The 195,512-nt window shown below is 71.7% G+C and carries 192 protein-coding genes and 7 tRNA genes (1 of these 199 running past the window's edge); 103 read left to right on the top strand and 96 right to left on the bottom strand.

Annotated features, from left to right (window positions below; all coding sequences use genetic code 11):
* Positions 1 to 69: 69 nt before the first annotated feature.
* Together IFT77_RS12410 and IFT77_RS12405 are read left to right on the top strand one after the other, a co-directional pair.
* The gene (locus tag IFT77_RS12410) at positions 70 to 1,377 is read left to right on the top strand and encodes a PLP-dependent aminotransferase family protein (protein WP_123547391.1); all 1,308 of its coding nucleotides are present in this window, start codon (positions 70 to 72) and stop codon (positions 1,375 to 1,377) included.
* Between the two features lie 65 nt (positions 1,378 to 1,442).
* Positions 1,443 to 2,402 carry a D-alanine--D-alanine ligase gene (locus tag IFT77_RS12405; protein ID WP_192040487.1) on the top strand — a complete coding sequence of 320 codons (960 nt, stop codon included), beginning with the start codon at positions 1,443 to 1,445 and terminating at the stop codon, positions 2,400 to 2,402.
* A 424-nt stretch (positions 2,403 to 2,826) separates the two neighbouring features.
* Here IFT77_RS12405 and IFT77_RS12400 read toward each other — a convergent pair whose 3' ends face one another.
* The 8 genes from IFT77_RS12400 to rpmH all read right to left on the bottom strand — a co-directional run bounded on the left by IFT77_RS12400 (position 2,827) and on the right by rpmH (position 8,368).
* Entirely contained in the window at positions 2,827 to 3,789 is a 963-nt protein-coding gene (locus tag IFT77_RS12400; protein WP_192040488.1) for a ParB/RepB/Spo0J family partition protein, read from the bottom strand.
* Entirely contained in the window at positions 3,789 to 4,739 is a 951-nt protein-coding gene (locus tag IFT77_RS12395; RefSeq protein WP_192041354.1) for a ParA family protein, read from the bottom strand. The genes IFT77_RS12400 and IFT77_RS12395 overlap by 1 nt, the downstream gene beginning before the upstream one ends.
* A 462-nt stretch (positions 4,740 to 5,201) precedes the next feature.
* On the bottom strand, positions 5,202 to 5,852 hold the full coding sequence (gene rsmG, locus IFT77_RS12390) for a 16S rRNA (guanine(527)-N(7))-methyltransferase RsmG (protein WP_192040489.1): 651 nt from the start codon (positions 5,850 to 5,852) through the stop codon (positions 5,202 to 5,204).
* A 7-nt stretch (positions 5,853 to 5,859) separates the two neighbouring features.
* Positions 5,860 to 6,459: a R3H domain-containing nucleic acid-binding protein gene (locus IFT77_RS12385; RefSeq protein ID WP_244638746.1), complete on the bottom strand. Its 600-nt coding sequence runs from the start codon at positions 6,457 to 6,459 to the stop codon at positions 5,860 to 5,862.
* A 95-nt stretch (positions 6,460 to 6,554) separates the two neighbouring features.
* Positions 6,555 to 7,517, bottom strand: a complete 963-nt coding sequence (yidC, locus tag IFT77_RS12380; RefSeq protein ID WP_133739077.1) for a membrane protein insertase YidC — start codon at positions 7,515 to 7,517, stop codon at positions 6,555 to 6,557.
* A 10-nt stretch (positions 7,518 to 7,527) separates the two neighbouring features.
* Positions 7,528 to 7,890: a membrane protein insertion efficiency factor YidD gene (gene yidD, locus IFT77_RS12375; RefSeq protein WP_123547398.1), complete on the bottom strand. Its 363-nt coding sequence runs from the start codon at positions 7,888 to 7,890 to the stop codon at positions 7,528 to 7,530.
* Complete coding sequence (gene rnpA / locus IFT77_RS12370) at positions 7,887 to 8,222, bottom strand: ribonuclease P protein component (protein ID WP_123547399.1); 336 nt, start codon at positions 8,220 to 8,222, stop codon at positions 7,887 to 7,889. The genes yidD and rnpA overlap by 4 nt, the downstream gene beginning before the upstream one ends.
* A gap of 8 nt (positions 8,223 to 8,230) precedes the next feature.
* Entirely contained in the window at positions 8,231 to 8,368 is a 138-nt protein-coding gene (gene rpmH, locus IFT77_RS12365; protein WP_123356527.1) for a 50S ribosomal protein L34, read from the bottom strand.
* A 307-nt stretch (positions 8,369 to 8,675) separates the two neighbouring features.
* Here rpmH and dnaA point away from each other — a divergent pair, with 307 nt between their 5' ends.
* The 10 genes from dnaA (at position 8,676) to IFT77_RS12315 (ending at position 20,058) form a co-directional block, all read left to right on the top strand.
* Entirely contained in the window at positions 8,676 to 10,091 is a 1,416-nt protein-coding gene (gene dnaA / locus IFT77_RS12360; protein WP_192040490.1) for a chromosomal replication initiator protein DnaA, read from the top strand.
* Positions 10,092 to 10,581: 490 nt separating this feature from the next.
* Positions 10,582 to 11,730, top strand: coding sequence for a DNA polymerase III subunit beta (gene dnaN / locus IFT77_RS12355; protein ID WP_133739079.1), 1,149 nt, complete (start codon positions 10,582 to 10,584; stop codon positions 11,728 to 11,730).
* Positions 11,731 to 11,786: 56 nt separating this feature from the next.
* Positions 11,787 to 12,671 carry a phosphogluconate dehydrogenase (NAD(+)-dependent, decarboxylating) gene (gene gnd / locus IFT77_RS12350; protein ID WP_192040492.1) on the top strand — a complete coding sequence of 295 codons (885 nt, stop codon included), beginning with the start codon at positions 11,787 to 11,789 and terminating at the stop codon, positions 12,669 to 12,671.
* Between the two features lie 15 nt (positions 12,672 to 12,686).
* Positions 12,687 to 13,937, top strand: a complete 1,251-nt coding sequence (gene recF, locus IFT77_RS12345) for a DNA replication/repair protein RecF (protein ID WP_192170127.1) — start codon at positions 12,687 to 12,689, stop codon at positions 13,935 to 13,937.
* Positions 13,934 to 14,515 carry a DUF721 domain-containing protein gene (locus IFT77_RS12340; protein ID WP_371741043.1) on the top strand — a complete coding sequence of 194 codons (582 nt, stop codon included), beginning with the start codon at positions 13,934 to 13,936 and terminating at the stop codon, positions 14,513 to 14,515. The genes recF and IFT77_RS12340 overlap by 4 nt, the downstream gene beginning before the upstream one ends.
* Positions 14,516 to 14,680: 165 nt before the next feature.
* Entirely contained in the window at positions 14,681 to 16,654 is a 1,974-nt protein-coding gene (gene gyrB / locus IFT77_RS12335; protein WP_192170126.1) for a DNA topoisomerase (ATP-hydrolyzing) subunit B, read from the top strand.
* Positions 16,655 to 16,730: 76 nt separating this feature from the next.
* Positions 16,731 to 19,403: a DNA gyrase subunit A gene (gyrA, locus tag IFT77_RS12330; protein WP_192040494.1), complete on the top strand. Its 2,673-nt coding sequence runs from the start codon at positions 16,731 to 16,733 to the stop codon at positions 19,401 to 19,403.
* Entirely contained in the window at positions 19,396 to 19,803 is a 408-nt protein-coding gene (locus IFT77_RS12325; RefSeq protein ID WP_123547406.1) for a DUF3566 domain-containing protein, read from the top strand. The genes gyrA and IFT77_RS12325 overlap by 8 nt, the downstream gene beginning before the upstream one ends.
* Before the next feature lie 71 nt (positions 19,804 to 19,874).
* Positions 19,875 to 19,948 (top strand) — tRNA-Ile (locus tag IFT77_RS12320).
* 37 nt (positions 19,949 to 19,985) lie between these two features.
* Positions 19,986 to 20,058 (top strand) — tRNA-Ala (locus IFT77_RS12315).
* A gap of 326 nt (positions 20,059 to 20,384) precedes the next feature.
* Here the strand turns inward: IFT77_RS12315 and IFT77_RS12310 are convergent.
* Positions 20,385 to 20,930 (bottom strand): hypothetical protein, encoded by a 546-nt coding sequence (locus IFT77_RS12310; protein ID WP_192040495.1) that lies wholly within the window; start codon positions 20,928 to 20,930, stop codon positions 20,385 to 20,387.
* Between the two features lie 138 nt (positions 20,931 to 21,068).
* On the opposite strand from IFT77_RS12310, the gene IFT77_RS12305 reads away from it, so the two are divergent.
* A complete protein-coding gene (locus tag IFT77_RS12305; protein WP_123547408.1) occupies positions 21,069 to 21,608 on the top strand; it encodes a peptidylprolyl isomerase in 540 nt (179 codons plus the stop codon).
* A complete protein-coding gene (locus IFT77_RS16950) occupies positions 21,609 to 22,454 on the top strand; it encodes a rhomboid family intramembrane serine protease (protein WP_192040496.1) in 846 nt (281 codons plus the stop codon).
* 205 nt (positions 22,455 to 22,659) lie between these two features.
* On the opposite strand, the gene IFT77_RS12295 is transcribed toward IFT77_RS16950, so the two are convergent.
* The gene (locus IFT77_RS12295) at positions 22,660 to 22,923 is read right to left on the bottom strand and encodes a cell division protein CrgA (protein ID WP_123547410.1); all 264 of its coding nucleotides are present in this window, start codon (positions 22,921 to 22,923) and stop codon (positions 22,660 to 22,662) included.
* 114 nt (positions 22,924 to 23,037) lie between these two features.
* Between IFT77_RS12295 and IFT77_RS12290 the strand changes: the two genes are divergently transcribed.
* The 3 genes from IFT77_RS12290 to IFT77_RS12280 are packed head-to-tail and all read left to right on the top strand — an operon-like array spanning position 23,038 to position 24,610.
* Positions 23,038 to 23,811: a class E sortase gene (locus tag IFT77_RS12290; RefSeq protein WP_192040497.1), complete on the top strand. Its 774-nt coding sequence runs from the start codon at positions 23,038 to 23,040 to the stop codon at positions 23,809 to 23,811.
* 2 nt (positions 23,812 to 23,813) lie between these two features.
* On the top strand, positions 23,814 to 23,975 hold the full coding sequence (locus tag IFT77_RS12285) for a hypothetical protein (protein WP_192040498.1): 162 nt from the start codon (positions 23,814 to 23,816) through the stop codon (positions 23,973 to 23,975).
* Entirely contained in the window at positions 23,972 to 24,610 is a 639-nt protein-coding gene (locus IFT77_RS12280) for an aminodeoxychorismate/anthranilate synthase component II (RefSeq protein WP_192040499.1), read from the top strand. Before IFT77_RS12285 ends, IFT77_RS12280 begins: the two co-directional genes overlap by 4 nt.
* A 57-nt stretch (positions 24,611 to 24,667) precedes the next feature.
* On the opposite strand, the gene pknB is transcribed toward IFT77_RS12280, so the two are convergent.
* The 7 genes from pknB to IFT77_RS12245 form a co-directional block, all read right to left on the bottom strand.
* Complete coding sequence (gene pknB / locus IFT77_RS12275; protein WP_192040500.1) at positions 24,668 to 26,377, bottom strand: Stk1 family PASTA domain-containing Ser/Thr kinase; 1,710 nt, start codon at positions 26,375 to 26,377, stop codon at positions 24,668 to 24,670.
* A gap of 102 nt (positions 26,378 to 26,479) precedes the next feature.
* A complete protein-coding gene (locus IFT77_RS12270; protein WP_192170125.1) occupies positions 26,480 to 28,264 on the bottom strand; it encodes a serine/threonine-protein kinase in 1,785 nt (594 codons plus the stop codon).
* Complete coding sequence (locus IFT77_RS12265) at positions 28,261 to 29,733, bottom strand: penicillin-binding protein 2 (protein WP_192040502.1); 1,473 nt, start codon at positions 29,731 to 29,733, stop codon at positions 28,261 to 28,263. The genes IFT77_RS12270 and IFT77_RS12265 overlap by 4 nt, the downstream gene beginning before the upstream one ends.
* Positions 29,733 to 31,226, bottom strand: coding sequence for an FtsW/RodA/SpoVE family cell cycle protein (locus IFT77_RS12260; RefSeq protein WP_192170124.1), 1,494 nt, complete (start codon positions 31,224 to 31,226; stop codon positions 29,733 to 29,735). Before IFT77_RS12260 ends, IFT77_RS12265 begins: the two co-directional genes overlap by 1 nt.
* Complete coding sequence (locus IFT77_RS12255) at positions 31,210 to 32,454, bottom strand: PP2C family serine/threonine-protein phosphatase (RefSeq protein ID WP_123547417.1); 1,245 nt, start codon at positions 32,452 to 32,454, stop codon at positions 31,210 to 31,212. The genes IFT77_RS12260 and IFT77_RS12255 overlap by 17 nt, the downstream gene beginning before the upstream one ends.
* 7 nt (positions 32,455 to 32,461) lie before the next feature.
* Positions 32,462 to 32,995: an FHA domain-containing protein gene (locus tag IFT77_RS12250; RefSeq protein WP_370544942.1), complete on the bottom strand. Its 534-nt coding sequence runs from the start codon at positions 32,993 to 32,995 to the stop codon at positions 32,462 to 32,464.
* Positions 32,992 to 33,705: a DUF3662 and FHA domain-containing protein gene (locus tag IFT77_RS12245; RefSeq protein ID WP_123547418.1), complete on the bottom strand. Its 714-nt coding sequence runs from the start codon at positions 33,703 to 33,705 to the stop codon at positions 32,992 to 32,994. Before IFT77_RS12245 ends, IFT77_RS12250 begins: the two co-directional genes overlap by 4 nt.
* Before the next feature lie 109 nt (positions 33,706 to 33,814).
* On the opposite strand from IFT77_RS12245, the gene IFT77_RS12240 reads away from it, so the two are divergent.
* A tRNA-Leu gene (locus tag IFT77_RS12240) sits at positions 33,815 to 33,898 on the top strand.
* Positions 33,899 to 34,091: 193 nt separating this feature from the next.
* On the opposite strand, the gene IFT77_RS12235 is transcribed toward IFT77_RS12240, so the two are convergent.
* The gene (locus tag IFT77_RS12235; RefSeq protein ID WP_192170123.1) at positions 34,092 to 34,775 is read right to left on the bottom strand and encodes an SOS response-associated peptidase; all 684 of its coding nucleotides are present in this window, start codon (positions 34,773 to 34,775) and stop codon (positions 34,092 to 34,094) included.
* 159 nt (positions 34,776 to 34,934) lie between these two features.
* Between IFT77_RS12235 and IFT77_RS12230 the strand changes: the two genes are divergently transcribed.
* Complete coding sequence (locus IFT77_RS12230) at positions 34,935 to 35,471, top strand: universal stress protein (RefSeq protein ID WP_192170122.1); 537 nt, start codon at positions 34,935 to 34,937, stop codon at positions 35,469 to 35,471.
* A 13-nt stretch (positions 35,472 to 35,484) separates the two neighbouring features.
* On the opposite strand, the gene IFT77_RS12225 is transcribed toward IFT77_RS12230, so the two are convergent.
* Together IFT77_RS12225 and IFT77_RS17235 are read right to left on the bottom strand one after the other, a co-directional pair.
* A complete protein-coding gene (locus IFT77_RS12225; RefSeq protein WP_192170121.1) occupies positions 35,485 to 36,399 on the bottom strand; it encodes a cation diffusion facilitator family transporter in 915 nt (304 codons plus the stop codon).
* A 54-nt stretch (positions 36,400 to 36,453) separates the two neighbouring features.
* On the bottom strand, positions 36,454 to 36,576 hold the full coding sequence (locus IFT77_RS17235; protein ID WP_256413418.1) for a hypothetical protein: 123 nt from the start codon (positions 36,574 to 36,576) through the stop codon (positions 36,454 to 36,456).
* Between IFT77_RS17235 and IFT77_RS12220 the strand changes: the two genes are divergently transcribed.
* On the top strand, positions 36,575 to 37,462 hold the full coding sequence (locus IFT77_RS12220) for an NmrA family NAD(P)-binding protein (protein ID WP_192170120.1): 888 nt from the start codon (positions 36,575 to 36,577) through the stop codon (positions 37,460 to 37,462). The genes IFT77_RS17235 and IFT77_RS12220 overlap by 2 nt on opposite strands.
* Before the next feature lie 53 nt (positions 37,463 to 37,515).
* Here IFT77_RS12220 and IFT77_RS12215 read toward each other — a convergent pair whose 3' ends face one another.
* Genes IFT77_RS12215 through nucS form a run of 3 tightly spaced genes read right to left on the bottom strand, consistent with a single transcriptional unit; the run spans position 37,516 to position 40,223 of the window.
* Positions 37,516 to 38,793, bottom strand: a complete 1,278-nt coding sequence (locus IFT77_RS12215; RefSeq protein ID WP_192170119.1) for a CynX/NimT family MFS transporter — start codon at positions 38,791 to 38,793, stop codon at positions 37,516 to 37,518.
* Positions 38,790 to 39,479, bottom strand: a complete 690-nt coding sequence (locus tag IFT77_RS12210) for an HAD hydrolase-like protein (protein WP_192040509.1) — start codon at positions 39,477 to 39,479, stop codon at positions 38,790 to 38,792. The genes IFT77_RS12215 and IFT77_RS12210 overlap by 4 nt, the downstream gene beginning before the upstream one ends.
* 48 nt (positions 39,480 to 39,527) lie before the next feature.
* Positions 39,528 to 40,223 (bottom strand): endonuclease NucS, encoded by a 696-nt coding sequence (gene nucS, locus IFT77_RS12205; protein ID WP_123547425.1) that lies wholly within the window; start codon positions 40,221 to 40,223, stop codon positions 39,528 to 39,530.
* Between the two features lie 80 nt (positions 40,224 to 40,303).
* Here nucS and IFT77_RS12200 point away from each other — a divergent pair, with 80 nt between their 5' ends.
* A complete protein-coding gene (locus tag IFT77_RS12200; RefSeq protein ID WP_192170118.1) occupies positions 40,304 to 41,371 on the top strand; it encodes a LacI family DNA-binding transcriptional regulator in 1,068 nt (355 codons plus the stop codon).
* Between the two features lie 141 nt (positions 41,372 to 41,512).
* Here IFT77_RS12200 and IFT77_RS12195 read toward each other — a convergent pair whose 3' ends face one another.
* Both IFT77_RS12195 and IFT77_RS12190 read right to left on the bottom strand, forming a co-directional pair.
* Entirely contained in the window at positions 41,513 to 42,838 is a 1,326-nt protein-coding gene (locus IFT77_RS12195) for an MATE family efflux transporter (protein ID WP_371741041.1), read from the bottom strand.
* 2 nt (positions 42,839 to 42,840) lie between these two features.
* On the bottom strand, positions 42,841 to 44,106 hold the full coding sequence (locus tag IFT77_RS12190; protein WP_192040511.1) for a uracil-xanthine permease family protein: 1,266 nt from the start codon (positions 44,104 to 44,106) through the stop codon (positions 42,841 to 42,843).
* Between the two features lie 128 nt (positions 44,107 to 44,234).
* On the opposite strand from IFT77_RS12190, the gene IFT77_RS12185 reads away from it, so the two are divergent.
* Positions 44,235 to 46,199: a M13 family metallopeptidase gene (locus IFT77_RS12185; RefSeq protein WP_192040512.1), complete on the top strand. Its 1,965-nt coding sequence runs from the start codon at positions 44,235 to 44,237 to the stop codon at positions 46,197 to 46,199.
* A 122-nt stretch (positions 46,200 to 46,321) separates the two neighbouring features.
* Entirely contained in the window at positions 46,322 to 47,197 is an 876-nt protein-coding gene (locus IFT77_RS12180) for a serine hydrolase (RefSeq protein WP_192170117.1), read from the top strand.
* A gap of 233 nt (positions 47,198 to 47,430) precedes the next feature.
* Here the strand turns inward: IFT77_RS12180 and IFT77_RS12175 are convergent, their stop codons facing one another.
* Together IFT77_RS12175 and IFT77_RS12170 are read right to left on the bottom strand one after the other, a co-directional pair.
* Positions 47,431 to 47,838, bottom strand: a complete 408-nt coding sequence (locus tag IFT77_RS12175) for an NUDIX domain-containing protein (protein ID WP_192170116.1) — start codon at positions 47,836 to 47,838, stop codon at positions 47,431 to 47,433.
* Positions 47,839 to 48,006: 168 nt separating this feature from the next.
* Positions 48,007 to 49,299: a glutamyl-tRNA reductase gene (locus tag IFT77_RS12170; RefSeq protein WP_192170115.1), complete on the bottom strand. Its 1,293-nt coding sequence runs from the start codon at positions 49,297 to 49,299 to the stop codon at positions 48,007 to 48,009.
* Between the two features lie 177 nt (positions 49,300 to 49,476).
* Here IFT77_RS12170 and IFT77_RS12165 point away from each other — a divergent pair, with 177 nt between their 5' ends.
* The 12 genes from IFT77_RS12165 (at position 49,477) to hemL (ending at position 60,658) form a co-directional block, all read left to right on the top strand.
* Complete coding sequence (locus IFT77_RS12165) at positions 49,477 to 50,520, top strand: NADP-dependent oxidoreductase (RefSeq protein WP_192170114.1); 1,044 nt, start codon at positions 49,477 to 49,479, stop codon at positions 50,518 to 50,520.
* A gap of 123 nt (positions 50,521 to 50,643) precedes the next feature.
* The gene (gene hemE, locus IFT77_RS12160; protein ID WP_192170113.1) at positions 50,644 to 51,699 is read left to right on the top strand and encodes a uroporphyrinogen decarboxylase; all 1,056 of its coding nucleotides are present in this window, start codon (positions 50,644 to 50,646) and stop codon (positions 51,697 to 51,699) included.
* Between the two features lie 13 nt (positions 51,700 to 51,712).
* Positions 51,713 to 53,092 (top strand): FAD-dependent oxidoreductase, encoded by a 1,380-nt coding sequence (locus IFT77_RS12155; protein ID WP_192170112.1) that lies wholly within the window; start codon positions 51,713 to 51,715, stop codon positions 53,090 to 53,092.
* Between the two features lie 205 nt (positions 53,093 to 53,297).
* Positions 53,298 to 53,549, top strand: a complete 252-nt coding sequence (locus IFT77_RS12150; RefSeq protein ID WP_123547434.1) for a hypothetical protein — start codon at positions 53,298 to 53,300, stop codon at positions 53,547 to 53,549.
* Entirely contained in the window at positions 53,546 to 53,995 is a 450-nt protein-coding gene (locus IFT77_RS12145) for a phage holin family protein (RefSeq protein WP_371741040.1), read from the top strand. Before IFT77_RS12150 ends, IFT77_RS12145 begins: the two co-directional genes overlap by 4 nt.
* 71 nt (positions 53,996 to 54,066) lie before the next feature.
* Positions 54,067 to 54,339 carry a DUF3618 domain-containing protein gene (locus IFT77_RS17230; RefSeq protein ID WP_192170111.1) on the top strand — a complete coding sequence of 91 codons (273 nt, stop codon included), beginning with the start codon at positions 54,067 to 54,069 and terminating at the stop codon, positions 54,337 to 54,339.
* Positions 54,340 to 54,490: 151 nt separating this feature from the next.
* Positions 54,491 to 55,228 carry a hydrogen peroxide-dependent heme synthase gene (gene hemQ, locus IFT77_RS12135; RefSeq protein ID WP_192040519.1) on the top strand — a complete coding sequence of 246 codons (738 nt, stop codon included), beginning with the start codon at positions 54,491 to 54,493 and terminating at the stop codon, positions 55,226 to 55,228.
* Entirely contained in the window at positions 55,225 to 56,448 is a 1,224-nt protein-coding gene (locus IFT77_RS12130; protein WP_192040520.1) for a ferrochelatase, read from the top strand. The genes hemQ and IFT77_RS12130 overlap by 4 nt, the downstream gene beginning before the upstream one ends.
* 4 nt (positions 56,449 to 56,452) lie before the next feature.
* Entirely contained in the window at positions 56,453 to 57,436 is a 984-nt protein-coding gene (gene hemC, locus IFT77_RS12125; protein WP_192170110.1) for a hydroxymethylbilane synthase, read from the top strand.
* Positions 57,433 to 58,230 carry a uroporphyrinogen-III synthase gene (locus IFT77_RS12120; RefSeq protein WP_192040522.1) on the top strand — a complete coding sequence of 266 codons (798 nt, stop codon included), beginning with the start codon at positions 57,433 to 57,435 and terminating at the stop codon, positions 58,228 to 58,230. Before hemC ends, IFT77_RS12120 begins: the two co-directional genes overlap by 4 nt.
* 92 nt (positions 58,231 to 58,322) lie before the next feature.
* Positions 58,323 to 59,312, top strand: coding sequence for a porphobilinogen synthase (gene hemB, locus IFT77_RS12115; RefSeq protein ID WP_133739101.1), 990 nt, complete (start codon positions 58,323 to 58,325; stop codon positions 59,310 to 59,312).
* Positions 59,312 to 60,658 (top strand): glutamate-1-semialdehyde 2,1-aminomutase, encoded by a 1,347-nt coding sequence (gene hemL, locus IFT77_RS12110; RefSeq protein ID WP_192170109.1) that lies wholly within the window; start codon positions 59,312 to 59,314, stop codon positions 60,656 to 60,658. The genes hemB and hemL overlap by 1 nt, the downstream gene beginning before the upstream one ends.
* A gap of 52 nt (positions 60,659 to 60,710) precedes the next feature.
* Here hemL and IFT77_RS12105 read toward each other — a convergent pair whose 3' ends face one another.
* The 6 genes from IFT77_RS12105 to IFT77_RS12080 form a co-directional block, all read right to left on the bottom strand.
* Positions 60,711 to 61,511, bottom strand: a complete 801-nt coding sequence (locus IFT77_RS12105; protein ID WP_192170108.1) for an ABC transporter ATP-binding protein — start codon at positions 61,509 to 61,511, stop codon at positions 60,711 to 60,713.
* Positions 61,508 to 62,197 (bottom strand): GntR family transcriptional regulator, encoded by a 690-nt coding sequence (locus IFT77_RS12100; protein WP_192170107.1) that lies wholly within the window; start codon positions 62,195 to 62,197, stop codon positions 61,508 to 61,510. Before IFT77_RS12100 ends, IFT77_RS12105 begins: the two co-directional genes overlap by 4 nt.
* A gap of 189 nt (positions 62,198 to 62,386) precedes the next feature.
* Positions 62,387 to 63,358 (bottom strand): MDR family oxidoreductase, encoded by a 972-nt coding sequence (locus tag IFT77_RS12095; protein ID WP_192170106.1) that lies wholly within the window; start codon positions 63,356 to 63,358, stop codon positions 62,387 to 62,389.
* Positions 63,359 to 63,385: 27 nt separating this feature from the next.
* Positions 63,386 to 64,810 carry an SPFH domain-containing protein gene (locus tag IFT77_RS12090; RefSeq protein WP_123547445.1) on the bottom strand — a complete coding sequence of 475 codons (1,425 nt, stop codon included), beginning with the start codon at positions 64,808 to 64,810 and terminating at the stop codon, positions 63,386 to 63,388.
* Between the two features lie 133 nt (positions 64,811 to 64,943).
* A complete protein-coding gene (locus tag IFT77_RS12085) occupies positions 64,944 to 65,435 on the bottom strand; it encodes an NfeD family protein (protein ID WP_192170105.1) in 492 nt (163 codons plus the stop codon).
* Positions 65,436 to 65,535: 100 nt separating this feature from the next.
* Positions 65,536 to 66,561 (bottom strand): 6-phosphofructokinase, encoded by a 1,026-nt coding sequence (locus tag IFT77_RS12080; protein ID WP_123548256.1) that lies wholly within the window; start codon positions 66,559 to 66,561, stop codon positions 65,536 to 65,538.
* 138 nt (positions 66,562 to 66,699) lie between these two features.
* Here IFT77_RS12080 and IFT77_RS12075 point away from each other — a divergent pair, with 138 nt between their 5' ends.
* A complete protein-coding gene (locus tag IFT77_RS12075; RefSeq protein WP_192170104.1) occupies positions 66,700 to 67,317 on the top strand; it encodes a DUF4190 domain-containing protein in 618 nt (205 codons plus the stop codon).
* 44 nt (positions 67,318 to 67,361) lie between these two features.
* Here the strand turns inward: IFT77_RS12075 and IFT77_RS12070 are convergent, their stop codons facing one another.
* Both IFT77_RS12070 and IFT77_RS12065 read right to left on the bottom strand, forming a co-directional pair.
* Positions 67,362 to 67,847, bottom strand: a complete 486-nt coding sequence (locus tag IFT77_RS12070; protein ID WP_192040530.1) for a pyridoxamine 5'-phosphate oxidase family protein — start codon at positions 67,845 to 67,847, stop codon at positions 67,362 to 67,364.
* The gene (locus tag IFT77_RS12065) at positions 67,844 to 68,764 is read right to left on the bottom strand and encodes a rhodanese-related sulfurtransferase (RefSeq protein ID WP_192040531.1); all 921 of its coding nucleotides are present in this window, start codon (positions 68,762 to 68,764) and stop codon (positions 67,844 to 67,846) included. The genes IFT77_RS12070 and IFT77_RS12065 overlap by 4 nt, the downstream gene beginning before the upstream one ends.
* 85 nt (positions 68,765 to 68,849) lie before the next feature.
* Between IFT77_RS12065 and IFT77_RS12060 the strand changes: the two genes are divergently transcribed.
* Both IFT77_RS12060 and IFT77_RS12055 read left to right on the top strand, forming a co-directional pair.
* On the top strand, positions 68,850 to 69,566 hold the full coding sequence (locus IFT77_RS12060; protein WP_192040532.1) for a GntR family transcriptional regulator: 717 nt from the start codon (positions 68,850 to 68,852) through the stop codon (positions 69,564 to 69,566).
* A 5-nt stretch (positions 69,567 to 69,571) separates the two neighbouring features.
* Complete coding sequence (locus IFT77_RS12055) at positions 69,572 to 70,225, top strand: GntR family transcriptional regulator (protein WP_192040533.1); 654 nt, start codon at positions 69,572 to 69,574, stop codon at positions 70,223 to 70,225.
* A gap of 28 nt (positions 70,226 to 70,253) precedes the next feature.
* Here IFT77_RS12055 and IFT77_RS16565 read toward each other — a convergent pair whose 3' ends face one another.
* Both IFT77_RS16565 and IFT77_RS16560 read right to left on the bottom strand, forming a co-directional pair.
* The gene (locus IFT77_RS16565; protein WP_197980776.1) at positions 70,254 to 70,988 is read right to left on the bottom strand and encodes a sugar transferase; all 735 of its coding nucleotides are present in this window, start codon (positions 70,986 to 70,988) and stop codon (positions 70,254 to 70,256) included.
* A complete protein-coding gene (locus IFT77_RS16560; RefSeq protein ID WP_371741039.1) occupies positions 70,985 to 71,764 on the bottom strand; it encodes a GntR family transcriptional regulator in 780 nt (259 codons plus the stop codon). The genes IFT77_RS16565 and IFT77_RS16560 overlap by 4 nt, the downstream gene beginning before the upstream one ends.
* Positions 71,765 to 71,854: 90 nt before the next feature.
* Between IFT77_RS16560 and IFT77_RS12040 the strand changes: the two genes are divergently transcribed.
* Positions 71,855 to 72,808, top strand: a complete 954-nt coding sequence (locus IFT77_RS12040) for a DNA-3-methyladenine glycosylase (protein WP_371741038.1) — start codon at positions 71,855 to 71,857, stop codon at positions 72,806 to 72,808.
* Positions 72,809 to 72,843: 35 nt separating this feature from the next.
* Here the strand turns inward: IFT77_RS12040 and IFT77_RS12035 are convergent, their stop codons facing one another.
* Positions 72,844 to 73,386 carry a MarR family winged helix-turn-helix transcriptional regulator gene (locus IFT77_RS12035; RefSeq protein WP_192170103.1) on the bottom strand — a complete coding sequence of 181 codons (543 nt, stop codon included), beginning with the start codon at positions 73,384 to 73,386 and terminating at the stop codon, positions 72,844 to 72,846.
* Between the two features lie 41 nt (positions 73,387 to 73,427).
* Between IFT77_RS12035 and IFT77_RS12030 the strand changes: the two genes are divergently transcribed.
* Positions 73,428 to 77,057 (top strand): proline dehydrogenase family protein, encoded by a 3,630-nt coding sequence (locus tag IFT77_RS12030; protein ID WP_192170102.1) that lies wholly within the window; start codon positions 73,428 to 73,430, stop codon positions 77,055 to 77,057.
* A gap of 393 nt (positions 77,058 to 77,450) precedes the next feature.
* Here the strand turns inward: IFT77_RS12030 and IFT77_RS12025 are convergent, their stop codons facing one another.
* Entirely contained in the window at positions 77,451 to 77,888 is a 438-nt protein-coding gene (locus IFT77_RS12025) for an Lrp/AsnC family transcriptional regulator (protein ID WP_123547455.1), read from the bottom strand.
* A 188-nt stretch (positions 77,889 to 78,076) separates the two neighbouring features.
* Here IFT77_RS12025 and ddaH point away from each other — a divergent pair, with 188 nt between their 5' ends.
* Both ddaH and rocD read left to right on the top strand, forming a co-directional pair.
* Positions 78,077 to 78,868: a dimethylargininase gene (gene ddaH / locus IFT77_RS12020; RefSeq protein ID WP_192170150.1), complete on the top strand. Its 792-nt coding sequence runs from the start codon at positions 78,077 to 78,079 to the stop codon at positions 78,866 to 78,868.
* The gene (gene rocD / locus IFT77_RS12015; RefSeq protein WP_192170101.1) at positions 78,865 to 80,112 is read left to right on the top strand and encodes an ornithine--oxo-acid transaminase; all 1,248 of its coding nucleotides are present in this window, start codon (positions 78,865 to 78,867) and stop codon (positions 80,110 to 80,112) included. The genes ddaH and rocD overlap by 4 nt, the downstream gene beginning before the upstream one ends.
* 54 nt (positions 80,113 to 80,166) lie before the next feature.
* Here rocD and IFT77_RS12010 read toward each other — a convergent pair whose 3' ends face one another.
* The 4 genes from IFT77_RS12010 to IFT77_RS11995 form a co-directional block, all read right to left on the bottom strand.
* Entirely contained in the window at positions 80,167 to 81,690 is a 1,524-nt protein-coding gene (locus IFT77_RS12010) for a glycosyltransferase family 39 protein (protein WP_192040537.1), read from the bottom strand.
* 276 nt (positions 81,691 to 81,966) lie between these two features.
* A tRNA-Phe gene (locus tag IFT77_RS12005) sits at positions 81,967 to 82,039 on the bottom strand.
* Between the two features lie 63 nt (positions 82,040 to 82,102).
* Positions 82,103 to 82,179 (bottom strand) — tRNA-Asp (locus tag IFT77_RS12000).
* A gap of 102 nt (positions 82,180 to 82,281) precedes the next feature.
* Positions 82,282 to 82,354 (bottom strand) — tRNA-Glu (locus IFT77_RS11995).
* A gap of 263 nt (positions 82,355 to 82,617) precedes the next feature.
* Here IFT77_RS11995 and IFT77_RS11990 point away from each other — a divergent pair.
* Complete coding sequence (locus IFT77_RS11990) at positions 82,618 to 83,910, top strand: peptidoglycan DD-metalloendopeptidase family protein (RefSeq protein WP_192040538.1); 1,293 nt, start codon at positions 82,618 to 82,620, stop codon at positions 83,908 to 83,910.
* 69 nt (positions 83,911 to 83,979) lie between these two features.
* Here IFT77_RS11990 and ppa read toward each other — a convergent pair whose 3' ends face one another.
* On the bottom strand, positions 83,980 to 84,471 hold the full coding sequence (gene ppa / locus IFT77_RS11985; RefSeq protein WP_192040539.1) for an inorganic diphosphatase: 492 nt from the start codon (positions 84,469 to 84,471) through the stop codon (positions 83,980 to 83,982).
* 69 nt (positions 84,472 to 84,540) lie between these two features.
* Here ppa and tilS point away from each other — a divergent pair, with 69 nt between their 5' ends.
* The 17 genes from tilS to IFT77_RS11900 all read left to right on the top strand — a co-directional run bounded on the left by tilS (position 84,541) and on the right by IFT77_RS11900 (position 102,464).
* Positions 84,541 to 85,533 (top strand): tRNA lysidine(34) synthetase TilS, encoded by a 993-nt coding sequence (gene tilS / locus IFT77_RS11980; RefSeq protein ID WP_192170100.1) that lies wholly within the window; start codon positions 84,541 to 84,543, stop codon positions 85,531 to 85,533.
* Positions 85,534 to 85,577: 44 nt separating this feature from the next.
* A complete protein-coding gene (gene hpt, locus IFT77_RS11975; protein WP_123547461.1) occupies positions 85,578 to 86,129 on the top strand; it encodes a hypoxanthine phosphoribosyltransferase in 552 nt (183 codons plus the stop codon).
* A 236-nt stretch (positions 86,130 to 86,365) separates the two neighbouring features.
* Entirely contained in the window at positions 86,366 to 88,357 is a 1,992-nt protein-coding gene (ftsH, locus tag IFT77_RS11970) for an ATP-dependent zinc metalloprotease FtsH (RefSeq protein ID WP_123547462.1), read from the top strand.
* Between the two features lie 90 nt (positions 88,358 to 88,447).
* Entirely contained in the window at positions 88,448 to 90,130 is a 1,683-nt protein-coding gene (gene folP / locus IFT77_RS17505) for a dihydropteroate synthase (RefSeq protein WP_371741037.1), read from the top strand.
* A complete protein-coding gene (gene folB, locus IFT77_RS11960) occupies positions 90,127 to 90,552 on the top strand; it encodes a dihydroneopterin aldolase (protein WP_192170099.1) in 426 nt (141 codons plus the stop codon). The genes folP and folB overlap by 4 nt, the downstream gene beginning before the upstream one ends.
* Positions 90,549 to 91,283, top strand: a complete 735-nt coding sequence (gene folK / locus IFT77_RS11955) for a 2-amino-4-hydroxy-6-hydroxymethyldihydropteridine diphosphokinase (RefSeq protein WP_192170098.1) — start codon at positions 90,549 to 90,551, stop codon at positions 91,281 to 91,283. The genes folB and folK overlap by 4 nt, the downstream gene beginning before the upstream one ends.
* Positions 91,280 to 91,750, top strand: a complete 471-nt coding sequence (locus tag IFT77_RS11950) for a DUF3180 domain-containing protein (protein ID WP_123547464.1) — start codon at positions 91,280 to 91,282, stop codon at positions 91,748 to 91,750. The genes folK and IFT77_RS11950 overlap by 4 nt, the downstream gene beginning before the upstream one ends.
* 69 nt (positions 91,751 to 91,819) lie before the next feature.
* Positions 91,820 to 92,299, top strand: a complete 480-nt coding sequence (locus IFT77_RS11945; protein ID WP_192170097.1) for a PH domain-containing protein — start codon at positions 91,820 to 91,822, stop codon at positions 92,297 to 92,299.
* 113 nt (positions 92,300 to 92,412) lie between these two features.
* On the top strand, positions 92,413 to 94,386 hold the full coding sequence (locus tag IFT77_RS11940) for a PH domain-containing protein (protein ID WP_371741036.1): 1,974 nt from the start codon (positions 92,413 to 92,415) through the stop codon (positions 94,384 to 94,386).
* On the top strand, positions 94,383 to 95,147 hold the full coding sequence (locus IFT77_RS11935; protein WP_192170095.1) for a DUF2520 domain-containing protein: 765 nt from the start codon (positions 94,383 to 94,385) through the stop codon (positions 95,145 to 95,147). Before IFT77_RS11940 ends, IFT77_RS11935 begins: the two co-directional genes overlap by 4 nt.
* A gap of 104 nt (positions 95,148 to 95,251) precedes the next feature.
* Entirely contained in the window at positions 95,252 to 96,790 is a 1,539-nt protein-coding gene (lysS, locus tag IFT77_RS11930; RefSeq protein WP_192040545.1) for a lysine--tRNA ligase, read from the top strand.
* An 87-nt stretch (positions 96,791 to 96,877) separates the two neighbouring features.
* Positions 96,878 to 97,828 (top strand): hypothetical protein, encoded by a 951-nt coding sequence (locus tag IFT77_RS11925; RefSeq protein WP_192170094.1) that lies wholly within the window; start codon positions 96,878 to 96,880, stop codon positions 97,826 to 97,828.
* The gene (locus IFT77_RS11920; RefSeq protein ID WP_133739119.1) at positions 97,825 to 98,178 is read left to right on the top strand and encodes a GntR family transcriptional regulator; all 354 of its coding nucleotides are present in this window, start codon (positions 97,825 to 97,827) and stop codon (positions 98,176 to 98,178) included. Before IFT77_RS11925 ends, IFT77_RS11920 begins: the two co-directional genes overlap by 4 nt.
* A 117-nt stretch (positions 98,179 to 98,295) precedes the next feature.
* Positions 98,296 to 98,496 carry a hypothetical protein gene (locus IFT77_RS11915; protein ID WP_123547471.1) on the top strand — a complete coding sequence of 67 codons (201 nt, stop codon included), beginning with the start codon at positions 98,296 to 98,298 and terminating at the stop codon, positions 98,494 to 98,496.
* Positions 98,497 to 98,890: 394 nt separating this feature from the next.
* Positions 98,891 to 99,916 (top strand): sigma-70 family RNA polymerase sigma factor, encoded by a 1,026-nt coding sequence (locus IFT77_RS11910; RefSeq protein ID WP_192040547.1) that lies wholly within the window; start codon positions 98,891 to 98,893, stop codon positions 99,914 to 99,916.
* An 810-nt stretch (positions 99,917 to 100,726) separates the two neighbouring features.
* Positions 100,727 to 101,218 (top strand): hypothetical protein, encoded by a 492-nt coding sequence (locus IFT77_RS11905; RefSeq protein WP_192040548.1) that lies wholly within the window; start codon positions 100,727 to 100,729, stop codon positions 101,216 to 101,218.
* A gap of 307 nt (positions 101,219 to 101,525) precedes the next feature.
* Entirely contained in the window at positions 101,526 to 102,464 is a 939-nt protein-coding gene (locus tag IFT77_RS11900; RefSeq protein WP_244638745.1) for a serine protein kinase RIO, read from the top strand.
* Between the two features lie 116 nt (positions 102,465 to 102,580).
* Here IFT77_RS11900 and IFT77_RS11895 read toward each other — a convergent pair whose 3' ends face one another.
* Positions 102,581 to 103,585, bottom strand: a complete 1,005-nt coding sequence (locus tag IFT77_RS11895; RefSeq protein WP_192040549.1) for an NAD(+)/NADH kinase — start codon at positions 103,583 to 103,585, stop codon at positions 102,581 to 102,583.
* Positions 103,586 to 103,872: 287 nt separating this feature from the next.
* Between IFT77_RS11895 and IFT77_RS11890 the strand changes: the two genes are divergently transcribed.
* From IFT77_RS11890 to IFT77_RS11875, 4 genes are all read left to right on the top strand, one after another.
* Entirely contained in the window at positions 103,873 to 106,362 is a 2,490-nt protein-coding gene (locus IFT77_RS11890) for an ATP-dependent Clp protease ATP-binding subunit (protein WP_146902288.1), read from the top strand.
* A gap of 167 nt (positions 106,363 to 106,529) precedes the next feature.
* Positions 106,530 to 107,066: an amino-acid N-acetyltransferase gene (locus IFT77_RS11885; RefSeq protein ID WP_192040550.1), complete on the top strand. Its 537-nt coding sequence runs from the start codon at positions 106,530 to 106,532 to the stop codon at positions 107,064 to 107,066.
* A gap of 111 nt (positions 107,067 to 107,177) precedes the next feature.
* On the top strand, positions 107,178 to 107,843 hold the full coding sequence (locus IFT77_RS11880) for a hypothetical protein (RefSeq protein ID WP_192170093.1): 666 nt from the start codon (positions 107,178 to 107,180) through the stop codon (positions 107,841 to 107,843).
* 3 nt (positions 107,844 to 107,846) lie between these two features.
* Positions 107,847 to 108,305 (top strand): dehydrogenase, encoded by a 459-nt coding sequence (locus IFT77_RS11875; protein ID WP_192170092.1) that lies wholly within the window; start codon positions 107,847 to 107,849, stop codon positions 108,303 to 108,305.
* Between the two features lie 151 nt (positions 108,306 to 108,456).
* Here the strand turns inward: IFT77_RS11875 and radA are convergent, their stop codons facing one another.
* Positions 108,457 to 109,821 (bottom strand): DNA repair protein RadA, encoded by a 1,365-nt coding sequence (gene radA, locus IFT77_RS11870; protein ID WP_192170091.1) that lies wholly within the window; start codon positions 109,819 to 109,821, stop codon positions 108,457 to 108,459.
* Positions 109,822 to 110,134: 313 nt separating this feature from the next.
* On the opposite strand from radA, the gene IFT77_RS17500 reads away from it, so the two are divergent.
* Positions 110,135 to 112,672 carry an Ig-like domain repeat protein gene (locus IFT77_RS17500; protein WP_192170090.1) on the top strand — a complete coding sequence of 846 codons (2,538 nt, stop codon included), beginning with the start codon at positions 110,135 to 110,137 and terminating at the stop codon, positions 112,670 to 112,672.
* Positions 112,673 to 112,773: 101 nt separating this feature from the next.
* Here the strand turns inward: IFT77_RS17500 and IFT77_RS11860 are convergent, their stop codons facing one another.
* Entirely contained in the window at positions 112,774 to 113,649 is an 876-nt protein-coding gene (locus IFT77_RS11860) for an SGNH/GDSL hydrolase family protein (RefSeq protein WP_192040555.1), read from the bottom strand.
* A 214-nt stretch (positions 113,650 to 113,863) separates the two neighbouring features.
* Here IFT77_RS11860 and IFT77_RS11855 point away from each other — a divergent pair.
* Positions 113,864 to 113,954 (top strand) — tRNA-Ser (locus tag IFT77_RS11855).
* A 196-nt stretch (positions 113,955 to 114,150) separates the two neighbouring features.
* On the opposite strand, the gene IFT77_RS11850 is transcribed toward IFT77_RS11855, so the two are convergent.
* The 8 genes from IFT77_RS11850 to IFT77_RS11815 all read right to left on the bottom strand — a co-directional run bounded on the left by IFT77_RS11850 (position 114,151) and on the right by IFT77_RS11815 (position 120,979).
* Positions 114,151 to 115,161, bottom strand: coding sequence for a hypothetical protein (locus IFT77_RS11850; RefSeq protein ID WP_192170089.1), 1,011 nt, complete (start codon positions 115,159 to 115,161; stop codon positions 114,151 to 114,153).
* 70 nt (positions 115,162 to 115,231) lie between these two features.
* Positions 115,232 to 115,492 carry a hypothetical protein gene (locus IFT77_RS11845; RefSeq protein ID WP_192170088.1) on the bottom strand — a complete coding sequence of 87 codons (261 nt, stop codon included), beginning with the start codon at positions 115,490 to 115,492 and terminating at the stop codon, positions 115,232 to 115,234.
* A 61-nt stretch (positions 115,493 to 115,553) separates the two neighbouring features.
* The gene (locus IFT77_RS11840; protein WP_192170087.1) at positions 115,554 to 116,489 is read right to left on the bottom strand and encodes a TIR domain-containing protein; all 936 of its coding nucleotides are present in this window, start codon (positions 116,487 to 116,489) and stop codon (positions 115,554 to 115,556) included.
* Between the two features lie 64 nt (positions 116,490 to 116,553).
* The gene (locus IFT77_RS11835; RefSeq protein ID WP_192170086.1) at positions 116,554 to 116,853 is read right to left on the bottom strand and encodes a hypothetical protein; all 300 of its coding nucleotides are present in this window, start codon (positions 116,851 to 116,853) and stop codon (positions 116,554 to 116,556) included.
* A gap of 167 nt (positions 116,854 to 117,020) precedes the next feature.
* Positions 117,021 to 118,121 carry a HigA family addiction module antitoxin gene (locus IFT77_RS17495; protein ID WP_192170085.1) on the bottom strand — a complete coding sequence of 367 codons (1,101 nt, stop codon included), beginning with the start codon at positions 118,119 to 118,121 and terminating at the stop codon, positions 117,021 to 117,023.
* A gap of 12 nt (positions 118,122 to 118,133) precedes the next feature.
* Positions 118,134 to 118,448: a type II toxin-antitoxin system RelE/ParE family toxin gene (locus tag IFT77_RS11825; protein ID WP_192170084.1), complete on the bottom strand. Its 315-nt coding sequence runs from the start codon at positions 118,446 to 118,448 to the stop codon at positions 118,134 to 118,136.
* A 286-nt stretch (positions 118,449 to 118,734) separates the two neighbouring features.
* Complete coding sequence (locus IFT77_RS11820; RefSeq protein ID WP_192170083.1) at positions 118,735 to 120,660, bottom strand: hypothetical protein; 1,926 nt, start codon at positions 120,658 to 120,660, stop codon at positions 118,735 to 118,737.
* A 181-nt stretch (positions 120,661 to 120,841) separates the two neighbouring features.
* Entirely contained in the window at positions 120,842 to 120,979 is a 138-nt protein-coding gene (locus tag IFT77_RS11815) for a hypothetical protein (RefSeq protein WP_206758550.1), read from the bottom strand.
* Between the two features lie 888 nt (positions 120,980 to 121,867).
* Here IFT77_RS11815 and IFT77_RS11810 point away from each other — a divergent pair.
* Positions 121,868 to 122,194, top strand: coding sequence for a hypothetical protein (locus IFT77_RS11810; RefSeq protein WP_192170081.1), 327 nt, complete (start codon positions 121,868 to 121,870; stop codon positions 122,192 to 122,194).
* Positions 122,195 to 122,202: 8 nt separating this feature from the next.
* Here IFT77_RS11810 and IFT77_RS11805 read toward each other — a convergent pair whose 3' ends face one another.
* On the bottom strand, positions 122,203 to 123,207 hold the full coding sequence (locus IFT77_RS11805) for a hypothetical protein (protein ID WP_192170080.1): 1,005 nt from the start codon (positions 123,205 to 123,207) through the stop codon (positions 122,203 to 122,205).
* Positions 123,208 to 123,300: 93 nt separating this feature from the next.
* On the opposite strand from IFT77_RS11805, the gene IFT77_RS17490 reads away from it, so the two are divergent.
* Positions 123,301 to 123,576: a helix-turn-helix domain-containing protein gene (locus tag IFT77_RS17490; RefSeq protein ID WP_371741035.1), complete on the top strand. Its 276-nt coding sequence runs from the start codon at positions 123,301 to 123,303 to the stop codon at positions 123,574 to 123,576.
* Positions 123,577 to 125,097: 1,521 nt separating this feature from the next.
* On the opposite strand, the gene IFT77_RS11795 is transcribed toward IFT77_RS17490, so the two are convergent.
* From IFT77_RS11795 to IFT77_RS11770, 6 genes are all read right to left on the bottom strand, one after another.
* Positions 125,098 to 125,631 carry a hypothetical protein gene (locus tag IFT77_RS11795; protein ID WP_192170078.1) on the bottom strand — a complete coding sequence of 178 codons (534 nt, stop codon included), beginning with the start codon at positions 125,629 to 125,631 and terminating at the stop codon, positions 125,098 to 125,100.
* Between the two features lie 211 nt (positions 125,632 to 125,842).
* A complete protein-coding gene (locus IFT77_RS11790; RefSeq protein WP_192170077.1) occupies positions 125,843 to 126,790 on the bottom strand; it encodes an aldo/keto reductase in 948 nt (315 codons plus the stop codon).
* Between the two features lie 54 nt (positions 126,791 to 126,844).
* Positions 126,845 to 127,831: an aldo/keto reductase gene (locus tag IFT77_RS11785; protein ID WP_192170076.1), complete on the bottom strand. Its 987-nt coding sequence runs from the start codon at positions 127,829 to 127,831 to the stop codon at positions 126,845 to 126,847.
* 87 nt (positions 127,832 to 127,918) lie between these two features.
* Complete coding sequence (locus IFT77_RS11780; RefSeq protein ID WP_192170075.1) at positions 127,919 to 128,659, bottom strand: SDR family oxidoreductase; 741 nt, start codon at positions 128,657 to 128,659, stop codon at positions 127,919 to 127,921.
* 22 nt (positions 128,660 to 128,681) lie between these two features.
* Entirely contained in the window at positions 128,682 to 128,996 is a 315-nt protein-coding gene (locus tag IFT77_RS11775; RefSeq protein WP_192170074.1) for a carboxymuconolactone decarboxylase family protein, read from the bottom strand.
* A gap of 14 nt (positions 128,997 to 129,010) precedes the next feature.
* Entirely contained in the window at positions 129,011 to 129,895 is an 885-nt protein-coding gene (locus IFT77_RS11770; RefSeq protein WP_192170073.1) for a helix-turn-helix transcriptional regulator, read from the bottom strand.
* A 100-nt stretch (positions 129,896 to 129,995) separates the two neighbouring features.
* On the opposite strand from IFT77_RS11770, the gene IFT77_RS11765 reads away from it, so the two are divergent.
* The 3 genes from IFT77_RS11765 to IFT77_RS11755 all read left to right on the top strand — a co-directional run bounded on the left by IFT77_RS11765 (position 129,996) and on the right by IFT77_RS11755 (position 132,429).
* On the top strand, positions 129,996 to 130,844 hold the full coding sequence (locus tag IFT77_RS11765) for an aldo/keto reductase (RefSeq protein WP_192170072.1): 849 nt from the start codon (positions 129,996 to 129,998) through the stop codon (positions 130,842 to 130,844).
* Between the two features lie 281 nt (positions 130,845 to 131,125).
* Positions 131,126 to 131,662, top strand: coding sequence for a flavodoxin (locus IFT77_RS17215; RefSeq protein WP_371741034.1), 537 nt, complete (start codon positions 131,126 to 131,128; stop codon positions 131,660 to 131,662).
* Between the two features lie 11 nt (positions 131,663 to 131,673).
* The gene (locus IFT77_RS11755) at positions 131,674 to 132,429 is read left to right on the top strand and encodes an SDR family oxidoreductase (RefSeq protein ID WP_192170070.1); all 756 of its coding nucleotides are present in this window, start codon (positions 131,674 to 131,676) and stop codon (positions 132,427 to 132,429) included.
* Between the two features lie 109 nt (positions 132,430 to 132,538).
* Here the strand turns inward: IFT77_RS11755 and IFT77_RS11750 are convergent, their stop codons facing one another.
* Entirely contained in the window at positions 132,539 to 132,748 is a 210-nt protein-coding gene (locus IFT77_RS11750; protein WP_192170069.1) for a hypothetical protein, read from the bottom strand.
* 46 nt (positions 132,749 to 132,794) lie between these two features.
* Between IFT77_RS11750 and IFT77_RS11745 the strand changes: the two genes are divergently transcribed.
* Entirely contained in the window at positions 132,795 to 133,298 is a 504-nt protein-coding gene (locus IFT77_RS11745; RefSeq protein WP_192170068.1) for a hypothetical protein, read from the top strand.
* Between the two features lie 15 nt (positions 133,299 to 133,313).
* Here IFT77_RS11745 and IFT77_RS11740 read toward each other — a convergent pair whose 3' ends face one another.
* From IFT77_RS11740 to arsB, 5 genes are read right to left on the bottom strand one after another with little or no spacing between them, the layout of a single operon-like run.
* Complete coding sequence (locus IFT77_RS11740; RefSeq protein ID WP_371741033.1) at positions 133,314 to 133,823, bottom strand: N-acetyltransferase family protein; 510 nt, start codon at positions 133,821 to 133,823, stop codon at positions 133,314 to 133,316.
* On the bottom strand, positions 133,820 to 135,163 hold the full coding sequence (locus IFT77_RS11735; protein ID WP_192170067.1) for an NAD(P)-binding domain-containing protein: 1,344 nt from the start codon (positions 135,161 to 135,163) through the stop codon (positions 133,820 to 133,822). The genes IFT77_RS11740 and IFT77_RS11735 overlap by 4 nt, the downstream gene beginning before the upstream one ends.
* The gene (locus IFT77_RS11730) at positions 135,160 to 135,831 is read right to left on the bottom strand and encodes an arsenate reductase ArsC (protein WP_192170066.1); all 672 of its coding nucleotides are present in this window, start codon (positions 135,829 to 135,831) and stop codon (positions 135,160 to 135,162) included. The genes IFT77_RS11735 and IFT77_RS11730 overlap by 4 nt, the downstream gene beginning before the upstream one ends.
* A 23-nt stretch (positions 135,832 to 135,854) precedes the next feature.
* On the bottom strand, positions 135,855 to 136,265 hold the full coding sequence (locus tag IFT77_RS11725) for an arsenate reductase ArsC (RefSeq protein ID WP_055811500.1): 411 nt from the start codon (positions 136,263 to 136,265) through the stop codon (positions 135,855 to 135,857).
* A gap of 23 nt (positions 136,266 to 136,288) precedes the next feature.
* Positions 136,289 to 137,374 carry an ACR3 family arsenite efflux transporter gene (gene arsB, locus IFT77_RS11720; RefSeq protein ID WP_192170065.1) on the bottom strand — a complete coding sequence of 362 codons (1,086 nt, stop codon included), beginning with the start codon at positions 137,372 to 137,374 and terminating at the stop codon, positions 136,289 to 136,291.
* Between the two features lie 85 nt (positions 137,375 to 137,459).
* On the opposite strand from arsB, the gene IFT77_RS11715 reads away from it, so the two are divergent.
* Together IFT77_RS11715 and IFT77_RS11710 are read left to right on the top strand one after the other, a co-directional pair.
* On the top strand, positions 137,460 to 137,810 hold the full coding sequence (locus IFT77_RS11715) for a metalloregulator ArsR/SmtB family transcription factor (protein ID WP_192170064.1): 351 nt from the start codon (positions 137,460 to 137,462) through the stop codon (positions 137,808 to 137,810).
* A gap of 1,625 nt (positions 137,811 to 139,435) precedes the next feature.
* Positions 139,436 to 139,843, top strand: coding sequence for a hypothetical protein (locus tag IFT77_RS11710; protein ID WP_206758549.1), 408 nt, complete (start codon positions 139,436 to 139,438; stop codon positions 139,841 to 139,843).
* 59 nt (positions 139,844 to 139,902) lie between these two features.
* On the opposite strand, the gene IFT77_RS11705 is transcribed toward IFT77_RS11710, so the two are convergent.
* Positions 139,903 to 140,184, bottom strand: coding sequence for a hypothetical protein (locus tag IFT77_RS11705; RefSeq protein WP_192170062.1), 282 nt, complete (start codon positions 140,182 to 140,184; stop codon positions 139,903 to 139,905).
* Between the two features lie 234 nt (positions 140,185 to 140,418).
* Here IFT77_RS11705 and IFT77_RS11700 point away from each other — a divergent pair, with 234 nt between their 5' ends.
* Positions 140,419 to 141,237, top strand: a complete 819-nt coding sequence (locus IFT77_RS11700; RefSeq protein ID WP_192170061.1) for a hypothetical protein — start codon at positions 140,419 to 140,421, stop codon at positions 141,235 to 141,237.
* A gap of 1,260 nt (positions 141,238 to 142,497) precedes the next feature.
* Here IFT77_RS11700 and IFT77_RS11695 read toward each other — a convergent pair.
* The 4 genes from IFT77_RS11695 to IFT77_RS11680 all read right to left on the bottom strand — a co-directional run bounded on the left by IFT77_RS11695 (position 142,498) and on the right by IFT77_RS11680 (position 145,809).
* The gene (locus IFT77_RS11695; protein ID WP_192170060.1) at positions 142,498 to 142,800 is read right to left on the bottom strand and encodes a putative quinol monooxygenase; all 303 of its coding nucleotides are present in this window, start codon (positions 142,798 to 142,800) and stop codon (positions 142,498 to 142,500) included.
* On the bottom strand, positions 142,797 to 143,594 hold the full coding sequence (locus tag IFT77_RS11690) for an ATP-binding cassette domain-containing protein (RefSeq protein ID WP_192170059.1): 798 nt from the start codon (positions 143,592 to 143,594) through the stop codon (positions 142,797 to 142,799). Before IFT77_RS11690 ends, IFT77_RS11695 begins: the two co-directional genes overlap by 4 nt.
* A complete protein-coding gene (locus IFT77_RS11685; protein WP_192170058.1) occupies positions 143,591 to 144,637 on the bottom strand; it encodes an ABC transporter permease in 1,047 nt (348 codons plus the stop codon). The genes IFT77_RS11690 and IFT77_RS11685 overlap by 4 nt, the downstream gene beginning before the upstream one ends.
* A 71-nt stretch (positions 144,638 to 144,708) precedes the next feature.
* On the bottom strand, positions 144,709 to 145,809 hold the full coding sequence (locus IFT77_RS11680; RefSeq protein ID WP_192170057.1) for a substrate-binding domain-containing protein: 1,101 nt from the start codon (positions 145,807 to 145,809) through the stop codon (positions 144,709 to 144,711).
* Positions 145,810 to 145,930: 121 nt separating this feature from the next.
* On the opposite strand from IFT77_RS11680, the gene IFT77_RS11675 reads away from it, so the two are divergent.
* The 3 genes from IFT77_RS11675 to IFT77_RS11665 all read left to right on the top strand — a co-directional run bounded on the left by IFT77_RS11675 (position 145,931) and on the right by IFT77_RS11665 (position 151,189).
* Positions 145,931 to 146,974 (top strand): LacI family DNA-binding transcriptional regulator, encoded by a 1,044-nt coding sequence (locus IFT77_RS11675; protein ID WP_244638743.1) that lies wholly within the window; start codon positions 145,931 to 145,933, stop codon positions 146,972 to 146,974.
* Entirely contained in the window at positions 146,967 to 147,905 is a 939-nt protein-coding gene (locus tag IFT77_RS11670; protein WP_192170056.1) for a PfkB family carbohydrate kinase, read from the top strand. The genes IFT77_RS11675 and IFT77_RS11670 overlap by 8 nt, the downstream gene beginning before the upstream one ends.
* A gap of 287 nt (positions 147,906 to 148,192) precedes the next feature.
* The gene (locus IFT77_RS11665) at positions 148,193 to 151,189 is read left to right on the top strand and encodes a GH32 C-terminal domain-containing protein (protein WP_244638777.1); all 2,997 of its coding nucleotides are present in this window, start codon (positions 148,193 to 148,195) and stop codon (positions 151,187 to 151,189) included.
* Positions 151,190 to 151,521: 332 nt separating this feature from the next.
* Here IFT77_RS11665 and IFT77_RS11660 read toward each other — a convergent pair whose 3' ends face one another.
* The 4 genes from IFT77_RS11660 to IFT77_RS11645 all read right to left on the bottom strand — a co-directional run bounded on the left by IFT77_RS11660 (position 151,522) and on the right by IFT77_RS11645 (position 154,490).
* Complete coding sequence (locus IFT77_RS11660) at positions 151,522 to 152,397, bottom strand: aldo/keto reductase (RefSeq protein WP_192170055.1); 876 nt, start codon at positions 152,395 to 152,397, stop codon at positions 151,522 to 151,524.
* A gap of 47 nt (positions 152,398 to 152,444) precedes the next feature.
* Positions 152,445 to 152,687 (bottom strand): hypothetical protein, encoded by a 243-nt coding sequence (locus tag IFT77_RS11655; protein ID WP_192170054.1) that lies wholly within the window; start codon positions 152,685 to 152,687, stop codon positions 152,445 to 152,447.
* 198 nt (positions 152,688 to 152,885) lie between these two features.
* A complete protein-coding gene (locus IFT77_RS11650; RefSeq protein WP_192040577.1) occupies positions 152,886 to 153,743 on the bottom strand; it encodes a 3-hydroxyacyl-CoA dehydrogenase in 858 nt (285 codons plus the stop codon).
* Between the two features lie 102 nt (positions 153,744 to 153,845).
* Entirely contained in the window at positions 153,846 to 154,490 is a 645-nt protein-coding gene (locus tag IFT77_RS11645; RefSeq protein WP_192040578.1) for a TetR/AcrR family transcriptional regulator, read from the bottom strand.
* 121 nt (positions 154,491 to 154,611) lie between these two features.
* On the opposite strand from IFT77_RS11645, the gene IFT77_RS11640 reads away from it, so the two are divergent.
* Positions 154,612 to 155,034: a VOC family protein gene (locus IFT77_RS11640; RefSeq protein WP_192040579.1), complete on the top strand. Its 423-nt coding sequence runs from the start codon at positions 154,612 to 154,614 to the stop codon at positions 155,032 to 155,034.
* A 60-nt stretch (positions 155,035 to 155,094) separates the two neighbouring features.
* On the opposite strand, the gene IFT77_RS11635 is transcribed toward IFT77_RS11640, so the two are convergent.
* Complete coding sequence (locus tag IFT77_RS11635) at positions 155,095 to 155,628, bottom strand: hypothetical protein (protein WP_192040580.1); 534 nt, start codon at positions 155,626 to 155,628, stop codon at positions 155,095 to 155,097.
* 48 nt (positions 155,629 to 155,676) lie between these two features.
* Between IFT77_RS11635 and IFT77_RS11630 the strand changes: the two genes are divergently transcribed.
* Positions 155,677 to 156,798, top strand: coding sequence for an epoxide hydrolase family protein (locus tag IFT77_RS11630; RefSeq protein WP_192170053.1), 1,122 nt, complete (start codon positions 155,677 to 155,679; stop codon positions 156,796 to 156,798).
* A 60-nt stretch (positions 156,799 to 156,858) separates the two neighbouring features.
* Here IFT77_RS11630 and IFT77_RS11625 read toward each other — a convergent pair whose 3' ends face one another.
* Complete coding sequence (locus IFT77_RS11625; protein ID WP_192170052.1) at positions 156,859 to 157,344, bottom strand: DUF1772 domain-containing protein; 486 nt, start codon at positions 157,342 to 157,344, stop codon at positions 156,859 to 156,861.
* A gap of 233 nt (positions 157,345 to 157,577) precedes the next feature.
* Here IFT77_RS11625 and IFT77_RS11620 point away from each other — a divergent pair, with 233 nt between their 5' ends.
* The 7 genes from IFT77_RS11620 (at position 157,578) to IFT77_RS11590 (ending at position 165,778) form a co-directional block, all read left to right on the top strand.
* Complete coding sequence (locus IFT77_RS11620) at positions 157,578 to 158,471, top strand: EamA family transporter (RefSeq protein WP_192170051.1); 894 nt, start codon at positions 157,578 to 157,580, stop codon at positions 158,469 to 158,471.
* A 230-nt stretch (positions 158,472 to 158,701) separates the two neighbouring features.
* Entirely contained in the window at positions 158,702 to 159,634 is a 933-nt protein-coding gene (locus IFT77_RS11615) for a phosphate/phosphite/phosphonate ABC transporter substrate-binding protein (RefSeq protein WP_192040584.1), read from the top strand.
* A gap of 151 nt (positions 159,635 to 159,785) precedes the next feature.
* Complete coding sequence (phnC, locus tag IFT77_RS11610; protein WP_192040585.1) at positions 159,786 to 160,697, top strand: phosphonate ABC transporter ATP-binding protein; 912 nt, start codon at positions 159,786 to 159,788, stop codon at positions 160,695 to 160,697.
* On the top strand, positions 160,694 to 162,529 hold the full coding sequence (locus IFT77_RS11605) for an ABC transporter permease subunit (RefSeq protein WP_192170050.1): 1,836 nt from the start codon (positions 160,694 to 160,696) through the stop codon (positions 162,527 to 162,529). The genes phnC and IFT77_RS11605 overlap by 4 nt, the downstream gene beginning before the upstream one ends.
* Entirely contained in the window at positions 162,526 to 163,794 is a 1,269-nt protein-coding gene (locus tag IFT77_RS11600; RefSeq protein ID WP_192040587.1) for a TIGR03364 family FAD-dependent oxidoreductase, read from the top strand. The genes IFT77_RS11605 and IFT77_RS11600 overlap by 4 nt, the downstream gene beginning before the upstream one ends.
* A complete protein-coding gene (locus IFT77_RS11595; protein WP_192040588.1) occupies positions 163,791 to 164,573 on the top strand; it encodes a phosphonatase-like hydrolase in 783 nt (260 codons plus the stop codon). The genes IFT77_RS11600 and IFT77_RS11595 overlap by 4 nt, the downstream gene beginning before the upstream one ends.
* A gap of 38 nt (positions 164,574 to 164,611) precedes the next feature.
* On the top strand, positions 164,612 to 165,778 hold the full coding sequence (locus IFT77_RS11590) for an alcohol dehydrogenase catalytic domain-containing protein (protein WP_192040589.1): 1,167 nt from the start codon (positions 164,612 to 164,614) through the stop codon (positions 165,776 to 165,778).
* Positions 165,779 to 165,840: 62 nt separating this feature from the next.
* On the opposite strand, the gene IFT77_RS11585 is transcribed toward IFT77_RS11590, so the two are convergent.
* The 5 genes from IFT77_RS11585 to IFT77_RS11565 are packed head-to-tail and all read right to left on the bottom strand — an operon-like array spanning position 165,841 to position 171,883.
* Positions 165,841 to 166,590, bottom strand: a complete 750-nt coding sequence (locus IFT77_RS11585) for a GntR family transcriptional regulator (RefSeq protein ID WP_371741032.1) — start codon at positions 166,588 to 166,590, stop codon at positions 165,841 to 165,843.
* 52 nt (positions 166,591 to 166,642) lie between these two features.
* Positions 166,643 to 168,838 carry a CapA family protein gene (locus tag IFT77_RS17485; protein ID WP_192170049.1) on the bottom strand — a complete coding sequence of 732 codons (2,196 nt, stop codon included), beginning with the start codon at positions 168,836 to 168,838 and terminating at the stop codon, positions 166,643 to 166,645.
* Between the two features lie 11 nt (positions 168,839 to 168,849).
* A complete protein-coding gene (locus IFT77_RS11575; RefSeq protein WP_192170048.1) occupies positions 168,850 to 169,866 on the bottom strand; it encodes an ATP-grasp domain-containing protein in 1,017 nt (338 codons plus the stop codon).
* Positions 169,863 to 171,098, bottom strand: a complete 1,236-nt coding sequence (gene alr, locus IFT77_RS11570) for an alanine racemase (protein ID WP_371741031.1) — start codon at positions 171,096 to 171,098, stop codon at positions 169,863 to 169,865. The genes IFT77_RS11575 and alr overlap by 4 nt, the downstream gene beginning before the upstream one ends.
* Entirely contained in the window at positions 171,095 to 171,883 is a 789-nt protein-coding gene (locus tag IFT77_RS11565) for a M15 family metallopeptidase (RefSeq protein ID WP_244638742.1), read from the bottom strand. Before IFT77_RS11565 ends, alr begins: the two co-directional genes overlap by 4 nt.
* A gap of 87 nt (positions 171,884 to 171,970) precedes the next feature.
* Here IFT77_RS11565 and IFT77_RS11560 point away from each other — a divergent pair, with 87 nt between their 5' ends.
* Positions 171,971 to 172,666 (top strand): response regulator transcription factor, encoded by a 696-nt coding sequence (locus IFT77_RS11560; protein ID WP_192040592.1) that lies wholly within the window; start codon positions 171,971 to 171,973, stop codon positions 172,664 to 172,666.
* Positions 172,659 to 173,810 carry an ATP-binding protein gene (locus IFT77_RS11555; protein WP_192040593.1) on the top strand — a complete coding sequence of 384 codons (1,152 nt, stop codon included), beginning with the start codon at positions 172,659 to 172,661 and terminating at the stop codon, positions 173,808 to 173,810. The genes IFT77_RS11560 and IFT77_RS11555 overlap by 8 nt, the downstream gene beginning before the upstream one ends.
* A gap of 129 nt (positions 173,811 to 173,939) precedes the next feature.
* On the opposite strand, the gene IFT77_RS11550 is transcribed toward IFT77_RS11555, so the two are convergent.
* Both IFT77_RS11550 and IFT77_RS11545 read right to left on the bottom strand, forming a co-directional pair.
* Positions 173,940 to 175,142, bottom strand: a complete 1,203-nt coding sequence (locus IFT77_RS11550; protein WP_192170047.1) for a HAMP domain-containing sensor histidine kinase — start codon at positions 175,140 to 175,142, stop codon at positions 173,940 to 173,942.
* On the bottom strand, positions 175,139 to 175,876 hold the full coding sequence (locus IFT77_RS11545) for a response regulator (protein WP_192170046.1): 738 nt from the start codon (positions 175,874 to 175,876) through the stop codon (positions 175,139 to 175,141). Before IFT77_RS11545 ends, IFT77_RS11550 begins: the two co-directional genes overlap by 4 nt.
* 197 nt (positions 175,877 to 176,073) lie before the next feature.
* Here IFT77_RS11545 and IFT77_RS11540 point away from each other — a divergent pair, with 197 nt between their 5' ends.
* From IFT77_RS11540 to IFT77_RS11520, 5 genes are all read left to right on the top strand, one after another.
* Complete coding sequence (locus tag IFT77_RS11540; protein WP_192040596.1) at positions 176,074 to 176,598, top strand: hypothetical protein; 525 nt, start codon at positions 176,074 to 176,076, stop codon at positions 176,596 to 176,598.
* Complete coding sequence (locus IFT77_RS17480) at positions 176,595 to 177,701, top strand: peptidoglycan-binding protein (protein ID WP_192170045.1); 1,107 nt, start codon at positions 176,595 to 176,597, stop codon at positions 177,699 to 177,701. The genes IFT77_RS11540 and IFT77_RS17480 overlap by 4 nt, the downstream gene beginning before the upstream one ends.
* The gene (locus tag IFT77_RS11530; RefSeq protein WP_192170044.1) at positions 177,698 to 178,483 is read left to right on the top strand and encodes an ABC transporter ATP-binding protein; all 786 of its coding nucleotides are present in this window, start codon (positions 177,698 to 177,700) and stop codon (positions 178,481 to 178,483) included. The genes IFT77_RS17480 and IFT77_RS11530 overlap by 4 nt, the downstream gene beginning before the upstream one ends.
* Positions 178,480 to 179,670 (top strand): FtsX-like permease family protein, encoded by a 1,191-nt coding sequence (locus IFT77_RS11525; RefSeq protein WP_192170043.1) that lies wholly within the window; start codon positions 178,480 to 178,482, stop codon positions 179,668 to 179,670. Before IFT77_RS11530 ends, IFT77_RS11525 begins: the two co-directional genes overlap by 4 nt.
* 116 nt (positions 179,671 to 179,786) lie before the next feature.
* The gene (locus IFT77_RS11520; protein ID WP_192040600.1) at positions 179,787 to 179,957 is read left to right on the top strand and encodes an antitoxin; all 171 of its coding nucleotides are present in this window, start codon (positions 179,787 to 179,789) and stop codon (positions 179,955 to 179,957) included.
* A gap of 130 nt (positions 179,958 to 180,087) precedes the next feature.
* On the opposite strand, the gene chrA is transcribed toward IFT77_RS11520, so the two are convergent.
* Entirely contained in the window at positions 180,088 to 181,347 is a 1,260-nt protein-coding gene (gene chrA / locus IFT77_RS11515; RefSeq protein WP_192170042.1) for a chromate efflux transporter, read from the bottom strand.
* 137 nt (positions 181,348 to 181,484) lie between these two features.
* On the opposite strand from chrA, the gene IFT77_RS11510 reads away from it, so the two are divergent.
* A complete protein-coding gene (locus IFT77_RS11510) occupies positions 181,485 to 182,153 on the top strand; it encodes a histidine phosphatase family protein (protein WP_192170041.1) in 669 nt (222 codons plus the stop codon).
* Positions 182,154 to 182,199: 46 nt separating this feature from the next.
* Here the strand turns inward: IFT77_RS11510 and IFT77_RS11505 are convergent, their stop codons facing one another.
* The 3 genes from IFT77_RS11505 to IFT77_RS11495 all read right to left on the bottom strand — a co-directional run bounded on the left by IFT77_RS11505 (position 182,200) and on the right by IFT77_RS11495 (position 184,761).
* The gene (locus IFT77_RS11505; RefSeq protein ID WP_192040603.1) at positions 182,200 to 182,601 is read right to left on the bottom strand and encodes a cupin domain-containing protein; all 402 of its coding nucleotides are present in this window, start codon (positions 182,599 to 182,601) and stop codon (positions 182,200 to 182,202) included.
* A gap of 251 nt (positions 182,602 to 182,852) precedes the next feature.
* A complete protein-coding gene (locus IFT77_RS11500; protein ID WP_192170040.1) occupies positions 182,853 to 183,518 on the bottom strand; it encodes an SDR family NAD(P)-dependent oxidoreductase in 666 nt (221 codons plus the stop codon).
* 250 nt (positions 183,519 to 183,768) lie between these two features.
* Positions 183,769 to 184,761, bottom strand: coding sequence for an NAD-dependent epimerase/dehydratase family protein (locus IFT77_RS11495; protein WP_192170039.1), 993 nt, complete (start codon positions 184,759 to 184,761; stop codon positions 183,769 to 183,771).
* Between the two features lie 413 nt (positions 184,762 to 185,174).
* On the opposite strand from IFT77_RS11495, the gene IFT77_RS11490 reads away from it, so the two are divergent.
* Positions 185,175 to 186,050, top strand: coding sequence for an SDR family NAD(P)-dependent oxidoreductase (locus IFT77_RS11490; protein ID WP_123547542.1), 876 nt, complete (start codon positions 185,175 to 185,177; stop codon positions 186,048 to 186,050).
* A gap of 80 nt (positions 186,051 to 186,130) precedes the next feature.
* Here IFT77_RS11490 and IFT77_RS11485 read toward each other — a convergent pair whose 3' ends face one another.
* Positions 186,131 to 186,781, bottom strand: a complete 651-nt coding sequence (locus IFT77_RS11485) for an NAD(P)-dependent oxidoreductase (protein WP_192170038.1) — start codon at positions 186,779 to 186,781, stop codon at positions 186,131 to 186,133.
* A 191-nt stretch (positions 186,782 to 186,972) separates the two neighbouring features.
* Here IFT77_RS11485 and IFT77_RS11480 point away from each other — a divergent pair, with 191 nt between their 5' ends.
* Positions 186,973 to 187,311: a helix-turn-helix domain-containing protein gene (locus IFT77_RS11480; RefSeq protein WP_244638770.1), complete on the top strand. Its 339-nt coding sequence runs from the start codon at positions 186,973 to 186,975 to the stop codon at positions 187,309 to 187,311.
* A 32-nt stretch (positions 187,312 to 187,343) separates the two neighbouring features.
* Here IFT77_RS11480 and IFT77_RS11475 read toward each other — a convergent pair whose 3' ends face one another.
* Positions 187,344 to 187,661, bottom strand: a complete 318-nt coding sequence (locus tag IFT77_RS11475) for a hypothetical protein (protein WP_192170037.1) — start codon at positions 187,659 to 187,661, stop codon at positions 187,344 to 187,346.
* Between the two features lie 465 nt (positions 187,662 to 188,126).
* On the opposite strand from IFT77_RS11475, the gene IFT77_RS11470 reads away from it, so the two are divergent.
* Complete coding sequence (locus tag IFT77_RS11470) at positions 188,127 to 188,618, top strand: FBP domain-containing protein (RefSeq protein WP_192170036.1); 492 nt, start codon at positions 188,127 to 188,129, stop codon at positions 188,616 to 188,618.
* 23 nt (positions 188,619 to 188,641) lie between these two features.
* On the opposite strand, the gene IFT77_RS11465 is transcribed toward IFT77_RS11470, so the two are convergent.
* Positions 188,642 to 189,244, bottom strand: coding sequence for a TetR family transcriptional regulator (locus tag IFT77_RS11465; protein WP_192170035.1), 603 nt, complete (start codon positions 189,242 to 189,244; stop codon positions 188,642 to 188,644).
* A gap of 115 nt (positions 189,245 to 189,359) precedes the next feature.
* Here IFT77_RS11465 and IFT77_RS11460 point away from each other — a divergent pair, with 115 nt between their 5' ends.
* Entirely contained in the window at positions 189,360 to 190,838 is a 1,479-nt protein-coding gene (locus IFT77_RS11460; protein ID WP_197980773.1) for an MFS transporter, read from the top strand.
* A 171-nt stretch (positions 190,839 to 191,009) separates the two neighbouring features.
* On the opposite strand, the gene IFT77_RS11455 is transcribed toward IFT77_RS11460, so the two are convergent.
* Entirely contained in the window at positions 191,010 to 192,329 is a 1,320-nt protein-coding gene (locus IFT77_RS11455; protein ID WP_192040612.1) for an NAD(P)/FAD-dependent oxidoreductase, read from the bottom strand.
* A 337-nt stretch (positions 192,330 to 192,666) separates the two neighbouring features.
* Here IFT77_RS11455 and IFT77_RS11450 point away from each other — a divergent pair, with 337 nt between their 5' ends.
* From IFT77_RS11450 to IFT77_RS11440, 3 genes are all read left to right on the top strand, one after another.
* Positions 192,667 to 192,954 (top strand): hypothetical protein, encoded by a 288-nt coding sequence (locus IFT77_RS11450; RefSeq protein WP_192040613.1) that lies wholly within the window; start codon positions 192,667 to 192,669, stop codon positions 192,952 to 192,954.
* Positions 192,955 to 193,033: 79 nt separating this feature from the next.
* Positions 193,034 to 193,624 (top strand): dienelactone hydrolase family protein, encoded by a 591-nt coding sequence (locus IFT77_RS11445; RefSeq protein ID WP_192040614.1) that lies wholly within the window; start codon positions 193,034 to 193,036, stop codon positions 193,622 to 193,624.
* A gap of 130 nt (positions 193,625 to 193,754) precedes the next feature.
* Positions 193,755 to 194,012, top strand: a complete 258-nt coding sequence (locus IFT77_RS11440; RefSeq protein WP_192040615.1) for a hypothetical protein — start codon at positions 193,755 to 193,757, stop codon at positions 194,010 to 194,012.
* 195 nt (positions 194,013 to 194,207) lie between these two features.
* Here IFT77_RS11440 and IFT77_RS11435 read toward each other — a convergent pair whose 3' ends face one another.
* Together IFT77_RS11435 and IFT77_RS11430 are read right to left on the bottom strand one after the other, a co-directional pair.
* A complete protein-coding gene (locus IFT77_RS11435; RefSeq protein ID WP_192040616.1) occupies positions 194,208 to 194,465 on the bottom strand; it encodes a hypothetical protein in 258 nt (85 codons plus the stop codon).
* 145 nt (positions 194,466 to 194,610) lie between these two features.
* Positions 194,611 to 195,243: a LysE/ArgO family amino acid transporter gene (locus tag IFT77_RS11430; RefSeq protein WP_371741030.1), complete on the bottom strand. Its 633-nt coding sequence runs from the start codon at positions 195,241 to 195,243 to the stop codon at positions 194,611 to 194,613.
* Positions 195,244 to 195,312: 69 nt separating this feature from the next.
* Here IFT77_RS11430 and IFT77_RS11425 point away from each other — a divergent pair, with 69 nt between their 5' ends.
* Positions 195,313 to 195,512 carry the start of a LysR family transcriptional regulator ArgP gene (locus tag IFT77_RS11425; protein WP_197980772.1) on the top strand. 724 nt of this gene lie beyond the right edge of the window, so 200 of the gene's 924 nt are visible here — the first part of the coding sequence; it begins with the start codon at positions 195,313 to 195,315; its stop codon lies beyond the right edge, outside the window.

Genomic DNA, 195,512 nt, shown 5'->3' with positions numbered 1-195,512 from the left:
CCTCTCGCCGTCTCCGGGCCGCTCCGGGCATATCCTGAACCGCACCACCTCTGACCGACAGGGACGCACATGACCGACAAGGGCACCAACCTCGACCCGTGGTACGACTCGTACGCCGACCGCACGGCCGGCCTGAGCGCCTCCGAGGTCCGAGCCCTCTTCGCCGTCGCCAGCCGACCCGAGGTCGTCTCCCTGGCCGGCGGCATGCCGTTCGTCTCCGCCCTGCCGCGCGAGCTCGTCACCGGGGCGATCGACCGCGTGATGTCGCAGAACGGCGGGGCGATGGCCCTGCAGTACGGCTCCGGGCAGGGCACCCCGGCCATCCGGGAGCACATCATGCAGATCATGGCGATGGAGGGAATCCGGGGCAGCGCCGACGACGTCGTCGTGACCACCGGCTCCCAGCAGGCCCTCGACCTGGTGACCCGGCTGTTCGTCAACCCGGGCGACGTCGTGCTGGCCGAGTCGCCCAGCTACGTGGGCGCCCTGGGCGTCTTCAAGGCCTACCAGGCCGACGTCTCGCACGTCGCGACCGACGCCGAGGGCCTCGTGCCGGAGGCGCTGCGAGAGACGATCGCGCGGGTCAGGTCCGAGGGCCGCACCATCAAGTTCCTCTACACGATCCCCAACTTCCACAACCCGGCCGGCGTGACGCTGACCTGGGCCCGCCGGCTCGAGATCCTCGAGATCTGCCGCGACGCCGGGATCCTCGTCCTCGAGGACAACCCGTACGGCCTCCTGTACTTCGACCAGCCGGCCCCCCAGGCGATGCGCTCGGTCGACGACGAGGGCGTCATCTACCTCGGCTCGTTCTCCAAGACGCTCGCGCCCGGCTTCCGCGTCGGCTGGGCCCTCGCCCCGCACGCCATCCGCGAGAAGCTCATCCTCGCCAACGAGTCCGCGACGCTCTCGCCGAACTCGTTCGGCCAGTTCGTCATCACCGAGTACCTCGACCAGGCCGACTGGCGCGGTCAGATCGAGTCGTTCCGCGGCCTCTACCGCGAGCGTCGGGACGCCATGATCTCGGCGCTGGGGGAGTACCTCCCGTCGCTCAGCTGGACCGTGCCCGACGGGGGCTTCTTCGTCTGGGTCACCCTGCCCGACGAGCTCGACTCGAAGGCGATGCTGCCCCGTGCCGTCAAGGAGCTCGTCGCGTACACGCCCGGCACGGCGTTCTTCGCCGACGGCGGTGGCCGCCAGAACATCCGGCTGTCGTTCTGCTACCCGACGCCCGAGTCGATCCGGACCGGGATCGCCCGGCTCGCGACCGTGGTCAACGGCGAGCTCGACCTCCTCGCGACGTTCTCCGGTGCCCGGCTCGGCTCGCCGCTGACGATGCGCACCGGTGTGTCGACGCCGCCGCCGAACACCAACTGATCAGCACTTAAGACGAAACGCCGCCACGGGACGACCACGTGGCCGACCCACGAGAGAGAGCCCCGATGACTCAGAGCGCCGTCAAGAAGGTCACCGTGCTGGCCGGGGGCATCTCCCACGAGCGGGACGTCTCGCTGAGGTCGGGGAGGCGCGTGGTCGACAGCCTCGTCGCGAACGGCATCGAGGTCGACCTGCGTGATCCCGACGCCTCCCTGCTCGGACACCTCACCACCACGCGACCCGACGTCGTCTGGCCCGCGCTGCACGGTGCCAGCGGCGAGGACGGCGCCCTGCGTGGCCTGCTCGAGGCGCTGGACATCCCGTTCGTCGGCAGCAGCTCGGCGGCGGCGCGGCTCGCGTGGGACAAGCCCACCGCCAAGGAGCTGGCGCACCGCGCCGGGGTCCGGACGCCCCGGGGCATCACCCTCTCGCACGACGCGTTCCGTGAGCTCGGCGCAGCAGGTGTGCTCGCCGCGATCTCGGAGGAACACCCCGTCCCGGTCGTCGTGAAGCCGGCCCGGGGTGGCTCGGCGCAGGGCGTCACCGTCGTCGAATCCGCTGATCAGCTGCCCCGTGCGATGGTGGACGCCTACACGTACTGCGACGACGTGATCGTCGAGCAGAAGATCACCGGCACCGAGGTCGCGGTCGGCGTCATCGACACGGGCGACGGTCCGTCCGCCCTGCCAGCCGTCGAGATCGTCCCCCGCAACGGCGTCTACGGCTTCGAGGCCCGGTACAACGCAGGCGAGACGACGTTCTTCACACCGGCCCGCCTCGATGCCCGGGCGCAGGAGGCGGCGGCCCAGACCGCCGTGACGGTCCACCAGGCTCTCGGCCTCCGCCACCTCTCCCGCGTCGACCTGATCGTCGACGCGGCGGGCACCCCGTGGTTCCTCGAGGTGAACGTCCTGCCCGGCCTGACGGAGACCTCATTGGTCCCCATGGCCCTCGATGCCGCCGGCTTCGAGCTCGGTCTTGTCTACGCGGCTCTCGCCGAGAAGGCTGTCCTCGACCACGCGTGACACCGTTTCACGGGGAACGCCCGTCCTCTCGGTCGAGAGCGCGTGCGTTTCACGTGGAACACGAGTGGCAGAGCAGGCCGCTTCGAGCTCGATCGGCACACGAGAGCCTCCCTTCACGGGAGCACAGACCTGCAGATGAGACACAAGGCCCGTCGCACCAACGCGGCCCGAGATCGTTCCCTACGAAGTTCCCCCCTCCCTCCAGGACCGGGCGAGCGCGTGCCGTGCACGTGCGACCCGACGAGCCGCGAGACACCGGGTATCCCACGCCTGTCCCTTCTTGAATGAGGGGAGCGTTTCACGTGAAACACCGATCGCCCGGTGGGTCGAGACTGCGTATACGGCGAAACGCCCGCCTCAACCGGAGAGAAAGCGGGCGTTTCATGTGAAACCGAGCATGACCGAGTCGGCTAGGTCGGCAGGGCTACTGGGAGAACGGATCCTGCCCCAGAGCAGCGAGGATCCGGTTGAGGTCCTGCATCGAGGCGAAGTCGATGGCGATCGAGCCCTTCCTGGCCCCCATCTTGACCTTCACTTTGGTCTCGAGTCGATCCCCGAGGTTCTCGGCGACCTCGTCGAGATGAGCCTGGTGCCGACCCACGGCAGCCCGGGTCGTGCGGGGCTTGATGCTCGTGCCCGCCGCTGCGGCCTCGGCAGCACGCACCGACAGGTCCTCGTTGACGATCTTGTCCGCGAGCCGCTCCATCAGGAGCGAATCCCCGGTCGACAGGATGGCCCGGGCATGGCCCGCCGACAAGACACCCGACGCCACTCGTCGCTGCACGCTCGCAGGGAGGCGGAGGAGACGCAGGGTGTTCGAGATCTGTGGCCGGCTGCGGCCGATGCGGCTCGACAGCTCCTCCTGCGTGATGCCGAAGTCTGCAAGGAGTTGCTGATAGGCCGAGGCTTCTTCGAGCGGGTTCAGCTCCGCTCGATGCAGGTTCTCGAGCAGGGCGTCGCGGAGCATCGACTCGTCGGCGGTCTCCTTGACGATCGCAGGGATCGTCGCCAGGCCGAGCTGCTTCGTGGCCCGCAGACGTCTCTCACCCATGACGAGCTCGTACTGCGGAGCCGCAGTGGCACCCTTGGCGGAGGCGTCGCGGGGGAGAGGGCGCACCACGATGGGCTGGAGAACACCGACCTCGCGGATGCTGGTGACCAGCTCGGCCAGCTCCTCCTCGCGGAACTCCGCACGGGGCTGCTGCGCGTTGGGCACGACATCGAGCGGGTTGAGGTTGGCGAGTCGAGCGCCCGGCACCGCCACCAGCTCGTCCGCCGTCTGCTGTCCTGTCGGGAAGAAGACGTCGACGGGCCTGTCCTGGCCTTCTTCTGCCACGGGGATGAGGGCGCCGATGCCGCGCCCGAGGCCCGTTCTCTTGGTTGCCACTACTGGGGTGCTCCTCGTCGTGCTAGTTCTGCTGCGGCCTCGAGGTACGAGATCGAGCCGGGTGAGTTCGTGTCGTAGCTGATGACCGTCTGACCATAGCCGGGCGCCTCGCTGATGCGGACGGACCGGGGAATGAGAGTGTCCAGCGCCTCGGCCGGGAAGTGCTCGCGCACATCCGCGACGACCTGTCGCGCCAGGTTCGTGCGCCCGTCGTACATGGTCAACAGGATGCTCGAGACCTGGAGGGTCGGGTTGAGGTGCTTCTCGATCAGCTGGATGTTGCGGAGCAGCTGACTGAGCCCCTCCAGCGCGTAGTACTCGCACTGGATCGGGATGAGCACCTCGCCGGCCGCGACGAACGCGTTGATGGTCAGCAGTCCGAGCGACGGCGGGCAGTCGATGAAGACGTAGTCGAACCGCTCACCCGCCGCCTCCGTGGCCGACAGGTAGGCGTCGAGCTGCGTACGGAGCCTCTGCTCACGGGCCACGAGCGACACGAGCTCGATCTCGGCACCGGCCAGGTGGATCGTCGCCGGCACGCAGTACAGGTCGGGGAACTCCGGACTCTGCTGCACGACGTCCGAGATGTCGCCCTCGTTGACGATCACGTCATAGACACTGGGCGTCTCCGCACGGTGCTCCACCCCGAGTGCGGTCGATGCGTTCCCCTGTGGGTCCAGGTCGATCACGAGCACCCGAGCCCCGCTCCGAGCGAGGGCGGCGGCCAGGTTGACCGTCGTCGTCGTCTTGCCGACCCCGCCCTTCTGGTTCGAGACGGTCAGGATCCGTGTGTTCGCCGGCGCGGGGAGCGGGTCCTTCGAGAGCGCCTCACGCCGGCGCCGGAGATCAGCGAGCTCGCGCGCCAGAGGAGTGCTGTCGTCGTACTCCGTGGATGAACTCACCGGGGGATCTCCGCATCGCTGTGTTTCACGTGAAACGGCCTCGCGCATGGTCACGATCGACGATGATCATCACTGCTGAGCCGAGCCTCCACTCTATCTCGCCGGGTGGTGCTGACAGGCATCGGAGCCCCTCCGAGCGTGTCCGCGTTTCACGTGAAACGAGGCGTGAATGCCGGCGCGGGATGTGCAGGACGAGCGCGAGACATGTTTGTGCACAGGCTCGCCAACATGTGCATAACTGTGTCGCAGGCGCGTCGAGCAGGTCGCCGGCAACTCGTCCCGACCCCCAGGACGAGCCATGCCGGACGAGTTTTCGTGCCCCGGACCCGAGAACACCGAGATCAGCTCGAGATCAGCGAATAGCAATAAATGCCCTGATCAAATGCAATATGCGCCCCGATCGACGAGACGGCCAATCTCAGACCGTGAGCGGCGACGTGTCTGATGGTGGATCACCCGCGGCGCTCAGATCGCTTCCTGTGGAGCCGGCCAGCGCCTCCTCGACTCTCGTCAGTCGAGGGTAGCTCTGAACACCCGGGTCGTCTCCGCGGGGTCGACGACCCCGACGCCGAGCTCGAGCACCTCGACGTCCACCAGGTGCGTCCGGGCGATGACCTTGCGGGCCGCCTCGACCTCCTGGTCGACGCGCGCGCCCTTCATCAGGATCAGCTCGCCGCCGGTCCGCACGAGTCGGGCCGTCAGCGGGATCAGCTTGGTCAGCGCCGACACGGCACGCGCGGTCGCCTGGTCGAGCCAGGCGTCGAGCTCGACGTCCTCCGCGCGGGCCCGGATCACCTCGACGTTGGTCAGGCCGAGACGCTCGGCCTCGGCGGAGAGCCAGTCGGTCCGTCGCTCCATCGGCTCGATGAGCAGGAGCGTCGTGTCCGGGCGCGCGGCTGCCAGCACCAGGCCGGGCAGGCCCGCGCCGGAGCCGATGTCTCCCACACGTGCACCCGATCGGAGCAGCGGCGCGACCAGCCCGGAGTTGACCACATGACGTGTCCACAAGCGGGGGAGCTCGAGGGGTCCGATCAGCCCGAGCTCCTCGCCGTGCTGGGCGAGGTCGGCGGTGAACTGTCGGACGATCTCGAGGCGGTCGCCGAAGATCTCCCGCGCGACGGCGGGCTCTGCCTCGAGGAGGCCCGCCTGGTCGGTGCTCACGATCGGCTCAGCCGCGCTTGATGACGGTGTGCCGGTCGCGGCCCTCGCCCTCGGACTCCGAGACGAACCCGCGGGCGGCGACGATGTCGTGCACCAGCTTGCGCTCGTACGACGACATGGGCGGCAGGGACGCCGCCTCGGCGCCCTCCTCGAGACGCTCGACGGCCCGGTCGACCATGGCCCCGAGCTCGGCCTCGCGGGTCTGCCGCGACCCGCCGATGTCGAGGATGAGACGGGAGAACTCACCGGTCTTCGTCTGCACCGCGATGCGGGTCAGCTCCTGGAGGGCCGTGACCGTGTCGGGCTTCGACAGCGTCCGCAGCGACCCCTCGCCGGAGGCGTCGACCGAGATGTACGACCGGCCGCCGCGGACCTCGATGTCGATGTCGCCGTCGAAGTCGCAGATGTCGAGGAGCTCCTCGATGTAGTCGGCGGCGATCTCGCCCTCGTCGATGACGGACGCGGCGTCGGCCCCGTCGACCGAGTCGGACGCGCCGGAGGTGCGCTGCCGGTCGTCCGTGACCGTCGCCTCCTCGGCCACCGCCGCGGTGCCCTCGGGGAGGTCTGCGCCGGTGGTGTCCATGTCGGCAGTGTCGTTGTCGGTCATGCTCGTCGCCTCTTCCGGGTAGATCGGTCACACGTCGCCGGCATCGCCTGCCGGAATTGCTCCCGCCGCACGAGGCCGGGGGAGCACGGCGCTGCTTACTTCTTGGCGCCGTTCTGCTTCTTGGCGCGGTTCTTGCCGACGGGCTGCGCGCGCTGCGTCGCCTTCGGCACGGCGGGGGCGGACTCGATCTCGGTGACGGTGATGTCGCCGAGCCCGAGGCCCTTGCGCTGGGCCTTCTTCGCGAGACGTTCCTCGCGGGCGAGGGCCGCCTCGCTGCCGGGGGTGGGCATGTTCCGGATGACGATGAACTGCTGCGCCATCGTCCAGATGTTCGAGGTCAGCCAGTAGAACATGACGCCGAGGGGGAACGAAAGGCCCGAGAAGACGAACACGAGGGGGAGGAAGTAGAGCAGCATCCGCTGCTGCTTGAACATGGGGCTCGCCTTGGTCTCGGGCGACATGTTCTTCGAGACGATCTGCAGCTGCGTGATGAACTGCGACGCGGTCATGACGACGACCATGATGCCGGCCATCAGCCGGACCTCCCAGGTCGTGGCGCCGAGGAAGGTCTCCTTGAGCGGTGCGCCGAAGAGCGAGGACTCGCCGAACGAGGTGGAGAGCGCCTGGCTGAGGAGGCCGATGCCGACCTTGTCCTGCTGGGCGTTGTGCAGCACCGTGTAGAGGCTGAAGAAGATCGGCATCTGGATGAGGAGCGGCAGGCAGGAGCTGAGCGGGTTCGTGCCCGTGTCCTTGTAGAGCGCCATGGTCTCGCGCGACATCGCCTCGCGGCTGAACTGGTCGCGCTTGCCCTTGTACTTGTCCTGGATCTTCTTGAGCCGGGGCGCGATCTCCATCATGCGTCGCTGGCTCTTGATCTGGCGGACGAAGATCGGGATGAGGGCAGCTCGGACGACGAGCACGAGGCCGACGATCGACAGGACCCAGGTGCTGCCGGCGGCCGTGTCCATGCCGAGCGCGGTGAGCACGTTGTGGAAGCCCACGAGGATCGCCTCGACGACCCACCTGAGGGGCCAGAGGATGGTTCCGATGAAGTCCATGGTGTTCGGGTCAGCCCTTTCCGTGGCTCTGGACGATGAGACGGGGAACGCCGCTCGGGGCGGGCGCGACCACGTCGGATCGAGGGACCACGAAGCCGAAGGCCGTGGTGGTGTACTTCTGTCGCCGGGGCGGGGTCACGTCGTCGATGCCGCCTGCGGCCCAGGGGTTGCAGCGGCCGATCCGCCACGCGCCCATAGCCGAGCCCCGCACGACGCCGTGCTGCTGGATGGCCTCGAGCGCGTACCGCGAGCAGGACGGGTGGTACCGGCAGACCTCGCCGTAGAGGGGAGAGACGACGGCCCGGTAGGCGCGGAGCAGCACGACGCACACGTTGCGCGGCAGCAACGTCACGAACTGCACCGCTTGCTTCACTGTCCCACGACCTTGTCGACGACCCCCGAGATGTCCCTGAGCAGGGTAGACCACGGAACGTCGAGGCTGCCTGGCAGTGCCCGGACGACCACGTCGGTGCCCGGGGGCACCCCCGGGAGGATGTCGTGGCACACGTGCTTGAGCCGACGACGGACGGTGTTGCGCGCCACGGCGTTGCCGACCGTCTTGGCCACGATGAAGCCGAACCGGACCAGGTCGTCGTCTCGACGACGCACGTAGACGACCGAGTGCGCCGTGCCCGACTTGCGGCCACGGCGCACTGTGTTGCGGTAGTCGTCTGCGCGGACGATCCGGTTGGCCCGGGCCAACACGGAGGCTGCTACGCGGAGAGCTCGGTGCGGCCCTTGCCGCGGCGGTGCGCCAGGATGGCGCGACCGGCACGGGTGCGCATGCGAGCACGGAAACCGTGCTTCTTGGCGCGGCGGCGGTTGTTCGGCTGGAACGTTCTCTTGCTCATGGTGTTCTCTCCAGGGGGATGCGGACCTGGCCTGGTGCCGTGATCCGAGAAGTCTTCGTCAGCCGAGTCGGCTGGGATTCAACTGATTAAAAGTACGCGGCTTCTGTCCTGCGGTCAAACGACAGCCCTCCCCGGAGTTCTCCACAGTGTTGACAACCTCGGTTGCGGAGGGTGCGGCCCGACGAACTAAAGTGGGCACCTCCCGCTCCGCATCCGCGTAGTTCTGGGGAAGTAGCAGTGTTCCTGGCTCTGACGTCGCTCGTCGGCCAGTGGAGAAACCTGTGCATAAGTAGGTAGGAAGAGCCCCGTGGCGAACACCGTCGATCCGGTCCAGGACCTCTGGCGATCCGTGCTCGCGACCCTGACGACCGACGATCGCATCACTCCTCAGCTGCACGGCTTCATCAGCCTGGTCGAGCCCAAGGGCGTGCTGGGCGGCACCCTCTACCTCGAGGTGCCCAACGACCTGACCCGCGGCATGCTCGAGCAGCGCATCCGCACCCCGCTGCTCGAGTCGATCGCCGCGCTCGGCGACACCTCGGTCGCGAGCTTCGCCATCACCGTCAACCCCGACATCACGCCCGACACCCTCACCCAGCAGCCCGAGGAGTCGGAGCCGGCCCACTACATCGAGGCCCCGTTCGTGCCGACGCCTGTCGAGTCGCCGTCGACCGGCAAGCGCAACGACTCGCGGCTGAACCCCAAGTACAGCTTCGACAACTTCGTGATCGGCGCGTCGAACCGGTTCGCCCACGCCGCGGCGGTGGCCGTCGCCGAGGCGCCGGCCAAGGCGTACAACCCCCTCTTCATCTACGGCTCGTCCGGGCTGGGCAAGACGCACCTCCTCCACGCCATCGGCCACTACGCCGAGACGATGTACCCGGGCATCCGGGTCCGCTACGTGAGCAGCGAGGAGTTCACGAACGACTTCATCAACTCGATCGCCAACAACCGCTCGAACCTGTTCCAGCAGCGGTACCGCGAGATCGACATCCTCCTGATCGACGACATCCAGTTCCTGCAGGGCAAGGACTCGACGCAGGAGGCCTTCTTCCACACCTTCAACACCCTGCACGACCACGACAAGCAGCTCGTGATCACGAGCGACCTGCCGCCCAAGCACCTGACGGGCTTCGAGGACAGGATGCGCTCGCGGTTCGAGTGGGGCCTCATCACCGACGTGCAGGCGCCCGACCTCGAGACCCGCATCGCGATCCTCCGCAAGAAGGCGCAGAGCGAGAAGCTGCAGGTCCGCGACGAGGTGCTCGAGTTCATCGCCACGAAGGTGTCGAGCAACATCCGCGAGCTCGAGGGCACGCTCATCCGGGTCACGGCGTTCGCCAGCCTGAACCGCACCGCGGTCGACATGGCCCTCGTGCAGACCGTCCTGAAGGACCTGATCACCCTCGACGAGGACAACATCGTCGCGCCGGTCGACATCATCAACCACACCGCCGACTACTTCAAGCTCTCGGTCGACGACCTCTACGGGTCGTCCCGCTCGCAGGCGATCGCCACGGCTCGACAGATCGCGATGTACCTCTGCCGCGAGCTGACCAGCCTGTCCCTCCCCAAGATCGGCCAGCTCTTCGGCAACCGCGACCACACCACGGTCATGTACGCGAACAAGAAGATCAGCGAGCTCATGAAGGAGCGCCGCTCGATCTACAACCAGGTGACCGAGCTGACGAGCCGGATCAAGCAGGACACCCGCTACAAGTAGGCGAGTCGAGGCGCTGTGCCGGCGCCTCCTCGCTGCGTGCCCCGGACGGGCGTCGACCTCGGGTCGGCGCCCGTTCGTGCGTGCACGAGCCCGCAGGAGGCGGCCTGCAGCACCTGGGGACAGCCATCGATCCCACAGTGTGGATAACTTGTGGAAAGACGTGGACAACTACAGCTCGGGTGTTCACGGATCGCTCGGGCCTGTGGGAACCGACCTCGGCGGACAGAGAGGACGTCGCCCGATCACCCCGTCGAGTCCACACTCCGTGCACAAGTCACAAACGTGTAGTTCCCTCTGGCCTCGGGGTTTTAAACAGGTTATCCACACTGTGCACAACGGTTAAGACTGTTAATCCTGATTACAAGAAATTGTTGGAGAGACAACCTTGTGGACAGCCGGCGGCGGTCCTCGGGCCCGGGACCGCCCGCCTCCTCGCTGTGGCAGTATTGGCGGGCCATCCACGAGCGAGTAGTCGAACAGGGGTCCCCGCGTGAAGTTCCAGGTCAACCGCGACGTCTTCAGCGATGCCGTCTCCTTCGCCGTGAAGCTCCTGCCCCAGCGGACGACGCTGCCGATCCTCAGCGGCGTGCTGATCGAGGCGGATGCCGACGGGCTCACGCTCTCGTCGTTCGACTACGAGGTCTCGGCCCAGACGAGCATCGCGGCAGAGGTCGACGAGCCCGGCACGATCCTCGTCTCGGGGCGCCTCCTCGCCGACATCGCGAACCGCCTGCCCAACGCTCCCGTGACCTTCTCGACCGACGAGAACCGCATCGCGGTGAGCTGCGGCTCTGCCAACTTCTCGCTGCTGAGCATGCCCGTCGAGGAGTACCCGACGCTGCCCACGGTCGGCGAGCGCTCGGGGGTCGTGCCCGGGGACGCCTTCTCGCTGGCCATCTCCCAGGTCGCCGTCGCCGCCTCCCGCGACGACGTGACACCGGTCATCACGGGCGTGCAGCTCGAGGTCACCGAGAACGCCCTGTCGCTCGTCGCCACGGACCGCTACCGGGTCGCCGTCCGGGGGATCGAGTTCGATCCCGGCACCGCCGCGAGCACCGAGACGACGACGGCGCTCGTCCCGGCCCGCACCCTGCAGGAGGTCGGCAAGACCTTCGGCAGCGCCAGCACCGTGTCCGTCTCGATCACCGGCAGCGACGACCGCGAGCTGATCGCGTTCCAGGCCGGCGACAAGACCGTGACGTCGTTGCTGATCAAGGGCAACTTCCCCCCGGTCAAGCGGCTCTTCCCCGAGACCGTCGAGAACTTCGCGGTGATCAACACCGCCGAGCTCGTCGAGTCCATCCGCCGCGTCTCGCTCGTGCTCGAGCGCGAGGCGGCCCTCAGGTTCACGTTCACGATCGACGGCCTCACCCTCGAGGCGGTCGGCAGCGAACAAGCGCAGGCATCAGAGTCGATCGACGCGTTGTTGACGGGAGAGGACACGGTGGTCTCGTTGAAGCCCCAGTTCCTCCTCGACGGCCTCGGAGCCGTCCACTCCGAGTTCGTGCGGATCTCCTTCACCAAGACGGAGAACCCGAACAAGCCCGGTCCTGTGCTGATCACCAGTCAGTCCTCCAAGGACCAGGCGGGGGCTGACAGCTACCGCTACCTGCTGCAGCCCAACCTCCTCCTGCGCTGACAGCGCGACACGACGGAGGCGCCACGATCGACGCCTCCACAGAACGAAGGATCCTCATGCACATCGGCCTCGTCGGTCTCGGCAAAATGGGCAACAACATGCGCGCTCGCCTGCGCAACGCAGGCATCGAGGTGACCGGCTACGACGCCAACCCCGCGGTCTCCGACGTCGCCGACCTGGGCGCCCTGGCCCAGGCGCTCCCGTCGCCTCGCCTCGTCTGGGTGATGGTCCCCCACGGCCAGATCACGGACGCCGTCATCAAGGACCTCGGCGAGGTCCTCGAGCCCGGCGACCTCGTCATCGACGGCGGCAACTCGAAGTGGCTCGACGACGAGGTCCACGCGACCCTCCTCGACGCCAAGGGCATCCGCTACATGGACGCCGGCGTCTCCGGCGGCGTGTGGGGCCTCGAGAACGGGTACGGCCTGATGGTCGGCGGCGACTCCGCCGACGTCGAGCGCGCGATGCCCGTCTTCGACGCGCTGCGCCCTGAGGGCCCCCGCGAGGAGGGCTTCAGCCACGCGGGCGCCGTCGGCGCAGGCCACTACGCCAAGATGGTCCACAACGGCATCGAGTACGCGATCATGCAGGCGTACGGCGAGGGCTACGAGCTCCTCGAGGCCAAGGGCCTCGTCGAGGACGTCCCCGCCGTCTTCAAGGCATGGCAGCGCGGCACGGTCGTCCGTTCCTGGTTGCTCGAGCTCATGGTCCTCGCGCTGGACGCCGACCCGAAGCTCGACGCTCTCTCGGGCTACGTCGAGGACAGCGGCGAGGGCCGCTGGACGCTCGAGGAGGGCATCGCCCACGCCGTGCCGATGCCGGCGCTGAGCGCGTCGATCTTCGCGCGCTTCGTGTCGCGTCAGGGCGAGGGCTCGCCCACCATGAAGGCCGTCGCCGCCCTGCGCAACCAGTTCGGCGGCCACGCGGTCAAGAAGGCCTAGTCGCCTCCGGCCCGCGTGCGAGTACTCCATCTGAGCCTGACCGACTTCCGGAACTACGCTTCCGCCGAAGTCGCGCTCGCGCGCGGGCCCAACCTCTTCATCGGCCGGAACGGCCAGGGCAAGACCAACCTGGTCGAGTCGCTCGGCTACCTCGCGACCCTCGGGTCGCACCGCGTCTCGTCCGACGCCGCGATGATCCGACAGGGCACGGACTCGGCGATCGTGAGGGCGCGCCTCGAGTCAGAGGGTCGCGAGCTCCTCGCCGAGGTGCAGATCAACCGCACCGGCGCCAACCGCGCCCAGGTCAACCGCAGCGCGATCAAGCCCCGCGAGCTGCCGCGCTACTTCACCAGCGTGCTGTTCGCTCCGGAGGACCTCGCGCTCGTGCGCGGGGAGCCGTCGGGCCGTCGCCGGTTCCTCGACGAGCTGCTCGTGACCCGGGCGCCCCGGTTCGCCGGGGTCCAGACGGACTACGACCGGGTGCTCCGCCAGCGGAACACGCTCCTCAAGTCGGCCCGCGCCTCCGGCGTCAAGGCGGGTCAGCTCGGCACCCTCGACATCTGGGACGAGCGCCTCGTGGCGCTGGGCACGGAGATCGTCGTCGCACGCGAGCGGCTCGTCGCCGATCTCGCCCCCGAGGTGGCTCGTTCGTACGCCGCCGTCGCGGGCGAGGACCACGCGGCACGGCTCTCGACCGTCCTGAGCATCCGGGGCGCGACGGTCGACGACGACGCCCCGGCGCCGGAGGCGCCCACCGAGCAGGTGGCGCCGGCCGAGGTCGCCGACGTGTTCCGCGAAGCGCTCGCCCGGGTCCGGCCCAGCGAGCTCGACCGTGGCCTCACGCTCGTCGGGCCGCACCGCGACGACCTCTTCCTCTCGCTCAACGGCCTCCCTGCCCGCGGCTACGCGAGCCACGGCGAGTCCTGGTCGTTCGCCCTCGCCCTGAAGCTCGCGTCGGCGGCCGTCGTCCGCGCCGAGGCGACGACGGGCGACCCCGTCATCGTGCTCGACGACGTGTTCGCCGAGCTCGACGGGTCCCGGCGCGAGCGACTGGCCGACGCCGTGGCCGACTACGAGCAGGTGCTCATCACCGCGGCGGTCGAGGAGGACGTGCCCGACCGGCTGGCCGCGCACACCGTCCGCATCTCCGCGGGCACCATCGTCGAGGAGTCGGACACGGCAGAGGTCACGGCCGCGACCGTGACCACGACCGCGGACACGGCGGCACCCACCGACGCCGCGGGCGCGACCGCGGACCCGTCGTGAACGCCGACGACGACGACCCGACCGCGCGCCCCGCGGAGGAGGCGCCCTCCTCGACGACGGGACCGCCGCCTCCTGCGCCCCCCGAGCCGCTGCCGGACGACGAGGCGCAGCGCGTCTACCTGAGGTTCCGCCGCGTCTTCGGGGACCCGAACGGACGCTCGCGCGACGGCCGGCGGCGGAAGGCCATCAAGCTCGGCTCGCCGAGCCAGCCCTTCGGCACGGGACGTGAGCCCCGCGGCATCGCCGACGTGCTCGCGAGCGTCACGTCCGAGCTGGGCTGGAAGTCGCCCCTGGCGCAGTCCGACCTCATGGCGGCGTGGCCCGACATGGTCGGCGACGAGCTGTCCGCGCACTCGCACCCGGTGTCCATCGACGACGGCACCCTGACCGTGCAGTGCGACTCGACGGCGTGGGCGACGCAGCTGCGCCTGATGCGCGGCACGGTGACCACGACGATCGTCCAGCGCTACCCCGACGCCGGCATCCAGTCGGTGCGTTTCCTGGCACCCAACGCCCCGTCCTGGAAACGCGGCCCCAGATCGGTCCCAGGGCGTGGCCCTCGCGATACCTACGGCTAGGGAGGGTGAATCGTCCACCCGGCTCGGGAAAATCCCTCTGAGGGCGGAATTCGCCCCGTGGGGGACAGGCCTGCGGTAGACTCACAAGGTCGTCCGCGAGCCGTCCTCAGCGAGGTCGCGGCCGGGCGACGACCCTCGTCCCAGACGCCAGGAGCCCCCGCGAACATGACACCGAACCCCGCCGACGCCCAGCCCGACGACTCCTACGGCGCCAGCGCGATCCAGGTGCTCGAGGGTCTCGAGGCGGTGCGCAAGCGTCCGGGCATGTACATCGGCTCGACGGGCCCGCGCGGTCTGCACCACCTGGTCTACGAGATCGTCGACAACTCGGTCGACGAGGCCCTGGCCGGCTGGTGCGACCACATCGAGATCACCATGCGAGAAGACGGCGGCGTCCGCGTCGTCGACAACGGCCGTGGCATCCCCGTCGACGTCCACCCCGTCGAGGGCCGGTCGACCGTCGAGGTCGTCCTCACGGTGCTGCACGCCGGCGGCAAGTTCGGCGGCGGCGGCTACGCGGTCTCCGGCGGCCTGCACGGCGTCGGCAGCTCGGTCGTGAACGCGCTCTCGAGCGAGCTCGACGTCGAGGTCCGTCGACAGGGCAACGTCTACCGCCAGAGCTTCACCGACGGCGTCCCCGTCGCGCCGCTCGCCAAGGGCGAGGAGGACGACACCACCGGCACGACGATCACCTTCTGGCCCAACGCCGAGATCTTCGAGACGGTCGAGTTCGACTACGAGACGCTCCGCACCCGGTTCCAGCAGATGGCGTTCCTCAACAAGGGCCTGCGGATCGAGCTCAGCGACGAGCGCCCGCAGCCCGACGACGCCGAGCCCCGACACGACGTCTTCCACTACGAGAAGGGCCTGGTCGACTACGTCCAGTACCTGAACGCGGCCAAGAAGGTCGAGACGGTGCACGACGACATCCTCGCCTTCGAGCAGGAGGACACCGAGAAGAAGATCTCGCTCGAGGTCGCCATGCAGTGGAACACCTCGTACCAGGAGAGCGTCCACACCTACGCCAACACGATCAACACCCACGAGGGCGGCACCCACGAAGAGGGCTTCCGGGCGGCCCTCACGACGCTCATCAACCGGTACGCGCGCGAGAAGAACCTGCTCAAGGAGAAGGACGACAACCTCACGGGCGACGACGTCCGCGAGGGCCTGACCGCCGTCATCTCGATCAAGCTCGGCGAGCCGCAGTTCGAGGGCCAGACCAAGACCAAGCTCGGCAACACCGAGGCGAAGTCGTTCGTGCAGAAGGTCACCTTCGACCAGATCACCGACTGGTTCGACCGCAACCCCAAGCAGGCCGCCGAGATCGTCCGCAAGGGCATCCTGGCCGGGCAGGCGCGCATGGCCGCCCGCAAGGCGCGCGAGCAGACGCGGCGCAAGGGCGTGCTCGAGTCGAACGGCATGCCCGGCAAGCTCAAGGACTGCCAGAGCAAGGATCCGTCGCGCAGCGAGATCTTCATCGTCGAGGGCGACTCGGCCGGCGGCTCGGCCGTCCAGGGCCGCAACCCCGAGACGCAGGCGATCCTGCCCCTCCGAGGCAAGATCCTCAACGTCGAGAAGGCGCGGCTCGACCGCGCGCTCGGCAACAACGAGGTCCAGGCGATGATCAAGGCGTTCGGCGCCGACATCGGCGAGGACTTCGACCCCGACAAGGCCAGGTACCACAAGATCGTGCTGATGGCCGACGCCGACGTCGACGGCCAGCACATCACGACCCTGCTGCTGACGCTGCTGTTCCGGTACATGCGTCCGCTGATCGACCTCGGCTACGTCTACCTCGCGCAGCCGCCGCTCTACAAGCTCAAGTGGAGCAACGCCGCGCACGAGTACGTGTACAGCGACGCCGAGCGTGACGCCGTCCTCGTCTCGGGCAAGGCCGCCGGCAAGCGCATCCCCAGGGAGAACGCGATCCAGCGCTACAAGGGCCTCGGCGAGATGGACTACAAGGAGCTGTGGGAGACCACCATGGACCCCGACACGCGCACCCTGCTGCAGGTGACCCTGGAGGACGCCGCGGCGGCCGACACGATCTTCGACACGCTCATGGGCGAGAACGTCGAGTCACGACGCAACTTCATCCAGCAGAACGCGAAAGACGTCCGCTTCCTCGACATCTGACGCGTGCGACGGCTGAGCCGGAGCACGCCCGCGCCCCGCGGAGGACACCGGGGCAGACCACGACAGACGGAGAATCATGGCCGACGAGCCGAACGACACCCCCGAGGGCACCGACGCCGAGGGCACCACCGCGTTCCCCGCGGCGATCAAGCGCGACAGCATCGAGCAGGTCGACCTGCAGCTCGAGATGCAGCGCTCGTACCTCGACTACGCGATGAGCGTCATCGTCGGCCGTGCGCTGCCCGAGGTGCGCGACGGCCTCAAGCCCGTCCACCGTCGCGTGATCTACGCGATGTACGACGGCGGCTACCGTCCCGACCGCGCGTTCTCGAAGTGCTCGCGCGTCGTCGGCGACGTGATGGGCCAGTTCCACCCGCACGGCGACACGGCCATCTACGACGCCCTCGTCCGGCTGGTCCAGCCGTGGAGCCTCCGCTACCCGCTCGCGCTCGGCCAGGGCAACTTCGGGTCGCCCGGCAACGACGGCGCTGCAGCCCCCCGGTACACCGAGACGAAGATGGCGCCGCTCGCCCTCGAGATGGTCCGCGACATCGACGAGGACACCGTCGACTTCCAGGACAACTACGACGGCCGCACGCAGGAGCCGGCCATCCTGCCGGCACGCTTCCCGAACCTCCTCGTCAACGGCTCGGTCGGCATCGCCGTCGGCATGGCGACGAACATCCCGCCGCACAACCTCCGCGAGGTCGCCGAGGGCGCGCAGTGGTCGCTCGCCCACCCCGAGGCCTCCCGCGAGGAGCTGCTCGAGGCGCTGATGGAGCGCATCAAGGGGCCGGACTTCCCCACCGGCGCGCAGATCCTCGGCGTCCGCGGCATCCAGGACGCCTACCGCACGGGCCGTGGCTCGATCACCATGCGGGCCGTCGTGAACGTCGAGGAGATCCAGGGCCGCACCTGCCTCGTCGTCACCGAGCTGCCTTACCAGGTCAACCCCGACAACCTCGCGATCAAGATCGCCGAGCTCGTCAAGGACGGCCGCATCGGCGGCATCGCCGACATCCGCGACGAGACCTCGGGCCGTACCGGGCAGCGCCTCGTCATCGTCCTGAAGCGCGACGCCGTCGCGAAGGTCGTCCTCAACAACCTGTACAAGCACACCTCCCTCCAGGAGAACTTCGGCGCCAACATGCTGGCCATCGTCGACGGCGTGCCCCGCACGCTGGCGCTCGACGGCTTCATCTCCGCCTGGGTGGCGCACCAGATCGACGTCATCGTCCGGCGCACCCAGTTCCGCCTGCGCAAGGCCGAGGCGGACGCCCACATCCTCCGCGGCTACCTCAAGGCGCTCGACGCCCTCGACGAGGTCATCGCGCTCATCCGCCGCTCGCCCACGGTCGAGGAGGCGCGCGCCGGCCTCATGGACCTGCTGGACGTCGACGAGGTCCAGGCCTCCGCCATCCTCAACCTCCAGCTGCGCCGCCTGGCCGCCCTCGAGCGCCAGAAGATCCAGGACGACGCCGACAAGCTCGAGCGCGAGATCGCCGACTACAAGGACATCCTCGCCAAGCCCGAGCGCCAGCGCACGATCGTCAGCGACGAGCTGCGCGAGATCACCGACAAGTTCGGCGACGACCGGCGCACGGAGATCATGCTCGGCTTCGACGGCGACATGAGCGTCGAGGACCTGATCCCCGAGGAGGAGATGGTCGTCACCATCACCCGCGGCGGCTACGTGAAGCGCACCCGCAGCGACAACTACCGCAGCCAGCACCGCGGTGGCAAGGGCGTCCGCGGCGCGCAGCTGCGGGCCGACGACGTCGTCGACCACTTCTTCGTCACGACGACGCACCACTGGCTGCTCTTCCTCACCGACAAGGGACGCGTCTACCGGGCCAAGACCTACGAGCTGCAGGAGGCGGGACGCGACGCCAAGGGACAGCACGTCGCGAACCTCCTCGCCATGCAGCCGGACGAGTCGATCTCGCAGGTGCTCGACATCCGCGACTACGAGGTCGCCCAGTACCTCGTGCTCGCGACCCGCGACGGCCTCATCAAGAAGACGGCCCTGACCGAGTACGACACGAACCGCACGGGCGGCATCATCGCCATCAACCTCCGCGACGACGACGAGCTCGTCTCGGCGCTGCTCGTCGACGAGAGCGACGACCTGCTGCTCGTCTCGCGCCACGGCATGTCGCTGCGCTTCACGGCCACCAACGACTCGCTGCGCCCGATGGGCCGCTCCACGTCCGGGGTGAAGGGGATGACCTTCCGCGAGGGCGACACGCTGCTCTCCGCCTCCGTGGCCGACGACACGGGCTACGTCTTCGTCGTCACCGAGGGCGGCTACGCCAAGCGCACCGGCGCGGACCAGTACCGCGTGCAGAACCGCGGCGGGCTCGGCATCAAGGTCGCCAAGCTCGCGGAGGCCCGGGGCGACCTGGCCGGCGCCCTTATCGTCGGCGACGACGACGAGGTGCTCGTCGTGCTCTCGAGCGGCAAGGTGGTACGTTCTGCCGTGGCCGAGGTACCGGCGAAGGGACGTGACACCATGGGTGTCGTCTTCGCGCGGTTCGCCGCCGACGACCGCATCATCGCACTGGCGCGCAACACCGAGCGCAACCTCGTGGCACCGTCCGACGAGGCCGTCATCGACGCCGTCGGCGACAACGACGCCGTGCCCGCAGTCAGCCCCGGAGACGTGATCGACGCCGTCGACCCCGTCACGGAGGCACCCGCGGACACGGCCGACGACAGCAGCACCGGAGAGGAACCGACCAATGAGTAGCGTCGCCGAGAAGCTTCAGCGCAAGACCGCGCGCCCGTCCGGCACCAAGCAGGTGCGCCTGAAGCTCGTCTACATCGACTTCTGGTCCGTCGTGAAGCTGTCGTTCCTGATCGCTGTCGCGCTCGGGATCGTCACCGTCGTGGCGACGTTCCTGATCTGGCTGATCCTCAACCAGACGGGCATCTTCAACGACCTCGACCAGGTGCTGCGCGACATCCTGGGCGACCAGAACTTCACCATCCAGGACAGCTTCAACGTCGGGCAGGTCATGCTGTTCTCGATCGTCGTGGCCGTGCTGAACGTCGTGGTCGGCACCGTGCTCGGCGCCGTCGTGGCCGTGCTCTACAACCTGAGCGTCCGGGTCACCGGCGGCCTGCTGGTCGGCTTCACGAACAACTGATCCGGGTCGGATCGGCCCCTGCGGTCGATTCGTCATCTCCGTCGTGGTGCTGTAGGCTTTACGACGGTCCGGGGGCTATAGCTCAGGCGGTTAGAGCGCTTCGCTGATAACGAAGAGGTCACAGGTTCAAGTCCTGTTAGCCCCACTCCCGAAGGTCCTCCGACGGGTGCACCCGGTACCTCGGGGCCTTAGCTCAGTTGGTAGAGCGCCTGCTTTGCAAGCAGGATGTCAGGAGTTCGATTCTCCTAGGCTCCACGAAAAATAGGCCTTTCCCTGCTCGCCCACGTCGTGGGTTCGCGGGGATTTTTCGTTCGTGCTGGTTCGGCTGCGCCGCCGCTCCTGCGGCGCAGCGTGTCGGCTACGCCGACCCAGACGGTACAGCCGCCTGCGCAGCGGGCGACGTCGCTTCGCTCGTCGGGGGCGCAACTTCGCTTCGCTCGTTGCCGCGAGGGGGCGACGTCGCTTCGCTCGTCGCCGGTCGCAACTTCGCTTCGCTCGTTGCGGCGCCGGGGGGTGTGCGGAGGGCCCGGCTCCGGGGAGGAGGCGGGCCCTGCGGGGTGGTGCGGGTGGGGACTGAGTGACTAGGCCTTCGTGTCGGCGTCGTCGTCGGCGACCCAGAGCTCGTCGTCGGCGCGGAGCGTCTGCACGGCGGCGAAGACGAGGCCGCCGAGCGCCACGACGCCGAGGCCGATCAGCAACACGCCGCCGACGCCGGGGCCCGACTTCTTCTTGGTCGGCGCGTACTTCGACGCCTGCGAGGCGAACTTGCCGCCCTGCTTCTTGGCCTTCTTGACGGCCTTCGCGACCTTGGGGTCGTTGACGAGGTCGAGACCGCCGAAGTAGGAGGAGAGGGCCGGGTAGACGTCGTGCTTCAGACGGTCCTGGGCGACGGTCGCGGCGTGGCTGCCGGCCGAGAGGCCCTGCGAGACGGCCGGACGGACGTTCTGGTCGACGGCGTGCTTGATGCGCGGCGTCACGTTCTTGTTGGCGTAGCGGACTCCGTGGTCACGGGCGTCGCCGATGACCTTGCCTGCGTGGCTCACGACCTCGCGCTGCTCGGACCACACGTCGAACGCGTGCTTCTTGAACTTCTTCAGTTCTTTCTTCTGCTTGCGTGACAGGGCCACAGTGTTCCTCCAACGACTAGTGCGCAACGGCTCGGTTCGCTGCTGGCCTCCCAGTCTGGCACGAGGCTTCCTGGCAGGTAACACCGTGCTCGCTGGGCACCCGCTGATGTGCTGAGGGCCCTGTGGGAGAATGGCCTCATGTCTACGCACACCGCTGTCGCCACCATCAAGACCAACCACGGCACCATCACCGTGAACCTCTTCGGCGACCACGCACCCAAGACCGTCGCCAACTTCACCGGGCTCGCCACCGGCACCATCGAGTGGACCCACCCCTCCACGGGCAAGGTCAGCACCGACCGGCTCTACGACGGCGTCGTCTTCCACCGCATCATCAAGGACTTCATGCTCCAGGGCGGCGACCCGCTCGGCCAGGGCATCGGCGGCCCCGGCTACCAGTTCGACGACGAGATCCACCCCGAGCTGAACTTCGGCGAGCCCTACGTCCTCGCCATGGCGAACGCCGGCAAGCAGGGCGGCCGCGGCACCAACGGCTCGCAGTTCTTCATCACCACCGTCGCCACGCCGTGGCTGCAGGGCAAGCACACCATCTTCGGCGTCGTCGCCGACGACGAGTCCAAGAAGGTCGTCGACGCCATCGAGGCCGTCCCCACCGACGCGCGCGACAAGCCCCTCGAGGACGTCGTGATCGAGAGCGTCACCATCGACGAGGTCTAGGTGACACAGGTCCCCGCCGACGCAGCGAACTACTGCTACCGGCACCCCGACAGGCAGAGCTTCGTGCTCTGCCAGCGGTGCGGTCGCACCATCTGCGGCCAGTGCCAGACCCCGGCCGCGGTGGGCGTGCACTGCCCGGAGTGCGTGCGCGAGGCTCAGGCCTCCGCTCCGCGCGTGCAGCCTCGTGTCCTGGGCAGCATCCGCAGCGCCTCCCGCGGCGGGGCCCCGGTCGTCACGTACGGCCTCATCGGCGTCAGCCTCGTCGTGTACCTCGCGCAGGTGCTCACGGGCGGCGTGGTCAGCTCGGCGTTCTCGTACTACGCGCCGATCGCGCTCGTCGAGCCGTGGCGCATCGTCACGTCGATGTTCACCCACGGCGGCGTCCTGCACATCCTCTTCAACATGTACGCGCTGTACATCTTCGGAGCGCAGCTCGAGCGGACGTTGGGCAGGGCCCGCTACGCGGCGCTCTACTTCATCAGCGGGCTGGGCGGCGCGGCCGCGGTGACGCTCCTGTCGCCGACCACCCCGGTGGTGGGCGCCTCCGGCGCGATCTTCGGCCTCATGGCGGGCTTCTTCGTGATCGCCCGCAGCCTGGGCGGCTCGAACGGCGTCCAGCTGCTCGTGGTGCTGGGCATCAACCTCGCCATCGGCCTCGTCTCCCCGAACATCTCGTGGCAGGCGCACGTCGGCGGCCTCGTCGTGGGCGCCCTGGTGTCGTTCGTCTACACGAAGACACGCCACCGCTCGAAGGTCGGCCTGCAGACGGCGGGTCTCGTCGCCATCGGTGCGGTCTGCCTGCTGATCGTCCTCGGGCGCTCGGCGATGTACCTCGGCTACCTCTGACCCGGCCCGCGGGTGCCTCCGACGTGAGGTGAGGAGAACGAAGGAGGCGGCACCCACCCGGGTGCCGCCTCCTTCGTCGTCGGGCCGCTCACATCTCAGAGAACGAGGTTGTCCACCGACTTATCCACAGGACTGTCCACAGTGGGGATAGTTACAGCCGTGTAAGTGCGAACGCCTGTTCGAGAGGGACGGAGGTCTCGGGTGCCTAGCGCCAACGGGTGGTCATGAGGAACCCGATGAACATGATCCCGAAGCCGATCAGGATGTTCCAGGAGCCGAGCGAGCCGATGGGCAGGGCGCTCTGGCTCACGTAGAAGACGACGATCCAGGCCAGGCCGATCAGCATGAAGCCGAACATGACCGGCTTGAACCACACCGGGTTCGGGGCGTCGGCCGCGGGGCGCGCCTCGGCGGAGCGGTCCGCGCGGGCGCGGGCGGGCTTCGAGGTGGGGTTCTTGTCTGCAGCCATGGCGCACATCCTAGCGTGGCGGCCCTGACGGGCCCCTCGGCCGTGCGGGACCTCGTCCACAGGGTCCGGCGTGCAGCCCCCGACACCCCAGGCGCCGCGGTTAGGATCGACCCCATGACCGTCGACGCGCGCATCGCCCCCGCCGACGGCCGTCGTCCCCGGCGACGGCGCCGCCCCGTGTCGTTCGTCGGCGTGCTCGGCGAGCTCCTCATCACGGCCGGCGTCCTGGTGCTGCTCTTCATCGCGTGGCAGCAGTGGTTCAACGACCTGGTCGTGGCAGGCGAGCACCGGGACCAGGCCTCGCAGCTCTCGCAGCAGCTCGAGCGCCAGGCGCAGGAGGCGCCTCCCGCCACCGCGGACGAGGCCGGCGACCCCCCGGTCACCGCCGCCCCCGCCGAGGCGGAGACCTTCGCGAACCTGTACGTGCCGCGTTTCGGCGCCGACTACGCGGTGCCGATCGCGGGCGGCACGAGCACGGTCCGCACCCTGAACAAGATCGGCATCGGGCACTACGACGACACGCAGATGCCCGGCGAGGTCGGCAACTTCGGGATCGCCGCGCACCGGACGACCTACGGCGCCCCGTTCAACGAGGTCGCCGACCTGCGACCGGGCGACGAGCTCTACGTCCAGACGGCCGACGGCTGGTACACCTACACCTTCCGCAACCTCCAGTACGTGCAGGCGACCCAGGTCTCGGTGCTCCAGCCCGTGCCCGACGCACCTGACGTCTCCGCCGCCTCCGGGGAGCGCCTCATCACCCTCACCAGCTGCAACCCCATGTTCACCGCCCAGGAGCGCATCGTCGCCTACGGCGTCTTCGACTCGTGGCAGCCGCTCTCGGACGGCCCGCCCGCCGCCCTGGCCGCGGCCGGGATCGGGGGCTGACCGTGTACGGCGCCCTCTGGCGCGTGCTCCCGGGCCCCTGGTGGCTGCGGCTCCTGTTGCTGCTCGTGCTCCTCGCCGCCGTCCTGTTCGCCCTGGTCGAGTGGGTCTTCCCGCTCGTGAACGAGCTCGTCCCCGCCCCCGACGTCACCGTGGAGGAACAATGACGCGCATCCTGGTCGTCGACAACTACGACAGCTTCGTCTACACGCTGAACGGCTACCTGCAGCAGCTCGGGGCCGAGACCGACGTCGTGCGCAACGACGCCTTCGGCCGCGACGAGATCGCCGGTCGCATCGCCGAGTACGACGCCGTCCTGCTCTCGCCCGGCCCGGGCACGCCGGCGGCGGCGGGCGTCTCGGTCGACGTCGTGCACGCCGCCCTCGCGGTCGACAAGCCGCTGCTCGGCGTCTGCCTCGGCCACCAGGCCATCGCCGAGGCACTCGGCGCCACCGTCACGCACGCGGAAGAGCTGATGCACGGCAAGACGTCGCGCGTCGAGCACGACGACAGCGCCTTCTACGCCGACGTGCCGCAGCCCTTCACGGCCACCCGGTACCACTCGCTGGCCGTCGTCGACGAGACGGTGCCGGGCGACCTCGAGGTCACGTCCCGCACCTCCGGCGGGGTCATCATGGGCCTGCAGCACCGTTCCGCGCCGCTCTACGGCGTGCAGTTCCACCCGGAGTCGGTGCTCACCCAGGGCGGCTACCAGATGATCGGCAACTGGCTCGGCGTCGCCGGCCTGCCGGAGGCGTCGGTCACCGCGCGCTCGCTGAGCCCGCTGGTCGACCTGAGCTGACGTCGGCCCCCGGCCGCGTCGGCCGTCTGGGCCCGTGGCCGTCAGCAGCCGCGCGGGTCAGCCTGCGCTGCACACGCCGAGCGTGATCTCGGAACCCTGCGGCTGGTCTCCCGGCGGGAGGGACTGGTTGGACACGCTGCCGCCGGAGCAGCCGGGGTCGACGTACGACTTGACCGTCAGGCCGAGCTGGTCGCCGAGGACCGAGACGGCCTGCTCGAACGACTGGCGGGTCACGTCGGGCACGCTCACCTTGCCGTTGCTGACGACGAGGTCGACCGTGCTGCCGACGTCGACCTGGGTGCCGGCCGCCGGCGTCGACTCGAGCACGCCGTTCTCGGGGACGTCGGGCGAGTAGTCGGAGACCTGCTGCCCCTGGACGAGCCCGGCCGCGGTGATCGCGGCCCAGGCTGCGTCGAGCTGCTGGCCGTCGACGCCGGGCATCGCGACCTGGACGGGCCCCGAGGACACCGTGACGGCCACGGCGGAGTTCTTGAGCACGGCCGTGCCGGCCTCCGGGTCGGTGGAGATGACGAGGCCCTCGTCGACGGTGTCGCTCGGGGCGTCGGTGCGCGTCACCGTGAGGTCGAGGTCGCCCAGCTGGGCGGCGACGTCGTCGTAGGTGCTGCCGGCGACGACGGGGATGGTCGAGGTCTGGGCGTTGTCGATCTGGGGCGGCTGGAGGTTCACCACCCAGAACACCACGGCCACGATCACGATGCCGACGAGCACGATGCCCGCCCAGATCCAGGCGACCGGGGGTCGGGTCTGCGTCCGCTGGGGCCGGTCGTTGTCGTCGGAGGAGAGTTCCTTGAGCGCGGCCTCGCTGCCGACCCGGCTGTGCGGGTCGACGCCGAAGAGCGTCGAGCCGGCCTCGGGCGCGGCCCGGCGTCGCTCGGGCGCACGACCCTCGCCGGCGGCGTGGACGTCGGCCCGGAAGTCGGCGGCCGTCTGGAAGCGCTCGAAGCGGTCCTTCGCGAGGGCACGGAGCACCACGGCGTCCAGGGCCGGGGAGACCGCGGGCGCCACCGTGCTCGGGGGCACGGGCGCTTCGCTGACGTGCTGGTAGGCGACCGCCACGGGGGAGTCGCCCCGGAACGGCGCGCGGCCGGTGAGGAGCTCGAAGAGCAGGACGCCGGTCGAGTAGAGGTCGGAGCGGGCGTCGACCGTCTCGCCCCGTGCCTGCTCGGGGCTGAAGTACTGGGCCGTGCCGAGGATGGTCGTCGTCTGCGCGACGGTCGCGGAGGAGTCGGAGATGGCTCGGGCGATGCCGAAGTCCATGACCTTGACCTGGCCGGAGTGCGTGATCATGACGTTGCCGGGCTTGATGTCGCGGTGCACGACGCCCGCCCGGTGCGAGTACTCGAGGGCGGTCAGGATGCCCTCGGTGATGCGGACGGCCTCGGTCGGGTCCATCGGGCCCTCGCGGACGACGTCCTTGAGGAGCCGCCCCTCGACGTACTCCATGACGATGAAGGGGACCTGCACCTCGTGGCCGCTGCGGTCCCGCGTCGACTCCTCGCCGGCGTCGAAGACGCGGACGATGGTGGGGTGCGCCATGCGGGCCGCGGCCTGCGCCTCCTGGCGGAAGCGGGTGCGGAACGCGGGGTCGGTGGCGAGCGACGGCTTCATCAGCTTGATCGCCACACGGCGGCCGAGCCGCGCGTCGGTCCCGACGTGGACGTCGGCCATCCCGCCCCGGCCGATCAGCTCGCCGATCTGGTACCGGTTGGCGAGGAGGTGGATGCCCTCTCTCACGCCTTCAGCCACGCGCCAGTCTCCCCTCTGGGACCCCGCTGCCTGCGCGACCCTTCCGAACCGCACCCAGTGTATCCGGGCCTCGACCCCCGGACGGGGCCNCGGACCCTCGCGCTACCCGTCCTCGCCGTTGCTGGGGCTCGGGCTGGGGCTCATGGCGGGAGCCGTGACGGCGCCCGTCACGCCGGCCGACGGAGCCGAGCTCAGCTGGCCGCAGACGGCCACGTACTGGACGGTCATGTTGCCGGGCGTCGCCGACTTCACGGACACGCTCGTGACGTTCGTGCCGAGCTGTCCGCTGGTCTGGCCGGCGGTGTCCGTGCCGCCCGTGACCGAGTACGTGTACCCGGTCAGCGTGTAGCCCACGGGGCAGTTGCCGTACGCCTGCCACGAGATGGTGACCTGCTCCTGGCCGTCGCCGCTGACCTGGGGCGCGGAGGCGGTCGGCGCCGTGGGCTGCGGGGGCGTCGGCGCGGCACGGTAGATGTACATCGTCACCGAGGCGCCGATGGGCACGTTGCCGCTGCGGTCGAGGCCCGCGACGGTGCCGACCGCGGCCTCGTCGGGCGCCTGCGTGGTCGCGTCGACCGACAGGACGTCGAGGCCCAGGTCGGCGAGTCGGCTGCGGGCGTCGTCCTCGGCGAGGCCGACGTAGGCGCTCTCGTCGACGGCGACCGTCGTCGGGCTCGGCTCCGGCTCCGGCGTCGTGGTCGACGGGGACGGCGCGGGGGCCGACGACGACGGGGTGGTCGGGGCCGGCGCCGGGTCGTCCGAGTTCACCGCGAACGCGACGAGGGCAGCGACACCGACCAGGACGATGACGCCCAGCACGATGAGGGGCCAGAACCACGGGCTGCGCGGCTTCTTCTCGTCGTCCAGCTCGTCGCCCTCGCCGCGCTGGGCCTCGGGGTCGGCGGAGCCGGGCGTCCAGGCGGCGGCGCCCGGCTGCTGACGCGTGCTGCCGGTGGGGTCGTAGAGCTGGGTGGTGGCGTCCTGGGCGCTGAAGGCCTGGGTCGCGGTGTCGCCTGCCCCGGCGGCGGCCATGCCGATCATCGGGACCGCCACGGTGGCAGCGGCCACGTCGCCTCGACGCAGGGCCCGGGCCGCCTGGGCGAGCGCCGAGGCGCTGGCGGGGCGGTCGGCCGGCTTCTTGGCGATGCAGGAGAGCACCAGGCGACGCACGGGCTCGGACACCGTCGAGGGCAGGTCCGGCGGCTGCTCGTTGATCTGCGCCATCGCGATGGCGACCTGCGACTCACCCGTGAACGGACGCCGGCCGGCCAGCGCCTCGTACGCCACGATGCCGAGCGAGTAGATGTCGGTGCTCGGCGACGCGGGGTGCCCGCTCGCCTGCTCGGGCGACAGGTACTGCACCGTTCCCATGACCTGGCCGGTGGCGGTGAGCGGCACCTGGTCGGCGATGCGCGCGATGCCGAAGTCGGTGATCTTGACGCGGCCGTCGGGCGTCACGAGCAGGTTGCCCGGCTTGATGTCCCGGTGCACGAGGCCCGCGGCGTGGGCCGCCTGCAGGGCGGAGGCGGTCTGCGCGACGATGTCGAGCACCTTGTCGGTGGGCAGCACCCGGTCGCGCTCGAGCACGGTCGACATGGCCTCGCCGGGGACGAGCTCCATCACGAGGTAGGCGCTGCCCTCTTCCTCGCCGTAGTCGAAGACGTTCGCGATGCCCTCGTGGTTGACGAGGGCGGCGTGCCGCGCCTCGGCGCGGAAGCGCTCGAGGAACCCGGGGTCGCCGAGGTACTCGTCCTTGAGGATCTTGATCGCGACCGTGCGGCCGATGACCAGGTCCGTGGCTTCCCAGACCTCGCCCATGCCGCCGATGGCGACGCGGGTCGACAACTGGTATCGCCCACCGAAGGTGATTCCGCCGGAAGGTCTCATTTGTTCAGCACCGCCTCTAGTACTTTCTTCGCGATTGGTGACGCGACACTGTTCCCGAACGCGGACTGTCCGAGTCCGCCGCCGTTCTCGACGACCACCGAGATGGCCACTTCTGGGTCCGCCGCCGGCGCGAAGCCGGTGAACCACAACGTGTAGGGGTCGCCCGGGCCGTTCTCGGCCGTTCCCGTCTTGCCCGCGACGTCGACACCAGCGATTCTCGCACCGCTGGCGGCGCCGTCCGCGACGTCCTGCACCATCATGTCGGTCATCGTCTGAGCCGTCGCCGTGCTGACCGGTTTCCCGTACTCGCTGGGCGAGAAGTCCTCCACAGGGCTGAGGTCCGGGTTCAGGACGCTCTCGATGAGCGTCGGGTCCATGAGCGTGCCGCCGTTGGCGATCGCGGACGAGACCATGGCCATCTGGAGCGGCGTGACACGGTCCGAGCCCTGGCCGAACGACTGCAGCATGAGCGTGGCGTCGTCGATCGGCTCTCCGTCGCGCTCGATCGGGAAGCGGCTCGGCGTGACGGCCTGGGGGATGTCGATCGAGTCGTCGCCGAAGCCGAACGCCGCGGCCTGGTCGGCCATGGCGTCGGCGCCGAGCGCCTGCCCGAGCTGGGCCATGGGGATGTTGCACGACAGGCGGAGAGCGGTGGCGATGGTGGCCGTCTCGCCGCCTCCGCAGCTGCCGCCCTCGGCGTTGTTGATGCTGAAGGTGGAGCCGGGCAGCTGCAGGGTCGCCGGGTTCGGGAACTCGCTGTCGGGGGTGTAGTCGCCGCTCTCGAGGGCCGCGGCGACCGTGACCAGCTTGAACGTGGAGCCCGGGGCGTAGAGGTCGCCCTGGATCGCCCTGTTCTGCAGCGGGTCGGACGGGTCGGCGACGAGGGCGTCGTACGAGCTCTTGACCGCCGCGGGGTCGTGCGACGCGAGAGGGTTCGGGTCGTAGCTCTGCTTCGACACCATGGCGAGGATCTTGCCCGTCGCCGGGTCCATCGCGACGACCGAGCCGGAGTTGTCGCCGAGAGCGTCGTAGGCCGCCTGCTGCACCGCGGGGTCGAGCGTGAGGTTCACCGTGGCGCCCTCCGGGTCCTGGCCGGTGAGCAGGGAGTTGATCTGGTCGAAGAACTGCGAGTTGGCGTTGCCCGTCAGCTGCTGGTTCATGGCGTCCTCGACGCCGCGAGAGCCCTGGCCGAGCGTGTAGTAGCCCGTCACGGGGGCGTAGAGCTCCGGCTGCGGGTAGGTCCGCTGGAACTCGTACACGTCGTCGACGGGCACCGACTGCGCCACGGGCTGGCCGCCCACGAGGATCGGGCCGCGCTGGGCCGAGTAGCTCGCGAGCAGGGACCGGTAGTTGCGCCCGTCGGCGCGCAGCGTGTCGGCCTGGATCGTCGTGATGTACGAGCTCGAGATGAAGAGCGCCACGAACATGGCGAGCACCACGAAGCTCACGCGCTTGAGTTCTTTGTTCATCAGCCGATCACCAGCCTCGGTTGGTCGCGGACGGAGTCGGACAGCCGCAAGAGGAGCGCCACGATGATCCAGTTCGCCACGAGGGAGGAGCCGCCCGCGGCCATGAAGGGGGCCGTCAGCCCGGTCAGGGGGATCACCCGCGTGACGCCGCCCATCACGACGAACACCTGCAGGGCGATGACGAAGGCGATGCCGACGCCGAGCATCCGCCCGAAGTCGTCCTGGCCGACGAAGCCGATGCGGAAGCCACGGGAGACGAGCAGCAGGTAGAGCGCCAGGATCGCGAAGATCCCGGCCAGCCCGAGCTCCTCGCCGAGCGAGGCGAAGATGTAGTCGCTCTCGGCGAGGGGCGTCGTCTGCGGACGGCCCTGGCCGAGCCCGGTGCCGACGAGGCCGCCGTTCGCGAAGCCGAACAGGCCCGTCACGAGCTGGAACGAGCCGCCGTCGGCCGTGTACTCGGCAGGGTCGAACGGGTTGAGCCAGGCCCGGAAGCGCCCCTGGACGTACCCGAGGAACGTGCTGGCGACGATGGCGCCCCCGAGGAACATCGTGAGGCCCAGCACGATCCAGCTGCCGCGGCCCGTGCCGATGTAGATCATGACCAGGAACAGCCCGAAGTACAGCAGCGAGGTGCCGAGGTCGCGCTGGAAGATCAGCACGCCCATGGCGACGACCCAGACGATGAGGATCGGCCCGAGGTCGCGGGCGCGCGGGAACCGCATGCCGAGGATCTTGGGCCCCATCAGCGAGAGGTTGTCGCGGGCGGTCACCAGGTACCCCGCGAAGAAGATCGCCAGCGTGATCTTCGCGATCTCGCCCGGCTGGAACGAGAACGGGCCGATGTCGATCCAGACGCGCGCGTTCAGCCCCTCACGACCCAGGCCGGGGACCAGGGGCAGCAGGAGCAGCGCGATGGACACGAACATCGCGATGTAGCGGTACCGCGAGAGCACCCGGTAGTTGCGCACCACGATCAGCGCGACGAGCGCGATCGTCATCGCCATGACCGTCCACGCGATCTGCTTGATGCCGAAGGCGGCCCAGCCCTCGCGCCCGTAGGCGAGGTCGATCCGGTAGATCATCGAGATGCCGATGCCGTTGAGCGTCAGCGCGATCGGCAGGAGGAACGGGTCGGCCTCGCGGGCGACGACCCGGAGCACGAGGTGGAAGATCAGCCCGAGGCCGAGCACGGCGGAGCCGGCCACCAGCACGGAGGCGTCGATCGCCCCGGTCGCGCCCAGCTGCACGAGGACGATGGCCCCGGCGCAGATGCCGGCCGCGACGATCAGCAGCAGCAGCTCGAGGTTCCGCAGCTTCGCGGGCTGGCGCAGCCGCAGCGTGATCGCCTGCGTCAGGTTCTGGGCCTGCCCGGGGTCACGAGGCGAGGCACCGGAGGAGCGGGCGGGTCCGCGGGACGCCCCCGCGCCTCCTGCGGGACGGCCGATCAGCTCGGTGGAGGCCTCGTCGGACCGCTGGTCATCGAGCGACGGCATCGGCCAGCCTCTCGACGATGGCGCGGGCGTCGCCCAGCGAGTCCGCGTTGATCGTGTCCTCGACGGTCTGCTGCGTGTAGTTCGGCAGGTCGTCCACCCGGACGTCGGTGACCTCGTGCACCTCGCTCAGTGTGATCGGGCCGAGCGTCTGCTGGACGCCCTTGTAGATCACGACCGTGCCGTTCCGCTCGCCGACGTAGTAGTGGTCCTGCGTCCACTGGTAGGCGAGGAACAGGCCGGCGACGAGGGCGCCGACGGCGACGACCAGCGCCACCAGCCAGGTGACGCGGCGACGGCGACGCCGACGCCTGTCCTCGGCGATGAGCTCGGCGAGGTACTCGTCGGACTCGGGCTCGAAGTGGCTGTCCTCCGGGGTCGAGGCGACCTTCAGGGGGTGCAGCAGGATCGTCGGCAGGCGCAGCGACTTGCGACCGGCCTCGCCCTCGAACGTCAGCGGGGCCGACGCCGAGCCGACCGTGACCGGAGGCTCGACGGACGAGTCGCCGGTGTCGTCGACGTCGACGACCACGACCGTCACGTTGTCGGGGGCGCCGTGGTCGAGGGTCTCCTTGACGAGGCGGCGCGTCGTCTGGTCGGCGTCGAGGCCGGCGGCGAGGGCCTTCTTGATGCGGTCCTCGGCGAGGTAGCTGCTCAGCCCGTCGGAGCAGATGAGCCAGCGGTCGCCCGGCTGGGTGCCGATGATGGCCGTGTCGATCTCGGGGGCCGCGTCGACGTCGCCGAGGACGCGCATCAGGACGCTCCTGCGGGGGTGGACCGCCGCCTCCTCGGCCGTGATCCGGCCGCTGTCGACGAGCCGCTGGACGAAGGTGTGGTCGGCGGTGATCTGGCTCAGCTCGCCGTCGCGCCACAGGTAGATGCGGGAGTCGCCGATGTGGGCGATCGTCATGCTGTCGCCGACGCGGAGCAGCGCGCTCACGGTCGTGCCCATGCCGGTGAGCTCCTGGTGCTCGAAGACCGTCTCGGCGAGCAGCTGGTTGGCCGCGATCAGCGACGACTGCAGCGCGAACTCCGCGTCGCCCGGCGACGTGTACTGCTTGTCGGTCTCGCGGATGCGGCGGATGGCGATGGCCGAGGCGACGTCGCCGCCGGCGTGGCCGCCCATGCCGTCCGCGACGACGAACAGCTGCTGACCGGCGTAGCCGCTGTCCTGGTTGTTGGACCGGATCTTGCCCACGTTGGACAGGGCGGCACTCTTGGGCGTCGTCATCGGGCGGCTACCGTCGCAGCTCGAAGCTCGTCTGCCCGATCGTCACCGTGGCGCCCGTCGGCACCGGAGTGGGGACGGTGACGCGCTCGTCCGCGAGGAACGTCCCGTTCGTGCTGTCCAGATCTTGCACGACCCAGCGTCCGTTCCAGAGCATCAGCCGGGCGTGGTGCGTCGAGGTGTAGTCGTCGCGGATCACCAGGTTGCTCTCCTGCGACCGACCGATCGTGAGGGGGCCGTCGCCGAGCGGCATCTCGAGGCCCGCCTTGGCGCCCTTCGTGATGACGAGGCGCGTCGCGGCCCCGTCGGACGAGGGGGCGGCAGGAGGGCGCTGCTGCGCGGGCGCCGGCGTGGACACGGGCCGGGGCGCAGGAGGCGCGGCGGCGGCCGACGAGGCTCGTCCCGGCTGCTGGTCGGTCGGCATCTTGCGCGCGCGCTGGCCGAAGAGGTCGGACCGCAGGGCGAAGACGACGGCGAAGACGAAGAGCCACAGCACGGCCAGGAAGGCGAAGCGGAGGGCGAAGAGGGTCAGCTCACTGGTCACCAGGATCCCCCTCGGACGTCGGGCCCGTCGAAGGGGTCGGGCGTCGATGACTGGGGGAGCACCCGGAACACGATACGCGTACGACCGATCTCGATGACCGAGTCGGGCTGCAGGGCCGCCTTCGAGAGCGGTGCGCCGTTCAGCTTCGAGCCGTTCGTGGAGCCCAGGTCGCGAGCCTGCGCGCGCTGGCCGTCCCAGAGGATCTCGACGTGCTTGCGGCTCGTGCCCGTGTCCTGCACGGTGATGTCCGCGTCGCTGCCGCGGCCGATGACGGTGCGCTGGCCGGTGATGGCGTGGCGCGTGCCGTCGACGTCGACGAACGGGCGCCACTTCACGTCGCCCTGCACGTTGCGCGAGTCGACGGCGAGGATGCCGACGCTCAGGGCCTCGTCCTCCCGGAGCTGGACCCGGAGCGGACCGGCGAACTGGTAGCCCTGCGCCGTCGCGTGACGCTGCGTGAGCTGCGTGAGCTCGTCGATCAGGGCGGGACCCACGGAGGCCATCGCCTCGTGGTCGGCCGGGGACAGCCGGACCAGGAGCTCGTTCGGCACGAGGATGCGGTCACGGGAGACCACCGCCGCCTTCGTGTCGAGCTCGCGCCGCAGCGCGCTCGTGATCTCGAGGGGCTGCACGCTCGAACGGAACGTCTTGGCGAAGGCGCCGTTCACGGCGCGCTCCAGCCCGCGTTCGAAGTTGTCGAGCAGTCCCATGGGTCTCCAGGTTCGGGGGTCGCTGGTCGCCCGATCTTAGCCGGACGGCGTGGACGGCCCCCGCAGGTGCTCTGACGGGGCGCTCGGACATGATAATGTTCTCGAGTTCGCGCGAGTGGCGGAATTGGCAGACGCGCTGGCTTCAGGTGCCAGTGCTCGAAAGGGCGTGGGGGTTCAAGTCCCCCCTCGCGCACGCGAACGAAAAGGCCCTCCTCTGGAGGGCCTTTTTCATTCGCGGTGCCTTCTGGCTGCGCCGCCGCCCCTGCGGCGCAGCGTCGAGAGGCCCTCCTGTAGGAGGGCCTTTTTCGTTCGCCGTGCCTTCTGTCGCGCCGCCGCCCCTGCGGTGCGACGCCGCGAAGACGGCTCACCCCTGCGGCGCTGCGGGGTCAGGCGAGCGGGGCGATCAGGCGGGGGCCGGTGTTGCGCACCGAGCCGACGTCGCGCGTGACCTCGTGGTGCACGAGGTCGTGGGCCACCTCGAAGGAGGCGCGGTCGAGCAGCGAGAGCAGCTCTCCCGTGTCGAGGTGGTCGCCCAGCCAGTCGTCGTAGGCGTCGGGCGTGAGACAAGACGGCATCCGGTCGTGGACCTCGCCGGGTGCGACGTGGGCGTCGCGGGTGATGATCGACATCGAGAGCACCCACCGCGTCGGGTCGTCCTCGTCCTTGCCGGGGTCGGGCCACGCGCTCATCACGCCGGCCATCGCGAGGCCAGCGTCCGGCTGGTGCACGAAGTGCGGCTGCTTGCCCGTCTCGGTGACGACCCACTCGTAGTAGCCGAGGGCCGGCACGATGCAGCGTGCCTGCGCGAACGGCCGTCGGAACATCCCGCTCGTCGCGACCGTCTCGACGCGGGCGTTGATCGGCTGGGGCCGCTTCTTCAGGTCGGGGTACCACGAGGGCGTCAGCCCCCAGCGTGCCTGGGCGAGCTCGCGCTCGCCGTGCCGCGTGCGCACCACGGGCACGGTCGTGGTCGGGGCGACGTTGAAGTCGTCCGGCAGGGTCCCGAGGCCGGCGAGCAGGTCGGGCATCAGGTCCGACGTGGCCTTCGCGATGACGTAGCGGCCGCACATGGCGTCAGTCTGCTCCCGTCGGGACGTCGGGGGAAGAGGCCGGACCGTGGCCCTCTGTCGGCGGGGCGCCTGACGGTTCCCCTCGGGGGCACCCGCGTGGTTCACTGTGGCCACGCGCGGCGGCGCCGCCGCCGCTCGGGAGCAGGAGAGGTGGTCGCCGTGGCTCGCTCAGGAGAGATCCCGGACCCGGCGGAGGAGCTGCGCGGCTGGGTGGTCGTGGGCGTCGTCCCCGCCACCGCCGAGGCCGTCGTCGCCCGGGCCGCGGAGTTCGCGCGCCGGTTCGGCACCGGGCTCGCCTGCGTGGCCGTCGAGCCCGACCGGATGGCGTTCGCGGAGAGCATCGACGGGACCGTGCTCTCGTACCCGATCGCGCCGGAGGACTGGGCCGACGAGATCACGTTCGAGCCGGAGCTGCGCGAGCGCCTCCTCACGGTGCTCGTCGACCACGCCGGGCCCGTCGCCTTCGTGGCCCTCACCGGCGACCCGGCGACCGGCCTCGCGTCGTTCGCCGGGTCGATCGACGCACCGATGATCGTGGTGGGCAGCCGGGAGGCGGGGCTCCGGGGGAGCCTGCGCGAGTTCTTCGCCGGCTCCGTGGCGCTGCACCTCAGCCACCGGCAGACGCGACCGGTGGTCGTCGTGCCGCTCGCACCCGTGTCGCGCGCCCAGGCGCTGCCGTGGGAGGACGAGCTGTAGCGGCGCCTCCGGCTCAGGCGTGGGTGGTGCGCTCGTGCTCGGCGTGGTCGGCCGGCTCGAGCTGGAACGTCGCGTGCTCGACCTCAAAGTGCGACGCGAGGCACCTGTCGAGGGCGTCGAGGGTCTCGTCGACGCGCATGTCGCAAAAGACGTCGCGCTCGACGACGACGTGCGCCGAGAAGACGGTCGCGCCGCTGGTGATCTGCCAGGCGTGCACGTCGTGGGCGGAGACCACCCCGGGCGTGTCGGTGATGTGCGTGCGCACGGCCGCGAGGTCGATGTCGCCCGGCGCCGAGCCGAAGAGCACGCGGACGGCCTCGCGCAGCAGCGACCACGCCCGCGGCACGATCATGGCCGCGATGATTAGCGAGCCCACCGAGTCGGCCTGGGCGAAGCCCGTCGTCAGCACGACGACCGAGGCGACGACGACCGCCGCCGACCCGAGCAGGTCGCCGAGCACCTCGAGGTAGGCGCCGCGCATGTTGATCGAGTGGGAGGCGCCGCCGCGCAGCACGAGCAGCGCCACGACGTTGGTCGCCCCGCCCACGAGGCCGACGACGAGCATCGGCAGGCCCAGCACCTCGAGGTGGCTCGGGTCGAGGAGCCGCGACACGGCGGCGACGGCCACCGAGAGCGAGACGGCGACGAGCACGAGGCCGTTGATCAGCGCCGCGAAGACCTCGGCGCGTCGGTAGCCGTAGGTCTGACGGCCGCTCGCGGGGCGGGCGGCGACGATCGTCGCCAACAGTGCGATGACGAGGCCGGCCAGGTCGGAGGCCATGTGGCCGGAGTCGGCGAGCAGCGCGAGCGAGCCGGAGAGGGCCGCACCGACGAGCTGGGCGACGAGGCCCAGGGCGATGACGCCGATCGCGAGGCGCAGGCGACGGCCGTCGGCGGCCATGTGGCCGTGCGCGTGGTCGTGGCCCATGCGTCGCTCCTCACGTCACCCGGTCGGCCCGCCGGGTGCTGGCCGTCGTCGACCCTACCGGCGGCGACCGACGCTCGACAGGTGTGCGAGCCAGTCGATGACGAGGATCGTTCCCGACTGCGCGACCCAGGCCGAGAGGGGGAACACAGGAGGCGCCTCGGTCGTTGGGAGCGTCATGACCGACACCGGCGCCTCCTCCGTCCCCCGCCCCTCCTCGTCCGGTCCGCTCGTCGGCGTGACCGGCTCGACCGGTGCCGTGGGCGGCCGTGTCGCGGCGGCGCTCGCCGCGGCCGGCGTCCGGCAGCGCCTGGTCGTCCGCGACGCCTCGAGGGCGCCCCGCCTGGAGGGAGCCGAGGTGGCGGAGGCGACCTACGGCGACCACGAGGCCTCCGTCGCGGCGCTGCGCGGCGTCGACGTCCTCTTCATGGTGTCGGCGGCCGAGGCGCCCGACCGGCGGGCCCAGCACCTGGACTTCGTCGCGGCGGCCGCCGAGGCCGGCGTGGGCCACGTCGTCTACACGTCGTTCCAGGGCGCGGCCCCCGACGCCGTCTTCACCCTCGCCCGCGACCACTGGGCCACCGAGGAGGCGCTGCGCGCGTCGGGCATGCAGGTCACCCTGCTGCGCGACTCCTTCTACCTCGACGTGCTGCCCGAGTTCGCGGACGAGCAGGGCGTGCTCCGCGGGCCCGCCGGGTCGGGGCGCGTCGCCGCGGTCGCGCGGGCGGACGTCGCGGACGTGGTCTCGGCCGTGCTGCAGGAGCCGTCGGCGCACGCCGGTGCGACCTACGAGCTGACCGGCTCGGAGGCGGTCAGCCTCGAGGAGGCCGCGGCACGCCTGGCCGGCGCGCTCGGCCGGCCGTTCTCCTTCGCCGACGAGACGCTCGACGAGGCGTACGCCTCACGCGAGCGCTGGCAGCCCGAGCCGTGGCAGGCCGACGCGTGGGTCAGCACGTACACGTCGATCGCGTCGGGCGAGGTGTCCCGCGTCACGACCGACGTGCGCGACCTCACCGGCCACGACCCGTTGACGATCGAGACCCTCTTCGGCCCGCGCGGCGCCTGAGCCGCCGCGCTGCCGCGTACTGCTGCCTGCCATGCTGGCGGGTTCCCGCCGGCTCAGCGGACGCGTCGCGCGGACAGCACGCCGCTGACCCCGAGCACGAGCACCGACACGAAGATCCCGACCATCGGCAGCTCCCACCCGCCGGAGGCGTCGTGCAGCCCGCCGATCGCCAGCGGCCCTAGCGAGGCGATGGCGTAGCCGCCGCCCTGCACGAGGGCCGAGAGGCGGCGGGCGTCGTCGCCGGTCGTGGCCATCCGCACGATCACGATGAAGATGATCGTGATGCCGCCGCCCTGGGCCGCGCCGCCGAAGATCGACCAGATCAGCCAGTGCTCGGGCGCGAAGAAGAGGCCGAGCGGCATGGCCGTCCAGAGCACGCCGATCAGCGCGATGACCGCGGACGGGCGCCAGCGCAGGGCGAGCAGCGGGACGCCGAGCGCCCCGACGACCGCCATGATCTGGAACACCGACGAGCTCGCCCCGGCGGCCTCGCGGGTGAGGCCGATCTCGTCGCCGAGCAGCGTGGGCATCCACGCGGTGAGCCCGTAGTAGGCGAAGGCCTGGCCTGCGAAGGCGAGGGTGAGGCCCCAGGTGGTCCAGCGGCGCAGCAGCGGCCGGCGCCGCGCCTCCGCGTCGGCCTCGTGGGCGGCGGCCTCGACGACGTCGATGCCGCCGGTCATGACGTCGGCCGAGGAGGCGCCTCCTGCGTCGACCGCCCCGCTCCCGGCCCGTGCCCCCACGCCGAGCGCGACCCGCGGCCCGACGGCGACGGCCCACACGGCCACCGCCAGCACGGCGAGCAGCCCCCAGCCGACCAGCGCGGCCGGCCAGCCGACGACCGAGGCGATCGGCGCGGTCGCCAGCGACGTGATCATCGACCCGACGTTGAGCGCCGACGTGTAGATGCCCGTGACGAAGCCCGCGCGCTCGGGCGTGTAGTCGCGCCGGATGATGACCGGCAGCACGACGTTGCCAACGGTGATCGCGATGCCGATCACGATCGTGCCGACGTAGAGCCAGGACGAGGTGCCGAGGGCGCGCAGCACGGTGCCGAGCAGGACCCCGGCGAGGCCGATGCTGACGGCGCGCTCGGCGCCGACCTTGACGATCAGGCTCGAGGCGAGCGGGCTCGCGAGGGCGAAGCAGAGCACGGGGATGCTGGTCAGCAGCCCGGCGACCACGGCGGTGAGGCCGAGGTCGGCGCTCATCTGGCCGAGGACGGGCGCCGTCGCGACGATGGGGCCGCGCAGGTTGAGCGCGATGAGGACGATCGCGAGGGTGAGCAGCCAGGCGGCGGGCGAGCGGACCGCGGCCGAGCCGGCCTGCCTCACGCCGCGCCGCGCACGGGTGCCGTGACGAGCTCGATGCCGAGCAGGTCGGCCACCTCGCGCACGTCGGAGGCGACGGCGACGGCGCCGACGTGCTCGGCGGGCTCGCCGTAGCCCCAGGTCACGAGGATGGTCGGCACGTCGTGCTCGGCCGCGCCCTCGACGTCGTGGTGGCGGTCGCCGATCAGCACCGGACGCGAGACGTCGGCGCCGCGCTCGCGCAGGCGGCGGAGGGCCTCGGCGACGACGTCGGCCTTCGTGTTGCGCACCTCGTCGTCGGACGCCCCGGTGATCAGGTCGAGGTACTGCACGAGGTCGTGCGCCTCGAGGATCTTGGTGGCCGGGGTCTCGGGCTTCGAGGTGGCCGTCGACGTGGGCAGCCCCGCGGCGTGCACGCTGGCGAGCAGGTCGCGGACCCCGGGGAAGATCTCGCCCTCGAGGGCGCCGTTCGCGAGGTAGTGCGCGCGGTAGGTGCGCATCGCCTCCGCGAGGCGGTCGCCGGTCAGGCCGAGGCGCACCTCGAAGCTCTGCGGCAGGGGCGGGCCGACCCAGGCCATCAGCTCGGACTGCTCGGGCACGGGCAGGCCGAGCGAGGCGATGGTGTGCGCGAGGCTGGCCGTGATCGCCGGCGCCGAGTCGGCGATCGTGCCGTCGAGGTCGAACAGGACGGCCGTGTAGGAGGGAGTCATCCCCTCCAGCTTACGAGCGCCGCGGAGCTCCGGCCGCGGCCGGAGCCGCTAGAACAGCCGCGAGTGCGAGTCGTCGAGCCCGCGCATCGCGTCGTAGTCGAGCAGCAGGGTGCGGATGCCTCGGTCGTGCGCGAGGGTGCGGGCCTGCGGCTTGATCTCCTGTGCGGCGAAGACGCCGGTGACGGGTGCCAGGTGCGGGTCGCGGTTCATCAGCTCGAGGTAGCGCGTCAGCTGCTCGACCCCGTCGATGTCGCCGCGGCGCTTGAGCTCGACGGCCACGGCGGCGCCGGAGGCGTCCCGGGCGAGGATGTCGACCGGTCCGATCGCAGTCATGTACTCGCGGCGGACGAGCACGTGCCCCTCGCCCAGCAGGTCGATCTGCTCGGCGAGCAGCTTCTGCAGGTCGGCCTCGACGCCGTCCTTCGTGAGCCCGGGGTCGACGCCCATCTCGTGGGACGAGTCGTGCAGCACCTCGTGGATCGACACGACGAGGATGTCGGCGGTCTTCGCCTGCGTGACCTTCCAGAGCTCGACGACCCCCGCCTCCTGCTGGTCGGCGTCGGGCTCGAGCACGGTCAGCGTGCACGGCGGGCTCATCCAGTTCAGCGGCTTGTAGCTGCCGCCGTCGGAGTGGACCAGCAGGCTGCCGTCGCTCTTGACCATGAGCAGGCGGGTGGCGAGGGGGAGGTGGGCGCTGAGCCGGCCGGCGTAGTCGACCGAGCAGCGGGCAATGACGAGACGCACCCGACGATCCTACGGTCCGCGCGGTCCGGCGCCGTCCGGGCCCGGCTCTGCCCCGGGGCCGTCGGCTAGGCTGCGGCACCATGAGCCGGGCAGAGGGCGACGTCGCCGCGAGGCCGACCCTCGCCGCGGTCGCGCGGGCGGCCGGGGTCAGCGCGAGCACCGCCTCCTTGGCCTTCAGCGGTGCCGGCCCCGTCTCGGACGAGACGCGCAGCCGCGTGCTGGCCGTCGCCGCCGACCTCGGCTACGGCGGGCCCGACCCCCGCGCGCGGTCGCTGCGCCGCGGCCGCTCGGGCATCGTCGGCGCCGTCCTCGAGGACACCCTGAGCAACGCCTTCCGGGACCCGATCAACGTGGCGATGCTCGACGGCATCGCCGACGTCACGGGCCCCGCCGACAACAGCCTGCTGCTGCTCACCGAGACCGAGGGCGAGCACACGCGCCTGCTCGACGCCCCGGTCGACGCGCTCGTGCTGTTCGGCTGCAGCACGCGCCTCGACGCCTCCGTGTCGACGGTGCGACGTCGCGGCATCCCGCTGGTGTCGATCGAGGCGCCGCCGATGGAGGGCGTGCTCGACATCGGCGAGGACAACGTGGGCGCGTCCCGGCTGCTGGCGCAGCACCTCCACGACCTCGGCCACCGCCGCGTCGCCGTCGTCGCGCTCGAGCTGGGCCCGGGTCGCGAGACCGGGGGGATCACCGACGCACGGGTCGCGGCGGGCACGACCTGGCCTGCCCTCGAGCGGCTGCGCGGCACGCGCCTGGTCTACCCCGACGCCGGCGGGCTCGTCACACGTGGCAGCTGGACGTCCGAGGGGCACCGGGCCGGCACGCAGCTGCTCGACGTGCCCGCGTCCGAGCGCCCGACGGCGATCATCGCCCAGAGCGACCTGCTGGCCTCGGGCGTCATCGCCGCGGCGGCCGACCTGGGCCTCTCGGTGCCCGGCGACCTCAGCGTCGTGGGCTACGACGGGGTGCGGCTCGACGACCCCCGGGCCGCCGACCTCACCACGGTGGTGCAGCCCGCCGTCGAGAAGGGCCGCGCGGCCGGTCGCGCCGTGCTCGCGCTGCTCGCCGGCGAGGCCGCCACGGGCACGATCTTCACCAGCGTGTTCCGCCCGGGCTCGACGACGGCTCCGCCGCGCGCCTGAGCACGCCCGTCCCCGGCTCGTTCCGAGCACCGGCATCTCGAGTTGCCCCGAACGGCTGCTCGCCAGCCCGCCGGGCGACAGTTCGGGGCAAGTCGACCCCGAGGATGGCGAGTGACGCGCGCCTGACGCCGCGGTCGCCGGTCAGCGCGCGCCGACCACCATCCACCGGTCGGTGCGGGTGCGCAGGCCGAGCGTGACCGCACGGGCACCGATGTAGCCGAGGCCGAACGTGAGCCAGAGCGCGACCGCACCGGCCGTCCCGGGACCGACCCGCGCCTCCACCGGGAGCAGCAGCGCGAGGTAGACCAGCACGCTGACGACGCTCGCGACGGCGAGGTACCGCGCGTCGCCGGCGCCGAGCAGCACCCCGTCGAGCACGAAGACGAAGCCGGCCAGCGGGATCCCGACGGCCATCGCGACCACGACCGAGGGCAGCAGGGCCCGGACGCCCTCGTCGCTGCTGAAGACGGGCGCGAGCACCGGCGCGAGCGCGGCGAGCAGGGCGCCGAGCAGCACGCCACCGCCGCCGCCGAACAGCACGAGCCGCCGAGTGATCGCCCGCACGCGGTCGCGGTCGCCCTGGCCGAGCGCGTGCCCGACCATCGCCTGCCCCGCGATCGCGAGGGCATCGAGGGCGAACGCGAGCGTGCTGAACAGGGTCAGCGCGATCTGGATCGCCGCGAGCCCGGCGACCCCCGAGGAGGCGGCGGCCGCGACGGTCGCGACGAGCGCGGCCCGCAGACCCGCGTTCCGCACGAGCAGCCACGCGCCCGAGCGGGCGGTCCGGCCCACCCCGGCGAGGCCGGGACGCAGGTCGGCCCCGACGTCGCGCGCCGCCCGGACGGCGATGACGACGTAGACGGCGGCCATGCCCCACTGCGCGACGACCGTGCCGGCCGCGGAGCCGGCGATGCCCCAGCCGAAGCCGTAGAGGAAGAGCGCGTTGAGGGCGGCGTTCGCGGCGAACCCGACGCCGGCGACGACGAGCGGCGTGCGGGTGTCCTGCAGGCCGCGGAGCAGGCCCGTCGCCGCGATGACGACCAGCATGCCCGGCAGGCCGATCAGCGAGACGGAGAGGTAGGTCGTCGCGGCGCGGGCCACGTCGGCGTCGACCCCGAAGAGGCCGACGAGCGGCTCGGCGACGAACGCCCCGGCCACGGCGATGGCGACGCCGACGAACAGGGCGAACCACAGGCCGTCGACGCCGGCGCGGATCGCTCCGCGGCGGTCGCCCGCGCCCAGGCGCCGAGCGACGGTCGGGGTCGTCGCGTAGGCGAGGAAGATCAGCAGGCCGAGGGCCGTCTGCAGGATCACGCTCGCGACGCCCAGGCCCGCGAGGGGCACGGAGCCGAGGTGCCCGACGAGGGCCGTGTCGGTGAGGAGGAACAGCGGCTCGGCCACGAGCGCGCCCAGCGCGGGCACGGCCAGGCGGAGGATCTCGCGGTCGAGCGGCGACCGGAGGCGCACGTCTAGTCGGTGCCGCGGAGGCGGCCGACCACGGTCATCAGGTGGTAGACGACGATCGCGGCGACGGTGCCGAGGATGATGCCCCCGAAGCTCGCGCCGCCGAGCGCGAAGGTGAAGTCGGCGATGCCCATGATCAGGGCGACGCCGGCCGTCAGCTGGTTCTTCGGGCGGCTGAAGTCGACCTTGTTCTCGACCCAGATGCGGATGCCGATGACGCCGATCAGGCCGTACAGCGCCGTCGTCACGCCGCCGAGGACCCCCGGCGGGATGGTGAAGATCACGGCGCCGATCTTGGGCGAGAGGCCGAGGAGGATCGCGACGACGCCCGCGACCCAGTAGGCGGCGGTCGAGAACACGCGCGTGGCGCTCATCACGCCGATGTTCTCGCCGTAGGTGGTGGTCGCCGAGCCGCCGCCGAGACCGGCGAGCACGGTGCTCAGGCCGTCGGCGAAGAGGGCACGGCCGGTCAGCGGGTCGAGGTCGCGCTTCGTCAGCTGCCCGACGCCCTTCACGTGGCCGACGTTCTCGGCGATGAGGGCGAGCACGACGGGCAGGAACCCGAGGTAGATCGGCAGCTGGGCCAGGTCGAACGCGGGCGCCGTGAAGGTCGGCAGCCCGATCCAGGCGGCATCGCCGACGGCGCTGAAGTCGACCTCGCCGAGCAGCACGGCGGCGACGTAGCCGACGACGACGCCGACGAAGATCGACAGGCGGCCGAGGAGGCCCTTGAAGAGCACGGCGCTGAGCACGACGGCGGCGAGCGTGATGACGGCGGTGAGCGGCGCCTGCGCGAAGTTGTCGCGCGCCGCGGGCGCCAGGTTGAAGCCGATCAGGGCGACGATGGCACCGCTGACCACCGGGGGGAGCAGGGCGTTGATCCAGCGCGTGCCGGCGAGGTGCACGACGACGCCGACGATCGCCAGCAGGGCGCCGACGACGATGATCCCGCTGAGCGCGAGCGGGATCCCGCCGACCGCCGTCGCGGCGCCGATGGGCGCGAGGAACGCGAACGACGAGCCGAGGTAGCTCGGCAGCTTGTTCTTCGTGATGATGAGGAACAGCAGCGTGCCGATGCCCGAGAAGAGCAGGGTCGTGCTCGGCGGGAAGCCCGTGATGATCGGCACGAGGAACGTCGCGCCGAACATGGCGACGACGTGCTGACCGCCCAGGCCGATGGTGCGCGGCCAGGTGAGCCGCTCCTCCGGGGCGACGATCTCGGTGGAGTCGACCGTCTTGCCGTCGCCGTGCAGTGCCCAGGGGAGTGCCATGGGCAGAACTGTAGCGGCGCGCTGTTTCCTGCTCGTTTCCTGCACCGCGCCTGTGGAGGGGCAGGGCGCTCTGCACAGGCCCTGCCGCGTCGGGCGCGGCGTCGCCGGCCCCGCCTAGGCTGACGGACATGACGACCGACGCGCTGTCCTCCGGCATCACCACCGACGAGCTCGACCCGGGCGTGCGCCCTCAGGACGACCTGTTCCGCCACGTCAACGGGCGGTGGATCGAGCGGACCGAGATCCCCGACGACAAGGCGCGCTACGGCTCCTTCTACCTCCTCGCAGAAGAGGCGGAGGCGGCGGTCCGCGACATCGTGCACGAGTCGCAGTCGGCCGAGCCGGGCACCGAGGCCCGCAAGGTCGGCGACCTGTTCACCAGCTTCACCGACGAGGCCCGGGTGGAGGCGCTCGGCGCCGAGCCGCTGCGCCCGCTCCTCGAGACGGTCGCGTCCGTCGACGACGTGCCCGGGCTGCTCCGCCTCGTCGGCGCCTTCGAGAAGCAGGGCGTCGCGAGCTTCGTCCAGCTCTTCGTCGACAACGACCCGGGCGACCCCACGCGGTACGTCGTGCAGGTCGAGCAGGGCGGCCTGGGGCTGCCCGACGAGTCGTACTACCGCGAGGAGAAGAGCGAGGCGATCCGCACCTCCTACGTGGCCTTCGTCTCGCGCATGCTGGGACTCGCGGGCCTCGACGACGCCGACGAGCGGGCGTCACGCGTGATGCAGCTCGAGACCGCCATCGCGTCGCACCACTGGGACAACGTCGCCACCCGCGACAGCGACGCGACCTACAACCTGCTGCCGTGGTCCGAGGCGGCCGCGCTCGCCGAGGGCGTCGACCTCGACGTGTGGCGCGTCGCGGTGGGCGCGCCCGCCGGCGTGTTCGACGAGGTCGTCGTGCGCGAGCCCTCGTTCGTGACGGGCCTCGCCGGGCTGATGACCGACGAGCACCTCCCGGCCTGGCAGGACTGGCTGCGCTGGCAGGTCGTCCGCTCGTTCGCCGCGTACCTGTCGTCGGCCTTCGTCGAGGCGAACTTCGACTTCTACGGGCGCACCCTGACGGGCACCCCCGTGCAGCGGGCCCGCTGGAAGCGCGGCGTCTCGTTCGTCGAGGGCGCCATGGGCGAGGCCGTCGGCCGCATCTACGTCGAGCGCCACTTCGCGCCCGAGGCGAAGGAGGCGATGGACGTGCTGGTCGAGAACCTCGTCGAGGCCTACCGTCGCAGCATCGCCGACCTGTCGTGGATGACCGACGAGACGCGGGCGCGCGCCCTCGACAAGCTCGAGAAGTTCACGCCCAAGATCGGCTTCCCCGTGAAGTGGCGCGACTACTCGGCCCTCGAGGTCGACCCCGGCGACCTCGTCGGCAACGTCCGCGCCTCGGCCGTCGTCGGCTTCGACCGCGAGCTGGGCAAGATCGGCCAGCCGATCGACCGCGACGAGTGGTTCATGACGCCGCAGACCATCAACGCGTACTACAACCCCGGCTTCAACGAGATCGTGTTCCCCGCGGCCATCCTCCAGTTCCCCTTCTTCGACGCGAGCCGCGACGCCGCGGCCAACTACGGCGCCATCGGTGCCGTGATCGGGCACGAGATCGGCCACGGCTTCGACGACCAGGGCTCGAAGTACGACGGCGACGGCAAGCTCACCGACTGGTGGACGCCGGCGGACCGCGAGGCCTTCGAGCGCCTCACGACCTCGCTCATCTCGCAGTACGACGCCCTCGCCCCGGCACAGGTGCCCGAGCACCACGTCAACGGCGCGCTCACGATCGGCGAGAACATCGGCGACCTCGGCGGGCTGTCCATCGCCTACGACGCGTACTTGATCTCGCTCGACGGCGCCGAGGCGCCGGTGATCGACGGGATGACGGGGGCGCAGCGCTTCTTCCTCAGCTGGGCGCAGGCGTGGCAGATCAAGCTCCGCGACGAGGAGGCGATCCGGCTGCTGTCGATCGACCCGCACTCGCCCAACGAGTTCCGCTGCAACCAGATCGTGCGCAACATCGACGACTTCTACGACGCGTTCGAGCTGACGGAGTCCGACGCGCTCTGGCTCCCCGCCGAGCAGCGCGTCACGATCTGGTAGCCGTGCCGCCCGCGGAGGGCCCGATCGGCCAGGAGGGACTGCCCGGCCATGAGGGGCTGCCCGGTCAGGGTGTGCCGGGTCGGGGTGGCCGGTCCGGTCGACACAGCAGCCGGGCGGACGAGGTGGTCGAGGCAGGGCGGCACGCGCCGCCCTCGCCGCCGGCCGGTCTCGGGCGCGCGCTGACGGCCCTGGGCGACCTCGCGGCCGAGGGCGTGCGGGTCTCGGCGTCGGTCTGGGACCTCGATGACGGCACCGAGCTGCTCGCCGTCGACGACCGCGTCGTGCTGCCCGTCGGCCAGCTCGGAGCGGTGCTGCTGCTGATCGAGGTCAGCGCGCAGATCGAGGCAGGTCAGCTCGGCGCCCTCGACGAGCTCGAGCGCATCGCCGGTCCGGGCAGCCGGGCGGCCCTCGGCGGCGGCGGCATCTGGTCGTACCTGCAGCGACGTCGGCTGGCCGTCACCGACGCGGCAGCCCTCGTCGGGGCCGTGCGCGACCCCGCCGCCGTCAACGCGCTGCTCGCCAGGGTCGGGCTCGAGGCGGTCCGGGCCAGGGCCGCCGACCTGGGCATGCGCAACACCGCACTGCTCGACGAGATCCGGTCCGAGCGCGGTCCCGACGACGCGCCTGCCCCCTCCGTCGGCTCGACCCGGGAACTCGCCCAGCTGACGGCCCTGCTCGCGCAGGGGCAGGTGGTCGGGTCCGCGGTCAGCAGCCGGGTGCTCGGCTGGCTGTCGCTCGGGGTCGACCTGTCGTTCGTCGCGGCGCCCCTCGGCCTCGACCCCGTGTCGCACCGCCGGACCGACCACGACCTGCAGCTCGTCAACGCGGTGGGCAGCGACCGCGGTGTCCGTTCCGAGCTCGGGGTGCTGCGCGGGCCGCTGGGCGGCGTGGCCTACGCCGTGACGGTGACGTTCGACGACCTCACGCTCGAGCGCCGCCTCCGGGTGCTCGCCGCGGCCCGAGCGGTCGGCGTCGACCTGCTCGCGCGCGTCCGCTGACGCGCGGCCCGCCCCGGTCCACTCGCGCCTCGAAGGTGCCTACCGGCAAATGCCGACCAGCAAATGCCGACCGTTCGGCCCTCGCAGGCTCTGCAACACGGGGAATTCCCGTCATTGCAGCACTCGAGGTCGGGTTCTGCAGCTACAGCTACAGCTACAGCTACAGCTACAGCTACAGCTACAGCTACAGCGGCAGCGCCAGGGGCCGGGGCGGGCCCGGGGGCGAGCGCAGCTCAGTCGACCAGGTCGAGCTCGACCACGACGCGCAGGGTCTCGACGCCGGCTGGAGGGCACCGGTGCGCGTCCGCCGACGTGACCCAGTGCAGCGCGCCGATCTCGCCCGAGGGCGACGGCTCGGCTCCGGCGTCCGTCGGCCTCGCCGACCAGAGGCGCATGTGCACCTCGCGCCCCTCGGGCTCGCCGTGGGCCTGGGTCCGGACGGTGCCGAGCTCGCGGAGCGACGAGCGGTCGAGCTCGAGGCCGACCTCCTCGCGGGTCTCGCGGACGAGGGCGTCCTCGCCGGTCTCGCCTGCCTCCTGCTTGCCGCCGGGGAGGTAGAGCACGTCGCGTCCGCGAGCCGTGACCATGAGGAGGCGCCGGTCGCGCACCAGCACGAGGGCACTGACGACGATCGGGTCCATCCCCCCATCCTCGGGCATCACGGAGCGGTGCTCGCGACACGCCCCTCAAGACGCGAGTGTTCTGCGCTGGCGCACCCCGACTTGCTGCTGTCTCGAGGCCCTCACCACCGGATCACGCGCAGACTACGCGTAGGAAGAGCAGGGCAGAGCGGAGGTGCGAGGGGAGGCTCAGCCGACGTCGCGGTGACGGAGCCGCTCGTCGTCGGCAGGGCGCAGCACGGCTGGCTCGACGGCGGCGGCCCGGGTGTCCGTCAGGCCGAACAGCGACTCGAGGCCGTCGCGGAACTCCTCGCCGCGCCCCTCGCGGGCGAGCTCGCGGGCCCGGACCGACGGGGTGTGCAGCAGCACGCCGGCCAGGTGGCGCAGCGCCGACTCCGTGCGCTCGGACGAGTCGCCGCGCGACCGGGCGCGCTCGATCTCGGCGTCGAGCAGGTCGAAGACGTGGCGGCGCAGCGCGACGACGGCCGGGGTGAGCGACTGCTCGGCCGCGACGGCGTGGAACTCGGCGGCGGCGCTCGAGACGAGTGCGCGGGCGTCGTCGGCGGCGGTCAGCTCGGCCATCGGGGCGTGCAGGCTGATGGTCTCGAGGTCGAGAAGCTCGACCCCGGGCACGCGGGCGACGAGGGGGTCGACGTTGCGGGGCAGGCCGAGGTCGATGACGAGGCGGCGCGAGGCGTCGACGACCTCGGGCACGACGACGGGCTCGGGGGTCGAGGTGCAGGTGATGAGCACGTCGCTCCACGAGATGGCCTCGGCCAGGTCGTCGAAGGGGCGCAGGTCGTGCTTGAGCCCGAACCAGGAGGCGCGGCCCGACGCCGAGAACACGGCGAGGTCGGCCCCGCCCCGGTCGCGCAGCGCGGCCACGGTGGTGGCGGCGTACTGGCCGGTGCCGACGATGAGCACGCGCGCCTGCGACCAGTCGGTCACCCGCGACGAGGCGAGCTCGAGGGCGAGGCGGACGAGCGAGCGCCCGGCTCCGCCGACGTTGGTGCGGTTCTTGACCCCGCGCGAGGTCTGGGACGCCTTCTGGAACAGCCGCTCGAGGTCACGCGACGTCGTGCCGCGCATGCGGGCGGCCTCGAGGGCCCGGCGGACCTGGCCCGAGATCTCGTCCTCGCCGATGACGACCGACTCGAGGCCCGAGCTCACGGCGAACAGGTGCTCGACGACCTCGTCGCCGGTGATGACGCGGACGTTGTCGCGCATCTCGTCGGCCTCGATGCCGCTGGCCTCGCTCATGGTGCTGATGGTGGCCTCGACCGCGACGGAGGCGGCGGCCGTCAGCGGCTCTTCCACGTCGACGTAGGCCTCGAACCGGTTGCAGGTCGCGAGCACGACGGCCCCGCCCACGAAGTCGTTCGCGTCGACCAGGGTGCTCGCCGCGGAGGGTGCGCCGATGCTCAACTTCTCGAGGAGGTCGAAGCTGGCGTTCCGGTGGGACGCCGTGAGGCAGATGAGCACCCGTCGATGATAACTCTCATGCGCCGGTCGAACCCGGGGGTTGCCTCGATGTCGAGGCTGTGCACAGGCGATCCGTGCACAGGCTGCACATTCCGCAGCGCGCGTTCAGGAGGCGCCTGTCAGCCTGGCAGACGGCCTCGCATCACCGGGGCCCCGCACGACCAGAGGAGCACCACCATGACCGAAGGCACCACCCGCACCACCGACGCCGGCAGCACCGCCACGAGCACCCAGTGGCAGCTCGTCGCCCGCCCGCACGGCGAGCCGACCACCGACGACGTCCGCGAGGTCGAGGTCGAGCTGCCCGCGCTCGCGGCGGGCGAGGTGCGCGTGGCCAACGAGTTCCTCTCGGTCGACCCGTACATGCGCGGCCGGATGAACGACGTGAAGTCGTACGTGCCGCCCTTCGCCCTCGGCGAGACGATGACGGGCGGCGCGATCGGCCGGGTCGTCGCGTCCGCCTCCGACGACCTGCCCGTCGGCACGGTGGTGCAGCACGACCTGGGCTGGCGCGACGTCGCGCAGGGCGCCTCCTCGTCGTTCCGGGCCGTCGAGCCGGCGCCCGGCGTCGAGCTCTCCGCCTACCTCGGCGTGCTCGGCCTCACCGGCCTCACGGCCTACGTCGGGCTGACCGAGATCGCGGGCATCCGCGAGGGCGACGTCGTCTTCGTCTCGGGCGCCGCGGGCGCGGTCGGCACGATGGTCGGCCAGATCGCCCGTCTCAAGGGCGCCTCCCGCGTGGTCGGCAGCGCCGGCAGTGCGGAGAAGGTCGAGCTGCTCACCTCGAAGTACGGCTTCGACGCCGCGTTCAACTACAAGGACGGCGACGTCGCCGAGCTGCTGGCCGAGGCCGCGCCCGACGGCATCGACCTCTACTTCGACAACGTCGGAGGCGACCACCTGTCGGCCGCGCTGGCCAGCTTCAAGGACGGCGGCCGGGCAGCGCTCTGCGGCTCGATCGCCGGCTACAACGCGACCGGCGCGCCCGTCGGCATCACCGGCACCACGAACATCGTGACCCGCGGCCTGATGCTCAAGGGCTTCACGCTCGGGAACTACCGCCACGTCGCTCCGGCGTTCCAGGCCGAGATGGGCCCGTGGCTCGCGGCCGGCGAGGTCGTGCACGACGAGACCGTCGTCGAGGGCATCCACTCGGCCTTCGACGCGTTCACCGGCCTGATGCGCGGCGAGAACGTCGGCAAGATGGTCGTCGCGGTCTGACCTCGGTCTGACCTCGAGCTGACATCGAGGTGACGCTCCGGGGGAGTGCGTCCGACGCGCACCCCTCGGCCGCGTCACCTCGATCCCGGCGCCGCCCAGCGGGCGGGTGGGACACTGGGGCACGTGACCCTGCCCGACACGCACCCGCTCCTCTCCGGCCGCACCGCCTCCTCGTCCCTCGTCCGTGCCCTGCGCGGCGACCGGCCCGAGGTGCTGCCCGTCTGGTTCATGCGCCAGGCCGGCCGCTCGCTGCCCGAGTACCGCGCGCTGCGCGTCGGCACGGCGATGCTCGACGCCTGCCTCGACCCGGCGCTCTCGAGCGAGATCACCCTGCAGCCCGTCCGTCGGCACGGCGTCGACGCCGGCATCTTCTTCAGCGACATCGTCGTGCCGATCAAGCTCGCGGGGGTCGGCGTCGACATCGTCGCCGGGCGCGGTCCCGTGCTCGACCAGCCGATCCGCACGCCCGACGACGTCGCCGCGCTGCGTCCCCTCGAGCAGGAGGCGCTGGCCCCGATCGCCGAGGGCGTCGCCCGCACCGTGGCCGAGCTGGACAACACCCCCCTGATCGGTTTCGCCGGCGCCCCCTTCACGCTGGCGGCCTACCTCGTCGAGGGCGGCCCGTCGAAGGACCACATCCGCGCCCGCGCCCTCATGCACAGCGACCCCGAGACCTGGCAGGCCCTGCTCGGCTGGGCCGCCGACGTGACCGGGGCGTTCCTCCGAGCCCAGGTGCTCGCCGGGGCCAGCGCCGCCCAGCTCTTCGACTCGTGGGTCGGCAGCCTGTCGCTGTCCGACTACGAGCAGCACGTGGCGCCGTTCTCGGCCCGCGCGCTGTCGCACGTCGCCGACCTCGACGTCCCGACCATCCACTTCGGCGTCGGCAGCGGCGAGGTGCTGAGCGCCATGCACGGCGTCGGGGTCGACGCCGTCGGGGTCGACTGGCGCATCCCGCTCGACGAGGCCTCGCGGCGACTCGGCGGCGACGTGCCCGTCCAGGGCAACATCGACCCCGCGATGCTGCAGGCGCCGTGGCCGGTGCTCGAGGCGCACGTCCGCGAGGTCGTCCGCCGTGGCCGTGCCGCACCTGCGCACGTCCTCAACCTCGGCCACGGCGTCGGACCCGACACCGACCCCGACGTGCTGACCCGCATCGTCGCACTGGCCCACACCCTGTAGGAGGCGCGCGACCGTGACCGAGGCGACCCGCTCCTCCGGGGCGGCCACGCAGCGCGTCCTCGTGGTGGGCGGCGGCGTCGCCGGCCTCGTCGTCGCGCGCGACCTCGCGGCGGCCGGCGTCGCCGTCACGCTCGTCGAGGCCTCGGACCGGCTCGGCGGCGAGGTCGGCCGCCACGTCGTCGGCGGCCTGCCCCTCGACGCCGGCGCCGAGAGCTTCGCGACCCGCGGCGGCACGGTGCAGGCGTACCTCGACGAGCTCGGGCTCGGCGGCGACGTCGTGCTGCCCGACCCGCGCGGGGCCTGGGTGCAGCACGGCGCCGGACAGGCCTTCCCCCTGCCCCGCACGGGCCTGCTCGGCATCCCCGGCGACCTGACGGCCGACGACGTCGTCGCGGTCGTCGGCGCGGCGGGCACGGCCGAGGCGGCGCGGCTCGACGCGGCGCCGGGCGACGTCGGAGCCGACGAGACCTCGGTCGGCGGCCTCGTCCGCGTCCGCATGGGCGTCGCCGTGCTCGACCGGCTCGTCACCCCGATCATCGGCGGAGTCCACTCCGTGCACCCCGACCTGCTCTCCGTCGACCGGGTCGCCCCCGGCCTCCGGGCGGCGCTGCGGCGGGAGGGCTCGCTGGCCGCGGCCGTCCTCAGCGTGCGCGCGCTCGCGCCGGCGGGGTCCGCGGTCGCCGGGCTGCGCGGCGGCATGGCCAGCCTGGCGGAGGCGCTGGTCGCCGAGCTCGACCGACTCGGCGTCGAGGTGCGGCGGGGAGCCCACGTCGCCGTGCTCGACGCCCGCTCGGTGACGCTGACCGGCAGCGACGACGTCGCGCACGACGAGCACGGGGCGACACCCGAGCGCCTCGAGGCCGACGTCGTCGTGCTCGCGGTCGGCGACGGCGCAGGACGCGTGCTCGGCGGACGACCCGCCCACGCTGCAGGACTCATCACGTTGGCCACGCTCGTGCTGCGCGACGACCGCCTCGACGCGGCGCCCCGCGGCACCGGGGTGCTCGTCGCGCCCGGCGCCGACGGCGTGCGCGCCAAGGCGCTCACCCACGCGACGGCGAAGTGGCCGTGGCTCGCGGAGCGGGCCGACGGTCGGCACGTCCTCCGGCTCAGCTACGACTCCCCGGTCGTCACGGCGGCCACGAGCGACGACGACCTGCGCTCCACGGCGCTCGCCGACGCGTCGGTGCTGCTCGGGCTGTCGCTCGACCCCGCCACGGTCGAGGACGCGGCGCGCGTCGAGTGGTCCGCGCCCCTCCCGCAGGAGGCGGCGGGCGCCTCCTCGTCCCTGCCCGACGGCGTCGTCCGCGTCGGCGGCGCCGTGGCCGGTCGGGGGCTCGCCGCCGTGATCGCCCACGCGCGTCGCGTCGCCGCCGAGCTCGTCGCCCGCTGACCTGGTCGCCCGAGCTCGCACTCGCGCTCGCTCTCGAGTCGCCCCGAACGGTCGCGCGGGAGGCCCCAGGACAGCCGTTCGGGGCAACTCGACCGGCGCGGCGGCCGAGCACGGGCGCGTCCGGGCGGCGGCGGGCGGCACCGGGCTACATTGGGACAGCGCATCGGGCACCGGTCCGTGCGCCCCCACACATGAATGGAGCGACATGCGAGGCAAACTGATCTTCGTCGCCGGAGCAGCCGTCGGATTCGTGCTGGGCGCTCGCGCCGGCCACGAGCGCTACGAGCAGATCGCCGCGAACTCGTCGAAGCTGTGGAACAGCCGCGCCGTGCAGCGGCAGGTCGTCAAGGCCGAGGACTTCGCGGGCGCCAAGGCCGCCGACGCGGTCGACGCGGTCGTCAACGGCGTGAAGACGGTGGCCGTCAAGGCCGTCGGAGGCGGGAAGAAGAAGAAGTGACCGACTCCACCCGGAGCGACAAGGTCCGACGCGGCTCGAAGTCGCGCTCGTTCTTCGCCCTGGTCCAGGACGTCCCGAGCCTGGTCACCGACCTCGTCAAGGGCGAGCTCGCCCTGCTCAAGTACGAGATCATCGGCACGCTCAAGGCCTTCGGCATCGGCGCGGGGTTCCTCGTCGGCGCGCTGGTCTTCGTCTTCGCCATGCTCGGGGTGCTGCTCACGGGCATCGTTCTGTTGATCGCGATCTGGCTGCCCGGCTGGCTGTCGGCGCTGATCGTGGCCTTCGTGCTCCTCGTCGTCGCCGCCCTGCTGGCGTTCCTCGGCTACAGGAGCATCAAGAAGGGCCTCCCGGCCGTGCCGGAGAAGACGATCGCGAGCCTCAAGCGCGACCTCAAGGCCGTCAAGGGCGTCGGGACCATCCCGGGGCACGACGTCACCGAGTTCTGAGCCGCCGCCTCCGCGACTCCCTGCGAGCCCCGCTCGACCCCTCCTCCCCGCCCGCACCGATCGGAGACCCCGTGAGCGACAGCACCGCCAAGAACGACAGCATCGACAAGGCCGACAAGAACGACGGCAGCGACATCCAGGCACACATCGACCGCACCCGTGCCGAGCTGGCCGCCACGCTCAACGAGCTCGAGGACAAGCTCAACGTCCCCAAGCAGCTCGGGATCGCGGGCCACCGCGCGAAGTCGTCGTTCTCGCGCGACCCGCTGCCCTGGGTCGCGGGTGCCGGCGTCGCCGCGCTGGCGCTCGCGGGCGTCGTCGTCGCGGCCGTCCGGTCGCGCTGACCGGCGGCCGTCCGGTCGCCCTGACCGACAGCCCGGCCGCGAGCCCGTCCGACGGCCCCCGCCGGACGGCCCCCGGGCGACCGGCCGGAGATCGCTCGACGACGTCGCAACCTGGTTGGGCTCCCAGCCCGCACAGGTGGAGAATGGCTCCATGAGTCACAGCGCCGACTCGCCAGTCCCCGAGCTGCCGACGTCCGATTCCCCTCCTGCCGAGCGCCCCGGCGCCGAGCGCCTCGGGTACACCCTCTGGGCAGTCCTCCGACGCGACCCCCAGAACCCGTACGCCCCCGAGCACGAGGACGTCGCGCAGCTCGACGAGCTCGTCGAGGCCCTCGCCTCCGAGGGCGTGGTCGTCCGCGGCTTCTACGACGTCAGCGCCCTCCGGGCCGACGCCGACGTCATGATCTGGCTGCACGGCGAGGTCCCCGAGGCGATCCAGTCGGCGTACCGCCGCCTCCTGCGCACCGACGTCCTCGGCGGCCTGCTGCCGACCTGGAACGCGATGGGCATGCACCGCGACGCCGAGTTCTCGCGGAGCCACAGCCCCGCGTTCATGCGCGGCAAAGAACCGGAGGCGTGGCTCACGGTCTACCCCTTCGTCCGCAGCTACGAGTGGTACCTGCTGCCCGAGGCCGAGCGCCGTCAGATGCTCGCCGACCACGGCAAGCAGGGCTCCGAGCACCGCGCCGTGCTCACCAACACGGTGGCCAGCTTCTCCCTCGGCGACTACGAGTGGATCCTGGCCCTCGAGGCTCCCGAGCTCGTGCAGCTCGTCGACCTCATGCGCGACCTCCGCTACACCGAGGCCCGCCGACACGTCCGCGAGGAGATCCCGTTCTACACGGGCCGTCGCATCACCACCACCGAGATCATCGAGGTCCTGTCGTGACCGACACCACCGGCATCACCAACGGCCAGCTCGTCCGGGCTGCCACCCCCGCCGCAGCGCAGGGGCCCGAGCACGTCAGCGTGCCCACCGACTACGACGCGATCCTCCTCGCCGGCTTCGGCGGGCCCGAGGGCCAGGACGACGTCATCCCGTTCCTCCGCAACGTCACGCGCGGCCGCGGCATCCCCGAGGAGCGCCTGGAGGAGGTCGCGACGCACTACCGCCACTTCGGCGGCGTCAGCCCCATCAACGAGCACAACCGCGAGCTCAAGGCCGCCCTCGAGGGCGAGCTGTCGCGGCGCGGCATCGACCTGCCCGTGATCTGGGGCAACCGCAACTGGGACCCGTACATGGCCGACGCCGTGCGCGAGGCCGACGAGCGCGGCTTCACCAAGCTCATCGCGGTCGCGACCAGCGCCTACTCGTCCTACAGCTCGTGCCGCCAGTACCGCGAGGACTTCGCGATGGCGCTCGAGGCCACCGGGCTCGAGGGCAAGATCATGATCGACAAGGTGCGTCAGTTCTTCGACCACCCCGGCTTCGTCCAGCCGTTCATCGACGGCGTGCGCGAGGGCCTCGAGAAGGCCCGCGCTGAGAACGCCGACCTCGACCTCGCGACCGAGGTGCAGGTGCTCTTCGCGACGCACTCGATCCCGTCGACCGACGCCGCCCGCAGCGGTCCCGAGGCGCGCGGCTTCGACGACGAGGGCGCGTACGCGGCCCAGCACAAGGCCGTCGCCGAGGTCGTCATGGCCGCGGCCGAGGCCGGTCTCGGGCTGGACCTGCCCGCCGGCGGCGGCACCACCGTGCCGTGGCAGCTCGTCTACCAGTCGCGCAGCGGCCCGCCCTCGATGCCGTGGCTCGAGCCCGACATCAACGACGCCATCGACGACCTCGCCGGCGGCCCGACGCGTGCCGTCGTCATCGTGCCGCTCGGCTTCGTGAGCGACCACATGGAGGTCATGTGGGACCTCGACGAGGAGGCGCTCGAGACCAGCGAGAAGAACGGCTTCTGGGCCACGCGCACCCCCACCCCCGGCATCGACCCGAACTACGTGACCGGCCTCGTCGACCTCGTCCTCGAGCGCGTCGAGGGCACGCCCGTCGACGACCGTCCGCACCTCACCGACATCGGGCCCTGGTACGACGTGTGCCGCCCGGGCTGCTGCGAGAACGTGCGCCTCGGGTTCAAGCCCGCCGTCTCGGGATTGGTGCCGTAGGAGCGTGGCGACACTCCGAGTAGGCACCCGGGCCAGCGCGCTGGCCGTCGCGCAGTCCACCACGGTCGCCGAGCGCCTCGCGGTCGCGACCGGCCACGACGTCGAGCTCGTCCGCGTGCACACCGAGGGCGACCGCACCCAGGCGACGGGCGAGTCGCTCTCGCTCGGCGGCACGGGCGTGTTCGCGAGCGCGCTGCGCGAGGCGCTGCTCGCCGACGAGTGCGACGTGCTGGTGCACTCCCTCAAGGACCTGCCGACCGCCTCCCACCCGGGTCTGCACATCGGGGCGATCCCGGGCCGGGCCGACGCCCGCGACGCGCTCTGCGCCCGTGACGGCCTCACCCTCGAGACGCTGCCGCAGGGCGCGAAGGTCGGCACCGGCTCGCCGCGTCGCGTGGCCCAGCTGCTCGCCCGGCGTCCCGACCTCGAGGTCGTGCCGATCCGCGGCAACGTCGACACCCGCCTCCGTCGCCTCGAGGACGACCTGGACGCCGTCGTGCTCGCCGCCGCCGGCCTCGGCCGTCTCGGCCGCTCGACCTCGGTGACCGACCTGCTCGGCCTCGGCCCGTGGCCCAGCGCCCCCGGCCAGGGAGCGCTCGCGGTCGAGGTGCGCGAGGGCGACCCCAGCGACGACCTGGCCCGTGGGCTCCGAGCCATCGAGCACGTCGAGACCCGTCTCGTCGTCACCGCCGAGCGCGAGGTGCTCGCCGGGCTCGAGGCCGGCTGCTCGGCGCCCATCGGCGCGACCGCCGTCGTCGACGCCGGCCTGCTGCTGCTCAGCGCCACGGTCTACAGCCCCGACGGCTCGCGCCGCATCAGCTCGTCGCACGCGGTGTCGCTCGAGGAGGGGCCCGTCACGGCCCAGCTCGCCGACGTCCACGAGGTGGCCGGCCGCGTCGTGGACGAGCTGCTCGAGCTCGGCGCGGCCGAGCTCGCGCCCATCGGCGGCGGGCCCTCGGGCGGGGACCCCCTGGGGAGCGCGTCGTGACCGCCGCCAAGCCGCTCAAGGGCGTGCGCGTCCTCGTGCCGCGCGGTGGCAAGTGGGGCGACGGCGTCTCGGCGTCCCTCCGCTCGTACGGCGCGGCGCCCGTCATCGCGCCGCTCATCAACTTCGCGCCCGCCGAGACGCCCGAGCTGCTCGCCGCCGCCTTGGCGCGACTGCAGGCGGGCGTCTACGAGTGGCTCGTCGTCACCAGCGCCACGACCGTCGACGTGCTCGTCGGCAACGGGATCCGGCCCATCCCCGCGACGCGCATCGCCGCCGTCGGAGAGACGACCGCCGCAGCCCTGACGCTCGCCGGCTACCACGTCGACTTCGTCCCCGAGGGCGACAACTCCGCCCGCGGCCTCGTCAAGGAGTGGCCGTCGGAGCTCGTCGCCGGGCGCGTGCTCGTGCCCCAGTCCGACATCGCCGAGCCGACCCTGGTCGCCGGCCTGTCCGCCCGGGGCTTCGACGCCGAGTTCGTCTCGGCGTACCGCACCGTCGGCGTGCCCGTCACCGACGACGTGGTGCGCGACGTCGCCTCCGGCGACATCAGCGTGCTGCTCGTCACGTCGGGCAGCGTCGCACGGCAGATCGCCGCCCAGCTGGCGCCCCTGCCTGAGAACACGGTCGTCGCCTGCATCGGCCCGCGCACGGCGTTCGACGCCCGTGCGGCCGGGCTGCCCGTCCACCTCATCGCCGAGACGCGCTCCGCCGCGGCCCTGGTGGAGGCGGTGGTCGAGAACGCCGTCGCGGGCGGCACGGCCGACCTCGACGACGCGTACGGAGGGGGTCGCTGACGCGACCCTCCCGCGGTGCCCGCACCGCGCCTCCTCGGCTCGACCGTGCCGGGGTCCCGACATCGACGACCATCGACGACCCGAGAAGGACCATGTCCCAGTTCCCCCGCGTGCGGCCCCGCCGGCTGCGCGCCACCCCTGCCCTCCGCCGCCTGACCGCCGAGACCCGCCTGCACCCGGCCGACCTCGTGCTGCCGATGTTCGTGCGCGAGGGCATCGACGAGCCCGTCGCCATCAGCTCGATGCCGGGCGTCGTGCACCACAGCCTCTCGAGCCTGCCGCGTGCGGTCGAGGAGGCGGCCGCGGCCGGGGTGGGAGGCGTCATGCTGTTCGGCGTGCCGCTCGAGAAGGACGCGGTCGGGTCGGGCGCCACCGACCCCGAGGGGATCCTCAACGTCGGGACGCGCGTGGCGGTCGACGCCGCGCAGGGCGCCCTAGTCGTGCAGACCGACCTCTGCCTCGACGAGTTCACCGACCACGGCCACTGCGGCGTGCTCGCCGCCGACGGCTCGGTCGACAACGACGCGACCCTCGTCCGCTACGACGAGATGGCCGTGGTGCAGGCCGAGGCCGGCTCGCAGCTGATCGGCATGAGCGGCATGATGGACGGCCAGATCGGCTCGGCCCGCGAGGCCCTCGACGACGCCGGCTTCGGCGGCACGGCCTTGCTCGCCTACGCGGCCAAGTACGCCTCGGCCTTCTACGGCCCCTTCCGCGAGGCGGTGCAGTCGACGCTCGTCGGCGACCGGCGCACCTACCAGCAGGACGCGGCCAACGGTCGCGAGGGCATCCGCGAGGTCGAGCTCGACATCGCCGAGGGCGCGGACATCGTCATGGTCAAGCCGGCGATGAGCTACCTCGACGTGCTGGCCGAGACCGCGGCGATGAGCCCGGTGCCCGTCTGGGCGTACCAGATCAGCGGCGAGTACTCGATGATGCACGCCGCCGCCGCGAACGGCTGGATCGACCTCGACGCCGCGTCGTACGAGAGCGTGCTGTCGATCAAGCGCGCCGGTGCCGACGCGATCCTCACCTACTGGGCCACCGAGCTGGCCACCCGCCTGCGCAAGGGAGACATCTGATGGGCGACCACGCCAACGAGCACTTCTTCACCCGCGCGAAGCAGTCGATCCCGGGCGGCGTGAACTCCCCGGTGCGCGCCTACGGCAGCGTCGGGGGCACGCCCCGGTTCCTCGTGGGGGCCAAGGGCCCGCACGTGACCGACGCCGAGGGCCGCGAGTACGTGGACCTGGTGGCCTCGTGGGGCCCCGCGATCCTGGGGCACGCCCACCCCGAGGTGGTGCGCGCGGTGCAGGCGGCGGCGGCCCGCGGCCTGTCGTTCGGCGCGTCGACGCCCGCCGAGACCGAGCTCGCCGAGCTGGTGCGCGAGCGCGTGGCCGTCGGCGACGCCCGCCCGATCGGCAAGATCCGCATGGTGTCGACCGGCACCGAGGCCACGATGACGGCCATCCGCCTGGCCCGCGGGTACACCGGTCGCGACCTGCTCGTGAAGTTCGCCGGCCACTACCACGGCCACTCCGACTCGCTCCTGGCCGAGGCCGGGTCCGGCGTCGCCACGCTCTCGATGCCCGGCTCGGCCGGCATCACCGCCGAGACGGCGGCCCAGACCTTGGTGCTGCCCTACAACGACCTCGACGCCGTCCGCGCCGTGTTCGACGAGCACGGCCCGCGCATCGCGGCGGTCATCGTGGAGGCGGCGGCCGCCAACATGGGTGTGGTCGCGCCCGACCGTGGCTTCAACCGCAGCCTGTCCGAGATCACGAGCCGCCACGGCGCGCTGCTGATCGTCGACGAGGTGCTCACGGGCTTCCGCGTCGGCCCGGCCGGCTGGTGGGGCCTCGAGGCGTCGAAGGTCGTGCCCGACGGCGCCGGCTGGCAGCCCGACCTCGTCACCTTCGGCAAGGTGATCGGCGGCGGCATGCCCCTCGCCGCGCTCGGCGGCCGCGCCGAGGTGATGGACTACCTGGCCCCGACCGGCCCCGTGTACCAGGCCGGCACGCTCAGCGGGAACCCCGTCGCCGTCACGGCGGGCATCGCGACCCTGCGCCTGGCGACCCCGGAGATCTACGCCCGGCTCGACACGGTGGCCGACACGCTGTCGCGCGAGGTCTCCGCGGCCCTGTCGGCCGAGGGCGTCGAGCACAGCGTCCAGCACGCGGGCTCGTTGTTCTCGTTCGCCTTCACGGCGACCCCGCCGCGGGACTACGACGACGTGCGGGCACAGGAGACCTGGCGGTACCCGGCGTTCTTCCACTCGATGCTCGACTCCGGGGTGGCCCTGCCTCCCTCGGTGTACGAAGCGTGGTTCGTCACCGCCGCGCACGACGACGCGACGGTGTCGCGGATCCTCGACGCCGTGCCGGCTGCGGCGCGGGCGGCCGCGGCGGCCACGGCCCCCGGCGCGTAGCCGCGGGGCGGGCCGAGCGGCGCGGGGCCGAGCGGCGCGGGCCGCGAGCCGGTCAGCCGCGGCGCGCCCGAGCCAGCCAGCGCCCGTCGACGCGATCGATCGTCAGCGGGTGGTCGAAGGCCGCCGAGACGAGCTCCGACGTGAGCACGGACTCGGCCGTGCCCGACGCCGTGACGCGCCCGTCGCGCAGGAGGAGCGCGTGGGTGGTGCTCGCCGGCAGGTCCTCGAGGTGGTGCGTGACCGTGACCGACGCGCTCTCGGGGCGCTCTCGACGGAGCGCGTCGGCGGTGTCGAGCAGGTGCTCGCGGGCGGCGACGTCGAGGCCGGTGGCCGGCTCGTCCAGCAGCAGCAGAGCCGGCTCGACCAGCAGCGCTCGGGCGATGAGCGCCCGGCCGCGCTCGCCCTGGGAGAGGACGCTCCAGCGGCTGTCGCGGCGCGCCCCGAGGCCGACGGAGGCGGTCAGCAGGTCGGCACGCGCCTCCTGGACGGCGGTCGGCGACCACCGCATCGCGGGGTCGCTGCTGCCCGTCGCTCCGGTGAGGACGACCTCGCGGACGGTGTTGTCCCCGAGCATGCGGTGACGGGGGTCGACGTGGCCGACGTGCTGGCGCAGCTCACGGAGGTCGACCCGGCCGAGGCGCCGGCCGAGCACGTCGACGGTGCCGGAGGTCGGATGGCCCTGCGCGCCGCAGAGCGCCAGCAAGGTCGTCTTGCCGGCGCCGTTCGGACCGAGGAGGGCCCAGTGCTCGCCGGCACGCACCCGGAGCGAGACGTCGTGGAGCAGGTCGCGCCCCTGGCGCACGACCCGCACGGAACGCACGTCGAGCACGGGGCGCGACGCGCTCGACGTCATGCCCGGTAGACGCCCGCCTCGCGGACGGCGTCGAACCAGCCCTGCAGGCGGGACGGCTGGAGGCGGACGGCCGCGGCCGCCGCGTCCGCGTCGCCGTCGCGCACCGCGTCGCGCAGCTCGACCGTGAAGGCGCGGGCCTGCGCGTGGTCGAAGACCGCGTTCGCGACCGGGCGGCGCGAGAGCAGCAGGAGGCGGGGCCCGCCGCTGGCCCAGAGGCGGACGAGCGACGAGCTCGCCGCCGCCTCGAGGAGGATCGCGTTCATCCGGACGATGCCCGCGACGTCCTCGTCCTGCTCGGCGGCGAAGGCGTCCGCACGGGCGTCGAGGAGGCGGACGATCTCGTCGCGCTGGGCGCTGGTGAGCTTCGGCACGGCACGTTCGAGCAGCAGCGACCAGACGGCGTAGCCGACGTCCATCGTGTCGACGAACTCGTCGAAGGTGGGGTCGACGATGCGGGTGTACCGGTTCGCCTCGATGTCGACGAGCGCCTGCTCGGCCAGCTTCGCGATCGCCTCGCGGACGGGGGTGCGGGAGACGCCGAGCCAGGCGACGAGCTGGTCGTCGTTGAGGCGCTCCCCGAACTCGAGGGTGCCGTCGATGATCGCCGCGAACATCTTGTCGTAGACGACGTCGCGCAGGAGGCGACGGGGTGCTTGCGGCTGGTCGGTCGTCTTCGGGATCGGCATCCGGGTTGCTCCATGTCGAGGGAAGGGGCGGACGGCGTGGCTCCCTGTGCCTGGCGCTGTGCCGCCGTGGTGGGCGGGGTGCTGCAGAGTGCTGGGGGTGCTGCGGGGACGCATCGGACATTCCGATACATCATGCGAGCCTAGCGGCGGTGCCTGGACGGGGACCACAGCGACGCGGCCCCCGGCAGGTCAGCGGCGGACGTCGACGACGATCCTGCCGCGCACGGACCCCGCGACGATCTGCGGACCGTGGTCGACCACGTCGGCCAGCGCGATCTCGGTCGTGAGCTCGTCGAGCAGCCCCAGGTCGAGGTCGGCGGCGAGGCGCCGCCAGGCCTCGCGGCGGAGCTCGACGGGGGCGTCGACGGAGTTGACGCCCACCAGCGAGACCCCGCGCAGGATGAACGGCAGCACCGTCGTGGGCAGGTCGCTGCCCTGGGCGAGCCCGCAGGCGGTGACCGTGCCGCCCCAGGCCGTCTGCGCGAGCACGGTCGCGAGGGTGTGGCTGCCGACGGAGTCGACCCCGCCGGCCCAGCGGGCCGACTGCACCGGGCGGCCGGGCTGGTCGAGCTCGCCGCGGTCGATCACGTTCGAGGCGCCGAGGCACGTCAGGTAGTCGCGCTGCTCGTCGGCCCGTCCCGAGGAGGCGGTGACCGAGTACCCGAGACCGCTCAGCAACGCGATCGCCACCGACCCGACGCCGCCGGCGGCGCCGGTCACGACGACGTCGCCGTCGGCCGGTCGCACATCGCGCTCGAGACGCAGGACGCTGAGCATCGCGGTGAACCCGGCCGTGCCGACGGCGGCGGCCTGCCGGGGCGAGATCCCCTCCGGCACGGCGACGAGCGACGCTCCGTCGACGACGGCCTGCTCGGCGTAGCCGCCGTGGCGGCCCTCGCCGATGCCGGCGCCGTTGAGCAGCACCTGGTCGCCCGGCGACCAGTCGGGGGAGGACGACTCGGCGACGGTGCCCACGAGGTCGATGCCGGGCACGAGGGGACTCGTCCGCACGATGCCGGGATCGCCCGAGAGGGCCATGCCGTCCTTGTAGTTCAGGCTCGACCAGGCGACGTCGACGACGACGTCTCCCTGCCCGAGGAAGGCCCGGTCGACCTGCTGCAGGGCAGCAGGCCGACCCTTCTCGACGACGACGGCACGCATGCCGTCACGCTACGCGGCCTCGGCGCCCTACGGCTGGTCGACCGGCGGCGTCGTCGTGCGCGGGGACGCGGCGGCGGACGCGCCGGACTGGGCGCCCAGGAACCCGCCCAGGGCGCCGACGAGGTCGAGCCCGGTGGTCGCCTTCACGACGTCCTGCAGCTGGGTCATGTTGTTCGCGACCGACTTCGTGAGCTGGTTCGCGCCGTCGGTCGAGACGACCGTGAGGGCGTCGATGTTGCCCATCGGGGCGGCCATCTCGCGGGCGATCTCGGGCAGGCGCGAGATGACCTGCGACGCGAGCGCCGCCTGGCCGAACTTGCCCTGGGCCTCGGCCAGCGCGTCGACGGCCTCGGCCTCGGCGAGGCCCTTCGCCCTGATCGCGGCAGCCTCGGCGCGACCGGCGGCCTCGACGGCGGCGGCCTCGTTCTCGGCGGCCGCACGGGCGGCGTCGGCCAGCTGGGTGCGGCGGAAGGCCTCGGCCTCGACGGCGGCGTTGGCCGCGTCGCGCTCGGCCTCGGCGTTCTGCACCGAGGCGTAGGCGGCGGCCTCGGCCGGCTGGCGCACGTCGATGTTGAGGCGCTCCTGGTTGACCTTCGCCTGCTCGGCGACGGCGATGCTCTCCTGCTCGGCGACGAGCTTGTCCTGCGTGGCGCGTGCCAGCTCGCCCGCGGCCGACGCCTCGGCGTTGGCCCGGTCGGTCTCGGCCTTGATCTGCGCCTGGCGCACGTCGAGCTGCAGCTGGCGCTCGGCCGTCTGCTGCGTGTTGCCGATGCGGGCCAGGGCCGCGATGCGCTCCGCCTCCGCCTCGGCCACGTCGGCGTTCTGCTTGGCGACCGCCGCCTCCGCGCGTCCGCGGTCGGCGAGGTACGTGCTGCCGGGCGTCTCGATCTCGCGGATGTTCATGGTCTCGATCTGCAGGCCGAGCTCGGCGAGCTCGCCCTTCGTCTCGTTCACGGCGTCCGCGGCGAGGCGCGAGAAGTTCTTGACGAGGTCGTCGACCGGCTGGCCGCCGATGAGCCCGCGGATCGAGCCCTCGAGCGACTGCTGGACGATCACGGGCAGCTGCTGCTGCTGCAGCAGGTAGCGCTGGGCCGCCCGGCGGACGCCGTCCTCGGTGCCGGTCACCTTGAAGTTGACGGTGGCCTTGACGGCGGTGCGGATGTAGTTGGCGTCGATCGCCTGCACCTCGACCGGGGTCTGGTACTGCTCGAGCGAGAGCGTGAAGCCCTCCTGGAAGATCGGCCAGACGAACGTGCGCCCGCCGATGATCACCTTCTGCGGGCTCGAGATGCCGCCGCCCTCGGAGCGCTCGGCCCCGCGGCCGACGACGATCAGCGCCTCGTTCGGCGGGACGCGGCGCACGCGGCTGGCGACGAACGACAGCAGGGCGAGCACGATGACGACGGCGACGACGACCGCGACGACGCTGGTGTTTCCGGTGATGAAGTCCACAGGGCTTCCTTCCAAGGGGCGGGGTGGTGCAGGGCTGGAGCGGTGCTGGGCGGGAACGGTGCTTGTCGGGGTGCGCCGGTGCGGCGAGGTGGGCCGGCGGCTGCGGCGCGGCGAGGGCTACGGGACGACGGGCCTACGGGGCGACCGGGCCCGCCGGGTCGACGGGCTCGACCTGCACGCGGGGCCCGGTCTCGGCCACGACCCGGACGCGGACCCCCCGGGCGATCGGGGCGTCGCTGTAGGCGAGGCGCCGCTCGAGCTCGCGGACGTCGTCGAGGCGGACCTCGCCGCCGCTCGGCGTGGTCGCCTCGGTCGTGGTGCCGGTGAAGCCGACGGGCGACCAGTGGCCGCCGCTCTCGCGCCGGGTGACCCGGCGGACGAAGAGCTGCACGAGCACGAGCACGGCCGCCGCCACGAGCACGGCGACCACGTAGGTCCAGACCGTGTCGAGACCGGCCTGGGTGGTCACGAGCCCGGCCAGCCCGAAGATCGACAGGGCGGCGCCGAGCGCGACGCCCGAGACGAGGCCGTCGCCGACGTCGAGAAGGTCGAGCAGGTCGCCGACGACGATGCTGGCGAGGAGGACGACGAGCCCGACCGCCCCCACGACGATGAACGTGATCATGCGTCGAGACTGACAGGTCCGGAGGCGCCGCGCATCGCCTGCGCGGCGGAGCCCGGACGGACGGATGCCTCGCGACCCCGGGGGAGGAGCGACCCGCGCCCTAGCCGAAGAGGATCGCGGCCTCGTCGTAGCGGTGCTGCGGCACGGTCTTCAGGCTGTCGAGCGCCTCCTCGAACGACACGTGCACGATGTCCGTGCCGCGCAGGGCGACCATGCGCCCCCAGCGGCCCTCGACGACCGAGTCGCTGGCCGCCATGCCGAGGCGGGTCGCGAGCACGCGGTCGTAGGAGGTGGGGGTGCCGCCGCGCTGGATGTGGCCGAGGGTGGTCGCGCGCGTCTCGATGCCCGTGCGCTCCTCGATGATCGGCGCCAGCGCCTCCCCGATGCCGCCGAGGCGGGGGCGGCCGAACGCGTCGAGGCCGCGCTCGGAGTGCGCGTCGCTCTCGTGGTCGGGCACGAAGCCCTCGGCGACGACGACCAGCGGCGCGCGCCCGCGGTCGTAGGCCGACTGCACCCACGCCACGATCTGGTCCATGCTCGTGGCCTGCTCGGGGATGAGGATGGCGTGCGCGCCGGCGGCCATGCCCGAGTGCAGGGCGATCCACCCGACGTGCCGGCCCATCACCTCGGCCACCATGCAGCGGCTGTGCGAGTCGCCGGTGGTGCGCAGGCGGTCCATGGCGTCGGTCGCGATCTGCACGGCGGTGTCGAAGCCGAAGGTGTAGTCGGTGGCGCCGAGGTCGTTGTCGACGGTCTTGGGGACGCCGACGATCTTCAGGCCGGCGTCGGTCAGGCGCTTCGCGGCCGCGAGGGTGCCCTCGCCGCCGATGGCCATGATGGCGTCGATGCCGAAGCGCTCGAGGTTCTCGGTGATGCGCTCGACCCCGCCCGCGCCCTCGAAGGGGTTGGTGCGGCTCGTGCCGAGGATCGTGCCGCCCTGCTTCGCGATGCCCTGGATCTCCTTGCGGGTGAGGGGCATGACGTCGCCGTCGACGACCCCGCGCCAGCCGTCGCGGAACCCGACGAACTCCTGGCCGTGGATCTGCGTCCCCTTCAGCACCGCCCCTCGGATGACCGCGTTGAGTCCGGGGCAGTCGCCGCCGCTGGTGAGGATCCCTATCCGCATCGTGTCGCTCCGTCGCATGTCGGGCCCGGGGTCGGGCCGAGGTGCGTCCCATCATGGCGCACGGGGCTGCGTGCGCGGGTCCCTGCACGCCCGCGCCCGCACAGTCGGCAGCACGAGTCGGCGTACTACCCTCGGTGCATGACCGACCATCCCCCGCCGCGGCCGCCGTCGCCGTGGGCGCGGTTCGCACGGCCGGTGCCGGGCGAGCAGCGCGGGCAGTCCGTCGTGGGGCCGCCTCCGACCCTGCACCAGGAGGCGCGGGCCCGCCACGAGGCCGCCGCCGTGCCCGAGGTGGCCTGGCCCCCGGCCCCGGCGCCGGCCCCGTCGGACGAGGCGAGCCTCTGGGCACCGCAGCCGACGAGCTCGTCGGCCGGCGCCTCCTCGTCCTCGCCCCACGCCGCAGGCGGCCAGGGCTCGTACTTCACGTCGTTCGACGACGACGACCTCTGGGACAGCCGGCCTCCCCGCAGCGACGACCCGGGACGCGGGCTCGCGATCGCCTCGGTCGTCTTCGGCGTCTTCGCCGCGCCCCTCGGCCTCGTGTTCGGGCTGGTCTCGGCGCGGAGGTCCCGACAGGCGGGCCACGCCCCGACCCTGGCGCTGGCGGGCATGGTCCTCTCGGGCGTGGTGATCGTCGCGAGCCTCGTGTGGGGCATCTCGGCCGTCGACTACGTGACGCAGCTCTCGTCGACCTGTGCGCAGCTCGGCCCGGGCGACTACGTCGACGCGGACGGGCGCACGGTCACCTGCGGCTGACCGTGCGCCCGTCGGGGTGCGCCGAGCGCTGCCCGGCACCCTGGCTAGAGCTGGACGGTGCCCGTGTCCGCCACGTTCTTCGGGTGCCCACCCGTCAGCGCCGCCTTGGCGTACTTCAGCAGGGTCACGGCCTTCGGCTCGTTGCTGACCCAGTACTCGGCCGTGTCGACGTCGACCTCGATCAGGGCGACGGTGGGGTCGTCACGTCCCTCGTCGAACCACGCCTCGGCGCCGGCCGTCCAGAACTCGTCGACCAGCGCGGAGTCCTTCGTCACCGAGGCCTCGCCGGCGAGCGAGAGCCAGCCCTTGCCGGTCTCGACGGCGACGTTGACCTGCGGGTGGGCCTTGATGTCGTCGACCTTGGGGGAGGGGTCGCGGGTGAAGAAGTACACCTTGCCGTCGAAGTCGCGGTCGACGATCGCGAGCGGTCGGCTCACGAGGCGGCCGTGGCCGCTGCGGGTGGTCAGGATGCCGATGCGCCCGGCGTCGAGCACCTCGGCGACGCGGGAGATGTCGTTGGTCTCAGTCATGCGGGAGACGCTACGCCGGGGGCCCGGGGAGGCGTCCGGTCGCCGGAGGCGCGGTGCGGGTCGCAGAGGACGACGTCGCGTCCCGCGCACGGCTCGCACACGACCAGCTGCTCGCGGCACTGCAGGTCGGAGCAGTTCTGCATCCGGCTGGTCGCCTCGCCGCAGACGGAGCAGCGGCCGACGACGGCGGCGTGGTCGCTGAACTCGACGGACCCGCGCCGGTCGAAGACGTAGAGCGACCCCTCCCACAGGCCGTCGTCGCCGTAGCGCTCGCCGTAGCGCGCCACGCCGCCGTCGAGCTGGTAGACCCGGCCGAACCCCCGAGAGACCATCAGCGAGCTGAGGACCTCGCAGCGCACGCCGCCCGTGCAGTACGTGACGACGGTCTCGTCCTTGAGGTGGTCCCACCGGCCGCTGTCGAGCTCGGCCACGAACTCGCGGGTCGTCGCGACGTCCGGCACGACGGCGTCGCGGAACCGGCCGATCCGCGACTCGAACTCGTTGCGGCCGTCGAGGAAGACGACGTCCTCGCGCGCGACCAGCTCGTGCAGCTCCTCGGGCGTGAGGCGCGTGCCGCCGCCCACGACGCCCGACCCGTCGACGACCAGCTCGTCGGGTGCGCCGAACGTCACCACCTCGTCGCGGACCTTCACCGAGAGCCGCGGGAAGTCGTCGGCGCCCCCGTCGCTCCACTTGACGTCGAGGTCGCGGAAGGGGACGTACTCCCGGGTCTTGCGGAGCCAGCGCGCCACGTCGGACATCTCGCCGCCGAGGGTGCCGTTCACGCCGTCCGGCGAGAGCAGCACCCGGCCCCGGAGGCCGAGCGACTCGGCCAGGTCGCGCTGCCAGAGCCGCACGGCGTCGGGGTCGGCCAGCGGCACGAACACGTAGAACAGGACGATCTTCGAGACGGACACCGCTGGATCGTAGTCGACGGGATCGCCGACAGGGCATCTGTGCCCTGGTGTTGTACACGCCATGTGCCACACACGAGGAGGCGCCGTGCCCGTTCCGCTCGAACGACGTCGGGTCATCGCCCGGCGTCTGCACAAGGACGAGGTCCACGACAGGCTGCTGGCCGCGATCGTCTCGGGAGACCTGCCGGCGGGCTCGCGACTGCGCGACGCCGACCTCGAGGCCTGGTCGGGAGTGTCGCGCACTCCCATCCGGACCGCGCTCGTCCGGCTCGAGCGGATCGGCCTCGTGGAGGCGGCCCCGCAGCGCTGGACGCGCGTGGCCCGGCTCCGCCCCGCCGTCGTCCCCGATCTCGTCGTGGCGCTCTGTTCGCTCTGGCGTGACCTGCCGCGCGCCGGGCACGGGTTCCTCTCCCCGGAACGGTCGCGGGACGCCCGCCGGTCGCTCGCGCGCTGCGCCGACGCCCTCGCGGCGTTCCGCGAGTCGCCGAGCCCGGGAGTCGCCGAGTCTCGGGCCGTCGTCGACGCCGCGTTCGCCTGCGTGGCGCACCTGGAGGGCGACGGGCTGCCCGAGGTCACGGAGCAGCTCCTCCGTGACCTCGGCGCCCGGCTGCGACACCAGGCCGCCGCGCTCGGGCGGGGCCTCGACGTCGGTCCGCTGGAGGCGTGCCTCGACGAGGTCGACGCGGCGGTGCGGGCGGGCGACCCCCGCCTCCTGCGGTCGGCGTTGGACGGTCTCGCACGGCGGACGGCCGCGTCACGACCCGCCCTCGAGGCCCCGCGGTCGTCCTGGTGGCGACGGTGAGCGGCGTGGACCTCGCCCCGGGGGTCGACGACCGACGGCTGCTCAGCGAGGACGCGTTCCGCGTGCTCCGCGACTCCGTGGTCGACGGCACCCTCGAGCCCGGCGAGCACCTCCACGACGACGAGCTCGTGGCCTGGCTCGGGGTCTCCCGCACGCCGATCCGCAGCGCCCTCGACCGGTTGCGCGGCGTCGGTCTCGTCGAGCTGTCGGCGAACCGCTACACGAGGGTGCGAGACCCCGACGGCTCGTGGCTGAGGGACAGCGCGTCGGCCGTCGCCGCCCTGCACCGGGCGGCCGCCGTGGGGGTGCTGCCGCGGCTCGACGCGCGCTCCCTCGACGACGTCGTCTCGAGCGTGGCGGCCGTCCGGCCCCTGGTGCGACGCGCCTCCGGCCGTCCTGTCACCGGGGCGTTGCTGTGCTGCCTCGGCCTGGCGGTCGGCGGGCTCGCCGCGAGGTCGCCGAGCGAGGTCGTGGCGTCCGCCCTCGACGTGGCCGAGCTGCGGCTCGCCCACGGCCTGCTGTCGCGTCGCTGCGTCGTCGAGCTGTGCGCGTGGGACGACTTCGCGGCGTCGTCGGTCGCGGCCCTGGTCGCGCGGGACGCCGACGCCTGGGGCGACGCCGTGTCGCAGTTCACCCGACGGGTGGTGGCGACGGCCTGAGGGCGCCGCGCCGGTGCGGGCTCCTGCGTCAGTAGGCGCCGACCGGTCGCAGCACCGCGCCGACCGTGCGGAGCAGCAGCACGGGGTCGGTCGCCGCCGTCCAGTGGTGCACGTAGCCGAGGTCGAGGGCGAGGCTCGCGTCCCAGTCGAGGTCGGAGCGACCGCCGACCTGCCAGGGGCCCGTGAGGCCGGGCAGCACGAGGAGCCGCTGGCGTGCCCGGTCGTCGTAGAGGGCGACCTCGCACGGCAGCGCGGGACGCGGGCCGACGAGGCTCATCTCGCCCCGCAGGACGTTCACCAGCTGGGGCAGCTCGTCGATCGAGTAGCGGCGGATGACCCGGCCGACCCTGGTGACCCGGGGGTCGGCATGGAGCTTGAACAGCGGGCCGGCCCCGTCGTGCCGCCCCTCAGGTGGTGCGCACTGCTCGGCACGCATCGAGCGGAACTTCAGCATCGAGAACTCGCGCCCGTGCAGACCCGTGCGCTGCTGACGGAAGAGCGCGGGGCCGCCGCTGTCGAGGCGGACCGCGAGGCCGACGACGAGGAGCAGGGGGAGGAGGACCACGAGGCCGACGAGGGCCGCGACCGCGTCGACGACGCGCTTGCCGCGCCGGGCCGCGCCCCGACGGGCCGGGGCCTCGATCGGTCGTGGCGGGCGGGCGTCGCCGGTGTGCCGTCGGGACGTCGACGACCGCGCGAGGTGGCCGTCTCCCGTGGCGTCGCTCGTCGCCCCGCGGCGCGTCGTGGACAGGGTGGCGGTCACCGGCGCACCGCCGGGATGCGGGGCCGGGTGCCGATCGGGTCGACGTCGGTCTGGTCGGTGACCGACGGGGAGGTGCCGGTCGGGGCGACGGGGGCCGGGGCCGCGCCGGCCGAGTGGCCGGTGACGGACAGCGTCGCGGACGGGCGGGGCACGATCGCCTCGTGCAGCGACGACCGGCGGAAGACGCGGTGGAGCGCGTCGGCGGCGCTCGGCCAGTCGCGGGTGCGGAACGACCTGCCCAGGTCGCCGAGGTGGCCTGCGACGGAGGCGCGCGACCAGTCGACGGCGAGGTGGCGGCACAGGAACGCGGCCCGGATGTCGAGGGGCTCGGCCGCCCGCCTCACGAGCGGGTTCCGGGCCAGCTCGAGGAACGCCCCGCTGGCCTCGACGAGGCCGAGGCAGGTCGGGCCCGCGTCGAGGACGGCCAGCGCCCGGTCGGCGCGCTGGGCGGCGCCCTCGGAGACGGTGCGCGGCAACGACCGGACGGCCTCGCCGTGCAGGACGCCGATCAGCTCGAGCGTGTCGAGCAGGTCGAGGTCGTCCGCGGTGGCGACGCGGGTGAAGCGGTTGGCCTCGATCTGGACGAGGCCCTGTGCGGACAGCCGGGCCAGGGCCTCCTTCACGGGCGTCTTGGAGACGCCGAGCCACGCGGCGAGGTCGTCCTCGAAGAGCCGCTCGCCCGGGGTCAGGGTGCCGTCGACGATGGCGTCGCGGATCGTCTCGAACGTGAGGTCGCGGAGCAGACGTCGAGGATGGCGGGTGGCGTAGGCCGGCACAGGCATGTTCCTCCAATGTGGAGTACGCAAAATATCACACGTAGGTACGAGACCACCAGGGCTGACGGAGGCGCGGGTTACCATCGCCGGGTGGTCCTGGTCCCCGAGGCGTCCGTCGGCGCCGCCCCCCTCCGACCGGTCGAGACGGTCTACCGACCGGCCGACCCCGTGGACGTCCTCGCGACCCTCCGGACGCTGGCGAGGGGAGCGGGCGACCCCGCCTGGCGCGTCGAGGGCGGGCGCGTGTGGCGTGCCGTCCGCACGCCCTCCGGTCCCGGCACGCTGTGCCTCGCGGGCGGACGGTCCGAGGTGCGCGCGACGGCGTGGGGCCCGGGTGCCGAGTGGCTGATCGAGGGCGTCCCCGAGCTGCTCGGCCACGGCGACGACTGGGGCGGCCTCGACGTCTCCGGCAACGCCTTCCTCCGTGAGGCCCGCCGGCGGTCGCCCGGGCTCCGGCTCACCCGTGGCCGACAGGTGGTGCAGGTGCTCGTGCCGGCCGTCCTCGAGCAGAAGGTGACGAGCACCGAGGCGTGGCGCGCCTGGCGCCAGCTCGTCCGGGCGCACGGCGACCCTGCCCCGGGGCCGGCTCCCGAGGGGATGGTCGTGCCGCCGTCAGCCGAGACGTGGCGCCGTGTGCCGAGCTGGGAGTGGCACCGGGCAGGGGTGGGGCCGCAGCGGTCCGCGACCGTCATGCGGGTCTGTGCCGTCGCCTCCTCGCTGGAGCGGGTGGTCGACCTGGGCCGAGGCGGGCCCGAGGCCGAGGCCCGGCTGCGCTCGGTGCCGGGCGTGGGCGTGTGGACGTCGGCCGAGACGACGCAGCGCGCGCTGGGCGACGCCGACTCGCCGAGCGTCGGCGACTACCACCTCCCCGCCCTCGTGGGGTGGGCGCTGATCGGCCGGCCCGTCGACGACGACGGCATGCTCGAGCTGCTCGAGCCGTGGCGCGGGCACCGCGAGCGGGTCGTGCGGCTCATCGGGGCCAGCGGCTTCTCGAAGCCGAGGTTCGGGCCCCGCATGACGATCCAGGACCACCGCCGGCACTGAGCCGCCCGGTGGGCGCGATCCCGCCCGGGTGCGGACTAGGAGGCGCGGGCCACGACTCCGGGGTCGTCCCCCGACGCGGCGTGGTCGGGCGACGCGGTGTGGTCGTGCGAGGTCGCGTGGTCGGGAGACGCGTCGTCGCCGATGGCCTCGAGCACGCGCCGCGAGAACGACTCGAGGGTCGCGGCGTCGTCGTCCAGCGCCCCGACGAAGTAGCGCCGGATCGCGGCGGTGTGCCCCCGGGTCGCCGCGAGCATCGCCCGGCGGCCGTCGGCGGTGAGCTCGACCCAGGTGCCCCGGGCGTCGGACGCACAGTCGGTGCGGCGCACGAGGCCGCGCTTCTCCATGCGCGTGACCTGGTGGCTGACCCTGCTCTTCTCCCAGCCGATCTGCTCGGCGATGTCGCGAACCCGCAGCCGCCGGTCGTCGCTGCGGCCGAGGCCCACGAGGATCTCGTACTCGGGCGCCGAGACGCCGGAGTCGTCGTGCAGCCTCAGCTCGAGGGCCCGGTCGAGACGCCGGCGCATCGAGTAGAAGGCGTCCCAGACGGCCCACTCGTCGTCGGAGAGTCGCTCGGCCATTCGCCCAGTGTAGGGACGGGGGTCCGGCCTATCCTCGACCCATGTCCGATGTGCGCGCCGCCGATCTCACCTCCCAGGTCGTCGACACGGTGCGACGGTGGCTGGTCGTCGCGTCCTCGGTCCCGGGCGACGCCGCGGCAGAGCGCTTCGCGGCGCTGCTCCGCGACCCCGACGGGCTCGCCTTCGCCGTGGCCTTCGCGGACCGCGTGGTGCGTCCTGAGGACCCTGCGGTGGCCGCACGGCAGCTCGACCGCCTGAGCCGGGACATGCCCGCCTCGCTGCCGTGGCAGCTCAAGGCCGCCGTCGCCGCGGGCGGCGGCTTCGGCCCGTTGGCTCCGCGCACCGTCGTGCCCGTCGCGCGGAAGGCCCTGCGACGGCTCGTGCAGCACCTCGTCGTCGAGGCGGCCCCCGACAAGCTCGGCCCGGCCCTCGCGGCCGCGGCCGACGGCGCCCGCCTCGACCTCGCCCTGCTCGGCGAGCCCGTTCTCGGCGAGGCTGCCGCCCGCCGCAGGGTCGAGGCGACCCGTGCGCTGCTCGAGCGGGACGACGTGCACCACGTCTCCGTGCCCGTCGCCTCCGTGGTCGGGACGGGCGCGGCCTGGGGCGCCGACGAGCGCGCCTCCGCCGCGGTCGAGGCGCTCACCCCGCTCTACGAGCTGGCGCTCGCGTCCGACCCGCCGAGGACGATCGACCTCGAGGTCGGCGAGCACCGGCACCTCGACCTCGCCATCGACGTCTTCACCCGGCTCCTCGACCAGCCGCAGCTGGCCGACCTCGAGGCCGGCATCGAGATCCAGGCCGACGTGCCCGACGCCCTGGCGTCCCTGCAGCTGCTGACCGACTGGGCCCGCGGACGCGTGGCCCGCGGCGGGGCGCCCATCCGCGTCCGGCTGACCGTCGGCGGCGTCGCGCTCGAGGCCGTCGACGCCGCGCTGCACGACTGGCCGGTCGCGACCCACACGTCGAGGGCCGAGGCCGACGCCGCGCTCCTCCGGGTGCTCGACCACGCCCTCCGTCCGGTGTCGGCCGAGTTCGCCCACCTGGGGCTCGTCACCGACGACCCGTTCGTCGTGGCCCACGCCTGGACGCTGGCGAAGCGGCGCGAGGTGACGCAGCACCTCACGATCGAGATGCCCCTCGGCACGTCTCGGGGGCTCCTCCGGGCGGTGCGGGCCGAGGTCGGCGACCTGGTCGTGCGGGCCCCGATCGTGCAGCACGGCGACCTCGAGGCCGCGGCCGACCACGTCGTCCGCCGCCTCGCCGAGGTCGCCGCGCCGGGCTCGCCCCTCGCCGCGACGGCCGACCTCGCCCCCGAGGGGACGGTCTTCGACCGTGAGGCCGTGCGCTACCGCGACGCCGCCGCGGCGGCGGAGGCCGCGGACGACGGCGACGTGCCGCTGCCCGCCCGTCGTCAGGACCGCTCCCGCCCCCACCTCGCCGGGGCCGACCTCGACCTCGACGGCTCGTCCTCGTTCCGCAACGAGCCCGACACCGATCCCGGGCTCGAGGGCAACCGCGCGTGGGCACGGCGCGTGCTCGCCGCCTCTCGCCGGTCGGACGCCGGTCTCGACGCGATCGAGGCCGCCCAGGTCGACGGCGACGACGGCGCGGCCCTCGTCGACGAGCTCGTGACCGACGCCGCCCAGGCCGGTGCGGTCTGGGGCCGCGAAGACCCGGCGACGCGCGCCGAGCTGCTCGAGCTCGCGGCCGACGGCGTCGCGCGTCAGCGGGCCGCCCTGCTCGAGGTGCTCGTCAGCGAGACCGGCTCCGTGCTCGACGGCGCCGACCCCGAGGTCAGCGCCGCAGTCGACTCGGCGCGGCACCACGCCGGCCTCGCCCGCGGCGAGGCGGGCCTCCTCGGTGCCCGGCACGCGCCTCCTCGCCTGACGGTCGTCGTCCCCTCGTGGCGTGCGCCCCTCGTGTCCGCGGCGGAGCCCGTCCTCGCCGCGCTCGCCGCGGGCAGCGCGGTCGTGCTCTGCCCGGTGCGGGAGTCGCGCCGCACCGCCGCCGTCCTGGCCGAGGTGCTCTGGGGCGCGGGGGTGCCGCGCTCGCTGCTCGTCCTCGTCGACCTCGAGCTCGACTCCGAGGCCGGCCGCCGGCTCGTGGGCCACCCAGCCGTCGACCGGGTGCGGCTGACGGGCTCGCTCGACCAGGCGCGGCAGCTGCGGTCGTGGCGACCGGACCTCGACCTCGTCGCCGAGGTGGCCGTGGCCGCCGTCGCGGTCGTGACCCCGAGCGCGGACGCCGACCTCGCGGCGGCGGACCTCGTGGCCGGCGCCTTCCGCTTCGCGGGCCAGGCCCCGTCGGCCTCACGCACCGCACTGCTCGTCGGCTCGGCCGCCCACGCCGAGCGGTTCCGCCGCCAGCTCGTCGACGCGGCGGCGAGCCTGCGGACCGGCTGGCCCGACGACGCGACGACGCAGGTCGGCCCCCTGATCGACCCGGCCGAGGGCGCCGTTCTCGAGGCGCTCACGGTCCTGGCGCCCGGCGAGAGCTGGCTCGTCGAGCCCCGGCAGCTCGACGACGACGGCGGCCTGTGGTCGCCCGGCGTCAAGGTCGGCGTGACGCCCGAGGGGGCGGCCCGCACCGCCGCCGCCGCCGCGCCCGTGCTCTGCCTGGTCGAGGTGGACGACCTCGACTCCGCGATCGAGCTGCAGCAGAGCCTGAGCGCCGGTGGCTCGGCCGCCCTGCACAGCCTCGACGTCGACGAGGTCGACACGTGGCTGCGACGCGTCCGGGCGGGCACGCTCGTGGTCGGGCGACCCACGTCGCCGATGGTCGTGCGTCGTCGGCCGGCCGCCTCGTGGGGGCGCTCCGTCGTGGGCCCCGCGGTCGCGCCGGGCGGTCCCGACGGCCTGCTCGCGCAGGGCTCGTGGTGGCGGCTGTCGCGCGAGCCCCACCCGTCGCTGCGCCTCACCGGGGTCCCCGACGTGGTCGTGCCCGTGATCGAGGCGGCCCGGTCGTCCCTGTCGTTCGAGCAGTTCGACCGCGTCCGGTCGGGCGCGGTCAGCGACGAGCGCGCCTGGCAGGCGCACGTCGGCGTGGCGCACGACGACTCCGACCTGCGGGTCGAGCGCAACGTGACGCGCTACCGGCCGCGGCCCGTGCTCCTCCGCCTGTCGTCCGACGCCGACCTGTCCGACCTCGTGCGCCTCCTCGTCGCGGCGGCCCGGGTGCGCGCGCCCGTGACGGTCAGCTCGGCCGTGCCCGTGCCGGCGTCCTTGGTCCAGCTGCTGCACTCGCCGGCGTCGCCGATGCGGGTCGGCGCCGTCGTGGTCGAGAGCGACCGGGCCTTCCTGGCCCGCGCCTCCGCCGGTCTGCTCCAGGCGCGGGAGGCGACGCACGAGCTGGACGACCTCAGCCTGCTCGCCCGGGCGACCGGGTCGCGCGACCCGGCCGCCGAGGTCGAGGGCGACGGCGACGGCGACGTCCCCCCGCCCGACGACGCCGCGGTCGCCGCGTACCGCGACCTGCACGTGCGGCTCATCGGGGGCGACCCCCGGGCCCTGGCCCGTGCGGTCGGCGGCAGCGTCGACGTCGTGGTGCACGGCGGCGACGTCACCGACGAGGGCCGGGTCGAGCTGCTGACGTTCGTGCGCGAGCAGAGCGTGACGGTCACGGCTCACCGGTCGGGGCTCGTCGACCCCGAGCTGCGCGACCTCAGGATCTGAGCGGCCTGGGCCCGGGCCCTCGGGCCAGGCCCCAGGCCTGCCCGGTTGCGGGCCTGAGCCGCCTGCGGGCCCGGACGGCGCCTCCGCGTCCCGTCCCGCTGCCCACCACCCCCGTAATTCGAGAGTGATCCGCCCCGCCGAGCGCGACCCGCCCCGCAGATCGGCCTCGTAGATCGGCCTCGCGGCCACAGATCTCTCTCGCTTTGCCCGCAGCGCCCGCCTGCCTCGGCAAATGCCGACCAGCGAGCCCGCTGAGCACCCCCAGTACCCGGATTTCACACTATTGGGATCGGCGCAGTCGGCATTTGCGGAGGCGGCGGCTGCGGACGGCGGGCGGGGGCGGCGCGGTCGGCATTTGCGGTGGCGGTGGCGGAGGCGGCAGGTGGCGCAGCCTCAGGCGGTGCGGCGGCTGATCAGCTTCGACAGCACGATGGCGCTGCGCGTGTGGTCGACGTTCGGGGCGTTGCGCACCCGCTCGAGCGCCTCCTCGAGGGAGGGGATGTCGCGGCTGCGCATGTGCACGATCGCGTCGGCGCTGCCCGTGACGGTGCCGGCGTCGACGACCTCGGGCACCGTGCTGAGGATGCGCTGCAGCTCGGCGGGCGAGACCGTGCCCCGGCAGAACAGCTCGACGAACGCCTCGGTGCCGAGGCCCTCGACGGCCGGGTCGACCTGGACGGTGAACCCCTTGATGACGCCGTCCGCCACCAGGCGGTCGACGCGGCGCTTGACGGCCGAGGCGCTGAGGCCCACCGACGACCCGATGTCGCCGTAGCCCGCGCGGGCGTTCTGCCTCAGCAGGTCGATGATGCCGTAGTCGAGATTGTCCACATCGGGCACTGTACGCTATTTTCTTGCGCGAGGGGTAGCGCAGGCGCACGATCGTTGCGTGGAGAGCAGCCAACGTGCGCGTTGTCGGTGTGACACTGAACTCCGTGAGCATCGCCGCCGAGACCGTCCAGCCCTCTCCCGAGGCCCCGCAGCCGCCGACCAGACGCGCGTCGCACCGCAGCGTGCTGATGTGCCGGCCGGAGCACTTCACCGTCAGCTACCGGATCAACCCGTGGATGGACCCGCAGGTGCCGACCGACACCTCGCGCGCCGTCGAGCAGTGGCAGACACTCTACGAGACCTACCTCGGGCTCGGCTTCGACGTGCAGCTGATCGACCCGCTGCCCGGCCTGCCCGACATGGTCTACTCGGCCAACGGAGGCTTCGTGCTCGACGGCAAGGCCTACGGGGCGAGCTTCACCTACCCCGAACGCCAGCCCGAGGGGCCGGCCTACATGGAGTGGTTCGCCGCCGCCGGCTTCGAGGTGGTCGTGCCCGAGGAGGTCAACGAGGGCGAGGGCGACTTCCTCCTCGTCGGCGACGTCGTCCTCGCGGGCACCGGGTTCCGCAGCGCGTCCGACTCGCACGCCGAGGCCGCCCGGGTCTTCGGCCGTGAGGTCGTCGGCCTCACCCTGGTCGACCCGAGCTTCTACCACCTCGACACGGCGATCGCCGTGCTCGACCCCGAGCCCGTCGACGGCGTCCACAACATCGCCTACCTCGAGAGCGCCTTCGACGAGCCGTCGCTCGCGGTGCTGCGCGAGCGGTTCCCGGACGCCGTGCTCGTGGGCCAGGAGGACGCCTCGATCCTCGGGCTCAACTCGTACAGCGACGGCTACAACGTCGTGATCGCCGCGGCCGCCACCGGCTTCGAGCGCCAGCTGCGCGAGCGCGGCTACAACCCGATCGGCGTCGACCTGTCCGAGCTGCTGCTCGGCGGGGGCGGCGTGAAGTGCTGCACCCTGGAGCTGCGACGATGACGACCGACACGACCGACACGACCCGCACCTCCTCGTCCACCGCCGCGGCGATCGCCGTCGAGGACGCCTCGCTGGCGCACAACTACCACCCGCTTCCCGTCGTCGTGTCGACGGCCGAGGGCGCCTGGGTGACCGACGTCGAGGGGCGCCGGTACCTCGACTGCCTGGCGGCGTACTCCGCGGTCAACTTCGGACACGGCCACCCGACGCTCGTCGCGGCGGCGCGGGAGCAGCTCGACCGCGTCACCCTGACGAGCCGGGCGTTCCACAACGACCAGCTCGGCCCCTTCGCCGCCGAGCTCGCCGCCCTGCTCGGCAAGCAGATGGTGCTCCCGATGAACACGGGCGCCGAGGCCGTCGAGTCGGGCATCAAGGTCGCCCGTGCCTGGGGCTACCGGGTCAAGGGCGTCCGGCCCGGGGCCGCGAAGGTCGTCGTGGCGGCGGGCAACTTCCACGGGCGCACGACGACCATCATCAGCTTCTCCGACGACGAGGAGGCGCGGGCCGACTTCGGTCCGTACACCCCCGGCTTCGTGACGGTGCCGTACGGCGACTCCGCCGCGCTCGAGGCCGCGATCGACGACGACACCGTGGCCGTGCTGATCGAGCCGATCCAGGGCGAGGCCGGCGTCGTCGTGCCGCCCGCGTCGTACCTGCCCGAGGTGCGCCGGATCACCCGCGAGCGGAACGTGCTGTTAATCGCGGACGAGATCCAGTCGGGGCTCGGGCGCACCGGCGCCACCGTCAGCTGCGACCTGGTCGACGTGGTGCCCGACCTGTACCTGCTGGGCAAGGCACTCGGCGGCGGCATCGTCCCCGTCAGCGCCGTGGTCGGCGACCGTGACGTCCTCGGGGTGCTGCGGCCCGGCGAGCACGGCTCGACCTTCGGCGGCAACCCGCTCGCCGCCGCGGTCGGCCTCGCCGTGGTGCGGATGCTCGCGACCGGCGAGTGGCAGGAGCGCGCGACGCGACTCGGCACCCGCCTCCGTGACGGCCTCGAGGCCCTCGTCGGCTCGGGCGTCGTGACCGTGCGCGGAGCCGGACTGTGGATGGGGATCGACATCGACCCGGCCGTCGGCACCGGCCGCGAGGTCTGCGAGGAGCTGATGCGCCGCGGGGTGCTCGCCAAGGACACGCACGGCTCGACCATCCGCCTCGCTCCGCCGATCGTGATCACCGAGGACGAGGTCGACGAGCTCGTGTCGACGCTCGGCTCGGTGCTGCGCGACCTGCGCCGGGGCTGAGCGCTCCGCGTGGCGTCGCGCCCCGCGGCGTCGCGCCTCAGTCGCGCGGGCGCCTCAGCCGCGGCCGGTCGGCGTGACGAAGAGGTAGACGACGCTGCGGGCCGTGCGGTGCTCCTGGGCGTTCGTGAAGCCGAGCCCCCCGAGCGTGCGGCGGTCGGCGTCGTCGAGCGCGTCGGTCTGCAGCCGGGCGATCCAGAGCCGGTCGACGCCGTCGAGGCGCTCGCGGAGCACGACGGCGTCGTCGGCGTCCTCCAGGTCGAGCGTGACGTCGGTGAAGCGCCCCTCGGGGATGCCGCTGCGGACGAAGGCCAGGTCGTCGAGCTCGTCGAACCGGTCGGGGTACGCGTAGAGGGCCTGGCGCGGCCTCGTCGAGACCGTGCCGGTGGCGTCGAGCAGGAACGCGTCGCCCGGTCGGGCCTGGCTCTCGATGTACGTCGAGAGCTGTGCGAGGTCCGCGCCGCCGCCCTTCGCCGCCGGCAGCCGCTGAGCGACCCAGGTCGGGGCGGAGGCCACGACGAGCAGCGCGATGAGGGCGATGCTGATCCGTCGACGCCGGAACCCGGTGATCGCGACGGCGAGCAGCAGGGCCATGCCGGGTGACGACCACGTCACGATCCGCGCCTGGTACACGGGCGAGAGCACGACGCCGAGGACGAGCATGAGGCCCGTGGGGATCGCGGCCCAGAGCGCCCCGAGCAGCACGACGCTGCCGGGGGTGCGCGACCTGTCCCGCAGGCGGGTGCCGAGCAGGATCAGCAGCACGACGGCGATGGCGGCCCACGTCACGGACGTCGCGAACCACGGCTCGACGAGCACGGTGTACCAGGTGATGTCGGAGCCCGTCGACGGGTCGTCGGCCGTCAGCAGCCTGGTCCGCTCGGAGAGCACGGTGCCGATCACCGGCGCCGAGGCGAGCAGGGCGGAGCCGGTCGAGATGGACCAGCCGAGGAGGCGGTGGCGGGCTCCCCGACGACGGCGCTGAGCCGGCGCGAGGACGAGGAACACCCCGTGCACGACGACGATCAGCCCGAGGGGGACGAAGGTGACGATCGCGCCGGCGAGGGCGGCCCCGTAGCCGATCCACCACCTCCTCTGGTGCCGGCGGGAGGCGACGAGCACCAGCACGGTGAGCCAGACGGCCACGGCCGCGGTGAGCGCGTACGGGCGCGCCTCGGTCGCCTCGAGCGTGAGGCGGGGCAGCACCGCCGAGATGCCGGCCGCGAGCAGGGCGGTGCGGCGGTCGGTGAGCATGCGCGTGAGCACGAGCACGCCGGCCGCGACGACGCCGACCGCGACCGCGCTCGGCAGCCGGGTGACGAACGTGCTCTCGCCGAGCAGGCCCGTCCAGAGGTGCATGAAGACGTAGTAGGCGCCGTGCACGAGGTCGCGCTGGTCGAGGAACGCGAGCAGGGCGGGCAGGGGGAGGCGCGCGGCCTGGAGGGTGGTGGCCTCGTCGCTCCAGTAGGAGGGGACCCAGGCGGCGGCGAACCCGACGACCAGCGCCGCGACGCCGGCCAGCAGCGGGTCGAGCCAGCGGCTGCGCGAGGGGACGACGGCCGGGTCGTGGCCGATGCTCACGCGGCTCCTGCCGACGCCGGGCCGGTCCACGACACCGGGCCGTCAGGCGACACGGGTCCTGCCGGTGCGCGGACCTCTGTCGCGGAGGCCTGCGTGGCGGGGCACGGCATCGATCCGTGGACCTCTCGATCGTCAGTCGGTGCGGTGGAGGAGTGCGTGCTGTCGAGCATCTGTCCCGAGCGTATCGTCCTGGCGTCCGGGACCGCTGGCCGCGACGGCGTCCACGACCGGAGAGCGACGCAAGAAGCCCCCGGCTTCACCGGGGGCTTCGTGATGTGGCTGGACGCGGCGTCGATCCGCGGACCTTTCGATTTTCAGTCGAACGCTCTACCAACTGAGCTACCCAGCCGTGGAGTCCAGCTCGTGAGCTGGTCTCTCGGAGGGACGTGCCCTCCAGACGAGTGACTCGCCTTGGCGACCCTGACCGGACTTGAACCGGCGACCTCCGCCGTGACAGGGCGGCGCGCTAACCAACTGCGCTACAGGGCCAAACTGGTGTTCCTGATGATGCTTCGTGCTGATGATACGTCGTGTCAGAGACACTACCCGGACCTGGTCAGAAGGAGAAACCGGAGCTTCTCGGTCGGACCGTGACCCCAACGGGATTCGAACCCGTGCTGCCGCCGTGAAAGGGCGGTGTCCTAGGCCACTAAACGATGGGGCCGAGTGGTCCACGAGGAACCACAGGCAACCGAGGAGCAAGCATACAGATCGGAGACGTTCCGCGCAAAACGGTCTCGGCAGGTCCCGCAACGGTCGCTGACCGACACGACTCGCCGCCGTGCGCGACCTGCTGGCGGGTCGGCACGGGGCCGTCTACCTTCGACCTATACTCCACGGTTCGTCGGCCGCGAGATCGGCGGACGATCGGACGGCTCGGGCCTCCCGGGCGAGCTCGACCTCGTGCACGACGAAATCGGAACCTCGATGACCTCCAGCCGCACCCTCCGCCACCGCGCCTCCTCGGCCCTCGCCGTCCACCGCGGCCCGCACGGCGCGCGCATCGCCGCCGCCCTCGCGGCCGTCGCCCTGCTCGTCGGCGCGGGCGTCGCGTCGCCGCAGGCCGCCCACGCGGCGGACTACCCGTCCTGGGCCGACGTGCAGGCCGCCCGCGGCGACACGGCCGCGAAGCAGGGGGAGATCGACACGCTCCAGGGCCTGCTGACCCAGCTCGACGCCGATCTCGACGCGAAGAACGAGGACGCCCGGCAGAAGGGCGACGCGCTCCAGGCGGCGCAGACCGCCTACGACGACGCGCAGTTCCGCACCGCCCAGCTGCAGGCCCAGGCCGACGACGCCGCGAAGGTCGCCGCCGCCAGCGAGGAGCGGGCCGGCCAGCTCGCCGCCCAGCTCGGACGGTCCGGCGGCAACGACGGCATCAGCAGCAGCCTCATCGCCGACCCGGGCGACGCGGGCCAGCTGCTCTACAAGCTCGGCGCGATGAGCAAGCTCACCGAGCAGGCCGACGGCATCTACTCGCAGGCCACGCAGGACAGGAACACCGCGCAGTCGCTCAGCGACCAGGCCGCCGTCGCGGCCGCCGCCCTCGAGGAGCTCGCCGACGAGGCCCGGGTCGCCCTGGCCGCCGCGAACGAGGCGGCGCAGGCCGCCGCCGACGCGCTCGCCGAGCAGGAGGACAACAAGACCCGGCTGGAGGCGCAGCTCGCGATCCTGCAGCAGGACCTGCAGACCACCGAGGCCGAGTTCCAGGCCGGCGAGGAGGCGCGCAAGGCGGCCGAGGCCGCTGCGGCAGCCGAGGCGGCCAAGTACGGCAGCCCGACCAACGGCACCCCGGCCGGCGTCATCTCGAGCGCGGGCTGGACCCGCCCCTCCGGCGGCAACGTCGTCAGCGGCTTCGGCATGCGCGTCAACCCGGTCACCCACGCCTACGTGCTGCACGCCGGCACCGACCTGGCCGCCGCCTGCGGGACGCCGATCTTCGCCGCCACCGCGGGCACGGTCAGCTACGCGGGCTGGATGGGCGGCTACGGCAACTTCGTCCAGGTCGACCACGGCGGCGGCGTCAGCACCGGCTACGGCCACCAGGTCAACGGCGGGATCATGGTGTCCGTCGGCCAGCGCGTCGAGGTCGGCCAGCGGATCGGCACCGTCGGCTCGACCGGCAACTCGACCGGCTGCCACCTGCACTTCGAGACGCGGCAGGGCGGCGTCGCGGCCGACCCGGTCCCGTTCATGTCGGCGCGGGGCATCCGCCTCTAGCCCGACGGGCGACGACGAAGGGCCCGACGCTCGTGCGTCGGGCCCTTCGTCGTGTGCGGGAGGCGCGGGTCAGTGGCCCTCGGCCGCCAGCTTGACGATGCCGGCCTCGACGATGGCCTCGGCCTCGGCGGCGTCGCCCCAGCCCTCGGTCTTGACCCACTTGCCGGGCTCGAGGTCCTTGTAGTGCTCGAAGAAGTGCTCGATCTCCTTGCGGAGGTACTCGGGCACGTCGGTGACGTCCTGGATGTGCTCCCAGCGCGGGTCCTTCGCGGGGACCGCGATGACCTTGGCGTCGCTGCCGCCGTCGTCGGTCATGTTGAAGACGCCGACGGGACGGACCTTGACGCCCACCCCCGGGAACAGCGGGTAGTCGAGCAGCACGAGCACGTCGACGGGGTCGCCGTCGAGCCCGAGCGTGTTCTCGAAGAACCCGTAGTCGGTCGGGTAGACGAAGCCGGTGAAGAGCACGCGGTCGAGGTAGACGCGACCCGTCTCGTGGTCGACCTCGTACTTGTTGCGGCTTCCCTTGGGGATCTCGATCACGGCGTCGTACGCGGCCATGGGTGCTCCTGGTTCAGTCTCGGGGGCACGCCGACCAGGCCGGTCGGCGGCTGCCGGTAACGTTACAAGATGCCCGAGAGACCGCGCCTGACCCCAGCCGTCGCCGACGTCCGACGTGCCGTCCGCGCCTCCTTCGCAGGCCTCGCGACCGGCGACCTGGTGCTGGTGGCGCTGAGCGGCGGCGCCGACTCGCTCGCGCTCGCCGCGGCCACCGCCTTCGAGGCCCCTCGCGCCGGGCTCACGGCCGGTGCGGTCGTCGTCGACCACGGCCTGCAGCCGGGCTCGGACGAGGTGGCCGAGGCTGCCGCTGCCCGGGCCTCGGCGCTGGGGCTCGCGCCCGTGGTCGTCCGGCGGGTCGACGTCGGCGCCGAGGGCGGCCCCGAGGCCGCCGCCCGCGAGGCCCGCTACGCCGCGCTCACGACGGTCGCCGCCGAGACGGGCGCCGTCGCCGTGCTGCTCGGGCACACCCTCGACGACCAGGCCGAGACGGTGCTGCTCGGCCTCGCCCGCGGCAGCGGCCCGACGAGCCTGCAGGGCATGGAGGCCGCGTCCGGGCGGTGGCGACGGCCGCTGCTGGCGGTCCGGCGCGAGGCGACCCGCGCCTCCTGCGCCGATCTCGGCCTCGAGCCGTGGGACGACCCGCACAACGACGACCCCGCGTACGCCCGGGTGCGCGTCCGCACGACCGTGCTGCCCGTGCTCGAGCGCGAGCTGGGGCCCGGCGTCGCCGAGGCGCTCGTGCGCACCGCGGCGCAGCTGCGCGAGGACTCGGAGGCGCTCGACCACTTCGCCGAGGAGCAGGCGGAGGAGGTGGCCGACCACGCCGAGGCCGGCATCTCGCTCGACGTCCGGTCGCTGGCCGCGAACCCCGCGGCGCTGCGGCAGCGGCTGATCCGCCTGGCCGTCGAGAGCGAGTTCGCGCTGACGCTGAGCCGCGCGCAGACCCTCGAGGTCGCCCGGCTCGTCACCGACTGGCACGGCCAGGGAGCGGTGTCCCTGCCGGGCGTTACAGTTGTGCGCACCGGGGGCGCGCTGCACTTCGCCGCGACCGCCGCCTCCTGAGGCTCCGCCCCTCCCTCCCCCTCACGACTGGAGAACGCCCGACCATGGAACTCAGCGACATCGAGAGCGACCTGACCAGCGTCCTGTACACCGAGGAGCAGATCCACGCGGCGATCGCCGAGGTCGCCCGTGCGGTCGAGGTCGACTACGCCGGGCGCGAGCCGCTGCTGGTGGGCGTGCTCAAGGGCGCCGTCATGGTCATGGCCGACTTCGCGCGCGAGCTCAAGCTGAACGCGCAGATGGACTGGATGGCCGTCTCGTCGTACGGCTCGGGCACGAAGTCGTCGGGCGTCGTCCGCATCCTCAAGGACCTCGACACCGACCTGCACGGCCGCGACGTGATCATCGTCGAGGACATCATCGACTCGGGCCTCACGCTCTCGTGGCTGCTCGAGAACCTCAAGAGCCGCGGTGCCGCCTCCGTCGAGATCTTCGCGCTGCTGCGCAAGCCCGAGGCCGCCAAGGTGCACGTCGACGTCAAGTACGTCGGCTTCGAGATCCCCAACGAGTTCGTCGTCGGCTACGGCCTCGACTTCGCCGAGAAGTACCGCAACCTGCGCGGGGTCGGGGTGCTGGCGCCTCACGTCTACAGCTGAAGCCGGGTCGCTCGGGGCCCTCGGTCGAAGGCTCCCTCGGCGCTGGGGTCGCGGCGACGCTGGCGCGTCCCCCTCAGCTCCACCGCGCACGTCTACAGCTGAGGCTCGTCCACCACCCCAGTACGGGAGCGGGCAGCCCGCTATGAGCGAACACCCATGGGGCCCCTAGGCGGCCCGTTGTAGCCTTTCGCTCACGTTCTTCCTGCAGAAAGGTGTCGGGCGTCGCCCGTACTGACATGGACTTCAAGAAACTGTTCCGCGGACCGATCATCTACATCGTGATCGCGGTGATCGGCATCGGCATCGGCTGGAGCGTCATCAGCGCCTCCGGCACGACCCAGGTGTCGACGCAGGAGGGGCTCAAGGCCCTGAACGACGACAAGGTCTCGTCGGCCACGATCTTCAGCAACGAGCAGCGGGTCGACCTCGTCCTCAAGGACGGCGACGCGCAGCAGCAGTTCTACTACTCGACGCCCCGCGGCGACGAGGTCGTCACCGCGATCAACGACGCGGACCTGAAGGACTTCGACGACACCGTCACGCAGACCAGCTGGTTCGTGTCGCTGCTCAGCGTCCTCCTGCCGTTCCTCATCATCGGCGTCATCTTCTGGTTCCTCCTGTCGTCCATGCAGGGAGGCGGCAGCAAGGTCATGCAGTTCGGCAAGTCCAAGGCGAAGCTCGCGTCGAAGGAGACGCCGCAGGTGATGTTCACCGACGTCGCCGGCGCGGACGAGGCCATCGAGGAGCTCGAGGAGATCAAGGAGTTCCTCAAGGAGCCCGCGAAGTTCCAGGCCGTGGGCGCCCGCATCCCCAAGGGCGTGCTGCTCTACGGCCCTCCCGGCACCGGCAAGACCCTGCTCGCCCGCGCCGTCGCCGGCGAGGCAGGCGTGCCCTTCTTCTCCATCTCGGGCTCCGACTTCGTCGAGATGTTCGTCGGCGTCGGCGCCAGCCGCGTGCGCGACCTCTTCGAGCAGGCCAAGCAGAACTCGCCGGCCATCATCTTCGTCGACGAGATCGACGCCGTCGGCCGTCACCGCGGCGCCGGCGTCGGCGGCGGCAACGACGAGCGTGAGCAGACCCTCAACCAGCTGCTGGTCGAGATGGACGGCTTCGACGTCAAGACCAACGTCATCCTGATCGCCGCGACGAACCGTCCCGACGTGCTCGACCCCGCCCTGCTGCGTCCGGGCCGCTTCGACCGCCAGATCGGCGTCGACGCCCCCGGCCTCGACGGTCGCCGCCAGATCCTCGAGGTGCACGGCAAGGGCAAGCCCCTCGCCGCCTCCGTCAACCTCGAGGTGCTGGCCCGCAAGACGCCGGGCTTCACCGGTGCCGACCTCGCCAACGTGCTCAACGAGGCGGCCCTGCTGACGGCCCGCTCGAACGCGCAGCTGATCGACAACCGCGCCCTCGACGAGGCGGTCGACCGCGTCATGGCCGGCCCCCAGCGGCGCAGCCGCATCATGAACGACCACGAGAAGCTCATCACGGCGTACCACGAGGGCGGCCACGCGCTCGCGGCGGCGGCGATGCGGCACACCGACCCGGTGACCAAGATCACGATCCTGCCGCGTGGCCGGGCCCTCGGCTACACGATGGTGCTGCCCCTCGAGGACAAGTACTCGGTCACCCGCAACGAGCTGCTCGACCAGCTGGCCTACGCCATGGGCGGCCGCGTCGCGGAGGAGCTCGTGTTCCACGACCCCACCACCGGTGCCTCCAACGACATCGAGAAGGCCACCGGCACCGCCCGCAAGATGGTCACCGAGTTCGGAATGAGCAACAAGGTCGGGTCGGTCAAGCTCGGCCAGGGTTCCGGCGAGCAGTTCATGGGCCGCGACATGGGCCAGCGCGACTACTCCGAGACCATCGCCGAGACGGTCGACGCCGAGGTGCGCGTGCTGCTCGAGCAGGCGCACGACGAGGCCTGGGCGGTCATCAACGACAACCGCGACATCCTCGACCACCTCGCGGCCGAGCTCCTCGAGAAGGAGACGCTCGACCACGACGAGCTCGCGGTGATCTTCAAGGACGTCAAGAAGCTGCCCGAGCGTCCGCAGTGGCTCTCGAGCGACAAGCGTCCCGTGTCGGACCGCCCCGCGATCCCGATGCCGACCAAGGCACCGGTCGACGCCGAGGCCGTCGACGGCGGAGTGGGCTCCGAGCCCGAGGAGGCGCCCTCGCGGAAGCGCCCGCCGCGCACCACCCCCGGCATCGCCACGGCCTAGGCACGCAGGCCGATCCGGGCGGCGCACCGCGTCCGCCCGGGTCGGTAGCCTTGCCTCTCGACCCGTGGCCCTGATCGGAGGAACCTCCCCGTGACCGACTCGCCGTCCGACGGTGACCACCGCTCGTCGTCCGCCGCGTCCGAGCCGCGTGCCTGGAAGCGGCCGCGTGGTCGCGAGCGGTACCCGGACCCGGTCGTCGTCGACGCGCCTCCTCCGGCCAGCGCCCCGGCCGCCGGTGCCGAGCGTCGTCTCGCCCTGTCGCTGGACGAGCGCGCCGCCGTCCGGCCGCCCGCCCAGCTGCCGCCCGTGACCCACACCCCGGCGACGCAGTCGTCGGCCGCGCAGGCACCGGCGCAGGCGCCCGCCCGGCAGCACCCGCCCGTGCCGACCCCGCCCGCGGGTGCCCGTCCGGGCGTGCCGCCGGCCGTCGCGCCGCGGGCCTCCACTGCTCCCGCCGCGTCCGGAGCGCCTGCCCCGACGGCCGCCTCCGGCCACGTCGCCGGGCGACGCCTCGTGGTCGGCGGTCGCTACGACGGCCCGCTCCCCGGCGGCGACGCGACGCGCACGCGGTCCGGGTCGCACGCCGCGCCCGGCCTCGTCGACGCGCCTGCCCGTGAGCTCGACGAGCCCGGCTGGCCACCTCGCGAGCGCACCCGCGTCGCCTCGCACGCCGCGCCTCCTGAGGACCGGGCCGAGCTGCTCCGGCTCGAGGCCGACGACGTGGCCGCCGCTGCGGTCGCCGACTCCGCCCGCGCTGCCGACACCGGTGCGCACTCGCGGCCGGCTCCTGCCGCCTCCGGCCCCCGGGCACGCCGCCGGGCACGCGGCCGCGCCGACGAGGTCGACCCGCGCGACGTCGCGACGCGGGCGATCCCGGTCCAGCGCCCCGCCGCCTCCGTGCGCGCGACCGGCGCGACGCGGGACGACCGCGGCTCCGTGACGGTCTCGCGCACGCTCGTGATGGGGATCCTCAACGTCACACCCGACTCGTTCAGCGACGGCGGCCGCTACGTCGGCCTCGACGACGCCCTGCGCCACGCTCGCGAGCTCGTCTCCGCCGGGGCCGACATCGTCGACGTCGGGGGAGAGTCCACCCGGCCGGGCGCCCGCCGCGTCGACCCGGTCGAGGAGCAGCGTCGGGTGCTGCCGGTCATCCGGGAGCTCGCCTCCGAGGGCGTCCGGCTGAGCATCGACACCATGAACGCGGCCACCGCGTTCGCCGCCGTCGACGCGGGCGCCGACGTCATCAACGACGTCTCCGGCGGCCTCGCGGACCGCTACATGGCGCAGGTCGCTGCCGACACCGGCCGGCCGTTCGTCGCGATGCACTGGCGAGGGCACCTCGCCGACGCGACCGCGGGCATGCGGGGCGACGACGTGGCCGGCCAGGTGCGCGACGAGCTGCGCCGCCGCGTCGACGACCTCGTCGACGCCGGCGTCGACCGTGACCAGATCGTGCTCGACCCCGGCCTCGGCTTCTCGAAGGACGCCGACCAGAACTGGGAGGTGCTCGCCAGCCTCCACGAGCTCGGCCGGCTCGGTCACCCGATGGTGGTCGGCGCGTCGCGCAAGCGGTTCCTCGGCGACCTGCTGCCGGACGGCGCCGAGCCCCGCGACCGCGACGCGGCCACGGCGGTCGTCAGCGTGCTCGCCGCACAGGCAGGCGTCTGGGCGGTGCGGGTGCACGACGCCGCGTCGACGCGCGCGGCCCTCGACGTCTGGCAGGCGTGGCAGCGCGGGTCGGGCCCGGCCCGCCCGGCGAGGCACGCGTGAGCGCGGCGGGCGACGGCCGCGGGCCCGACGAGGCGCCGTCGGTCCGCACGGCACCCGTCGGGCTCGACGTGCTGCGGCTGCTCGGCGTCCGCGCCACGGGCCACCACGGCGTCTTCGACCACGAGCGCCGCGACGGGCAGGAGTTCGTGATCGACGCCGTCGTGCACCTCGACACGACCCCGGCCGCCGACGACGACGACCTCGCGCAGACGGTGCACTACGGAGTCCTCGCCGAGCAGCTGGTGGCCGCGGTCGAGCGCGACCCCGTCGACCTGATCGAGACCCTGGCCGAGCGCCTCGCCGCCCTCGTGCTCAGCCACCCCGCCGCCGCGCGGGTCGAGCTGACCGTGCACAAGCCGGGCGCCCCGATCACCGTGCCCTTCGGCGACGTGTCGATCACCGTCGTGCGGGAGCGCCCGTGAGCGGCGCGAGCGTCTCGAGCGTCTCGAGCGGCTCGAGCGGCTCGAGCGGCTCGAGCGGCGCGGCCGGCGCCGGGGCCGCGCCCGTCGTGCGCCGCGGCGTGGTCGCGCTGGGCTCGAACCTGGGCGACCGCGACGAGCTGCTGCGCGACGCCGTCGCCGCGCTGGCGGCGACCCCGGGCGTGACCGTGACCGCCGCCTCCTCTCCGGTGTCGTCGGTCGCCGTGACGCTCGCCGGTCCGGACGAGACCAAGCCCACCTACCTCAACGCCGTCGCGCTCGTCGAGACGACGCTCGAGCCCCTGGCGCTGCTCGACGCGCTGCAGGCGATCGAGCACGACCACGGCCGGGTGCGCGACGAGCGCTGGGGCGACCGGACCCTCGACCTCGACGTCGTCGTGCTCGGCGACCTCGAGCTCGACACCGAGCGCCTCACGCTGCCGCACCCCCGTGCGGCCGAGCGCGCCTTCGTGCTCGAGCCGTGGCTCCAGGTCGACGAGGAGGCGCGGCTCGGCACCCGGGGACGCGTCGCCGACCTGCTCGCCGCGCTGCCCGACCGCACCCGGCCCGTGCCCGGGGCGACCGGCCTGCTCCTGCCGGCCCGCGCCTCCTCGGCCCCGGCCCCCGGGTCCGACGACGCCTCCGACGACGCCTCCGACGACGCGTCCGGCCCGGACGACGCCCGCGCCCCTGCCCCCGCCCGCGACCCCGACTCGGCGGGAGGAGCCTCGTGAGGCACACCCGTCCCGCGACGCTCGTCGGCCTCGCCCTCGTGGCCCTCGTCGGCGGCTTCGTCGTCGACGCCGCACTCGTGTCGTCCGGCCAGCCCTCGATCGTGCCGTCGATCGTGCTCGGCCTCGTGCTGCTCGTGATCGGCGGCATCGTCGTGACGATGGCCCTGCCGGTGCGCCGCGTCGCCAAGGGCACGCAGAAGGAGCGGATCGACCCGTACTACGCGACCCGCGTGCTGCTGCTCGCGAAGGCCAGCAGCCTGGCCGGCGCTCTCTTCGCGGGAGCGAGCGGGGGGGTGCTCGCCTTCATGACGACGCGTGGCGTGGACGTGGCGATAGGCTCCGTGGTGCCCACGATCGTCGCCGTCGTGGGGGGCCTCGGCCTCCTCGCGGCCGGGATCGTCGCCGAGCACATGTGCACGGTGCCGCCCGGGGACGACGAGGGCGGACCAGGAGCCCAGGCGGCCTGACCGCAGGCCGGCAGCCCCGCCGACAGCACTGCTGCAGGGCGACCCGCAGCCGACCCGGAGGTACGCGCCATGGACCGACTCGACGTGGCAGAGCCCGCCTGGACCGGCATCTCGCCCAAGTACGTCTGGCCCGAGCTCGTGGGCTGGCTGGTCACCGGGCTGATCGCCGCCGCGGCCACGACTCCGCTCTGGTTCATCGGTGCCTGGTGGTGCTACGCGATCACCGCGGCCGTCGTGGTCGTGATGGTCGTGGTCATGGCCTTCGTGCCCCGACGCGTGCGCTCGATCCGGTACCAGCTGCGGGAGGACGACCTGCTCGTCCGCCGCGGCATCCTGTACCTGCGCTTCGTCGCCGTGCCCTACGGCCGCATGCAGCTCATCGACATCAACCGCGGCCCCGTCGTGCGGGCCCTCGGTCTCAGCGACCTGAAGTTCGTCACGGCGGCGGCGTCGTCGGGCGTGACGATCCCGGGGATCCCGGAGGCGGAGGCCGACTCGCTGCGCGACCGCCTCGTCGAGCTCGCCGAGTCCCGCCGGGCGGGGCTGTGAGCGGGCCGCTGCCGGGGGAGGGGGCGCCGCCTCCTGCGGACGGGCCTGCGACGCCGGCGACGCCTGCCGCGCCCGCGCCTGGCGGGTCCGCCGCGCCTGCCGCGCCCGCCGCGGTGGCCGAGCTCACCGACGGGGAATGGCACCGCCTGCACCCGGCGACCCCGCTGCTCAAGGGCGGCATCGCCCTGATCGTCGTGCTGGGCATCATCGTCAACAACGCCCGCGAGTGGGTCGTCGGCTTCTTCGTGCCGGGCGGGCGGCGCCCGGACGGCGACGGCGAGGGCGACCCGTTCGGGTACGTCGTCGAGCACGGGTACCTCGGGTTCGTGCTGCTCGGGGTGCTCGTCGTGGTCGCCGTGCTCGTGCTCGTCTTCTGGTTGTCGTGGCGGATGAACACGTTCCGCGTCACGGAGGAGATCGTCGAGGTCCGCAGCGGCGTCGTCTTCCGCACGGACCGGCGGGCGCGGCTCGACCGGGTGCAGGGCATCAACATCCAGCGGCCGGTGCTCGCGCGCGTCTTCGGCGCCGCGAAGCTCGAGGTGAGCCAGGCGGGCGACGACGCGAACGTCTCGCTCGCCTACCTCCGCTCGGCGGCGGCGGACGACCTGCGGCGCGAGATCCTGCGGCGCGCCTCGGGCGTGCAGCGGTCGGCCGTCGACGGCGTGCAGGCTGCGCCTCCTGCCGGTGGGGCGGTGCCCGGGCAGGTCGCGCCCGGCCAGCCTGCGCTCGGCCAGGCCGTGCCCGGCGACGCGGTGCCCGGCCACGTCGCGCCTGCCGACTCCCGTCAGCGCTTCGTCGGGCTCGTCGAGCAGCGCGCCCAGGACTTCCTCTCCGACGGCCTCGACCCGCAGGGGGCGCCTCCCGAGTCGGTCGTGAAGGTGGACGTCGGTCGCCTGGTCGGCTCCGTCCTGCTCAGCGGGTACACGCTGTTCCTCGTCGCGGCCGCGATCGCCGTGGTCGTCAGCGTGCGGCTGACAGGCGAGTTCTTCCTGCTCTTCGCCCTGCTGCCCGCCGTGCTCGGCTCGAGCGGGTACTACGTCAACCGGGTCACGAAGTCGCTGCGCTACAGCATCTCGTCGTCCCGCGACGGCATCCGCATCGGCTACGGGCTGTTCTCGACGACGAACGAGACGCTCCCGCCCGGACGCATCCACTCGGTGAGGGTGAGCCAGCCCCTGCTGTGGCGGCCGTTCGGCTGGTGGCAGATCAGCATCAACCGGGCCTCGCGCTCGTCGACCGACGGCTCGGGGCAGCAGGGCAACTCGACGCTGCTGCCGGTCGGCGACGAGACGGACGTGCGGCGCGTGCTCGAGCTCGTGCTGCCCGAGCTCGTCGGCGTGGCCGCCGCCGGGGTGCAGGCCGAGGAGCGTGCCGAGGAGCGGGCCGAGGAGGCGTCGGCCCCGTCGGCCGAGTCCGTCGCCGGCCCCGAGACGGCGGGCACTGGGCCTGCGCTCGTGGAGCCCGAGCGTGCCGTCGTGCACGAGCGCGCCTCGCACACCCTCTCGCTCGTCGAGGACGGCCTGACCTCACGCGGCAGCGAGGGCGGCTTCACCACGTCGCCCCGTCGGGCCGCCGTGCTGCGCTGGTTCTCCTGGCGCCGCAACGGCTTCCGCACGGCTCCGGGTGCCCTGCTGCTGCGCAAGGGAGCGATCTGGCGCGAGCTCGTCGTCGTGCCGCTGCCCCGGATGCAGAGCGTCGGCCTGTCGCAGGGCCCGCTGCTGCGTCGCCTCCGGCTCGCGGCCGTGCACCTGCACACCGTCCAGGGGCCGATCATCGCGACGATCGGCGCGCTCGACCAGGACGACGCGCTGGCGTTCTTCGAGGGTGCCGCGCGGGACGCGGTGACCTCGGCCCGGGCCGACCGCACCCACCGCTGGGGCGCCTCCTCGGCTCCCGTCGCTGCGGACCCGACCGCCACCTCCTCGGCTCCCGTCGCCCCTGCCGCCCCTGCTGCCCCTGCTCTCAAATTCGAGAGTGATCCGTCCTCGGGCAGTGCAGGTGCCCCGCCGACCAGCGCTGGCGAGCAGGATCTGTCTCCGTCCGCCGATGGACCCCGTGACGCACCGCGAGAGGAGCCGCGCCCGTGAGCCCGCAGCAGAGCGGCCGCCTCGGCGTCGGCGTGATCGGCGCCGGCCACGTCGGGCCGGTGCTCGGCGCCGCCCTGGCCGCCGCGGGCCACGCGATCGTCGGCATCTCGGCCGTGTCCGAGCGCAGCCTCGACCGGGCGGAGGCGATCCTCCCGGGCGTCCCCGTGCTGACGGTCCCCGAGATCGTCGAGCGCAGCGAGCTCGTGCTCATCGCGGTGCCCGACGACCAGCTCGCCGACCTCGTGCAGGGCCTCGCCGCGACCGGCGTCTGGCAGCCGGGCCAGCTCGTCGTCCACACGTCGGCGGCGCACGGCCTCGAGGTGCTGCGGCCGGCTCTCGCGGCGGGGGCGATCCCGCTGGCGATCCACCCGGCGCTCACCTTCACGGGGTCGACGATCGACCTCGTCCGGCTCCGCGAGGCGTGGTGCGCCGTGACCGCTCCCGGGCCCGTCCAGCCGATCGGGCAGGCGCTCGTCGTCGAGATGGGCGCCGAGCCCGTGCTCGTCAGCGAGGCCGACCGGCCGCGCTACGCCGAGGCCGTGGCGACCGCCACCGAGTTCTCCGCCGCGATCGTCACGCAGTCGGTCTCGATGCTCGCCGAGCTCGGCGTCCCCGAGCCCGGCCGGCTCATCGCGCCCCTGGTCCGTTCGGCCATGGACCGCGCCCTGGGCGTCGCCGGCGGCTCGAGCGGCCCCGGTACCATCGACATGGCGGCGTTCGACGACCCGCCGTCCCCGTTCGGCGGGGGCCTCGGCGCCTGACGGCTGTGCGCCTCCTCGTCCGCTCGTCGCCGTCGCAGCCCACGCCGCGCCTCCTCGCCTCCCCCTTCTCTCCGTCCCCCACCACCCCGCTGGAGCCCCTGCACATGACCGACGTCCCCGAGACCACCACCCCCTCCGACGACGCGGCCGCCGTGGCCGCCGCCGCGGCCGAGGCGGCTCGCGAGGCCTCCGAGCAGAAGCAGGTGCGGCTCGAGAAGCGTGCCCGGCTGCTCGAGACCGGGCGCGACGCGTACCCGGTCGGCGTCCCGCTGACCGACACGATCCCCGCCGTGCGGGCGCGTCACGCCGAGCTCGAGGCGGGCGCCGAGACCGGCGAGGTGGTCGGCCTGGCCGGACGCGTCGTGCACGCGCGCAACACCGGCAAGCTCTGCTTCGCGGCGCTGCAGGCCGGCGACGGCTCGCGCATCCAGGCGATGGTGTCGCTCGCCGAGGTGGGCGACGAGTCGCTCGCCGAGTGGAAGGACCTCGTCGATCTCGGCGACCACGTCTTCGTCGAGGGGCAGGTCATCTCGTCGCGGCGCGGCGAGCTGTCGATCATGGTGAGCGAGTGGGCGATCGCCTCGAAGGCGATCCTGCCGCTGCCGAACCTGCACGGCGAGCTCAGCGAAGAGACGCGGGTGCGTCAGCGCTACCTCGACCTGATCGTCCGCGACCAGGCCCGCGCCACGGTGCGCGCCCGCGCCGCCGCGGTCTCGTCGCTGCGCCGCACCTTCGACCAGCACGAGTACCTCGAGGTCGAGACCCCGATGCTCCAGACGATGCACGGCGGCGCGGCGGCGCGTCCCTTCACGACGCACAGCAACGCGTTCGACACCGAGCTGTTCCTCCGCATCGCGCCCGAGCTGTTCCTCAAGCGCGCCGTCGTCGGCGGCATCGACCGCGTCTTCGAGATCAACCGCAACTTCCGCAACGAGGGCGCCGACTCGACGCACTCGCCCGAGTTCGCGATGGTCGAGGCGTACCAGGCCTACGGCGACTACGAGCAGATGGCCCGGCTCACGCAGCAGCTCGTGCAGGAGGCGGCGCTCGCGGTCGCGGGTACCCACCTCGTCACGCTCGCCGACGGAACCGAGTACGACCTCGGCGGCGAGTGGGCCCGCGTGCCCATGTACGAGTCGCTCAGCGAGGCCGCCGGCGTCGAGGTGACGCCGCTGACGACCGTGTCCGAGCTGCAGCGCCTCGCCGCGACCGTCGACCTGGTCGTGCCGCACGAGACGCACGGCAAGCTCGTCGAGGAGCTGTGGGAGCACTTCGTCAAGCCCTCGCTCGACCGCCCCACCTTCGTCGTCGACTTCCCGGTCGACACGAGCCCCCTCGTCCGCCAGCACCGCTCGAAGGCCGGCGTCGTCGAGAAGTGGGACCTCTACGTGCGCGGCTTCGAGCTCGCCACGGCGTACTCCGAGCTCGTCGACCCGGTCGTGCAGCGCGAGCGCTTCGTCGAGCAGGCCGCGCTCTCGGCCCGCGGCGACGCCGAGGCCATGCGCCTCGACGAGGACTTCCTCCGTGCCCTCGAGCACGGCATGCCGCCGAGCGGCGGCATGGGCATGGGCATCGACCGCCTCCTCATGGCGATCACCGGGCTCGGCATCCGCGAGACGATCCTGTTCCCGCTGGTCAAGTAGCGGCAGGGCGCGACGCGGCGCTCCTTGACCACCCGAGTCTGTGTCAGTACATTGGTACGAACCTGATACAAAAACCCGGGAGGGCCCATGTTCTGGATCTACCTGCTGCTCGTCGCGTCGCTGGTCGTCATCGCCGTCGACACGGCGTCTCCCCGTCGGCACGGGGGACAGCTCGCGAAGCTGGCCGCCCGCATGAACCTGCCGGTGACCCCTGAGGTCGAGCCGCTCGTCCGCGCCCGCCTCCGCCGTCGTGCCTGGGGAGTCGGGCTCGGCGGCGGCGTGGTGGTCGCGGCGGCGCTCACGGTCGGGCTGCTGCTGCCCGAGCTGCGGCAGTCGCCCCTCGCCGCGGCGACCGTGCTCGTCGCGGGCTTCGCGGGCACGGGCGTCGGCGCGGCCGTGGCCGCCGTCGGCTCGGTGCCCCGTCCGGCCGCCGATGCGGTCCGCGTCGCCCGGACGGCACCTCCTCGTGTGGCGGACTATGTCGGCCCGCCCGAGCTCGTCGGCGCGCGCCTCGTCGTGGGCCTGGCGCTCGTGGCCTTCGTCGTCGGCGGCGTGGCCGCCGTCTCCGGCCTCGGCGGCGCGCTCCCTCCGACCGCTCTCGCCGAGTGGGTCACGGGCGTCCCCGGGGTGACCGCCCTCGTCGCGGTCGTCGGGCTCGTCACGACCGAGGTGGTCATGAGGCGCCTCGTCGACCGCGGGCAGCCGGCCGTGTCCGAGCTGGACCTCGCCTGGGACGACGCGCTCCGGTCGATGGCGCTGCGCGACCTCGTGACGGCTCCCGTCGTCCTCGGCTTCGTCGGGCTCACCGGCACCTCGACCGTCCTCGGCGACGCGGCCGCGGGCGGGGGCCCCGGGTCGGTCGGCAACCTCGTCGTGGGGGTCCTCGGGCTCGGCGTCGCCGCTCTGCTGGCGCTCGCGCTCGGCGTCGTGATCTGGGCCCTGGCGACGAAGCCGCACCTCCACTGGTGGCGGCGCCTGTGGGAGCCGCGCCGCCCCTCCGTCGCCGCCCCTGCCGGCAGTGCGGGGAACCTGCCGTGATCGTCATCGACCAGCGCTCGTCGGTGCCTCCCTTCGAGCAGCTCCGGCAGCAGCTGCTTGCCGCGATCGGCTCGGGCGAGGTGGCCGCCGGAGCCCGGTTGCCGACCGTGCGGCGGTTCGCGGAGGACCTCGGCATCGCGCCCGGCACCGTCGCCCGCACGTACCGCGAGCTGGAGCAGGCGGACGTGCTCGAGACCCGCGGTCGGCACGGCACGTTCGTGACCGCGGGCGGTGCCGAGGCCGAGGCGCGGTCCGCGGCGGCCGACTTCGTCGGCCGGCTCCGCCGCCTCGGGGTGGACGCGGCGACGGCGCGCGGGCTCGTCGACGCCGCGTTCGACGCGTCGGCCTGAGGGGCGGGCGGTCCCGCAGGAGGCGCGGGGCGCCTCCTCGGTGCGCCTAGAGCCTCAGGTGGTTCGGCCTCGACGCATCCTCAGGCGCGGGCCCCGGACCTGGCTTATCCTCGACGCATGCCAGAGACCTTCTTGGGAGCCGCGATCTTCGCCGTGACGCCGACGATCGTCGTGGGCCTGATCTTCTGGTTCGTCGTGCGCTCGCTGCTGCGGGCCGACCGGACCGAGCGGTCCGCCTACGCGAAGATCGAGGCGGAGGAGCGCGAGCGGGCCGAGGCCCTCGAGCGCGGCGAGGCCGGCGCGACCCGCGCCTCCTGAGCTTCTCGAGTCTCGCTCCGGGCGTTCCGCCTGCGGCTCACCTGCACGCCCGTCGACCCTCTCGGCGGGCGTTCGCTGTACCCCGGGAATGCCGCTGCCAGGGCGTCGGAGGCGTCCGTGTACCCCGTCTGCTGCCCCCGGCTCAGGCGAACGGCGCGCACTGTACCCCGCAGGCCCGATTCGCGTAATACACCCGGAGGCCCCGCACGTCAAAGCCTGGTCTCCCCCGTCCCCCGAATGGCTCGAAACCCTGTACGCACGCACAGAACTGCCTTGCGAAGGGCCTCAGCGACTTCTCCCGGGACCCTGCCCCGCGCCAGACTTGTGACAACGCCGAAGAGCTTCACGAACTATTCGACATGACAGCAGTCAGACCTCGAGCAGGGAGAGAACGATGACGATCACATCCGTCACCACGCGCAACACCACCACAGACACCACTGACGAGCCCGAGGTCGAGGTCCTGTCCCAGGTCCGCGGTGCATCCACCGACCAGGTCGGCGACTACCTGCGTCACATCGGCCGCATGCCGCTGCTCGACGCCGCAGAAGAGACCGAGATCGCGCGTCGCATCGAGGTCGGCCTGTTCGCCGGCGAGAAGCTCAAGGAGCTCCAGGCCGCCGACGCCGTCAAGAAGAACCGCACCAAGGCGCACGCCGAGATGATGCGCGACCTCCGCTGGCTGCAGCACGACGGTGAGCGTGCCAAGGACCGCATGATCACGGCGAACCTCCGCCTGGTCGTCAGCATCGCGAAGCGCTACACGCAGCGCGGCCTCCCCTTCATGGACGTCATCCAGGAGGGCAACCTCGGCCTCGTCCGTGCAGTCGAGAAGTTCGACTACACGCAGGGCTACAAGTTCTCGACGTACGCCACTTGGTGGATCCGCCAGGCGATCGCCCGCGGCCTCGCCGACAAGGCGCGTGCCATCCGCATCCCCGTCCACACGGTCGAGCGCATCAACCGCATCTCGCGTGCCGAGCGCGACCTCACCGTCGACCTGGGCCGTGCGCCCACCGTCGAGGAGGTGGCCGAGGAGGTCGCCATGGAGGTCGCCGACCTGGTCGAGCTCAAGTCGCGCTCGCACGAGCCCGTCTCGATCCACACTGTCGTCGGCGACGCCGAGGACAGCGAGCTCGGCGATTTCATCGAGGACGAGGAGACCCCCTCGCCCACGGCCGCGACCGAGAACTCGCTGCTGAACCGCGACATGCATGCCCTCGTGGCGACGCTCCCCGAGGACGAGGCCCGCGTCATCCGCATGCGCTTCGGCCTGGACGACGACCAGCCCATGACCCTCGACGAGATCTCGAAGCGCGTGCACAGCTCGCGCCAGGCCGTCTCGCGCGTCGAGAGCCGTGCCCGTCTCCGCATGTTCGCGAAGGCCGTCAGCCAGGACCTGCAGCTGTACCTGCAGTAGGCCGGCGCGACCTGCAGTGCCTGAGGGCCGCCTCCCCGTCCACCCGGGGAGGCGGCCCTCAGTCGTTGCGGCGTCTCGGTCGTCCCCTCCCCCGAGTGATGGCCCTCGTCATTCCCGCCCCTGAGCGGTCCCAATTCGGCCCTCATCTCCTCGTGAACAACGAAATCTGACCCCAGGACGGCCCGGCATGCCGGCTCACCGGGCGTCTCCGCTCGACTGGTCCCAATTGGGGCCCCTCAGCCGCAGCAAGCACGAGAACGGACCACTCGACGTCGAGCGGAGAACCCTCCACACCCCACGAGGCGTGCGCCGTCCCCACAGGACGTCCACGTTCCTGGGCCACCCGCCCTACATCGCCCCGATGCTCGTCGCATGCCCCGCATCGATCTGCCTCCGTCACTGTCCGCCCGGCCCTTCTCCGTGTCGGAGGCACTCGATGCGGGGCTCGGTCGGGAGCGACTCCGGGGCCGGGACCTGTTCCGTCCACACCACGGGGTCCGGGCGCCCCTCCGAGCGGCTTCGGTGGGTCACGTCCAGGACGTGGCTCGGCTGTTCCTGCCTGGGATGCGACCAGGATGGTGCTTCTCCCACGTCACGGCACTCGCCATCTGGGGCCTGCCGCTCCCTTCGTTCCCTGTCCTCGGCGACGCGTCTGGACCGACCCTGTTGCACGTCTCCGTCTCAGCAGGGCGCGGTCCTCGGCGGGAAGGCATCGTCGGACATCGCGGACTCGGCGTCGACACGGCTCGGACCCTCGGGGACCTTCCCGTCGTCGACCCCTTGACGGCGTTCGTGCAGGCAGCTTCGCAGTTGCCCCTGGACGCTCTCGTGGCGGTCGGCGACGCCCTCTGCGGTTCGTGGTCGCCGTGGCCGGAGGCGCGGGAGCGAGCACCGACCGACATCGAGGAGCACCTCGCCGCCTGCGGTCGGGCACGTGGAGTCGGATCGGCCCGACGAGCACTCACGCACGTGCGCATCGGCGTCGAGTCCCCGAAGGAGACGGAGCTCCGCCTCCTTCTCGTCCGAGCAGGACTCCCCGAGCCCGAGATCAACACCAAGACCTACGACGGGGCCGGTCGCTACCTCGGCAAGCCCGACCTCCGCTACCCGGACGAGCGGGCCTCGATCGAGTACGAGGGCGACGAGCACCGACGTGACCCGGAACGATGGCGCCGCGACATCCGCCGACGGGAGCGCTTCGCCGACGCGGGTTGGCGGACCATCCGAGTCACGGATGCCGATCTGCGGGGGGCGTCTGCGCGCGAGCTCGTCGGCCGGGTCCGGCGTGTCCTCTCTGGCTGACGACTCCGTCGAGTGGTCTCGTTCTGTCCTTCACCGCTGCCGGAACGACTGTTCGTGACCACTGGGCCCGTGGCGGGAGGGGGAGAGGGGATTGGGCCCAGGAAAGGGGTGGTGGGGGAAGCGCGGCGGCGGTACCGTGGGCGCGGACGAGCAGGCGCACACCAGCGCATGCCGCAGGAGCTTCAGGAGAGGGGTCATGAGCATGGCCGTCGTCATCGCACCCGCGAACCCCCCTCACACCCGGGTCGCCGTCTAGACGCTGCGCCTCGCGCACGCCGATGAGCGGCCCCCTCCTCAGGAGAACCGCTTGTCCTCTCACCCTGACGACTCCGTCGTCACACCGTCCACGACCCTGCCGGCGCCACCGACGGCCTCAGCGTCGCCGACCCCGCACTCGTCCCCGATCCCCGATGACTTCGTCGTCCCCGCCTTCAGCACCGCCGAGCCCGTCGACGGCCAGCGGTGGTCGACCTGGCCGGCGGCCACGCCGACCGAGCGCGGCCCCCGTCCGTGGCCGAGCTGGCTCGTCACCTCGGCCGCCGCCGTCGACACCGAGCTCGGCGTCGTCAAGTCGGGCAAGGAGGCGGACCTCTTCCTCATCGACCGCACCGTGCCCGACGACGTCGAGCTCGGCCCCCTCGACGGCGGCCGCAGAGTGCTGCTCGCCGCCAAGCGCTACCGCGGCCCGGAGCAGAGCGACTTCCACCGCTCCTCCCAGTACCGAGAAGGCCGTCGCACCCGCAACACCCGCGACGGCCGCGCCATGGCGCGCGGCTCCACCCACGGTCGCCGGGTGCAGGCGGGCCTCTGGGCCGCCGCGGAGTTCGACGCCCTGGGGCGGATGCACGCACTCGGCCTGCCGGTGCCGTACCCGGTGCAGATCTCGGGCACAGAGGTGCTGATGGAGTTCATCGGCGACGGCACGGCCGCCGCGCCCCGCCTGGCGCAGACGCGTGCCGACGGCGCCGACCTGCGGCCGTTGTTCGAGCAGGTCGCCGAGATCGTCCTGGTCCTGGCCCGTGCCGGCTTCGCCCACGGCGACCTCAGCGCCTACAACCTGCTGGTGCACGAGGGGCGCGTCGTCGTCATCGACGTGCCGCAGCTCGTCGACGTGGCGAGCAACCCGCGGGGCGCCGAGCTGCTCGAGCGCGACTGCCGCAACGTCTGCGACTGGTTCGCCCGTCGCGGCTTCGACCGATCGCACGACCACCTCTTCGCGGAGGCCCTGGGGGAGGTCTTCGGCTAGGCAGCTGCGGTGAACCGTCACGAAGTGCTGCGGCAGCCCTGCCGGGCGGCACTTCGCGACGGTTCACCGGAACCAGAACTGCAGGAGGCGCGGGCCGGGCCGGCAGGAGGGTCAGCTCAGCTGGTCGGGGTGGGCGAGAGCACCTCGGTCGCCTCGGCGCCGGCCGCCCCGCGGCGGTGCGCCGTGCGCGCCTTGAACTTGGCGCGGACGTCGCTCGGCACGAGCTCGAGCAGCTGGTCCTCGCGCAGGGGCAGGTCGAGCAGGCTGAGCTTCAGGCGCCCCTTGGTGGCGTGCCGCCCGGCGTCGAGGCGGATCACCTGGCCGGCCTCGGGCCGCAGCGACATCGACACGACGCAGCCGTCGCTCACGTCGGCGACGACGCGGCCGTCGACCTCGAGGGCCGCCGAGTGCGTGCCGCTGCCGATCTGGAACCGCAGCTGCTCGAGCGGGCCGAGCACCACCGAGCGGTCGATGCCCGACATCGGCGCGACGGGCGTGATCAGCGTCGCCGCGACGGCGGGCGACAGGATCGGCCCGCCCGCGGCGTAGTTGTAGGCGGTCGAGCCGGCGCTCGTCGCGACGACGACGGCGTCCGCCTTGTAGTAGCCGTAGGGGGTGCCGTCGAGCACGAGGTCGGCCGTGACCACGCCCTCGCCGGGGCGACGGGCCATCGACACGTCGTTGAACGCGAGGAACCGGTTCTCGGTGCCCGACGCGGTGTGCACGACCTCGACGGCGTGGTGCGGCTCGAGCGAGAAGTCCTCGGCGGCGAGCCGCTCGAGGGCGGCGGGCAGCTCGTGCGGCTCGACCTCGACGAGGAACCCCACGTTGCCGTAGTTCACGCCGAGCACGGGCACGGGCCGGTCGGCGACCAGCCGCATGGCGCCGAGCATCGTGCCGTCGCCGCCGAGGGCCACGACGACGTCGACCGTGTCGCGGAACTCCTGCTCGTCGATCAGCTCGACGCCGCCCTGCATGCGCGACTCGTCGGCGGCCTGCGCGACGAGGCGGACGTGGCCGCCGGCGACCTCGCCGCGCTGCTTCCACCCGCAGAGGATGTCGACGGAGTCGCGGACCGACTTGGTGGGGTGCGGCACGAGGCCGACGACGAGGTTGCCCATGAGGCGAGGCTAGACCGCGCCCCTGTCGCCCGGCTGACGCCGCCGACCCGGCCCGCGCCTCCCGCGCCCGAGCCCGCCGACCCGGCCCGCGCCTCCCGCGCCCGAGCCCGCCGACCCGGCCCCCGCCTCCTCGTCTGTCCCCCTGGTTCACAGGGTGTCACGCCCCCAGCGAACAGGGATGACCTGCGGGGGAGGCGCTGGTTACGCTCTCCGTAGACCGGCACCGAATGCAGGTGTCGACCGCGTACTGGTGGCGACGACCACCCCGCCACCGAGGGAGTCAAGAGATGTTCGAGAGATTCACCGACCGTGCCCGTCGCGTCGTCGTCCTCGCCCAAGAAGAGGCGAAGATGCTGAACCACAACTACATCGGCACCGAGCACATCCTGCTCGGGCTGATCCACGAGGGCGAGGGCGTCGCCGCCAAGGCCCTCGAGTCGCTGGGCATCTCGCTCGACGCCGTGCGCGAGCAGGTCCAGGACATCATCGGCCAGGGCCAGCAGCAGCCCACGGGCCACATCCCCTTCACGCCCCGTGCGAAGAAGGTCCTCGAGCTGAGCCTCCGCGAGGCGCTGCAGCTCGGCCACAACTACATCGGCACCGAGCACATCCTGCTCGGCCTGATCCGCGAGGGCGAGGGCGTCGCCGCCCAGGTCCTCGTGAAGCTCGGCGCCGACCTCAACCGCGTCCGCCAGCAGGTCATCCAGCTCCTCTCGGGTTACCAGGGCAAGGAGGCGGTGGCCGTCGGAGGCGAGCAGCAGCAGAGCGCGCAGGGCGGCAGCCAGGTCCTCGACCAGTTCGGCCGCAACCTGACGCAGGCCGCGCGCGACAACAAGCTCGACCCGGTCATCGGTCGCGAGAAGGAGATGGAGCGGGTCATGCAGATCCTCTCCCGCCGCTCGAAGAACAACCCCGTGCTGATCGGCGAGCCCGGCGTCGGCAAGACCGCCGTCGTCGAGGGCCTCGCGCAGGCCATCGTCAAGGGCGAGGTGCCCGAGACGCTCAAGGACAAGCAGCTCTACTCGCTCGACCTCGGCTCGCTGATCGCCGGCAGCCGCTACCGCGGTGACTTCGAGGAGCGCCTGAAGAAGGTCACCAAGGAGATCCGCACCCGCGGCGACATCATCGTCTTCATCGACGAGATCCACACCCTCGTCGGTGCGGGTGCCGCCGAGGGCGCGATCGACGCCGCGTCGATCCTCAAGCCCTTGCTGGCGCGAGGCGAGCTGCAGACGATCGGCGCCACGACGCTCGACGAGTACCGCAAGCACTTCGAGAAGGACGCCGCCCTCGAGCGACGCTTCCAGTCGGTGCAGGTCAACGAGCCGTCGCTGCCCCACACGATCAACATCCTCAAGGGCCTCCGCGACAAGTACGAGGCGTTCCACAAGGTCTCGATCACCGACGGCGCCATCGTGTCGGCGGCGAACCTGGCCGACCGCTACGTCAGCGACCGGTTCCTGCCCGACAAGGCGATCGACCTGATCGACGAGGCCGGCGCCCGCCTCCGCCTCTCGATCCTGTCCGCACCGCCCGAGCTGCGCGAGTTCGACGAGCGCATCGCCGGCGTCCGCGCCCAGAAGGAGGGCGCGATCGAGGACCAGGACTTCGAGAAGGCCGCCTCGCTGCGCGACGAGGAGAAGAAGCTGCTCGGCGAGCGTCTCCGTCTCGAGAAGCAGTGGCGCTCGGGCGAGGCCGGAGCCGGCGGAACCGTCGACGAGGGCATCATCGCCGAGGTGCTGGCCCAGGCGACGGGCATCCCCGTCTTCAAGCTCACCGAGGAGGAGACCTCGCGTCTCGTCTTCATGGAGCAGGCCCTGCACCAGCGCGTCATCGGTCAGGAGGAGGCCATCGCGGCCCTGTCCAAGACCATCCGCCGCACGCGCGCCGGCCTCAAGGACCCGAACCGCCCCTCCGGGTCGTTCATCTTCGCCGGCCCCACGGGCGTCGGCAAGACCGAGCTGGCCAAGGCGCTCGCCGAGTTCCTCTTCGACGACGAGGGCGCGCTGATCAGCCTCGACATGTCGGAGTTCGGCGAGAAGCACACCGTCTCGCGGCTCTTCGGTGCCCCTCCCGGGTTCGTCGGCTTCGAGGAGGGCGGCCAGCTCACCGAGAAGGTGCGCCGCAAGCCGTTCTCCGTGGTCCTCTTCGACGAGATCGAGAAGGCCCACCCGGACATCTTCAACTCGCTGCTGCAGGTGCTCGAAGAAGGACGCCTCACCGACGGCCAGGGCCGCGTGGTCGACTTCAAGAACACGGTCATCATCATGACGACCAACCTGGGCTCGAAGGGCATCGCCGGCGGTCCCGTCGGCTTCCAGATCGAGGGCGACACCGCGACCGGCTACGACCGCATGCGCGCCAAGGTCAACGAGGAGCTGAAGAAGCACTTCAAGCCCGAGTTCCTCAACCGCGTGGACGACACCATCGTGTTCCCGCAGCTGTCGAACCCCGAGCTGCTCCAGATCGTCGACCTGTTCATCAAGCGCCTGAGCGACCGTCTGCTCGACCGCGACATGACGGCCATGCTGACGGTGCCCGCCAAGGAGCAGCTCATCAAGATCGGGTTCGACCCGGCCCTGGGTGCTCGTCCGCTGCGTCGTGCGATCCAGCACGAGGTGGAGGACCGCCTGTCCGAGCGCATCCTCACGGGCGACCTGACGGCCGGCGACCACGTGCTGGTCGACTGGGTCGACGGCGAGTTCGTCTTCACGACGACCCGCCAGCCGGGCCGCGACGAGGTGCTCGTGGGCGACGTGCCCGAGATCGAGAGCTAGGCGCGAGCCAGCTCGTCGGGAGCGTCAGCTCCCCGTGATCCGCTGAGAGGGCGGTCCGGCTCCGGCCGGGCCGCCCTCTCGCGTGCGCCGGGCGGTCGACGAGGAGGCGCGGGCCGGCTCCCCGGGACGGCCCGTCGCGGGAGCCCCCGGCTGGGTAGGCTCGGGGGATGACCTCCGCGGACCAGCACGGCATCACCGTCCGCGACGCCGTCGTCAGCGACGTGCCGCACATCCAGCGCCTCTGCGAGCCCTTCGTGCAGAAGCGGATCCTGCTCGGCAAGGACCTCGTCACCCTCTACGGCGACGTGCAGGAGTTCCAGATCGCCGTCGGCCCCGACGGGGTGCCCGTCGGCTGCGGGGCGCTGCACGTCATGTGGGACGACCTCGCCGAGATCCGGACGCTCGCCCTCGACCCGGCCTGGATCCGCCGGGGAGTCGGCCACCGCCTCCTCGACTCATTGGAGGGCGCCGCCCGGCGCCTCGAGATCGGCCGTCTGTTCTGCCTCACCTTCGAGGTCGACTTCTTCGAGAAGCACGACTACCTCAACGTGGGCGACGACGGGCTCGTGCCGCCCGAGGTCTACGCCGAGCTCGTCCGCTCGACCGACGAGGGCGTCGCCGAGTTCCTCGACCTGGCCCGGGTCAAGCCGAACACCCTCGGCAACTCGCGCATGCTCAAGGCGCTGCCGCCGCTCGCGGACTGACCGCGTCCCGCCCGGCCGCACGCCCGCCTCCTGCGTGCTCGGCAGAAGTTCCCAGGCCCACACGCCGCCAGCGTCCGCCGCAGGGCGGTGGCCAGCACTTAACCTGTGCGCATGTCGACGTTCACGAATCCGACCGGCCCGCAGCCGCCCTCGGTGTACTGGCGTCGCCGAGCCCTCGTGCTGCTCGGCCTGGTCGTCGCGATCGTCGTCGTCGTGCTGATCGTCGTGCGGCCCGTCGCCTCGGGCGACGAGCCCGGTGCCGCGGCCACCAGCACCCCCGCCGCCGACCCGGCGCCCTCGGCGGCCGCGACCGCACCGGCCGCCGACGCGACCCCCGATCCGTCGTCGACGGAGGCCACGGCCGAGGACGGGGCCCGCTGCGCCGCGACCGCCATCGAGCTCGTCCCCGTCGTCGACAAGCAGGTGTTCGCCCCCACCGAGCTGCCGCAGATCTCGATGTCGGTGACCAACACCGGCTCGTCGGACTGCGTGATCAACCTCGGCTCGGGCCAGCAGAAGCTCGTCGTGACCAGCGGCGAGGAGCAGTGGTGGTCGTCCGCCGACTGCCAGGTCGACCCCACCGACCAGGACGTGACCCTCACCGCCGGCCAGACCCTCTCGACCCCGGCCATCGCCTGGGACAGGACGCGGTCGACGACCGACACCTGCGACGCGGACTCCCGGCAGGCCGTGCCCGCAGGAGGCGCGACGTACCGCCTGACCGTCAGCGTCGGCGACATCACGTCGGCCGACACCGCCCCCATGATCCTGAACTGAGCGATGACCGAAGCTGCTTCCCCCCGTTCCGAGGCGCTCGAGCTGGCCCTGGCCAGCCAGGACGTCGCCGCCGTCGCGTTCGCCCTGCGGCACGACGTGGTCGTCGTGCCGAAGCTCGTGGTCCCGCGCGCTGATGCCGAGGCCGACGGTGCTGACGCGGCCGACTCCGCAGCGGACGCGGACGCGGACTCGGCCGAGCCCGTCTCCGTCGCCGCCGAGCAGGTGCGCGTCTTCGGCCGTGAGAACACCGACAAGCGGATCCTGCTGCTCTTCTCCTCGGCGGAGGCGTACGCCGCGATGGTCCCGGACGACCCCGACCTGGAGGTGATGCTCTACGACTCCGACGCGCTGCGCGCGTTCATGGAGGTGCACCTCGACGTGCTCGAACAGGTCTTCTTCGACATCGCCGGGCCGCACACCATGGCCGCCGCCCCCGAGGACCTGCTCAAGGCCCTGAAGTAGCAGGCGCCGGCGCAGGCGCGCTGGAGATACACCCGTAAAGGGACAAAACACCCGCGGGCCCGAGGGTATTTTGTCCCTTTACGGGTGTTTTGCGAGCAGCTCGTGAGCCGGGCCGGGCCGGGCCGCGGGAGGCGGCGAAGCGGCGCGGCGCCTAGAAGGCGCCGTCGAGCTCGCGCTCACGAGGCGTGCTGGCCGCGCTGAAGGCGCGGCGCAGCGCCTCGCGCAGGTTGCCCGACTCGGCGTCGACGAGCTGGCTGAAGCCCAGCCGGCCCGCCTCGCTCGCTCGTTGCCTCGGCGACGACACCGGCCGGATCTCGCCCGCCAGGCTGATCTCGCCCACCGCTGCCATGGTGTGCGGGTAGCTGACGTCGCGGCTGGCGCTCGCGAGGGCCAGCGCGATCGCCAGGTCGGCCCCCGGCTCGGTGATCTTGATGCCGCCGACGGTCGACACGTAGACGTCGGTGTCGCCGAGGCGGATGCCCGCCCGCCGTTCGAGCACGGCGAGCAACATCGCCACTCGCGAGGAGTCGACGCCGTTGACGACCCGTCGGGGCTGGGGAGTGCTGCTGGCGACGATCAGCGCTTGGACCTCGACGGGCAGCGCACGCCGCCCCTCCATCGCGATCGTGATGCAGGTGCCGCTGACCGGGGTGCCGCTGCGCGACATGAAGAGCCCGCTGGGGTCGGCGACCTCGGCGATGCCGTCGCCCGTCATCTCGAAGCAGCCGACCTCGTCGGTGGGCCCGAAGCGGTTCTTGTGCGCCCGGATGAACCGGAGCGAGGTCTGCCGGTCGCCCTCGAACTGGCACACGACGTCGACCAGGTGCTCGAGGAGGCGCGGGCCGGCGATCGTGCCGTCCTTCGTCACGTGCCCCACCAGCAGCACCGGCAGGTTCCTGTCTTTGCTGACGCGGATGAGCGTCGACGCGACCTCACGGACCTGCGACGTGCCACCGGCGATCCCGTCGATCGACGACGACGAGACCGTCTGCACCGAGTCGACGATGACGAGCTGCGGGTCGACCTGCTCGATCTGCCCGAGGATCACGGCGAGGTCGACCTCGGCCGCCAGGAACAGGTCGTCGTGCATCGCCCCGGTGCGCTGCGCCCGCATCCGCACCTGCTGCGCGCTCTCCTCTGCGGTCACGTAGAGCACGCGGGCGCCGGTCGCGGCAGCCCGCGAGGCGACCTCGAGCAGCAGCGTCGACTTGCCGACCCCGGGCTCGCCGCTGAGCAGGATGGCCGCGCCCGGCACGATGCCGCCGCCGAGGACGCGGTCGAACTCGGCGATGCCGCTCGGCCACGAGGCGACGGCCCCGGCCTCGACCTGCGTGATGGGACGCGCCACCCGGTCGCCGCCGACCGGCACGGGGGCGGTGCCCCGGGTGCTCACGAGCGCCGACGTGACGTCGACCACGGTGCCCCAGCGCTGGCACTCGCCGCAGCGACCGGCCCACTTGAGGCTGGTCCAGCCGCACTCGGTGCAGCGGAAGGGCGGGGTGGTGGGGCGAGGCATGCTGCGAGCCTAGGTGGGACGTCCGACAGCGGGGGCGCCTCCTCGGCCCCGTTGTGGGGGCGCGCACCGTGTCCGGAGAGCGAACTGGACCCGTTGTGGGGGGCTCGGGGGGTGAAGTCCCTGTGTTTGCATCGAACTTGCGGTGAACGCACGGTCCCGACGACCGTGCGACGTGCGCGCGGTCCCGACGACCGCGCGACGTGCGCGGGGTCCCGACGACCCCGCGTCGACGAGCGCGCGGTCCCGACGACCCCGCGCTCACGAGCGTGCGGTCCCGACGACCGCGCAGCTCCCCGCACGACTGGAGTCCGCTGTGCCCACCCCTCGTTTCATCCGTGCGTCCGCCGTGCTCGTCGCGGCCGTCATCGTCACCGGCGGCCTCGTCGACGGGCAGTCGGTGTACGCGGCCGTCGACCCGACCGGCGCCCCCACGGCGACGTCCGCGCCGACCGCCGTCCCCACGGAGACGCCTGCACCGACCGCCGCCCCCACGACGACGTCCGCGCCGACCGCGTCCGACGGGCCGGCGGCGACGTCGGCGGCAGCGGTCCCGGACGTGCCCGCGGTCCCCGACGAGTCCGGTGCGCGGGCCGCCGGCACCCCCGCCGCGCCCGACCTCACCGACGACATGATCGCCGTCCCCTCCACCCCCGTCACGGCGCCGCACCTGCACGCCGAGGCGGCGGAGGTCGAGGCTCGCGAGGCCGAGGTCATCGAGCAGACGGCGGTCGAGGGAGGCGGCGCGCAGCAGCCGACGCAGTCGGCCCAGGCCGCTCCCGTCGCCGTCGTCCACCGTGTCTCGGTGAGCATCGCGACCGTCACGACGACCACCGCCGACGACGCCGCGACCCCGCCCGACGACGCGTCCGTCACGACCGCGATCCAGCAGCTGCACGACTTCTGGTGGGAGGAGTCGGGCGGCACCGTCGACGTGCGTCTCGGCGGGATCGAGCGCACGTCGCTGTCGAGGAGCACGTGCGACCCGTCGGCCGTGCTCGACTCGGTGCACACGACCGCGTTCGGCGGCGCCTTCGCCTCGTACCGCTGGGCCGGTACGGACAACCACCTCCTCGTCCTGACCCGCGAGACCTGCGGCTCGGCCGCGTTCGGCACCGTCGGCGGCGGCGGCGGCGAGATCTTCAGCTCGGTCGGCACCGACACCGCGCTCGGCGTCCCCGTGCTGATGCACGAGTTCGGCCACAACCTCGGCTTCGGCCACGCCGGCGCCGGGATGTGCCGCAGCTCCACCACGGTCGACGCGCCCCTCTCGGACTTCGCGCACGCGGCGGACACCGACACCTCGGTGGCGTGCCCGGTCGAGGAGTACGCGGACTTCCTCGACATCATGGGCTACTCGGTCTCGGGTGCGCGACCGCACCTCTCGACGCCGCAGCGCCTCCGCGCCGGCTTCCAGGTCGACGCCACGACGCTCCGCGAGCCGGGCACCCGGCAGCAGGTGACGGTCGGCGCGCTCGACGGCGCGGCGACCACCGCCGGTGGCCGGGCCGTGCAGGTCGTCGACCCGCTGAGCGGCGACACCTACTGGGTCGAGTACCGCACCGCGAGCGGCCGTGACGCGACGAGCGCCGAGTTCCGGGGCGCGTCGCCGCGGTGCTCCTCCCTCGACACGACGCTGGTGCGCTGCGCCCTCAACGGCGACCGTGCCGTCGGCGAGGTGCGCGTGCTGCGCGCGATGCCGCTGTTCGGCTCGTCGGTCTCGACGGCCGTCGTGGCCGCCGGACCCGTGAAGGCGGGCGACCTGACGCGCCGGGACACGCACCTCGACGCCGGTGAGAGCTTCACCAGCACCGGCGGGGGCTTCACCGTGACGGTCCGCTCGACCTCGACCTCGCCCTCGGGCGGGGCCGTGCTCGACGTGAGCCTCGCCGGCGGCACGCCGACGGGGACCGCGCCCGTGGGCGACACCGCGGGCCGACCCGCGCCGAAGCAGGAGACGGCTGCGACGACGACGGCCCTCCGCGCCGACCGCGCGCGCCAGACGTGGGGCTCGTCGACGACGGCGACCCTCACCGCGACGGTCGCGGTCGCAGGAGGCGCGAAGCCGTCCGGTTCGGTGGCGGTGCTCGACGGGACGACGACGCTCGCCACGGTGCCGATCGCCCAGGACGGCACGGCGGCCTTCCGCCTCCCTGCCTCGCTGCAGCCGGGCGTCCATTCGCTGCGGGCCACGTTCGCGCCAGCGGGCGCCGACCAGGCAGCCTCGACCTCGTCGACCGTCGTCGTCACGGTGGACAAGGCCTCGACCAGCACGACGCTCCGCCTCGACTCGGCCACCCAGGTGCACGCCTCGTCCGGCCGGGTGACGGCCACCGCCTCCGTCGACCCGATCGCCGGCAGCGCCGCGACGGGCACGGTCGTGTTCCGCCTCGACGGCGTCGCCGCCGCCGAGGTGGCCCTGACCGGAGGATCGGCGTCGTGGGTCGCCCCCGCGAGCACCAGGGCCGGCTCGCACCGGCTCGTCGCCGACTTCACGCCGTCGGCCGCGGCGGCCCTGCCGTCCACGAGCGCGACGCAGTCGTTCTCGGTGACGAAGGCCCCCTCGACGGCCGCCGTCTCGCTGCCGACGGCCCCCGTCTCGAAGGTGCTGACGTCGCGGGCGACCGTCACGGTCACGGTGCCGGGGGTGGCTGCCCCGACGGGCACGGTCGCCCTCAAGTCGGGCTCGACCACGATCGGCACGGCGACGCTGACCGCGGCCTCCGCGGGCAAGGTCACCCTCGCGGTGCCGGCGTTCCGCAAGCCGGGGACCTACCCGATCGTCGTCGTGTACTCGGGCACCCCGAACGTCGGCGGGAGCACCTCGAAGGCCGCGACGCTGACGGTCCGGTAGGAGGCGCCTCCTCGGCTGCCGGGACCAGGCACGGCCTGACGGCGGGCCCGGTCCCGCGGCCTCGGGGCGCGGGGGTCGTCGCGACCCGGGTCAGCGGCGGGTCAGCGGCGGGGCAGCGTCTCCGTGCCGCGGGCCGAGGCGCGGGCGGCCGCACGCTCGGCGGTGCGGGCCGTCGAGCCCGCGGTCGCGGCGTCGTGCACGCTGGCGTCGGCGTCCGTCACGGCGTGGTCGGCAGCGATCCGCGCGACGCGGGCGGCGATGGCCGGCTCGAAGGCGCTGGCCCAGACGCGGTAGCCGCGGTCGTTCGGGTGGAACAGGTCGCCCGCCGAGTTGCGGAACGTCCGCACGAGCCCCTGCTTGCGCGTCGTGTCGTAGAGGGGTGCGACGGTCAGGCCGAGCTCGTCGGCGAGGCGCCGCACGATCGCGTTCGCCTCGGCGATGTGGTGCTCGCGCTCGGGGATCCACATCGTCGGCAGGTCGGCGACGATCGCGTGGCTCGGCAGCGCCTCGTAGATGTGCCGCAGGTTGCGCTCGAACGTCTCGGCGTCGAAGTCGATGATGTCGTTCGCACCGATGGCGACCGTGACGATGTCGGGCTGGTACTTCTCGAGCTTGGGCAGCTGGTCCTTGCGGCAGAGCCACGTGGTGGCTCCGCTGACGCTGAGGTTGACGACCCGGACGGAGGTGCGGGTCGCGTGCCGGACCCGCACCGACAACCTGCCCACGTAGCTGCGCGCCGGGCTCGACGCCCCGATGCCCTGCGCGGTCGAGTCGCCGAGAGCGACGTAGAGCAGCTTGCCCTTGCGGTCGAAGCGGTCGCGCCACCAGGCGGAGTGCACCGGAAGCAGGTCGTTCAGGGTCGCGGCGGCGGAGCGCTGGCTGCGGAGGGCGCGACGCCAGACGGCGAAGAGGGCCCCGCCCGCGGCGAGGGTGACGCCGACTCCGGAGAAGAAGGCGAGGGGGTGACGGGTGGGCATGCGGGGAGCGTACGCCCGGCGGTCAGGTCGGAGCCGCGAGAGTCCCCAGATCGACCTCGCTGGGCTCGCGGCGGTCGATCTGCGGCCTCTCGAGGAGGCGCGGTGAACCGTCACGAAGCGCTCGCTGCCGGCCTCGGGGCAGCACTCCTTGCCGGTTCACGGTGGCCTGAGGCGGGTTTCGACACGAGGGCGCGGATGTACTAAGCTCTCCCCCGGTACCGTGTCCGAGCGGCCGAAGGATCATGTCTCGAAAACATGTGTGGGGGTTGACTCCACCGTGGGTTCAAATCCCACCGGTACCGCCACGGGGCTGTTCGCGAAACTCAAGCAGTATGTTCGCGAAACTCAGTTCCGAAGAAAGCCCCCAGCTAGAGCTGGGGGCTTTCGCCGTCGATGCGGGCTGTTGTTGCCTAAGGCGACGATGTGGCTAGACAGCGGACGGGTCTCAAGGCCACGCGGAGAGACAGGGCGTCGTGGCGCGCATCTTGGAAGCCTGGGGCCTCATAGGGGCTCGAAGGAGGGTCGGGGAGCAATCACCTTGGGGGCCTTTTCCTTGAGGGAAAGCCAGTCGGGTGCTTGAACTGAGACCATCTTTGTCGACACCCCAACAAGTTGTTGCTGCGCGATTTCATTCAGCGCATCGACTACATCGACGACTTTGGCAGTGGGGTACTTCTCGAGCTGCGCCTGCATTTTTTGACCAGATACCGATGGCTTCATGTAGTACTTGCCTCGGCTCATCTTGCCCAGTGTGTCCATGGCTTCAGCTACCGCCTGGAAGCCGTCATGAAACAAGGCCATGAAGCCGTCTCGATCGGGTAGAACCGCGAGCCAGAGGCCCTCTCGTCGATGAGTGCCAGGCGCAAGATTGGTGGCCTCGGGAACAATGCCGATTCGCAACCCAGGTCCTGCTTCAAGAAGCGTGTGATTGCTCTTGATTGTCGCGGCGGCGTACCGCAACTCTTCTTGATCGCTTAGGAAGATGTCTGTCTTCCATACGCTCTTGATGCGGTCCTTAAGGCGGGCTTCCGCGGACTTTCCCTCGGCAGCTACTGACACCCACGGGCCAAAGGCGAACGGATGGCCCTGGCCGTCGGGTAGAAGTACCGCCTCGCTACCAGCCGCTTTTACGGTCGCTTCCAAGAAGCCAAGGTACTTGGCCCGTTCGTAACCAAAGAGAAGCGACGTCGGGTCACTCATTGACTTGAAGGTTGGAGACGCCTTCGCCAGAGCGGCGGCAACTGGTTCCGTGACTCGAGGTTCCCCGCCAACTATTGCTTCGTGGACGGCCCATTCAAAGCCATCTCCCTGCATTCCCTTATCTCGGTCGATCCGAACCACCTTGGCCAACTGGCGCATCGTAACTTCGCCTGCTTCGGCGTTGACGTCCGTTAGGTCTGCGACGCTCAAGGAATCCAGGAGCGCACGCAGCACAGACCGTCCGACCGCGGCTAGCGCCCGCCCGTACTCGTCAATCGGTTCTTGCTGGTTCAGGAATGTGACCTCGCTCATGCCCTAAGCGTAGTGAGGACATGTCGTTTTCAAGGCTAGGCGTGCGACTCCGAGTTGCTCGGGGCGCATCTCAGCCCTTCAGGCTCGCGTGGTCGTCGCATGGCTTAAGGCTTTTACTTCTCCCTCGCGGCCTCGCGCTTCTCTTCTTCGTCATCCCGCGCTCGATCTCGGGTGCCCGGTAGAAGCGGTGGTAGTTCGACACCCGGTTCTTGTGAGTCTCGACGTACTCGCGGCCTTCGGCTGGCTCGCGCACGAACGTCGCGAGGCGACGCAGGTTCGCTGACACGAGCATCATCGTGAAGATGTAGTTCTGAGCTGCGAGGCCGCGCACCCTCCGTTCGCCGGCCTCGCGCATCCGCTCGCGTCAGTCGCTGAGCCGCTGCTGCTAAGACCTACGGAGTGCGGATGAGGCCTGCGGCGTTCAACTCTGTTCGAAGGGAGTCCTTCCAGTTCGAGCCCGGGTACTGAACATAGCTCAGGCCAGCTAGGTCGGATGGGCGCTCCACGTCGGCGTCAACGACGACGACGCTCTCGCGGCCAATCTTCCCGATGAAGTACCCGAGCTCAAGGACAACGTTCTGCCGCGCGCGAGGATCGGGGGCGATCTTCGCCTGGAATGCCGCGTTCGCCTGACCCACGTCGTCCGGGGTCAGCAGGACGATCACGAACGATGCCTCTGCTCCGATCGCATCGAACTTCTCAATGATGGTCTGCCCCCTGCCAGCCTCTTCCGCCAGCGATATAGGCATGAGACCGGTGACCTTATGGACGTAAATCCGTATCGAGTTCAACGCCGCTTCATCGTGGCCATGCACGATGAAGATCGACGGGACCTGCGTCGCGGGTGCTGGGCGATCCGTCACGGCGTCCTCCGTCCACTCGTGCGGCGGCATCGGCGTCGAGGGTTCTGTCACCCAGGTATCGGGATCAGCTTCGCGTTCGGGCGCCGATTCAACCTGCCATTGAGTGGGGATTTCTGATGCATCGCGCGCTTCCAGGTAGTCCTGGAAGAGCCTCCTTGTGCGAGCAGGTGCGCTGTTCTCGGTCCAGGTAGGCAGGTCTGGCATCGAATCCGCGAAGAGCTCCATGCGCCCTGCCTCGCCGGAGTCTTCTTCGACCGCTTCGGACGCAAGAATCTGACGCACCACTTCCGCTGCGGCGTCGGGGTAATCGTCATCGCCGAACCCGAGGGAACGGTACAGGCGTGGGTGTGCGTCAATGATGTCGCTCGTGCCGGTCTCGCGGCCGAACACCCGCCAGTCTGTGTCCGTCCACTTGTCGGCTGCGTACGCGGCGATGGCATTTTGCAAAGGGTCAACACGAGGCATGCTCGGAGTCTAGAGTCCGGAGCCTGCTTCTCCGCGCGCGTTCCAACTTCGTGATTAGTGCGAATCAATCGTCGGAGTCGGCCCAAAGGTCCGGATCGTTCGCAAGCGCATCAGCGAGATCTTGCGACGAGATGACGGCGGGATCCTCTGTAGGCCAAGTTGCGGGGAGCAGGTTCGCGTCAGCGGTAGCGGGGCGCTTCAGGATCTGCCAGTCATCCCAACCGCCACCGGGCTCCTTGCGAAGCTGGGCAACTACGTTGGTACGCGCTCGCCCGGAGTTCTTCGTGAAGACCGTGATCTTCATTCCTTCGGGAAGGAACTTGAATGCTGCATAGAGCGCGGTATCCGCGTTGATCACCGTCATGGCATCAAGCTACAGCCAGGCATCGCTAACCGTGTCGCCACAAAGCTGTACGGACTGTGACTGAGGGGCGAGCTTTCCGGTTCAACACGTCTCAAGGTGCTCGACAGGCGCCGCGCTAGTAGGGGTCCCATCACGCCGCGTTCCAAGCACGATTGCTGGCGTGGACCCTAGGAGTGGAAGGTCCCAGTGAGATCCACAAAGAGTTTGTTGCCGAAGTTATAGGGCAGGTACCTCTTGCGATGCATCTGATGTACCGCCACGCCAGGCGACACGCCCAATTCGCGTGCAGCGTCGGTGATCTCGCGGTCGGTGCTTAGGCCCTGCAATGGCGTCGCGCCAGCCTCACCGAAGAGAACGCCCATCGCGAACGCATTGGCGTTCTTTTCCGCCGCAGAGTTCCGCTTCTTCTCAGTGCTGTACTCAAGGTGCATCTCCCCTCGAGGGTCGTTAAGCACGTGACCAAGCTCGTGGAAGAGAGTCCAAATTACGAAGCCATCCTTCTTGCCCCAGCGTCCTGTCTGCTGAATCACAGGCACTCGCTTGTCAATCCAGCGAGTCATGCCTAGCAAGGGGAACTTCTTCGGAGGCTCAACCACCGCAAACACCACACCGACATCGGCAAGCATGTTTCGCATGTCGTGAAGCAGGGTTGCATCTGGGGTCGCCGCGCGATCGCGAAGCTGCGGAAGAAGGTCTCGCAACTTGTCGGCGTCATAGCTATAGCTGCGGCCTTGTTCGAAGGCTTCCGTCAGCTCAGCGGCCCGGAGCCAGCTCGTCAGTAGCGTTCTGTCGAGAGTGGCGCCGGCATCCTTCAGGGCCGCTAGGGCGTAGTCGCCGGTCGAAGTTTCTTCGTGTAGATGTTCGTATGACTCCCACGTCCCGCACTTGTGGAAGGTCAGAAAGTCAGAGACGAGCTGGCCAGGTCGTGCCTTGGTGGCTGTCGTGGCACCGATGCTCCGAAGGTAGGTCACTGCGCCCCCGTCGATCCCACCGACACGGGACGCGAGATCCTCTTCATCCTTGATTCGCGCCAGACCGGCACGATAGGCAGCTTCGTAACGCATCCAGGAGTCAAGGGGGATGCCGGTAACGCGCTCTAGCCGGATCGCCGTGTCTGCAGTGATCGGGGCTCGACCGTTGACAATCTCGTTGACCTGCTTACGGCTGCACCCCAGGAGGTTCGCGACCTGCTGCTGGGACAGTCCTTGGTCCTCGATCCACTCCTCCAAGTACTCGCCCGGGGCAACGGCGTAGTTGGGCTTCGTCACGACTGTCTCCTCTCAGTGGTCGTAGTGGTTAGAGATCTCGATGACCGTCACCGTGACCGCTGCCAGGGGATCCTCTGAATCTTCAGGTTGGACCAAAAGGCGGTAGTTCGCACTGAGTTTTCCGGACCAGAGCCCATTGAGGTTGGCGCTCAGTGCGTGCCATTTGCCGAGCGGATCGTGCGTCGCCAGGTCACCAACCGAGGTGGCCGTCTCGAGTGCGTTGATGCGGAGCCGCAGCTTGTCGGCGATGTCGGATCGCTTCTTTCGCATCTCACGCTCGTTCGCGCACAACTTTTCGAGGCTTTTGTCGCCGTACCGGACTTCCAAGTGTCACCGATCTCGTTACAGTCTAACGCGCTTGCCGTGCTCAGTATGCCCAGCCTGGACTCAGATCTTGAATCTGCTCGACTGGTGGGTTGACCTCTTGAGCGCGTGCGTCCTTCGCGAGTCGACACGAGCCCTGCTCACAAGTTAGTCGAACTATGGGGCACACCTGACTCGGCGCCACTTGTCCTTTTACCTTCGGCAGTCCGCAATGATTGTGGGCCGACGTGCCTACCGGCCATAGGGCCAAGGCGTACTGAGCGCTGGCGTTGCATCCAGTCGGTCGTGCTCAGGCTTTCTGCTTGTCCTTGGCCGCCTCGCGCTTCTCCTTCATCGTCATCCCACGGTCGACCTCGGGTGCCCGGTAGAAACGGTGGTAGTTCGACACGCGCCCCTTGTGGGTCTCGACGTATTCGCGGCCCTCGGCGCGGTCGCGCATGAACTTGGCGAGACGGCGGAGGTTGGCAGACACGAGCATCATCGTGAACACGTAGTTCTGGGCGGCAAGTCCGCGCACCCTCCTGGCACCGGCCTCACGCATGCGCTCACGGCCCTCCTTGAGATAGGCGTTCACGCCCTCCATGGAGTTGCGGTCGTGCTTGTACATCGTGTGCCACTCCTTGGACCCGTAGTGGAGCAGCTGCTTGGTGTCGATGCCGTCGTGCCGCTCGATCTTGACGGAGGTCTGCTTGCAGATGAGGTCGGGATGGATGGGCAGCAGGTCTTCGTCGATGAGAGGACGCGTCTTCTTCGTGGTCGCCTTGGGGTGGAGCTTCCTCAAGGGGCACTCGACCGTGGCGCTAGGGCCAAGGGCAGGGCAGCTCATCGGCTGCGCGCCTCGCTCGTCCGGCTTCTCCTTCGGCTTGAGGCGGTAGTGCCGGCGCTCCTCAATGAGGTCGTAGTACGTGTCTGGGGTGACAACGTCGTCCTCCACGTCCAGCGTCAGAGTGCGCAGCTTGTCGGGCAGTGCTGGGCAGTAAAGGGCCCCCTCGAGCTCCAGGGCTCCTCCGACAGTGTTCTTCCGCACCCCCTTCTCGCCCCTGTTGTAGTCGATGACGAGCCCGATGCCGCGTTCTGCCATAGGCAGGTGGAACTTGTCGACGGACATGCCGCCGGAGTAGCCCCTGTCGACGGTCAGACGCTTGGCCGGCCACCCTCGGTCGAGGATGGAGTCGACGCCAGCGATGGTGTGCTCGGAGATGCTTCCTCCAAACCTGTGCAGACTCGCCGCAGCGATGAGCTGCGGGTGCGCGAGCGGCTGGTCGGGCTCAGTGACCATGATGAAGATGTTCGCCGCATACGAGTGCTCGAAGGCAGAACTGTTGCCAGTGAACTCTTTGTTCTTTGCGCCCTTGTCGATGGGATAGGGGGTCGCGTCGACCTCCATGACGGGACGCCGGACGAGCTCTCCGGTCTTCTTGATCCTGTTTGGAACCTCGGGACGCCCGGGCAGCTCGCCGTCGCGTCGCCACGGCTTGGCTTGGCTCGGCGCCTTGAGCGCTGACTGGTCGGCGGACAGGCCGCCCTGCCATGCCCTTTGCAGGTCGGGGTGCTGGGCACGGAGCGTCATCTCGATGAGGGCGTTCGTGAACCACCGAGCTCGCTCGCTCTTGACGCGCTGCATCTCGGAGTCTCGCTCAGCGACGACTCGCTGACGTTCCTCGAGGTCCATGAGGCGGCGCGGTGCCGGCCAGGCGTCGAACGTATCGATGAGCGAGTGGAGGGACCGCCAGACGCGGTCGTACCAAGCCTTGGCGTCCCTGGCGCTGTTGCCGGTGTTCGTCAGGTGGCCGATACCGAGGGCGGCCCGGGCGTCGTCGTCGAGGCGGAGCCAGAAGGCATTCCGCAGCTCGGTGATGAGGATGGGGGTCCCCTCCATCATCAGCAGCAGGGACATGACGAGGATGGCGTGGTCGCCGAGCTTGGGTGGTCGACCTCCGCCACGCTTGCCGGCTCGGTCCTCGGCCCGCCACAGCTCGATGCGTTCGAGGACGTTCGAGCGGTCGATGCGCAGGATGTTTTTGACGACCTCGTCGCGACCGATGGGAGCGCTGGTGCCCCCTCCGGCCATGATTTCGTCGTCGGTCAGAAGGCTGCCCTCGAAGGCGGTGAAGAGGCTGCGGGCCATCGCGTCGAAGTCACTGGCGCCCTCAGCTGCGACGGCTGCCTGTCCCGCGCTGTCGCGGGGTCCCGTGGCAAGGAAGACGGGCTTCACATCGTCTCCCTCGTCCGCGGCGTGCCGGTCATTGTTACGACCAGAGTGTGCTACGTGAGCGCTCGAAGGGGAAGGGGTAATTGGGGTGGGGGTCTCGTGGTTGATCACAGAGGGAAGACATGAGGCCGTTCTTGGGTCCCCGACAGTGGGTGCGCTTTTGGCGCACCTTGCGGCTTGGGCCCTAGCTGGCCCTTGAGAGCAAGGGCAGGAGCTCCTCGTCGGGGAGGGTCTCGAGGAGGGGCTCGAAGAGCGAGACCGAGTTGACCCGGGAGTATCCAGCGACGTGCATGAAGGTGCCGAGCGGGAGGGCGTTTACCATGTCAGCGAGCCAGGTCACTCGAAGCCCCTCCATTGTCGGCAGAGACCCTGCGTGCATCCGCCTGAAACGGTTGTATCGACGGTGTCGTGAACTCATGTCTGATGGCCCGGGGAAAAAGATTAAGGCTTCGGCAGTCAACCCCTTCAAGCCTCGTCTGACGTAGGGTGCCCAGTCCCTACGCACCGCCACGCGACGGGAGTGCGCCCCCGGCACGGACACGACATAAGTGCCGTCGTGCTCAAGCACGTCTTGGGCAGACAAGAGCATCAGCTCTTCACGCCGCAGGCCTGCGCCACCAGCGAAGCCCATGATGGCCAGGGCGTTGCGCCGGTGCTCTACGTCCGGAATCGCTTGAATCGCCGTAGAGAACTCGACCAGCTCACGCGCGCCGTAGGGCCGAGGTTCCTTTGTTGAGGCAGACGTGGGCGTTGGACGGCTTGTCCGATCTCCACCCCGCGCCTCAAGCACTTGGAGAAGCCGGCTGTGTGCCAAGCGGGTGTTGAGGGAGTCCTCCTGACCGGCAGCGAATCGGTGGATGACGGCCGGTCTAAGAAGCGCTTTGGGCGTCAGTGGTAGTCCAGCGGACGAGTCGGCCCAAGATGCTAGGCGCGTCAAGGCCAGCATCATCTCCCTAGCTTTTTTCTCCGTTGCGGGCTGAGCGCTAAGGGCAGTCGAAAGTACAAAGGATGAGATCCGCGACCACTGCGCGTCGGGGACTCGGGGGCGGTAGCCAAGGATGCGTGTGCGTACGGCTTCATCGAGCCCGTCCGAGACAGTGGCATCGTCGGGGGAGGCCGAAGCGGCTCGATTAGTGTTCTTGGTCACGCTGATTAGACATGCGGCAAGTCCAAGAGCCATCACGCGCTGGCCCTCTCGCTACCCTTGTCTGTGCCCAATCCGCGCTACCGCCCCCGTGACTACTGCCAAGATCCGCAGGAGTTCGGGCGCGCCAGTGTCGCCTGGCTATCGCCTCGCGGGCAGACCGAGAACGGCCTGACACAGCGATCTGCCGCCCAGCTCCAACACGCCTTCGCGCTTCTGGTCCGAGCCGCCCTCAAGGACCAGGCGATGACCGTCACGGCCTACGCCGAGCTCACGCAACAAGACCCGAAACGCGTCAGCCGGCTGCTGTCCGGCGAGATTGTGATGCGTCTCGAAGACGCCGCTGCGGCTCAGCGCCACCTACAGGTCGGGTTCATCCCGCACCGCCCCTGACCGGCTCGCTACCCTCCTCGCAAGTCGTCCCGGTACTCGCGCTCCGTCCGCCCCTCCGCGAGCGGCAGCAGCCGGTCAAGCGCCTCGATCGAGTGCAGGCCGGCAGCCCGCATCAGTGACGTCACCGGCGTCCCCACGCTCAAGTGATGCACGAGCCACGTCGCCCGCATCCGTCTCGCCTGCAGATTGACCCGTTTGTGGCTGCGGGAGACGAAGTCGGTGATGAGGTTGATGTTGCCGCCCTCCTGGCCTGACCGGAACGCCCACGCGTCGCTGCCGACGAGCTCGAGGCGTTCGGCGAGAAAGTGCTCCCACTCTCGGACGACCGGGACGTCTCTCGCGTCGTCACCCGCTACGTGCACCACGACTCCCGCCTCGTCCACCGTCACGCTGTCGAGCCGCTGAGCGACGATCTCGCGGCCTGTGAGGCCGGCGCCGATGCCGAGGGCCAGCAGGGCGCCCGCGCTAGTCTTCCGCTCGCGAGTGGGTTGTCCATTGACCCAGCTGAGGAGGGTGGCCAGCTCGGGTTCCGTGTAGGGAGACGAGGCGGGAGCTTTGCCCATCGGGCGCTTCCGGTCCTGGGGCGTCTCGCCGTCCAGGATGGCTGCCGCCACGCGGCGGAGCTTGCTGCGCATCGTGGCGCGGCCGGCGTTCGTGTAGGCAACGAGGCCCTCGTTCGCGAACCGGTCGATGTTGGCTGGATGCAGGATGAGCTTGGTCTTGAGGGGAAGCCCTGCCGTCTCGCTTGCCCATCGGGCGAGCTTGGTGACGGCTGGGTAGAGCTGTTTTTCTGTGTAGGCCGTGGCGGGCGCCGCTGTGCGTACGAGGTCTTCGACGAAGGGCCGGAGGTGCTCCCACAGTTCTGACGGCATGACCGGCGTGTAGTCGTAGTGCGCCTCTGGTGGAGGTGTCTCAGCATCGACTGGAATGACCGACAGCTGCTCGAGGGCTTCAAGCTGCCGCTCTCGCAACTCGGACTCGGCTGGCGCTACGTCGCCGTCTGGCTCGTTCATGCGCCGCAGCCTAGTGGTAATTACTACGACCAATTGTGGTACGGTCGACGGGGGAACTCTTGCTCGAGCTCATGCGCATCTACTCTGATCCGCATGGGCAGACCAGTGCGCGCTAAACCAGCCGCGCTTGCACCTGCCCCCTGGCCGGACGTTGCCTCGCCAGACCCGGTCGGAGAAGTGGCGCGTAGGTTCACACTGAACCTCAGAGAAGCCGTTGGTTCACGGAGCATTAGGTCTGTTGCCGAGGCCTCCGGCCTGGCGCACGTGACGCTGTTGCAGGTGTTGGCCGGCCAGACATGGCCGGATCTGGAAACGATCGCCAAGCTCGAGCGCGGGCTCGACGTGCCTCTCTGGCCTCGGAGGAAGTAGCTGAGGCGAAGTGTCGCCTTCTGGCTTGGCGTCCGACGAGGCGTGTGAGGCGTCCTGCATTTCGCAGGGTGGTTGCGTTCTGCTCGGCAGTGACGGCCCTGCTCGCATGCCGTGGTCATCGATCAGTCTTCGTGCCTGAGCACCTGGAATCGTGGCCTTCGCATGTCGGTCTAGTTCAGGGCCTCGTTGGTTGCGTATGAGTCGTGACCCCGACTCGCCCTCCCTGGATGCTTCTCGGGAGGCCCGCCGTGGCTGTAGTTCGGGCCGGTGCCTTGAGGGACCGGCGAGATGGTTGGGTGCGCTGAGCGCTGCTTGCCAAGAAGACATGCGGCACATCTGCACCCCAAAGGCCGAGGTCGAGAAAAAAGTCGAAGAAATTTTCTGATGGCTGTTCTCGCTGAGTCTCGGGTGGTTGCTGGAGCGGCTCAGGCTCGTCCTGGGCCGCCTGAGCCTGTAACCACGGCTAACCATGAATAACCACGAATTACCAGAGCTCTGGTTACGGCAACTTCCGCCCAGTTGCTGGGATCCAAGGCCCTTATCTCTCTCTCTAACCAAAATAACCACGATTTCTACTACTACTACTTAAGGGCTGGGGCCATACCTTCACGTCTCTCTATCCCCTGGCTCTATACATCCACTTCTCGCCGAAATCGTGGTTCTTGGTTATTCGGCACGTTTTTGCCTGGTCACAACTGGATTTGGCGCTAACCACGCCGTGGTTATTCGTGGTTATTCATGGTTACAAACGGGAGCAAATCGTGCTTTAAAGCAAGATGTAGGTCCGTATGTCGACGCAGAGCCGATAGATCGACCGGCGATCTTGGCCGACGTCCTGGCTTCGTTGGGGATCTGCCGACTGTCCTGTGGACTGCTTGCTGGCTCGCGAAGGCAACGAGAGTCCGCACCTGGACCCCCTCGGGCGGCGGGTTCAGTCCTTCATGTGCACCAAGGTTACAGATGCTCATGTTCCACCTTGGGCCTTATGGTCGTAGGTATGACCATTTGCGCGTGTGACCGGTTGGCCTGTCGTGACTGAAGCCCTGCCTGAGGGTCGATACCGGATCGAGGATCTGCAATCTCCGAACCCTTTCCTTGATGTCTGGGGTGTGGAGGGCTGGCGGCGTGTGCCCGGTTGGCGACTCCACGAGGTCGACCTCGCCTTGAAGGATGGGCGCCCGTTCGGCAGTCTTCTCTTTCAAGGCTTGGATGGCCGGGGTGCGCTTGTGGGGGTTCGATGGAATCACGTGTCCGAGCAACTGCACTGCTTCGTGACGGACGCCTCGATGCCCGAAGCTGACCGCCGAAGGATCGAGCTTGACGTTCGCGCCCGTGTGGGAACTTTCATCGCGACCTATGCAGCCATCGGTGCGTCGGCGGTCACGACCCCTGTTGCTGTGAGTGGCATTCGCGCCGCGGCTCACCTCCTACCCGAGCTTCCGCCGGCTACGGGCTGAGTTGGGACGCACGTTCTTGACTGCAGCCTTGTACTTTCGTGGCGGCTGCAACACCCCGACTGGATCAGTCTGCATCCCCTGCATTGCTGGTGGCGTGTCCCGGCGAAGGGGCGATTGGTGGCTCAATGACTGTCAACTCGTCTCGTGCCGGAACGCGGTCCCTGCTGAAAGTTTTGCTTGGAAGGGGGCTCAGCCATGTCGCTCCCCGAGCCGCCAGGGCAAGGCGAAGAGACTCGTGTTCGACCTCGCCGTCCCGGGCTTGAATGGGAACACCCTCAAGAGCGAATTGGCCGAGTCTCATGCAGGCGGCTAGGTAGCGGAGGAACGTCGATCTCACGAGCGCCACGAGCTCGACGGGCGCGCCTTCGCTCGATGTGACCGTGACCTCGAAGGTCTCTGGGTTCAGCGCTGCTACCGCGAACGCATCACCTTGCTCACCTCGAAGGCCGTAGATCGCGTCGCTGGAGGGCCCATCCCAGCGAGTCTCAGGTTCGACACGGGACTCGATGAGATCCCCGATTTCAACCCCATCGCCACGAATGTTGACGATCGCTAGGTGCGCTTGGCGGTCTACGCCCTTGTCGCTGTTGACTGGCATGGTCATAAGTACTACCAGCAGTTGAGCGATCTTGCTAGGTGTGGGTTCGTCCGTCGTCGGGCCCGGAAGAAGGTGCGGGGAGTCTCACATAGAGCACCGTCACCGGAACCAATTTCGGACCACCTATCTGAGACGGTCGGAGGAGTGCAGATCCGGGGGAGTGATCGAGGTCGGCGATCGTCTCGGTAGCCGATCGGCTATCGGACGGCAGTCACGAGGGGATGCGAGCAGATTCTGCGTCGAGACGGTCGACATCATCGGCCGAGAGCTCGAGCCTCACCGCGGCCAACAGTGCCTCAAGCTGCTCGGTCACCCGGGCGCTGGCGATCGGGGCGACCACGGTTGGCTTGGACAAGAGCCACGCGATGGCCACGGTCGGCATGGCCACGTCGTGTGCCTCGGCAATTTCGTCTGCCACCTTGAGAAGCTGCACGCTCTCGTCGTTCAGGTAGGCGGAGGCGAAGCCGCTTCGGGCGGAGTCGTCGAAATCGTTCTTGCTGCGGTACTTGCCGGAAAGGAAGCCGCTGGCGAGGGCGAAGTACGGCATGACTCCGAGGTCGAACTCGGTCGCGACGGGTGCGAGCTCCGTCTCGAATTCATGGCGCTTGACGAGGTTGTAGTGCGGCTGGAGAGCGACGGGGCGAGCGAAGCCGTTCTCGTCCGCGATGGCAATCCACTCGCGGATGCGCTCGGCCGAGTAGTTGGACAGCCCGACGTGGCGCACCTTGCCAGCCTGCACGAGGGCGTCGAACGCAGCAGCGGTCTCTTCAAGAGCGGTGTCCGGGTCGTCGCGGTGGGCGTAGTAGAGGTCGATGCGGTCCGTCTGCAGACGCCCGAGGGAGGCGTCCGCGGCGCGGGCGATGTTGTCAGCGCCGAGACCGCGGAACTCCGGGTGCTGGCCGACCTTCGTCGCCAGCACCACGTCCTCACGCCGGCCAGTCGTCGTGAACCACTCGCCGAGGACCGTCTCGGACTCACCGCCGACGTTGCCGGGTGCGAACGCGGAGTAGACGTCAGCGGTGTCGATGAAGTTGCCGCCTGCAGCGGTGTAGGCGTCGAGGACCGCGAACGACGTGTCGCGGTCTGACGTCCAACCGAAGGTGTTGCCGCCCAGGCAGAGCGAGGAGACGTCGAGGTCAGAGGTGCCGATGCGGGTCATGGGTGTCCGTTCTTGCTGGTGGTCGTCGGTGTGGAGTGCTGCCCGATGTCGGGCTCAGAAGCCGCCGGCGTCGCGCACCGTGTAGTGCTCCTCGAGAGCGGTGATCTCTTCGGGGGTGAGGTCGATGTCGACGGCTGCGGCCGCGTCGTCGAGGTGGTGCGGCTTGGTGGCTCCGATGAGCGGTGCGGTGACGACGGGGTTGTTCAGCGCCCACGCCATCGCGATCTGCGCCATCGGCACGCCGCGGCCCTCAGCGACCTGCTGCACGGCGTCGATGACGGGGCGATCACGCTCGGTGTCGGCGAAGAAACTGTGGCCGACCGGGTCGTCGGAGGAGCGCTTGGTCTGCTCACCGGCAGGACGGGCGACGCGGCCCTTGGCCAGGGGGCTGTAGGGGATGCTGCCGACGCCCTGGTCAGCGAGCAAGCCGAACATCTCGCGCTCTTCCTCGCGGTAGAGCAGCGAGTACTGGTCCTGCATCGACACGAACCGGGTCCACCCGTGCAGGTCGGCCGCGTGCTGCATCTTGGCGAACTGCCAGGCCCACATCGCGGAGGCACCGATGTAGCGCGCCTTTCCGGCCTTGACGACGTCGTGGAGGGCTTCCATCGTCTCCTCGACCGGGGTCTCGGGGTCGAAGCGGTGGATCTGGTACAGGTCGACGTAGTCGGTGCCGAGCCGGGTGAGGGACGCGTCGATCTGCTGCATGATCGCCTTCCGCGAGAGACCGGCGACGGTCAGGCCAGGGCTGGTGCCGGGTGCGTCGGAGAAGAAGGCCTTGGTGGCCAGGACGATCTCGTCACGGTTGGTGAACTGGCGGAGGGCCTCGCCGACGATGCGCTCGGAGTCGCCGTAGGAGTAGACGTTGGCGGTGTCCCAGAAGGTGATGCCGTGGTCGAGGGCCTGCCGGAAGTAGGGCAGGGCGTCGTCCTGGGGGAGGGACCAGGGCAGGTGGCCGCTGGCGGGGTCGCCGAAGCTCATGCAGCCGAGCGCGATGCTGCTGACCTTGAGGCCGGAGTTGCCGAGTCGGGTGTACTTCATGGTGTTCCTCTCGATGGTGCGGCGCCGCGCTGGTGGTTCTGGACGTGGAGGATCAGCGGGCGCCCGATCCTCAGGGTTCTGGTGCTCTCAGGCCTGGGTGGCGGGGCGGAGCAGGATCTCGTTGATGGCGAGGTGCCGCGGCCTCGACAGGGTGAAAGCGATCACTTCGGCGATGTCGTCGGCGGTGACCGTGGCCTCGGCGTACATCTCGTTGACGCTGGTGTTCGTCTGCTCGTGCGTGATGTGGGTCGGCAGCTCCGTGGCCACGACACCCGGCTCGATGAGCGCGACGCGGACGGCGGGCTGCAGCTCCTGGCGGAGGGACTCCGACCAGCCGTTGATTCCCCACTTGGTGGCGGCGTAGACACCGTTGCCGGCGCGGGCCGTGCGGCCGGCGACGGAGGAGATGTTGACGATGTCGCCCTCGCCGGAGGTGAGCTGCTCGAGGAACACCTCGGTCGTGGTGATGGCCCCGAGGAGGTTGATCTCGATCATCTGGCGGTAGTCGTCGCGCTGATCGGTGCTGAACGGGCCGAGCAGCATGACCCCGGCGTTGTTGACCAGGACCGACGCGCTGCCGAGCTCGTCGCTGACGCGGTCTGCGGCAGCGACGAGGGAGTCGCGGTCGGTGACGTCGGCCTGGACGGCGAGGGCACCGTCGCCCAGCTCGGAAGCGAGGGCGTCGATCCGGTCGCCGCGGCGGGCGAGGAGGGCGACTGCGTAGCCAGCGCCGTGCAGTGCGCGGGCGGCGGCTTCGCCGATGCCGGAGGAGGCGCCGGTGATGACCGCGACCCGGTCACGAGGAGCGCTGGTGGTGGTGTTGCTCATGGGTGGTGCCTTTCGGGGTGGGTCACTCGGCGAAGACGGTCTTGGCGACCTGGATCGCGGACATGGCCTTGGGCCAGCCGGCGTAGAAGGCGAGCTGGATGATCGCCTCCTTGATCTCGGTCTCCGTGAGGCCGTTCTGACGTGCGAGGCGGAGGTGGCTGGGGAGCTGCTCGAACGCACCGGAGGTGATGAGGCTCGTCACGGTGATCAGGCTGCGGTCGCGCTTGGGCAGTTCCTGGCGCTCCCAGACGTCGCCGAAGAGGACGTCGTCGGTGAGGTCGACGAGCTTCGGGGCGAAGTCGCCGATGGCGCGCTGGGCGGGTGTCTGGTCGGGCATGCGGGCGCTCTCGTTCAGTGGTCGAGGTCGGCGTCGTGGCCGACCGTGGTGGTCGCGGGGGTGGCGGTGAGGCTCCCGAGGAGGGCGAGGCGTTCCTCGGTGGGAGACCCGGCGGCGGCAGTGCAGGCGTACATGGACCAGCCCGGGCTGTCGGGCAGGTCGAACGCCTCGTAGGTGAACTCGAGATCGCCGACGTCGGGATGGTGGATCTGCTTGGCGCCGGTGCGGTGGTACCGGACGTCGTGCGAAGCCCAGCGGACCCGGAACTCGTCCGACCGGGTGACGAGTTCGCCGATGAGGCCGGTGAGGGCTTTGTCGTGGGGGTCGCGGCCAGCCTCGGTGCGGAGGGTCGCGACGATGCTGCTCGCGCCCTGCTCCCACCCGGGGTAGTAGATCCGCGCGGCGGGGTTGAGGAACGTGAACAGGGCGTTGTTGCCGCGGCTCGCGGGGTCGTCGAGGACGGGGGCCAGGAGGGCACGGCCGAGGGGGTTGGTGGCGACGATGTCCATCTGCTTGTTCCGCACCCACGTGGGTGTGCCGGTGATGGTGTCGAGGAACCGCTGCAGGCTCGGCCTGACGGCGGACTGAGGCGTCTTGGGGCGCCGCCGGACCGGGGACGGGTTCGAGGCGCGGGCCAGGTTGTGGAGGTGCTCCGTCTCGGCCTCGTCGAGCTGCAGGGCGCGGGCGACGGCCTCGAGGACCTCGAGCGAGACGCCGGCGAGGTGCCCACGCTCCATGCGGGTGTAGTAGTCGCTGCTCGTCCCGGCGAGCATCGCGACCTCCTCACGGCGGAGCCCTGCGACCCGTCGGCGGCCGCCGCTGATGAGTCCGGCTTGTTCCGGGGTGATCCGGGCGCGACGGGTGCGGAGGAAGTCGCTGGCCTCTGCTTGGTTGTCCATGTCGCCACCGTACGACCGGGTCGACCAGCGTGGGAGTGTCTGCCAGACAGGGTATAAACCCTCACTCCCACGCCCGTGAAGGCGGGAGTGTGATGGTCACATGCAGACCGTCACCCTCAACAACGGCATCGAAATGCCCATCCTCGGTTTCGGCGTCTTCCAAGTCGGCGCCGACGAGACCCAGAAGGCCGTCGAGAGCGCCCTCTCGGCCGGCTACCGCCTCCTCGACACCGCCGCCGCCTACGGCAACGAGGACGCCGTCGGCGCCGCGATCAAGGCCTCCGGCATCGCCCGCGACGAGCTGTTCATCACCACCAAGCTCTGGATCCAGGACGCCCCCGCGGAGGACAACACCACCCGCGCGTTCGATGAGTCCCTGCAGAAGCTCGGCCTCGACTACGTCGACCTGTACCTGATCCACCAGCCCTTCGGCGACGTGTACGGCCAGTGGCGCGCCATGGAGAAGGCCAACAAGGAAGGCCGCGCCCGCGCCATCGGCGTCTCCAACCTCGCCGCCGACCGCCTCATCGACCTCATCGTCAACAACGAGATCGTCCCGGCCGTCAACCAGATCGAGACCCACCCCTTCAAGCAGAACAACGATTACCACGAGCTGCTGTCCAAGGAGGGCGTGCAGATCGAGTCGTGGGGCCCCTTCGCCGAGGGCAAGAACGGCCTCTTCACCAACGACGTGCTCACGAAGATCGGTGACGCCCACGGCAAGTCCGTTGCCCAGGTCGTCCTCTGCTACCTCACCCAGCGTCAGATCGTCGTGATCCCGAAGTCGGTGAACCCGGACCGCATGGCGCAGAACCTCGACGTCTTCGACTTCGAGCTCACGGCCGACGAGCTCGAGAGCATCAAGGCCCTCGACACCGGTGCGTCGCAGTTCTTCGACCACGCCGACCCTGAGACCGTCCGGCACCTCGCCGCCCGCCGGCTCAGCTAGCCACCACTCGGCTAGCCAACGCAGAGGGCGGGTGCGACGCAGTTGCCTGCGGCGCACCCGCCCTTTGTCGCACCCCGCTCCGCACCACGAACGACACCTCCCTGACCACGGAAGCGACGCTCATGCCCCACGACCACGGTCACCCTCTCAGCCGCCGCACCGTCCTCCGCGGAGTCGGCCTCGCCGCCGCCGGCCTCGCCGCGACGGCCCTTGCCGCCTGCACCACGTCACCATCAGCGCCGGCAGGACCAGCTGCCTCCTCGACCTCGACAGGAACCCCCGTGAACCCGTCCTCCCGCAGCCGCGTGCTCCTTGCCTATTTCTCCCGTCCCGGTGAGAACTACTGGTACGGCGACCGCCGCACCCTCGAAATCGGGAACACCGAAGTCCTCGCGGGCATGATCAGCGACCGCGTCGACTGCGACGTCTACCGAATCGAGGCCGCCGACCCCTACTCGGACGCCTACGACCTCACGGTCGCGCGCAACTCCGAGGAACAAGACGCCGACGCACGCCCCGCGATCGCAGGCGCCCTCCCGGACCTCACCGGGTACGACACGGTGCTCCTGGGCAGCCCGATCTGGAACGTGCAGCCCCCGATGATCATGGCCACCTTCGTCGAGGCCGTCGACCTGGCCGGCAAGGACGTCCACCCGTTCGTCACCTACGCCGTGAGCGGCCTCGGCTCCACGGCGCGCTTCTACCGCGACCTCGCCACCGGCGCTCGCCTCCGTGACGGGCTCGCCGTGCAGGGCGAAGAAGTCGCCGACGTCGCCACCGACCTCGGCCAGTGGCTCTCTGCCGCTGGCCTCGCATGAAAGGCACCACCATGACCGACCACCTCACCGTTCTCGTCGTCGGCGCCACCGGCAGCATCGGCCGCCACGTCATCGCCACCTCCGTCGCCGCCGGGCACACCACCCGCGCCCTCGCGCGCAACGCCTCCCGCGCACGTGGCCTCGACCCGGCCGCAGAGGTCGTCGTCGGTGACCTCACCGACGCCTCCACCCTCACCGCGGCTGTCGACGGCATCGACGCCGTCGTCTTCACCCACGGCGACAACAGCAACGGCGAAGCGGTCAACTACGGCGCCGTCAGGAACGTTCTGCAGGCTCTCAACGGGCGTCCGGTCCGGATCGCTCTGATGACCACGGTCGGGGCGACCGTCCGGCACCCCAGCTCCGAGTGGAAGCGCCGAGGCGAACGCCTTGTCAGGGCCAGTGGCAACCGATACACGATCGTCCGGCCCGGCTGGTTCGACTACAACGACGCCGACCAACTGCAGATCACCATGCGCCAGGGCGACACCCACCAGGCAGGCAACCCGGCCGACGGCGTCATCGCCCGGCACCAGATCGCCCGCGTCCTCATCGACAGCCTCACCGACGATCGTGCCGACCACCGCACCCTCGAGCTCGTTGCCGACCGTGGCCCTGAGCAGGACGACCTCGCCCCTGTCTTTGCCACGCTCGACCCCGATCCTGCAGGTGCACTCGACGGTGTCCACGACGACGAGAACCTCCCACTCGAGCAGGAACCGGAACGGGTGAGAGATGACCTCGACCGCATCCGAGCACGTGCCTAGGGCTCATGACGCCGAGCTACTGCAAGACAGCTACGGTGCTATTGCCGCGGTGCCGAGGCCGTAAAGATCGAGTGTCCCAGTAAGGAATCGGCTATCGGACACTCAACGGTTACCTACGGCGGCGTTTCTTCGGCCGGATCTTCTCGACGAGCCCGAGGGCGATGCCGATCGGAATCAGCCAGAGGATGGGCTGATCGTGCGCCCATTGAGGAAAGAGCGTCACCGTCCTGGCTAGTTGCTCGACAATGCCGCTGACGAGCATCTCGCCAAATTGACCTGAATCCATAGCGGGAAGATACGGCGTACCACCGTCATTCATGAGGCTTAGCCAACTTCGACCTAGGTAGCCCACTTACGATTCGACCATGCCTACTGACCCCGAACGCAGCGAGAACGAGATGACCCGGGCCACCTGGCAGTTCGTCGAAGCCCTGGGCATAGCCGACACCCCGGTCCGGCGCGTGTTGTTCGAATTGGCCAACATCATCGCTGCGCCAGGCGGAGACGAAATAGGGCTCGCGAGTGCTGGATACAGGATTCTGACGAAGGAGTTCGAGGAGCAGTACACCCCGAAGTCACCGCTTCGCCAGCAGCTCGAATACATCCAGCAGAGCAAGGAGCTATTTGAGCTGACGGGCGTGGCCCTCCGGGAAGTGCCTGGTGACCGGTTCGAGCTGGACGAGGTTCCTGAGACGCCGTCTGAACTAGGCGCGCAGCCCGGCTACGACGATGATGGGCGAGCCGTGCGTCGGGTGCTCCGACGCAAGTACACGGACCGTGTACCGCACGCGTCGTGGTCTGCGCTGACACAGGAGCAGATCAACTACGTGCGTGCCCACCTGGCCCCTCGGCCGAAGTCGAGCACCTAGAGGCTTGGCACAGCTTTAAGGCGTGGCTGCCCGTCGTGCGATGAGAACAGTGTCGCGCCACACGCCGGCGTATGGCCCCGCCTCGGATCGAGCGATCCGTTCCCGCGTCCCGACCCGGCGGAACCCCGCCCGGTCGTGGAGGGCCAGGCTTGCCTCGTTCTCGGGGAAGATCGACGACTGAACGGTCCAGATGCCCGCGGCATCAACCGAGTCGAGGAACACCCCCAGCAGCTCCCGTCCGACCCCATGTCCTTGGGCCGCCGAGGCGACGTAGACGGAGTGCTCGACGACACCTGCATACGCAGGCCTGGCCGACGTCGCGGAAGCCGCCACCCAACCGAGCGCGGCACCCGCGGTGTCATCGACCGCGACGAACCGGTGCGAGGCGAGCTTGCCGGCATCGAACGCCTCCCAGGTCGGGGTGCGGGTCTCGAAGGTCGCGTTACCGGTGTCGATGCCCTCTTGGTAGATCCGCTCGACGGCGGGCCAGTCATCCGGGGTCATGGCCCGGACGGTGACGCTCACGAGCAGCACCCACCTGCTGCCGGCCCGTCGACGGCGCACCCGGAGGCGTCCGGGAGGTTCGTCGAGCAGACACCCGTGTCGGGGAGTTCGAGCTGCACCAGGCGGGCGGCTTCGTGGTTGCCGGCGAGTTCGTCGGCGATGGAGCGGACCTGCTCGTAGCCCGTGAGGAGCAGGAACGTCGGGGCTCGGCCGTAGGACTTCATGCCGGCGATGTAGAAGTTCGGCTCCGGGTGCCCGAGCTCTGCGACCCCGTGCGGGTAGACCGTGCCGCAGGAGTGCAGGTTCGGGTCGATCAGCGGGGCGAGCTGCCGGGGCGCTTCGACGATCTCGTCGAGCGACGCCCGGATCTCGCGGAGCATGTCGAGGTCAGGGCGGAACCCGGTCGCGTTCACCACCACGTCCGCAGCCACCGTCAAGGGCTCACCGCGTCGACGCCCGACGAGCTGCACGCCTTCGTCGGCCTTGGCCACATCGTCGACCTCGAACCGGTCGACGAGGGCGATCGCTCCGGCACGAACGAGGTCGCGAACGGCACTGCCGAGGTCCCCGCGGCCTTCGAGCTGGTCGGCGGCGGACCCGTAGACCCGGGCGGGGGTGCTGCTGCGGATCGCCCACGTGATCGTCGTCCCGGGTACTTCCTTGGCGAGGGTGGCGAGCTTGATGAGGGTGTTCGCAGCCGAGTGGCCAGCGCCGACGACGACCGTGTGCCGGCCGGCGAACCGGTCACGGTCGCGGCCGAGGACGTCGGGCAGGGCGTGGCTGATGCTGCCGGCGATGTCGTCGCCATGGGAGAGGCCGACACCGGAGGACGTGAGGGTGTTGGGGGTCGAGTAGGTGCCGGAAGTGTCGATGACGGCGCGGGCGAGTTCGTCGCGCACCTCGCCGTCGTGGTCGAGGCGCAGCAGGAACGGCGTCTCGGCACGCCCGGTGGAGCGGGTGCGGTCCATGCCCTGCCGGGACACCGCAGCGACCCGGTGCCCGTACCGGATACGGCCCGACAGCTCGGGGGTCGCGGCCAAAGGTTCGAGGTAGTCGCGGACGAAGTCGGCACCGTAGGGGAGCTTCTTCGCTGCCGGGGCCTCCCAGTCGATGGTGTCGAGGAGACGTGCGGCGGCCGGGTCGACGAGGTGCTCCCACGGGGTGAACAGGCGCGTGTGACCCCACGCCCGGACCGCCGTCGCGGCACTCGGGCCGGCTTCGTAGATCACGACGTCGACACCTCGTTCGAGGAGCTGCGCGGCCGCGGCGAGGCCGACAGGGCCGGCGCCGATGACGGCGACGGGGAGCCCGGCGAGGGTCGGGGCGTCGGTGCGGGGCGGGACAGAGAGGGTGAGGCTCATGCGGGGAGGCCCTTCGATTCGATGCCGAGTTCGGTCAGGAGCGATTCGACGAGCTTCTTGACGTCGTCGCGGATGAGGCGCACCTTCTCGAGGGGGAGCCCGGCGGGGTCGGTGAGGTGCCAGTCGCGGTAGGTCTTGCTGGGGTAGATCGGGCACGCATCGCCGCAGCCCATCGTGATCACGACGTCAGCAGCCTGCACGACGTCGTCGGTCAATGGCTTCGGGAACGCCTCGTCAAGGTCGAGGCCCAGCTCCTGCATCGCTTCCGCGACGACGGGGTGGAGATCCCGGGCGGGCATCGACCCGGCCGAGCGGACGTGGACGGCACCGCCGGAGAGGACGTTGGTGAACACGGCTGCCATCTGGGAGCGGCCGGCGTTCTGCTCGCAGACGAACAGCACCTCCGGCACCGTCCGCTCGATCGCCCCGGTGGCCTGCCCGAGGGCGGTCAGCCGATCGACGGCGAACCGGGTCGCGTTGGTGGTCAGGTGCGCCCGGACCTGCGCTGTGCGAAGGAGAGCCGTGTAGGACTCGAGCACGTACCGCTCGATCGTCTCGGGCCCGAAGATGCCCTCGAACCGGGTGGCGAGGTCGCCCGCGGCACGCTTGAGTGCGTCCTCGGGGAAGGCAAGGCCCGGCAGGCCGCGCCTCGTGGTCAGGTCCGTCATCGTCGTCTCCTCACAGCTCAGGGTCAGGCGGTCGCGGGTGCGATCTCGGCCAGGAGGGCCTGGATGCGGCCCTTGATGTCGTCGCGGATGGGGCGGACGTCCTCGATACCGCGGCCGGCGGGGTCGGTCAGCTCCCAGTCCTCGTAGCGCTTGCCGGGGAAGATCGGGCACGCGTCGCCACAGCCCATCGTGATCACGACGTCGCTGTCCCGGACGGCCTCGGTGGTGAGGACTTTGGGCTGGTTCCCGGCGATGTCGATGCCCTCTTCGGCCATGGCCTGGATCGCGATCGGGTTGATCTGGTCCTTGGGCTCGCTGCCGGCGGAGAGGACGTCGACGCGGTCGCCGGCGAGGGCCTGCATGTAGCCGGCGGCCATCTGGGAGCGGCCGGCGTTGTGGACGCAGACGAACAGGACGGTGGGCTTGGTGCTCATGACGGGTTCCTTCGGGTGAGGGGTCAGACCCGTTCAGCGACGCGCGCTGCCGGGGCGGTAGAGGGGAACAGGCGTGGCCGCAGCCACAGGGACAGGTACACCAACGCCACGAGCGCCGGGACCTCGATCAGGGGGCCGACGATCCCGGCGAGGGCTTGGCCGGAGGTCGCCCCGAACGTGCCGACCGCGACGGCGATCGCCAGCTCGAAGTTGTTCCCCGCGGCCGTGAACGCCAGCGTCGCCGTCCGCTCATAGGCGAGGCCGATGGTCCGTCCGGTGAAGAACGCGACGAGGAACGTGACGGCGAAGTAGACCAGCAGCGGCAGGGCGATGCGGACGACGTCGAGGGGCCGGTCGACGACTTGCTGGCCTTGGAGGGCGAAGAGCATCACGATCGTGAACAGCAGCCCGTAGAGGGCGAAGGGGCCGATCTTCGGCAGGAACCGTGTCTCGTACCAGGTGCGTCCCTTGGTCGCTTCCCCGATGCGGCGGGAGAGGTATCCGGCGAGGAGGGGGATGCCGAGGAACACCAGGACGCTGAGGGTGATCGACCAGATGCTGAACGATGCGCTCGTGACTGGCAGGCCGAGCCAGGCGGGGAGGATCTGGAGGTAGAACCAGCCGAGGCCGGCGAACGCGACGACCTGGAACACCGAGTTCAGGGCCACGAGGAACGCGGCTGCTTCTCGGTCGCCGCAGGCGAGGTCGTTCCAGATCAGCACCATGGCGATGCACCGGGCGAGGCCCACGATGATCAGCCCCGTGCGGTACTCCGGCAGATCCGGCAGGAAGATCCACGCCAGGGCGAACATCAGGGCGGGGCCTACGACCCAGTTCATGACCAGTGACGACACCAGGAGGCGCCGGTCGCCGGCGACGGCGCGGGTGTCGGAGTAGCGGACCTTCGCCAGCACCGGGTACATCATCACCAGCAGCCCGATCGCGATCGGGACGCTCACCTGCCCTACCTGGAACGAGTGCAGCAGCGCACCGAACGCCGGGACGAACACCGCCAGCAGCAGCCCCGCGCCCATGGCGGCGAGGATCCACACGGGGAGGAAGCGGTCAGCGGTCCCGAGCCGGGCAGGCGCAGTGGTGGTGGTCGTCATGCAACTCCGTAGATCGATGAGTGTCGATGTGTTGAGCCTGCCCCAACCCATCGACGACTGTCAATCTGTGTGGAAGAGTGTTCACATGCCCGTCGCCGAACTCCTGCCCCTCACGGACGTGACCGCGTGCTGCGCACCGCTGGCCCGCGAGGCGATGGACGCGGAAAACGCCGAGAAGCTGGCCCGCAGCCTGAAAGCGATCGCGGACCCGGCAAGACTTCGGCTCATCTCGATGGTCGCCGCACGTGAAGGGGCCGAGGCGTGCGTCTGCGACCTCACCGAGCCCCTCGGGCTCAGCCAGCCGACCGTCTCGCACCACCTGAAGGTGCTCGTCGACGCCGGCATCCTCACTCGCGACAAACGCGGAATCTGGGCCTACTACGCCCTCGTCCCCGGGGCCCTCGACTCCCTCGGGAAACTCCTCGTCAGCGCCTAGGCCTTCGGGCTTCTGCACGTCCGGTAGTCGATCGGCTATCGAGACTCATATTTCTGTCAATATCTAGGCATGCGAGTCCCTGAAACAGCAACACTCCGTGGCCTCCTTGGGGCCGTTGTCGGCGCGGTCCATGAGTCCGCTCACCCAAAGCTCTATGGGCGGCTATGGGATCTCTATATGGGTCTGTCTGAGCGCAACGGGGAAGTCTCCGAGGGCGATCGACGCGACACGATTGAGGAGGTGCTGCCTTTCCTTCCCCAGGTGTCAGGGCTCGGCGCGGCGGGATACAAAGCCGTCAACGCTTTCCAGGCTGCCACTCACACCGACTGAGCCCCTGTCATGCGCCCATTGACGGATCGGCTATCGAGACGAGAGATGACGAGGGTTGGTGGCACGAATTCTCCCTCGGCCACGACCGCGAGGCGCTGACCATCTCCAGGTAGATGGTGCGGGCCCCGGGCTGGACGCCCTCGCGGCTACCGAGAGGGCGGAGATGGGGCCGACGACCCAGATGATCTCCTGGGCGGGCAGGGATGAACCAAGCGCCGCCGCCAACGAGGACAGCTCGGGAAGCCGAGAGTGACCAGCGATACCAGGCCCTTGCCCCAGCGCCCCATCCAGCGGCTCGCAATGGGCCTGAGATCGCCTAGCCGACGCTCGTCGCCGCGAGCTCGATGGCATCGACGTTGAGCAGCGTGGCGATCGACGGCCTCTCGAACTGGCTCCGCACCCTTACGCGTCGTGATGCGGCCGACGCCCTACGTCTGCAGACGATGCTCGAGAGGTGCCGAGAGTCCAAGGCTTGTCGTAGTGACCGGCATCCGGATCTTGTTCTTGTTGGGAACGCTCGCTGGTGCCGTTAACGAAGCAAAGCCCCCGGCTGACCAGGGGCTTTGCTGCTCTGTTCCGTGCCGACCAGCCCTTCAAGATTCGTCGGCGCACACCCTGAGGCGTTGGCAACACTCTATGCGTACTCGGGTACGAGTGGGAGGCGCGCTACCCAGCTGGTCCAGCACCGTTCCCCGCGATTTAGCGTCCGACGGCCTCAAAACGGATTTCGGCCATGCGTGCCACTTTCGGCGTGTCGTTTGCCTTCGCGACACGCCGCGACACGCCGTTGCCCCAAACGGGGGGCGCCCTTGCCCCCATGTCGGAGGTGGGGAGGAATGTGTGCACAACTGCTCACGGCGGGGGATAACCACGCGCAATCCGAGGAGAACACGGGGATGTGCCTGTGGAGAACTCCTGATGCAGAACTACAGCCGTGTAACACCGCATCTAGTTGTAGAGGCGTGGGGTGGGCACTACATGTAGCCTTGCGCCAAGCCAGGCAGCTTCTAGGTCGGGACCTGTTCCGAAGGTCACCCGCTCCAGCCCTTCACCTGATTCGAGCGACCTTCACACCACTGAAGTCCTTAGGAGGACAGCGTTATGACCACTACCGAAGACCCCTCGTCGGACCGTCCCCGCTGGAACAACCAGGCCCCTACCACGTTGGGCGGGGCTGTGCTGCTCGTCCGGGAGGTGCGGCTGCTGGTGCCGATGCTCATCGCGGCCATGCTGACCCTGTGGGACTACTTCGNTAGGCCTGCGCCGGGACTTCGGCCGAGACGTCATCTCCCTCGATGGTTCCGAACCCCTTGAGAGACTGCACTGCATCGACGTGGAGTGAGGAGGGTCCGGGCGATCTTGGGTTCCTTGTGCTCAGTCACGTCCTGAACGGCGAACCGCTACCGCTCGATTCCCGCACAACCGGAATCGAGGACGTCGACGCCATCCGTCTCGTCAATGCCTACGACCCAAGAGTGCTTAGTCGACGGGTTCGGGTCTACTACAGCAGTTTCGAGTTGCACGTTGATTTCGAGGTCGGCATGACCTGCGACGTCGTGACTCAGGCGCTCCTGGAGGACGCGCAGACGCCTGATCTCGTCGAGCAGGCGGAGACGGTGTCCGTGATCCTCTCCGGTTTTACTGAGACCTCAGGGTCACGTAACGACTTTTCCATCGTCATTGAGAAGGTCGAACCCGATTGATGAGACCCTGCCGCTCCAGCACGCGTCTATTCCCGTAGACCAGCGATTAGTGCCGAGTTCTAGGTCGTCTTGGAAGGCGCATTCTCGTTTGGCCAGGGCCATGTTCGCTGGTCTGGTGCGTTGACCACGAGATCGTCGATGCCCTCGACTGTTTTGGCAGGGTCGAGGCCGGTGCTTGGGACTAAGACTTCGATGTAGTCCGCGTGGGTAATGCCAAGTGGGGCGAGAGGTAGCTCCCTGATACGGGTGACGAAGTACCCAGCGCTCAAGAGGTCAAGAGTCTTGGCCCGGTTGATCTTGCTCTTCTCCGAGTGCCAGTACGCGCCGTCGTACTCGATCACGAGTGAGCGTCCGTCTGGGAGCTCAGTAACGATGTTGGCTGTCCAGCTCGTCCGGCGCTCGAAGCTCGGAGACCGGAGAGCTGGCCCGGAGATGGCATTGCCGAACTGCTACGGCCTCGTAGTGCTTTCTTTGCGCGACGATCACTTCGGCTCCCAGGCGGGACTATGCAATAGCTCTCCCGGGCAATGGCGCGCCATCGGCGACTGAAAGTCGAGAATCACTACGCTTCTGCCGTGGTCACAGAACGACGCGACACCCCATCCTTTCTGTCCACGAGCGTCGTAGCGAAGATGTTCGGCGTCAAGCAGAGTGAACTCCGCGCCATGATTGATCGCGGCACTCTCCCTGAGCCAGATTGGATCCGGGCGGGAACGCAGACGGAACGCATCTACTCGTTGGAGTGGCTGGCCCTCGCCAGCGAAAGGGTGAACGCGCTCCGTCTTCCCGGGTTCGACCGCGACCTCATCGTCCCTCCTGACGGCGTGCAGATCTCACTTCGCTTCGACCGCACCACATGGAACGCGTCCGAGGTTGTCCGCATCATCACGGGGCTTGACGGTCTTTGGGCTGCATGCGTTCGCGCCCTTGATCCTGAGGTGCAGACCGATGACATCCCCAGCTTGACCATCCGACGCATGTCAGCGGAATCACCGTTTGACCTTCTCGCCTGGGCGCGTGACATTGGTGGCCTGGCCATCGGAGTCGGTGGGGCCGCATCTCTCTTGCGCTTCATCCTCAAGCACCCGGATTCGATTCCGGAAGCTATTCCACGGATGATGGCGGCTTGGATAGCTGGATGGGCCAAGGTTGACTCGGCCAAGCTTGAACGCTTGCAAAGTCGACAAAACCTGACTCGATTTGTCGCAGAAGCAGAATCTGCACGTCAACGACTTGGACAAGTGCCCGACGACGTCAACGTTTCGGGGCAGGAGATCTCCAACCTCGAATCGATCGCTCCCGTCCACGAGGTTGAGGAAATCCCCACCATCAAGAGCGCCACGGACGAACCGCCGCGTGAACTCACCACGGGCGATCAACTCGACGACTCGTAGGAACGGCCTCGGTCGTCGACCACTCGAGGAGGGGAATATCGGAGACGAGCGCCTGGTGATCGGGTCGGGAGCGCCGAGAGGCGTGCGACGGCGAGTCTGTGTGAGCAAAGGGCCAACTGCCGCGGCTCAGAGTGATGTGCCCGGGCCGGGCAATATCAGCAGCCCTAGCCTTCCTGGGGCCCGCACCCAGTTGCAGCCGTCACCGACCACTACCTGAGGACTGCGCCTAAGGGTGCCAACGGCCCGTGCGCCTCACTTGTCAAGTAGGCCGTGACCAGGCTTTCCTTGAGCCGGAGGAAAAAATGGAGGGGTTCGGAGGATCGACCGCCCGGCCGAGAGCAAAGTGCCCACTGTTTCCGGGGCAGAACGAGTTTCGAGAACAGCCCGCCACGGGGCTGTTCGCGAAAATCACGCAGTATGTTCGCGAAACTCAGTCCCGACCGAAGCCCCCAGTTGCGACCGGGGGCTTCGGTCGTTTCCGGAGCGCATCCGCCGTCCATCAGGCGGTCGCATGGACGATGCCTGTCGCGTCCGGGCCACGTCGTAGTGAGATCGGATGTGAGGCGGCCACTGCGCGGAGGACCCTCACCAGCCTCGACGTGGCAGGTCCTCAGAGGAGAGGGCAGCGAGCGTAGCCCGTTGCTGGGCGGCACGAAGCGGGTGAAAGCTCCGAGCCCCACTCGGGGGAGAGCGCCCTCCTTCTGCGAGTCGTCGTACTAACTCGTCCTCATGGGCTGGAAGCCCCCGTCGAGATGCAGCTCGAGCTCGAAGGCGGCGCTTGAGGATCGGCCGTTAGAGCCCCGGAACCCCGTGATTGCAGGGGTCCCGGGGCTCTTTTCTTCGTCGAGGGGGCATAGCGGCAACAGGCACGCGGTGAGAGCTCGTGAGCAACCAGCACCTCCGCATCAGGAGGGCTGTCCATCCCCCGTCCCGCCTCATCGCCACGCGGGCTCGCGCCCTGGTCCTGGACGTCGAACGCCAGACCGACGCGAACAGCGCAGCGCGCCGTTCGACGGAGGTGTGATGCAGCTCGACGTCAGCGCCTCTGCAGCAGGTGGATCGGTGTGATCTGCGCTCGTGGGGAGCACTGTCACCAGGTGGGGCCCATCTACACGCTGCACACGTCATCACCGAGCGCGGTCGCCACACAGCCTGCGCGCACGTGGCTGAGTCCGAGGCCGGCGAAGCGGCCTCCGAGGAGAAAGAGCACCGCGCTCCCGTGGGGAGACCGGTGCCCCTTCCCGTCTGCTGGCGGAGTGCTCAGATCCGTTGGAGCCAGGTGAGCTGGGATCTCGGTTCGACGATCAGCGGGCCGAGCTCGTCGTTGAAGACGGTTCCGTAGTCGGCAGAGATGTGCGCCTGGAAGGCGTCCTCGTCGCGGTAGACCTCGTAGACGAAGAAGCGGGCGGGGTCGTCCTCCCGGCGGTACGGCACGAACTCGACGTTGCCCGGCTCCTGGCGGACGAGGTCGCCGAGGTCGGCGATCATGCCCGCGACGGTCTCCTCGTGGCCGGGCTTCGCCGTGAACTCCGCGTAGAGGATGCGGGGGGCGGTGTCCGTCATGCGGTGGCCGCTCCTGTCATGATCGCGACCGCGTCGGTCATCGAGTGCGACTGGGGGGTGATGGTCGCGGCTTTCTTGCCGAGGCGCTGGATGTGGATGCGGTCGGCGACGTCGAAGACCTGCGGCATGTTGTGGCTGATCAGGATGACCGGGATGCCCCGGTCGCGCAGGTTGCGGACCAGCTGGAGCACCTGGTTCGACTCGCGCACGCCGAGCGCGGCCGTGGGCTCGTCGAGCACGACGACCTTCGAGCCGAACGCTGCCGCTCGGGCCACCGCGACCGCCTGCCGCTGGCCGCCGGAGAGGTTCTCGACCGGCACCGTGACGTCCTGCAGGGTCGAGATGCCCAGTTCGGTCAGCTCGGCCCGAGCCTCCTTGCGCATGCCCGCGGTGTCGAGCATCCGGAAGACGGAGCCGAGGACGCCCTTCTTTCGGCGCTCGCGACCCAGGTACAGGTTCGACGCGACGTCCAGCGCGGGGGAGACTGCCAGGTTCTGGTAGACGGTCTCGATGCCGGCGCCCCGGGCGTCCTGCGGGCGCTTGAAGGTCACGGGCTTGCCGTCGAGGAGGATCTCGCCCTCGTCGGGGACCTCTGCGCCGGTGAGGCACTTGATGAGCGTGGACTTGCCGGCGCCGTTGTCGCCGATGATCGCGAGGACCTCGCCGGGGTAGAGCTCGAGGCTGACTCCATCGAGACCGACCACGCGGCCGAAGGTCTTCACGAGGCGCTTGGCCTGCAGCACGGGAGCGCGGGTGGCGGTGGGGACGGATCCCTCGGAGTCGACGATGGTCATTTGCGAACCTTCCGGATCCACTGGTCGACCGAGACGGCGACGATGATGAGGACGCCTACGGCGAGGGTCTGGTACAGGACGTCGAGCCCGGCGAGCGAGAGCCCGTTGCGGAAGACACCGACGATGAGGGCGCCGAGGAGGGTTCCCCAGACGGTGCCGCGACCGCCGAAGAGGCTCGTGCCGCCGATCACGACTGCGGTGATCGAGTCGAGGTTGAGGTCAGCTCCGGCGTTGGGGCTCGCCGCGTTGCTGCGGCCGATCTGGATCCACGCGCCGACCGCGAGGATCGCGCCGGCAGCGAGGTAGACGCTCATGAGCACCCGGTTCACGCTGATGCCAGCGAGGCGGGCTGCCTCCTTGTCGTCGCCGACGGCGTAGACGTGGCGTCCCCACGCCGTCTTGCCGAGGATGAACGCGACGACGACGTAGAGCAGCAGCATCAGGAGGACCCCGTAGCTGATCCGCACGCCGAGGACGTCGAAGGTGCTCCCGGTCGAGGGCAGCACAGCGGGCATGTCGGTGCCGCGGACGGTCGATCCGCTGGAGTAGAGCAGAGTCAGCGCCACGAAGATGTTCAGCGTCCCGAGGGTGACGATGAACGGAGGAAGTCGGAGCCTCGTGACGAGGATGCCGTTGAAGGCGCCGGCGGCGAGGCCGACGACCAGGCCGAGGAGGAGGGCGACGAGCGCCGGGAGGCCGTTCTCGGTCGCGGTCTGGGCGATGATCATCGAGGTCAGGACCATCACGGCGCCGACGGACAGGTCGATGCCGGCGGTGAGGATGATCAGCGTCTGCGCGACGGCGAGGGTGCCGACGACGGCGACCTGCTGCGTGATGAGGGAGAGGTTCGACGGGTCGAGGAAACGGTCGTTGAGCAGTCCGAAGACGATGATCGCCAGGACGAGGACGACGGCGGGGCTGACGGCCGGGTACCGGTGCAGCACGCCTCGGACGCGGTCGAGCGGGGTGCGGCGGTCGAGGAACTCGCTTGCGAGGTCGAGGGAGGAGGTCGGGGGATTCGGGTCGGTGGTCTTCTGAGCCACGATGGCCTTTCTGGGGTCGCGGGAGTGAGAGGAGGAGGGCGAGGCGCCTGGGGCGCCCCGCCCGTGGCGAGCTACTCGCCCCAGCAGATCCCGGCGGCGTCGTCGGAGCTGATGCTGTCCAGGCCGTCCACCGGGGTGTCGGTGACGAGCGCCGACCCGGTGTCGAAGAAGTCCAGGCCCTCGGTGGTGCTCGGCTTCGTGCCGTCCTTCGCGAGCTGGGCGATCGCCTCGACGCCGAGCTGGGCCATCTTCACGGGGTACTGCTGCGCCGTGGCACCGATCAGGCCCTCGTTGACGTTCTTGACGCCGGCGCAGCCGCCGTCGATCGAGACGAGGAGGACGTCCTTCTCCTTGCCCGCGGCCTGGAGCGCCTGGTAGGCGCCGTAGGCGGCGGGCTCGTTGATCGTGTAGACGACGTTGATGTCGGGGTTCTTCGACAGCAGCGTCTCCATGGCGGTGCGGCCGCCGTCCTCGGCGCCCTGGGTGGCCTCGTTGCCGACGATCTCGTAGTCGCCGTCGCTGTAGCTGCCGTTCTCGTCTTCGTCGCCGTTGACCTGGTCGTCTCCGACGTCGATGCCCATGCCGGTGAGGAAGCCCTGGTCACGGTTGTAGTCGACCGAGACGACCTTGTCGTCGAAGAGGTCGAGCATCGCGATGGTCGCCTTCTCGCCGTCGAGCTGCGCGGCGGTCCACTTGCCGATCGACTCGCCGGCGGTGAAGTTGTCCGTCGCGAACGTGATGTCGACCGCGTCGGCGGGGTCGGGTGGCGTGTCCAGGGCGATGACGAACAGGCCGGCGTCGCGGGCCCGCTGGATCGCGTCGACGACCGAGGGCCCGTTGGGGGTGATCAGGATGCCCTTGTCGCCCTTCGAGATCGCGTTCTCGATGGCCTGGATCTGGGTGTCCTCGTCGCCGTCCTCCTTGCCCGCCGCGAGGGTGAGGTCCACGCCGGCCGAGCTCGCCGCCTCCTTGGCGCCGTCCTCCATCGCGACGAAGAAAGGATTCGTGGTGGTCTTCACGATGAGCGTGACGCCCACGCCGTCGCTGCTGTCGGCGGTCGAGCCGGCGTCGGAAGAGCCGGAACTCGAGCAAGCGGTCATGCTCAAAGTCGCGAGGATCGCGACCGAGCCGAGCCCGAGGTACCGGTTGAAGCGAGGGGAGCGGTTCGTCATTGAAAGTCCTGTTCCTAGGGCGGGAGCTGACTCCCGACAACGATGTCAGGGGTAGGTCTATCGTGTTCTCACAGATAAGGTCAAGTCGTCCCCGACGAAATGAGACTTGACCGTGACATCGATGTCAGGACCCCGCGACGTCGTCGCCTCCGGTCGCCGCCCCACCATGAAGCACGTCGCCGCCCTCGCCGGAGTCGGCATCAAGACCGTCTCGCGCGTGGTCAACGGGGAGCCGAACGTCTCGGCCGCCACGATCGAACGGGTGCAGGCGGCTGCCCGGCAGCTGCAGTACCAGCCCGACCTGCACGCAGGGAACCTGCGGCGCTCCAACGGGCGCACGAACACGCTGGGCCTCTTGGTGGGCAGTGTCGCGAACCCCTTCTCCGGAGCGGTGCACCGTGCCGTCGAGGATCTGGCGAACGAGCGCGGTGTCGCGGTCTTCACGTCCAGCCTGGACGACGACCCGGCCCGCGAGCGGTCGGCGGTCAACGCCTTCGTCTCGCGCCGCGTCGACGGGCTGATCCTCACGACGGTAGCCCCCAGCCAGGCGTATCTGGGCGTAGAGATCGACCGCGGCACGCCCGCGGTGTTCGTCGACCGAGTCCCTACCGGCGTCACGGCCGACGCCGTGATCACCGACAACGCCGCCGGTATCGCGCGCGCCGTCGGCCACCTCGCCTCCTTCGGCCACGAGCGCATCGCTTTCCTCAGCGACCGGCCGGAGATCTTCACCGCCCGCGAGCGCGAGCGGGGCTTCCTGGAGGAGATGGCGCGGCTGGGCCTCCCCGTGCTTCCCGGCTTCGTGCGGCACGGCGCGCACGACGAGGAGGCCGCCGAGGAGATCGCCCTGGAGCTGCTCGCCCAGGAAGCGCCGCCGACCGCCGTCATCGGCGGGCAGAACCTCATCACCATCGGCGTCCTCGCCGCCCTCCGCCGCCGCGGAGAACACGGCCGGGTCGCCCTGATCGGCTTCGACGACATCCCTCTCGCCGAACTGCTGCACCCCGCGGTCTCCGTCATCGCGCAGAACCCGGGCCTGATCGGGCGCACGGCCGCGGAGCGCGTCTTCCTGCGCCTGGACGGCGAGGACGAGCCGGCGCAGACATTCGTGATCCCGACTGCTCTCATCTCCCGCGGGTCCGGAGAGGTGCCTGTCCATGCCTGAGCCGGTGCCGACCGAGCCGTCCTTCTCCGAGCCGACCATCGTCGTCCTCGGTGACGCCCTCATCGACGTGATCCGCGACGAGGGAGGCGAGCAGCGTTTCCTCGGCGGCGCCGCCTACAACGTCGCGGTCGGCCTCGCCTTGCTCGGCCACCGCGTGCAGCTGCTCGCGATGCTCGGCGACGACGAGGACGGCGCCGCGATCCGCGCGTCGGCCGTCGAGCGCGGCGTTGAGCTCCTGCCCACCCTCGGCCCGTTCGGCTCCTCGGTCGCGATCAGTGAGCGCGTCGACGGCGAGCCGCGCTACGTCTTCAACGACGCCGCGCGCCACCGGCGGATCCGCTTCGGGGCGCGGGAGCGCGCAGCCCTCGACGCGGCCGCCCTCGTCGTCGTCAGCTGCTTCCCCTTCGACGACGAGGAACAGGCGGAGGAGCTGCTCGACGCTGTCGCACGGCCTCGTGAGCGCCTCGTCGTCGACCCCAACCCGCGCTCCGGGATGCTGGACGACGTGGAGCGCTTCCGCCGCGGCTTCGAGCGGCTCGCCGAGCGGTCGCTCCTCGTCAAGATCGGCGACGACGACGTCGCACTGCTGCACGGCGTGCCGTTGGCTGAGGTCGTCTCGCGGCTGCGCGGAGCGGGCACCCGGACGGTGCTCGCGACCCGAGGTGCGCAGGGCGCGACCCTGCACCTCGAGGACGGGACGACCATCGACGCGCCGATCGCCGCGGACCCGCGCGCCGTCGTCGACACGATGGGAGCGGGCGACGCCTGCCTCGCTGCCGCCGCCTCGTCGATCGCCCGACATGGCGCCCCGCGCACGGCGACGGACGCCGCCGCGTTGCTCGACGACTGCATGCTGATAGCGGCGGCCACCTGCCGCGCCCGGGGGGCCCTCCTCCAGCTTCCGGCTGGTCGGGAGGCCGCAGCTGGCTGACGATTTTTACGAGACCCTTGAATTGTCCGGAGGACAGTCCGTAGATTCGCCCCGACATTGACAACGTTGTCACTCCGAGTGACACGCGCGACGAAGGGCGTACCTCAGTGCAGTCTCATGGATCCTCTCCGCTCCGGCCGCGTCGAGGTGGCGCTTTGCTCGCTGCTGCAGCGACCCTCGTCCTGGTCGGCGGCGGACTCTCCGTCCCCGCCGCCTCGGGCGCCGTCCCGGACGCCGCCACCCAGGCGTACCGGCCCGCGATCCACTACTCGCCCACTCAGAACTGGATGAACGACCCGAACGGTCTCGTCTACGACGAGGGCATCTACCACCTCTACTACCAGTACAACGCGCAAGGCACGCGCTGGGGCAACATGAGCTGGGGCCACGCCACCAGCACCGACCTGACGCACTGGACCGAGCAGCCGCTCGCCATCCCGGGCGACGCGGAGTCGGACATCTTCTCCGGCTCGATCGTCGTCGACGAGGACAACACCTCCGGGTTCGGGACCGCCGAGGACCCGCCCCTGGTCGCGATGTACACCGCGGCCTACAAGACGGGGGAGCAGGCGCAGGCCCTCGCCTACAGCACCGATGCCGGACAGACCTGGACCAAGTACGAGGGCAACCCGGTCATCGACCGGGATCAGAACGACTTCCGCGACCCCCACGTCTTCTGGTACGACGGCGGCGCACCGGAGTCCTCCTACTGGGTCGTCGTCACGGTGGAGGCGGACGACCACAAGGTCCTGCTGCACAAGTCGACGGATCTGCGGAACTGGACCGAGCTGAGCGAGTTCGGCCCGGCCAACGCGACCGGCGGCGTCTGGGAGTGCCCGGACCTCTTCCCGTTGGCGGTCGACGGCGACCCCTCGAACACCAAGTGGGTGATGGTCGTCAACCTCAATCCGGGTGCGGTGGGCGGCGGCTCAGGCGGGCAGTACTTCGTCGGCGACTTCGACGGCACCACCTTCACCTCCGAGTCGACGGTCGGCTCCGACGCCCTGCCTGCGGGCACGACCCTCGCCGGGTTCGACGACGGCACCTACAACGGCTGGACCGTCGACAACGAGCCCGGCAACTGGAAGAACGGGCCCTTCGGCTCTGCCCCCGCCGCCGGTCCCGTCGACGGCCAGCAGACCGTCACCGGCTTCTCCGGAACGGGCCTGATCAACGGCTTCAACGACGGCGACTGGCCAGTCGGCTCGATGGAGTCGCCCGACTTCACCGTGGACCAGGACCACCTGAACTTCCTCGTCGGCGGTGGCGACCACCCGCACGTCGACGGCACGCAGCTGGCCAACGACCCGCCCGACGGGAGCGAGCTGCTCTTCGACGGCTTCGAGTACCCGGACCAGCAGGGCCTGATCGACAACGGCTGGACCGTGACCGGCGACCTCGCCGCCGGCACCAACCCCTCGACCAGCGGCGGCGAGTTCTTCCTCGGCCAGAAGCGGATCAACACCTTCGACGGCGGACCGAAGGGCGACGACAACCTCGGCAACCTGACCTCGCCGGAGTTCACGATCGACGAGAAGCACCTGAGCATGCTCGTCGGCGGCGGTCTCCGCCCCGAGGGAGACGCCCAGACCCTCGAGGTGCAGCTCGTCGTCGACGGCGAAGTCGTGCGGACCACCGCCGGCACGAACGACGGCTCCCTGAACTGGAAGAGCTGGGACGTCTCGGCCTACCAGGGGAAGGCTGCGCGGATCGTCGTCGTGGACGACGCGACCGGCGGCTGGGGTCACCTGACGGTCGACCACGTCGTGCTCGCCGACACCCCGGCGCAGGTCCGCTCGAACGAGACGAGCGTGAACCTCGTCGTCGACGGCGAGATCGTCCGCACGGCGACCGGCAGCGACAGCGAGACGCTCGACTGGACCAGCTGGGACGTCGCCGACCTGGTCGGCCGCACCGCTCACCTCCAGGTCGTCGACAACAACCGCGCCGGCTGGGGCCACATCCTCGCCGACCAGTTCATGCTCGCCGACGAGCCCGCCCAGAGCCGCCTGGTCGACTACGACTGGCTCGACTGGGGCCGCGACTACTACGCCGGAGTCACCTTCGACAACGCGCCCGACGACAAGCGCATCATGATTGCGTGGATGAACAACTGGCAGTACGGCGAGTCGATCCCGACCGGCCAGTGGCGCGGAGCGATGGCCCTCCCGCGCGAGCTCGCCCTGCAGACCGTCGACGGCGCGCCGAAGCTCGTGCAGAAGGTCGTCGACGAGACGGCCGGGCTCGAGCGGACGGAGGACGCGTTCACGCTCGGCGCGACGGACATCGCCGCGGGCGAGACCGCGCTGCCCTCGTCTGCCGAGGGCAGCGTCTACAAGCTCGACGCCGTGCTCAGCGCCGGGGACGCCGACTCGTTCGGCCTCTCCGTCCGCAACTCGGCCGACGGCAGCCAGCGCACGCCGATCACCTACGACGTCGCGTCCGGGCAGCTGACCGTCGACCGCACCCGCTCGGGCGACGTCGGCTTCGACGCCGACTTCCCCTCGGTCGAGACTGCCCCCGTGGCCCTCGCGGACGGCAAGCTGCACCTCGAGCTCTACGTCGACACCGCCTCCGTCGAGACCTTCGCCCAGGGCGGGATCGCCACGATCACCGACCAGATCTTCCCCGAGGCCACCAGCGAGGGCGTCTCGCTCCTCGCTGAAGGGGGAACGGCGCGACTGGAGAGCCTGACGGTCACCCCGCTCAGCCGCTCCATGTTCACCGACCCCGCCGCGGTCACCGCGCTCACCGCGACCGGAGCGGCGCAGACCGTCGAGGTCGGGGACGCGATCACCGGGCTCGGTGTCTCCGCGACCAACGCGGCCGGCGCTCCCGTCGCTGGCGCAGAGGTCGGCTTCACCCTCGACGGGCCGGCCCGCTTCGCGGACGGCGGTACCACCGCCGTCGTGACGGCCGGCGCCGACGGCTCCGCATCGCTGCCGACCACCACGGCCGGCCCCGGCACCGGATCCGTCTCGATCACCGCGACGAGCGGGGAGATCAGCACGGTGCTCCCCACGGTCATCGTGACGGCGGCACCCGTCGTCGGTGAGGACCCCGGCACCGCCCCCGGTTCCGGAGCAGGCGCCGATCCCGGTGCCGGCATCGGCACGACTGCCGGCAACGGAAGTGCGAGCACGAGCACGAGCGGTTCGGACCTCGCCTTCACCGGCAGCGACATGGTCGCATCCGGCGTCACGGCGGCCGCACTCCTCCTGCTGGCAGGGCTCACCCTGTTCGCAGTCCGACGCCGGCGAGCAGGCCACGACCACGCAGCCTGAGCAACGGGACGGCCCACCGCGACGACGACGCATCTCCGCCCGCGTCGCGGTGGGCTGCGTCCGTCGCGCCTCCAGACCTCAGAGTCCTGCCTCCCGTAGCTGCCGAGCAGAGACGAACTGCATTCTGACCAGCCCTTCTCTGCGTCGGAGGAAAAAACGGGCTGGGTCGGAGGATCGGCCGTTCCGCCCAGCGCACAGTGCCCACTGTTTCCGGGCTTGACCGAGTTTCGAGAACAGCCCGCCACGAGAAAGCCCCGCGAACCCAGTCTCACTGGGTTCCGGGGCTTTTCTCGTCTCGCGTGCTCCGGAGGCATCCGAGACGCAGTCTCGGGTCAGCTCACCGCGTCCGTCAGCGCGTCGAACTCGGCGTCGGTGAGCTCGATGGTCGCGCCGGCGAGGTTGTCCTCGAGGTGGGCGATGCTCGACGTGCCGGGGATCGGCAGCATCGCGGGCGAGCGCTTGAGGAGCCAGGCGAGGGCCAGCTGCGCCGGGGTGGCCTCGTGCTGCTCGGCGAGCTTCGTGAGCGGGCTGTCCGAACCGGTGAGGCCGCCGGTGGCGAGCGGGAACCAGGGGATGAACGCCAAGCCGTTCTCGGTCGCCCAGTCGAGCAGCGGCTCGGCGGAGCGGTCGGTCAGGTTGAAGAGGTTCTGCACGGAGACGATCGGGGCGACCGCCTGTGCCGCCTTCACCTCGTCGATGCTGACCTCGCTGAGGCCGATGTGGCGGATCTTGCCCTCGTCGCGCAGTGCGCCCAGCTCGCCGATCTGGTCCTCGAGGGGGACGTTCGGGTCGATGCGGTGCAGCTGGAGGAGGTCGATGCGCTCCACGTCGAGGTGGCGGAGGTTCATCTCGACCTGCTGACGGAGGTAGGCCGGGACGCCGAGGGGAGTCCACTGGTCGGGGCCCTGGCGGGTGTTGCCGACCTTGGTGGCGACGACGATGTCGTCGGCGTAGGGGTGGAGGGCCTCGCGGAGGAGGCCGTCGGTGACGGCAGGGCCGTAGGCGTCGGCGCTGTCGAAGAACGTCACGCCGAGCTCGACGGCCCGGCGGATGACGCGGACGGCTTCTCCGCGGTCGCTCGGCTCGCCCCAGACCCCGGGGCCGGTGAGCTGCATGGTGCCGTAGCCGAGGCGGGTGGTGGGCAGGTCCCCACCGATGCTGAAGGTGCCGGAGGCGGTGGCGGGACGGTTCGTGGTGGTGTCGGTCATGGACGCAGTCTGCTCCTCGACGTTCTTCCCGGGATCAGACGGGGAAGCTACGCCGAGCCAGTGAACAGGTCGGTGGAGGTCGCGAGCAGGACGACGACCGACCCGGCGACGAAGAAGAGGCCGACCACGAGCAGCATGCCCGGCTGGCTCTCCGAGCCGAGGTGGAGGCCGAGCCGCTTGCGTTCACGCTGCATCTGCCGCGCCACCGGGTGACGGAACAGCACGAGGCCGAGTCCCACCACCATGAAGAGGACAGCGCCCACCGCGGCCGCTGTCGCCCCCACGGTCACCGGTCCCTCCTCCGGACAGGAGCCGCCAGGCGCGTCCGACTGCACAGAGGGGACGAGAAGGGAGCTGTCCAGATCACCCGTCCATCCAACGCCACTGTGCCGAGTCGGCGCCCCGGCGCCCGCCGCCCCGCCGAGCGGCCGGGCCCTCGGCGACGCCCGGCACGGCCCCGCACCCTCACCGGCACGGCCCCGCCCCGCTCACCGATACGAGTAGAAGCCCTCGCCCGACTCGACCCCGAGCTTGCCCTGGTCGAGGTAGTTGGTCTTGAGGTGGTCCGCCCAGAGCTGGGCCCCCTCCTCGTCGCTCGCCGCCGAGATCGCGTAGGCGGTCCGCAGGCCGACGATGTCGAAGATCTGGAACGGGCCCATCGGCGCCCCGGTGCCGATGCGCCAGGTGGCGTCGATCGTCTCGGGGTCCGCGACGCCGCGCAGGACGAGCTCGGACGCCGCGCCGAGGAACGGCACGAGCAGCGAGTTGAGCACGTAGCCGGGCTGCTCCTTGTGGAGGGGGATCGGCACCATGCCGATCTCGCCCGCGAAGGCCACGACCTGGTCGAAGACGGCAGGGTCCGTCCGCGGGCTGCCCATGATCTCGGCCGTGTTCTGCCGCCAGATGTGGTTGGCGAAGTGCAGCGCGAGGAACTTCTCCGGGCGCCCCGTCGCGTCGGCCAGCTGGCTCGGCAGCAGGGTCGACGAGTTCGTCGCGAAGATCGTGTGCTCGGGCGCCGCGGCGGCGAGCCGCGCGTAGACGCCCTGCTTGAGCTCGAGCGTCTCCGGCACGGCCTCGACCACGAGGTCGGCGTCGGCGACCGCCTCGGCGAGGTCGGTGGTGAAGGCGATCCCGGCCACCGCCTCCTCGGCTGCCTGCCGGTGCTCGTCGCCGAGGTCGCCGACGTACTGCTCGACGATCGACCGGAGGCGGGCCTCGGCGGCCGTGACGGCGTCGTCGTCGACGTCCCAGGCTCGGACGGCGACGCCGTGGGTCGCGATCTGGAAGGCGATCTGCGCGCCGAGGACGCCGGCGCCGACGACGGTGACGTGGCTGAACGTGGTCATGGGGTTCCAGTCTCTCGAGGGGGCGCGCCTCGTGGCGCCCGCCTCATCGAGGTCTACTCCTCCGCGACCGGACGGCAGCTGTCGGTGGACAGCCGCCGACGATCAGCTGTCGAGGTCCCAGACCTGCTCGACGTAGTCCTGCGACCAGCCGGCGCGGAGGCGCGTCACGCCTCGGTCGTACGAGGCCAGCAGGTCCATCTCCGGTCGCACCATCGACTGCATCTGCAGCCCCTCGTAGAGGGCGATGAGCTGCTCGGCCCCGCGGACCGGGTCCATCGTCTCCGGCTCGCGTCCGACCTCGACGTCGGTGGTGAGGCCGCCGAGGATCAGGGCGTGGAACTTGCGCCACTCGTGCTGCAGGGTCGGCGCCATGGGGTGCCCCGGCGTCGCGGCGACGTTCAGGAGCGAGGTGAGGAGGCGCATCAGCGACGGGTCGTGGACGTTGCGCTCCACGATGCCGCGGAGGAACCGCACGGTGCCGTACGCGTGCATGAGGGGGATGACCGGGCGCATGCGCTCGGCGTTCCACCGGTCGACGGCGGCCATGACGAGGCCGTTCCAGCTCGGGAAGAGCCCGCGCACCGTCTCGACGGGCACGCCGGCCAGCTCGGAGACCACGTCGACGTCGGTCTCGTGGAACGCCCGGGTGCGAAAGGCGTCGATCACCGCCTCGACGACGCGGACCCGCAGCTCGGTGTCCTCGTCGAGGGGGGAGGCAGGGCGGGGGAGCGAGGGCACATCGGTCACTGATCCACCTCACCAGGCGGCGGCGGTCGGGGCCAGACCCCGTTCTGGTGGCGTGCTTGACGACGAGCCGTGCCGGGAGGACCATCGCGAGCACCAGCGCATCACCGACGAGGGAGTCCCCATGATGTTCGTCAACCTGCCCGTGACCGACCTGCCTCGCGCGGTCGCGTTCTACACGGCGCTCGGCTTCACGCAGAACCCCGCGTTCAGCGACGACGCCGCCGCCTGCATCGTCGTCGAGGAGGACCAGGCCGCCTTCATGCTGCTGGTCCGCGACTACTTCCAGACGTTCACCGACCGACCCGCCGGCGACCCCTCGACGACCGTGTCGACCATGACCGCGCTCATGGTCGACAGCCGTGACCGCGTCGACGAGATGACCACGGCCGGGCTCGCGAGCGGCGGCGTCGAGGAGCGCCCGGCCAACGACCTCGGCTTCATGTACCAACGCCAGCTCTCCGACCCGGACGGCAACGTCCTCGAGCTCGGCTGGATGGACCCGGTCGCCGCCGCGGACGGCCCGGAGGCCGTCGCGGCGCAGTAGGCGGTCGTCGGCCAGGGAGACGGCGTCAGGCAGCCACGTGGTCGCCGGCTGTCGTCCGCGTCAGACGCGCCACATGCGGAACGGCCCCGTCCGCATGTAGTTCTGCGAGTCCACCTCGACGCCGTAGGCGACCAGGGCCTCGTAGACGGCCTTGAGCCGCCTCTCGGTGACGATCCCGGGGTCGTTCTTCCTGGGGTTGGCATCCCAGCTGAGCTTCTGGCCCGTGCGGGAGCGCACCTTCAGGGTCGGCCCGCCGCCGAAGGGAGCCTCCCGCAGCACCGCCTCCTCGACGTCGCGGAACCACATCACCCGGGCCTTGCCCGACAGCGAGCTGTACTCCATGCGGTCGGCGAAGAGACGGAACCAGCTCCGCCGCAGGACGACCGCGAGTCCGGCCATCAGGGCCCCCAGCACGGCGAGCAGCACGTCGGCCCCGAGGGTCGTCCTGGGGACGTCCGTGAGGACGCACAGGAACATGGCCACGGCCATGACGGCGAAGAACACCCACCCCGCGTTCGGCTTCGTCTCGTCGATCGGCTGCGTGCTCGTCGTCGGCTCCGTGTCTGCCGGCTCCGATCCCCCCTCGGTCCCCATGCCGCGATCGTAACGCCCGGTGTCGGCCCCTGGTCGTAGGGTGCGGCCATGCAGACGAACGCGCAGAGCGCAGCCCCGGCACGTGTCCCCGAGGAGGCGGTGGCCGACCTCCGGGAACGCCTCGCCCGCCGACGACGCGTCGACCTGCCCGCGGGGCTCGAGCCGCGGCACGGCGTCGACGTCGCGTGGCTCGAGCGCCTGCTCGCCCGCTGGGCCGACGGGTACGACTGGCGGGTGCACGAGCAGCGGGTCCTCGACCTGCCGTGGGAGCTCGTCGACGGTGCCGTCCCGCTCCGGGTCGTGCACCGGCGCGGTGCGCCCGACGCCCCGGTGGTGGTGCTGCTGCACGGCTGGCCCGACTCGGTGCTGCGCTTCGAGAAGGTCCTGCCGCTGCTGGGCGACGCGACCGTCGTGGTGCCGGCCCTGCCCGGGTACCCGTTCAGCGCCTCCTCGGCTGCCGGGGGCATGTCGGGCGTCGACATGGCCGACGTGGTCGCGGCCGCGATGCAGCAGCTGGGGCACGACCGGTACGTGGTCAGCGGCGGCGACATCGGGGCCGGCGTCGCCGAGGCGCTGCTGCGCCGGCACGGCCACGCGGTCTCGGCCGTGCACCTGACCGACGTGCCGCAGGGGCACCTCGCCGCCGAGCTGCCCGACGACCTCACCGACGAGGAGCGCGCCTACGCCGACCGCCGCGAGCAGTGGCAGGCGACCGAGGGCGGCTACGCCCACGAGCACGCGACCAAGCCGGGCACGCTCGCCGTCGCGCTCGGCGACTCCCCGGCGGGCCTGCTCGCGTGGATCGGCGAGAAGCTCTGGTCGTGGAGCGACCGCTCGGTCGCGGGCGGCATGGAGGCGGTCTTCGGCGACGACGACGTGCTCACCTGGGTCTCCGCCTACTGGTTCACGGGCACGATCGGCACGTCGTTCGGCGCCTACGCGCTGCGGGAGCCCTCGACCAACGAGCCGGTCGAGGCAGCCGTGCCCGCAGTGCTGTCGATCTTCCCCGGCGACCTGGCGAACGCCCCGCGCTCGTTCGCCGAGCGGCTGTTCGACGTGCGCGCGTTCCACGAGCACTCGGCGGGCGGGCACTTCGCCGCGTGGGAGCGGCCTGAGCAGTTCGCGGCCGACCTGCGCGAGGCTATCGCGCTCGGCTCAGCCGGGGCCTAGCCCGTTCCGGCCGAGGGGCGGGGCAGCCAGCAGCGCAGCGATGCCTGGCGCCGAGACGGGTCAGGCGGCCGCGACCGCGGTGGCTGCGAGGCCGAGGACGGCGCAGACGCCCGTCAGCGTGCGGACGGTGTTCCACCGGGTCCACGGCGGCTCGAACGCACGGCGCGCGGCGCTCGCCGAGGCCGGGCCGGACACGTCCGCCCGCGCGAGCGCCTCGTTCAGCGGCACGTTGCGCGCGACCGTGACGACGAAGGTGGCGACCGAGGCGGCCGCCGCCCCGGCGGCCCACGCGCTCGCCGAGCTGCCGTCGACGACGTGCAGCACCGCGAGCAGCGCCGCCGAGGCGGGTGCCGCGACGAACACGAGGAGGAACGACGGGCGCAGGATCGCCGCGTTGATCGTGCGGAACGCCCCGGTGAAGGCGACGTCGTCGACCCGACGCAGCCCCGGCGACACCGCGACCACGAAGGCGAAGAAGAGGCCCGCCACGAGTCCGTTCGTGAGCAGCGCGACGACGGCGACGAGGTCATGCACGAGTCCGCTCATGGCCGGAGGCTAGCGAGCCGACGTGAACAGCCGTCGACGGCGGCAGCGTCGCGAGCGCGTCACACGGGCCTGCTAGGGTCCCGACCGACAGCGCCTAGGGTTCCGGGGTCTCACGATCCGACTGGTCCGAGCGGCGCCACGGCCGGGCGCCACCGCCCCGCCGTCATCTGAACGGACAAAAGCCTGGAGGATCCTGCCGACGCGCCCTGCGTCGGGTCGAAGGGTCCGATCTCATGTCCGGCACAGCTCTCCTCCTCGTCCTCGCCGCGGCCGTCTGCCACGCGTCGTGGAACGTCGTCGCCCACGGGGTCAGCCGCATCGGCACGCCGTTCCTCTGGTGGGGCGCCGTCGCCAGCGCCGTGCTCTGGCTGCCCGTCGTCCCGTTCACGGGCGGGCTCGGCGGCAGCGTCGGGGGCCTCGCCCTCGGCGCGGGAGTCTCGGCGGTGCTGCACGTCGTCTACATGGTCGTGCTGCAGCGCGGCTACGCCGCCGGGTCGCTCTCCACCGTCTACGCGACCGCCCGCGGCACCGGGCCGGCCGTCAGCGCCGTGCTCGCCGTCCTCCTGCTCGGCGAGCGGCTGTCGGCGCTCGCCGGGGTCGGCATCGCGGTCGTCGTCGCCGGCGTGGTCGCGACGGGCCTGATCGACCGTCGCCCCCGGCAGGCGCCCGCGCCGGTCGCGGACGCGGCACCCCGCAGGAGGCGGCGGCTCGACCCGGGCATCGCCTGGGGCCTCCTGACCGGCCTGGCCATCGCCTCCTACACGATCTGGGACGCCCACGCCCTGCGCACCTGGGAGCTCTCGCCGGTGTCGTTCATGGTCGGGGTGACGGCCGTCGAGGTCGTGTTCTACACGGCGACGCTCAGCCGTCGGCGCCGCGAGCTGCTCGACGTGGTCAGGGCGCACTGGCCGCGGGTGCTCGCGTTCGGGGTGCTGTCGCCGATGTCGTACATCCTCGTGCTCGTCGCGATCCAGACGACGCCGGTCGCGCTCGTCGCGCCCGCCCGCGAGACGAGCGTCGTGATGGTCGCCGTGTTCGGGGCGCTGGTGCTGCGCGAGGGGTCGGTGGCGAAGCGGCTCACGGCGTCGGTCGTCGTGCTCGGCGGCATCGCGCTCCTCGCCCTCTGAGCGGCGCCGCATCGCATCGCGGCGATTAAGGTGACGCGTCGGGGGCATCGTGCCCCGCCCGACGCCTCCGGAGCGTCACCTCGACGATCCCGCCGCGCGCAACGCGCACCAGCGCGCCGGGTTCGGCATACAAGAGGTGAACTCTGCCTGAACTAGCCCCGAGATAGGTTCCTATGTCGGGTAGCCGCGTGTCAGCATCGTGACGTCCCGCTCCCCTCTGAAAGGCCGTCATGACCCTCCGCCGCTCCCGCGCCGCGATCGCCCTCGCCGGCACCGCGCTGCTCGCCACCGCCCTCGCCGGCTGCTCGACCGCCGCCTCCTCCGCCGAGGGCACCGGGTCGCCCGACGACGCCGGCGGCTACGCGGTCGACTCGAGCACCCTCGTCTTCGGCGTCGTGCCCGACTCGGTCGACACGGAGACGAACTACCAGCCGCTGATGGACTACATCGCGCAGGAGACCGGCAAGACCGTCGAGTACCACGAGTCGACCGACTACGCCGCGCTGATCGAGGCGAGCATCGCCGGCCAGATCGACGTCGCGTCGTTCTCGGGCTTCACCTACGTGACCGCCACGAACAACGGCGCCGAGCTGACGCCGATCTCGTCGATCACCACGGCCGAGGGCCAGGAGCCCGGCTACTTCTCGCAGGCCATCGTTCCGAAGGGCAGCGACATCACGTCGATCGACGACATGGCGGGCAAGAAGATCTGCTTCGTCGACCCGTCGTCGACCTCGGGCTACCTGTTCCCGAGCTACGCGCTGCTCGAGGCGGGCATCGACCCGGAGAAGGACGTCACCCCGGTCTTCGCCGGCAAGCACGACGTCAGCGTCCAGAAGGTGGGCGAGGGCACCGAGTGCGAGGCCGGCTTCGCGGAGGACAGCGAGGTCGCGAAGAGCGACGCCGTCGAGGTCATCGACGAGCAGATGGTGCCCGGCGCCCCGATCGTCGAGTCGGACACCCTGCCCGACGACGTCAAGCAGCAGCTGAAGGACATCCTCTCGAACGTCACCGCCGACGACATGGTCGCCGCGGGCATCGAGAGCGCCGACAGCGAAGGCTTCCGCGCCGTGTTCTTCCAGACCACGCCGGTCGACGACGCGTACTACGACCAGATCCGCGACATCTGCGAGAAGACGAACGCCACGCAGTGCCAGGCCTGACGGCCTCTGCCTGACGGAGGCGCGGCGACGGTCCCGACCGTCGCCGCGCCTCCCGCGATCCGCACCGCCCCGCACCGATCCGCACCTCCCGCACCGCCCCGTGCCTCCCGCGCACCGCACCGACCGCACCGCCCAGCCCCCTGGAGACGTCATGACCCCGCACGCCGACCCCGTCGCCCCGGCCGCTCCCTCGGCCGCCTCCGACCCCGCCGAGATCGTCGTCTCGCTCGAGGGCATCACCAAGCGCTTCGGCACGACGACGGCTCTGGACAGCGCGTCGCTCGAGGTCCGGCGCGGCGAGGTCGTCGTGTTGCTCGGCCTCTCCGGCTCGGGCAAGTCGACGCTGCTGCGCCACGTCGACGGCCTCGAGCGGCCGACGTCGGGCACCGTGCACGTGCTCGGCCGCGAGGTCACCGCGCTCTCGGGCCGCGCCCTCCGCGAGCTGCGCAGCGAGGTCGGCTTCATCTTCCAGCAGTTCGAGCTCGTGCCCTCGCTCACGGTGCTCGAGAACGTGCTCACCGGCTCGCTCGCCGCCGTGCGGGGCCCGCGTCTCGGCCTCTGGTCGTACGGACGCGCGGCCCGGGCCGAGGCGCTCGCCCGGCTCGAGCGCGTCGGCCTGCTCGAGCGCGCCTACCAGCGTGCCGACACCCTCTCGGGCGGCCAGCAGCAGCGCGTGGCCATCGCTCGTGCGCTGATGCAGCGGCCCCAGGTGCTGCTCGCCGACGAGCCCGTCGCCTCCCTCGACCCCGAGTCGAGCGACCAGGTGATGGCGCTCATCCGCGAGATCGCCGTCGACGAGGGCCTGACCGTGATCTGCAGCCTGCACCAGGTCGACCTGGCGCTCTCGTGGGCCGACCGCATCGTCGGGCTCCGGCACGGCGCGGTCGTGCTCGACACCGAGACCGAGGGGCTGTCTAAGGCCCAGGTCATGGAGATCTACGGCCGCGTCGCGACCAGCACCGGCCAGCTCGAGGCCATCGAGCTGGAGCTGGCCGGGGCCGGCAGCACCGCAGGCGCCGGCAGCGCCGCAGGCACCGCCGCCGCCGGGGACGCCGTCCGATGACCGCCGTGACCGAGCGCCCGCGCACGACCGACCAGGTCCTGGCGCCCGTCGCCGCGCCTCCTCGTCGCCGGGTCTCGCCCGAGCGCGTCGCCGCCGGCCTCACGATCGTCGCCCTGCTGGGGCTGAGCGTCGTGGCGCTCCGCAGCGTCGAGATCGACCCGGCCCGCATGCTGCAGAGCTGGTCGAACGTGGAGCGCTTCTTCGGCCGGGTCGGGGCGATCGAGTTCCCGCCGCTCGGCGAGCTGCTGCAGCTCACGGCGCTGACGCTCGGCCTCGTGATCTGCGGCACGCTGCTCGCCGCCGTGCTGTCGGTCCCGGTGGCCGTGCTCGCCGCCTCGAACACCACGCCCGGACCCGCCTGGCGTGCCGCCGCCCGCTTCGTCACGGTGCTCGCCCGCGCCGTGCCCGACGTCGTGCTCGCGATGGTGTTCGTGCTGCTCTTCTCGCTCGGCACGCTGCCGGGCATCCTCGCCATCGGCCTGCACTCGGTCGGCATGATCTCGAAGCTGTTCGCCGACGCGATCGAGCAGATCGACGAGGGGCCGCGCACCGCGGTCCGCGCCGCCGGAGGCACCCGCCTGCAGCAGTTCACCGCGGGGGTGCTGCCCCAGGTGCTGCCCTCGTGGGTGGCGACCGTGCTGCACCGCAACGACATCAACCTGCGCGGCAGCGTGATCCTCGGCTACGTCGGCGTGGTCGGCCTCGGCATGGAGATGTCGTTCGCCTTCAAGTCGCTCGACTACGGCCTGGGGCTCGGCTACGCGCTCGTCATCTTCGTGCTCTGCGTCGTCATGGAGATCGTCTCCAGCTCGGTGCGCGCCGCCATGCTCGGCGTCGCGCCGACCGGTCGCGGCCTCGGCGACCGCGTCGTGCGGCGGGCCACGAGGAGGCGCGCGGCCGGGGCGTCCGCCGCGGTCGTCCCCGAGACGGCCGGCCGGGCACCTGCGGGCGTGACGGGCGCGGACGACGCGACCCGCGCCTCCCGCGCTGCCGCGCCTGCTGCGGACGACGCGACCCGTGCCCCCGTCCCCGCCGTCTCGGTCGACACGATGCTCAGCCGCCCCTGGGACCGCACCCGCGTGCGGGACACGTCGTGGGGCGCGATCGCCGTGGCGGTCGTCGTCGCGAGCGTGCTCGTCTGCGACGTCGCCTGGTCCGACCTCGTCACCGTGTGGAGCGGCGTGCCCGCCGTCGCCGTACAGTTCTGGCCGCCTTCGTTCGGCAGCTACGAGACGACGACCATGATCGCCGCGATGGGCGAGACGATCGCGATCGCGCTCGCCGCGACGCTGCTCACCCTGGTCGCCTCCGTCGTGATCGGCTCGCTCGCCGCGCGCAACGTGGCGCCGAGCCGGGGGATGCGCAGCGGCATGCGCCTGCTGCTCGTCGGCATCCGAGGCGTCCCCGAGGTGATCCTCGCCATCGTGCTGATCGTCGTCACCGGCCTCGGCACGCAGGCCGGCACCCTCGCGCTCGCGCTCGGCGGCGTCGGCCTGCTCGGCAAGCTGATCGCCGACTCGTTCGAGGAGGTGTCGGCCGGCCCCGAGCGCGCGCTCTCCGCCACCGGCGCCACCCGGCTGCAGGTCTACGCCGGCGCGACCCTGCCGCAGGGAACCCGTGCGCTCGTGGGCCACACCTTCTACATGCTCGACACGAACATCCGCGCGGCGACGCTGCTCGGCATCGTCGGGGCCGGGGGAGTCGGCTACTACCTGCTCAACGCCAGCCAGGGGTCGAACTACGGCGCCGTGGCCGCGATCGTGCTGATGATCCTCGTCACCGTGCTCGCCGTCGAGGGGCTCGCGATGTGGATGCGGAAGGTGCTGCGATGAGCGCGCGTGCCGAGCTCCACGCGGCGCCTGCGCACGACGTCGTCGTCGTCGGCTCGGGCATCGTCGGCCTGGGGGCGGCGCTCGCCGCCGTCGACCGCGGCCTGTCGGTGCTGGTGGTCGACCGCTCGGCCGTGATCGGCGGCTCGACGATCCGCAACTTCGGCCACCTCTGCCTCACCCCGCAGAGCGGCGAGGCGCGTCGCCACGCGATCGCCGCCCGCGGGCTCTGGCTGAGGCTGGCCCGCGACGCCGGGTTCTGGGCCTCCGAGCGAGGCACGCTGGTCGCCGCCCGGCACCTCGACGAGCTCGCGCTGCTCGACGAGCTCGCCGCCGCGCGCACCGAGCGTCTGCTCGGCGACCGGCCTGAGATCGAGCCGCTCGACGAGCGCGAGCTCCGGGCCCTCGCCCCGGTCTCGCCGGGCGTCACGCTCGGCGGCGCGCTGCTGCCGTACGACCTGCAGGTCGACCCGCGGGAGGCGGCGGACGCGATCCGCAGGCACCTCGAGTCGCGAGGGGTGCGCTTCCTGACCCGCACCTCCGTCGGGTCGGTCCGCAGCGGGCGCGTCGAGACGAGCCGCGGACCGATCGACGCCGGCACCGTGGTCGTCGCGACGAACCACGACCTCGACCAGCTGCTGCCCGACCTCGCCGAGCGCGCCGAGCTGCAGCGCTGCGGACTCGACATGCTCCGCGTGCGGGCCGACCTCGCGCGGCCGCTCGTCGCGCCGCTGCTGACCGGGTGGTCGCTGATCCGCTACAGCGCGTTCGCCGGCACGGTCGCGGCCGACCAGGTGCGGGCGAGGCTGCACGCCGAGCGGCCGGACCTCGCCGCGCTCGACCTCAACCAGATGTACACGCAGCTGCCCGACGGCTCGGTCGTCGTCGGCGACAGCCACCAGAAGGGCGCGGCGATCTCGCCGTTCCAGGACGAGCGCGCCTCCGTGGCGTTCCTCGACGAGTTCCGGGCGCTGTTCGGCGCCGAGCCCGTCGTGACCGAGCGCTGGCAGGGCGTCTACGCCTCGGGCCGCGACGAGTTCGTCGTCGACGAGGTCGAGCCGGGCGTGCTCGTGACCGTCGTCGCCACGGGGATCGGCATGACCACCGGGCTCGGGCTCGCCGAGCACGTCGTCGGCAGCCACCTCGACGGCGGGCGTGACGCGGCGCTCTCGCCCGCCGGCACCTCCGACGCGGCGCTCTCGCTCCCCGCGTCGCCCTCCGACGACTCCGCACCTCTCCCCTCCGTCCTGACAGGAAGCCGCTCATGAGCATCGAGACCACCCCCTCCCGCCCTGCCTCCGCCGCGCCCGCCGTCGAGCTCGTCGTGCTCGACATGGCCGGCACGACCGTCGTCGACGACGGCATCGTCGAGCAGGCCTTCGTCCGCACCGCCGACCGGGTCGACCTCGGCCCGTCGCTGACCCGCGAGGAGGCGCTGCAGCACGTCCGCGACACGATGGGGCAGTCGAAGATCGACGTGTTCCGGCACCTGGCCGGCGGCGACGAGCAGGTCGCGCAGCGCGCCGCCGAGCAGTTCGAGGTCGCCTACGGGGAGCTCGTCGACGAGCTCGGCGTCGACCCGATCGAGGGAGCGGGCGAGCTGATCGACACGCTGCGCGCCTCCGGCGTCGCAGTCGTCCTCACGACCGGCTTCGCCCCCGCGACGCGCGATCGCCTGCTCGACGCCCTCGGCTGGCAGGTCGACGCAGCGCTGTCGCCCGTCGACGCGGGTCGTGGTCGGCCCGCGCCCGACCTCGTGCTCACGGCGCTGCTGCGCACGGGCGCGTCGTCGGTCGCCTCGGTCGTCGTCGTCGGCGACACGGCGAGCGACGTGCTCTCGGGCCGTGCGGCGGGCGCCGGGCTCGTCGTCGGCGTCACGACGGGTGCGCACACCCGCGAGCAGTTGCTCGCCGCGGGCGCCGACGTCGTGCTCGACAGCGTGCGCGAGCTGGCGGGGCTGCCGCAGCTCGCGGTTCTGCTCGCGACCGCGACCGCGACCGCGACCGCGACGGCGACGGCGATCGCGAGCCCGGTCCCGGTCTCGTGACGACCGCCTCCTCGCGTTCGGCACTCACGACGCGCTCGATGCCCTCGACCGGCGAGGAGGCGCAGGCCGCGTCTCCGGGAGCGCCGTCCGGACGCGTCGACCTTCGTCTCGACCCGGCGCCCACGGCGATGGTCTGGACGCAGCCCGGTCGCCCGCACGACGCGGTCGCGGTGCCGAGCGTGCACCTGGCCCCGGGCGACCTGCTGGTCGCCGTGGAGCTCGCCACGATCTGCGGCTCCGACGTGCACACGACCCGCGGCGACCGCGGGGCCCCGGCGCCGCTCGTGCTCGGCCACGAGCAGGTCGGCCGGGTCGTCGCGGTCGGCGCGGGGGCCGTGGCCGTCGACGGGACGCCCCTCGTGCCCGAGCAGCGGGTCGTCTGGTCGCTCACCGTCAGCTGCGGACGCTGCTCGAGCTGCGGGCGGGGCCTGCCCCAGAAGTGCGAGTCGGTGCTCAAGTACGGGCACGAACGGCTCGTCACGGGCTGGGAGCTCAGCGGCGGCTTCGCCACGCACGTCCACGTCCGTGCCGGCACCGCAGTCGTCCCCGTCGCCGACGACCTCGACGCCGCGCTGCTCGCCCCCGTCTCCTGCGGCACGGCGACCGCGAGGGCCGCCCTCGACTCGGCGGCGCAGGTCGTCGACCTCGCCGGGTCGGTGGTGCTCGTGCTCGGCGCGGGGCTCATCGGGCTCACGGCCACGGCCATGGCGACCGACGCCGGGGCCCGCGTCGTCGTCGTCGACCCCGATGCGTCGCGACGTGCGCTCGCCGCCCGCTTCGGGGCCGTCGCCACGGCGTCGCCCACCGTCACGCCCGGATCGGACGACAGCGTCGAGCACGCGCTCCGCACCGCAGGAGGCGCCCCCCTCGTGGCCGTGGAGGCGTCCGGATCACCGCACGCCGTCGCCTCCGCGCTCGCCCTGCTCGGGACCGGCGGGGTCGCCGTGCTCGTCGGCAGCGTGTTCCCCGCGCCGGCCGTGCCGCTCGACGCCGAGAGCGTGGTGCGACGGCTCGTGACGATCCGGGGCGTGCACAACTACGCGCCGCGGCACCTGGTCGCGGCGGCCCGCTTCGTCGAGGAGCGGCACGCGGCCTGGCCGCTCGCCGAGCTCGTGGGCGAGACCGTGGCGCTGGTCGACCTCGACGCCGGCATCACGGCTGCCGCGGCGGGCGGCTCGGTGCGGGTGGGCGTCCGCCCGACCTGACCGGGCTCTCCCTCACGGCCGCACCGCCGCCTCCTCGGGTCACGCGCCGGTCGAGCAGGTGCTCAGGCGCCGATCGCGCGGATGAAGTGGCCGCCCTCGCGGGCGCGGCCCGACGCCGCGACCGTGAAGCGGACGATGTCGCTGCGGTAGCGGTCGTCGGAGGCCTCGAAGGTGCGGCCGTCACGGCCGCGGGTCACGCGGTGCAGCCGCAGGATCGGCGTCCCGAGGTCGACGCCCAGCAGCTCGGCGTCGAGCTCGTCAGCCGCCACCGCGTCGATCTCGTGGTCGATGTCGTCGTAGCCGAACCCCCGCGAGTCGAGGTACTCGGTGATCGAGACCGTGTCGAGGTCGACGTCGAAGAGCACTCGGCCGACCTCCTCGATGAAGGTGAGGCGCTCGAGCATCGTGGGGCGGCCGTCGACGAGTCTCAGCCGCACGACGTCGACGACGAGGTCTCCGGGCTCGATGCCCAGCGCCCTCGCCTTCTCGTCGTCCGCGCGCCGCAGCGACACCTCCTGGGTGCGGGCGCCCGGCTCGCCGCCCACGTCGCGCACCCACTTCGTGAACGGGATCGAGACGTCGACGGGGTGGTGCGCCTTGCGGGCGACGACGCGGGCAGGTCGACCGCGCCGGGTCTCGACGAGGCCCTCGCTGCGCAGCGCCGCGAGGGCGTTGCGGATGGGACCGCGGGAGGTGCGCCACTGCTCCGCGAGCTCGCCCTCGCTGGGCACGTCGTCGCCGACCGCGAGGTCGCCGCTGAGGATGCGGCGACGCAGGTCGTCGGCGATCTGGTCGTACAGGGAGCTGGCCACGCTCGGAGCCTACCGATCGTGGCCGTCGTGCCCCGGCGTGCGCGCCGCCGCCTCACCCGCGCGGCGAGAGCTCACCGTCGGGCCCGATCAGCGGCGCCGTCGTCGGCAGGTCGCGCTCGCCGAACTCGCGCACGAGGTCGGCTGCCTTCCCCGCGGGGTCCGGGACCGGCCGGCCGTCCGCGAAGTCGAACCGTGCCGACCTCAGCTGCCCCCGCACGAACGACCCGTCCGCGTCGAGCACGACGTCGAGGTGCACGCCGTGGCGCGTCGCCTCCTCCGCCCCGAAGACGCCCCCGCCGCCGAAGTTCCCGAGGCTGTAGGCGATGAGCTTCCCGTCGCGGAACTCGGCCGCGCGCAGGCTGTGCGGCCCGTGCCCGACCACGAGGTCCGCGCCGGCGTCGACGGCGGCGTGCGCGAAGGCCACGGGATCGCCGCGGTCCTCGCCGAACATCTGCTCCGGGCCGGGACGGACCACGTTCGCGTCCGGGCCCTCGGCGCCCATGTGCGCGTGCACGACGACCACGTCGGCGGCCGCCGACGCCGCGGCCACGACCTTCCGCACGTGCCTGAGGTCGGTGACCCGGTTCGTGCCCGCGTAGGGGGCGAAGCCGACGACGGCGACGACCGTGCCGCCGATCCGGGTGCAGACGATCTCGTCGCGCTCGCCGACGGCGGCGATGCCCTGGCCGGCCAGCGCCTCCCTCGTCTCGCGGTACCCGACCGGGCCGAAGTCGCCGGTGTGGTTGTTCGCCATGTTCATCAGGTCGAAGCCGGCGAGGTGCGCCGCCGTCCCCGGGTCGCTGCGGAACGCCAGGCAGTCGCTGCCGGCGGCGCACTTGTCGAACCCGGTGTCGTCGGCGATCACCTGCTCGAGGTTGCCCGTGACGAGGTCCTCGGTGAACCAGGGGCGCACCTCGTCGAGGTGGCTCGCGCCTCCGTCGGCCGGCACGCGGTGCCCGACGTCGTGCATGAGGACGTCGCCGACGGCGCCGATGCTGACCTGCCCCTCGACGGCGGCCGGCCGCGCGGGCAGGTCAACCGTGCAGCCGGCGAGCTGCTGGGCACGGGTGCCGGCGACGCCGCCGAGCACGAGCAGCAGCGCGGCGGCGCCGGCGCGCCAGGGCGCCCGACCCGACCGTCGCGGCGTCCGACCCGAGCGACCCGCCGGCGGGTGCGGGCGGTCGACCTCGGCCGCCCGGGCCGTGCGTCGCCCCGGCAGGTCCCAGAGCCAGCCGAGACCGTCGCGGGCCGCGAGCCGGTCGATCACGAGGCAGATCCCGACGAGCGCCGCCGTCAGCGCCACGGGCAGCGCGGCGGCGGCGACGAGCTTCGCGCCCACCCGCGCCCCCGAGAGCGGCTCGGCGAGCAGGTGGTCGGCGAGGGCCAGGAGGGGCATGTGCAGCAGGTAGATCGGCAGGCTCCGCCGTCCGAGCCGCACCAGCACGGGGCCGACGACCCGGATCCGCGCCAGCCACGGCGACGTCGCGAGGACGGCGCCCGACCCCAGCAGCGACAGGACGAGCCAGGCACCCGGCACCGCCGCGGAGCCGGTGACGCGCACGGCCGCGAACGCTGCGGCGTACACGGCCACCAGCCCGAGGACGACCCGGAGGCGCGCGCCGGGCACGACCCGGCGGAGCCACGGGGCGAGGGAGGCGCCGAGCACGAAGAAGACGAGGTCGCCGAGCAGCTGCCCCCGGTTCGACACCACCTCGACGAGCCCGGACGAGACGACGACGGACAGCGCGGCGGCGGCCGCCACGACGACGACCGGCGGCACACGGCGCAGCGCCTTCGCCACGACGAAGTAGAGCACGAGGGCGTAGAGGTACCAGGTGCTCATCGGGCTGATCGTGACGGCCTCGACGAACTCGGCCACGCTGCGGGGCACGAAGGTCGGGAACTCGGGGAACGCCCACAGGGCGGCCGTGTGGATCAGCGACCAGAGCAGGTAGAGCCAGGCGAAGCGCAGCACTCGTGGCCGGAGGACCGCCGACCACGGCCGGGCCAGCGCACCCGCGGCGAACACGCCCGAGACCAGCACGAACGCCGGCATGAGGAACGGCCAGACGGCGTCGACGGCGAGGCCCCAGGCCCCCGGCACCGGCAGGCCGAGCTGCCAGTCGACCTGCAGCGTGCTCTTCAGGACGACGTGCCAGAGCACCACCAGGACGACGAGCAGGCCCTTGAGCGCGTCGGCCCAGCCCTCGCGCGACGCGGGCGACGAGGACGACGCCGGGGCGCTCACGGCCGCGACGCTCACGCGCGACCGCCGGTCAGCGCGGCGTCGACGAGCGCCCCGACGAGCTCGACGTAGCCGAGGCCGACGGCCTCGAACATCCGGGGGACCTGCGACCGCTCGGTGAACCCCGGCGACGTGTTGACCTCGTTGAGCACGACGCCGGCGTCCGTGACGAAGAAGTCGAAGCGGGCGACGCCGTCGCAGCCGAGCGCGTCGTACAGCAGGCGGGCCGTCCGCTCGACCGCGGTGTGCTCGGCGAGCGTGAGGCGGGCCGGCAGCCTGAACTCGGCGCTCCCGTCGTACTTGCTGTCGCGGTCGAAGACCCCGTGCGGGTCGACGCCGATCTCGAGGGTCGACCCGGCGCGCAGCACGCCGCCCGCGTCGCGGAACAGGGCGATGTCGACCTCGCGGCCCTCGACGCACGACTCGACGAGCACCAGCTCGCCGGCGGTCCGGGCGTGGGCCACCGCAGCGGGCAGCTCGGCGAGGTCGGCGACGACCGACACCCCGTCGCTCGACCCGGCGGACGTCGGCTTGACCACGAGCGGCGGCGCGAGCGTGATGCCGTGCGGCCCGTGGCCGCCGCCGCGGCAGACACCGTCGCCGGCGCGCACGAGGACGCCCGGGGCGGTGGCCACGCCGACCGCCTCGGCGACGAGCTTCGTGGCCCACTTGTCGGCGGCGAGGGCGCCTGCCCGCACCGGCGAGCCGACGAAGGGCACCCCGGTCATCACCAGCAGCCCGGCCACGGCGCCGTCCTCGCCGTCGACGCCGTGCAGCACCGGGAAGGCGACGGCGCAGTCCGTCAGCACGGCCACGGCCTGCGCGGGCGTGACGGCGCCCTCGCCCTCGAGGTGCCAGCCGCCCTCGCGGTCGACGGTGAGCGCGACGGCCTCGGCGCCGAGCTCGCGCACCGCGCGCGTGACCGCCGCCGCCGAGGCGAGCGACACCTCGTGCTCGCCGTTCGCACCGCCCCCGATCACGGCGACGCGCGGGCTCTCCCGGTCGGTCGTCACGGTCTTCTGTCCTGTCATGCGAGGGCTCCTGCTTCGTCGGAGGGGAGGGGGATCGAGGGGGCGCGGGGCGCGGAGGAAGGGCGGGGCGCGGGGGAGCGGCCGGGCACGGAGGAGGCGCGGAGCGCGGAGGCGGCGGGAACGGAGGCATCGGTCGTGCGGTGCACCCGCGCGACGCGGCTGCCGATCCGCGTGACGATCTCGTGCGGCACGGTGTCGGCCCAGCGGGCCCAGTCGGCCACCGTGGGCTCGCCGCCCTCTCCCGGGCCGAACAGGACGGCGGGCTCGCCCGGCCGCACGAGGTCGTCCCCCGTGTCGACGACGACCATGTCCATCGAGAAGAGGCCGACCACGGGTCGTCGGCGGCCGCGGACCAGCACCTCGGCGCGGTGCGAGGCCGTCCGGGGCAGCCCGTCGCCGTAGCCGATCGGGAGCAGGGCGAGGTTCGTGCGTCGCGCCAGCACGTGCGCCAGGCCGTACCCGACGCCGGTCCCCGCCGAGGCCTCCCGCGACGACACGACGTGCGACGTGAGCGTCAGGGCCGGACGCAGGGCCGAGGAGGTGCCCGACGGGTCGATCCCGAAGAGCCCCGCCCCGATGCGGTGCAGGTCGAAGCCGGCTCCCGCACCCGTCACGGTGGCCGCCGTCGCGGCGAGGTGGGCGACGGCGGGGGCCAGCCCGCGCCTCCTCGCGGTCCGCAGCGCCGCGTCGAAGGCGAGGCGCTCCCGCTCGTTCTGCTCGTCGCCCGGGCGGTCGGCGCACGACATGTGCCCCATCACCCCGACGACGCGCACCTGGCCGGCGGCCCGCAGCTCCCGGGCGAGGTCGCACAGGCAGCGCCACGCACCGGGCGGACAGCCGTCCCGGGCCATGCCGACGTCGACGTGCAGGTGCACGCGGGCCGGTCGCCCGGCGGAGCGGGCCGCGCGGGCGACCGCGTGCAGCAGCTCGGGTCCGGGGACGGCCAGGTCGACGTCGGCGCGGATCGCGGCCTCGAAGTCGGCGTCCGGCGCGTTGAGCCAGCTGAGGACGGGCACGCGCACGCCCTCGGCGCGGAGGGCCAGCGCCTCCTCGACCGACGTCACGCCGACGGACCGCGCGCCGCTCTCGATCACCGACGCCGCCACCGAGCCGTGGCCGAAGCCGTCGGCCTTGAGCACGGCCATCAGCCGGCCGCCGGTCAGCGCGGCGAAGTGCGCCGTGTTGGCCCGGACGGCGTCGTCGTGCACGCGCAGGGCGGACGCCGCGCTCACGCGCGCGTCCTCGGGTCCTCGGTCGGGTCGCGGTACATCGGCGGGCAGCCGGTCCGCGAGGCACCGTCCCGCAACTCGTAGTGCCAGGTCTCGTTCTCATAGATCTGGCAGAGGTCGTAGGCGGCGCCGTTCCGGGAGAACCAGTCGGTCGCGTCCCACGAGCCGATGTCGACCGCGTCGCCGCTCACGTGCGCGGACGTGGCCGGCGTGGACACCCAGCGCGCCGCCTCCCGGGCCGACCCGTACTGTGCGACCGCGTCCCGCAGCAGCTGCTCCTGGTGGGCCGCGGAGCGCCAGCCGCTGTTGACGACGACGTCCACGCCGTCGGAGGAGGCGGCGGTCGCGGCGCGCTGCAGGGCGTCGAGGAGGCGCGGGTCGAGCCCCGCGACCCCCGGCACGTCGACGTCGAAGGCCGAGGTGCCGTCGGGGACGACCCCACCCGCCTCCCCGGTCGCGTCCTGGTCGCGGGAGGGATCGCCGTCGCCGGCGAGGACCGCGCCGTCGACCGGCCCGCCGGCTCCGCTGTCGCCCGCTCGGCCGCCGAAGCTGCCGCCGTCGGCACTGCCGCTGCCGACCGGGGCGCCGCCGGAGAACGCGACGCCCGCCCAGGCGGCGGCCACGAGCGCGGCCACGAGGAGCACGGCAGCGGCCACCATCAGCGTGAGGTCGCGGGCGCCGAGCCGCCGACGGCGGTGAGCAGATGCGTCGGCGGGTGCGGACGCGTCGGCAGGAGCCGAGAGGGGTGTGCGGGGCGCCGGGATCGGGAGCGGAGCGGTGTCGGACATGGTCCCAGTGCACGGCAGGGGCCGTTGCCGTGACGTTAAGCATTTCCGATACGCGGCGGATACCTCCCTGCTCGTACCATCGAGCGCATGCGCGTGTTGATCCTCGAGGACGAGCCCCTGCTGGCCCAGGCGATCCACGACGGCCTGCGGCTGGAGGCGATCGCCTCCGACGTGGCGGGCGACGGCGACACGGCCCTCGCGCTGCTCGACCTCAACAGCTACGACGTCGCCGTGCTCGACCGCGACGTGCCCGGCCCCTCGGGCGACGAGGTCGCCGAGCGCATCGTCGCCTCGGCCAGCGGCGTCCGCGTGCTCATGCTCACGGCGGCCGACCGGCTGGACGACAAGGCGACCGGCTTCGAGGCCGGCGCCGACGACTACCTCACGAAGCCGTTCGACCTGCGCGAGCTCGTGCTCCGCCTGAGGGCGCTCGACCGGCGGCGCACCCACCACCGCCCGCCGGTCACCGAGCTCGCCGGGCTGCGGATCGACCCGTTCCGACGTGAGGTGCACCGCGACGGGCGCCACGTGGCCCTGACCCGTAAGCAGTTCGCGGTGCTCGAGGTGCTCGTCGGGGCGGGCGGCGGGGTGGTCAGCGCCGAGCAGCTGCTCGAGCGGGCCTGGGACGAGAACGCGGACCCCTTCACGAACGCCGTCCGGATCACGATGTCGGCCCTGCGCAAGCGCCTGGGCGAGCCGTGGGTGATCGCGACGGTGCCGGGCGTCGGCTACCGGATCGACGTCGGAACGGCAGCCGCGCCCGAGGCCCCCGACCGTGCCTAGGCCCCCCGCGGCGCCGAGGCACCGCGGCGTCAGCGTCCGCGTGCGCCTCGCGCTCAGCTACGCGGGCGTCGTCGTCGTCACGGGCCTGCTCCTCCTCGCGGTGGTCTGGTTGTTCCTGCTGCGCTACGTGCCCCGGCGCCCCGACTACAACGGCAGCTTCGTTCCCGGGCGCGGCGACCTCGTCGACGCGTTCCTGCCCCGCGCCGGTCTCGCCCTCGCGGTCCTGCTCGTGCTCGGCCTGGTGGGCGGCTGGCTGCTCGCGGGCCGGGTGCTGGCCCCGCTCGAGCGGCTCGCCGAGGCCGCCCGCCGTGTCGAGGCCGGGTCCCTCTCGCACCGGGTCGACCTCCCCGGCCGCTCGGACGAGTTCCGCGACCTGGCCGACGCCTTCGACGCGATGCTGGCGACGGTGGAGGCGCAGGTCGAGACCCAGCAGCGGTTCGCGGCCAACGCCTCCCACGAGCTCAGGACCCCGCTCGCCGTGACGCGGGCTCTGCTCGACGTCGCGCGGGAGGACCCGTCCCGTGATGCCGCCCTGCTCGTCGAGCGCCTCAGCGCGGTCAACACGCGGGCCGTCGACCTGACCGAGGCGCTGCTGCTGCTGAGCCGGGCCGACCAGCTCCCCGCCGTGCGCGAGGTCGTCGACCTCTCCCTGCTGGCCGAGGAGGCGGTCGAGACGCTGCTGCCGCTGGCCGAGCCTAGGGGGGTCGCCCTCGACGCCTCGGGCGAGGCCGCGGCCACCTCGGGCTCGCCGGCGCTGCTGCTGCAGGTGGTGACGAACCTCGTGCACAACGGGATCGTCCACAACGTCGACGGCGCCGGCGCCGGCGCCGGGCACGGCGACGGCCGCTCGGTCGAGCCGGCCGTGGTGCACGTGCGGACCCGGGTCGACGGCGACCACGTCGAGCTCGTCGTGGACAACACCGGCGAGGAGGTGCCCCGCGACCTGGTGCCGACGCTCACGCAGCCGTTCCAGCGCGGCGCCGCCCGCCTGCACGACGGGGACGGCGGCACGGGCCTCGGCCTCGCGATCGTGGACGCGGTCGTGCGGGCTCACGGCGGACGGCTCGACCTCGCGCCCCGGCCCGGCGGCGGTCTCGTCGTCCGGGTGCGACTCGGGCGCGCATCCGTCGCCCCGAGTCCTTGACCACGGCGCGATGCATCGGCGTCGTCGGCGTGCGGCGTCGTGCGGCGTCGTGCGGCGTGCGGCGTGACGGTCGCCGTCGTCCTCAGCGACCAGCTGGTGTGAGGCGGGCTGAGATGACCGGCGACTGACTCAGAACTCGACGTCGACGCGGAGCCCGCCTGCGCGCCTCGGCACGAGTTCGAGGCGGGCACCGTGGCGGTCGCAGACGGCCTGCACGATCGCCAGGCCGAGTCCGTGCCCCCCGGCGCCGTGCACGCGACGGGCGCCTCGGTGGAACGCCTCGGTCAGGCGGGCGACCTCGTCGGGCTCGAGGACGTCACCGTCGTTGGCGACGCTCAGGAGGCGGCCCCGGAGCACGACCTCGACCCGGCCGCCGGGGCGCCCGTGCCGCAGCGCGTTGTCGACGAGGTTCGTCACGAGGGCGGCGAGCAGCGCGGGGTCTCCCTCGACGACGGCCGGCTCGAGGTCGTCGACCAGCGTGGTGCCGGCCGCGGCGGCCGTCGGCTCAGCCCGGGCGAGCGCGTCGACGACGAGCTCGCGCAGGTCGACGGGGCGGTCGTCGCCCTGGCCGGCGGTGGCGTCCGCCAGGGTGAGCAGCGCCTCCACCGTCCTCAGGCTGCGGGTGTTGGTCTCGCGCAGCCGCGTGCCGAGACGTTCGACGTCGACGCTCTGCGGCTCGGCGAGGGCGACGTCGAGCATCGCCTGGGTCGTCGCCAGCGGGGTCCGGAGCTCGTGGGAGGCGTTCGCGGCGAAGCGCTGCTGCGCCCGGTACGAGCCGTCGAGGCGCTCGAGCATGTCGTCGAAGGCACTCGCGAGGCGGTGGAACTCGTCGTGGGGACCGGCCAGCGCGAGGCGGTCGTGGTCGAGCGTCGGGCGCCTGCTCGTCTGGCCGAGCTCGGCCTCGCGTGCCGCGTCGGCGAGGTGGTCGAGGGGCCGCAGGAGGCGCCCGGCGAGCACCCAGCTCAGCCAGGCGCCCAGCGCGAGCACGACGACGAAGACCACGAGGGACGTCGTGAGGAGCACGCGGAGCAGATCGCCCTCGCCGTTGATGGTCAGCGAGTCGGAGATCAGCGTGGTCGCGTCGGGGGTCGCGGGGACGCGCTCGAAGGCCGGGGCCGACGTCGGGGCCGTGACCTCGCTGGGGCGCATGTCGACCGAGGGGCCGACGACGGCGGTGATGGCGTAGCGGGGGAGGTACCGCATGACCACGACGACGCTCGTCACGATCGCGGCGCCGACCACGAAGAGCAGCCCCGTGAAGGTCAGGGTCAGCCTCGCCCGCGCGCTCAGTCGGCGTCGCTGCCAGTACGTGCCGGTGCCCAGGCGGGTCACCGGGGGAGTCCCGTGCGGCCGGCGCCCGGGGTGCCGGCACGAGCGTCGGCGTCCGCGTCGGTGCCCGTCTCCGTGTCCGGCAACAGCCGGTAGCCGACGCCGGGCACGGTGTGGATCATCCACGGCTCGCCCAGCCGCTGACGGAGGTTCGAGATGGTGACGCGGACCGAGTTCGTGAACGGGTCGGCGTTCTCGTCCCAGGCCCTCTCGAGCAGGTGCTCGGCGCTGACGACCCCGCCCTCGGCCGCCAGCAGCACGCCGAGCACCGCGAACTCCTTGCGGGTCAGCCGCACGTGCCGTCCGGAGCGCTCGACCTCGTGCCGGAACGGGTCCCAGCGCAGCGACCCGCAGCGGAGCACCGGAGGCGCCGCCCGGCGAGGGCGTCGCGCCAGCGACCGCAGGCGGGCCACGAGCTCGGGGAACTCCACCGGCTTCGTGAGGTAGTCGTCCGCGCCGAGCTCGAGGCCGCCGACGCGGTCGCGCAGGGCGCCGGCGGCGGTCAGCATCAGCACGGCGGGACCGCCGGGCGTCGCGGCGATCGTGGCGCAGACGTCGTCGCCGTGCACGCCGGGGAGGTCGCGGTCGAGCACGACGGCGTCGTAGTCGACCACGGCCAGGCGCTCGAGGGCGGCCTCGCCGTCGGGCGCGACGTCGACCGACATCGACGCGCGCTCGAGCGTGGTCTGCACGGCCTCGGCCAGCCAGGGCTCGTCCTCGACGACCAGTACGCGCACGGAGTTCCTCTCGGTCGGGCGACGGCAGCGGATGCGCTTCCGGAGGAAGTGTCACATGTGATCTGTCACGTCAGCATAAAGCGGGCTGCTTACGACCTCGCAACGCGCTGGACGGTGGGATCGTCGTCGTCCCTCTCCGAGCGGACCGGGAGCGGCCGCGTGGTCGCCCCGCACCTCCTCCAGCGAAGGAACCGACCATGACCACCTCCTCCCGCACCTCCCGTGCGCTGTTCGCCCTGGCCGCCGTGCCCCTCCTCGTCGTCGCCCTCGCCGCCTGCACCTCGGGCGACGGCGACGCGACGCCGGACGTGAAGAGCGACTCGCAGGTCTCCGCCGACGCACAGAAGTGGGACGTCGCCCACGCGTCGTGCCTGCGCGAGGAGGGCATCGACGTCCCGGACCCGACCGCCGACGGCATGCAGCAGGGCTTCTCCGCCGACATCGACATGGACGTGCTGAACGCGGCCTTCGAGACGTGCCAGGAGAAGGTCACGGACGAGCTCGGCCCGCGGCCCGTGACGGCGCAGGAGAAGAAGGACCAGGAGGAGTACGAGGCGCAGGCCCGCGAGTCCGCCAAGTGCCTGCGGGAGAAGGGCTACGACGTCGCCGACCCGAGCGAGGGCGGCTCGGGCCTCGGCAACGGCGCCGAGGACGTCCCTGCCGACGTCCTCGAGGCCTGCGGCGGAGCAGCGGGCAACGGCTCCACCACGGTGCGGAAGTGACCTCGGTCGAGGACGACGCCGGCACCGCGCCGGGTCGTGGTCGTCGTCGCCGCCGGTGGGTGTGGCTGTCCGTCGCCGTCGTCGTGACCGCGGCCGTGGTCGTCACGGGAGTCGTGCTCGTCGGCTCGCCGGGCGGGGCCGCCGCCGACTCCGACGGCGAGTCCGGCGCGGGTGCGGCCGCCCCGACGGCCACGGCGGAGGTGACCCGGGGCGACCTGACCGGCGTCACGCAGAAGGCCGGCAAGCTCAGCCTCCTCGGCGGACCGGCGATCGTCGCCGGGCTCGGCGGCACCGTCACGGAGCTGCCTGCCCCCGGGACGGAGCTCACGTCCCGCTCGGTGCTGTACCGGGTGGACAACACGCCCGTGCTCGCCGTCGAGGGGGCGCTGCCCCAGTGGCGCAGCTTCGAGTCCGGCATGACCGACGGGCCCGACGTCGGGCAGCTCGAGCGCAGCCTCGTCGCCTGGGGCTTCCTCAAGGGCACGGCGAACGACCACTTCGACGCCCGCACGGAGACCGCCGTGAAGGCGTGGCAGAAGGAGCTCGGGCTGCCGCGCACCGGCGCCCTCGAGAAGGGGCGCATCCAGTTCGTCACGGGGACCTTCACCATGGGCGAGGCCGGCGTCGCCGTCGGCGACGAGGTCGGCGCGGGGGCACCGCTCTACCCGACCTCCCGCGGGGACCGCGTCGTCACCGTCGACCTGCCGGTCGGCTCCCCCCTCGCCCGCCTCGACGGGGTCGTCACGGTCGACCTGCCGACCGGCGGATCCGCCGCCGGCCGGGTCACCGGTGTCGGAGCGCCCCGCGACGCCGACGGCAAGACAGTCGTCGCCGTCTCGGTGTCCTTCGACGACCCTGCGGCGGCCGGGGACCTGACCGCTGCCGCCGTCCAGGTCGGGTTCCGGTCGGAGGTCCGCGAGGGCGTCCTGTCCGTGCCCGTCACGGCGCTCGGCGCCGCGAGCGGCGGCGGGTTCGTCGTCGAGGTCGTCGGCCGGGCCTCGGGCTCACGCCTGGTGCCCGTCGAGGTCGGCCTGTTCGCGGGCGACCGGGTCGAGGTCTCGGGCGACGTCTCCGAGGGCGACGAGGTCGTGGTGCCCGCATGAGCACCACGGCAGCTGTGCCGACGCCCGCGGGGGCTGCACCCGACCCGGTCGTCGAGCTCCGCGACGTCGGACGCACCTACGGCCGGCCACCGACCGTCGCGCTCGCCGACGTGTCCCTGACCGTGCAGCGCGGCGAGCTGCTCGCGGTCGTCGGCCCGTCCGGGTCGGGCAAGTCGACCCTGCTCAACGTGCTCGGCACCCTCGACCGGCCGACGACGGGGACCGTCCTCATCGACGGTGTCGACGTCGCGGCCCAGAGCGACCGCGCCCTCTCGGGGCTGCGGGCCCACCGCATCGGCTTCGTGTTCCAGCAGTTCCACCTCAGTGAGGGCGTCTCGGCGGTCGACAACGTCGCCGCAGGGCTCCTCTACTCGGGCGTGCCGCAGCGGTCGCGACGCCAGCGGGCGACGGCGGCACTCGAGCGGGTCGGGCTCGGGCACCGGCTCGACCACGAGCCGAACCAGCTGTCGGGCGGGGAGCGCCAACGCGTCGCGATCGCCCGGGCCGTGGTGCACCGGCCGCCCCTGCTGCTGGCCGACGAGCCCACCGGCAACCTCGACAGCCGCGCCGGCGCCGGCATCGTCGAGCTGCTGCACGAGCTGCACCGGGAGGGGACGTCGATCATCGTCATCACCCACGACGCCGACCTCGCAGCTCGTCTTCCCCGCCGTGTGACCATCCGGGACGGCCGCGTGGTGGACGACAGCTCGTCGCCGACTGCGCCGGCGCCGGGCCCGGGCACCGTGCCGTCGCCCGCCCCGAGCAGAGGAGCCCTCTCGTGACCGACCCGACCGCATCGCGGCTGCTCCCGGCGGACGTCCTCCGCCTGGGAGCGTCCGGACTCCTCACCCGTCCCACCAGGGCCCTGCTCTCCGCCCTCGGGATCGCCATCGGCATCGCCGCGATGATCGCGGTCGTCGGCATCTCCACCTCGAGCCAGGCTCGGCTCGCAGCGCAGCTCGACACGCTCGGGACCAACCTGCTCGAGGCCAGCCAGGGACAGGACCTCTTCGGCGAGGAGACGCCCTTGCCCCTGACCACGCTGGGGTCGGCAGCCCGGGTCGACGGTGTCGAGGCGGTCGCGTCGACGGGTGTCGTCGCCGGGGTCGGCGTCTACCGCAGCGCCGCCGTGCCCGAGGGCGAGACGGGCGGGATCACGGTGCGGACCGCCTCCTCGGGGCTGCTCGACGTGCTCGGCACGGACCTCGCCGCCGGCACCTGGTTCACGGACGGGACCGCGTCCTATCCCACCGTGGTGCTCGGATCGGCCGCCGCCGAGGCCCTCGGCGTCAGCGGGCCCGGCCAGCACGTCCTCGTCGGGAAGACCGAGCACCTCGTCATCGGGGTGCTCGAGCCCTCGCCGCTCGCGTCGGACGTCGACCGCTCCGCGCTGATCGGCGAGCGGGACGCCGAGGTGCTCACCGGCGCCGCCGTCCCGCCCTCGGCGGTGTACCTCCGGGTCGACGACGAGAGGGTCGACGAGGTGCGCGAGCTGATCGCGCCGACCATCCGCCCCGACGCGCCCTCCGAGGTCAGCGTGGCACGCCCCTCCGACGCCCTCGCCGCCAGGCAGGCAGCCGACCAGGCGTTCACCGGGCTGCTCGTGGGCCTGGGGTCGGTGGCCCTGCTCGTCGGGGGGATCGGCGTCGCGAACACGATGGTGATCTCCGTGCTCGAGCGGCGCCGCGAGATCGGGCTGCGTCGTGCGCTCGGGGCCACGAAGGCCCACGTGCGCGACCAGTTCCTCGCCGAGGCGCTGCTGCTGTCGCTGCTGGGCGGGGTCGGGGGGATCGTGCTCGGCCTGGCGGTCACCGCGGTGTTCGCGGCCTCACGGGGGTGGCCGCTCGCCGTGCCGCCGGCCGTGCTCGGCGCCGGCCTCGGAGCGACCCTGGTGATCGGCGCGGTCGCCGGGCTGTGGCCGGCGATCCGCGCCGCGCGCACGCCGCCGACGGAGGCCCTGCAGTCGTGAGCCCGCGCCGTCGTCCCCGGCCTGTGACCTGCCTGCGCGTCCGGACGGCGACGAGCGTCGCGGAGTCTCCTGGTGGAGGTCCGCTCTGGGCGGGCCGACGACGAGAGGACGACGACATGGGTCTCATGGACAGCGCGAAGGACGCGCTCAGCAGCGACAAGGGCGAGAAGGTCACCGACGCGGGGATCGACAAGGCCGAGCAGGCCGCCTCGCAGAAGACCGGCGGCAAGTACGACGACAAGATCGACAAGGCCGGCGACGCCGCCGACGGCAAGGTCGGCCACTGAGCCGACGCCCCTGACGAACGACCCGGTGCCCGGAACGGCGCCGGGTCGTTCGTCGTCGGGCCTCTTCGTCGTCAGGTCGTTCGGCGTCGGGTCTGTCCGCCGTCGGGCCGCCCGTGACACGGGCGACGTCTCACGTGCCCGCAGCCGCGAGCACGAGGCCGCCGGCCGCGGCGACGAGCACGACGGCCCACGGCGGGGTCCGCCACGCCGTCAGCAGCACGAAGCACACGAGCGCGAGGCAGAACGCCCCGGTCGACGTGATCGCCGTCGTCACCACCGGGTCCCAGAGCGCGGCCGCGAGCAGCCCGACGACCGCGGCCCCCGCGCCCCGCATGACGCCGCGCAGCCAGGCGCGGCCGCGCAGCGCCGCCCAGAACGGCAGCACCCCGACGAGGAGGAGCAGGCCCGGCGCGAAGACCGCCAGCGTCGCGAGCAGGGCGCCGACGGCACCTCCCGGGCCGAGCGTCGTCACGGCGCCGAGGTAGGTGGCGAGGGTGAAGAGCGGGCCGGGCACGGCCTGGGCCGCCGCGTACCCCGTGAGGAACGCCTCCTCGGTCACCCAGCCCGGGTCGACGAGGCCCGCCTGCAGCAGCGGCAGCACCACGTGGCCGCCCCCGAACACGAGGGCCCCTGACCGGTAGAAGACGTCGACCAGTGCGATCGCCTCCGAGCCCGTCGCGCGGGCGAGCAGCGGCAGGCCGCCGAGCAGCGCGCCGAAGGCCACGAGGCAGGCGAGGGCGGCCCTCCGAGGGACGGCGGCGGCCCACGCCGCGGGTGCCTCCGGCGGGGAGGCGTCCGTGCCGCCGGCCGGGTCGCTCGCGCCGCGGAGCAGCCACAGCCCCGCCAGCACCCCGACGGCGATCGCGGAGAGCTGCCCCGCCGAGCCCGGCAGCGCGAGCGCGAGCACGGCGGCGACCACGGCGACGGAGGCGCGGGTCCGGTCGGCAGCCAGCGAGCGGGCCATCCCCGCGACGGCGTGCGCGACTATCGCCACCGCGCCGATCGTGAGGCCCGACACGAGCGCGGCACCCACCAGACCCTCGAGGAATCCGACGCCCGAGGCGACCGCGAGCATGAGGAGGGCCGACGGGAGGGTGAAGGCTGCGAACGCGGCGAGGGCGCCGACCGGGCCGGCGCGCAGCAGGCCGAGGCCGAAGCCGACCTGGCTCGAGGCCGGACCGGGGAGGAACTGCCCCAGCACGACGAGGTCGCCGTAGTCGGCATCGCCGAGCCAGCGCCTGCGCTCGACGAGGTCGGCACGGAAGAAGCCGAGGTGCGCGACCGGGCCGCCGAACGACGTGACGCCGAGCACGGCGAAGGCGCGGAGCACCTCGGCCGCGGTGCCGGGGCGCGGGGGCGCCTCCTGCGGGCTGTCGCCGGTCTGGTCCATCGATCCCATGGTCGCTGATGTCGCGGCCTGCCGCCGCGGCCTGGGATGGACGGACGGTGACCAGGAGGTGACGGTCGGGTGCCGCGACCCGGCCCCTGGGACTTCCGTCACATCCGTGCCGTGGAAGACTCGACGACGTGCGCATCCTCCTCGTCCGACACGGCCAGAGCACCGCCAACGCCGCAGGTGCCGTCTCCAGCGCGGCCCCCGGCCCCGACCTCACCGACCTCGGTCGCGAACAGGCCGAGGCCCTCGCCGGGACGCTGGGCGACGACCGGATCGACGCCGTCTACGCGTCGACGCTCGTCCGTGCCCAGCAGACCGCCTCCCCCCTCGCCGCCCGCCTCGGGCTCGACGTCGTCGTCCGTGACGGACTGCACGAGATCGAGGCCGGCGACCTCGAGGACCGCACCGACGAGGAGGCGCTGCGCGGCTATGTCCTGCCGTTGGTCGCCTGGGCAGGGGGAGACCTCACGGCCTCGGCCCCGGGCGCCCCGGACGGCCACGCGTTCTTCGGGCGGTTCGACGCCGCGATCGCGGACGTCGTCGCGCTGCACGACGACGACGCCACCGTGGTCGTCGTGGGCCACGGCGCCGCCACCCGCGTCTGGCTCGGCGGCCGCGCGCTCAACGTCGACCCCGAGTTCACGACCAGCACCGAGATGGAGAACACGGGCGTCATCGAGGTCTCGGGCTCGCCGGTCGCCGGCTGGACGGTCGTGAGCTGGCAGGGTGCGCCCGTCGGCGTCGCCGCCCCGAACGACCCGACCGGCGAGGCGCTCGGCGAGGCGGCCGACGGGGACTGAAAGCCTGCGGGTTCGGGTTCGGTCTCGGGCCTCGGGTCTGCTCGGCCTACGGGCGCCGGTAGTCGTCGTCCGACACGTGCTCGAGCCACGTCGTGGTGGTCGACGGGTCGTCGGCCGACTCGATCATGGCGAGGTGCTCCATGTAGTCGTCGGGCGTGGCGCCGTGCCAGTGCTCCTCGCCGGGCGGCGTGTAGACCGTCTGGCCCGGCAGCGCCTCGATCACGGTGCCGTCGCGTGAGCCGAGCAGCGCGACGCCCTCGGTGACGTGCAGGGTCTGACCCCTCGCGTGCGAGTGCCAGGCCGTGCGGGCCCCGGGCAGGAACCGCACCTTCACGACCGTCATCCGGTCGCCCTCCTGCTGCGGCGACGCGATCGCGTCGAGCCAGACGTCGCCGGTGAACTGCTCGGACGGGTTCTTGACGGTCGGCTTCTTCGGGACGATCTGCACGGGTGCTCCTCGGTCGTCGGGGGAGCGGCCGACCGGGCGGCGGCCGCTCGCGCCGCCGCGGGGCTGACCGCGAGGCGCACCTCGACGCTACGACGACGTCCCGGCGCGCGGGGTGCCCTGCTGGTGCCCCTGTGGAGGTGCGGCACGTGCGTGGTGCGGGGGAGAGGCCACGCCTGCAGCTGGCAGGACGGCAGGAGGCGCGGCGCCCGACGGGCATCGCGCCTCCTTCGCCCCAGGGCCGGGGGCCCGCGTCAGTCGGGCAGCGGCGCCGCGTAGACGCGGAAGTCGCCCTTCTCGGCGTGCATCGTCCACAGGGTGTCGGCGAGCACGTCCGGCTCGTGGGCCGGGTCGCCGCCGCCGATGCCGAGCGGGATGATCAGCTGTCCGACGTGGATGCCCTCGGACGCCAGGGCGCCGTGAAGCAGCTCGGCGTAGGCGCTCTCGCCCGCGAACGCGACGGCCGTGCCCGTGACGCCGTCGCGCGGACGCACCGCGCTGGCGCCGTTGACGAAGAGGAGCGTGCCGCCGCCGATGCTGCGCATCCCCGGGATCACCTGGTGCGCCGCCGTCGCCGGGCCGTAGATCGAGAACTCGACCGGGCCGACGAGGTCGTCGGCGACGGTCTCGAGCACGGGGCGCATGAACTCCTTGGCGGGGAGGGGGCTGTACTGCAGCACCTCGATCGGGCCGAGGCGGGAGGCGGCCTGCTCGAGCGCGGAGACGAGGGAGGGGCGGTCGCGCACGTCGGCGACGAAGCCGGCGGCCGTGTGGCCCTCGGCGACGAGGGTCGCGGCGAGCTCGTCGACCCGGGCCTGGTCGCGGGCGATCAACGCGATGCTGAGGCCCTCGCGGGCGAAGCGGCGGGCGACGGCCAGGCCGAGGCCCTGGCCGGCGCCGATGATGGCGAGTGTGGTCATGGCCCGACCCTACGGACGGCGTCGGAGGCGTGACGCGCCCTGCCAGGGAACGCTCGGGCGCCGCGCAGCGGCACGATGCACCCCGGAGTGGACTAAACACCCCGACACGACGGGGGCACGGTCCACTCCGGGGTGCATGGCGGCCGCGGCTGACGCGCACAGACCCTCGAACCCGCGCAGACCCGTCGGCGCGCTCGAGGGTGCGCGCGGGTCCGAGGGGTGCAGGCGCGAGCTGCGCGGCCGGGCTGGGTCAGCGGGCGAGCTCGCGCAGCAGCGCCGCCTCCTCGTCGGGGGCGAGGCCGGCACGGCGGGGACGGTCGACCCCGCGCGTCAGCTCGTCGTCACGCACGCGTCGCATCGTCTCGGCTAGGGGGCGCGTCGTGCCGCCGGCGGCACGGAACGCCGCCGTGCCGCGCCGCGCGAAGCCGGACGCCTCGAGCGGCAGCCACAGCGGCAGCGACCGGGGGCCCGCCCACCACCGCACGTCGTGCTCGAGCAGCCAGGCGTCGTCGACCGGCACGAGCTCGGGGTCGGTGCCGGCCGCGACCCGCGCCTCCTCGAGCACGTCGGCCAGGGGCACCGGCTCTGCGGCAGCGGTGACCGGGCCGAGGAGGCGATCACGGCCCGCCCGCACCACCCACGCCGCGAGGTCGGCCACGTCGATCACCTGCGCCCAGCGTCCCTCGGTCGTGGGCACCAGCACGCGGCCGCCGCGCAGCATCCGCGCCGGCCAGTGGCCGAACCGGCCGCTCGGGTCACCCGGACCCACGACGAGCGAGGGCCGGACGACGAGGAGGCGGTCGCCCAGCCGGGCGGCGGAGGTGCGCTCCGCCCAGGCCTTCTGCTGCGCATAGAGGTCGGGAGCAGCGTCGTCGGGGCGCTCGCCGACCGCGACGAGCTCGGCGGACTCGTCGGCGCCGGGCTCGTCGTCGCGGGCGTGGACGCTGACGGACGAGACGAGGGTCCAGTGCCGGGCACGTGCGGCCAGGGCGTCGAGCGCTCCCTCGACGAGGTCGGGCGGCGTCGCGAGCTCGACGACCTCGTCCCACTCGTGGTCGACGCGGGTCACCGCGTCGTAGGCGCAGGGGCGGGTGCGGTCGGACCGGACCAGCGCTGCTCCGTCGGGGGCGCCTCCTGCGCTGCCTCGGGCGAGGCAGGTGACGTCGGCTCCGTCGGCCACCGCCTGCCGCGCGATCTCGTGGCCGAGCCACCCCGTCCCGCCGAGCACCAGCACCTTGCGCATGCGGGCCAGTCTGCCGTGCCCGCGGCGTGCCGGCGCACGCTCCGGGACTGCGGCAGACCCCTCGGACCCGCGCAGACCCCTCTGCGAGCCGACGGGTGTGCGCGGATCCACGGGGCCCCGAGCCGCGGGGATCGCACAGCGGGCGGGGGCAGAGAGAGGGCACGACCACCACGCAGGTGGCCGTGCCCGGGTCGATGTTGTCCGCATCTGAGCTTCACGGGCAGGGGAGCAGAGCAACACCGGCCGGTGAAGACGCATGGTGACGCCTTCGACCCGGTGGACGGTACGCGCTCGGACCGGGGCCCGTCCGCATCCCGGCCAGGGCCTGGTCAGGGCCCGGTCAGGCACCCGGACGAGCGGGCGCGGGGATCGTGCACGACGCCCCCAGGCGGTCACGGTCTACCGTCGAGGACATGTCCGTCACCCTCCCTGCCCCTGGCCGCCTCGACGACCGCGCCGTCGTCGTCACCGGAGCGAGCTCCGGGATCGGCCGCGAGGCCGCCCGTGCGCTGTCGGAGCTCGGCGCCACCGTCGCCGTCGTCGGCCGGAACCCGGAGCGCACCCGCGCGGTCGCCGACGAGGTCGGCGGCACCGCCTACCTCGCCGACTTCGCCGACCTCGCCTCGGTGCGCTCCCTCGCCGACCAGCTCCTGGCCGACCTGCCCCGCATCCACGTGCTCGCCAACAACGCCGGGGCCACCATCGCGGAGCGTCAGCGCACCTCCGACGGGTTCGAGCTGACGTTCCAGGGCAACCACCTGGCGCCGTTCCTGCTGACCTCGCTGCTGCTGCCGCGCATGGTCGAGACGGCGGCCGACCACGCGCCGGGCACCGTCCGCGTGGTCCAGACCTCGAGCGCCGGCAACCTCTTCGGCCGGGTCGACCTAGCCGACCTCGACGGCGACCACGAGCGCTGGTACGGCGGGTTCCGCGCCTACGGCACCTCGAAGCTGCTCAACATCCTGTTCACCCGCGAGCTCGCCCGTCGCCTCGGCAGCACGGGAGTCGACGCGTTCGCGTTCCACCCCGGCTTCGTCGCCTCGGGCTTCGGCGGGAACGGCCCCGTCGCCACCTTCGCCAAGCGCGCGGCCGTGTCGACCGAACAGGGCGCCGAGCCCCTGGTGCGGCTCGCGGCGGCGCCGACGGTGCCCGCGCCGAGCGGCAACTACTTCGACCGGCTCCGCGCGCCGGGCCGTGTCGCGGCGCAGGCCGGCGACCGCGACCTGATGCGCGACCTGTGGGAGCGGAGCGCCGACCTGCTCGGCATCCCGTCCGACCCGCTCGCCTGAGCGGGGACGCGGGGGAGGCGCGGGCCAGGTGATCCTGACCCGCGCCTCCGTCGTCCCTCGCGTCCTCGACGCGGCTCGCGTCAGTACGCGACGGAGATGTGCTCGCGGCGGTGCGCCGGCGTCTCGAGCTCGTCGACGATCGCGAGCGCGAAGTCGGCGCCGCTGACGGCGGAGACGCCGGCCTCGTCGGTGAACGCGACCTCGCCGCCGACGCGGTAGCGGCCCAGCGCCTCGCCGGGCGCGTAGGCGCCGAACTGCATCGCGGGCGACACGAAGGTGAAGTCCAGCGACCCGGCGCTGGCGAGCAGCTCGCCGAGCACCTCGTTCATCTGCAGCGCCTCGCCGGCGTACTCCGGCGGGATCTGGCCGGTCTCGGCCTGGCGCGGTCCGCCCTCCTCGAGGCGCAGCGAGCTGTAGCCGCCGACGACGACGAAACGGGCTCCGTGCTGCTCGGCGAGGGCCGCGAGCTCGCGGTCGACCTCGACGATGCGTCCGTCGAGCTCGCCGCGGGGCGAGAGGCTCGAGACGACGACCTCGGCGTCGGCCACGGCGCGGGCGCGCACGTCGGCGTCGACCAGCGACCCGGTCTCGTAGCGGACGCCCTCGACGCGGGCCTCCTCGGCGGGCACGCTGCGGCTGACCGAGACGACCTCGTGTCCGCGGCGCGCGGCCTCGGCGACGATCGCGCTGCCGGCGTAGCCGGTCCCTCCGACGACGGTGATGCGGGTCATGGCGTTCTCCTTCTGGTTCTTCTGTCCGTGGGGCTTCGCGGCTACGCTAGGTCCATTGGTCACTGATGGGAAGTAGGCACTTTTTGGTAACCATTACCCCCTCGGACGTTGCCCCGGCAGCCGCTCCCGCTCCTCCCGCGGGCGGTCCGCCCCCGCTCGACCCGTACGCCGCGGGCTGCCCGTCTCGCCGTCTGCTCGACCGCATCGGCGACCGCTGGACGGTGCTCGTCGTCGGCTCCCTCGGCACGGGCCCGCTGCGCTTCTCCGACATCCGGAGGCGCATCGAGGGCATCTCGCAGAAGATGCTGACGCAGACCCTCCGGGGGCTCGAGCGCGACGGGCTCGTCACCCGCACCGTCTTCGCCGAGGTCCCGCCACGCGTCGTCTACGAGCTGACGGAGGCGGGCGAGACGCTCCGGACGCCGCTGCGCGCCCTCGAGGAGTGGTCGATCGCGCACTTCGGGCAGGTCTCCGGCGCCTGGGCCGAGTACGACGAGCGGGTCGGCGCCGGGGCGGACGCGCAGGGCTGAGGTCAGGGCTTGTGGGCGGTCGGGCCGGTCCGCTAGCTGCGGTCGCCGCGGAGCACGGCGGCGCGGGCCTCGCGGTGCTCGTCCGTGCTGATGACGCCGCGTGCGGCGAGATCGTCGAGCTCGACGAGCCGATCGTCGAGAGAGCGGTCGGGCTGCAGAGCCCGTGACTGCAGCAGCCGGGCTGCGAGGTCGACCTGCGAGGTCAGCGGGCTGATGCCGTTCCGCCGGGCGCGGACGACGTTCACCACCACGAGCACCACGACCGCGACGAACCCGAGTGCGACCACGCCCAGGGCGAGGCTCCAGACGAGGTCGTAGGAGGCGGGGAACCGGACCGTCGAGAGCAGCATGTCGGTCATCCTGGCAGCCGGACGTGCCGGGCCGAAAGGGCCTCTCGACGGGATCCCTGAGGCCTGTCGCAGCGGTGGGCCAGCGACGCGGCGGCCCGACAGGCCGGGCCGCGGGCCCCGGGGTGGACGCAGCCCGGCACGAGACGTATCGTCGACGCGTGATCATCACCGCAGTCGCGCAGCCCTCGGGGCGTCAGGAGGTCGTCGGCGCATCCTCCGCCGGCGGCAGGTAGTCGCACAGTCGACACCCCCCTCTCTCCCCTGATCACCGCTCGTGTGCGCCGTCGTGCGCGCGCCTCCTCCCCCCTTGACGGGCCTGCCCGCCGTCGAGTGGTCACTTCTCGTCCTTCCCCGTCGCGGGAACGACCGGAACTGACCACTCGTCGTGGGGGCACGTCCTGGCCGGGCCGGGGCAGGTGCGCGCGGCCCGGTGCCCGAGCACCCCTACCGACTGGTGAACCCCTGATGCTGCCCCTGACCGCCTCCGCCCTCCGCGCCTCCTTCGCGAACGCCTCGCGCAAGGAGGCCTCCGACCTCGTGCTCCCGCCCGACCTCGACGCCCTCGACTGGGACTCCCTCGAGTTCGTCGGCTGGCGCGACCCGAAGCTGCCCCGCCGCGCCTACGTCGTCGTGCCCGTCGACGGCGAGCCGGTCGGCCTCGTGCTGCGCCAGGCGGAGGCCACGACCCGGTCCCGAGCCCAGTGCAGCTGGTGCCAGGACGTGACCCTGCCGGCTCCGGTCGCGTTCTTCAGCGCGAAGCGGGCCGGTGCTGCCGGGCGCAACGGCGACACCGTCGGGACGCTCGTCTGCGCCGGGTTCGAGTGCAGCGCCAACGCGCACCGACCGCCGCCGCCCGCGTACCTCGGCTTCGACGTCGCCGCCGCCGTCGAGCAGCGGGTGCTCAGCCTGCGCGAGCGGACGGCCGGGTTCGCCCGGACGGTGGTCGACGGGCGCTGACCCGTACGCGAGGGCGTGGGACGTCAGTCGAGGAGGCGCCCCACGGCCATGCGCACGATCGCGCGTTGGGCGGCGACGTCGGGCGTCCGCGGCTGGTCGTCCGGCAGGCCCGGCAGCTGCACCCACGCCGACGCGATCGCCAGCACGAGGGCGAAGAGGTCGTCGGGCGCCCAGGGCGGCGCTTCCGCCGACGGGGCCGACGCGGCCGAGGCGTCGGTCGACCCGGCGGCCCCGACGAGGCGCTCGAGGTGGCCGACGGAGGTGGCGCGCACGCTCTCGAGGACGCCGAACGACGCCGCCCAGTCGTGCCGTTGCTCGAGCCGGGCCCAGGCGAGGAGGCGCTGGTTGGCGGGGTTGTCGACGAGGTGGTCGAACACGGCGACCGCGAAGTCCTCGACGGAGGCGAAGTCGGCCGAGGCGGCCTCGCCGAGGTGGGCGAAGGACGCGTTCAGCACCGCGGTGAAGAGGGACTCCTTGTCGCCGTAGTGGGCGTAGAGGCGCTCCTTGCTGCAGGCGGCCGCCGCGGCGATCCGGTCGACGCGGGCGCCGGCGAGGCCGTGCTCGGCGAACTCCGCCGTGGCCGCCGCGAGGATGCGGCGGCGCGTCTCGTCCGCGTCGTAGGCCATGCGCCGACGATAGCCCCTTCCGAAGCCAACCAACTAGTAGGTAGTATCGCGGGGTCCACGACGGCCGCCCGTCGTGGAGCGCCCCGAGACTCAGGGCACCAGAACCAGGAGAACAGTGACCACCTCAGCAGCACGGCCCGCCACCGGGTCGCACCAGACCGCACCTCCGTCCGACGCACCGGCGTCCGCCCGCCGCTGGTGGGTGCTCGTGATCGTCGGGCTCGCGCAGCTCGTCGTCGTGCTCGACGGCACCATCGTCAACATCGCCCTGCCCCAGGCCCAGGCCGAGCTCGGCCTCTCGGACGAGAACCGTCAGTGGGTCGTCACGGCCTACGCCCTCGCCTTCGGCGCCCTGTTGCTGCTCGGCGGCCGCATCGCCGACTTCTGGGGCCGCAAGCGCACCTTCATCGTCGGCATGGTCGGCTTCGGCGCCGCGTCGGCCTTCGGCGGGCTCGTCTCGACCGGCGAGCTGCTCGTCACCGCCCGTGCGCTGCAGGGCGTCTTCGCCGCGCTGCTCGCGCCGGCCGCCCTCGCCGTGCTCACCACGACCTTCTCGCGCGGACGCGAGCGCAACACCGCCTTCGCCGTCTTCGGCGCGATCTCGGGTGCCGGCGCGGCCGTCGGCCTCGTGCTCGGCGGCGTCCTCACGGAGTTCGTCAGCTGGCGCTGGTGCCTCCTCGTCAACGTGCCGATCGTGATCGTCGCGATCGTCGCCGCCGCGCTCGTCGTGCGCGAGAGCAAGGCCGAGGGCGACAACCGGCTCGACGTCGTCGGCACGGTCGTCGTTGCCCTCGGCCTCGCGTCGCTGGTCTACGGCTTCACCCAGGCCGAGGACGGCTGGGGCAGCCCCGTCGTGATCGGCTTCATCGCCCTCGGCGCGGGCCTGCTCGCCCTGTTCGTCCTCGTCCAGAAGCGCAGCGACCACCCCCTCCTGCCCCTCGGCGTGCTCACGAACCGCGTGCGCGGCGGAGCGTTCCTCGTGCAGCTGATCGTCGGCAGCGTCATGATCGGCGCCCTGCTCTACCTGACGTTCCACCTGCAGATCGTGCTGGGCTTCGGCCCGCTCGAGGCCGGTCTCGCGACCCTGCCGATGACGCTCGTCATCATGGTGATGGCCCCGATCCTGACGAAGCTGCTGCCGGTGATCGGGCCGCGCCTCCTCATGATCGTCGGACCGATCGTGGCCGCCGCCGGCCTCTTCTGGCTGTCGTTCATCACGGCTGACGGCGGGTACGCGACGCACGTGCTGCCCCCGCTGATCGTGATGGGCGTCGGCCTGGCCGGCATCTTCGTGCCGATGCAGAACCTCGCGCTCGCCGGGGTCGCTCCGCACGAGGCCGGCGCGGCCAGCGCCACCTCGAACGCGATGATGCAGATCGGCGGCTCGATCGGGCTCGCCGTCTACACGAACCTGTACGCGTCGGCCGTGGCCGGCAGCGCCGCGGGCGGGCTCGGAGCGCTCGTCGACGGCTACTCGGCGGCGTTCGTCGCCGCCGCGGTGGCCGCGTTCGTCGCCGCGCCGATCTCGTTCTTCATGATCCGCGGCACGAAGGAGGAGCTGCTCCCGAGCGGCCCCGTGGTGCACCTGGGCTGAGCCCGGGACCTGCAGGAGGCGCGGTGTCGGTCCGACCGGCACCGCGCCTCCTCGGTCTCGTGGCCTGACACCACCGAGTGGGCGCAACACCGCCTCAGTGGGCGGTGTCCCGTTCACTCGGCGGTGTCGGGGCAGGTCCGTCGCTGCGAGCAGACGGGGCGAGCGGCCGGGCTACTCGGCCTTCTCGGTCTGCCACTTCTCGGGGGCGCGGTCGCCGTTCGGGCGGACCGGGCGCACGTCGCCGACGATCGGGATGGCGCGCTTGCGCAGGGCCCACATGTAGCGGACGAAGAAGTGGGTCAGCGTCGACAGGCGGTTGCCGTTGCCGAGCAGGCTCGTGATGTGCACGAAGACCCAGAGCAGCCAGGCGACCGGTCCGGTCATCGTGAAGCCGTTCGGCAGCTGAACCACGGCCGCGTTCGTGCCGACGGTGGCCATCGTGCCCTTGTCGTGGTACTTGAAGGGCGTGGACGGCTTGCCGGCGAGGAGGCGCTCGATCTGCTCGCCGATGTGCTCGCCGCCCTGGATGGCCGGCTGGGCGAGCTGGGCGAGGGCCTCGTCGGTGGCCGCGATGTCGCCGGCGGCCCAGATGCGGTCGAGGCCCTTGACCGTGAGGTCGTCGTTGACCTGGATGCGGCCGCCGTGGGTCTGCGGGACGCCCCACGCGGCGACCTCGGCGTGCGCGGCGACGCCGGTCGCCCAGACGACGAGCTCGGCCGGGATGAACTCGCCCGACGTGGTGTGCACGCCGTCGGGCGTGACCTCGTCGACGCCGGTGTCGAGCCGCAGGTCGACGCCGCGCTTGCGCAGCACCTTGGCGGCGTAGCGGCGGAGGCGCGGCGCGAACGGCTTGAGGAGCTCGCCGCTGCGGTGCACCAGCGTGATCGTGATGCTCGAGGCGTCGATCTCGGGGTAGGCGTCCTTGAGGGCCTGGTCGCGCAGCTCGGCCAGCGCCCCGGCCATCTCGACGCCGGTCGCGCCGCCGCCGACGATGACGACCCGCACCTCGCCGCTGCCCTGCGACGCCGCCGCGTTCTCGAGCTGCGTGAAGAGCTCGTCGCGGATGCGGAGGGCCTGCGAGCGGGAGTACATCGAGTACGCGAACTCGTAGGCGCCCTTGGTGCCGAAGTAGCTCGTGTTGACGCCGTTCGCGAGGACGAGCGCGTCGTACGAGATCTCCTCGCCGTCGCGGAGCGTGATGACGCGCTCGTCGGCCCGGACGGTCGTGAGGAGCCCGTGCCGGAAGTCGGCGTTCGACTGCTTCGAGCGCAGGCTGCGGAGGAAGTACGTGACGTCGCCGGCGTTGAGGCCGCCGGTCGCGACCTGGTACATGAGCGGCTGGAACATGTTGTAGACGTGCCGGTCGATCAGCGTGATGTCGACGTCGGCGTCTTTGAGGGCGCGCATCGTGGCGATGCCGGCGAAGCCGCCGCCGACCACGACGACGTGGGGCCGGGTGACGTGCGCGTCGGAGGTGCGGTCGTCGGACATGAGGGTGCTCCTGCGGGGTGCTCGGTTCGTGGCGGAGGTCGCCGGTGACCCCGATCTGCAGGCGGCTGGTTCCTCCGCCCGTGTCAGGCTACTCGCCTGTGAGGGCCCTCCGGACACCGTCCTGCACGCTGTGCAACGGGTGTCGTCGAGCCTCGGCGCGCGGCCTGGGTGCGGCCGGGGTGAGGCCAGCATGCCCCAGCACGCGGCCGCAGCGCGGCCGGGCGGCGTAGGGTCGTCGTCACCGGATCAGAGGGCCCCGCGCGAGCGGACGGCCGAGGGGGCAAATCGTCGTGACAGGACACCACCGTCGAGGCCGCTGCGTGCAGGGCGAGCGCCCGTGAAGGGCTACGTGCTGTGGCGTCGGGACGCGTCGCCCGTCGTCCGCCGTGACCGCGAGGGCGACGACCGTCTCCGGCTGGTGGCGTCCCTCGAGGACCTCGTCCCCCTCGGCGCCGAGATCGCCGGGCTCGTGATCGACGACGACGCGGACACGGAGACGAGCCACCTGACCGAGGACGCGTCGTCGTCGGACGCGACCGACCCGGACGACCGGCCGCTCGCGCCCGTCGTCCCGCTCTTCTCCGCCGACCGTCCCGCACGTCGTCGCCGCCGCCTCCACCGCTGACGGCGGGCTCCCGGGCTCGGGCTAGGGTCGTGACGACCGTCGCGCACCGGGCCGACGGCAGTCGAGGAGGCGCGCAGCCGTGACCGAGGTCGTCCTGTTCCACCACGCCCAGGGCCTGACCCGCGGGGTTGTCGCCTTCGCCGACGCGCTGCGGGCCGCGGGCCACGTCGTGCACACGCCCGACCTGTACGAGGGCCGCACCTTCGACTCGATCGACGAGGGCCTCGAGTTCGTGCACGGCCTCGGCGTCGGCGAGGTCGCCGCCCGCGGGGTCCGCTCGGCCGCCGACTTCGACGCCGACGTCGTGTACGCCGGCTTCTCGCTGGGCGTCCTGCCCGCGCAGCACCTGGCGCAGTCGCGTCCCGGTGCCCGCGGCGCGCTCTTCTTCCACGCCTGCGTGCCCGCCGCCGAGTTCGGCACCTGGCCGTCCGGCCTCGCCCTGCAGGTGCACGGCATGGAGCACGACCCCTTCTTCGCCGACGAGGGCGACCTCGACGCCGCCCGGGAGCTCGTGGCCCAGCTGCGGGCCGACGACGCCACGGCCGACGCCGAGGTGTTCACCTACCCCGGCAGCGAGCACCTCTTCGCCGACTCGTCGCTGGCGGCGTACCGGCCGGAGGCGGCCGCGCTGCTCACGGAGCGCACGCTGGCGTTCCTCGCCCGGCACTAGCCCGCCTGCCTCCCGGGGGCCAGGTCCGCCTCCCTGGGTCCCGGCCCGCGCCTCCGGGCCAGAGTGGAGTGGCCGCAGCACCTCGACACCGAGGGCGACCCTGCGGGACGACACGAGCGAGAGGCCAGACATGAGCGACAGCACGAACGCGCACGACGACGAGGCGACGACCGGGACCGACCTCGACGCAGGCTCGGGCGTCGAGGCCGACGGTCGTTCGCCCCTCGGCCAGCAGGGCGCCTTCCGCGACGCGGAGGGAGCGGTCGCCGACGACGACTCGTCGGAGGACGACGGCACGGAGAGCGTCCCGCGTGCGGGCGGCGGCCCCGCACCGACCGACGGCACCGGCACGAGCGGCACCGGCGTGACCGGCTCGGACGCGGTCTAGCGACCGCGTCGGCCGTCGCGCGGGAAGGCCCGCGCGACGCACGACGACCCCGCCCGGGACGAGGTCACCGCATGCGTGCGGTGCCGTCGTCCGGGCGGGGTCGTTCGTCGTGGACCGTGCGGCGCAGGTCGCCCTCCGTCAGCTCGTGGGGGCCGACCCGGCGTGCCCGGTGGCGCTCGGAGCCGCTGCCAGGGCCTAGCGGCCGAGGACGATCGAGCCGGTGTGCGTGCGCACCGTCGAGGTGCGGGTGCTCAGCGCGCTGAGCTGGGCGCGGACGTACCGGCCGAGCGAGGTGCGCTGCACCGACGGCGAGACGTACGCGCCGATGGTGACCGTGTCGCGGTGCGCGGTCGAGACGTACGAGCCGATCGGCTCGTCGCGGCGGGTGGTGCTGACGTAGCGGCCGCCGAGCGGGAACGGCTGGGCGGGGGTGGTCGATGCGGTGCGGTCCATGGGGGCCTCCTCGTTCAGGGAGACGAGCACCGCCGGTCGGGTGAGGGCGAGGTGCTCGTCTCCGTCGGCGTGAGCACCACCCTAGCGCGCTTTCTTGAATAGTTCAAAACAACGGGTCGGGCGCCGTTCGTTCGGCGGACAGACATCACGCCCCCAGCAGCAGGCGCAGCCCCAGCGCCGTCATCACCACGGCGATCAGGCCGTCGAGCACGCGCCACGACGACGGCTTCGCGAAGAACGGCTTGAGGAGGCGCGAGCCGAGGCCCAGCACCGCGAACCACAGGAAGCTGCCCGCGATGGCCCCGCCCGCCCACCACCAGCGGAGGTCGCCCGGCTGTTGGTTCGCCACCGAGCCGAGGAACACGATCGTGTCGAGGTAGGTGTGGGGGTTCAGCCAGGTGAGGGCGAGCACGGTGACGACGGCGGTCTTCCTGCTCGGCTGCACCGCCCCTCCTTCGGCCTGGAGGGCCCCGGACGGCCGGATCGCCCGCTTCGCGGCGAACCCCGCGTAGACGAGCAGGAACGCGGCCCCGACGATCCGGACCACCACGAGGGCCTGCGGGGCTGCCGCGATCAGGGCTCCGACGCCGGCCACCCCGGCGATGATCAGGACCGCGTCGCTCGCCGCACAGACGGCGATGACGGGGAGGATCACCCGGTTGACGCCCTGCAGGCCGACCTTGAGCACGTACGCGTTCTGGGCGCCGATCGCGACGATGAGGGCGAGGCCGGTGCCCATGCCGAACAGGGCGGGCAGCAGGAGGGAGGAGAAGGTCACGCCCCGACGCTAGGGAGCAGTCACCGCATCTCTCTAGCTCATGTTCGTGATGCTGCATAAGCTCTGCTGATGATCACCTTCGCCTCGGAGCACCTCGTGACCCTCCGCGCCCTCGTCGACGAGGGCACCTTCGAGGCGGCGGCCCAGCGGCTGCACATGACGCAGTCGGCCGTCTCGCAGCGCATCAAGCAGCTCGAGCGCACCGCGGGACAGGTGCTCGTGCAGCGCACCACGCCCGTCGTAACGACCGCGGCCGGCGACGTGGTGCT

Origin of the sequence: Frigoribacterium sp. CFBP 13729 (genome assembly GCF_014841875.1) — a bacterium.
Classification (GTDB): Bacteria; Actinomycetota; Actinomycetes; order Actinomycetales; family Microbacteriaceae; genus Frigoribacterium.
This window is presented reverse-complemented; position numbering and strand designations above follow the sequence as displayed.

Bases quoted from the DNA above. Each gene is read 5' to 3' on its own strand.
- IFT77_RS12410 (WP_123547391.1), top strand. From the start codon at position 70: ATGACCGACAAGGGCACCAACCTCGACCCGTGGTACGACTCGTACGCC.
- IFT77_RS12405 (WP_192040487.1), top strand. From the start codon at position 1,443: ATGACTCAGAGCGCCGTCAAGAAGGTCACCGTGCTGGCCGGGGGCATC.
- IFT77_RS12395 (WP_192041354.1), bottom strand. From the start codon at position 4,739: ATGCGCGAGGCCGTTTCACGTGAAACACAGCGATGCGGAGATCCCCCG.
- IFT77_RS12385 (WP_244638746.1), bottom strand. From the start codon at position 6,459: ATGACCGACAACGACACTGCCGACATGGACACCACCGGCGCAGACCTC.
- yidC (WP_133739077.1), bottom strand. From the start codon at position 7,517: ATGGACTTCATCGGAACCATCCTCTGGCCCCTCAGGTGGGTCGTCGAG.
- rpmH (WP_123356527.1), bottom strand. From the start codon at position 8,368: ATGAGCAAGAGAACGTTCCAGCCGAACAACCGCCGCCGCGCCAAGAAG.
- gnd (WP_192040492.1), top strand. From the start codon at position 11,787: ATGCACATCGGCCTCGTCGGTCTCGGCAAAATGGGCAACAACATGCGC.
- gyrB (WP_192170126.1), top strand. From the start codon at position 14,681: ATGACACCGAACCCCGCCGACGCCCAGCCCGACGACTCCTACGGCGCC.
- gyrA (WP_192040494.1), top strand. From the start codon at position 16,731: ATGGCCGACGAGCCGAACGACACCCCCGAGGGCACCGACGCCGAGGGC.
- IFT77_RS12325 (WP_123547406.1), top strand. From the start codon at position 19,396: ATGAGTAGCGTCGCCGAGAAGCTTCAGCGCAAGACCGCGCGCCCGTCC.
- IFT77_RS12305 (WP_123547408.1), top strand. From the start codon at position 21,069: ATGTCTACGCACACCGCTGTCGCCACCATCAAGACCAACCACGGCACC.
- IFT77_RS12295 (WP_123547410.1), bottom strand. From the start codon at position 22,923: ATGGCTGCAGACAAGAACCCCACCTCGAAGCCCGCCCGCGCCCGCGCG.
- IFT77_RS12290 (WP_192040497.1), top strand. From the start codon at position 23,038: ATGACCGTCGACGCGCGCATCGCCCCCGCCGACGGCCGTCGTCCCCGG.
- IFT77_RS12280 (WP_192040499.1), top strand. From the start codon at position 23,972: ATGACGCGCATCCTGGTCGTCGACAACTACGACAGCTTCGTCTACACG.
- IFT77_RS12270 (WP_192170125.1), bottom strand. From the start codon at position 28,264: ATGAGACCTTCCGGCGGAATCACCTTCGGTGGGCGATACCAGTTGTCG.
- IFT77_RS12265 (WP_192040502.1), bottom strand. From the start codon at position 29,733: ATGAACAAAGAACTCAAGCGCGTGAGCTTCGTGGTGCTCGCCATGTTC.
- IFT77_RS12260 (WP_192170124.1), bottom strand. From the start codon at position 31,226: ATGCCGTCGCTCGATGACCAGCGGTCCGACGAGGCCTCCACCGAGCTG.
- IFT77_RS12255 (WP_123547417.1), bottom strand. From the start codon at position 32,454: ATGACGACGCCCAAGAGTGCCGCCCTGTCCAACGTGGGCAAGATCCGG.
- IFT77_RS12245 (WP_123547418.1), bottom strand. From the start codon at position 33,705: ATGGGACTGCTCGACAACTTCGAACGCGGGCTGGAGCGCGCCGTGAAC.
- IFT77_RS12235 (WP_192170123.1), bottom strand. From the start codon at position 34,775: ATGTGCGGCCGCTACGTCATCGCGAAGGCCACGTCGGACCTGATGCCC.
- IFT77_RS12225 (WP_192170121.1), bottom strand. From the start codon at position 36,399: ATGGGCCACGACCACGCGCACGGCCACATGGCCGCCGACGGCCGTCGC.
- IFT77_RS12220 (WP_192170120.1), top strand. From the start codon at position 36,575: ATGACCGACACCGGCGCCTCCTCCGTCCCCCGCCCCTCCTCGTCCGGT.
- IFT77_RS17235 (WP_256413418.1), bottom strand. From the start codon at position 36,576: ATGACGCTCCCAACGACCGAGGCGCCTCCTGTGTTCCCCCTCTCGGCC.
- IFT77_RS12210 (WP_192040509.1), bottom strand. From the start codon at position 39,479: ATGACTCCCTCCTACACGGCCGTCCTGTTCGACCTCGACGGCACGATC.
- IFT77_RS12200 (WP_192170118.1), top strand. From the start codon at position 40,304: ATGAGCCGGGCAGAGGGCGACGTCGCCGCGAGGCCGACCCTCGCCGCG.
- IFT77_RS12190 (WP_192040511.1), bottom strand. From the start codon at position 44,106: ATGGCACTCCCCTGGGCACTGCACGGCGACGGCAAGACGGTCGACTCC.
- IFT77_RS12185 (WP_192040512.1), top strand. From the start codon at position 44,235: ATGACGACCGACGCGCTGTCCTCCGGCATCACCACCGACGAGCTCGAC.
- IFT77_RS12175 (WP_192170116.1), bottom strand. From the start codon at position 47,838: ATGGACCCGATCGTCGTCAGTGCCCTCGTGCTGGTGCGCGACCGGCGC.
- IFT77_RS12165 (WP_192170114.1), top strand. From the start codon at position 49,477: ATGACCGAAGGCACCACCCGCACCACCGACGCCGGCAGCACCGCCACG.
- IFT77_RS12150 (WP_123547434.1), top strand. From the start codon at position 53,298: ATGCGAGGCAAACTGATCTTCGTCGCCGGAGCAGCCGTCGGATTCGTG.
- hemQ (WP_192040519.1), top strand. From the start codon at position 54,491: ATGAGTCACAGCGCCGACTCGCCAGTCCCCGAGCTGCCGACGTCCGAT.
- hemB (WP_133739101.1), top strand. From the start codon at position 58,323: ATGTCCCAGTTCCCCCGCGTGCGGCCCCGCCGGCTGCGCGCCACCCCT.
- hemL (WP_192170109.1), top strand. From the start codon at position 59,312: ATGGGCGACCACGCCAACGAGCACTTCTTCACCCGCGCGAAGCAGTCG.
- IFT77_RS12105 (WP_192170108.1), bottom strand. From the start codon at position 61,511: ATGACGTCGAGCGCGTCGCGCCCCGTGCTCGACGTGCGTTCCGTGCGG.
- IFT77_RS12100 (WP_192170107.1), bottom strand. From the start codon at position 62,197: ATGCCGATCCCGAAGACGACCGACCAGCCGCAAGCACCCCGTCGCCTC.
- IFT77_RS12095 (WP_192170106.1), bottom strand. From the start codon at position 63,358: ATGCGTGCCGTCGTCGTCGAGAAGGGTCGGCCTGCTGCCCTGCAGCAG.
- IFT77_RS12085 (WP_192170105.1), bottom strand. From the start codon at position 65,435: ATGATCACGTTCATCGTCGTGGGGGCGGTCGGGCTCGTCGTCCTCCTC.
- IFT77_RS12080 (WP_123548256.1), bottom strand. From the start codon at position 66,561: ATGCGGATAGGGATCCTCACCAGCGGCGGCGACTGCCCCGGACTCAAC.
- IFT77_RS12075 (WP_192170104.1), top strand. From the start codon at position 66,700: ATGACCGACCATCCCCCGCCGCGGCCGCCGTCGCCGTGGGCGCGGTTC.
- IFT77_RS12070 (WP_192040530.1), bottom strand. From the start codon at position 67,847: ATGACTGAGACCAACGACATCTCCCGCGTCGCCGAGGTGCTCGACGCC.
- IFT77_RS12035 (WP_192170103.1), bottom strand. From the start codon at position 73,386: ATGGCCGAGCGACTCTCCGACGACGAGTGGGCCGTCTGGGACGCCTTC.
- IFT77_RS12030 (WP_192170102.1), top strand. From the start codon at position 73,428: ATGTCCGATGTGCGCGCCGCCGATCTCACCTCCCAGGTCGTCGACACG.
- ddaH (WP_192170150.1), top strand. From the start codon at position 78,077: ATGTGCCGGCCGGAGCACTTCACCGTCAGCTACCGGATCAACCCGTGG.
- rocD (WP_192170101.1), top strand. From the start codon at position 78,865: ATGACGACCGACACGACCGACACGACCCGCACCTCCTCGTCCACCGCC.
- IFT77_RS11990 (WP_192040538.1), top strand. From the start codon at position 82,618: ATGACCTCCAGCCGCACCCTCCGCCACCGCGCCTCCTCGGCCCTCGCC.
- ppa (WP_192040539.1), bottom strand. From the start codon at position 84,471: ATGGCCGCGTACGACGCCGTGATCGAGATCCCCAAGGGAAGCCGCAAC.
- tilS (WP_192170100.1), top strand. From the start codon at position 84,541: ATGCCCGAGAGACCGCGCCTGACCCCAGCCGTCGCCGACGTCCGACGT.
- hpt (WP_123547461.1), top strand. From the start codon at position 85,578: ATGGAACTCAGCGACATCGAGAGCGACCTGACCAGCGTCCTGTACACC.
- ftsH (WP_123547462.1), top strand. From the start codon at position 86,366: ATGGACTTCAAGAAACTGTTCCGCGGACCGATCATCTACATCGTGATC.
- IFT77_RS11945 (WP_192170097.1), top strand. From the start codon at position 91,820: ATGGACCGACTCGACGTGGCAGAGCCCGCCTGGACCGGCATCTCGCCC.
- lysS (WP_192040545.1), top strand. From the start codon at position 95,252: ATGACCGACGTCCCCGAGACCACCACCCCCTCCGACGACGCGGCCGCC.
- IFT77_RS11925 (WP_192170094.1), top strand. From the start codon at position 96,878: ATGTTCTGGATCTACCTGCTGCTCGTCGCGTCGCTGGTCGTCATCGCC.
- IFT77_RS11915 (WP_123547471.1), top strand. From the start codon at position 98,296: ATGCCAGAGACCTTCTTGGGAGCCGCGATCTTCGCCGTGACGCCGACG.
- IFT77_RS11910 (WP_192040547.1), top strand. From the start codon at position 98,891: ATGACGATCACATCCGTCACCACGCGCAACACCACCACAGACACCACT.
- IFT77_RS11895 (WP_192040549.1), bottom strand. From the start codon at position 103,585: ATGGGCAACCTCGTCGTCGGCCTCGTGCCGCACCCCACCAAGTCGGTC.
- IFT77_RS11890 (WP_146902288.1), top strand. From the start codon at position 103,873: ATGTTCGAGAGATTCACCGACCGTGCCCGTCGCGTCGTCGTCCTCGCC.
- IFT77_RS11885 (WP_192040550.1), top strand. From the start codon at position 106,530: ATGACCTCCGCGGACCAGCACGGCATCACCGTCCGCGACGCCGTCGTC.
- IFT77_RS11880 (WP_192170093.1), top strand. From the start codon at position 107,178: ATGTCGACGTTCACGAATCCGACCGGCCCGCAGCCGCCCTCGGTGTAC.
- IFT77_RS11875 (WP_192170092.1), top strand. From the start codon at position 107,847: ATGACCGAAGCTGCTTCCCCCCGTTCCGAGGCGCTCGAGCTGGCCCTG.
- radA (WP_192170091.1), bottom strand. From the start codon at position 109,821: ATGCCTCGCCCCACCACCCCGCCCTTCCGCTGCACCGAGTGCGGCTGG.
- IFT77_RS11860 (WP_192040555.1), bottom strand. From the start codon at position 113,649: ATGCCCACCCGTCACCCCCTCGCCTTCTTCTCCGGAGTCGGCGTCACC.
- IFT77_RS11850 (WP_192170089.1), bottom strand. From the start codon at position 115,161: ATGAGCGAGGTCACATTCCTGAACCAGCAAGAACCGATTGACGAGTAC.
- IFT77_RS11840 (WP_192170087.1), bottom strand. From the start codon at position 116,489: ATGCCTCGTGTTGACCCTTTGCAAAATGCCATCGCCGCGTACGCAGCC.
- IFT77_RS11835 (WP_192170086.1), bottom strand. From the start codon at position 116,853: ATGACGGTGATCAACGCGGATACCGCGCTCTATGCAGCATTCAAGTTC.
- IFT77_RS11815 (WP_206758550.1), bottom strand. From the start codon at position 120,979: ATGGTAAACGCCCTCCCGCTCGGCACCTTCATGCACGTCGCTGGATAC.
- IFT77_RS11805 (WP_192170080.1), bottom strand. From the start codon at position 123,207: ATGAACGAGCCAGACGGCGACGTAGCGCCAGCCGAGTCCGAGTTGCGA.
- IFT77_RS17490 (WP_371741035.1), top strand. From the start codon at position 123,301: ATGGGCAGACCAGTGCGCGCTAAACCAGCCGCGCTTGCACCTGCCCCC.
- IFT77_RS11795 (WP_192170078.1), bottom strand. From the start codon at position 125,631: ATGCCAGTCAACAGCGACAAGGGCGTAGACCGCCAAGCGCACCTAGCG.
- IFT77_RS11790 (WP_192170077.1), bottom strand. From the start codon at position 126,790: ATGACCCGCATCGGCACCTCTGACCTCGACGTCTCCTCGCTCTGCCTG.
- IFT77_RS11785 (WP_192170076.1), bottom strand. From the start codon at position 127,831: ATGAAGTACACCCGACTCGGCAACTCCGGCCTCAAGGTCAGCAGCATC.
- IFT77_RS11780 (WP_192170075.1), bottom strand. From the start codon at position 128,659: ATGAGCAACACCACCACCAGCGCTCCTCGTGACCGGGTCGCGGTCATC.
- IFT77_RS11775 (WP_192170074.1), bottom strand. From the start codon at position 128,996: ATGCCCGACCAGACACCCGCCCAGCGCGCCATCGGCGACTTCGCCCCG.
- IFT77_RS11770 (WP_192170073.1), bottom strand. From the start codon at position 129,895: ATGGACAACCAAGCAGAGGCCAGCGACTTCCTCCGCACCCGTCGCGCC.
- IFT77_RS11765 (WP_192170072.1), top strand. From the start codon at position 129,996: ATGCAGACCGTCACCCTCAACAACGGCATCGAAATGCCCATCCTCGGT.
- IFT77_RS11755 (WP_192170070.1), top strand. From the start codon at position 131,674: ATGACCGACCACCTCACCGTTCTCGTCGTCGGCGCCACCGGCAGCATC.
- IFT77_RS11750 (WP_192170069.1), bottom strand. From the start codon at position 132,748: ATGAATGACGGTGGTACGCCGTATCTTCCCGCTATGGATTCAGGTCAA.
- IFT77_RS11745 (WP_192170068.1), top strand. From the start codon at position 132,795: ATGCCTACTGACCCCGAACGCAGCGAGAACGAGATGACCCGGGCCACC.
- IFT77_RS11735 (WP_192170067.1), bottom strand. From the start codon at position 135,163: ATGAGCCTCACCCTCTCTGTCCCGCCCCGCACCGACGCCCCGACCCTC.
- IFT77_RS11730 (WP_192170066.1), bottom strand. From the start codon at position 135,831: ATGACGGACCTGACCACGAGGCGCGGCCTGCCGGGCCTTGCCTTCCCC.
- IFT77_RS11725 (WP_055811500.1), bottom strand. From the start codon at position 136,265: ATGAGCACCAAGCCCACCGTCCTGTTCGTCTGCGTCCACAACGCCGGC.
- arsB (WP_192170065.1), bottom strand. From the start codon at position 137,374: ATGACGACCACCACCACTGCGCCTGCCCGGCTCGGGACCGCTGACCGC.
- IFT77_RS11715 (WP_192170064.1), top strand. From the start codon at position 137,460: ATGCCCGTCGCCGAACTCCTGCCCCTCACGGACGTGACCGCGTGCTGC.
- IFT77_RS11710 (WP_206758549.1), top strand. From the start codon at position 139,436: ATGGTTCCGAACCCCTTGAGAGACTGCACTGCATCGACGTGGAGTGAG.
- IFT77_RS11695 (WP_192170060.1), bottom strand. From the start codon at position 142,800: ATGACGGACACCGCCCCCCGCATCCTCTACGCGGAGTTCACGGCGAAG.
- IFT77_RS11690 (WP_192170059.1), bottom strand. From the start codon at position 143,594: ATGACCATCGTCGACTCCGAGGGATCCGTCCCCACCGCCACCCGCGCT.
- IFT77_RS11680 (WP_192170057.1), bottom strand. From the start codon at position 145,809: ATGACGAACCGCTCCCCTCGCTTCAACCGGTACCTCGGGCTCGGCTCG.
- IFT77_RS11675 (WP_244638743.1), top strand. From the start codon at position 145,931: ATGTCAGGACCCCGCGACGTCGTCGCCTCCGGTCGCCGCCCCACCATG.
- IFT77_RS11670 (WP_192170056.1), top strand. From the start codon at position 146,967: ATGCCTGAGCCGGTGCCGACCGAGCCGTCCTTCTCCGAGCCGACCATC.
- IFT77_RS11665 (WP_244638777.1), top strand. From the start codon at position 148,193: ATGAACGACCCGAACGGTCTCGTCTACGACGAGGGCATCTACCACCTC.
- IFT77_RS11660 (WP_192170055.1), bottom strand. From the start codon at position 152,397: ATGACCGACACCACCACGAACCGTCCCGCCACCGCCTCCGGCACCTTC.
- IFT77_RS11650 (WP_192040577.1), bottom strand. From the start codon at position 153,743: ATGACCACGTTCAGCCACGTCACCGTCGTCGGCGCCGGCGTCCTCGGC.
- IFT77_RS11640 (WP_192040579.1), top strand. From the start codon at position 154,612: ATGATGTTCGTCAACCTGCCCGTGACCGACCTGCCTCGCGCGGTCGCG.
- IFT77_RS11635 (WP_192040580.1), bottom strand. From the start codon at position 155,628: ATGGGGACCGAGGGGGGATCGGAGCCGGCAGACACGGAGCCGACGACG.
- IFT77_RS11630 (WP_192170053.1), top strand. From the start codon at position 155,677: ATGCAGACGAACGCGCAGAGCGCAGCCCCGGCACGTGTCCCCGAGGAG.
- IFT77_RS11625 (WP_192170052.1), bottom strand. From the start codon at position 157,344: ATGAGCGGACTCGTGCATGACCTCGTCGCCGTCGTCGCGCTGCTCACG.
- IFT77_RS11620 (WP_192170051.1), top strand. From the start codon at position 157,578: ATGTCCGGCACAGCTCTCCTCCTCGTCCTCGCCGCGGCCGTCTGCCAC.
- IFT77_RS11615 (WP_192040584.1), top strand. From the start codon at position 158,702: ATGACCCTCCGCCGCTCCCGCGCCGCGATCGCCCTCGCCGGCACCGCG.
- phnC (WP_192040585.1), top strand. From the start codon at position 159,786: ATGACCCCGCACGCCGACCCCGTCGCCCCGGCCGCTCCCTCGGCCGCC.
- IFT77_RS11605 (WP_192170050.1), top strand. From the start codon at position 160,694: ATGACCGCCGTGACCGAGCGCCCGCGCACGACCGACCAGGTCCTGGCG.
- IFT77_RS11600 (WP_192040587.1), top strand. From the start codon at position 162,526: ATGAGCGCGCGTGCCGAGCTCCACGCGGCGCCTGCGCACGACGTCGTC.
- IFT77_RS11595 (WP_192040588.1), top strand. From the start codon at position 163,791: ATGAGCATCGAGACCACCCCCTCCCGCCCTGCCTCCGCCGCGCCCGCC.
- IFT77_RS11590 (WP_192040589.1), top strand. From the start codon at position 164,612: ATGCCCTCGACCGGCGAGGAGGCGCAGGCCGCGTCTCCGGGAGCGCCG.
- IFT77_RS11575 (WP_192170048.1), bottom strand. From the start codon at position 169,866: ATGACAGGACAGAAGACCGTGACGACCGACCGGGAGAGCCCGCGCGTC.
- IFT77_RS11565 (WP_244638742.1), bottom strand. From the start codon at position 171,883: ATGTCCGACACCGCTCCGCTCCCGATCCCGGCGCCCCGCACACCCCTC.
- IFT77_RS11560 (WP_192040592.1), top strand. From the start codon at position 171,971: ATGCGCGTGTTGATCCTCGAGGACGAGCCCCTGCTGGCCCAGGCGATC.
- IFT77_RS11540 (WP_192040596.1), top strand. From the start codon at position 176,074: ATGACCACCTCCTCCCGCACCTCCCGTGCGCTGTTCGCCCTGGCCGCC.
- IFT77_RS11530 (WP_192170044.1), top strand. From the start codon at position 177,698: ATGAGCACCACGGCAGCTGTGCCGACGCCCGCGGGGGCTGCACCCGAC.
- IFT77_RS11520 (WP_192040600.1), top strand. From the start codon at position 179,787: ATGGGTCTCATGGACAGCGCGAAGGACGCGCTCAGCAGCGACAAGGGC.
- chrA (WP_192170042.1), bottom strand. From the start codon at position 181,347: ATGGACCAGACCGGCGACAGCCCGCAGGAGGCGCCCCCGCGCCCCGGC.
- IFT77_RS11500 (WP_192170040.1), bottom strand. From the start codon at position 183,518: ATGACCACACTCGCCATCATCGGCGCCGGCCAGGGCCTCGGCCTGGCC.
- IFT77_RS11495 (WP_192170039.1), bottom strand. From the start codon at position 184,761: ATGCGCAAGGTGCTGGTGCTCGGCGGGACGGGGTGGCTCGGCCACGAG.
- IFT77_RS11490 (WP_123547542.1), top strand. From the start codon at position 185,175: ATGTCCGTCACCCTCCCTGCCCCTGGCCGCCTCGACGACCGCGCCGTC.
- IFT77_RS11485 (WP_192170038.1), bottom strand. From the start codon at position 186,781: ATGACCCGCATCACCGTCGTCGGAGGGACCGGCTACGCCGGCAGCGCG.
- IFT77_RS11475 (WP_192170037.1), bottom strand. From the start codon at position 187,661: ATGCTGCTCTCGACGGTCCGGTTCCCCGCCTCCTACGACCTCGTCTGG.
- IFT77_RS11470 (WP_192170036.1), top strand. From the start codon at position 188,127: ATGCTGCCCCTGACCGCCTCCGCCCTCCGCGCCTCCTTCGCGAACGCC.
- IFT77_RS11465 (WP_192170035.1), bottom strand. From the start codon at position 189,244: ATGGCCTACGACGCGGACGAGACGCGCCGCCGCATCCTCGCGGCGGCC.
- IFT77_RS11455 (WP_192040612.1), bottom strand. From the start codon at position 192,329: ATGTCCGACGACCGCACCTCCGACGCGCACGTCACCCGGCCCCACGTC.
- IFT77_RS11440 (WP_192040615.1), top strand. From the start codon at position 193,755: ATGAGCGACAGCACGAACGCGCACGACGACGAGGCGACGACCGGGACC.
- IFT77_RS11435 (WP_192040616.1), bottom strand. From the start codon at position 194,465: ATGGACCGCACCGCATCGACCACCCCCGCCCAGCCGTTCCCGCTCGGC.